Annotated in this window: 207 protein-coding genes (2 of these 207 running past the window's edge); 112 read left to right on the forward strand and 95 right to left on the reverse strand. The window is 66.4% G+C overall.

Annotated elements, in window-relative coordinates; translation table 11 throughout:
* Positions 1-145 carry the beginning of an ABC transporter permease gene (locus AACH06_RS08745; protein ID WP_341425270.1) on the reverse strand. It extends 794 nt beyond the left edge of the window, so 145 of the gene's 939 nt are visible here — the first part of the coding sequence; the start codon lies at positions 143-145; its stop codon lies off the left edge, out of view.
* A 119-nt stretch (positions 146-264) separates the two neighbouring features.
* On the opposite strand from AACH06_RS08745, the gene AACH06_RS08750 reads away from it, so the two are divergent.
* From AACH06_RS08750 to AACH06_RS08775, 6 genes are all read left to right on the forward strand, one after another.
* Complete coding sequence (locus AACH06_RS08750) at positions 265-2,139, forward strand: ABC transporter substrate-binding protein (RefSeq protein ID WP_341425271.1); 1,875 nt, start codon at positions 265-267, stop codon at positions 2,137-2,139.
* Positions 2,136-3,968 (forward strand): ABC transporter substrate-binding protein, encoded by a 1,833-nt coding sequence (locus AACH06_RS08755; protein ID WP_341425272.1) that lies wholly within the window; start codon positions 2,136-2,138, stop codon positions 3,966-3,968. The genes AACH06_RS08750 and AACH06_RS08755 overlap by 4 nt, the downstream gene beginning before the upstream one ends.
* Entirely contained in the window at positions 3,965-5,791 is a 1,827-nt protein-coding gene (locus tag AACH06_RS08760) for an ABC transporter substrate-binding protein (RefSeq protein WP_341425273.1), read from the forward strand. Before AACH06_RS08755 ends, AACH06_RS08760 begins: the two co-directional genes overlap by 4 nt.
* Entirely contained in the window at positions 5,788-6,900 is a 1,113-nt protein-coding gene (locus AACH06_RS08765; protein WP_341425274.1) for an RDD family protein, read from the forward strand. The genes AACH06_RS08760 and AACH06_RS08765 overlap by 4 nt, the downstream gene beginning before the upstream one ends.
* A gap of 23 nt (positions 6,901-6,923) precedes the next feature.
* Positions 6,924-9,044, forward strand: coding sequence for an acetoacetate--CoA ligase (locus AACH06_RS08770; RefSeq protein ID WP_341425275.1), 2,121 nt, complete (start codon positions 6,924-6,926; stop codon positions 9,042-9,044).
* 128 nt (positions 9,045-9,172) lie between these two features.
* On the forward strand, positions 9,173-9,883 hold the full coding sequence (locus AACH06_RS08775) for a glutathione S-transferase N-terminal domain-containing protein (protein WP_423221997.1): 711 nt from the start codon (positions 9,173-9,175) through the stop codon (positions 9,881-9,883).
* A 60-nt stretch (positions 9,884-9,943) separates the two neighbouring features.
* On the opposite strand, the gene AACH06_RS08780 is transcribed toward AACH06_RS08775, so the two are convergent.
* Complete coding sequence (locus AACH06_RS08780; protein ID WP_341425276.1) at positions 9,944-11,920, reverse strand: OPT family oligopeptide transporter; 1,977 nt, start codon at positions 11,918-11,920, stop codon at positions 9,944-9,946.
* 228 nt (positions 11,921-12,148) lie between these two features.
* On the opposite strand from AACH06_RS08780, the gene thpR reads away from it, so the two are divergent.
* A complete protein-coding gene (gene thpR / locus AACH06_RS08785; protein WP_341425277.1) occupies positions 12,149-12,673 on the forward strand; it encodes an RNA 2',3'-cyclic phosphodiesterase in 525 nt (174 codons plus the stop codon).
* A gap of 55 nt (positions 12,674-12,728) precedes the next feature.
* Positions 12,729-13,253 carry a putative pterin-binding protein gene (locus AACH06_RS08790; protein WP_341425278.1) on the forward strand — a complete coding sequence of 175 codons (525 nt, stop codon included), beginning with the start codon at positions 12,729-12,731 and terminating at the stop codon, positions 13,251-13,253.
* A 71-nt stretch (positions 13,254-13,324) separates the two neighbouring features.
* Here the strand turns inward: AACH06_RS08790 and AACH06_RS08795 are convergent, their stop codons facing one another.
* Complete coding sequence (locus AACH06_RS08795) at positions 13,325-14,233, reverse strand: LysR family transcriptional regulator (RefSeq protein ID WP_341425279.1); 909 nt, start codon at positions 14,231-14,233, stop codon at positions 13,325-13,327.
* Between the two features lie 55 nt (positions 14,234-14,288).
* On the opposite strand from AACH06_RS08795, the gene AACH06_RS08800 reads away from it, so the two are divergent.
* A complete protein-coding gene (locus tag AACH06_RS08800) occupies positions 14,289-15,830 on the forward strand; it encodes an MFS transporter (protein ID WP_341425280.1) in 1,542 nt (513 codons plus the stop codon).
* A 3-nt stretch (positions 15,831-15,833) separates the two neighbouring features.
* On the opposite strand, the gene AACH06_RS08805 is transcribed toward AACH06_RS08800, so the two are convergent.
* Positions 15,834-16,394, reverse strand: a complete 561-nt coding sequence (locus tag AACH06_RS08805; RefSeq protein WP_341425281.1) for a 3'-5' exonuclease — start codon at positions 16,392-16,394, stop codon at positions 15,834-15,836.
* Between the two features lie 30 nt (positions 16,395-16,424).
* On the reverse strand, positions 16,425-17,051 hold the full coding sequence (gene alkB / locus AACH06_RS08810) for a DNA oxidative demethylase AlkB (RefSeq protein WP_341425534.1): 627 nt from the start codon (positions 17,049-17,051) through the stop codon (positions 16,425-16,427).
* A gap of 213 nt (positions 17,052-17,264) precedes the next feature.
* On the opposite strand from alkB, the gene AACH06_RS08815 reads away from it, so the two are divergent.
* The 3 genes from AACH06_RS08815 to AACH06_RS08825 are packed head-to-tail and all read left to right on the forward strand — an operon-like array spanning position 17,265 to position 18,687.
* The gene (locus AACH06_RS08815) at positions 17,265-17,702 is read left to right on the forward strand and encodes a VOC family protein (RefSeq protein WP_341425282.1); all 438 of its coding nucleotides are present in this window, start codon (positions 17,265-17,267) and stop codon (positions 17,700-17,702) included.
* Positions 17,699-18,118, forward strand: coding sequence for an ArsR/SmtB family transcription factor (locus AACH06_RS08820; RefSeq protein WP_341425283.1), 420 nt, complete (start codon positions 17,699-17,701; stop codon positions 18,116-18,118). Before AACH06_RS08815 ends, AACH06_RS08820 begins: the two co-directional genes overlap by 4 nt.
* On the forward strand, positions 18,115-18,687 hold the full coding sequence (locus AACH06_RS08825) for an SRPBCC domain-containing protein (RefSeq protein WP_341425284.1): 573 nt from the start codon (positions 18,115-18,117) through the stop codon (positions 18,685-18,687). The genes AACH06_RS08820 and AACH06_RS08825 overlap by 4 nt, the downstream gene beginning before the upstream one ends.
* Here the strand turns inward: AACH06_RS08825 and trxC are convergent.
* Both trxC and AACH06_RS08835 read right to left on the reverse strand, forming a co-directional pair.
* A complete protein-coding gene (trxC, locus tag AACH06_RS08830) occupies positions 18,626-19,099 on the reverse strand; it encodes a thioredoxin TrxC (protein ID WP_341425285.1) in 474 nt (157 codons plus the stop codon). The two genes, AACH06_RS08825 and trxC, sit on opposite strands and share 62 nt — an antisense overlap.
* A gap of 42 nt (positions 19,100-19,141) precedes the next feature.
* Positions 19,142-20,074, reverse strand: a complete 933-nt coding sequence (locus tag AACH06_RS08835) for a LysR family transcriptional regulator (protein WP_341425286.1) — start codon at positions 20,072-20,074, stop codon at positions 19,142-19,144.
* A gap of 123 nt (positions 20,075-20,197) precedes the next feature.
* Here AACH06_RS08835 and AACH06_RS08840 point away from each other — a divergent pair, with 123 nt between their 5' ends.
* Positions 20,198-20,377: a hypothetical protein gene (locus tag AACH06_RS08840; RefSeq protein WP_341425287.1), complete on the forward strand. Its 180-nt coding sequence runs from the start codon at positions 20,198-20,200 to the stop codon at positions 20,375-20,377.
* 206 nt (positions 20,378-20,583) lie between these two features.
* Here the strand turns inward: AACH06_RS08840 and AACH06_RS08845 are convergent, their stop codons facing one another.
* Entirely contained in the window at positions 20,584-21,234 is a 651-nt protein-coding gene (locus tag AACH06_RS08845) for a hypothetical protein (protein ID WP_341425288.1), read from the reverse strand.
* Positions 21,235-21,375: 141 nt separating this feature from the next.
* Here AACH06_RS08845 and AACH06_RS08850 point away from each other — a divergent pair, with 141 nt between their 5' ends.
* Together AACH06_RS08850 and AACH06_RS08855 are read left to right on the forward strand one after the other, a co-directional pair.
* Positions 21,376-22,953 (forward strand): AmpG family muropeptide MFS transporter, encoded by a 1,578-nt coding sequence (locus tag AACH06_RS08850; RefSeq protein WP_341425289.1) that lies wholly within the window; start codon positions 21,376-21,378, stop codon positions 22,951-22,953.
* Positions 22,954-23,043: 90 nt separating this feature from the next.
* Positions 23,044-23,994 (forward strand): M48 family metallopeptidase, encoded by a 951-nt coding sequence (locus AACH06_RS08855; RefSeq protein ID WP_423221998.1) that lies wholly within the window; start codon positions 23,044-23,046, stop codon positions 23,992-23,994.
* A gap of 34 nt (positions 23,995-24,028) precedes the next feature.
* Here the strand turns inward: AACH06_RS08855 and AACH06_RS08860 are convergent, their stop codons facing one another.
* The 3 genes from AACH06_RS08860 to AACH06_RS08870 all read right to left on the reverse strand — a co-directional run bounded on the left by AACH06_RS08860 (position 24,029) and on the right by AACH06_RS08870 (position 26,483).
* Positions 24,029-24,697: a Crp/Fnr family transcriptional regulator gene (locus AACH06_RS08860; RefSeq protein WP_341425290.1), complete on the reverse strand. Its 669-nt coding sequence runs from the start codon at positions 24,695-24,697 to the stop codon at positions 24,029-24,031.
* Positions 24,698-24,793: 96 nt separating this feature from the next.
* Entirely contained in the window at positions 24,794-25,633 is an 840-nt protein-coding gene (locus AACH06_RS08865) for a helix-turn-helix transcriptional regulator (RefSeq protein ID WP_341425291.1), read from the reverse strand.
* 211 nt (positions 25,634-25,844) lie between these two features.
* Positions 25,845-26,483 (reverse strand): MBL fold metallo-hydrolase, encoded by a 639-nt coding sequence (locus AACH06_RS08870; protein WP_341425536.1) that lies wholly within the window; start codon positions 26,481-26,483, stop codon positions 25,845-25,847.
* Positions 26,484-26,602: 119 nt separating this feature from the next.
* Between AACH06_RS08870 and AACH06_RS08875 the strand changes: the two genes are divergently transcribed.
* Positions 26,603-27,499, forward strand: coding sequence for a DMT family transporter (locus AACH06_RS08875; protein WP_341425292.1), 897 nt, complete (start codon positions 26,603-26,605; stop codon positions 27,497-27,499).
* Positions 27,500-27,539: 40 nt separating this feature from the next.
* Here the strand turns inward: AACH06_RS08875 and AACH06_RS08880 are convergent, their stop codons facing one another.
* Positions 27,540-28,232: a hypothetical protein gene (locus AACH06_RS08880; protein ID WP_341425293.1), complete on the reverse strand. Its 693-nt coding sequence runs from the start codon at positions 28,230-28,232 to the stop codon at positions 27,540-27,542.
* 271 nt (positions 28,233-28,503) lie between these two features.
* On the reverse strand, positions 28,504-29,292 hold the full coding sequence (locus AACH06_RS08885; protein WP_341425294.1) for an exodeoxyribonuclease III: 789 nt from the start codon (positions 29,290-29,292) through the stop codon (positions 28,504-28,506).
* Positions 29,293-29,316: 24 nt separating this feature from the next.
* Here AACH06_RS08885 and pyrE point away from each other — a divergent pair, with 24 nt between their 5' ends.
* From pyrE to AACH06_RS08910, 5 genes are all read left to right on the forward strand, one after another.
* Entirely contained in the window at positions 29,317-29,982 is a 666-nt protein-coding gene (pyrE, locus tag AACH06_RS08890; RefSeq protein WP_341425295.1) for an orotate phosphoribosyltransferase, read from the forward strand.
* Between the two features lie 8 nt (positions 29,983-29,990).
* Positions 29,991-30,701, forward strand: a complete 711-nt coding sequence (locus tag AACH06_RS08895; protein WP_341425296.1) for a DUF4124 domain-containing protein — start codon at positions 29,991-29,993, stop codon at positions 30,699-30,701.
* A 48-nt stretch (positions 30,702-30,749) separates the two neighbouring features.
* Entirely contained in the window at positions 30,750-31,133 is a 384-nt protein-coding gene (locus AACH06_RS08900) for a hypothetical protein (RefSeq protein ID WP_341425297.1), read from the forward strand.
* Between the two features lie 88 nt (positions 31,134-31,221).
* Positions 31,222-32,871 (forward strand): S10 family peptidase, encoded by a 1,650-nt coding sequence (locus tag AACH06_RS08905; RefSeq protein WP_341425298.1) that lies wholly within the window; start codon positions 31,222-31,224, stop codon positions 32,869-32,871.
* The gene (locus tag AACH06_RS08910; protein ID WP_341425299.1) at positions 32,868-33,224 is read left to right on the forward strand and encodes an EF-hand domain-containing protein; all 357 of its coding nucleotides are present in this window, start codon (positions 32,868-32,870) and stop codon (positions 33,222-33,224) included. Before AACH06_RS08905 ends, AACH06_RS08910 begins: the two co-directional genes overlap by 4 nt.
* 50 nt (positions 33,225-33,274) lie before the next feature.
* Here the strand turns inward: AACH06_RS08910 and gatB are convergent, their stop codons facing one another.
* Genes gatB through gatC form a run of 3 tightly spaced genes read right to left on the reverse strand, consistent with a single transcriptional unit; the run spans position 33,275 to position 36,526 of the window.
* Positions 33,275-34,741: an Asp-tRNA(Asn)/Glu-tRNA(Gln) amidotransferase subunit GatB gene (gene gatB, locus AACH06_RS08915; RefSeq protein ID WP_341425300.1), complete on the reverse strand. Its 1,467-nt coding sequence runs from the start codon at positions 34,739-34,741 to the stop codon at positions 33,275-33,277.
* Between the two features lie 4 nt (positions 34,742-34,745).
* Positions 34,746-36,230 carry an Asp-tRNA(Asn)/Glu-tRNA(Gln) amidotransferase subunit GatA gene (gatA, locus tag AACH06_RS08920; RefSeq protein WP_341425301.1) on the reverse strand — a complete coding sequence of 495 codons (1,485 nt, stop codon included), beginning with the start codon at positions 36,228-36,230 and terminating at the stop codon, positions 34,746-34,748.
* Positions 36,227-36,526, reverse strand: coding sequence for an Asp-tRNA(Asn)/Glu-tRNA(Gln) amidotransferase subunit GatC (gene gatC, locus AACH06_RS08925; RefSeq protein WP_341425302.1), 300 nt, complete (start codon positions 36,524-36,526; stop codon positions 36,227-36,229). The genes gatA and gatC overlap by 4 nt, the downstream gene beginning before the upstream one ends.
* Positions 36,527-36,964: 438 nt before the next feature.
* Between gatC and AACH06_RS08930 the strand changes: the two genes are divergently transcribed.
* The 6 genes from AACH06_RS08930 (at position 36,965) to AACH06_RS08955 (ending at position 43,533) form a co-directional block, all read left to right on the forward strand.
* Positions 36,965-38,008 carry a rod shape-determining protein gene (locus tag AACH06_RS08930; protein ID WP_341425303.1) on the forward strand — a complete coding sequence of 348 codons (1,044 nt, stop codon included), beginning with the start codon at positions 36,965-36,967 and terminating at the stop codon, positions 38,006-38,008.
* A gap of 114 nt (positions 38,009-38,122) precedes the next feature.
* Positions 38,123-39,043, forward strand: coding sequence for a rod shape-determining protein MreC (mreC, locus tag AACH06_RS08935; RefSeq protein WP_341425304.1), 921 nt, complete (start codon positions 38,123-38,125; stop codon positions 39,041-39,043).
* 5 nt (positions 39,044-39,048) lie between these two features.
* On the forward strand, positions 39,049-39,570 hold the full coding sequence (mreD, locus tag AACH06_RS08940; protein WP_423222003.1) for a rod shape-determining protein MreD: 522 nt from the start codon (positions 39,049-39,051) through the stop codon (positions 39,568-39,570).
* Positions 39,571-39,625: 55 nt separating this feature from the next.
* A complete protein-coding gene (gene mrdA, locus AACH06_RS08945; RefSeq protein ID WP_341425306.1) occupies positions 39,626-41,662 on the forward strand; it encodes a penicillin-binding protein 2 in 2,037 nt (678 codons plus the stop codon).
* An 88-nt stretch (positions 41,663-41,750) separates the two neighbouring features.
* A complete protein-coding gene (gene rodA, locus AACH06_RS08950; RefSeq protein WP_341425307.1) occupies positions 41,751-42,905 on the forward strand; it encodes a rod shape-determining protein RodA in 1,155 nt (384 codons plus the stop codon).
* 214 nt (positions 42,906-43,119) lie between these two features.
* On the forward strand, positions 43,120-43,533 hold the full coding sequence (locus AACH06_RS08955; protein ID WP_341425308.1) for a hypothetical protein: 414 nt from the start codon (positions 43,120-43,122) through the stop codon (positions 43,531-43,533).
* A gap of 7 nt (positions 43,534-43,540) precedes the next feature.
* On the opposite strand, the gene AACH06_RS08960 is transcribed toward AACH06_RS08955, so the two are convergent.
* Together AACH06_RS08960 and AACH06_RS08965 are read right to left on the reverse strand one after the other, a co-directional pair.
* Entirely contained in the window at positions 43,541-45,022 is a 1,482-nt protein-coding gene (locus AACH06_RS08960; RefSeq protein WP_341425537.1) for a sensor histidine kinase, read from the reverse strand.
* 153 nt (positions 45,023-45,175) lie between these two features.
* Entirely contained in the window at positions 45,176-45,847 is a 672-nt protein-coding gene (locus tag AACH06_RS08965; RefSeq protein ID WP_341425309.1) for a response regulator, read from the reverse strand.
* A gap of 199 nt (positions 45,848-46,046) precedes the next feature.
* Here AACH06_RS08965 and recA point away from each other — a divergent pair, with 199 nt between their 5' ends.
* The 14 genes from recA to AACH06_RS09035 all read left to right on the forward strand — a co-directional run bounded on the left by recA (position 46,047) and on the right by AACH06_RS09035 (position 61,149).
* Complete coding sequence (gene recA, locus AACH06_RS08970) at positions 46,047-47,087, forward strand: recombinase RecA (RefSeq protein ID WP_341425310.1); 1,041 nt, start codon at positions 46,047-46,049, stop codon at positions 47,085-47,087.
* 69 nt (positions 47,088-47,156) lie between these two features.
* Positions 47,157-47,723, forward strand: coding sequence for a regulatory protein RecX (locus tag AACH06_RS08975; protein WP_341425311.1), 567 nt, complete (start codon positions 47,157-47,159; stop codon positions 47,721-47,723).
* A 122-nt stretch (positions 47,724-47,845) separates the two neighbouring features.
* A complete protein-coding gene (locus AACH06_RS08980; protein WP_341425312.1) occupies positions 47,846-48,451 on the forward strand; it encodes a DUF2889 domain-containing protein in 606 nt (201 codons plus the stop codon).
* A 56-nt stretch (positions 48,452-48,507) separates the two neighbouring features.
* On the forward strand, positions 48,508-49,668 hold the full coding sequence (gene sucC / locus AACH06_RS08985) for an ADP-forming succinate--CoA ligase subunit beta (protein WP_341425313.1): 1,161 nt from the start codon (positions 48,508-48,510) through the stop codon (positions 49,666-49,668).
* 17 nt (positions 49,669-49,685) lie between these two features.
* Entirely contained in the window at positions 49,686-50,579 is an 894-nt protein-coding gene (gene sucD, locus AACH06_RS08990) for a succinate--CoA ligase subunit alpha (RefSeq protein ID WP_341425314.1), read from the forward strand.
* A 161-nt stretch (positions 50,580-50,740) separates the two neighbouring features.
* The gene (locus AACH06_RS08995) at positions 50,741-51,430 is read left to right on the forward strand and encodes a TerC family protein (RefSeq protein ID WP_341425315.1); all 690 of its coding nucleotides are present in this window, start codon (positions 50,741-50,743) and stop codon (positions 51,428-51,430) included.
* A 249-nt stretch (positions 51,431-51,679) separates the two neighbouring features.
* Positions 51,680-52,603, forward strand: coding sequence for a serine/threonine-protein kinase (locus AACH06_RS09000; protein WP_341425316.1), 924 nt, complete (start codon positions 51,680-51,682; stop codon positions 52,601-52,603).
* Between the two features lie 20 nt (positions 52,604-52,623).
* Positions 52,624-53,412 carry a Stp1/IreP family PP2C-type Ser/Thr phosphatase gene (locus tag AACH06_RS09005; RefSeq protein ID WP_341425317.1) on the forward strand — a complete coding sequence of 263 codons (789 nt, stop codon included), beginning with the start codon at positions 52,624-52,626 and terminating at the stop codon, positions 53,410-53,412.
* A gap of 66 nt (positions 53,413-53,478) precedes the next feature.
* Positions 53,479-54,114 (forward strand): FHA domain-containing protein, encoded by a 636-nt coding sequence (locus AACH06_RS09010; protein WP_341425318.1) that lies wholly within the window; start codon positions 53,479-53,481, stop codon positions 54,112-54,114.
* A gap of 255 nt (positions 54,115-54,369) precedes the next feature.
* The gene (locus tag AACH06_RS09015; protein WP_341425319.1) at positions 54,370-55,149 is read left to right on the forward strand and encodes an MBL fold metallo-hydrolase; all 780 of its coding nucleotides are present in this window, start codon (positions 54,370-54,372) and stop codon (positions 55,147-55,149) included.
* A gap of 185 nt (positions 55,150-55,334) precedes the next feature.
* Positions 55,335-55,772 (forward strand): pilin, encoded by a 438-nt coding sequence (locus tag AACH06_RS09020; protein ID WP_341425320.1) that lies wholly within the window; start codon positions 55,335-55,337, stop codon positions 55,770-55,772.
* An 86-nt stretch (positions 55,773-55,858) separates the two neighbouring features.
* A complete protein-coding gene (locus tag AACH06_RS09025) occupies positions 55,859-57,274 on the forward strand; it encodes an O-antigen ligase family protein (RefSeq protein ID WP_341425321.1) in 1,416 nt (471 codons plus the stop codon).
* 491 nt (positions 57,275-57,765) lie between these two features.
* Entirely contained in the window at positions 57,766-59,529 is a 1,764-nt protein-coding gene (locus AACH06_RS09030) for a Wzy polymerase domain-containing protein (protein WP_341425322.1), read from the forward strand.
* Between the two features lie 153 nt (positions 59,530-59,682).
* The gene (locus AACH06_RS09035) at positions 59,683-61,149 is read left to right on the forward strand and encodes a M20 family metallopeptidase (RefSeq protein WP_341425323.1); all 1,467 of its coding nucleotides are present in this window, start codon (positions 59,683-59,685) and stop codon (positions 61,147-61,149) included.
* Between the two features lie 204 nt (positions 61,150-61,353).
* On the opposite strand, the gene AACH06_RS09040 is transcribed toward AACH06_RS09035, so the two are convergent.
* The 3 genes from AACH06_RS09040 to AACH06_RS09050 form a co-directional block, all read right to left on the reverse strand.
* Positions 61,354-61,797 carry a DUF4148 domain-containing protein gene (locus tag AACH06_RS09040; RefSeq protein WP_341425324.1) on the reverse strand — a complete coding sequence of 148 codons (444 nt, stop codon included), beginning with the start codon at positions 61,795-61,797 and terminating at the stop codon, positions 61,354-61,356.
* Positions 61,798-61,945: 148 nt separating this feature from the next.
* On the reverse strand, positions 61,946-62,224 hold the full coding sequence (locus AACH06_RS09045) for a DUF4148 domain-containing protein (protein WP_341425325.1): 279 nt from the start codon (positions 62,222-62,224) through the stop codon (positions 61,946-61,948).
* A 302-nt stretch (positions 62,225-62,526) separates the two neighbouring features.
* A complete protein-coding gene (locus AACH06_RS09050; protein WP_341425326.1) occupies positions 62,527-63,438 on the reverse strand; it encodes a LysR family transcriptional regulator in 912 nt (303 codons plus the stop codon).
* Between the two features lie 109 nt (positions 63,439-63,547).
* Here AACH06_RS09050 and AACH06_RS09055 point away from each other — a divergent pair, with 109 nt between their 5' ends.
* The gene (locus AACH06_RS09055; protein ID WP_341425327.1) at positions 63,548-64,234 is read left to right on the forward strand and encodes a haloacid dehalogenase type II; all 687 of its coding nucleotides are present in this window, start codon (positions 63,548-63,550) and stop codon (positions 64,232-64,234) included.
* Positions 64,235-64,272: 38 nt separating this feature from the next.
* The gene (locus AACH06_RS09060; protein WP_341425328.1) at positions 64,273-66,501 is read left to right on the forward strand and encodes a malate synthase G; all 2,229 of its coding nucleotides are present in this window, start codon (positions 64,273-64,275) and stop codon (positions 66,499-66,501) included.
* A gap of 18 nt (positions 66,502-66,519) precedes the next feature.
* On the opposite strand, the gene AACH06_RS09065 is transcribed toward AACH06_RS09060, so the two are convergent.
* The 9 genes from AACH06_RS09065 to AACH06_RS09105 all read right to left on the reverse strand — a co-directional run bounded on the left by AACH06_RS09065 (position 66,520) and on the right by AACH06_RS09105 (position 76,771).
* Complete coding sequence (locus tag AACH06_RS09065; RefSeq protein ID WP_423222004.1) at positions 66,520-66,834, reverse strand: 4Fe-4S binding protein; 315 nt, start codon at positions 66,832-66,834, stop codon at positions 66,520-66,522.
* A gap of 244 nt (positions 66,835-67,078) precedes the next feature.
* Positions 67,079-68,779 carry an AMP-binding protein gene (locus AACH06_RS09070; protein WP_341425329.1) on the reverse strand — a complete coding sequence of 567 codons (1,701 nt, stop codon included), beginning with the start codon at positions 68,777-68,779 and terminating at the stop codon, positions 67,079-67,081.
* A gap of 175 nt (positions 68,780-68,954) precedes the next feature.
* Positions 68,955-69,716 carry a TSUP family transporter gene (locus AACH06_RS09075; protein WP_341425331.1) on the reverse strand — a complete coding sequence of 254 codons (762 nt, stop codon included), beginning with the start codon at positions 69,714-69,716 and terminating at the stop codon, positions 68,955-68,957.
* A gap of 446 nt (positions 69,717-70,162) precedes the next feature.
* Positions 70,163-71,833, reverse strand: coding sequence for a GMC family oxidoreductase (locus AACH06_RS09080; RefSeq protein WP_341425332.1), 1,671 nt, complete (start codon positions 71,831-71,833; stop codon positions 70,163-70,165).
* A gap of 58 nt (positions 71,834-71,891) precedes the next feature.
* A complete protein-coding gene (locus tag AACH06_RS09085) occupies positions 71,892-72,386 on the reverse strand; it encodes a hypothetical protein (protein WP_341425333.1) in 495 nt (164 codons plus the stop codon).
* An 8-nt stretch (positions 72,387-72,394) separates the two neighbouring features.
* Positions 72,395-73,834, reverse strand: coding sequence for a cell envelope integrity protein CreD (creD, locus tag AACH06_RS09090; RefSeq protein ID WP_341425334.1), 1,440 nt, complete (start codon positions 73,832-73,834; stop codon positions 72,395-72,397).
* Positions 73,835-73,927: 93 nt separating this feature from the next.
* Positions 73,928-75,403: a two-component system sensor histidine kinase CreC gene (creC, locus tag AACH06_RS09095; protein WP_341425335.1), complete on the reverse strand. Its 1,476-nt coding sequence runs from the start codon at positions 75,401-75,403 to the stop codon at positions 73,928-73,930.
* A gap of 4 nt (positions 75,404-75,407) precedes the next feature.
* Complete coding sequence (locus tag AACH06_RS09100; protein ID WP_341425336.1) at positions 75,408-76,124, reverse strand: winged helix-turn-helix domain-containing protein; 717 nt, start codon at positions 76,122-76,124, stop codon at positions 75,408-75,410.
* Entirely contained in the window at positions 76,121-76,771 is a 651-nt protein-coding gene (locus tag AACH06_RS09105) for a MarC family protein (protein WP_341425337.1), read from the reverse strand. Before AACH06_RS09105 ends, AACH06_RS09100 begins: the two co-directional genes overlap by 4 nt.
* 280 nt (positions 76,772-77,051) lie before the next feature.
* Between AACH06_RS09105 and AACH06_RS09110 the strand changes: the two genes are divergently transcribed.
* Positions 77,052-77,534, forward strand: a complete 483-nt coding sequence (locus AACH06_RS09110) for an RNA recognition motif domain-containing protein (protein WP_341425338.1) — start codon at positions 77,052-77,054, stop codon at positions 77,532-77,534.
* A 231-nt stretch (positions 77,535-77,765) separates the two neighbouring features.
* Here the strand turns inward: AACH06_RS09110 and AACH06_RS09115 are convergent, their stop codons facing one another.
* Genes AACH06_RS09115 through AACH06_RS09130 form a run of 4 tightly spaced genes read right to left on the reverse strand, consistent with a single transcriptional unit; the run spans position 77,766 to position 80,861 of the window.
* On the reverse strand, positions 77,766-78,548 hold the full coding sequence (locus tag AACH06_RS09115) for an SDR family oxidoreductase (RefSeq protein WP_341425339.1): 783 nt from the start codon (positions 78,546-78,548) through the stop codon (positions 77,766-77,768).
* Positions 78,545-79,273 (reverse strand): LPS export ABC transporter periplasmic protein LptC, encoded by a 729-nt coding sequence (gene lptC, locus AACH06_RS09120; protein WP_341425340.1) that lies wholly within the window; start codon positions 79,271-79,273, stop codon positions 78,545-78,547. Before lptC ends, AACH06_RS09115 begins: the two co-directional genes overlap by 4 nt.
* Positions 79,270-79,854: a KdsC family phosphatase gene (locus tag AACH06_RS09125; protein WP_341425341.1), complete on the reverse strand. Its 585-nt coding sequence runs from the start codon at positions 79,852-79,854 to the stop codon at positions 79,270-79,272. Before AACH06_RS09125 ends, lptC begins: the two co-directional genes overlap by 4 nt.
* A complete protein-coding gene (locus tag AACH06_RS09130; protein WP_423222005.1) occupies positions 79,854-80,861 on the reverse strand; it encodes a KpsF/GutQ family sugar-phosphate isomerase in 1,008 nt (335 codons plus the stop codon). Before AACH06_RS09130 ends, AACH06_RS09125 begins: the two co-directional genes overlap by 1 nt.
* 69 nt (positions 80,862-80,930) lie before the next feature.
* On the opposite strand from AACH06_RS09130, the gene AACH06_RS09135 reads away from it, so the two are divergent.
* A complete protein-coding gene (locus AACH06_RS09135; RefSeq protein WP_341425343.1) occupies positions 80,931-82,928 on the forward strand; it encodes a monovalent cation:proton antiporter-2 (CPA2) family protein in 1,998 nt (665 codons plus the stop codon).
* A 48-nt stretch (positions 82,929-82,976) separates the two neighbouring features.
* On the opposite strand, the gene AACH06_RS09140 is transcribed toward AACH06_RS09135, so the two are convergent.
* From AACH06_RS09140 to rpmH, 6 genes are all read right to left on the reverse strand, one after another.
* Positions 82,977-83,444 (reverse strand): cyclic nucleotide-binding domain-containing protein, encoded by a 468-nt coding sequence (locus AACH06_RS09140; protein WP_341425344.1) that lies wholly within the window; start codon positions 83,442-83,444, stop codon positions 82,977-82,979.
* Between the two features lie 187 nt (positions 83,445-83,631).
* Positions 83,632-85,044 (reverse strand): tRNA uridine-5-carboxymethylaminomethyl(34) synthesis GTPase MnmE, encoded by a 1,413-nt coding sequence (mnmE, locus tag AACH06_RS09145; RefSeq protein ID WP_341425539.1) that lies wholly within the window; start codon positions 85,042-85,044, stop codon positions 83,632-83,634.
* A gap of 259 nt (positions 85,045-85,303) precedes the next feature.
* Positions 85,304-87,037, reverse strand: a complete 1,734-nt coding sequence (yidC, locus tag AACH06_RS09150; RefSeq protein WP_341425345.1) for a membrane protein insertase YidC — start codon at positions 87,035-87,037, stop codon at positions 85,304-85,306.
* The gene (gene yidD / locus AACH06_RS09155) at positions 87,034-87,378 is read right to left on the reverse strand and encodes a membrane protein insertion efficiency factor YidD (protein WP_423221999.1); all 345 of its coding nucleotides are present in this window, start codon (positions 87,376-87,378) and stop codon (positions 87,034-87,036) included. The genes yidC and yidD overlap by 4 nt, the downstream gene beginning before the upstream one ends.
* Before the next feature lie 11 nt (positions 87,379-87,389).
* Entirely contained in the window at positions 87,390-87,689 is a 300-nt protein-coding gene (locus tag AACH06_RS09160) for a ribonuclease P protein component (protein WP_341425346.1), read from the reverse strand.
* A 215-nt stretch (positions 87,690-87,904) separates the two neighbouring features.
* Positions 87,905-88,042, reverse strand: a complete 138-nt coding sequence (gene rpmH, locus AACH06_RS09165) for a 50S ribosomal protein L34 (protein WP_341425347.1) — start codon at positions 88,040-88,042, stop codon at positions 87,905-87,907.
* Positions 88,043-88,363: 321 nt separating this feature from the next.
* Here rpmH and dnaA point away from each other — a divergent pair, with 321 nt between their 5' ends.
* From dnaA to AACH06_RS09185, 4 genes are all read left to right on the forward strand, one after another.
* Positions 88,364-89,905 (forward strand): chromosomal replication initiator protein DnaA, encoded by a 1,542-nt coding sequence (gene dnaA, locus AACH06_RS09170; protein WP_341425348.1) that lies wholly within the window; start codon positions 88,364-88,366, stop codon positions 89,903-89,905.
* A gap of 281 nt (positions 89,906-90,186) precedes the next feature.
* Entirely contained in the window at positions 90,187-91,326 is a 1,140-nt protein-coding gene (gene dnaN, locus AACH06_RS09175; RefSeq protein ID WP_341425349.1) for a DNA polymerase III subunit beta, read from the forward strand.
* 124 nt (positions 91,327-91,450) lie between these two features.
* Entirely contained in the window at positions 91,451-93,982 is a 2,532-nt protein-coding gene (gene gyrB / locus AACH06_RS09180) for a DNA topoisomerase (ATP-hydrolyzing) subunit B (protein WP_341425350.1), read from the forward strand.
* 198 nt (positions 93,983-94,180) lie between these two features.
* Positions 94,181-95,692, forward strand: a complete 1,512-nt coding sequence (locus AACH06_RS09185; RefSeq protein ID WP_341425351.1) for a ParB N-terminal domain-containing protein — start codon at positions 94,181-94,183, stop codon at positions 95,690-95,692.
* Between the two features lie 1,058 nt (positions 95,693-96,750).
* On the opposite strand, the gene queE is transcribed toward AACH06_RS09185, so the two are convergent.
* From queE to AACH06_RS09225, 8 genes are all read right to left on the reverse strand, one after another.
* Positions 96,751-97,383, reverse strand: coding sequence for a 7-carboxy-7-deazaguanine synthase (queE, locus tag AACH06_RS09190; RefSeq protein WP_341425352.1), 633 nt, complete (start codon positions 97,381-97,383; stop codon positions 96,751-96,753).
* A 7-nt stretch (positions 97,384-97,390) separates the two neighbouring features.
* Positions 97,391-98,488 carry a 6-pyruvoyl trahydropterin synthase family protein gene (locus AACH06_RS09195; protein WP_341425353.1) on the reverse strand — a complete coding sequence of 366 codons (1,098 nt, stop codon included), beginning with the start codon at positions 98,486-98,488 and terminating at the stop codon, positions 97,391-97,393.
* Positions 98,485-99,192, reverse strand: a complete 708-nt coding sequence (queC, locus tag AACH06_RS09200) for a 7-cyano-7-deazaguanine synthase QueC (RefSeq protein WP_341425354.1) — start codon at positions 99,190-99,192, stop codon at positions 98,485-98,487. The genes AACH06_RS09195 and queC overlap by 4 nt, the downstream gene beginning before the upstream one ends.
* A 6-nt stretch (positions 99,193-99,198) precedes the next feature.
* Entirely contained in the window at positions 99,199-100,278 is a 1,080-nt protein-coding gene (gene dbpB / locus AACH06_RS09205; RefSeq protein ID WP_341425355.1) for a DGQHR domain-containing protein DpdB, read from the reverse strand.
* Positions 100,275-101,606, reverse strand: a complete 1,332-nt coding sequence (gene dpdA, locus AACH06_RS09210) for a tRNA-guanine transglycosylase DpdA (protein WP_341425356.1) — start codon at positions 101,604-101,606, stop codon at positions 100,275-100,277. The genes dbpB (AACH06_RS09205) and dpdA overlap by 4 nt, the downstream gene beginning before the upstream one ends.
* Complete coding sequence (gene dbpB, locus AACH06_RS09215; RefSeq protein ID WP_341425357.1) at positions 101,603-102,730, reverse strand: DGQHR domain-containing protein DpdB; 1,128 nt, start codon at positions 102,728-102,730, stop codon at positions 101,603-101,605. The genes dpdA and dbpB (AACH06_RS09215) overlap by 4 nt, the downstream gene beginning before the upstream one ends.
* Positions 102,727-103,686: a hypothetical protein gene (locus AACH06_RS09220; protein WP_341425358.1), complete on the reverse strand. Its 960-nt coding sequence runs from the start codon at positions 103,684-103,686 to the stop codon at positions 102,727-102,729. Before AACH06_RS09220 ends, dbpB (AACH06_RS09215) begins: the two co-directional genes overlap by 4 nt.
* A 271-nt stretch (positions 103,687-103,957) precedes the next feature.
* Complete coding sequence (locus AACH06_RS09225) at positions 103,958-104,422, reverse strand: HipA domain-containing protein (RefSeq protein ID WP_341425359.1); 465 nt, start codon at positions 104,420-104,422, stop codon at positions 103,958-103,960.
* A 7-nt stretch (positions 104,423-104,429) separates the two neighbouring features.
* On the opposite strand from AACH06_RS09225, the gene AACH06_RS09230 reads away from it, so the two are divergent.
* On the forward strand, positions 104,430-105,938 hold the full coding sequence (locus AACH06_RS09230; protein ID WP_341425360.1) for a Fic family protein: 1,509 nt from the start codon (positions 104,430-104,432) through the stop codon (positions 105,936-105,938).
* A gap of 103 nt (positions 105,939-106,041) precedes the next feature.
* Here the strand turns inward: AACH06_RS09230 and AACH06_RS09235 are convergent, their stop codons facing one another.
* Positions 106,042-108,027: a peptidase U32 family protein gene (locus AACH06_RS09235; protein ID WP_341425361.1), complete on the reverse strand. Its 1,986-nt coding sequence runs from the start codon at positions 108,025-108,027 to the stop codon at positions 106,042-106,044.
* A gap of 124 nt (positions 108,028-108,151) precedes the next feature.
* Here AACH06_RS09235 and AACH06_RS09240 point away from each other — a divergent pair, with 124 nt between their 5' ends.
* The gene (locus AACH06_RS09240) at positions 108,152-108,586 is read left to right on the forward strand and encodes a hypothetical protein (protein WP_341425362.1); all 435 of its coding nucleotides are present in this window, start codon (positions 108,152-108,154) and stop codon (positions 108,584-108,586) included.
* Positions 108,587-108,650: 64 nt separating this feature from the next.
* On the opposite strand, the gene AACH06_RS09245 is transcribed toward AACH06_RS09240, so the two are convergent.
* Positions 108,651-112,178 carry an alpha-1,6-glucosidase domain-containing protein gene (locus tag AACH06_RS09245; RefSeq protein WP_341425363.1) on the reverse strand — a complete coding sequence of 1,176 codons (3,528 nt, stop codon included), beginning with the start codon at positions 112,176-112,178 and terminating at the stop codon, positions 108,651-108,653.
* A 194-nt stretch (positions 112,179-112,372) separates the two neighbouring features.
* Positions 112,373-112,792, reverse strand: a complete 420-nt coding sequence (locus tag AACH06_RS09250) for a DUF6249 domain-containing protein (RefSeq protein ID WP_341425364.1) — start codon at positions 112,790-112,792, stop codon at positions 112,373-112,375.
* Positions 112,793-112,948: 156 nt separating this feature from the next.
* Between AACH06_RS09250 and AACH06_RS09255 the strand changes: the two genes are divergently transcribed.
* Both AACH06_RS09255 and AACH06_RS09260 read left to right on the forward strand, forming a co-directional pair.
* Positions 112,949-113,569 (forward strand): RNA polymerase sigma factor, encoded by a 621-nt coding sequence (locus AACH06_RS09255; protein WP_341425365.1) that lies wholly within the window; start codon positions 112,949-112,951, stop codon positions 113,567-113,569.
* 33 nt (positions 113,570-113,602) lie between these two features.
* Positions 113,603-114,061: a hypothetical protein gene (locus tag AACH06_RS09260; protein ID WP_341425366.1), complete on the forward strand. Its 459-nt coding sequence runs from the start codon at positions 113,603-113,605 to the stop codon at positions 114,059-114,061.
* A 63-nt stretch (positions 114,062-114,124) separates the two neighbouring features.
* On the opposite strand, the gene AACH06_RS09265 is transcribed toward AACH06_RS09260, so the two are convergent.
* Entirely contained in the window at positions 114,125-115,267 is a 1,143-nt protein-coding gene (locus AACH06_RS09265; RefSeq protein WP_341425367.1) for an MBL fold metallo-hydrolase, read from the reverse strand.
* 48 nt (positions 115,268-115,315) lie between these two features.
* Between AACH06_RS09265 and AACH06_RS09270 the strand changes: the two genes are divergently transcribed.
* Positions 115,316-116,482 carry an aromatic ring-hydroxylating oxygenase subunit alpha gene (locus AACH06_RS09270; RefSeq protein ID WP_341425368.1) on the forward strand — a complete coding sequence of 389 codons (1,167 nt, stop codon included), beginning with the start codon at positions 115,316-115,318 and terminating at the stop codon, positions 116,480-116,482.
* Positions 116,483-116,570: 88 nt separating this feature from the next.
* Here AACH06_RS09270 and AACH06_RS09275 read toward each other — a convergent pair whose 3' ends face one another.
* From AACH06_RS09275 to AACH06_RS09285, 3 genes are all read right to left on the reverse strand, one after another.
* Positions 116,571-117,710, reverse strand: a complete 1,140-nt coding sequence (locus tag AACH06_RS09275; protein ID WP_341425369.1) for a patatin-like phospholipase family protein — start codon at positions 117,708-117,710, stop codon at positions 116,571-116,573.
* Between the two features lie 15 nt (positions 117,711-117,725).
* Complete coding sequence (locus tag AACH06_RS09280; protein ID WP_341425370.1) at positions 117,726-118,445, reverse strand: 2OG-Fe(II) oxygenase; 720 nt, start codon at positions 118,443-118,445, stop codon at positions 117,726-117,728.
* 67 nt (positions 118,446-118,512) lie between these two features.
* Positions 118,513-119,928, reverse strand: coding sequence for a S8 family serine peptidase (locus AACH06_RS09285; protein ID WP_341425371.1), 1,416 nt, complete (start codon positions 119,926-119,928; stop codon positions 118,513-118,515).
* A gap of 267 nt (positions 119,929-120,195) precedes the next feature.
* On the opposite strand from AACH06_RS09285, the gene AACH06_RS09290 reads away from it, so the two are divergent.
* The 3 genes from AACH06_RS09290 to AACH06_RS09300 are packed head-to-tail and all read left to right on the forward strand — an operon-like array spanning position 120,196 to position 124,409.
* The gene (locus tag AACH06_RS09290; protein ID WP_341425372.1) at positions 120,196-120,897 is read left to right on the forward strand and encodes a response regulator transcription factor; all 702 of its coding nucleotides are present in this window, start codon (positions 120,196-120,198) and stop codon (positions 120,895-120,897) included.
* A 25-nt stretch (positions 120,898-120,922) separates the two neighbouring features.
* Positions 120,923-122,659: an ATP-binding protein gene (locus tag AACH06_RS09295; protein WP_341425373.1), complete on the forward strand. Its 1,737-nt coding sequence runs from the start codon at positions 120,923-120,925 to the stop codon at positions 122,657-122,659.
* Entirely contained in the window at positions 122,649-124,409 is a 1,761-nt protein-coding gene (locus tag AACH06_RS09300; protein WP_341425374.1) for a sensor histidine kinase, read from the forward strand. The genes AACH06_RS09295 and AACH06_RS09300 overlap by 11 nt, the downstream gene beginning before the upstream one ends.
* Positions 124,410-124,431: 22 nt before the next feature.
* Here AACH06_RS09300 and AACH06_RS09305 read toward each other — a convergent pair whose 3' ends face one another.
* A complete protein-coding gene (locus AACH06_RS09305; RefSeq protein ID WP_341425375.1) occupies positions 124,432-125,991 on the reverse strand; it encodes a putative bifunctional diguanylate cyclase/phosphodiesterase in 1,560 nt (519 codons plus the stop codon).
* 354 nt (positions 125,992-126,345) lie between these two features.
* On the opposite strand from AACH06_RS09305, the gene AACH06_RS09310 reads away from it, so the two are divergent.
* Positions 126,346-127,680 carry a class I SAM-dependent methyltransferase gene (locus tag AACH06_RS09310; RefSeq protein WP_341425376.1) on the forward strand — a complete coding sequence of 445 codons (1,335 nt, stop codon included), beginning with the start codon at positions 126,346-126,348 and terminating at the stop codon, positions 127,678-127,680.
* A gap of 41 nt (positions 127,681-127,721) precedes the next feature.
* On the opposite strand, the gene AACH06_RS09315 is transcribed toward AACH06_RS09310, so the two are convergent.
* From AACH06_RS09315 to AACH06_RS09325, 3 genes are all read right to left on the reverse strand, one after another.
* Entirely contained in the window at positions 127,722-130,241 is a 2,520-nt protein-coding gene (locus AACH06_RS09315) for an ATP-binding protein (protein WP_341425377.1), read from the reverse strand.
* The gene (locus AACH06_RS09320; RefSeq protein ID WP_341425378.1) at positions 130,238-131,401 is read right to left on the reverse strand and encodes a TRAP transporter substrate-binding protein; all 1,164 of its coding nucleotides are present in this window, start codon (positions 131,399-131,401) and stop codon (positions 130,238-130,240) included. Before AACH06_RS09320 ends, AACH06_RS09315 begins: the two co-directional genes overlap by 4 nt.
* Positions 131,402-131,529: 128 nt before the next feature.
* On the reverse strand, positions 131,530-132,411 hold the full coding sequence (locus AACH06_RS09325; protein ID WP_341425379.1) for a hypothetical protein: 882 nt from the start codon (positions 132,409-132,411) through the stop codon (positions 131,530-131,532).
* Between the two features lie 156 nt (positions 132,412-132,567).
* Between AACH06_RS09325 and AACH06_RS09330 the strand changes: the two genes are divergently transcribed.
* Positions 132,568-133,131: an NnrU family protein gene (locus AACH06_RS09330; protein ID WP_341425380.1), complete on the forward strand. Its 564-nt coding sequence runs from the start codon at positions 132,568-132,570 to the stop codon at positions 133,129-133,131.
* A gap of 88 nt (positions 133,132-133,219) precedes the next feature.
* On the opposite strand, the gene AACH06_RS09335 is transcribed toward AACH06_RS09330, so the two are convergent.
* Positions 133,220-133,495: a hypothetical protein gene (locus AACH06_RS09335; RefSeq protein WP_341425382.1), complete on the reverse strand. Its 276-nt coding sequence runs from the start codon at positions 133,493-133,495 to the stop codon at positions 133,220-133,222.
* Between the two features lie 194 nt (positions 133,496-133,689).
* Here AACH06_RS09335 and AACH06_RS09340 point away from each other — a divergent pair, with 194 nt between their 5' ends.
* Positions 133,690-134,922: a glycerophosphodiester phosphodiesterase gene (locus AACH06_RS09340; protein WP_341425383.1), complete on the forward strand. Its 1,233-nt coding sequence runs from the start codon at positions 133,690-133,692 to the stop codon at positions 134,920-134,922.
* 125 nt (positions 134,923-135,047) lie between these two features.
* Positions 135,048-136,898 carry a calcium-binding protein gene (locus AACH06_RS09345; RefSeq protein WP_341425384.1) on the forward strand — a complete coding sequence of 617 codons (1,851 nt, stop codon included), beginning with the start codon at positions 135,048-135,050 and terminating at the stop codon, positions 136,896-136,898.
* Positions 136,899-136,907: 9 nt separating this feature from the next.
* On the opposite strand, the gene AACH06_RS09350 is transcribed toward AACH06_RS09345, so the two are convergent.
* Entirely contained in the window at positions 136,908-137,735 is an 828-nt protein-coding gene (locus tag AACH06_RS09350; protein WP_341425385.1) for a flagellin N-terminal helical domain-containing protein, read from the reverse strand.
* A 261-nt stretch (positions 137,736-137,996) separates the two neighbouring features.
* On the opposite strand from AACH06_RS09350, the gene AACH06_RS09355 reads away from it, so the two are divergent.
* On the forward strand, positions 137,997-139,331 hold the full coding sequence (locus AACH06_RS09355; RefSeq protein WP_341425386.1) for a DUF4397 domain-containing protein: 1,335 nt from the start codon (positions 137,997-137,999) through the stop codon (positions 139,329-139,331).
* A gap of 114 nt (positions 139,332-139,445) precedes the next feature.
* Here the strand turns inward: AACH06_RS09355 and AACH06_RS09360 are convergent, their stop codons facing one another.
* The 3 genes from AACH06_RS09360 to AACH06_RS09370 all read right to left on the reverse strand — a co-directional run bounded on the left by AACH06_RS09360 (position 139,446) and on the right by AACH06_RS09370 (position 142,061).
* Positions 139,446-140,375: a beta/gamma crystallin-related protein gene (locus AACH06_RS09360; protein WP_341425387.1), complete on the reverse strand. Its 930-nt coding sequence runs from the start codon at positions 140,373-140,375 to the stop codon at positions 139,446-139,448.
* 45 nt (positions 140,376-140,420) lie between these two features.
* A complete protein-coding gene (locus AACH06_RS09365) occupies positions 140,421-141,311 on the reverse strand; it encodes a pirin family protein (protein WP_341425388.1) in 891 nt (296 codons plus the stop codon).
* A 114-nt stretch (positions 141,312-141,425) separates the two neighbouring features.
* Positions 141,426-142,061, reverse strand: a complete 636-nt coding sequence (locus tag AACH06_RS09370; RefSeq protein ID WP_341425389.1) for an FMN-dependent NADH-azoreductase — start codon at positions 142,059-142,061, stop codon at positions 141,426-141,428.
* A gap of 144 nt (positions 142,062-142,205) precedes the next feature.
* On the opposite strand from AACH06_RS09370, the gene AACH06_RS09375 reads away from it, so the two are divergent.
* The gene (locus tag AACH06_RS09375; protein WP_341425390.1) at positions 142,206-143,249 is read left to right on the forward strand and encodes a LysR family transcriptional regulator; all 1,044 of its coding nucleotides are present in this window, start codon (positions 142,206-142,208) and stop codon (positions 143,247-143,249) included.
* A 25-nt stretch (positions 143,250-143,274) separates the two neighbouring features.
* Here the strand turns inward: AACH06_RS09375 and AACH06_RS09380 are convergent, their stop codons facing one another.
* Entirely contained in the window at positions 143,275-145,077 is a 1,803-nt protein-coding gene (locus AACH06_RS09380) for an alpha/beta hydrolase (protein WP_341425391.1), read from the reverse strand.
* A 126-nt stretch (positions 145,078-145,203) separates the two neighbouring features.
* On the opposite strand from AACH06_RS09380, the gene AACH06_RS09385 reads away from it, so the two are divergent.
* The 3 genes from AACH06_RS09385 to AACH06_RS09395 all read left to right on the forward strand — a co-directional run bounded on the left by AACH06_RS09385 (position 145,204) and on the right by AACH06_RS09395 (position 148,033).
* Positions 145,204-145,485, forward strand: a complete 282-nt coding sequence (locus AACH06_RS09385) for a DUF427 domain-containing protein (protein WP_341425392.1) — start codon at positions 145,204-145,206, stop codon at positions 145,483-145,485.
* Between the two features lie 12 nt (positions 145,486-145,497).
* A complete protein-coding gene (locus AACH06_RS09390; RefSeq protein WP_341425393.1) occupies positions 145,498-146,274 on the forward strand; it encodes a hypothetical protein in 777 nt (258 codons plus the stop codon).
* 142 nt (positions 146,275-146,416) lie between these two features.
* Positions 146,417-148,033: a thioredoxin family protein gene (locus AACH06_RS09395; RefSeq protein ID WP_341425394.1), complete on the forward strand. Its 1,617-nt coding sequence runs from the start codon at positions 146,417-146,419 to the stop codon at positions 148,031-148,033.
* 90 nt (positions 148,034-148,123) lie between these two features.
* Here the strand turns inward: AACH06_RS09395 and gstA are convergent, their stop codons facing one another.
* The gene (gene gstA / locus AACH06_RS09400; protein WP_341425395.1) at positions 148,124-148,732 is read right to left on the reverse strand and encodes a glutathione transferase GstA; all 609 of its coding nucleotides are present in this window, start codon (positions 148,730-148,732) and stop codon (positions 148,124-148,126) included.
* 232 nt (positions 148,733-148,964) lie between these two features.
* Here gstA and AACH06_RS09405 point away from each other — a divergent pair, with 232 nt between their 5' ends.
* Genes AACH06_RS09405 through AACH06_RS09415 form a run of 3 tightly spaced genes read left to right on the forward strand, consistent with a single transcriptional unit; the run spans position 148,965 to position 152,529 of the window.
* Positions 148,965-150,575 (forward strand): alpha/beta hydrolase, encoded by a 1,611-nt coding sequence (locus tag AACH06_RS09405; RefSeq protein ID WP_341425396.1) that lies wholly within the window; start codon positions 148,965-148,967, stop codon positions 150,573-150,575.
* Positions 150,572-151,363, forward strand: coding sequence for an ABC transporter ATP-binding protein (locus tag AACH06_RS09410; RefSeq protein WP_341425397.1), 792 nt, complete (start codon positions 150,572-150,574; stop codon positions 151,361-151,363). Before AACH06_RS09405 ends, AACH06_RS09410 begins: the two co-directional genes overlap by 4 nt.
* Complete coding sequence (locus tag AACH06_RS09415) at positions 151,360-152,529, forward strand: ABC transporter permease (RefSeq protein WP_341425398.1); 1,170 nt, start codon at positions 151,360-151,362, stop codon at positions 152,527-152,529. The genes AACH06_RS09410 and AACH06_RS09415 overlap by 4 nt, the downstream gene beginning before the upstream one ends.
* A gap of 81 nt (positions 152,530-152,610) precedes the next feature.
* On the opposite strand, the gene AACH06_RS09420 is transcribed toward AACH06_RS09415, so the two are convergent.
* Positions 152,611-153,003: a hypothetical protein gene (locus AACH06_RS09420; protein WP_341425399.1), complete on the reverse strand. Its 393-nt coding sequence runs from the start codon at positions 153,001-153,003 to the stop codon at positions 152,611-152,613.
* 86 nt (positions 153,004-153,089) lie between these two features.
* On the opposite strand from AACH06_RS09420, the gene AACH06_RS09425 reads away from it, so the two are divergent.
* Entirely contained in the window at positions 153,090-153,818 is a 729-nt protein-coding gene (locus tag AACH06_RS09425) for a helix-turn-helix transcriptional regulator (protein ID WP_341425400.1), read from the forward strand.
* Positions 153,819-154,318: 500 nt separating this feature from the next.
* Here the strand turns inward: AACH06_RS09425 and AACH06_RS09430 are convergent, their stop codons facing one another.
* Entirely contained in the window at positions 154,319-154,600 is a 282-nt protein-coding gene (locus tag AACH06_RS09430) for a YkgJ family cysteine cluster protein (RefSeq protein WP_341425401.1), read from the reverse strand.
* Positions 154,601-154,798: 198 nt separating this feature from the next.
* Between AACH06_RS09430 and mnmG the strand changes: the two genes are divergently transcribed.
* The 4 genes from mnmG (at position 154,799) to AACH06_RS09450 (ending at position 160,142) form a co-directional block, all read left to right on the forward strand.
* The gene (gene mnmG / locus AACH06_RS09435) at positions 154,799-156,805 is read left to right on the forward strand and encodes a tRNA uridine-5-carboxymethylaminomethyl(34) synthesis enzyme MnmG (protein ID WP_341425402.1); all 2,007 of its coding nucleotides are present in this window, start codon (positions 154,799-154,801) and stop codon (positions 156,803-156,805) included.
* A gap of 61 nt (positions 156,806-156,866) precedes the next feature.
* Positions 156,867-157,556 carry a 16S rRNA (guanine(527)-N(7))-methyltransferase RsmG gene (gene rsmG, locus AACH06_RS09440; RefSeq protein ID WP_341425403.1) on the forward strand — a complete coding sequence of 230 codons (690 nt, stop codon included), beginning with the start codon at positions 156,867-156,869 and terminating at the stop codon, positions 157,554-157,556.
* Positions 157,557-157,666: 110 nt separating this feature from the next.
* Positions 157,667-158,476 (forward strand): ParA family protein, encoded by an 810-nt coding sequence (locus tag AACH06_RS09445; protein WP_341425404.1) that lies wholly within the window; start codon positions 157,667-157,669, stop codon positions 158,474-158,476.
* A 34-nt stretch (positions 158,477-158,510) separates the two neighbouring features.
* Positions 158,511-160,142 carry a S41 family peptidase gene (locus AACH06_RS09450; protein WP_341425405.1) on the forward strand — a complete coding sequence of 544 codons (1,632 nt, stop codon included), beginning with the start codon at positions 158,511-158,513 and terminating at the stop codon, positions 160,140-160,142.
* Between the two features lie 109 nt (positions 160,143-160,251).
* On the opposite strand, the gene argC is transcribed toward AACH06_RS09450, so the two are convergent.
* Positions 160,252-161,193, reverse strand: a complete 942-nt coding sequence (argC, locus tag AACH06_RS09455; protein WP_341425406.1) for an N-acetyl-gamma-glutamyl-phosphate reductase — start codon at positions 161,191-161,193, stop codon at positions 160,252-160,254.
* 89 nt (positions 161,194-161,282) lie between these two features.
* On the opposite strand from argC, the gene AACH06_RS09460 reads away from it, so the two are divergent.
* The 5 genes from AACH06_RS09460 (at position 161,283) to AACH06_RS09480 (ending at position 168,441) form a co-directional block, all read left to right on the forward strand.
* Positions 161,283-161,852, forward strand: a complete 570-nt coding sequence (locus tag AACH06_RS09460) for an RBBP9/YdeN family alpha/beta hydrolase (protein WP_341425407.1) — start codon at positions 161,283-161,285, stop codon at positions 161,850-161,852.
* A 115-nt stretch (positions 161,853-161,967) separates the two neighbouring features.
* The gene (locus AACH06_RS09465; RefSeq protein WP_341425408.1) at positions 161,968-162,891 is read left to right on the forward strand and encodes a ParB/RepB/Spo0J family partition protein; all 924 of its coding nucleotides are present in this window, start codon (positions 161,968-161,970) and stop codon (positions 162,889-162,891) included.
* A 553-nt stretch (positions 162,892-163,444) separates the two neighbouring features.
* A complete protein-coding gene (locus AACH06_RS09470; RefSeq protein ID WP_341425409.1) occupies positions 163,445-165,367 on the forward strand; it encodes a PrkA family serine protein kinase in 1,923 nt (640 codons plus the stop codon).
* A 38-nt stretch (positions 165,368-165,405) separates the two neighbouring features.
* Positions 165,406-166,689, forward strand: a complete 1,284-nt coding sequence (locus tag AACH06_RS09475; RefSeq protein WP_341425410.1) for a YeaH/YhbH family protein — start codon at positions 165,406-165,408, stop codon at positions 166,687-166,689.
* A 216-nt stretch (positions 166,690-166,905) separates the two neighbouring features.
* On the forward strand, positions 166,906-168,441 hold the full coding sequence (locus AACH06_RS09480) for a SpoVR family protein (protein ID WP_341425541.1): 1,536 nt from the start codon (positions 166,906-166,908) through the stop codon (positions 168,439-168,441).
* 27 nt (positions 168,442-168,468) lie between these two features.
* Here AACH06_RS09480 and AACH06_RS09485 read toward each other — a convergent pair whose 3' ends face one another.
* On the reverse strand, positions 168,469-169,875 hold the full coding sequence (locus AACH06_RS09485) for an FAD-binding oxidoreductase (RefSeq protein ID WP_341425411.1): 1,407 nt from the start codon (positions 169,873-169,875) through the stop codon (positions 168,469-168,471).
* A gap of 334 nt (positions 169,876-170,209) precedes the next feature.
* Here AACH06_RS09485 and AACH06_RS09490 point away from each other — a divergent pair, with 334 nt between their 5' ends.
* Positions 170,210-171,157: a hypothetical protein gene (locus AACH06_RS09490; RefSeq protein WP_341425412.1), complete on the forward strand. Its 948-nt coding sequence runs from the start codon at positions 170,210-170,212 to the stop codon at positions 171,155-171,157.
* 63 nt (positions 171,158-171,220) lie between these two features.
* Here AACH06_RS09490 and AACH06_RS09495 read toward each other — a convergent pair whose 3' ends face one another.
* The 4 genes from AACH06_RS09495 to AACH06_RS09510 all read right to left on the reverse strand — a co-directional run bounded on the left by AACH06_RS09495 (position 171,221) and on the right by AACH06_RS09510 (position 173,916).
* Positions 171,221-172,555, reverse strand: coding sequence for an RNA polymerase sigma factor (locus AACH06_RS09495; RefSeq protein WP_341425413.1), 1,335 nt, complete (start codon positions 172,553-172,555; stop codon positions 171,221-171,223).
* Between the two features lie 7 nt (positions 172,556-172,562).
* Positions 172,563-172,973, reverse strand: coding sequence for a VOC family protein (locus AACH06_RS09500; RefSeq protein ID WP_341425414.1), 411 nt, complete (start codon positions 172,971-172,973; stop codon positions 172,563-172,565).
* A gap of 23 nt (positions 172,974-172,996) precedes the next feature.
* The gene (locus AACH06_RS09505) at positions 172,997-173,422 is read right to left on the reverse strand and encodes a YciI family protein (RefSeq protein WP_341425415.1); all 426 of its coding nucleotides are present in this window, start codon (positions 173,420-173,422) and stop codon (positions 172,997-172,999) included.
* Positions 173,423-173,550: 128 nt separating this feature from the next.
* Positions 173,551-173,916, reverse strand: coding sequence for a YciI family protein (locus AACH06_RS09510; protein WP_341425416.1), 366 nt, complete (start codon positions 173,914-173,916; stop codon positions 173,551-173,553).
* A gap of 126 nt (positions 173,917-174,042) precedes the next feature.
* On the opposite strand from AACH06_RS09510, the gene AACH06_RS09515 reads away from it, so the two are divergent.
* Positions 174,043-174,654, forward strand: coding sequence for a cob(I)yrinic acid a,c-diamide adenosyltransferase (locus tag AACH06_RS09515; RefSeq protein WP_341425417.1), 612 nt, complete (start codon positions 174,043-174,045; stop codon positions 174,652-174,654).
* Positions 174,655-174,657: 3 nt separating this feature from the next.
* Here AACH06_RS09515 and AACH06_RS09520 read toward each other — a convergent pair whose 3' ends face one another.
* Positions 174,658-175,737 carry a 3-deoxy-7-phosphoheptulonate synthase gene (locus tag AACH06_RS09520; protein ID WP_341425542.1) on the reverse strand — a complete coding sequence of 360 codons (1,080 nt, stop codon included), beginning with the start codon at positions 175,735-175,737 and terminating at the stop codon, positions 174,658-174,660.
* Between the two features lie 521 nt (positions 175,738-176,258).
* Between AACH06_RS09520 and AACH06_RS09525 the strand changes: the two genes are divergently transcribed.
* Positions 176,259-177,647 (forward strand): hypothetical protein, encoded by a 1,389-nt coding sequence (locus AACH06_RS09525; protein WP_341425418.1) that lies wholly within the window; start codon positions 176,259-176,261, stop codon positions 177,645-177,647.
* A gap of 97 nt (positions 177,648-177,744) precedes the next feature.
* Entirely contained in the window at positions 177,745-178,479 is a 735-nt protein-coding gene (locus AACH06_RS09530) for an acyltransferase (RefSeq protein WP_341425419.1), read from the forward strand.
* Positions 178,480-178,508: 29 nt separating this feature from the next.
* On the opposite strand, the gene AACH06_RS09535 is transcribed toward AACH06_RS09530, so the two are convergent.
* A complete protein-coding gene (locus AACH06_RS09535; protein WP_341425420.1) occupies positions 178,509-179,606 on the reverse strand; it encodes a GSCFA domain-containing protein in 1,098 nt (365 codons plus the stop codon).
* Positions 179,603-181,066: a metalloprotease TldD gene (tldD, locus tag AACH06_RS09540; protein ID WP_341425421.1), complete on the reverse strand. Its 1,464-nt coding sequence runs from the start codon at positions 181,064-181,066 to the stop codon at positions 179,603-179,605. Before tldD ends, AACH06_RS09535 begins: the two co-directional genes overlap by 4 nt.
* Before the next feature lie 133 nt (positions 181,067-181,199).
* Between tldD and AACH06_RS09545 the strand changes: the two genes are divergently transcribed.
* On the forward strand, positions 181,200-181,640 hold the full coding sequence (locus AACH06_RS09545; protein WP_341425422.1) for a hypothetical protein: 441 nt from the start codon (positions 181,200-181,202) through the stop codon (positions 181,638-181,640).
* A gap of 9 nt (positions 181,641-181,649) precedes the next feature.
* On the opposite strand, the gene rsmI is transcribed toward AACH06_RS09545, so the two are convergent.
* On the reverse strand, positions 181,650-182,585 hold the full coding sequence (gene rsmI, locus AACH06_RS09550; RefSeq protein ID WP_341425423.1) for a 16S rRNA (cytidine(1402)-2'-O)-methyltransferase: 936 nt from the start codon (positions 182,583-182,585) through the stop codon (positions 181,650-181,652).
* Here rsmI and AACH06_RS09555 point away from each other — a divergent pair.
* From AACH06_RS09555 to AACH06_RS09565, 3 genes are read left to right on the forward strand one after another with little or no spacing between them, the layout of a single operon-like run.
* A complete protein-coding gene (locus tag AACH06_RS09555; protein WP_341425424.1) occupies positions 182,584-183,006 on the forward strand; it encodes a YraN family protein in 423 nt (140 codons plus the stop codon). The two genes, rsmI and AACH06_RS09555, sit on opposite strands and share 2 nt — an antisense overlap.
* Positions 183,007-183,057: 51 nt before the next feature.
* On the forward strand, positions 183,058-183,666 hold the full coding sequence (locus tag AACH06_RS09560; protein ID WP_341425425.1) for an SIS domain-containing protein: 609 nt from the start codon (positions 183,058-183,060) through the stop codon (positions 183,664-183,666).
* Positions 183,667-183,717: 51 nt separating this feature from the next.
* The gene (locus AACH06_RS09565; RefSeq protein WP_341425426.1) at positions 183,718-184,344 is read left to right on the forward strand and encodes a BON domain-containing protein; all 627 of its coding nucleotides are present in this window, start codon (positions 183,718-183,720) and stop codon (positions 184,342-184,344) included.
* A gap of 27 nt (positions 184,345-184,371) precedes the next feature.
* Here the strand turns inward: AACH06_RS09565 and AACH06_RS09570 are convergent, their stop codons facing one another.
* The 4 genes from AACH06_RS09570 to AACH06_RS09585 all read right to left on the reverse strand — a co-directional run bounded on the left by AACH06_RS09570 (position 184,372) and on the right by AACH06_RS09585 (position 188,313).
* Positions 184,372-185,259, reverse strand: a complete 888-nt coding sequence (locus tag AACH06_RS09570) for an NAD(P)-dependent oxidoreductase (protein WP_341425427.1) — start codon at positions 185,257-185,259, stop codon at positions 184,372-184,374.
* Positions 185,260-185,374: 115 nt separating this feature from the next.
* Positions 185,375-186,511, reverse strand: a complete 1,137-nt coding sequence (locus AACH06_RS09575; protein ID WP_341425428.1) for a PilT/PilU family type 4a pilus ATPase — start codon at positions 186,509-186,511, stop codon at positions 185,375-185,377.
* Positions 186,512-186,548: 37 nt separating this feature from the next.
* Positions 186,549-187,235, reverse strand: a complete 687-nt coding sequence (locus AACH06_RS09580) for a cyclic nucleotide-binding domain-containing protein (RefSeq protein ID WP_341425429.1) — start codon at positions 187,233-187,235, stop codon at positions 186,549-186,551.
* Between the two features lie 34 nt (positions 187,236-187,269).
* Positions 187,270-188,313: a type IV pilus twitching motility protein PilT gene (locus AACH06_RS09585; RefSeq protein ID WP_341425543.1), complete on the reverse strand. Its 1,044-nt coding sequence runs from the start codon at positions 188,311-188,313 to the stop codon at positions 187,270-187,272.
* Between the two features lie 95 nt (positions 188,314-188,408).
* Here AACH06_RS09585 and AACH06_RS09590 point away from each other — a divergent pair, with 95 nt between their 5' ends.
* Positions 188,409-189,110 (forward strand): YggS family pyridoxal phosphate-dependent enzyme, encoded by a 702-nt coding sequence (locus tag AACH06_RS09590; protein WP_341425430.1) that lies wholly within the window; start codon positions 188,409-188,411, stop codon positions 189,108-189,110.
* 28 nt (positions 189,111-189,138) lie between these two features.
* On the opposite strand, the gene AACH06_RS09595 is transcribed toward AACH06_RS09590, so the two are convergent.
* Both AACH06_RS09595 and AACH06_RS09600 read right to left on the reverse strand, forming a co-directional pair.
* Positions 189,139-189,468, reverse strand: a complete 330-nt coding sequence (locus tag AACH06_RS09595; RefSeq protein ID WP_341425431.1) for a hypothetical protein — start codon at positions 189,466-189,468, stop codon at positions 189,139-189,141.
* A gap of 175 nt (positions 189,469-189,643) precedes the next feature.
* Positions 189,644-190,138, reverse strand: a complete 495-nt coding sequence (locus tag AACH06_RS09600) for an Lrp/AsnC ligand binding domain-containing protein (RefSeq protein ID WP_329718860.1) — start codon at positions 190,136-190,138, stop codon at positions 189,644-189,646.
* A gap of 155 nt (positions 190,139-190,293) precedes the next feature.
* Here AACH06_RS09600 and AACH06_RS09605 point away from each other — a divergent pair, with 155 nt between their 5' ends.
* Positions 190,294-193,977, forward strand: coding sequence for an L-glutamate gamma-semialdehyde dehydrogenase (locus tag AACH06_RS09605; RefSeq protein WP_423222000.1), 3,684 nt, complete (start codon positions 190,294-190,296; stop codon positions 193,975-193,977).
* 54 nt (positions 193,978-194,031) lie between these two features.
* Here the strand turns inward: AACH06_RS09605 and AACH06_RS09615 are convergent, their stop codons facing one another.
* From AACH06_RS09615 to AACH06_RS09625, 3 genes are all read right to left on the reverse strand, one after another.
* The gene (locus AACH06_RS09615; protein ID WP_341425432.1) at positions 194,032-194,961 is read right to left on the reverse strand and encodes a Bug family tripartite tricarboxylate transporter substrate binding protein; all 930 of its coding nucleotides are present in this window, start codon (positions 194,959-194,961) and stop codon (positions 194,032-194,034) included.
* 322 nt (positions 194,962-195,283) lie between these two features.
* Positions 195,284-196,399 carry a CsgG/HfaB family protein gene (locus AACH06_RS09620; protein ID WP_341425433.1) on the reverse strand — a complete coding sequence of 372 codons (1,116 nt, stop codon included), beginning with the start codon at positions 196,397-196,399 and terminating at the stop codon, positions 195,284-195,286.
* A gap of 150 nt (positions 196,400-196,549) precedes the next feature.
* A complete protein-coding gene (locus AACH06_RS09625) occupies positions 196,550-197,824 on the reverse strand; it encodes a Glu/Leu/Phe/Val family dehydrogenase (RefSeq protein ID WP_341425434.1) in 1,275 nt (424 codons plus the stop codon).
* Between the two features lie 184 nt (positions 197,825-198,008).
* On the opposite strand from AACH06_RS09625, the gene proC reads away from it, so the two are divergent.
* Positions 198,009-198,848 (forward strand): pyrroline-5-carboxylate reductase, encoded by an 840-nt coding sequence (gene proC, locus AACH06_RS09630; RefSeq protein WP_341425435.1) that lies wholly within the window; start codon positions 198,009-198,011, stop codon positions 198,846-198,848.
* Between the two features lie 119 nt (positions 198,849-198,967).
* Positions 198,968-199,429: a DUF3617 domain-containing protein gene (locus tag AACH06_RS09635; protein WP_341425436.1), complete on the forward strand. Its 462-nt coding sequence runs from the start codon at positions 198,968-198,970 to the stop codon at positions 199,427-199,429.
* Positions 199,430-199,467: 38 nt separating this feature from the next.
* Here the strand turns inward: AACH06_RS09635 and ubiA are convergent, their stop codons facing one another.
* Positions 199,468-200,388 carry a 4-hydroxybenzoate octaprenyltransferase gene (gene ubiA, locus AACH06_RS09640; RefSeq protein ID WP_341425437.1) on the reverse strand — a complete coding sequence of 307 codons (921 nt, stop codon included), beginning with the start codon at positions 200,386-200,388 and terminating at the stop codon, positions 199,468-199,470.
* 118 nt (positions 200,389-200,506) lie between these two features.
* On the opposite strand from ubiA, the gene AACH06_RS09645 reads away from it, so the two are divergent.
* Positions 200,507-201,307, forward strand: a complete 801-nt coding sequence (locus AACH06_RS09645; protein ID WP_341425438.1) for a hypothetical protein — start codon at positions 200,507-200,509, stop codon at positions 201,305-201,307.
* 19 nt (positions 201,308-201,326) lie between these two features.
* On the opposite strand, the gene AACH06_RS09650 is transcribed toward AACH06_RS09645, so the two are convergent.
* From AACH06_RS09650 to lnt, 5 genes are read right to left on the reverse strand one after another with little or no spacing between them, the layout of a single operon-like run.
* Positions 201,327-202,451 (reverse strand): hypothetical protein, encoded by a 1,125-nt coding sequence (locus tag AACH06_RS09650; protein ID WP_341425439.1) that lies wholly within the window; start codon positions 202,449-202,451, stop codon positions 201,327-201,329.
* Positions 202,372-202,791 carry a hypothetical protein gene (locus tag AACH06_RS09655; protein ID WP_341425440.1) on the reverse strand — a complete coding sequence of 140 codons (420 nt, stop codon included), beginning with the start codon at positions 202,789-202,791 and terminating at the stop codon, positions 202,372-202,374. Before AACH06_RS09655 ends, AACH06_RS09650 begins: the two co-directional genes overlap by 80 nt.
* 14 nt (positions 202,792-202,805) lie before the next feature.
* Positions 202,806-203,177, reverse strand: a complete 372-nt coding sequence (locus AACH06_RS09660) for a hypothetical protein (protein ID WP_341425441.1) — start codon at positions 203,175-203,177, stop codon at positions 202,806-202,808.
* Positions 203,178-203,212: 35 nt separating this feature from the next.
* Entirely contained in the window at positions 203,213-203,980 is a 768-nt protein-coding gene (locus tag AACH06_RS09665; protein WP_341425442.1) for a TadE/TadG family type IV pilus assembly protein, read from the reverse strand.
* Positions 203,980-205,836 (reverse strand): apolipoprotein N-acyltransferase, encoded by a 1,857-nt coding sequence (lnt, locus tag AACH06_RS09670; protein WP_341425443.1) that lies wholly within the window; start codon positions 205,834-205,836, stop codon positions 203,980-203,982. Before lnt ends, AACH06_RS09665 begins: the two co-directional genes overlap by 1 nt.
* A 26-nt stretch (positions 205,837-205,862) precedes the next feature.
* On the opposite strand from lnt, the gene AACH06_RS09675 reads away from it, so the two are divergent.
* The 14 genes from AACH06_RS09675 (at position 205,863) to AACH06_RS09740 (ending at position 219,667) form a co-directional block, all read left to right on the forward strand.
* Positions 205,863-206,138, forward strand: coding sequence for a pilus assembly protein (locus AACH06_RS09675; RefSeq protein ID WP_341425444.1), 276 nt, complete (start codon positions 205,863-205,865; stop codon positions 206,136-206,138).
* A 106-nt stretch (positions 206,139-206,244) separates the two neighbouring features.
* A complete protein-coding gene (locus AACH06_RS09680) occupies positions 206,245-207,126 on the forward strand; it encodes an OmpA family protein (RefSeq protein ID WP_341425445.1) in 882 nt (293 codons plus the stop codon).
* A gap of 46 nt (positions 207,127-207,172) precedes the next feature.
* Positions 207,173-208,624, forward strand: a complete 1,452-nt coding sequence (locus tag AACH06_RS09685; RefSeq protein ID WP_341425446.1) for a pilus assembly protein TadG-related protein — start codon at positions 207,173-207,175, stop codon at positions 208,622-208,624.
* On the forward strand, positions 208,621-209,511 hold the full coding sequence (locus AACH06_RS09690) for a hypothetical protein (protein WP_341425447.1): 891 nt from the start codon (positions 208,621-208,623) through the stop codon (positions 209,509-209,511). Before AACH06_RS09685 ends, AACH06_RS09690 begins: the two co-directional genes overlap by 4 nt.
* A complete protein-coding gene (locus tag AACH06_RS09695) occupies positions 209,508-210,272 on the forward strand; it encodes a TadE/TadG family type IV pilus assembly protein (RefSeq protein ID WP_341425448.1) in 765 nt (254 codons plus the stop codon). Before AACH06_RS09690 ends, AACH06_RS09695 begins: the two co-directional genes overlap by 4 nt.
* Complete coding sequence (locus AACH06_RS09700) at positions 210,269-210,988, forward strand: hypothetical protein (RefSeq protein WP_341425449.1); 720 nt, start codon at positions 210,269-210,271, stop codon at positions 210,986-210,988. Before AACH06_RS09695 ends, AACH06_RS09700 begins: the two co-directional genes overlap by 4 nt.
* A 29-nt stretch (positions 210,989-211,017) precedes the next feature.
* The gene (locus tag AACH06_RS09705) at positions 211,018-211,167 is read left to right on the forward strand and encodes a hypothetical protein (RefSeq protein ID WP_341425450.1); all 150 of its coding nucleotides are present in this window, start codon (positions 211,018-211,020) and stop codon (positions 211,165-211,167) included.
* Between the two features lie 6 nt (positions 211,168-211,173).
* A complete protein-coding gene (gene cpaB, locus AACH06_RS09710; protein WP_341425451.1) occupies positions 211,174-212,052 on the forward strand; it encodes a Flp pilus assembly protein CpaB in 879 nt (292 codons plus the stop codon).
* A gap of 191 nt (positions 212,053-212,243) precedes the next feature.
* Positions 212,244-213,593: a type II and III secretion system protein family protein gene (locus AACH06_RS09715; RefSeq protein ID WP_341425452.1), complete on the forward strand. Its 1,350-nt coding sequence runs from the start codon at positions 212,244-212,246 to the stop codon at positions 213,591-213,593.
* A 3-nt stretch (positions 213,594-213,596) separates the two neighbouring features.
* Positions 213,597-215,390 (forward strand): TadA family conjugal transfer-associated ATPase, encoded by a 1,794-nt coding sequence (locus tag AACH06_RS09720; RefSeq protein WP_341425453.1) that lies wholly within the window; start codon positions 213,597-213,599, stop codon positions 215,388-215,390.
* Positions 215,391-215,409: 19 nt separating this feature from the next.
* Complete coding sequence (locus tag AACH06_RS09725; protein ID WP_341425454.1) at positions 215,410-216,252, forward strand: type II secretion system F family protein; 843 nt, start codon at positions 215,410-215,412, stop codon at positions 216,250-216,252.
* Positions 216,249-217,112, forward strand: coding sequence for a type II secretion system F family protein (locus AACH06_RS09730; protein WP_341425455.1), 864 nt, complete (start codon positions 216,249-216,251; stop codon positions 217,110-217,112). Before AACH06_RS09725 ends, AACH06_RS09730 begins: the two co-directional genes overlap by 4 nt.
* An 11-nt stretch (positions 217,113-217,123) precedes the next feature.
* Positions 217,124-217,468, forward strand: coding sequence for a DUF192 domain-containing protein (locus tag AACH06_RS09735; protein ID WP_341425456.1), 345 nt, complete (start codon positions 217,124-217,126; stop codon positions 217,466-217,468).
* Positions 217,469-217,531: 63 nt separating this feature from the next.
* On the forward strand, positions 217,532-219,667 hold the full coding sequence (locus AACH06_RS09740; protein ID WP_341425457.1) for a spermidine synthase: 2,136 nt from the start codon (positions 217,532-217,534) through the stop codon (positions 219,665-219,667).
* A 31-nt stretch (positions 219,668-219,698) separates the two neighbouring features.
* Here the strand turns inward: AACH06_RS09740 and AACH06_RS09745 are convergent, their stop codons facing one another.
* Positions 219,699-221,327 (reverse strand): peptide chain release factor 3, encoded by a 1,629-nt coding sequence (locus tag AACH06_RS09745; RefSeq protein ID WP_341425458.1) that lies wholly within the window; start codon positions 221,325-221,327, stop codon positions 219,699-219,701.
* A gap of 249 nt (positions 221,328-221,576) precedes the next feature.
* Here AACH06_RS09745 and AACH06_RS09750 point away from each other — a divergent pair, with 249 nt between their 5' ends.
* Positions 221,577-222,488, forward strand: a complete 912-nt coding sequence (locus AACH06_RS09750; protein WP_341425459.1) for a hypothetical protein — start codon at positions 221,577-221,579, stop codon at positions 222,486-222,488.
* A gap of 160 nt (positions 222,489-222,648) precedes the next feature.
* Here the strand turns inward: AACH06_RS09750 and AACH06_RS09755 are convergent, their stop codons facing one another.
* A complete protein-coding gene (locus tag AACH06_RS09755; protein WP_341425544.1) occupies positions 222,649-223,458 on the reverse strand; it encodes a CsgG/HfaB family protein in 810 nt (269 codons plus the stop codon).
* Between the two features lie 75 nt (positions 223,459-223,533).
* Here AACH06_RS09755 and AACH06_RS09760 point away from each other — a divergent pair, with 75 nt between their 5' ends.
* The 5 genes from AACH06_RS09760 to AACH06_RS09780 form a co-directional block, all read left to right on the forward strand.
* Entirely contained in the window at positions 223,534-224,442 is a 909-nt protein-coding gene (locus tag AACH06_RS09760) for an Fpg/Nei family DNA glycosylase (protein WP_341425460.1), read from the forward strand.
* Between the two features lie 100 nt (positions 224,443-224,542).
* Entirely contained in the window at positions 224,543-224,944 is a 402-nt protein-coding gene (locus AACH06_RS09765; RefSeq protein ID WP_341425461.1) for a hypothetical protein, read from the forward strand.
* A 230-nt stretch (positions 224,945-225,174) separates the two neighbouring features.
* Positions 225,175-226,092: an amino acid ABC transporter substrate-binding protein gene (locus AACH06_RS09770; RefSeq protein WP_341425462.1), complete on the forward strand. Its 918-nt coding sequence runs from the start codon at positions 225,175-225,177 to the stop codon at positions 226,090-226,092.
* Positions 226,092-226,892 (forward strand): cysteate racemase, encoded by an 801-nt coding sequence (cuyB, locus tag AACH06_RS09775; protein ID WP_341425463.1) that lies wholly within the window; start codon positions 226,092-226,094, stop codon positions 226,890-226,892. Before AACH06_RS09770 ends, cuyB begins: the two co-directional genes overlap by 1 nt.
* Positions 226,889-227,115: the 5' portion of an FAD-dependent oxidoreductase gene (locus AACH06_RS09780; RefSeq protein ID WP_341425464.1), read on the forward strand. It continues 1,003 nt past the right edge of the window; 227 of the gene's 1,230 nt are visible here — the first part of the coding sequence; the start codon lies at positions 226,889-226,891; its stop codon lies off the right edge, out of view. Before cuyB ends, AACH06_RS09780 begins: the two co-directional genes overlap by 4 nt.

The raw sequence follows: 227,115 nt of genomic DNA on the forward strand, positions 1-227,115 counted from the left end.
CGATCTGCTGCGGCGTGGCGTTCAGGCCCCCCAGGATTTCGGCGGGGTCGCCGCCGAAGAACTTGAACAGCACAAACACCAGCAGCACGACGCCGAGCAAGGTCGGCACCATTTGCCACAGGCGCCGGATCACATAGGCCGCCATGTCGGGTGCTCCCCGCTCAAGGGGAGTCGCTCGTGAAGATGCGCGAGTGTAGGGGCGTGCCAACCGGATTTTTCTCGGCGTTTGCCCCGCAACGTGAACAGTCTTGATCGCATCTCCCGATGGGAACCTTCAGCGCCATGCACTATCGTTGTCTGATGCCGCACAAACCATCAGCCCATGTTCGCCGGCCGACCCCGCAGCGCCCGATGCGGGTGCGCTGGTGGCTGCTGTGGTGCGCGATGTGGTGCCTCTGCGGTGCACCAGCCCTGGCCCAGCCAGCGCCGAAAGTGCTGCGCTATGCGATGGTGAGCGATGCGACCACGCTCGACCCGGTGTCGTTCTCCGACATCTACAGCGTCGAGGTGGCGGGCAGCATCTTCGAGCCGCTCTATCGCTTCGACTACCTCGCCCGCCCGGTGACGGTGAAGCCGCAGCTGGCCGCGGCGCTGCCCGAGCACAGCGCCGACTGGCGCGAGTACACGGTGCACTTGAAGCCCGGCGTGTTCTTCGCCGACGACCCGGCCTTCGGTGGTCAGCGCCGCGAGGTGGTGGCCGCCGACGTGGTCTACGCGATCAAACGCATCTTCGATCCGCGCTGGAAGAGCCCGCAGTTGCCGAACTTCGCCGCCATGGGCCTGACCGGTCTCAACGCGGTGCGCCAGCGCGCCCTCGACCAGAAGACGCCATTCGACTACGACGCGCCGGTCGAAGGCCTGACGGCGATCGACCGCCACACGCTGCGCTTCCGGCTCGACAAACCCGACCCGCGCTTCATCTTCAGCCTGACGGGCACGGTGGCGGCCGCGCCGGTGGCGCGCGAGGTGGTCGAGCACTACGGCGACAGCGTCGGCGACCACCCGGTGGGCAGCGGCCCCTTCGTGCTCGCCTCGTGGCGCAAGGGCTCGCAGATCGTGCTGGCGCGCAACCCCGGCTACCGCGAGGTGCACTACGACGAAGAGGCCTCGCCTGACGATGCCGAGGCCCAGGCGATCGCGCAGGCGCTGCACGGGCGGCGCCTGCCGATGGTCGATCGGGTGGAGATCGCGGTGATCGACGAAGAACAGCCGCGTTGGTTGTCGTTCCTGCAGCAGGGTCTGGACCTGGTGCTCTTGCCGGGCACCTTCGCCCCTGTCGCCATGCCGGGTGGCCGGCTGGCGCCCAACCTGCAGCGCCAGGGCATCGTGGCCCAGAAGCTCGCCCGGCCCGACGTCGTCTACACCGTCTTCAACATGGACGACCCGGTGGTGGGCGGCTACGGCCCGGCCCAGGTGGCGCTGCGCCGCGCGATCGGGCTGGGCTACGACAACGACGAAGAGGTGCGCAACGTGCGGCGACAGCTCGGTGTGCCCGCACAAAGCCTGGTGCCGCCGTCGACCTATGGCTACGACCCGGCACTGAAGTCGGAGATGAGCACCTACGACCCGGCGCGCGCCAACGCGCTGCTCGACCTGTACGGCTACCTCGACCGCGATGGCGACGGCTGGCGCGACCGGCCCGATGGCTCACCGCTGGTGCTGCAGTACCACACCGACAAGACGCTTCGCCCGTTCAACGAGCTGTGGAAGCGCCGCATGGACGGCCTGCACCTGCGCATCGACTTCGTACCCGGCCAGTGGACCGAACAGGCCAAGGCAGCCCGGGCCGGCAAGCTGATGATCTGGTTCCTCTCCTGGAACGCCAGCGCGCCCGATGCAGACGAGTTCCTGCGCCTGGCCTATGGCCCGGCCATCGGCGGCGACAACCTGTCGCGCTTCAATCTGCCGGCTTTCAACGCGCTGTACGACCGCCAGGCCGAAATGGGCGATGGCCCCGAGCGGCTGGCCACCATCGCCCAGGCCAATCGGCTGCTGCTGGCCTACCTGCCGATCAAGGCCCATGTGCACCGCCTGCAGGTCAGCCTGCACTGGCCACGCTTACAGGGCTATCAGCCCCATCCCTACCTGCGGCCCTTCCACGCCTATGTCGACGTGGTGCCCAACCCCGTGAACCCATGACTGTTGCTGTTGTCCTGCGTGGCGCCTGGGTGGCGCTGGGCATGGCCTTGGTGGCCAGCGCCCAGGGTGCCGACGCGCCACCTGCCGCCCCTGCGCAAAAGGTGATGCGCTACGCCTTCCCCGTCGCCGAGACAGGGTTCGATCCGGCGCAGATCACCGATGTGTACTCGCGCATCGTCGCGGCCAACATCTTCGAAGCGCCGCTGACCTACGACTTCCTCGCGCGGCCGGTCGCGCTGAAGCCGGGCACGACGGTGGGCCTGCCGGAGATCTCGCCGGACTTCCGCCGATTCACCTTCCGCATCAAGCCAGGCATCCATTTCGCCGACGATCCGGCCTTCAAGGGCCAGAAGCGCGAGCTGGTGGCCGCCGACTACGTCTACGCGATCAAGCGGCATTACGACCCGCGTTGGAAGAGCGGCAACCTCTACATCTTCGAGAACGCGAAAATCCTGGGCCTGTCGGAATTGCGCGCACGCGCGCTGAAGAACCAGACCCCCTTCGACTACGACACCGAGGTCGAAGGCCTGAAGACGATCGACCGATACACCTTCGTGGTCACCGTGGCCGAGCCGATGCCGCGCCTGGCCTACCAGTTCGCCGACTCGGCGGTGGCGGGGGCGGTGGCCCGCGAAGTGATCGAGGCCGACCCCGATCACGCGATGCAGCGCCCGGTGGGCACCGGCCCGTATCGCCTGGCCGAGTGGCGGCGCTCGTCGCTGATCGTGCTGGAACGCAACCCGAACTACCGCGAGGTCTTCTACGACGCGACACCGCCCGCGGGGGACGCCACCTCCCAGGCCATCGCGCAGCGGCTCAAGGGCCAGCGGCTGCCGCTGATCGACCGCGTCGAGGTGGCCATCGTCGAGGAATCGCAGCCGCGGCTGCTCGCCTTCCTGAACGCCGAGCACGACTGGATCGAACGACTGCCCCCTGAACTGACCGGCAAGGTGATGGCCAATGGCCGGCTGCTGCCGAATCTGGAGAAGCGGGGCCTGCACCTCGAACGCATGGTCGGCGTCGACGTCTCCTACAGCTACTTCGGCATGGAGAACCCGGTCGTCGGCGGCTACACGCCCGAGAAGGTGGCACTTCGCCGCGCCATGTCGCTGGCCTACGACGTGCAGGGCGAGATCACCCTGGTGCGGCAAGGGCAGGGCGTGCCGGCCCAGGCCATCGTGCCGCCGCAGATGCCTGGTTACGCGGCGGGCTTCAAGAGCGAGATGAGCGAGCACGACGTGGGCAAGGCCCGTGCGTTGCTCGATCTGTACGGCTACACCGACCGTGATGGCGACGGGTGGCGCGAGCTGCCCGACGGCAGCCCGCTGGTGATCGAGTACGCCGCGCAGCCCGACCAGCAGTCGCGCCTGCTGCAGGAGCAATGGCAACGCGCGATGAACGCGCTGAAGATCCGCATCGAGTTCAAGCTGGCCAAGTGGCCGGAGCAACTGAAGTCGTCCCGGGCCGGCAAGCTGATGATGTGGGGCGTGAACTGGAGCGCCACCGTGCCCGATGCGAGCGACATGCTGGGGCTGATGTACGGGCCGAACAAGGGGCAGTCGAACCATGCGCGCTTCGACCTGCCGGCCTACAACACGCTGTACGAACGCCAGTCGGTGCTGCCAGACGGCCCGGAGCGTGAATCACTGATCCACGAGGCGAAGAAGCTCGGCATCGCCTACATGCCCTACAAGATCTCCGCCCACCGCATCGTCAACGACGTGATGCAACCCTGGGTCTTCGGCTACCGCCGACACCCCTACCTGCGCGGGTACTGGCAGTACCTCGACATCGATCCCGCGCTGCGCTCACGCAGCCTGCAACCATGAAACGACTGCTTCGCTCCCTGCTCGCCGCCGCCCCGGCACTGTCACTGTCGCTGGCCCTGGCGCTCGCCGTGTCGCCCGCCCGTGCGGACGAGCCCTCCGACTCTCCCAAGACCTTGCGCTACGCCTTCCGTGTCGCCGAGACGAGCTTCGACCCGAGCCAGATCAACGACATCTACTCGCGCATCGTCACCGCCCACATCTTCGAAGCGCTCTACACCTACGACCACCTGGCCCGCCCGGCGAAGTTCAAGCCGCTGACGGCCGAGGCCATGCCGCAGCACAGCGACGACTGGCGCACCTGGACCATGCGGGTGCGACCCGGCATCTACTTCGCCGACGACCCGGCCTTCAAAGGCAAGCGGCGCGAGCTGGTGGCCGAGGACTATGTTTACGCGATCAAGCGTTTCGCCGACCCCGCGCTCAAGAGCCCCGTTTGGGGCTATGTGGACAGCTTCAAACTGCTGGGGCTGGCCGAGCAGCGCCAACGCAGCCTCGACCAGAAAAAGCCGTTCGACTACGAGGCACCGGTCGAGGGCCTGCGTGCGCTGGACCGCTACACGCTGCAGATCAAGCTCGCCGAGGCCCGCCCGCGCTTCATCGAGTTCCTCGCCGCCAGCGACCTGCTGGGGGGCTTCGCCCGCGAAGTGGCCGAAGCCTACGGCGACAAGATCAGCGAGCATCCAGTCGGCACGGGGCCGTTCAAGCTGGCGACCTGGCGTCGGGCCAGTTTCATCGCACTGGAGCGCAACCCCGACTACCGTGAGCGCTACTACGATGCCGAGCCCGCCGCCGACGATGCCGAGGGACAGGCCCTGCTGGCGCGCTTCAAAGGCCGTCGCATCCCGATGATCGATCGGGTCGAGATCTCGATCATCGAAGAGAACCAGCCGCGTTGGCTGGCCTTCCTGAACGGCCAGCACAACTTCATCGAACAGGTGCCACCTGAGTATTCGGGCCTGGCCATGCCCAACGGCCACCTGGCACCGAACCTGGCCAAACAAGGCGTGCGCGGCTGGCGCCAGGTGCGCGCCGACCAGGCCATGACCTTCTTCAACCTTGAAGACCCGGTGGTGGGCGGCTACACGCCCGAGAAGGTGGCGCTGCGCCGCGCGATCGGGCTCGGCATGGACGTGGCACGCGAGGTGCGGCTGGTGCACAAGGGGCAGGGTGTGCTTGCGCAGGCGCCCATCTCGCCGAACACCAAGTCCTACGACCCCGCCTTCAAAAGCTCGATGGGCGACTACGACCCGGCCCGCGCCAACGCGCTGCTCGACCTGTACGGCTACGTCGACCGCGATGGCGACGGCTGGCGTGACCTGCCCGACGGTTCGCCGCTGGAGCTGCAGTGGTCGATCGAGTCCGACCAGCGGGGCCGGCAGATGTCCGAGCAATACCAGCGCGACATGAAGGCGCTGAAGATCAAGGTGAACTTCAAGCCCGGCAAGTGGCCAGAGCTGCTGAAGGCGGCCCGCTCGGGCAGCTTCCAGATCTGGCATGTGGGCAATGTCTCGGCCTCGCCGGACAGCCAGGGCGCGCTGCAGCGCTACGACGGCAGCCAGATCGGCGGCCAGAACATGGCGCGCTTCAAGCGCCCGGAGTTCGACGCGCTGTACCGTCGGCTGTCCGAGCTGCCGGACGGGCCCGAACGCGAAGCCACCTTCGTCGAGGCCAAACGGCAGGCCGCCGCGTGGATGCCGTACCGCATCCGATACCACAGCATGGTCACCGACCTCGCCCAACGTGAGGTCCTGGGCTATCGTCGCCCCTTGTTCTGGCTCGACTGGTGGCAATACGCGGACGTTGAAGGCGCCCGACCGCAATGAACGCACCCGGCCCCCGCGGCGACAGCGCCCTGGCGCCCCCTGCGGCCCGGCGGGCGTGGCTGGAGCGGCTGAGCCCGCGCAGTGGCCGCTGGGTCACGCCCGAAGAGTTGAACGTCGCGCCCGGCCTCTTGGGCCTGCCGCTGGCGCGCCCCACCCAGCGCCTGCTGGCGATGGGGGTGGATCTGGCGGTGATCGGGCTGGTGTCCACCTTCTCCAACCTCTGGCTGCTGGCCGCCTGTGCGCTGGGCATCTTCGAGCATCGCCAGGCACAAACGCATCCGCCGGGCCTGCTGCGCCGGGCGATCACCGTCACGCTCTTCGGGGCCCTGCTGCTGGCCGGTGTCTACGAGGCCGTCCAGGCGCCGCCCGCGCCCAGCGAGGATGACGAAGAGACTCTCGTTGAAGAGGGCGACGGGGACGCCGCCGGGGCCAGCGAAGAGCTCATCGCCCAGCGGCGCGCCGTGGCCGACGCCTTGGATGCAGCCGCGCGCTCGGCATCATCACCGGTGCTGCAGATCGCGGCCGCGGCGGCCTCGTCGGCGGTGCCCGCCTCGGCCCCCAGCGCCGCCGCGAGCGACCCGGTGGCCCAGCTGCAGGCGCGTGTGCGCCATCTCGAGCGTCGGCTGGCTCGCGAGCAAGAGGCCGCAGAGCGGGCGGCCCAGGCGCAGAACTGGCGTGAACGCCTGCGCCGGCTGGGCTTGGATTTCGGCATCGGCTACGGCTGGTCGCTGGTCTACTTCACGATGCTGCCGGCGTGGTGGCGCGGGCAGACGCTGGGCAAGCGCCTGTTCGGGCTGCGGGTGCTCGAGATCACCGGCAAGCCGATGACCCCACTGCTCAACTTCAAGCGCTTCGGTGGCTACCTGGCCGGCATGGCCACCGGCGGCCTGGGCCTGGTGCAACTGCTGTGGGACCCGAACCGCCAGGGGCTGCAGGACAAGGCGGCGCACACGGTGGTGGTCAACGAGCGGGCGCCGCGCATGCCCGCCGCCTCGCCTTCCGCACCGGCCCCCAACACGGCACTCACCACGCCACCCGCCACGGCCCTCGCCGATGCTGCAGCTGGCGTGTCCACCTCAAGCCCTGGCAGCCTGATGCCGCCGACCTGACACCGCCGACCCACGAGGCCGAGATGACGACGTTGACCCTGCCCACCCCGCGCATCACCGTCTTCCAGCGCTGGCTCGCGCAGCGGCAGGGCCTGCATTTCTCGCGCTATGAAGATCTCTGGCAATGGTCGGTGAACGACCTGAATGCCTTCTGGCGCGCCATCTGGGAATTCTTCGACATCGAGTCGCCGACGCCCTTCGAGGCCGTGCTGGCCGATGCGCGCCTGCCTGGCGCCCGTTGGTTCCCGGGTGCGCAGCTGAACTATGCGCGGCAGGTGCTGCGGCACGGCCAGTCCGCCCACGCGGCAGGCCACCCGGCCATCGTCTGGGCCGACGAGCCAGCCTTGAACGCCGGCACGCTGCAGACGCTGAGCTGGCCAGACCTCGCCGCCCAGGTGGGACACCTCGCCGCGGCCTTTCGCCGCCTCGGCGTGGCCCGCGGCGACCGGGTGGCGGCCGTGCTGCCGAACCGGCCCGAAACCGTGGTGGCCTTTCTCGCCGCAGCCAGCATCGGCGCCGTGTGGTCGGTGTGCTCGCCGGACATGGGGCCGGTCGCGGTGCTCGACCGCTTCCGCCAGATCGAGCCGACCCTGCTGCTGGCGGCCGACGGCTACCGCTTCGGCGGTGTGGCCCATGACCGGCGCACACTCGTCGGCCAGTTGCTGCACGGCCTGCCCACGCTGCGCCACGTGGTCGACGTGAACGTGCTGGGGCTGGCCCCCGACACCGCGCCGACGACGGTGGCGCGGCATGCGTTCGATGCCTTGACGCGGCCGGCCGGCGAGAGCACGTCAACCGCCATGATCGATCCGGAGTGGCTGCCCTTCGATCATCCGCTGTGGATCGTCTACTCCAGCGGCACCACCGGCCTGCCCAAGCCCATCGTGCACGGGCACGGCGGCATCGTGCTCGAAGCGCTGAAGGGCGGAACGCTGCACAACAACCTGGGTGCCAGCATCGACACGGGCGACCGGTTCTTCTGGTACAGCTCCACGGGCTGGATCATGTGGAACTGCCAGATCGGCGGCCTGCTGGGTGGCACCACCATCTGCCTGTACGACGGCTCGCCCGCGGCATCCCGCAGCGGCCCGGCGGACTGGTCACCGCTCTGGCGCTTTGCATCGCTGGCGCGCTGCACATTCTTCGGCGCGGGTGCGGCCTTCTATGCGAGCTGCCTGAAGGCCGACGTGCGGCCCCAGGCCCTTGGCGAACTGAGCGACCTGGGCGCTTTGAGGGCGGTCGGCTCCACCGGCTCGCCGCTCTCGGACGACTGCTATCGGTGGATCTGGGAACACCTGCCCCGGGTGAACGACCGCGACATCTGGATCGCCTGCATCTCGGGCGGCACCGACTTCGCCGGCGCCTTCGTGGCCGGTCTGCCAACGCTGCCGCTGGTCGCCGGAGAGATGCAGTGCCGTTGTCTGGGCGCCAAGGTCGAGGCGTGGAGCGAGCCCGAAGAATCGTCAGCCCCCAGGGCCGAGCCAGGAAGCAGCCCGTCGCCCCATGGGGGCCTCGGCCGACCCCTGATGAACGAGGTGGGCGAGCTGGTCTGCACCGCGCCCATGCCGTCGATGCCGCTGTACCTGTGGGGAGACACCACCGGCGAGCGCCTGCGGCAGAGCTACTTCGATGTGTACCCCGGCGTCTGGCGCCATGGCGATTGGATACGGCTCGTGCCGCATGAAGACGCGGTCGGCGCCGTCATCTACGGCCGCAGCGATGCCACCATCAACCGCCACGGTGTGCGCATGGGCACGGCCGAGCTGTACCGCGCCGTCGAGGCGGTGCCCGAGGTGTTGGACAGCCTGGTCGTCGACCTGGAGTACCTCGGCCGCGAGAGCTACATGCCCCTGTTCGTCGTGCTGCGCGAGGGCGCCGTGCTCGACGACGCGCTGAAGAAGCAGCTGGTCGATGCCATCCGCCAGGCCCTGTCACCGCGGCATGTGCCCAGCGAGATCATCGCGGTGCCCGCGGTGCCGCGCACGCTGTCGGGCAAGAAGATGGAGCTGCCGATCAAGAGGCTGTTGATGGGCGCCGACCCGGCGCGGGTGATGAACCGCGACGCGATGGCCAATGCCTCATCGGTGGACTGGTTCATCGACTTCGCCGCCAGGCGCCAGGCCGTCTCCGGCCGCCAGCACTGAATCCAGCCCGGCGCAGGCGCGGCACCGCATGGCCCCAGCGCGGCTCCGGTCTAAGGCGCAGAGCGCGCACCCGAATCACCGGCTCGTCAGAATCGGCCGCTTTCGCCATCGCCCCTTCTTGACACGCCATGACCATGACGCTCAGCGACTTCCCCATCTCCCGCCAATGGCCTGCCCAGCACCCCGAACGGCTGCAGCTGTATTCGCTGCCCACGCCCAACGGCGTGAAGGTCTCGATCATGCTGGAGGAGATCGGCTTGCCCTATGAGGCCCACCGGATCGACTTCGAGAAGCAAGACCAGCTCTCGCCCGCCTTCCTGTCGCTCAACCCGAACAACAAGATCCCGGCCATCGTCGACCCCGCGGGCCCGGGCGGCCAGCCGCTGGCGCTGTTCGAATCGGGCGCGATCCTCTGGTATCTGGCGGAGAAGACGGGCCATTTGATCCCCGCTGATCCGGCGGCACGCTACGAAACGCTGCAGTGGCTGATGTTCCAGATGAGCGGCATCGGGCCAATGTTCGGCCAGGTGGGTTTCTTCCACAAATTCGCCGGCAAGGACTTCGAAGACAAGCGCCCGCGGGATCGCTACGTGGCCGAATCGCGCCGCCTGCTCGGCGTGCTGAACCAGCGGCTCGAAGGCCGGGCCTGGGTCATGGGCAGCGACTACACGATCGCCGACATCGCCATCTTCCCCTGGGTGCGCAACCTGCTCGGCTTCTATGCCGCCGGCGATCTCGTCGGCATCGGCGACTTCGCGCACGTCCAGCGCGCGCTGCAGGCGTTTGTCGAACGGCCCGCGGTGTCGCGCGGCCTCCTGGTGCCTGCCGCGCAGCCCTGATCCACCAAGAAAAAGCGGCGCCTAAGCGCCGCTGCAGACACATCCGGACGGCCGGCGTGATCAGGTGATCAACACATTCAGGATCGCGTTGGCGATGCCCATCAGCGCAGCGCCCGAGATGAGGCCGGCGCAGATCGGCTCGCAGCCTTCGACCCAGACCTCGTGGTCGCGGGTGCCGGGCGTCTTGTGCTTCAAACCCATCAGCCAGAAGACGAGCGCGCCGACGAACATGGCGAAGGTCGATTCGGGCGGCAGCACGACGCCCAGGCCGATCGACACCGACGACAGCGGGAAGCGGCCCTTGGTGGCCACGCGGGCCAGCTCGATGCCGATGGCGATCACCACCGCGAAGGCCATCGTGATCAAGGCCGATGTGGGCAGGCCGCCGAAGCCCTTGGCGATGATCTCGGCCACGCCCTTCCACTGCAGGGCACCCGGCATCGCGAACTGCTCGCTGATGATGGTGCTGGTCGAGCGCACGCCGTTGGCATCGGGCGGCAGGAACAGCAGGAAGTACAGCGGCACGCAGGCGCACACGCCGGCGATCAGGCCGATCACGTGGCCGATAGCCTGGTGGCGCGGCTTGCCGCCGAGCATGTAGCCCGGCTTGATGTCCGACAGCAGGTTGGCGGCGTTCGAGGCGATCTCGGCCGTCATGCCGGCGGGCAGCAGGTTGCTGGCCGGGTTGGTCTTGTCGATCGCGCCCATCGTGAATTGCGTGATCTTCGACAGCGCGCCGGTCGGCGTCCACGAGGTCAGCGCCATCGAGTTGGTGCAGATGACGGTGAGCACGAAGATCAGTGGCAGCGACACCAGCGCCAGCCCCATCGGCACACCGAAGAACACGTGCGTCACCCAGGCGCCGAGCACGCTCAGCACGGGCACGCCCACCCAGCTCAGCCACAGCGGAAGCTCGATGTCCTTCAGCGGATCGGGGCCCGTGTCAGCCGGGCGACCCTTGCCCTTGATCGACTTGAAGGCCGAGGTGAAGAGCTCGGGCTTGGCGAGCAGGCCGACCAGCGCACCGGCCACCATCATCGCCACGCCCCACCAGAGTGACCACTGGTTGACGATCTCGGCGCGAGAGATCGGCACCGTGGTGCCGTTGGCCAGCACACGCGGCACGATGTCACCGCGCTCGATCATGATCGGCGCGAGAACGGCGAAATTGACGAAGGCGCCCAGCAGGCAGCTGGTGGCCACGGCGATGCCCATCAGCCCGCCAACGCCGAGCATGGCGGCGTCGAGCGTGAGGCGCAGGCCCAGCACCCGGATGTCGGTGCCGAGGATCTTCAGCGCCGCGCCCTGGGCCTGGTAGTAGTAGGTGTCCAGCCGCTCGTGGATCATCCACGGCTCTTTCATGCCGGCCCATTGGTCCATGCGCAGGATCTTGAACTGGATCAGCTTCATCCAGCCATCGCTGACCGTCGCCTGCCAGAGGGCGGTGACACCGGCCACCATGCCCAGCAGCTTGGCCTTGAACATGCCGGCGCCGGCCGAGCCGTGGTACAGCGCATCGAGCACCACGCCACTGGCGCGGCCCTCAGGGAAGGGCAGTTGATCTTCGTTGATGAAGCGACGCTTCATCGGGAAGGCGATCAGCACGCCGATGCACGAGATCAGCACCATCCAGATCATCATCTGCCACCAGGGGATGACGATGCCGGTGATCAGCATGTACGCACCCAGGCTCGATGCGAGCGCCGTGACGGTGTAGCCGGCGGACGTGGCGATGGACTGGGAGCAGTTGTTCTCCAGGATCGTCATGTCCTGGATCAGGCCGGCGCCGTGCAGGATGCGAAAGATGGCGAAGGCCAGGATGACGGACGTCAAGCCCACGCCGATGGTGATGCCGGTCTTCGCGGCGATGTACAGCGCGGTGGCCGCCAGCACGCCGCCCAGCAGGAAGCCGGTGAGGCCGGAGCGCAGCGTCAGCTGCGGCATGTCGCCGCGGTAGACGTTCTTCAGCCACCACTCGTCCTTCTGGCGGCGGGTCCAGGTGCGTATCTGTTCTTCGGTCAGTTGTTGCAGTGCCATGGTGTCGGTCTTGCGTGAGGGGACGGGGGTCGCCGCGTGGCGCGACGGGCCGCCCCGATGAGCTGGTCATGCCTTGTGGGTCGACCAGGCCGAAGGCCTGTGGGGGGCCACAAATCCGGCGCGGATTGTGTCAGCCCCCAGGCCCCGCTGGCCCGGGGAGATTCCAGAGGCTGGCCGTCCCCGATGGACCGCCGTGGGCCGCGACGAAACGGGTGTGGAATGGGCGACATGAACGCCCCCACCCGAGACCCGGCCCGCCTGTTTCTGGCCCTGTGGCCGGCCGAGGCGCAACGTCAGTCGCTGCACGATTGGCAGCAAGCGGTGCGCTGGACACCGGCTGCACGGTTGACGCCTGCTGAGCACCTGCACCTCACGCTGCACTTCATCGGCCCGGTGCCACGCATTCGGCTTGACGAGTTGGCCAGCGGGCTGGCGCTGGCCTGGGACCCGATCGATCTCGTGCTCGACCGCTTCAGCGTGTGGCCGCGCGGCATCGCGGTGCTGGAACCCGGCGGCCGCACCCCGCCCGCGCTGCAGGCCTTGCATGATGCGCTGGCGCAACGGCTATTCGGGCTGGACCTACCCGTGGAGACGAGGCCGTTCCGCCCGCACGTGACACTGGCACGAAGAGCCGACGGTGCCAAGCTCGTGTCCGATGCCGGCCCGCAAGCGTTGCGCTGGCGCGCCAATGCCGGCCACGTATTGGTCGAATCGGCCGGGGGGTATCGGGTGCTGCAGCACTTCGCTGCCTAGAATCGACGAGGTCAGGACCGCGACGACGCGGAAATCACACCACAGGGAGCGCGGGATGACCTTTCGAGCTTGGGCGAGCGGAGCAGCGCTGCTCGTGTTGGCATGGGCAGCCCCGTTGGTTCGCGCGGCCGAGAACCACCCCGAGTGCCCCACCGGCGCCGTGCTCGCGCTGACCGGCAAGATCCAGCACATCAACGACAAGGCCACCGCGAGCTACCGCTTCAGCGAGGCCGACCTGTTGAAGCTGCCCACCAAGACGCTGAAGACCGGATCCGAATGGACCCCGGTGGCGGAGTGGAGCGGCCCCACCATCGAGGCCGTGTTGAAGGTGGTGGGCGTCGACAAATCCGCCACCCGGCTGCGCGCCGTGGCTCATGATGGCTTCGCCGCGATGATCCCGTTGAGCGACTTGAGCACCTACGGCCCGGTCGTCGCCCACACCAAGGACGGCCAGCGCATCAACGACCCGAAACACGGCCCGCTGTTCATCGCCTACCCGCGCGACCAGCACCCCGAGCTGCAAACCGCGGCCGCGGGTGTCAAGTTCGTCTGGGCGCTGTGCACGATCGAGGTGCAGTGATCGCAGTCGGGCGAGTGCGCCTGGCCTGAGCGGGGCGGCCCCGCCGGGTGCCCGCGCCGGGCGGGGGCACATCACGACCCGAGACCGGTTTCGCCGCCGCAACAGGCCTGCACGCATTCGCGCAGCCAGCGGTGCGCGGCATCGCCATCGAAGCGCGGGTGCCACAGCTGTGAGACGGTGAATCCGGACAAGGGCAAGGGCAGCTCGAAGGTGTGCAGGCCATGGCGCAGGTGGCCGGTGTGGCGCTCGGGCACGCTGGCAATCAGATCGGTGCCGCGGGCCAGCGCGAGGGCCATGGAAAAGCCTGTCACGGTGGCGGCGACGCGTCGCTGAAGGCCCAACGCCTCGAGTGCTTCCTCGATCGGGCCGCGCTCCATGCTGCGCCGAGACACCAGTACGTGCGCACCCGCCGCGTAGCGCGCGGCCGTGACTCGGCCACGGCTGAGCGGATGGCCTTGACGAACCACGCCGACGAAGCGGTCGTGGAACAAGGGCCTCGCGCGGATTTCGGGGCCTGTGTCGCGGCCGATGACACCCGTCTCCAGATCCACATCACCATCTCGCAGCGGTGCGCTGTCTTTGTCCAGCTTGGGCACAAAACGAAGGCGCACGCCCGGGGCCTCTTGCTGAAGGCGGGTGACCAACGCGGCGCCGAAGTTCTCGATGAAGCCTTCGCTGGTTCGCAAGGTGAAGCTGCGATGAAGCTGCGACAGCTTGAGCGCGGCGGCCGGTCGCAGAGCGGCCCGCGCTTCGTCGACCAGGCGGCCCAGCTGCGGTCGCAACTCCAGCGCCCGGGGCGAGGGGACAAGCCGTCGGCCGGCGCGCACGAGCAAAGGGTCGCCGGTGGTGTCGCGCAACCGCGCGAGCGCCCGGCTCATCGCCGAGGGCGACAGCCGAAGCCGGCGCGCGGCCCCGGCGACGCTGCCTTCGGCGAGCAGGGCATCCAGCGTGATCAACAGATTCAGATCGGGATCGGACATCGAGAGTCTCGGGCGGGTACGGCCTGGCATTCCATACATGGCGTCAGGCGCACGCATGAAGTGCAATTCGTGCGTCTTCCGCATTCTGCGCCTCATCCCTATCGTCATGGCATTCGGCGGCACGGGCCGTCGTCGCCAGGAGAACAGGATGAATCGAAATCCGACAACCAGCGCTTTGGTCATCACGGCCCACAGCGGCACCGCCCCGGTCCACGGCGTGCTCTGGAGCCTGGCTTTGTGCATGTTGTTGCCTTCGTTGAGCCTGAGCATCGCCAACGTGGCCCTGCCCACGCTGGCCGAAGCGTGGGGCGCGTCATTCGGGGGCGTGCAGTGGGTGGTGCTGGCGTACCTGTTGGCCATCACCACGCTGGTGGTGGGTTGGGGCCGATTGGGTGATCGGCTCGGGCGCCGCCAGGTTCTGGCGACCGGGCTGGCCGTGTTCATCCTGGGCTCTGCCGCCAGCGCGCTCGCGCCCAGCCTGACCTGGCTGGTGGCCGCGCGGGCCATCCAGGGGTTGGGGGCCGCCGCACTGATGGCGCTGACGGTGGCGATGGTCGGCGACGCGGTGCCCCGAGCGCGCGCAGGCCAGGCGATGGGGCTGCTGGGCACGATGTCGGCGGTGGGCACGGCGCTGGGCCCGTCCTTGGGAGGCATGCTGCTGGAGACCTTTGGCTGGCGCGCCGTCTTCTGGGTGATCGTGCCCCTGGGTGCGGTGGCGCTGGTGCTGGTCTGGCGGCGGCTCCCCGTCACCCGGCCATCGGCCAGCGCCGCCGGGGCACCGTTCGATGCGGCCGGCATGCTGTGGCTGGCCTTGGCGCTAGGCTGCTATGCCGCCTCGATGAGCGGGGGATGGAGCCCGGCGACGCCGATGACCCTCGCCTTGTGGCTGGCGGCGGCGGTAGCGGGCTTCGTCTTCGTCCGTGTCGAAGCGCGCGCGCCGGCACCGCTGGTCCCGCTGTCGATGCTTCGGGACCAGGCCACGGCGTTGACGAACCACGCCATCGTGTCGATGGTGATGATGGCCACATTGGTCGTCGGGCCGTTTCACCTCGGGCGGGCACTGGGTCTGCCGATGACGTGGGTGGGCCTGGCGATGTCGGTCGGGCCCGTCGTGTCGGCGTTCGCCGGGGTGCCCGCGGGTCGCCTGGTCGACCGCTGGGGCAGCCCTATCGCCGTGGTGGTGGGCTTGGCGGGGATGGCCATGGCCAGTGTGGCGCTGGCCGTCGCGCCGCTGGCGTGGGGCGTGGTGGGCTATGGGTTGCCGCTGGCGATGCTGACAGCCAGCTATGCGCTGTTCCAGGCGGCGAACCAGACCGGCGTGATGGCCAGCCTCTGCGCCGAGCAACGTGGCGTCGGGTCGGGCCTGCTCACGCTGGCGCGACATCTGGGCTTCATCACCGGCACGGCAGCGATGGGCAGCTGGTTCGCCCTGTCGGTCGGCAGCCCGGCACTGAACCTCGCAGCACCATCCGCTGTAGCCACCGGCACCCGGCACACCTTCCTGGCCGCCGCCGTGCTGCTGTTCTTCGCCACGTTGTGGGCGGCGAGGGGTCTGCGCGTGCATCCCAAGGCCTCGAGCCACAGGGCGGCGATGTGAGTTTCAACTCTTGAGCGAGCGCGCCCCAAAGACAAATGGCAACAGGCGGGCGATGTTTCGGGCATCGTCAATGCCACGGTGGAGGGTGTCCGAGAAGCTCAGTCCCGCTTGTCGCACGGCATCCGCCAAGCCCGGCTTATTCGACAAACCCTGAGCCTCGGCGAAGCGGCGCTTCGCGTTCAGATGGGGGGCGCTGATCGGGTACGGCAGCCGATGGAACTCGCAGTCTTGGCGAAGTTGCTTCAGGTCGTAGTCGCCCCATGAGCAGAAGACAAAGTCCTGGTACGCGTACAGCCATTTCTTGAAGCTCTGCATGGCCTCGGCGAACAACGGAGCGGCGTCTACCTCCGCTTGGCCAATCGATGTGAGCTGTGTACAGAACGGAGTCAATCGGGGATGGCGAACCGGTCGCACGAAGGTCTGAAATTCAGAGACCGGCTGGAAGCCGATCGTTTCGACCATGACGGCGCCGACTTCAATGATCTCCATCCGCTCGCGCGGCACGGTACCCCGATCGCAGCAGGTGGCTTCGAAATCGATGACGAGACAGTGGGAGGGCAACATGGAACAGGACACGGTGACAAGTGGCGAGGCTCACCCAGCGCAGCGGAAGGTCAGGTTGTAGCGGCAGGGCCCGGTCAGTGTGTGGGTGCCGTGGGCCAGGGCTTGGATGCCGTGGTACGCCAGGCGCGAGGGGCCGCCCCAGACGACGACGTCGCCATGCTGCAGGGGCAGGCGGTGCGCGCGATCGCTTCGGCGCGGGCCGCCGAAGAGGAATACCGCGGGCAGGCCGAGTGAGACCGACACGATGGGCTGTCGGTGGTCGCGTTCGTCGCGGTCCTGGTGCAGGGTCAGGCGGGCGCCGGGCTCGTAGCGGTTGATGAGGCACGCATCGGGCGTGAAGTCGGCGTAGCCTGCCGCCGCCGCGGCGCGGCTCGCGAGCGACATGAATGAGTGCGGCATGCTCGGCCAAGGCCGGCCGCTCTGCGGATCCTGCGCGGCGTACCGGTAGCCGCGCTCGTCGCTGCACCAGCCCAGGGGGCCGCAGTTGCTCATCGCCACCGACATGCGGTAGCCGCCGGGCGTGACGAGGTGGCGCAGCGGCGCCTGTTGCAGCGCCAGCTGCACGTCGGCCAGCAGGGCGCCGGCATCCGCCAACGCGAAGCCGTGCAGCCACACCGCGCCGGGCGCGATGGGTTCTCGCGCTGGGCGTTCGAACAGGCCGCCAGCGCCGAGAAGGTCGGCAGAGTCGTCGTCACGGGATGGCACGGGCGCATCGTCGCATGGCGAGACGCGGCATGCCACGTTGGGCGCTGACGGGCGCCGCACACCCGGCGACAGCGCAGTCGCCAGGCACCGCATTTGGTTGACACATGAGTTAATTATTATGAGAATGGGTCAAACTTTCACCGCAACACCGAAAGGAACGCTTCGATGAAGCCCACGCCCGCCGACTGGCCCCGGATCTCTTCGTGCCTGAACTACCGCGACGCGGCGAAGGCGATCGACTGGCTGTGCGATGCCTTCGGCTTCGAGGTCCGGCTGAAGGTGGAAGGCGAGGGCGGTCGCATCGAGCACAGCGAGTTGACCTATGGCGAGGGCCTGATCATGGTCGGGCAAGAGCGCGAAGAGCAGGCGCGCTTTGGCACCCGCATGCTGAGCCCGCTCTCGGCCGGTGGCATCACCCAGTCGCTGATGATCTACGTGGACGATGTGGACGCGCACTGTGAGCAGGCCCGCCGCGCTGGCGCACGCATCATCAGCGAGCCGTCGCTGCACGACTATGGCGACGACTACTGGGCCGATCGAAGCTACGGAGCGCTCGATCTGGAGGGCCACATGTGGTGGATCAGCGAGCGCGTTCGCGGATGAGCGCCGGCCTCGATGCAGCCCTGAGCGCCCTGGCCGACCCGACGCGCCGAGCGGTGGTCGAGCTGCTGCGGCATCGCCCGCACCGCGCGGGTGAGTTGGCCGACGCGCTGGCGATGACCCCGGCGGCGCTGAGCCGGCATCTGCGCGTGCTGCGGCGATCGGGCCTGATCGCCGACGACGAGCCGGCCGACGACGCCCGGGTGCGCCTGTATCGCCTGGAGCGAAGCGGCTTTGAGCCGCTGCAGGGGTGGCTGCAAGAGCTGGAAGCCTTCTGGGACGATCAGCTGCTGGCGTTCAAGGCACATGCCGAATCGGCAGCGCGCGCGCAGGAGGTGGCGCCGCCGGCGGCCCGTCGACAGCCCCCACGCCCCGCCGGCCGCCATGCGGTGCGACCGCCCCGAAAGGCGCCGAAGTGAGCGCCGTCGACAGCGCACGCGCCACCGACGAGCCCACGCCCGGCGACCGCGCACGCGCCACCGTGGGCGTGGCGGTCGAGCCCGAGGCGGCCTTTCGCCTCTTCACTGAACAGATGGACCTGTGGTGGCGGCGCGGCCAGCGCTTTCGCATCGCACCGGGCGACCGGGGGCTGATGGCGATGGAAGCCGGCGTGGGCGGGCGCGTCTTCGAATCGTGGCACGACGACGCGGGGCAAGAGCTGGTGCGCGAGATCGGCCGGGTGCAGGTGTGGCAGCCCCCCGAGCGGTTGGTGTTCAGCTGGCGAGGCGTCAATTTCGCGGCGGGCGAAGAGACGCAGGTCGAGGTGTTGTTCAAGCGAACCGCTTCCGGCAACACCCAGGTCAGTGTCGAGCACCGCGGCTGGGCGGCCCTGCGCGCCGATCACCCGGTGCGCCATGGCCAGGCGGTTCCGGCGTTCATCCGGATGATGAGCCTGTGGTGGGGAGACCAGTTGACGACGCTGCGCCTCAGCGCCGTGGACCGGATGCCACCCAGGCCACCACCTGAGACGCCGGCAACGCCCCGCTGAGCCGATCCAACTCGCGACCACGCTGCAGCTTCAGCAGCGTGGGAATGCTGCGGATGGCGAAACGCGACGCGGTGCGCGGGTTGTCGTCACTGTTGACCTTCACGAACAGTGCGCGCCCCTTGAGCTGCGCCGCGGCCTGCGCGAACTGAGGGGCCATCGTCCGGCACGGGCCGCACCAGGGCGCCCAGAAGTCCACCACCACCGGCAGGTCGCTGGCGGACACCACCTTGTCGAAGTTGGCATCGGTGAGCTCCACCGGGTGCCCCGTGAGCAGGCCTTCACCACAGCGGCCGCAGACGGGGTCGTGCGTCAACCGGGCCGTCGGCACGCGGTTGGTGGCGCCGCACGCCGGGCAGGCCACATGGGTGGAGGCGGCGGCGGCAGAGCCGGCAGGGGACGATGTCGCGTTCATGCCTGACACCTGGGGGCGTCTCGCGCGTCGTCAAGGGCGATCTCAGCCGCCGAACTGCCGCAAGCGTTCGGAAATCGCATCGCCCACGTGCTGCATGAAGGCACGCACCCGGGCGGTGTCACGCAGGTCGGGGTGGGTCAACATCCACACCGGCACCGTCAGCTCCGGGATGACCTCGGAGACGGCCACGAATTCGGGGTGGCTGGCCTCCATGAAGCACGGCAGGATGGCCACCCCGATGCCGGTGCGCATCATGGCCGCGGCGGCGTTGAAGATGTCCACCCGCACCCGGACGTTGGCATGGGTGAGGTGCTGGCGCATCCAGCGGTCGTACACGCGGCTGCGCGCATCGCGCTCGAAGGCCACCCACGGCGCGTCCTTCAGCAATTCGGGCAGCGGCGTGAGGCCTTGCGGCAGCCCGGGTGCGCCGCGCATCGCATAGACCCGGCAGGGCACATCGCCCAGCGGGCGTCCCACCAGATGCTCGGCCACCTGGCTCGACAGGCGCAGCGCCACATCAGCCTGGCGCTGCGACCAGCTCGTGGTGGATTCGGGGCTGCGGCGGGCCAGATCGACGAGGAAAGCGTTCTCCAGCACTTCGACCTGGATGCGCGGGTAGGCCTGCGCAAAGCTCGCCAGCGGCTGCGGCAGCAAGTGCTCCATCACCACGAAGGCGGTGGTCAGGCGCAGCTCGCCTGTCAGCTCGCGGTCTCGCCCCTGCACCCGGCGCTCGATTTCATCGACCTGATCGGCCATGCGGCGCGCCTGCTCCAGCAGCATCGCGCCCGCCTCGGTCGGGTGGTAGCCCTGGCGCTGGCGGTCGAACAGGCGGGCGCCGAGGCGCGCCTCCAGCGCATCAAGCCGGCGCAACACGGTGGTGTGGTTCACACCCAGTTGGCGAGCCGCCGCCGCCAACGAACCACCCTGGCCGATCGCCAGGGCATAACGCAGGTCGCTCCAGTCCAGATCAGGCATCGTCCCAGTGTCGCCGCATCACTGCAATTTCGCAAACTCATACTGCAATCGCCTGGATTGCACGCAATTCTGCCGAAGCCTACAGTGGCTGGAACCCGTCTTGCTACGGGTTACTACCAAACCATGAACGCCCCGACCCGCCCTCTGCACAGCCTGGATGCCTGGCCCGGCGAAAGCACGCAGCCCCCGCTGCGCCTGTTGGAGCCCACTCGCTTGCGCTCGGGCCACAGCGCAGCGGCGCCGCATCGGCCTCGTCCACCGGGTTGGTTGCAGCGGCTGCGGCGCGTGTTGATCTCGCGCTGATCTCGCGCGCTGGTCTCGCGCCGATCTTGCTTGTCGGAGAAGCGCTGGCGCTGCCAAGCTCCTCAGGTCACCCCGCAGAAGACAGACTGCGTGCAACACGACCCGGCCCGGGAGACTCACTCAGGCATGCACCGGGGAAGGCTCACAAAAACGGGGCACGAAGCCCCGACGCGATGCCATCGATGCGCCCGGCCCGGGCGCGGCGATCAGCGCTGGCCGCCGCGCGATGGCTCCATCGGCAAGGTGACCGAGTAATCGCTGGCAGGCCCATTGCTCATCGCACGCGCGGGGGCCGGTGCCGCGCCACCGATGCCGCCCGGCCGGGTGGACGAGCCACTGCCACTGGCCAGCGTTCCTGGCGAGGTGGTGGTGCGGCGGCCCTCTTGGCGTACCTTGTCGATTTCGGTTTCCAGCGCCTTGATCTGCTCGGCATGGGCCTTGTTCAGGCCATCGACCTGCTCGACCAGGGTGTTCATCAGGTGCGACAACTCGCTGGCATGGGCCTGGCGAAGTTCTTCGAGCTCGCGCTCCTGGCGCAAGCGTTCGCTCTGGCGCTCTTGTTCGCGCTCTTGCGCCTGGCGTGAGTTCGATTCAGCCAGCGACTTCAACTGCGAACTGAGCTGCAGGTTGGTGGCGCGCAGGCGTTCGAGCAGGCGCTGCTGCGGCGTGCCTTCGGCGGGCATGCCGGGCAACACCGAGATGGGGCCGTGGTCTTGCTCGCCCGGGTCGCGCACATCGCGCGAGGAGGACGAACGACCGCCGCGCTGCTGCCGAAGCGCACCGATCATCACGCCCAAGCCGAGGCCAATCACGACGGCCACCAGGGGCCAGATCCATCCCGCCATATCGTTCATCATATTGAGGCTCCGTCGCAGGGATGTGCGAACTTTCACATCCAGCGCTGGATTTGATGGGGCGATTGTGAGGCCAACGCAACGGCGACGCCATCCGTGGGATGCACAAAGGTGGCAAGAAAGCCGCTCCTAGAATCGCGCCCCATGCTGTCGTCCCCCCCGCCGGGCGCGCGCGCCCATCCGCTCGGCGTGCTGCACCGCCTGGTCGTCATCTCTTTGCTGGGCTTTGCGTCGGGGCTGCCGCTGGCCTTGACCGGCCAGACCATGCAGGCCTGGCTGACGCTGGATGGGCTGGACTTGAAGACCATCGGCTTTCTGAGCCTGGTCGGGCTGCCCTACACCTTCAAGTTCCTCTGGGCGCCGCTGATGGACCGGTTCGACCTGCCGCTGCTGGGCCGGCGGCGCGGCTGGCTCGTCCTCACCCAGCTCGCGCTGGCCGGGGCGCTGTGGGTGATGGCCGGCTTGTCGCCCAAGGCCGAGCTGGCCATGTTCGGGCTGCTGGCGGTGGCGGTGGCCTTCCTGTCCGCCTCGCAGGACGCCGTCTACGACGCCTACCGCAGCGACCTGCTGCCACCTCGCGAGCGGGGCCTGGGTGCCTCGCTGAACACGATGGGCTACCGGATCGCGATGGTCGTCTCCGGCGGGATCGCGATGATCTGGACCGATCCGCTTCAGGGCAATGGCTGGACATGGCCCGACGTCTACCGCTGGATGGCCGGCGTGATGGCGGTGGCGGCGGTGCTGAGCGCCTTCGCCTTGCCCCGCCTGCCGATGCCGGCGACACCCAAAACCCCGATGCGCCGCGACCTGATCGGCTTCGGCGCCGTCAGCCTGGCCGTGGCGGCGGGTTATGTGCTGACGAACGGCATGTTCGACCTGGCCCATCGTGGCCTTGCGAACTGGCTGGCCGCCAACGCCGGGGCCCGCGGCTGGCTGGATCTGGGCCTGCTGCTGCTGGGCGTGGCCGTGACGATCCCGCTGGCCGCGTGGGCCGCACGACGGGCCCGTTATGAGACGCTGCTGTCGGGTCTGTCGAGCTACTTCGCCCAACCGGACGCCCGCTCGCTGCTGCTGCTGATCGTGCTCTACAAGTTGGGCGATGCCTTCGCCAGCTCGTTGATGACGCCCTTCCTGCTGCAGAGCATGGCCTACACCCAGGCCGAGGTCGGGGTGGTGAACAAGACGCTGGGCATCTGGTTGTCGGTGCTGGGCGCGCTGCTGGGCGGCGGCCTGATGCTCAAGCTGGGCCTGTGGCGGGCGCTGTTCCTGTTCGGCGTGCTGCAGATGCTGAGCAACCTGGGCTTCTGGTGGCTGGCCGTGAACGGCCAGGGTGCGCTGCCGGGGGTGACCCTGCCCGCGATGGATCTGGTGATCGTCCGCTTGAGCCATCCGACACCGGTGGATGGTGGGCTGATGCTGGTGATCGCGCTGGAGAACATCACCGGCGGCATGGGCACGGCCGCGTTCGTCGCGTTCTTGATGAGCCTCACGAGCCAGCGCTTCTCCGCCACGCAATACGCGCTGCTCTCCGCCTTCGCCTCGCTGGGGCGAGTCTGGGTCGGCCCACCCGCCGGCGTGTTGGCCGGATCGATCGGTTGGCCCACCTTCTTCATCGTCTCGACGCTGTTCGCGATGCCTGCGTTGGTGATGCTGTGGTGGATGCGCCGAACGGTGCAGGCCCTGGAGGTCGACCCGTCGACCGCCGGCAGCGCCGACGATTGAGCGTTCGACGGGAAGCGGGTAGACGCCGATCGCCGCTGTCACGCAGCCGCCGCACAATCGACGCCAGACTGCGCTTGTCCTGCCTTTGCCATGCTGTTTGACCCGACCCGCGAGCCGCCGATTGAACTGCCCCCCCTCGCACAGCACGCGGGGGCTTGCGGCTGCTGGATGCACCAGCGGCGCCGCGCGGCAGGCTGGCTACTGGCGGGCACGGCCGGTGCGGTGGCGCCATGGCCGAGCGTGGCGCAAGACGGGGTGCGAGGCGATGTCGGCCGCCAATCGCGCTTCACCAACCTGGTGTCGGCCGACCAGGTCGAGCAGGCCGCGACGCAGCAGTACGGCCAGCTCAAGCGGGAAGCCGGCGGGCAGGGCGCCCTGGCACCTGAAACCGATCCGCAGCTGCAGCGCCTGCGCGCCATCGCGCAACGCATCATTCCGTTCGCCGCCGCGTGGAACGCCCGGGCCAAGCAATGGCGCTGGGAGGTGATCCTGATCCGCAAGAAGGACCTCAACGCCTTCTGCATGCCGGGCGGCAAGATCGCGTTCTACGACGGCCTGCTGGCACGGCTGCAACTGAGCGATGACGAGGTGGCGATGATCATGGGCCACGAAATGGCCCACGCCCTGCGTGAACACGCCCGTGAACGCATGGGCAAGACGGCGGCCACGCGCTTGGGCGCCGGCCTGCTGAGCTCACTGTTTGGCCTGGGCGACCTGGGCGACGCTGCGCTGAATATCGGCGCCCAGTTGCTGACGCTGCGCTTCTCGCGAGAGGATGAGTCCGAAGCCGACCTCGTCGGCCTGGAGCTCGCCGCCCGCGCCGGCTACGACCCTCGCGCAGGCGTGACCCTGTGGGAGAAGATGATGCGCGCCGCGCAGGGCGCACCGCCGGAATTCATCTCCACCCACCCCGCCGGGCCGACGCGGGTGCGCGACATCGAATCCGCGCTGCCGAAGGTGCAGGCGCTGTATGCCGACGCGCCGCGGCCGCCAAAGGTGTACGGCCCCCCGCCCAAGCCCGCCGGTACCGCCAACCCCTGAGGCCCGCGAGCGGCTGCGCGCGGCGGGCGCCGGCTCACCAGCGCATCGGCAGCCGCGCCTTCAACCGCAGGCCCTTGCCCTCGGCGGCGACGTGGCCGCCGTCCTGCAAGTCTTTCATCAAGCGGCTGACCATCTCGCGGGAGCTGCCCAGGTAGTGGGCCATTTGCTGGTGGGTCAGTCGCTCGGCGATCCAGAAGCTGCCATCGGGCTGCGGCATGGCGCTGCCCTCCAGCAGCAGTTTCAGGCGGCCATACACGTCGTTGAGGGCCAGTTGCTTGGCCGACAGGGTGGCGGCCCGAGCCCGCCGGATCACCTTGGACAACAGCTCGAAGGCGAAGGCCGGCTCGGCCAGCAGATGCTGCTCGAGGGTGGTGCGGGTGACGACCGCGCACACCGTGGCTTCGAGCGTCTCGACGCTGGCTGAGCGGGGGCCACCGTCCAGGCTCATCTCGCCGATGAACTCGCCGGCGCCGTAGGTGCCATAGGTGATCTCGCGGCCGTTCTCGCCCACCGAGAACGCCCGCAGGCGGCCCTGGAGCACGATGTAGAGCGTGTCGCCCTGGTCGCCTTCCTGGATGAGCAGCATGCCCTTGCGGTAACGCCGCACCTCGCCGCGCCGCGCCAGCGCCGCCACGCCCGGCGCCTTGTCGGCCAGTTCCGCGAGCAGATCGTCGGTCGCGCGGTTCGGAGCGGGCAGCGCCATGAGGCGATGCTAGCAAGCGCTCGCCCCTCATCAGCGCACCTTCTTCGCGCCGTGCTCGCGGGGCGTGGCCGGCGCGCCACGCCGGCCAGCGCACCGTCAGACGGTCATCAGGCTGGCACCGAAGCCTGATGCCAGCGCCGGCAGATCGGCCTGTCGGCGCAGGGCCCCCACCATCGGCGGCAGCACCGCCACTTGCTGAACGAGGTCGCGGATGCTCTCCGCCCCGGTCTTGGCGCGGATGTTGGCGATCTGCGTGCGCACCGTGGCGATCTTGACGCCGTGGCGCGCCGCGATGTCGTTCGGGCTGCGCCCCTCGCACAGGCCGCTGAGCACCTGCGCCTCGCTCGGAGAGAGCCGGTGTTCACGCGCGAAGCCCTGGACGGACAAGCCACCCGCCACCTCACGTCGCCCGATGACCAAGAGCGTGGCCGGCACGGTGGGCGACGCCTCGGTACGGCCCGCCGGGGCCAACAGGGGCACCACCGCGATGCCGGCCCGCTCACCGCCCTCGCCCACGGTCAGCAGCTTGCGCAGGCCTCGGCTGGCCGCGGCGTGCAAGGCCTGGTGCAACGCCGTCGCGTCTTTCTGCAACCGCGCCCGCAACTCGTGGCCTTGCAGCAGCAAGGGGTGGTCAGGTGCGGCCAGGCTGCTGCGGGCCGCGTGATTCGCATGTAGCACGCGTCCGCCATCGGCCAAGAGCAGCAGGCCGTAGTCGATCTCGTCGAGCATCAGCGTCAGTAGCCGGGTGAGCAGGGCGGCACCGCCGCGGCGCTCGGGGCCTTGGTAGCCCAAGGCCTGCGTCAGGGCCGGCAGTCCGGTGCTCCAGAACCCGGCCGTGCCCGGTGTTGGGCGGCTGCCCGCCTCGTCTCGCGAGGGCCCCAAGCGCGGCGCAGCGGCGCGGGCTGATGACAGGGCCGGTGACAAACAAAGTTCCATGATCGACCTCCTTGGCCTGCCGGAGTTCGCGCCTGGGGCCCGCAGAGTGCAGGTCGACACGTGGTTCCGGAAGAGGTCTGCAGCTTAGGCACGAGGCTTGCCGCTGCGTTGCCATTTTGACGGTCACGCCTTGTGACAAATTCACCGGGCTTCTAGGTGGGCCGCCCCCCACATCCGCAGGGCTGCGCGAGGCGCCGAACCTGATCTCGGCTCAAGTGCCGCCCACAAACGGGTTGCTGCGCCGCTCATGTCCGAAGCTGCTTTCAGGGCCGTGGCCGGGGATGAAGACGGTGTCGTCGCCCATGGGCCACAACCGGTCGGTGATGCTGGCGATCAAGGTGGCGTGGTCACCGCCGGGGAAATCGGTTCGGCCGATGGAGCCGGCGAACAACACGTCGCCGACGAAGCAGCGCTTCGCCTCGGCGCTGTGGAAGACGACATGGCCCGGCGTGTGGCCGGGGCAGTGCCGCACCGTCAACTGGCTCTGGCCCAGCTGCACCGTATCGCCGTCGTCCAGCCACCGCGTCGGGGTGAACGCCTCGGCCGGCGGAAAGCCGAACATCCGGCTTTGCTGCGGCAGGCCGTCGATCCAGAACTGGTCGCCCGGGTGAGGCCCGACGATCGGCAGGCCCAGCTCGCGCGCCAGCGTGCCGGTGCCGCCGGCGTGGTCGATGTGCGCGTGCGTCAGCCACAGCGCCACCAGCCGCAGGCCGCGCTGGGCGACCTCGGCCTTCAATCGTTCGACCTCGCCACCCGGGTCGATCAGAGCCGCCTCCTGGGTCTGGTCGCACCAGACGAGCGAACAGTTCTGCTGGAACGGCGTGACGGGGATGGTGTGGTAGCGCAGCATGTCGACGCGATTGTCGGGCAGGCCTCGGGGCATGGCGCGGGCCCGCATCCCCCCGATGGCTGACGCGCACGGCTATGCTCGACGGTTTCGCCTTCGAACAACAACGACACGAGACCCACATGAAACGCTGGCAAGCCGACGGGCTGCTCCTGGCCGTGGCCGCGATCTGGGGCCTGGCCTTCGTGCCGCAGGCCTGGGGTATGGAGACCTTGCAGCCGATGGGCTTCACCGGGCTGCGCTTTGCGCTCGGCGCGCTGGTCGTCGCGCCCCTGGCGTGGCGCGAACGGCGGCGACCCGCGCCAGTCGTGCCTGCGGGCGGGCCGCCGCGCTGGCTGTTGCTGTTCGGGCTGGGCTCGCTGATCTTTCTCGGTGCGGCGCTGCAGCAGATCGGACTGGTGACGACGTCGGTGACCAACGCCAGCTTTCTCACGGCGCTGTATGTGCCGCTGGTGCCCGTGCTGGGTTGGCTGCTTTTCGGCCGCCGCCCGCATTGGATCGCGTGGCCCGCCGCGGTGGGCTGCGTCGCAGGCACCTGGCTGCTGACGGGTGGCCAGGCGGTGCACATGGTGGCAGGTGATTGGTGGGTCATCGCCAGCAGCCTGCCCTGGGCACTGCATGTGGTGCTGGTGGGCTGGGCCGCGGGCCGTCTGGGCGCGCCTTACACCGTGGCCTGCGTTCAGTTCATCGTCTGCAGTGTCTTGAGCCTCATCGCCGCCGCCGCGCTGGAGAGCATGAGCTGGGAAGCCGTGCGGGCCGCGGCCGGCGCCATCGCCTACACGGGCTTGATCTCGGTGGGGGTGGGCTACACGGCGCAGGTGGTGGCGCAACGCCACACCCAGCCGGCGGATGCCGCGCTGGTGCTGTCCAGCGAAACCGTGTTCGCGGCGATCTTCGGCGCGCTGCTGGCCGGCGACCGCCTCACCGCCGCCGGTTGGGCGGGGTGTGCGCTGATCCTCGGCTGCATCCTGCTGGCACAGTTGCCGATGCTGTGGCGCCAGCGCGAAGCCGGGCATTGAGCCCGCGCGGGACGCGCGCGAGCAGCGCGCGCCCGGCGGCTCAGAACTGGTAGGCCAGGCCGATCGTGGCCTGCGGCATCGCCCTGACGCGGGCGGTGCCCTCTCGCAACTCTCGGGTTTCCCGGTCGACGTCTTCTTGCCGGGCCAAACCGAGCAGCGGCCCTTCGGTGCGCGTCTCCACGGTGGCCTGGCCGATCGACGCGCCCAGGTCCAGCAGGAATGACAAGCCCCTGACCTGCTCGACGTGGTGGCCCCAACCAACCCCAAGGTAGGGCGTGACCTCGGGGAACTTCACGTGGGCCAGGAAGCGGTCGTCCTCCGTGGTGGGGTAGAGCGTGTGCCCGACGCGGATCGGCGTGCCATCGCCAAAGGCCGTGAGCTCCATGCGGCCATCGTTGAAGGTCGCCCCACCGGTCACGCGGAAGCCGTTGCCGACGACGAACCAATCGGCGAACAGACCCACCCGGCTGAACTGGACATAGCCGCGGTAGTCGATGCCTTCTTGCACACCGTCGACGCGATGGCGGCCGCTGGTGGCGTAGTCCGCCCGCACCCCCAGCCGCTCGCTGAGCGCCTGCGATACCCCCAGCACGATGCCCGGCGCACCGACGGTGGCGTACGAATCGGCAGCATGGGCGGCGCCCACGAAGGCCAGCATCCCCCACCACCCCACACAAGCCAGGCGCGCACCACGCCCTGCGGCCGCACGAATGCGGCAGCCCCACCACTGCATCGGAATCTCCCCTGGAATTGAAGAACCTGCGCGGTCTGCGTTGAACTGCCACGCTGCCGGCCATGCGTGCTCGACCAGCGACAAGCCGGCCCGGGCACGAAAGCGCGCGACTCTACGGCCTCATCGATGACGGGCGGCCGACAACCCTTCAATCTAGGGGGATTGGTTGACGAGGTGTCGACGCTCGATGTAGCGCGCCCGCGGTGCCCGAGCGGGCGCGAAGTGGGCCCAATGGCTTGGAGCAGCGAAGGCCCCAGGACCGTGACTCACGTCAGATCGCGAAGTCGTAGTCGACCACCAACGGCGCGTGGTCTGAGAAGCGCTTTTCCAGGTAGATGTGTTCGCGCCGAGCGAGAGCGGCGATCGCCGGGGTGGCGAGGTGGTAGTCCAGGCGCCAGCCCACATTCTTGGCCCAGGCCTGGCCGCGGTTGCTCCACCAGGTGTATTGCTCGGCCTTGTCGTTCAGGCGCCGGAACACGTCGACCAAGCCGGCCTCTTCCAGCAGGCGCGTCATCCAGGCGCGCTCTTCCGGAAGGAAGCCCGAGTTCTTCAGGTTGCCCTTCCAGTTCTTGAGGTCGATCTCCTTGTGGGCGATGTTGACGTCGCCCACAAGGATGAACTCACGCTGTGCTTTCAGCGCCAGCAGGTGGGGGTAGATGATGTCCAGGAAGCGGTACTTTGCCGCCTGACGCTCTTCGCCGGATGAACCACTCGGGAAGTAACAGCTGATGATGCTGAGCTTGCGGCCCGGTTTGTCGAAACGGACCTCGACATAACGCCCCTCGTCGTCGAACTCGCGCTCGCCCAGCCCGGTGATGACGTCGCTCGGCGTGTGGCGCGTATACAAGCCGACACCGGAGTAGCCCTTCTTCTGTGCATAGTGGAAGTGCCCGTTCATGCCCGCCACCTGTTCGAAGCGCCCGGCCACGTCGGCCGCCTGGGCCTTGACCTCCTGCACCCCCATACAATCGGCCGCAGTCTGGTCAGCCCATTCGACGAAGCCCTTGTTGGCCGCCGAGCGAATGCCGTTCAGGTTGAGCGTGACCAGGCGAAAACCCATGGGTGAAAGTCCTTGATGTCGAAGATGGCCTCCACTGACCCGCTGGCGCAGGCATTCGTGAAGTTCTCGGTGGAAGCCGGGGTGCTGCGCTTTGGCGACTTCAAGACCAAGGCTGGTCGACAGTCGCCTTACTTCTTCAACACCGGTCTGTTCGACGACGGTGCCAAGCTGGCGCGGTTGGGCGAATTCTATGCACGGCGCCTGATCGCCTCGGGCCTGGAATTCGACATGCTTTTCGGCCCGGCCTACAAGGGCATCACGCTGGCCGCCGCGGTGGCCATCGGCCTGGCGCGAGAAGGCAAGAGCGTGCCATACGCCTACAACCGCAAGGAAGCCAAAGACCACGGCGAAGGCGGCCTGCTGGTGGGCGCACCGGTCAAGGGCCGGGTGCTGATCATCGACGACGTCATCACCGACGGCGCCTCCAAGCGCGAGGCGGCCGAGTTGATCCGCGCCGCGGGCGCCACACCGGTCGGCGTGGCCATCACGATGGACCGCCAGGAGCGCGCCAGCGATACCAGCGCTGACAACCGCTCCGGCGTGCAATACGTTGAGCAGGAACTGGGGCTCCGTGTGCTGTCCATCGCCACCCTGGCTGATCTGATGCAATTCCTCGCCGACACCGACGATCCCGCCCTCCAAGCGAACATGGCGCGGGTCGAGGTTTACCGCCAGCGCTACGGGGTGTGAGCCACGCCATGCGCAGCATCGGAGCCGTTTGCCTGGTGCTGTGGGTCGGCACCGCGTGTGCTGCCCCGAACAATCCGTCGAAGCCCAACACGTCACCGCAGCGCACGATCTACACCTGCGTTGACGCGCAGGGCCACCGTCTGAGCTCTGATCGGCCGATCCCGGAGTGCCTGGAACAAGAGCAGCGCATGCTCAACCGTGACGGCAGCGCCAAAGGGGTGCTGCCGCCCGCGCAAAGCCCGGAAGAGAAGTCGCGCCAAGACGCGGCCCGGCGCACTGCCGAACAAGAGCGCCTCGGCCGCGAAGCCGAGGCCCGTCGCGATCGGGCACTGCTGGCGCGCTACCCGAACCTCGTGGCACACGATCTGGCCCGTACCCGGGCCCAAGAGCCGGTGACCCGGCAGATTGAAACCGCGCAACGCCGGCTGGCCGAACTGGAAGCCGAGAGCCAGAACCTGGCCAGCGAACGCGAATCCAACGGCAAGAAGCCGCTGCCCCAGGCCCTGCGGGCGCGCATCGCCGCCAACGAGGGGGCGATCGAGGCGCAGAACACCATCTTGCGCGACCAGCAAGCCGAGCGCGAGCGGCTGGACCAGCAGTACGACGCCGAGCTGGCCCGACTGCGCGCCCTGTGGGCCGGCGCCGTGCCAGGCCGGCTGGGCCCACTGCCCACGCCAGCCTCCGGCCCGCCGACACGCGCTTCTTCGTCGGCGCCCTGAGGCTGCCGCACGTTCCCTGTCTTCCACTACCGAATTCAGACAGCCCGCATGAGCCACTTGACACTTGTTCGCCCCGCCGCGCGGGCCTTGCTGCTGATCGGCAGCTTCTTGACCGCCGCCGCCTGGGCCGGCCAGGTCGACTACCAATGTGACGACGGCTCGGTCATGAAGGGCGACTTTTCGCCCCGTGTCGCCCAGATTCGCCATGATGGGCAGACATGGACGCTGCAGCGAGTGCGAGATTCGCGCGAGGCGCGTTACGCCTCCGGCAAAGAGGGCGTGACCGTCACCATGGTGCAGCGCAACGCGGTGCTGGAGCGCAAGGGCGAGCCGAAACTGTCTTGCAAGCTGGTCAGCCAGGCGCTGCGGCCGGAATCGCTGGGCATTGCACCGCCCGCCCCGCCGGCCTCTGCAGCGCCGGCGCCACGCTGACGGGCCCGCTCGGCAGCGCGCACGCCAAGCGCCCCGCGTGGCCTGACAGCGTGAGGGAACCTTGGCCGCCGCTTCGCCTCTGAGCCCCATGCGTTTGCCCCAGCCCCTCACCACGCTGTTCGCCAGCCGCGCTGGCGCCAGCATCGGCGCCACCGGTTGGCGGCGCTCATGGCTTGGCGGCCTGGCGGCCGGCGCGGTGGCGCTGTCGCTGGCCGCGTGTGGCGGTGGCGGAGGGGGCGACACGTCGCCTGACGACGGGGCGACACTGGCCTACGACGACCCCGTGGCCTACAGCATCGAGCCCGGCGCGGCGCTCGCCAGTGCGGCCGAGGCGGCGGCCGTCACCCACCATCAGTTGGCATTGCCCGGCGGCACGATCGCCTACACGGCCACCGCGGGCCACCTCACCGCCCGTGCGCTGGTCGGCGATTCGGCGTTGGCGAGCATGTTCTATGTCGCCTACACGAAAGACGGTGCCGATCCGGCCACCCGGCCGGTCACCTTCTTCTACAACGGCGGCCCGGGCTCGGCGACCGTTTGGTTGCACCTGGGATCGTTCGGGCCCAAGCGTTTGGTCACCGGCGCCCCCAGCACCTCTCCCACCAAGCCTTTCCCGCTGGTGGATAACGCCGAATCGCTGCTGGATGAATCGGACCTGGTGTTCATCGATGCGGTGGGCACCGGCCTCTCCCAAGCCATCAGCCCCAACGTCAACCGCAGCTTCTGGGGTGTCGACGCGGACGCGGACCTGTTTCGCGACACCATCCGCCGCTGGCTTGCGCTGAACAGCCGCGCCGCGTCACCGCTGTTCCTTTTCGGCGAGAGCTACGGCACGCTGCGCAGCGCCGTGCTGGCAGAGCGGTTGGAATCCGCTGGAGTTCCGCTGGCCGGCGTGATCCTGCAATCGTCGATCCTCGACTACAACAGCAACTGTGCGTTGTTCGCGCCGGACACAGCCGACTGCACCGGCTACCTGCCCACGTACTCGGCCGTCGGCGCGTGGTTCAAGAAGACCCACCCGGTGCCCACGGACCTGGACAGCTTCCTCTTGGACATGCGCAGCTTCGCCGAGCTGAGCTACCAGCCCGCGGTGGAGGCCCACCTCAACGGCACCGGCAGCCCGGATGACGCCTTGTTGACCGCCCTGGTCGACCGCACCGGCGCCAGCCTGAGCCTGTGGAACGCAGAATTCAGCCTCGGCCCCGATCGCTTTCAATGGCAACTGCTGCCCGGGCAGGTGACGGGCCGCTACGACGCGCGCATGGCCGCCCCGCTGGGCAGCCCGCTGGCGGCCGAGGGTGACCCGTCGTCCACAGTGATCAGCGACGAATTCGCCGCCGCGATGCGAGCGTACCTGCCCCAGGTGCTGGGCTACGGCACGCGGACGCGCTACCAGACGTTCAGCGATGCGATCACCTACTGGGATTTCTCGCACGACGGCAATGTGCTGCCCGACGCCATCCCCGACCTCGCCGCAGCGATGACGCTGAACCCGACACTGAAGGTCTTGTCGGTGTCCGGCGTGGACGATCTGGCGACGCCCTTCTACCAAACGGAGCGCGACCTGCAACGGCTGCCCGCCATGGCGCCGCGCTTCACGGTGCGCACCTACGCCGGCGGCCACATGACCTACCTGGACGACACCTCGCGGCTGGCTCAGAAAGCCGACCTGGCGGCGTTCTACCGCGATGCGCTGGCCGCCCAACGCGCGGCCGACTCGCCGGGGGACTCGCGATGATCCGCTTGAAAGCCCGTTGGATGTGGGCCATCGCGCTGGCCACAGCGGCCTGCGGGGTGAGCGCTGCCGGGCCGGTGTTGCGCGACCCGGCGGTACCCGAGGCCGTGCGTCACACCCGGCCGGCGCCGCCGAGCGAAGGCGATACCCTGAAGGCGCTCGTCGAGGCCAAGCTGCGCAGCCGCTTCGACGCGGCCGACACCTCGGGCCAGGGCCACATCACCCGGTCGCAGGCTGAAGCCGCCGGCCTGGGCTTCATCGCACGCCATTTCGACACCATCGACGCCACCGGCCACGGCAGCATCAGCTGGGCTCAGGTGCGCGAATACCTCGCCGAGCGGCAACGCAGCCGCTGAGAGCGGGCCCCGCACTGCGCAGGAGCGGGGCCGCTTCGAGAAACGGCCACTCAGGCCAGCCTGGCCTTCAGCAACTCGCCAGCCTGCGCCGGGTTGGCCTTGCCCTTGCTGGCCTTCATCACCTGGCCGACCAGCGCATTGAAGGCCTTGTCCTTGCCGGACTTGTATTCCTCGACCGACTTGGCATTGGCGGCGATCACCTCGTCGACGATCTTTTCGAGCGCCCCCGTGTCGTTCATCTGCTTCAGGCCCTTGGCCTCGATGATCGCGTCGACGTCCCGGCCTTCGCCTGTCCACAGCGCGTCGAAGACCTGCTTGGCCGCGTTGTTGGAGACCGTGCCGTCCTGCACGCGGCCGATCAGGGCGGCCAGGGTGGCCGGCGCCACGGGCGCGTCCGCAATGTCCCGGTCCTCGGCGTTCAACCGCTTGCTGACCTCGCCCATCAGCCAGTTCGCGACCAGCTTCGGAGCCTGGCTGGCGTCACGTGCAGCCTCGTAGTAACGGGCGAACGCGAGGCTCTGGGTCACCATCGTCGCGTCGTACTCGGGCAACCCATCGGCGGTGACGAAGCGCTCGGCCATCGCCCCTGGCAGTTCGGGCATCGCGGCACGCACCGAGTCCACCCAGGCCGGCGAAATCACCAGCGGCGGCAGGTCTGGGTCGGGGAAGTAGCGGTAGTCGTGCGCGTCTTCCTTGGTGCGCATCATCCGCGTCGCGCCGCGACCGCCATTGGCGTTCGGATCGAACAGCACGGTGGCCTGCTGGATCTTGCCGCCGTCTTCCAGCTGCTCGATCTGCCAATGCACCTCCGCCTCGATCGCCATCTGCAGGAAGCGGAAGCTGTTCAGGTTCTTGATCTCGCGGCGGGTGCCGTAGGGCGCGCCGGGCTTGCGCACCGACACGTTGGCGTCGCAGCGGAACGAGCCTTCCTGCATGTTGCCGTCGCAAATGCCCAGCCAGACGACCAGGCCATGCAGCGTCTTGGCGTAGGCCACGGCCTCGGCGGCAGAGCGCATGTCGGGCTCGGTGACGATCTCCAGCAGCGGCGTGCCGGCACGGTTCAGGTCGATGCCCGAACACCCCGGCGTCTCCAGCCCCTCGTGCATCGACTTGCCGGCGTCTTCCTCGAGGTGGGCTCGGGTCAGGTGCACGGTCTTCGCCTGATCGCCGACGAAGAAGTGGACCATGCCGCCTTGCACTACCGGGATCTCGTACTGGCTGATCTGGTAGCCCTTGGGCAGATCGGGGTAGAAGTAGTTCTTGCGGGCGAAGATGGACAGTGGCGCCACCTTGGCGCCCACCGCCAGGCCGAATCGGATCGCCCGCTCGACCGCGCCGCGGTTGATCACCGGCAGCGTGCCGGGCAGCGCGAGGTCAACGGGGCAGGCCTGGGTGTTCGGCTCGGCGCCGAAACGGGTCGAGGCGCCGGAGAAGATCTTCGACGCGGTGGAGAGTTGCGCGTGCGTCTCGAGGCCGATCACGACCTCGTAGCCACGGATGAGGGCAGGGGCAGTCATGTCGTCAGGCGGGTTGGCGGAGGTGGAAATCGGTGGCTTGCTGGAAGGCATGGGCGGCCTGCAGCAGCTGGCCTTCGGCGAAGTAGTTGCCCAGCAGCTGCAGGCCCACCGGCATGTGGGCCTCGCCGAACCCGGCGGGGATGCTCATCCCCGGCAGGCCGGCGAGGCTGCCGGGCAGGGTGAAGATGTCCGCCAGGTAGGCCTTGACCGGGTCGTCGCCTTGCTCGCCCAGCTTCCACGCGACCGTCGGCGCCACCGGGCCGGCGATCACGTCGCAGGCCTGGAAGCAGGCCTGGAAGTCGTCGGCGATCATGCGGCGCAGCTTCTGGGCCTGCAGGTAGTAGGCGTCGTAGTAGCCATGGCTCAGCACGTAGGTGCCGATCATGATGCGACGCTTGACTTCGGCACCGAAGGCTTCGGAGCGCGTCTTTTTGTACATGTCCAGCAGATCGCCGTGCTGCTTCGCTCGGTGTCCGTAGCGCACGCCGTCGAATCGGCTCAGGTTCGAGCTCGCCTCGGCCGGCGCGATGATGTAGTACACCGGGATCGACAGCTCGGTGCGCGGCAGGCTCACGTCGACCAGCGTCGCCCCCAGCTTTTCGAACTCGGCCAGTGCCGCTCGCAAGGCGCCGTTGACGTCCGCCGCCAATGCCGCCGGGAAGAACTCCTTGGGCAGGCCGATGCGCAGGCCTTGCAGCGGCTTGGCCGCCGTGGCTCCAGCGCGGGGCTTCAGCATCTCGGCATGGAAATCCTGTGGCGGACGCTGCACGCTGGTGGCGTCACGCTCGTCGAAACCGCTCATCGCTGAGAGCAGCAGCGCGCAATCTTCGGCCGACCGGGCCATCGGCCCGGCCTGGTCCAGGCTGGAGGCGAAGGCGATCATCCCGTAGCGCGAGCACACGCCGTAGGTGGGCTTGATGCCGGTGATGCCGGTGAAGCTGGCCGGCTGGCGGATCGAGCCCCCGGTGTCGGTGCCGGTGGCGGCAGGCACGAGGCGCGCGGCCACGGCTGCGGCCGAGCCGCCGGACGAGCCGCCCGGCACGCGCGTCACGTCCCACGGGTTCTTCACTGGGCCATAGGCCGAGTTCTCGTTGGCCGAGCCCATCGCGAATTCATCGCAGTTGAGCTTGCCCAGGCTCACCGTGCCGGCCTGGTTCAGGCGGGCCACCACGGTGGCGTCGAAGGGGCTCGCATAGCCTTCGAGCATCTTCGAGCCGGCCGTCGACGGCTGGCCCTTGGTGACGAAGATGTCCTTGTGGGCGATCGGCACGCCCGTCAATGGGCCCGCTTGGCCGGCGGCGCGGGCAGCATCGGCCGCCCGGGCGGCCGCGCGGGCGCCTTCGGCGTCCACGTGCAGGAAGGCGCCGAGCGAGCGCTGGTCGTTCACTCGGCCGAGCAGGTGCTCGACCAGTTCGGCACTCGAAACCTCTTTCGAGGCGAGCGCGCGGCTCAGTGACGCCACGCCCAGGTCATGCAGGGGGGCGCTCATTCGATCACCTTCGGGACGAGGAACAGGCCGTTCTCCAGCGCGGGCGCGCTGGCCTGGTTGGCCTCACGGTCATTGGCCTCGGTGACACGGTCGTCGCGCATGCGCAGCTCGACCGCCTGCACCGCCGACAGCGGGGTGTACAAGGGCTCAACGCCCGCGGTGTCGACCGCGCTCATCTGCTCGACGATGCGGAAAAAGCCGTTCAGCTGGCCCAGCATCGCATCGGCCTCGTTGGTCGAGAGCTCCAGCCGCGCCAGATTGGCGATGCGGCTCACGTCCTTTTGGGTGAGTGGCATGGAATGAACTTGGGTTGAAGCGCGCAGTGCGCGAAGGCTTCGAAATCCGCCTGAAACCGGGCCGGACAACGGGGTTCGACGGGCCGGCCGACCTTGAAAAATAGGGTGCCGCCACCTCGGTGGCCCAGGGGGCTTAAGGTATTATCTCCGGTTAATCCACAAGCCGCGGTTCACTCTGTTGCGGCCCTTTCGGAAGGCCGATGCTGGCACCGGAAAGGCGGCGCGAAACACGCGGTGTCGTGGGTCACGTTTGGAATCCTCAGTTGGCGGTGTCCCGGCCTTAACCTGCCGCCCATCCACCGCAACGCACCCTCCCTCCGCGCTTTCCCGCCGCGCCCCATCCCCATGCAGCCCGAGGCTTTGAACCCGATCGCGTGCCCAGCCGGCACCCGTGGTGCGTTCGCCCCGGCGTTGCCAGCCAGCCAGTTCTGACCACCAATGTTCGCACCACTGCGTCGTTACTTCTCGACCGACCTCGCCATCGACCTGGGCACCGCCAACACGCTGATCTACGTGCGCGGCAAAGGCATCGTGCTCGACGAGCCCTCGGTCGTCTCCATTCGCCACGAAGGCGGCCCGAGCGGCAAGAAGACCATCCAGGCGGTCGGCCACGAGGCCAAGGCCATGCTGGGCAAGGTGCCCGGCAACATCGAGGCCATCCGCCCGATGAAGGACGGCGTGATCGCCGACTTCACCGTCACCGAGCAGATGCTCAAGCAGTTCATCAAGATGGTCCATCCGGCCTCGCTGCTCAAGCCGAGCCCCCGGATCATCATCTGCGTGCCCTGCGGCTCGACCCAGGTCGAGCGGCGCGCGATCCGCGAGTCGGCGCTGGGCGCTGGCGCCTCGGAGGTGTATCTGATTGAAGAGCCGATGGCCGCCGCGATCGGCGCGGGCCTGCCGGTTTCGGAGGCCTCGGGCTCGATGGTGGTCGACATCGGCGGCGGCACCACCGAGGTCGGCGTGATCTCGCTGGGCGGCATGGTCTACAAAGGCTCGGTGCGGGTCGGCGGCGACAAGTTCGACGAGGCCATCATCAATTACATCCGCCGCAACTACGGCATGCTGATTGGCGAGCCCACCGCCGAGAGCATCAAGAAGAGCATCGGCTCCGCCTTCCCAGGCTCGGAAGTCAAGGAGATGGAGGTCAAGGGCCGCAACCTCTCCGAAGGGGTGCCGCGCAGCTTCACGATCTCGTCCAATGAGATCCTCGAAGCGCTGACCGACCCGCTCAACCAGATCGTCTCCTCGGTCAAGAACGCCCTGGAGCAAACGCCGCCGGAACTCGGCGCCGACATCGCCGAGCGCGGCATGATGCTGACGGGCGGCGGCGCGCTGCTGCGCGACCTGGATCGCCTGCTGGCGGAAGAGACCGGCCTGCCGGTGCTGGTGGCCGAAGACCCATTGACCTGCGTGGTGCGCGGCTGCGGCATGGCGCTCGAACGCATGGAGCGCCTCGGCGCGATCTTCACCTCGGAGTGAGGCCTGCCACGCGGCCACCATGCGTTGTCGGCCGGTGATCTACAGCCCCCGTGTTGCCACCGCCGTGCCCACGGGTGCTCGTGACCTTTCTAGCAGTGTGAACCGGCCCTAGTCATGCCTCTCGGCACGCTCGACCGCACGCCACCGCCATTCTTTCGCCAGGGCCTGCCAGCGCGGACCAAGCTCGTGCTGTTCTCGGCGCTGGCGGTGTTCCTGATGGCGGCCGACGGCCGTGTCGGCCTGATCCAGCCTTTGCGGGCCGCTGCCGCCACCGCGCTGCTGCCGGCCGTGCGGGTACTGAGCGTGCCGGTGCAAGCCTGGCACGGCGGCGGCGAGTACCTGGCCGGGCTGCAGGCTGCACTGTCCAGCCGGGACGCCATGCGCGCCATGTTGGCGCAGCAAGCCGAGCGTTCCGCGCGGGCAGATCAGCTCGCCCAGGAAAACGCACGGCTGCGCGCGCTGCTGGAGCTGCGCCCGGCGGTGACCGTGAAATCGCTTGCCGCCGAAGTTCTGTACGAGGCGCCTGATCCGTTCTCGTACAAGCTGTTTCTCGATCGGGGCCAGCAGCACGGCGTGGTGGCCGGCGCGCCAGTGATCAACGAGGCCGGCGTGCTGGGGCAGGTGACCCGCGTCTACCCGTTCTCGGCCGAGGTGACGCTGCTGGTCGACAAGGAAGCCGCAATTCCGGTGGTCAACACCCGCACGCAGCACCGCAGCGCCGCCTTCGGCAGCGGAGACGGCCATGCGATGGAGCTGCGCTTCGTCGGTGGCAATGACGATGTCCAGGCAGGCGACCTGCTCACCACCAGCGGCACCGATGGCGTCTATCCACCCGGGTTGCCGGTGGCCAAGGTTGCCGTGGTCGATCGGCGCGCCGACTCGGCCTTCGCCCGCATCTCGCTGGCACCGACGGCCCAACCCGATGGCGTTCGCCACGTGCTGGTGCTCGAACCCCTGAGCGTGCAGCTGCCCGCCCGGCCCGAAACGCCCACCGAGGCCGAAACCCCGCGTGGCCGCAAGGGGGGCAAGCGATGAAGGGCGTGATCATGCCCCGCGGCGCCGACCAGCTGCTGCTGCCGGTGAACCCGCTGTTCCTCTGGTTCACGCTGCTGCTGGCGTTCGGGCTGAACCTCGTGCCCAGTGGCCGCAGCCCGGCGATGCCCGACTTCATGGCCTTGACGCTGGTCTTCTGGAACGTGCATCAGCCCCGCCGCGTCGGCATCGGCTGGTCGTTCCTGTTCGGGCTGCTGATGGACGTGCACCAGGGCGCCTTGCTGGGCCAGCACGCGCTGGCGTACACCGTGCTGAGCTACCTGGCGATCATGATCCATCGCCGCCTGCTGTGGTTTGGCGTGGTGCAGCAGATGCTGCAGGTGATGCCGCTGTTCTTCGCTGCCCATGTCGCCTCGCTGATCGTGCGGCTGGTGATTGGCGACAGCTTTCCTGGCTGGTCGCTGTTCATCGCGCCCCTGATCGAGGCCGCCCTGTGGCCGGTGGCGAGCGTGCTGCTGTTGGCGCCACAGCGCCGCCCGCCCGACCCCGACAAGAACCGGCCGTTGTGATCCAGCTGCGGATGGACATGCTCACGGGCCCTCGCGCGGCCGGCAGGGGGCTCGCATGACCGAGCTGAAAGATCTGGCGCGTGAGCTCGATCGGTTCCGCCTGCGGATCCTGGCGGCCGCGCTGTTCGTGCTGATCGGCTTCGGCCTGCTCACCGCGCGCCTGGTGTATCTGCAGGTGATCAAGCACGACGAGCTGTCACTCAAGGCCGAGGCCAACCGCACGGCGATCGTGCCCATCGTGCCGAACCGTGGCCGCATCGTCGACCGCCACGGCGTGGTGCTCGCCAACAACTACACCGCCTACACGCTGGAAATCACGCCGAGCAAGGTCGATGACCTGGAGGCGACGATCAACGCCCTGGCGGAGCTGGTCGAGATCCGCCCGAGCGACCGCCGCCGGTTCAAGCGGCAACTGGAGGAGAGCAAGAGCTTCGAGTCGCTGCCCATCCGCAACCGGCTGTCTGAAACCGAGATGGCGCGCTTCATCGCTCAGCGCTTTCGGTTTCCGGGGGTGGACATCAAGGCACGGCTGTTCCGCAACTACCCCCTTGGCGACACCGGCAGCCACCTCATCGGCTACATCGGCCGCATCAACCAGGCCGAAAAGCTGGCGATGGAGGACTGGGACGAAGATGCCCAGGCGAACTACCGCGGCACCGAATACATCGGCAAGCTCGGGCTGGAGCAGGCCTACGAGAGCGAACTGCACGGCCGCACGGGTGTGGAGCAGGTCGAGACGTCGGCCGGGGGCCGGGCCGTGCGGCGCCTGGACAGCAAGCCGTCGACGCCCGGCAACACCCTGGTGCTGTCGATCGACATCAAGCTGCAGGCGCTGGTCGAGCGGCTGTTTGGCGAGCGCCGCGGTGCGCTGGTGGCCATCGACCCGCGGAATGGCGAGGTGCTGGCCTTTGTCTCCAAGCCCACCTTCGACCCCAACCTGTTCGTCGACGGCATCGACGCCGATTCCTGGCGCGAATTGAACGAGGACATCGACAAGCCGCTGCTCAATCGGGCACTTCGGGGCACCTACCCCCCCGGCTCCACCTTCAAGCCGCTGATGGCCATGGCCGCATTGAACAGCGGCAAGCGATCGCCCAGCACGGTCATCCAGGACAACCTCACCTACACCTTCGGTGGCCACACCTTCGGCAGCCCGGAGACCGACCGGCCCGGCCCGAAAGACATGCGCGCGGCGATCGTCACCTCCAGCAACGTCTACTTCTACAGCCTCGCCAACGAGATGGGCGTGGACCTGATCCACGACCAACTCGAGCCCTTCGGCCTAGGCCGAAAGACCGACATCGACCTGCAAGGCGAGGTCGCGGGCGTGCTGCCATCGACCGAATGGAAGCGCCGCCGTTTCAACCAGAAGTGGTACGCCGGCGAGACCATTTCGCTGGGCATCGGGCAGGGCTACAACAACTTCACGATGCTGCAGATGGCCACGGCCTACGCGACCATCGCCTCGGGGGGCCAGCGCTTCAAGCCACGGCTGGTGCGCGAGATCGAAGACGTGGTCAAGCACGACCGGCGGCGGATCGCCAGCGACGCGCTGGATCCGCTGCCACTCAAACCGTCGGACGTGGGCGTCATCCAGAACGCGATGAACGGCGTGACCTTGGAAGGCACATCGCGCCAGGTCTTCATGGGTGCGCCGTACCAGAGCGGTGGCAAGACCGGCACGGCGCAGGCCGTGGGCCTGAAGGCGGGCGAAAAGTACAGCAGCATCAAGGCGGACGAGCGCAAGCGTGACCACTCGTTGTACGTCGCGTTCGCGCCCATGCAGCAGCCCACAGTCGCGCTGGCCGTGATCGTGGAGAACGCCGGCTGGGGATCGGCATCGGCCGCGCCCATCGCGCGCCGCGTGTTCGACTACCTGCTGCTCGACCAGTACCCCAGCGAAGAAGACATCGCCAAGACGCAGCAGGGCCAGACATTCGCGCCCATCGGCACGCCCCGCAAACCGGCGGATGTCCCCCTGCCCACCGGTCCCGGCGCCTCGGTGACGATGGGCGTGGTAGCGCCACCCGAGCCAACAGCCAGCGCCACGGCGGTGGCCGCGCCAGCGCCAGCGTCGGGAGCATCCCGATGAGCCGGCGAATCGATCGGCAGACGGCGCTCGCGCAAGCGCTGCGCCCCCGCGAGGGACTGCCGGTGAACCCATCGGACGAGGAGCGCTCATGAGCATCGTCATTGAACGGCGTCCGCTGTCGCAGCGGCTGGCCCCGGTGTTCAGCGGTTTCGACATCCCACTGCTGTTGGGTCTCGCGCTTCTGGGCGGTCTCGGTCTGCTGACCATGTACTCCGCCGGTTTCGACCACGGTACCCGCTTCGTCGACCACGGCCGCAACATGCTGCTGGCGTTGATGCTGCTGTTCCTGGTCGCTCAGGTGCCGCCGCAGCGGCTGATGCGCATTGCCGTGCCGCTGTACACCGTGGGCGTCGCGTTGCTGGTGGCCACGGCATTGTTCGGCATCACCAAGAAGGGCGCGACGCGCTGGCTGAATGTCGGGCTGGTCATCCAGCCCAGCGAGTTGATGAAGCTCGCCATGCCGCTGATGCTGGCCTGGTGGTTCCAGAAACGAGAAGGGCAGTTGCGCACCCTCGACTTCGCCGTGGCCGGCGCGCTGCTGCTGCTGCCCGTGGGCCTGGTGGTCAAACAGCCGGACCTGGGCACGGCCATCCTCATCCTCTCGGGCGGCTTGTACGTCATCTACTTCGCCGGGCTGTCCTGGAAGCTCATCCTGCCCGTGCTGCTGGCCGGTGCGTTGGGCATCGGCGCGCTCGTCTTCTCGGCCGACCAGATTTGCCAGGACGACGTCAAGTGGCCGCTCTTGCGCGAGTACCAGAAGCACCGGGTGTGCACGCTGCTCGACCCGACGACCGACCCGCTGGGCAAGGGCTTTCACATCATCCAGGGCATGATCGCCATCGGCTCGGGCGGCCCCACGGGCAAGGGATTCATGAAGGGCACGCAGACGCACCTGGAGTTCATCCCCGAGCGAACCACCGACTTCATCTTCGCCGCCTACGCCGAGGAATTCGGTCTGGTGGGCACGCTGTGCCTGATCGCCTGTTTCAGCTTCGTGCTGATACGCGGCCTGATCATCGCGGCGGAAGCTCCCACCGTGTTCACCCGGCTGCTCGGCGGCGCTTTGACGCTGAGCTTCTTTACTTATGCGATGGTGAACATGGGGATGGTCAGCGGCATCCTGCCGGTGGTCGGCATTCCGCTGCCGTTCATCAGCTACGGTGGCACCGCGATGGTGACCCTCGGGCTGGCACTGGGCATGCTGATGTCCATCGCCAAGAGCCGGCGCCTGATGCAAAGCTGACCCGGCAGGCCGCCCCCCTAACTCGTGAGCTGAATGACAAAGGTTATTCGGCATGACGAAGGTCAAGGGGGTCAAGATAGGGGGAGGCCACCCCCCTCATCAGAGGGAGAGATCTTCGACCGTCAGCTCCATAGACTGCGCAGCGGTACGGTAGGTTGTATCCAACCGTCACCGTACTAACAACTCATATGAACTGACTTTCGGAGCACACATCATGTTGAAGATTTCCACCATCGCCGCCGTTCTGCTCGCCGTGACCGGTGCCGCCCAAGCGGCGATCCCCGCGAACATCAAGTTCGACGGCTACTGCGACGGCTTCACCAACCTGACGGTCAGCGGCGGCTACGTGACCGGCCAGCGCGACTTCACGAACTGCGGCGCCTACACGCCGGACGCCGTGATGGGCCCGACGGGCAAGGTCTTGGCCGGGGCCGTTGGCAAGGGCTATTCGCTGACGGAAGCCAGCGCCACCCAGTTCGGCACCACCTACGGCTGGGTCGTCAACAACAACGGCACCTGGGCCGTGTACGGCGTGGAATCGGGCGCGCTGATCAACAGCGGCACCTGGTCGGCCGGCTACCCCCTGAACAACGCCCAGGCTGGCGGCAAGGTCTCCACCTCCAAGTGATCGTGGGTCAGCGCTGATCCGGGTCGGCGCTGGCGGGCACTGAACGCCCACCTGCCTGTACCGGAAAGCGCACCGTGAACACCGTCCCCGGCCCCATCGCCGGGGACGCCGGCACCCCCGCCGACGTCGAGACCGCCGACCGTGCCTGGTCGATCGACACCGTCGCCAAGTGCTTCTCTGCGATTTCGCGCACGATGGCCAACCCCAGGCCACTGCCATCCACGTTGGTTCCGAGGGCCCGATAGAACGGCTGGAACACCAACTCTCGTTCGGACTCGGCAATGCCCGGGCCGTTGTCTTCGACCTGCAGCACGACCACCTGGCCGAAGGGATCGGGCGTCACTCGAACCGTGACCGTGCCACCTTCTGGCGTGTACTGCAGCGCGTTGTCGACCAGATTGCGGATCATCTCCCGCACCAGGATCGGCTGCCCCCGCAGCCGCGGCACCGATTCGCTGAGCGCCTCGGGGCCCTCGTAGCCCAGGTCGATCCGCTTGTCCATCGCCCTGGGCACAAAGTCTTTCACCGTGTCGGTGGCCAGGCGGACCAGGTTGAACTCCTGCGCCTTTCGCGCCGACTCGCGGTCTTCCGCCCGCGCCATCGCGAGCAACTGGTTCACCATGTGCGCCGCCCGCTGGCTCGAACGGGCGATCTGCTGCAGCGACCGCTTGATCGACTGGGCATCGCCGGTGCCGCTGTCGATCTCGCGCTGCGCCAGTTCGGCCTGGGTGCGCAAGCCGGCCAGCGGCGTCTTCAGCTGATGGGCGGCATCGGCCAGAAAGTGCTTCTGGGTGGCCATGGACTGGTCCAGCCGGGTCAACAGGTCGTTGATGGCACCCACCAATGGCGCCACCTCCTCAGGCACGTCGTGCTGATCGATGGGGCTGAGGTCGTGGCTTTGCCGGCGCTGGATGCGCTGCTGCAACTGGCTGAGCGGCGCAATGCCGCGCGCCAGCGCGAACCACACCAGCAACACGGCTACCGGCAAGATCACGTACTGAGGCAGCAACACCCCCTTGATGATCTCGGTGGTGAGCCGGCTGCGCTTTTCCATCGTCTCGCCCACCTGGACAAGGCCGATGCGGGGCGACTCACTCGGCCCGGGAACAGGCCGCAGGCTGGCGACCCGCACCGTTTCGTTCTGGATCATCTCGTCGCGAAACTGCACCTCTCCAGGCGGGGGCGGAGCGGCCGGGTCGGTGTCCGGCGCCGGCAGCTCGCGATCACCGGCCAGCAACTGCCCTTGCTCGCCCAGCACCTGGAAATAGACGCGGTCGACATCGTCGCTTCTGAGCAGCGCCGCCGCGGGCTCGGGCAGGCGCAGAACCTTGCCCGGCGATGGCCCCGATTCGACGGCCACGATCTGCCGCGCGATCATCCGCGTCAACTGCGCCAGGTCGCGGTCGTAAGGCCGCGCGGCGATGTTCTGCGCGACCAACCAGGTCAACGCCGCGCTCATCGGCCACAACAGGAGCAGCGGCACGAGCATCCAGTCGAGGATCTCGCCGAACAATGACCGCTGCTCCTTCAATGGCCGCCCCTCGCGCACTGGCCGGAACAACGCGCTGGGGGCTGCGCCCAGCGAAGCCAGATGCGCGCAGGCCCCGCGAAGGCCCGCGGCGCTTCAAGTGGCTGGACGCGGTCAGTTCTGGATTTTTTCAAGGCAGTAGCCGAGGCCACGCACGGTCGCGATGCGGATGGGGCCTTGTTCGATCTTCTTGCGCAGGCGGTGGATGTAGACCTCGATCGCGTTGTTGCTGACCTCTTCGCCCCACTCGCACAGGCGCGCAACGAGCTGGTCTTTGCTGACGAGGCGCCCAGCCCGCTGCAGCAGCACTTCGAGCAGGCTGATCTCGCGCGCGGACAGTTCCACCATCTGGTCGTTGATGTAGGCCACCCGACCCGTGGCGTCGAAGGTGAGGGGCCCGTGCTTGATCACGCTAGATGCGGTGCCCAGGCCGCGCCGGGTCAACGCCCGCACGCGCGCTTCCAGCTCTTGCAGCGAAAACGGTTTGGCCATGTAGTCGTCGGCCCCCAGATCGAGGCCCTTGACGCGCTGCTCCACCGAATCGGCAGCCGTGAGGATCAGCACCGGCACGCTCGCGCCGCGGGCGCGCAGCTTGCGCAGCACCTCCAGCCCATGCAGCCGTGGCAGGCCCAGGTCGAGAATCACCAGGTCGAACTCGTGGGAGGCGAGCGCCGCGTCGGCCTCGCTGCCGGTGGCCACGTGGTCCACCGCGTAGCCGGCTCCGCGCAGCGAGCGCAGCAGTCCATCGGCCAGAACCTGGTCATCTTCCGCAATCAGGATGCGCATCGCCCTTGTCTCCTTGGCAGGCGGCTCTTCGACATCACCCTCTCGCGGCCACCGATACCGCTGATTCTAGGGAGCGGCCCTGTCCCCAGCTTGACGTTCGCCAGGGCCGGAAAATCCACTGTACAGATATCCAGCTTCTGACATAATCGTGCCCATTCCCAGATCAAACCCCGATCTTCGACCGAGGAGGTCAGCTCGAATGGATGCACCCGTGAAAAACCTGAACACCGAGAAGTCCAAGGCCCTGCAGGCCGCGCTGGCCCAGATTGAAAAGCAGTTCGGCAAGGGCTCGATCATGCGCCTGGGTGAAGGCGAAGTGATCGAGGACATCGAGGTCGTCTCCACCGGCTCGCTGGGGCTCGACATCGCCTTGGGCGTGGGTGGCCTGCCGCGCGGCCGCGTGGTCGAGATCTACGGCCCGGAATCGTCGGGCAAGACCACGCTGACGCTGCAGGTGGTGGCCGAGATGCAGAAGCTGGGCGGCGTGGCGGCCTTCATTGACGCCGAGCACGCACTCGACATCCAGTACGCCCAGAAGCTGGGCGTCAACCTGCAAGAGCTGCTGATCAGCCAGCCGGATACCGGGGAGCAGGCGCTTGAAATCGTCGACTCGCTGGTGCGCTCGGGCGCTGTCGACCTGGTGATCGTCGACTCGGTCGCCGCGCTGACGCCCAAGGCGGAGCTTGAAGGTGAGATGGGTGACAGCCTGCCCGGCCTGCAGGCCCGGTTGATGAGCCAGGCCCTGCGCAAGCTGACTGCGACGATCAAGAAGTCGAACTGCATGGTCATCTTCATCAACCAGATCCGGATGAAGATCGGTGTGATGTTCGGAAGCCCCGAAACCACCACCGGCGGCAATGCGCTGAAGTTCTATTCGTCTGTCCGCCTGGACATCCGCCGCATCGGCTCGATCAAGAAGGGCGAAGAGATCATCGGCAACGAGACCCGCGTCAAGGTCGTCAAGAACAAGGTCTCCCCGCCGTTCAAGGAAGCCGAATTCGACATCCTCTACGGTGAAGGCATCAGCCGCGAGGGCGAGATCATCGATTTGGGCGTGCAGGCCAAGATCGTCGAAAAGTCAGGCTCGTGGTATGCCTACAACGGCGAGAAGATCGGCCAAGGCAAAGACAACTCGCGCGAGTTCCTGCGCGAGAACCCCGAACTGGCCCGCGAAATCGAGAACAAGGTGCGTGAGGCGATGGGGGTGCCGCTGCTCGGTGGCACCGAGGCCGCCGAGTAAGCCGACCGTTTGCGTTGACGAGCGCCCGCCCGTGAGCGGGCGCTTGGCCGTGTGCGCGAAGAGCATGCCGTGAAACGCCCCCCTCTCAGCCTGAAGGCACAGGCCCTGTCGCTGTTGGCACGACGGGAGCACAGCCGGGCCGAACTGCGCACCAAGCTGATGGCACACGCACGCCAGCGCGCACGCTCGCAGGCCCAGGCGGCGGCCAAGGATCGGGCGCTCGGGCCGCGCGATCCGTGGGACCGAAGCGACGAAGAGCCCGTGGAGACGCCGCCTGAGTTTGACGCTGAACGGGCGGCCGAAGACATCGAGCGCGTGCTGGACGACCTGGAAGCCGCTCGGCATCTGAGTGACGCCCGCTTCGCCGAAAGCCGTGTTCACGCCCGCGCCCGACGCCAAGGCATCGCTCGAATCGAGCAGGAGCTCTCCCGTCACGGCGTCGAGCTGGACGCGGACACGGCCCGTCAGCTCAGAGACACCGAGCTGGAGCGCGCGCGGGAGATCTGGCGACGCAAATACGGCGGCCAAGCACCGGCCGATGCCGCCGAGCGGGCGCGGCAAATGCGCTTCCTCGCCGGACGCGGCTTCTCAGGCGACGTCGTTCGGCGCGTGGTCGGCCAGCGCGAGGACGATTAGGCACCCTGGCAGGGTGCGTCGGTGCGCCCGTATGTTGCGCCGCAGCACGCGTGCTACAGTGAAAAGCTGCCTGCCGACGTCTCACCCAGGATCATCCGGCGCGCAATTCGCTGTTTCCCCCAATGCCGCTTCCGCCCGCCGACCCCCAACGCCAGCTCAAGCACCAGCGTTCGATCCAGGTCCAGGCCTATGCACGGGCGGACGGGCTGTGGGAGGTGGACGCCTTCGTGCGAGACAGCAAGACACGCCCGACGGGCGCTCCCGGGCGGGAACGACCCGCCGGCGAACCCATCCACGACCTGCACCTGCGCATCGTGGTCGACGCCCAGTTCAACATCCTCGCGTCCGGCGCTGAATCGCTGGCCATGCCGTACCCCGGCGATTGCGACCAGCACGGCGACCGCTACGCAGCGCTGGCCGGCCTGAACCTGCTGCGCGGTTTCAAGCGGGCTGTGCGCGAGCGACTGGGTGGCGTGCAGGGCTGTACCCATCTGACCGAGCTGGCGGACGTGCTGCCAACCGCCGTCGTCCAGGCCTTCGCGGGCGACGTGCTGAAGGTGACCCCCGACAGCGAAACCCAACCCTTCCAGCTCGACCGCTGCCACGCGTTGGCGGCCGACGGTGAAGCCGTGCGTCTTTACTACCCCCGTTGGTACCGTCAGCTCGGTGTCGACAAACTGACGCAAAATCCGACGCCGGCATCCGGACCGGCCAACGCCGGGCACTGAGGGCCTGCCGGCCCCCAAGCCTCCGGCTTTCGTCCTGAACTCACGAAACCAGCCCCATGAAGATCCACGAATACCAAGGCAAGGAACTCCTGCGCCAGTTCGACGTGCCGGTGCCGCGCGGCTACCCGGCGTTCACCGTGCAGGAGGCCACCGAGGCCGCGCAGAAGCTGGGCGGCAACGTCTGGGTCGTCAAAGCGCAAATCCATGCCGGGGGCCGTGGCAAGGGCGGCGGCGTCAAACTGGCCAAGTCGATGGACGACGTGAAGGCCCTGGCCGGTCAGATCCTGGGCATGCAGCTCAAGACCCACCAGACCGGCCCCGAAGGCCAGAAGGTGCGCCGCCTCTACATCGAAGAGGGCGCGGACATCCAGAAGGAGTTCTACGTCTCGCTGGTCACTGACCGTGCGTCGCAAAAGGTCGCCCTGATCTGCTCGAGCGAAGGCGGCATGGACATCGAAGAGGTGGCCCATTCGACGCCCGAGAAGATCATCACCGAGTTGGTCGACCCGCTGGTCGGCCTGACCGACGAGCAGGTCAAGAAGATCGCGGCGGCCGTTGGCATGACGGGTCACACGGTCGATCAGGCCATCACACTCTTCAAGAACCTGTACCGCTGCTACATGGAGACGGATGCCTCGCTGGTCGAGATCAATCCGCTCAACCGTGACAGCAAGGGCAACCTGATCGCTCTCGACGCCAAGTTCAACTTCGACGCCAACGCACTGTTCCGCCACCCCGAGATCGTGGCCTACCGCGACCTCGACGAAGAAGACCCCGCCGAGATCGAAGCCAGCAAGTTCGACCTGGCCTACATCAGCCTGGACGGCAACATCGGCTGCCTGGTCAACGGCGCCGGCCTGGCGATGGCCACCATGGACACCATCAAGCTGTTTGGCGGCGAGCCCGCCAACTTCCTGGACGTGGGCGGCGGCGCCACCGCCGAGAAGGTGACCGAAGCCTTCAAGATCATGCTGAAGAACCCGGACGTCAAGGGCATCCTGGTCAACATCTTCGGCGGCATCATGAAGTGCGACACCATCGCCGATGGGGTCATCGCGGCCTGCAAGGCGGTGAACCTGAGCGTGCCGCTGGTGGTGCGCATGAAAGGCACCAACGAAGACCTGGGCAAGAAGATGCTGGCCGACTCCGGCCTGCCGATCATCAGCGCCGACACGATGGCCGAAGCCGCGACGAAGATCGTCGCCGCCGTGAAGTAAGCCCAGGAGCACAAGACATGTCGATCTACATCAACAAAGACACCAAGGTCATCACCCAGGGCATCACGGGCAAGACCGGTCAGTTCCACACGCTCGGCTGCCAGGCCTACGCCAACGGCAAGAACGCCTTCGTCGCCGGCGTGAACCCGAAGAAGGCGGGCGAGAAGTTCAGCGAGATCCCCATCTACGCCACCGTCAAGGAAGCCGCCTCGCAGACCGGCGCCACCGTGTCCGTCATCTACGTGCCGCCCGCGGGCGCCGCGGCGGCCATCTGGGAAGCCGTCGAGGCCGACCTGGACCTGGCGATCTGCATCACCGAAGGCATCCCGGTTCGGGACATGCTGGAAGTGCGCAACAAGATGAAGGCCAAGGAAGCGGCGGGCGGCAAGAAGACGCTGCTGCTGGGCCCGAACTGCCCCGGCTTGATCACGCCGGAAGAGATCAAGATCGGCATCATGCCGGGCCACATCCACCGCAAGGGCCGCATCGGCGTGGTCTCGCGCTCGGGCACGCTCACCTATGAAGCGGTGGCGCAGCTCACCGAGATCGGCCTGGGCCAGTCGAGCGCGGTCGGCATCGGCGGCGACCCGATCAACGGGCTGAAGCACATCGATGTGATGAAGGCCTTCAACGACGACCCCGACACCGACGCGGTCATCATGATCGGCGAGATCGGCGGCCCGGATGAGGCCGAAGCGGCCCGCTGGTGCAAGGCCAACATGAAGAAGCCCATCGTCGGCTTCATCGCGGGCGTCACCGCCCCCCCGGGCAAGCGCATGGGCCACGCCGGTGCGCTGATCAGCGGCGGCGCCGACACGGCCGACGCCAAGCTGGCCATCATGGAAGAGTGCGGCTTCACGATCACGCGCAACCCCTCGGAGATGGGCAAGCTGCTCAAGGGCCTGCTCTGAGCTGCCCACCCGTCGCGTTCGTAGTTGTACGAACGCGACGGGCAACGCGCGCACCTACACTTCAGCGCGCACGACGAAGAGGGCCTGCGCGCCCTCTTTTTTGCATCTCATTCCCATCTTCCATTCGCGCGTTCCCCACGCGCTTTGTCGCCGCCGCCACGATGGACTTCACCTCCGCCGCCTTCTGGGCCGCCCTCGGCTCGATCATCTGGGTCAACATCCTTCTGTCGGGCGACAACGCCGTGGTCATCGCGCTGGCGGCCCGCGGCCTGCCGCCGCACCAGCAGAAGAAGGCCATCTTCTTCGGCAGCGCGGCCGCCATCGTCATGCGGATCGTGCTGACGCTGATCGCCGTCGAGATGCTCAAGTGGCCCTGGTTGAAGGTGGTGGGCGGTGTGCTGCTGGTCTATATCGGCGTGTCGCTGCTGCTCGAGGAAGGTGAAGAGGGCGACGACGACAACGCGGATCAGAACACCGGCCTGCTCACCGCCATCCGCACCATCTTGGTCGCGGACCTGGTGATGAGCCTGGACAACGTGCTAGCGGTGGCCGCGGCTGCCAAAGGCAACACGGTGCTGTTGGTGCTCGGCCTGGGCATCAGCATCCCGCTGATCATCTTCGGCTCGACGCTGCTTCTGAAGGTGATGGAGCGCTTCCCGATCATCATCGTGCTCGGGGCCGCGCTGCTGGGTTGGCTCGCGGGCGAAATGATCCTGACCGACCCGGCCGTCGTGGCCCGCTTCGGCGAATTGCCGCACACCACCCAATACATCGGTGCGGGGATCGGGGCGGCGCTGGTGGTGGCGCTCGGTCTGGCCCTCAAGAAACGCCAGCACGCTTCGGCGGCCTGAGGCCCCCATACGGTGCGACAACAGCGCGGTCTGTCCGCGCTGTCGCTCTTTTCAGCGGCAAGCGTTTCAGCGGCACGCCGGTCACCAGCGCTGACAATGCCGCCCCAACGCCTGTGATAAGGTGAGTTTCACCACGCACGCATTGGGGGGTCAAAGCGAATGGGTGGACATGGGACCAATTTCTGGAGCCGGGCGCTGAAACGTTCCTGGCCCTGGCAGCGCGACCACCGCCTGCCGCCACCGTCGGCCATGGCCGATGCCAGTGAGATGCCGGGCGTGACGATCGGGGGCTATCCCCTGGTCCGCACATTCGCGCATGGGGCTTTGGGCGAGTTGCATCTCGCCACCGACCCCGACACCGGCGCGCCCCTGGCCATCAAAACTGTGCGGCTGCATGGCAGCGACCTGACGCGCGAACGCTTTCTGCGCGAATCGCAAGCGGCGTCCAGGCTGCGGCACCCTGGCATCGTCCGCACCCGCGGCGCGGGCATCGAAGGGCAGGGTGATGGCGCCATCGGTTGGATCGCCATGGAGTGGGTACCGGGCAGCGACCTGAGCCGCTACACGGCCGCTACACGGCTGCTGCCCGAACCTCTGGTGATCGACCTGGTCGCTCAGGCCGCAGACGCGCTGGCCCATGCCCACCGTCAGGGCGTGGTCCATCGCGACATCAAACCGGCCAACCTGCTGTTCAGCCCGGGCCGGGGCAGCCTCAAGATAGCCGACTTCGGCTGCGCGCACTTGAGTGATGCCGAGCGCAGCCGCAGCGGTGTGCTGGCCGGCACCCCGGTGTACATGGCACCGGAGCAACTGGCCGGCGCACCGGTCGACGGCCGATGCGATCTGTACGCCCTCGGTGTGGTGCTGTTCGAGCTGCTGAGTGGCCGGCTGCCCTTCGAGGCCGCATCGATGGGTGACCTGTTGCTCTCGATCACGGCCCACGAGGCGCCATCGCTCGCGTCGCTGCGGCCCGATCTGCCGCCCGATCTGCCGAACCTGGTGGCGCGCTTGCTGGCCAAGCGGCCGGAGCGGCGTCCGCCCGACGGAGCCGCGCTCGCCCAGGAACTGCGTGACATCGGCACGACCGTTCGCATGGCCTTGGTTTCCCCCGGTGCGACGGCCCCCACGGGCACAGGCACAATGGCTCTCCCCCCGACCGCGACGCCGTCTTGAACGCGACACCGCCTGTGAGCATGCAACTCGAATTCTTCAGCGCGCTGGACACTGGCCGCGCGCGAAGCAACAACGAGGATGCGGTCAAGGTCGATGAGAATCTCGCGCTGGCCGTGCTGGCCGACGGCATGGGCGGCTACAACGCCGGCGAGGTCGCCAGTGCGATGGCCGTGCAATGCGTGTGGGAAGACATCGCCCGCTGGCTGGCCCAACCCGCCGGCACGCGTGATGAAGAAGAGATCCGCCAGGCGATGATGGCGAGCGCTCAGCACGCGAATGAAGTGGTCTACAACGCGTCTCAAAGCCGCGCTGAATATGCCGGGATGGGCACCACGCTGGTGAGCGCGCTGTTCAATGACGACCGGCTCTGGATCGGCCACATCGGTGATTCACGGGCCTACCGCCTTCGCAACGGCAAGCTCGAACAGCTGAGCCGCGATCATTCCCTGCTGCAAGAGCAGATCGACGCCGGCCTGTTGACGCCCGAGGAAGCCATCTACTCGCTGAACCGCAACTTGGTGACCCGCGCGGTGGGGGTGGAGCCGATGGTCGAGTTGGAAGTGGTCGGCCACGAATTGCGACCCGGCGATCTGGTGATGCTGTGCTCGGACGGCTTGTCCGACATGCTGCCGGACGCCGCGATATCACAGGTGATGCGCGCAAGCGACAGTCTGGAAGCCACTGCGAACGCCCTGATCGCCGCCGCCAATGCGGCCGGCGGGCGGGATAATATCTCGGTGGTCCTGGTACGCGCCAAAGGGGGAGCCGCCCACGCCGGGCGTGCATGGTGGCCGTTCCGCCGCGCCTGAGGGGGCATGGTGGTTCACATGGTGGTCGGACCTGCGGGTTCGAACTGTGACAACAAGAGGACAGGCATGGGCAAGCTGGTCGTTTCGCTAGACAACGTCGTGATCAAGGAAGTGCCGATCACGAAAGATCGCACGACACTGGGTCGTCGACCGTACAACGACATCGTGATCGACAACCTCGCCGTGAGTGGTGAGCACGCCGTCATGCTGGCGGTGGGTCACGACGTGTTCATCGAAGACCTCAACAGCACCAACGGCACGTACATCAACGGCAAGGCGATCAAGAAGCAGCTGCTGGTGCACAACGACACCGTCGAAATCGGCAAGTACCGCATCAAGTACCTGATCGACGAGGTGCCCGACTACGAAAAGACGATGGTCCTGCGCCCGGGCTTCAACCCGGCGAACCCCGTCACGATCCCGCCCCCGGTGCATTCGATGCTGCCCGCATCGATCAAGGTGCTCAACGGGGGCGCGGCGGGCCGCGAGGTGCTGCTGACCAAGGCCGTCACCACCGTCGGCAAGCCGGGTGTCCAGGTCGCGTCGATCGCCAAGCGCCCCACAGGCTATGTCCTGTCGCACGTCGAGGGCGTTTCGCACCCGACCGTGAACGGCAGCCAGATCGGCGAAGGCGTGATTTCGCTGAAGAACGGCGACATCATCGACCTGGCCGGTACCCAGATGCAGTTCATCCAGGGCTGAAGCGGTCCCTGGCGAGGGCCGACAGCCTGCTCGGCCCTCCCTGCGAACTGTGACACTGTTCACAGTCGCGAGTCCTGCATCAGGAGGGGCCGCCACGAGAGAGCCACGGCGTGTCGGCCGCATCTTGCGTTGGGCCGTTGACCCAAGCACCATGGCGCTGACGTGCCGTTGACCCGGGTACGCATCTGCGCGCCGTAGCGCCCCCTCATCCTTCGTCAGCCCGCATCTTTTGGCGCCTGCGCCTGCCGACACCGCATGAACATCCGCATCCTCGGCTGCTCGGGGTCGATCGCTCAAGGTTGCCGCACCACCAGCTTCCTGCTGGACGACGACGTGCTCATCGATGCCGGCACCGGTGTGGGCGATCTCACACTGGACGAACTGGCGCGCATCGACCATATCCTGCTGAGCCACTCGCACCTCGACCACGTGCTCGGTGTTCCACTGCTCGCGGACAGCGTCATGCGCCGCCGACACGACCGCGCACCTATCCAGGTTCACGCCTTGCCCGAAACGCTGCAGGTCTTGCGAGAGCACCTCTTCAACGACAGGCTGTGGCCCGACTTCACACGCCTGCCCAATCCCCGCCGCCCGGTGCTGGCACTGCGCGAGTTCCAACACGGCGATTCGCTTGAGTTGGGTGCCGCCCGACGCCGCGTCGATATCCTGCCCGCCGCCCATGCAGTGCCCGCATGCGGTTTCGCGGTGACAGCACCCAGCGGCCGCCAATGGGTCTACACCGGGGACACCGGCCCCAACCCCGCTCTGTGGAGTGCGCTCGCGGGCCGCGATGTGGCGCAACTGGTCATCGAGGTGGCGTTTGCAGAAAGTGAACGAGCCATCGCCGCCGACAGCCGCCACCACTGCCCATCGTCCCTCGCGGAAGAATTGAAGCGTCTGCCCGAGCTCGCGGACGTCCTGCTCACCCACATCAAGCCGGGCGAGTTGGACACCATCGTTGCGGATCTCGCCCAACGCCTGCCCGACCGCCGCCTGCAGACCCTCAGCGCCGGCCAAGTTCTGCACTTGGCCTGACAAAAAACGTCACTTGAGGCACCCATCGACAGAACTGGGCCCCGAAAACCGACCAGATCTGTCAACGGGAGTGCAAAGTTCACGCGCCAGAGGCGAATCCAAGCTGGCACGGGTTTCGCAATTAGGGGGATAAGGGCAAAGCAGCCCCCCAACCCGTTCACCCACCCGCTGTTCAAGGAGTTCCTATGAAGCGCGTTCAACAAGGTTTCACCCTCATCGAATTGATGATCGTCGTGGCGATCATCGGCATCTTGGCCGCTGTGGCGCTGCCGGCTTATCAGGACTACACCGTGCGCGCTCGCGTCACCGATGGCCTGTCGCTGGCTGATGGAGCCAAGACCGCCGTTGCAGAAAATGCCGCCAACGGCACGGAGTTCACCTCTGGATGGACGGCTCCCGGTGGCACCGACAACGTGACCAGTGTCGCCATTGGTGACGACGGCACCATTACCATCACCTACACGGCACGCGCGGGCGACGGCACGATCACTTTGGTGCCGACGTCCGACGGCGACGCCCTGGTGCAAGGTACGCCTCCCGCCGGTGGTTCAATCAACTGGAATTGCACCGGCGGCACGCTGCAAGCCAAGTATCGTCCGGCACAGTGCCGCGCGGCCAGCTGATCCGCACCTCGTGAGTAACTTGGGGCCCTTCCGGGCCCCTTGTTCTTTGTAGATCGGTAATGGGAGCGGAACCCGTGAGACCGACCTTGTCGGTACTGACCCTCGCGTGGCTATTGCCAGTCTTCGTCGTGGCTGTCCCCTGCATGGGCATCGCGGCCACAGGAGGAAGCTATCACGACTCCAGCCGACTACTACAGCTGGGCGCGTTGCTGCTCGGCACGAGCGTGATGCTGCCTTATGGGTGGATGCGACCCTTACAGCCTTCCGCGCAATGCCTCGCATGGGCGATGCTGTTGACTTTTCTAGCCTTGGCCAGCGTGATGTCCTCGGACATTCCGTCAATGGCTTGGCGGGAACTGGCTGTGATTCTGGGGATGGTGGGTGTAGTGGCAGGCACATCCAGCGCGCTCGTCGAAGGAGGCGCGGCCGCGCTGAGCCGATTCAGTCTGGCTGCGCTGGCCGGCTGCACCCTTTACTCTGCGGTTCTGTGTTTGCTGATCCTCACGCCGCTCTTTGAAGCTCACACGCTGGCGTGGCCGGACCTCACCGTTGGATATGACAACTATCGGTTCTTTAATCACGTTCAGACTGTCGCCTTGCCACTCTTAGCGCTTCAAGCACAGGATCCACGCCGGAGGCGATCGATTCGAGCTGCCGCGTGGCTTTCCATGGCGATCTACTGGTCCTTCGTTTTTTGTAGCGGCGCCCGCGGAACCGCCGTGGCCATTGCGTTGGCTATGGTGGTTTGTATCGGTGTTATAGGGTTTCGAACGGCCTGGCCCATGGTCCGCACCATGCTTTCTGGCGCGGCGGCGGGCGCTGTAGCTTACGCGGCTCTGTTCATCCTGCTTCCCGCCCGGGCTGGATTTCCAGTATCGGCTGAGCGAACCATCAGTTCACTGGCTTCGGACAACTCACGCCAGCTGCTCTGGCAACTGGCGCTGGAATATGTCACAGCGTCTCCATGGTTGGGCGTTGGACCGATGCACTACGCGCACTTTCCCAATCCCAAAGCCGCGCACCCTCACAACGTCTACCTGCAAATTGCCGCGGAGTGGGGAATACCCATGCTGTTAGCCATCGTGACCGTTGCGGGCAAGGGTTTGCGGAAGCTGCGTCAGACGATCCTGACAATAAGTGAGGATGCAAACAGGAATGAGGGTGTCGGATTGTTCATTGCCTGTGTCGCAATCCTCGCCGACGGGGCCGTCTCCGGAAACTTCGTCATGCCGGTTTCACAAATGTGGATCGCGTACTGTCTGGCCTGGGCCATCACTTGGATTCGTCTGTATGGCCCTGGTGGTCGTGAAGCGCAAACCGTCCATCGGATCCCCATGACTCGCTCCCGACTGCTTGTGGTTGGCTTGGTTCTTTCGCAAGTCTGGTTGATATCTGCCATCTGGCAAGAGGCGCTTAAGCTGGATGCCCACGTCGCGCACGTTAGCCAAACCGCGGGCGACGTCAAGACAAAACCTCGTTTCTGGTCGGCAGGCTGGTTTTGATGCCAGCACAGCCCCCTCACCGGGTGTGCAGCAGTGAATGCAGAGCGCCCAGTCCCGCACAACGGACGGATAGTGAACGACTATCGAATGCCCGGCATGTGCGGCAGGCACGCAATAGTGCGGAGCCGGTCATCAATATAAGTATGACCCCAAGGCTTACGTAAGGCGCGACAGTGCTTCCGAGTATGTCAATGCCGTTGCGTTTGACGGGGCTTTTGACCTGATGCAGGCTAACTTAGTGGCGCGACCACAAGTCCCACGCTACGCCCCGGATTGCCACCTTCCATGACTCAGCTTCCAACGGGCCGCGCACATTAGCGACTGCAACCTGAGTTGTCAGTGAGCTCAATAGCCTTTCGTTGCAGTTCAGCCCCGCTACCTTCGCAAATTCTGTTGTCGAGGTGGACACGCGACAATGATGCCCGTTCGCGAACCCCAACCAACCGCCGCCCATGCCCCCAGCCGCATCCGCGCGCTTGACTATCGGCCCCTTGCCCGCAGTCGCCGTGACGGTGGCCATCGCCGCTCCCACCCTGCTGGCCTACAACCTGTCGCCTTCCGTGACGGTGTTGAACCAACTGCTCGCAGCATTCGGTTGGGGTGCGGTGTTGCTGTGGTGGCGGGCGGAGCCGCCGCGTATCACGGAGGCTCTCGGATTACCGCTATCTGGCGGGGTGCTGGTCGTCGCCTTGGCGTGCGCCGCCGGGGTGTGGGGCATGGGGCTGCCACCTTCGATGGCGGTGTCGGCGCTGGCGTTCCTGGGTATCGCGAGTCTGCTCGTCCTGCATGGGCACGCAGCCGATTCAAGGCATTCGGCCGACGCGGGTCAAGCGTTGGCCAGCGCGTTGTTGGTGGCAGGGCTCGCCAGCGCCCTGATCGCGATGATCCAAGTCTTTGCACCTTCGCTGGCGGACGGCGAGGTCATCGCCAAGTCGGGGCTGCCAGGGCGGGCCGTCGGCAACCTGAGGCAGCCCAACCACTTGAGCAGTTTGCTGCTGTGGGGCCTGATCGGTTGGGTGCCGGCAGCGCAGCGGGGCCGATTCTTTGGCTGGCGCTTGGATCGGCCGGTGGCCATGGCGATGGCAGGCCTGCTGTTGTGGGCCGTGGTGCTCACCGCTTCACGGACCGGCCTGGTGGGCGTGGTGCTGTTGGCGCTGTGGGGGCTCGTGGATCGGCGACTTGCGGGGTGGGTTCGCGGTACGTTGCTGGCGGCGCCGGTGGCCTATCTCCTGGTCGGGCTGGCCATGAGTGGCTGGGCCCACACCACCGGCCAAACCTTTGGTGGCGAGGCTCGGCTGGCCGAAGGCGACGTGTCGGCTTCGAGGTTTGGCATCTGGGCCAACACGCTCACGTTGATACGGCAGCAGCCTTGGACTGGTGTGGGTTTCGGCGAATTCAACTTCGCCTGGACACTGACGCCATTCCCCGGCCGGCCGGTGGCCTTCTTCGACCACACGCACAACCTGCCTTTGCAGCTCTGGGTCGAGCTGGGCATTCCCTTCGGCACGCTCGTGCTGGCGCTGCTGCTCTGGGCCTTGGCGCAGGCGGGCTTGCGGTCGTGGAGGGTGGTCGGCGACGAGGGCGCCGCTTCCCGAGCGGCCTTTATGATGGTGTTGATGATTGGCGTGCACAGCCTGTTCGAATACCCGCTGTGGTACGCGTACTTTCTGCTGCCCACCGCCTGGGCCTGGGGCTATGCGTTGAGGGCCGAAGAGGCCGACAGGGCCTCATTGTCTCGCCGCCGACGCGGCACACTCCCGGTGCATTCGTCACGGCTGGGGCCCCATCACCTGTTGCGTGTCGCCGGAGCGCTGATGATCGTCGGCAGTCTCTATGCGCTGTACGACTACTGGAAGGTGGTCGTGATCTACGCACCCAGTGCCGATGCCGGGCCGCTGCCAGAACGCATTGAGCATGGTCAGACCAGTGTGTTCTATGCGCACCATGCGGACTACGCCGCCGCCACGACCGCCGAGCCCCCCTCGGCGGCGATGGGAGCGTTCCACACGACCACCCATTCCCTGCTCGACACGCGGCTGATGGTGGCCTGGGCACAGGCGCTGAACGAATCCGGCCATCGTGAGAAGGCCAGCTACCTCGCGGCGCGGCTGCGCGAGTTCCGCAACCCGGCAGCCGCCGAGTTCTTCGAAGACTGCAACGACCCGGCCAAGATGGCAGGCTTGCCGCCACCGTTCCAGTGTGTCGATCCGCCTGAGGGGCTGACCTGGCGCCATTTCCGGGTGGATGTTCCTTAGCTCGCCCTCGCGAACCGATGGAGTGAGCGGGCTCGCAGTTGGCAGGCGCACAATCGATGGCTCGGCTCACCCGCCAGACATGTCCATGTCGGCCCGCCCTGATCGCCATGGTGATCAGGCGCGTCGGCCTCGATGCCCTGAGAGGTTCACACCATGAACGCCCCTGAAAAGCTCCCCCCTTTGGATTCGGCCGAACTGGGCCGCTTTGTCGACGCCGCCTGGCGCGAGCGGATCGTGCCGCAGCTCACCGAGTACATCGCGGTGCCGGCCAAGAGCCCGCTGTTCGACCCCGATTGGCAGGCCCGCGGCCTGATCGACAAGGTGGTGCGCGACGCGGCCGCTTGGGTCGAGAGCCGCAAGGTGCCGGGGCTGACGCTGGAGGTCATTCGTGCCGAGGGTCGCACGCCGGTGATCTTCTTCGAGCTGCCGGCCACGAAGGCGGGCAGCACGCAGACGGTGTTGATGTACGGCCACCTGGACAAGCAGCCAGAGTTCAGCGGCTGGCGCTCTGATCTGGGCCCGTGGACGCCGAAGATCGACGACGGCAAGCTCTACGGGCGCGGCGGGGCGGACGACGGCTACGCCATCTATGCCGCGGTCAGCGCGATCGAAGCCTTGAAGGCCCAGAACGTGCCCCATCCGCGCATCGTCGGCCTGATCGAGAGTTGCGAGGAATCGGGCTCATTCGACCTGCCGTTCTACCTCGACAAGCTGCAAGGCCGCCTCGGGGACGTGAGTCTCGTCGTCTGCCTCGACTCGGGCGCCGGCAACTACGACCAGCTGTGGCTGACGACCAGCCTGCGCGGCAACATCACCGGCACCTTGAAGGTCGAGATCCTCACCGAAGGGATCCACTCGGGCGACGCCAGTGGCCTGGTGCCCTCCAGCTTCCGCATCCTGCGACAGGTGCTCGATCGGCTGGAAGACTCTTCCACCGGCAACCTGCTGCCGTCGGTGTTCCACTGCGAGATCCCTGCCGACCGGGTGGTGCAGGCTCGGGCCACCGCCGACATCCTGGGTGACGAAGTGTGGAAGCGCTATCCCTGGGCGTGCGGCGCCGATGGTGGCGCGGCGCTGCCGACCACCACCGACCCCGTCGAGGCCTTGCTCAACCGCACTTGGCGGCCGACCTTGTCGGTCACGGGTGTCGATGGATTGCCGCCGTTGTCCAACGCCGGCAACGTGCTGCGGCCCTTCACGGCCTTCAAGCTCAGCCTGCGTCTGCCACCGCTGGTGCCAGGGCACGAAGCCGCGGTGGCGTTGAAGTCGCTGCTGGAGGACAACGCGCCCTACAACGCCAAGGTCACCTTCCAGCCAGACGGCCGAGTCGGCGACTGGGGCGCCACCGGTTGGAATGCACCCAGCACCACGCCTTGGTTGGAGACGGCCCTGAATGCGGCCTCACGCACCCACTTTGGCGAACCTCTGGGCTACATCGGGCAGGGTGGAACCATCCCGCTGATGAACCTGCTGCAGCAAGGCTTCCCGAAGGCTCAGATGATGGTGTGCGGCGTCTTGGGCCCGAAGAGCAACGCCCACGGTCCCAACGAGTTTCTGCACCTCGCCTACGGTCAGCGGCTGACGGCCGCGGTCGCCGAGGTCATCGCCGCCCATCCGTGACGGACGTCGCACCCTGGCCCGGCTCGTTCGATGGAGCTGCCGCGCAGTCAACCTTTTATGGGTGGCAGCAGCGACCGTCCTCACTACAGTGGCGAGGCGATTTGTAGAGGGGTTGGGGAATGCGAAAGGGCGGGGAATTTCCCCGCCCTTTTTGCTTTGGCGCGGCCGGCATCGCGCCGACCGCCACCGAGGAGCGCCGACGAATCAGCGCTGAGCCAGCGCCGTCGGGGCCGGCTGGCGCACATTCGCCGGCACGCGCAGATCCGTCTCCGTGTCGAACGGGTTCATCTGGCCATTGGCGCGAGCCGCCAGCACCTCGGCGCGCACTTCCTCGCGGGTCAAGCCGCCGGCAGACGCCGACTGGGACTTCTGCTTCGAGAACAGCGCCATCAGCGCCGGCGCCGTGTTGGTGTTCTGGGCGAAGTACCAGGCATGCGGGTTGAATTCGGAGATGCCCTGGGCGTCGCGCTTGGCGATGTACTCGGCTTGGACCTGCTCGCGGGTCAGGCCGTTCGCCGACGCGGCGGCGGGCATGCGCAGGTCGGTTTCGGTGTCGAACACATTGCGCGAGGCCGACTGGGCGAACGCGCCGCCGGCAAGCGACAGGGCGATGGCAGCAACAGCGATCTGGGCGGGCTTGGCAAACATGGTGGTGTCCTTTCAGAGTCTTGGTGAGACAGGGCTCGATGCTGCGCGGGCGCTCTTGGCGCGTCCTTTCAGCAGGGTATCGGCGTGTATCGTTTTTTTGTGCGGTGCAGCAGGGCGGCGTGGGGTACGTCGGCCGCCCCGCGAAACATCACTTGCTGGCAGCCTTGGCCAGGCGGGTTTGCTCTTGGCGGGCCACCGGCTTGACGTAGGCCACGGTCTCGGTGTCGAACACGTTGAGTTCGCCGCTGGCACGGGCGGCCAGGAATTCGGCGCGCACTTGTTCGCGGGTCAGCTTGGTCTCGGCGGCCGGGGCGCGCAGATCGGTTTCGGTGTCGAACACGTTGCGTTGCGGCTCAGCGGCGAAGGCGCTGCCGGCGGCGACGAAGGCGAGGGCAGCGATGGCGAGTTGGGCTTGCTTGGCGAACATGGTGGTCATCCTTTGAGTGAAACGTTAAAAACTTGTCCGGGCATGGCGGTGAGCACCTACTGTCGTGCTCCGTCTTGTCCAGCCTCGGTGAGTCGTTATACGGTTGCGGCTCATCGATGGATGCAACTGTAGAGATTGCTGCCCAGGCAATAAATCGCCTTCACGTCTATTGCGTATTGACGAATCGCGAACAATAAAGGCGCGGGTTTGCCCTGATGCTGTGCTAGGCGATCAGGGTTTCCCCGAGTGAGGCGAGGGGGGCGGGTCACCCTGACAGGGCGACGGACGGGTCCGCGGGCAGATCAGGTGGATCGACCCCAGTACGACGGGTCGCCGTAGCTGTGCTTGAGGAAATCGATCCACAGGCGAACCCGCAGGGGCAGATGGCGAGCGCTCGGAAAAACGGCGTAGATGCCGTTGGGTGGAGCGGCGAAGTCGTCCAGCACGCTCACCAGCCGCCCGGCGGAAATGTCGGCCTGCACCTCCCAGGTGGAGCGCCAGGCGACGCCCAAGCCTTCGCGACACCACTCGTGCAGCACCTGGCCGTCGCTGCAATCGAGCCGGCCGGTGGGCCGCAAATGCGTCACCGCGCCGTCGATCAGGAACGCCCAGCCTCGGGTTTGGCTGGCCTCGGAGCTCAAGGTGAGGCAATGGTGACGCGACAGCTCGCTCGGGTGGCGCGGCACGCCCGCGCGTTGCAGGTAGGCGGGCGCCGCCACGCACAGGCGCCGGTTGTCGGCCAACCGCACACTCACCAGGCTGGAATCGGGGAGGTCACCCACCCGCACCGCACAGTCGTAGCTCTCGTTGACCAGGTCCACCACTCGGTCGGACAGGTTCAACGAGAGGCTGACCTCGGGGTGGCGCGCCAGGAACGCCGGCACCAGGGGGGCGAGATGCCGGCGTCCGAACCCCGCCGGCCCGGTCACCCGCAAGTGACCACTGGCTTTCACACCACCTGCCGACACGCTGGCCTCGGCGGCGTTGAACTCCTGGATCAGCCGCTGGCAGTTTTCCAAGAAGGCACTGCCCTCGTGGGTCAGGCTGATGCGGCGGGTCGTGCGCTGCAGCAGCTTGACGCCCAGGCGCTCTTCGAGCGCGTCCATGCGTCGACCGATCACCGCCGGGGCCACCCCTTCAGCATGGGCCGCCGCGGTCAGGCTACCGCGCGCGGCCACCGCGACAAAGGTTTCGATCTGCTTGAGCCGGTCCATGACACCCGTGATCCTACGAGCTGCCGAACTCGCTTTTGCGTTTTAGTCATGAATGCATCGCCATTTGCGTCGGCAATGCACCCTGAGGTATCGAATAAATTGTTCATCCATGGACAAAGCCGTGCCCACGCCCCGCGCCGTGCTGTTCGATGCCTACGGAACGCTGTTCGACGTTTACAGCGTGGCGCTGGCCGCCGAACAGCTGTTTCCGGGCGCCGGCGAGCGTCTGGCCCAACGGTGGCGCGACAAGCAGATCGACTACACCCGGCTGTGCTCGATGAGCGGCCGCTACCAGCCGTTCTGGGAGCTGACCCGCTCGGCCCTGCAGTTCAGTGCCGAGCAACTCCGCCTGACGCTGAGCGCGGAAGCCGAACAACGGTTGCTCAACGAGTACCGCCACCTCTCGGCATTTCCCGAAAACCACGCGGTGCTGGACGAGCTGAAGCGGCGCGGCGTCCGCACCGGCATCCTCTCCAATGGCGACCCCGAGATGCTGGCGTTGGCGGTCAAGAGCGCGGGCCTCAGCGACCGGCTGGACCTGGTGCTCAGCGTGCACGCCACCCAACGGTTCAAGACAGACCCGGCCGCCTACGCCGTCGGAACGGCGGCCTTGAACCTGCCGGCCAAGGACGTCCTGTTCGTCTCCAGCAATGGCTGGGACGCGATAGGCGCCACTTGGTTCGGCTTCACGACGCTGTGGGTCAACCGGGCCGGCGGCCCGCTCGAACGCCTTGGCGTCGAGCCGACCCGCACCGGCCGCAGCCTGCACGACGTGCTCGAATTTTTCCCCTCCTGAACCACCTTGCTGATCCACGACTCCACGAGGCACCCACGATGACCCTCCGCACCCCTATCCACGGCCTGCAAGTCGCCACCGAGTTGAAGGCCTTCGTCGACGAGCAGGTGTTGCCGGGCACCGGCATCGATGCTGGCGATTTCTGGGCAGGCTTTGACCGCATCGTGCACGAGCTGGCGCCAAAAAACGCCGCGCTGCTCGCCGAACGGGACCGCCTGCAGGCCGCGATGGACGACTGGCACCGCGCCCAACCCGGCCCCTTGGACAAAAAGGCCAAGCAGAAGGCCTACCGCAAGCACCTGGAGAAGATCGGCTACCTCGTCGCGGACCCGGGCGATGTGAAGGTCAAGACGAAGAATGTCGACGCCGAACTGGCCACGCAGGCCGGGCCGCAGCTGGTGGTACCGATCACCAACGCCCGCTATGCGCTGAACGCCGCGAATGCACGTTGGGGCTCGCTCTACGACGCCCTGTACGGCACCGATGCCCTGCCCGAGACCGATGGAGCCCAGAAGGGCCCGGGCTACAACCCGGTGCGCGGGGCCAAGGTCATTGAATATGCCCGCCACGTGCTCGACCGCACCGCACCTTTGGCCAAGGGTTCCCATGTGGATTCAACCGGCTACGCGGTCCGTGACGGGGCGCTGGTCGTCACCTGGAAAGATGGCACCACCACGGCGTTGAAAAAGGCCAAACAGTTCGTGGGCTACCAGGGCGATGCCGCAGCGCCCTCGGGCGTGCTGCTGCAGCATCACGGTCTGCACCTGGACATCCGGATCGACCGCTCCACCGCCATCGGCGCCGCCGACCCCGCCGGGGTGAGCGACCTGGTGATCGAGTCGGCGCTGTCGACCATCCTCGATCTGGAAGACTCGGTGGCCGTCGTGGATGCGGCCGACAAGGTGCAGGCCTACGGCAACTGGCTGGGCATCCTGAAGGGCTCACTGACCGAGACTTTCGTCAAAGGGGGCCAGACGATGACGCGCGGGCTGAACGCCGACCGCGTCTACACCAGCCCGAAGGGCGGCACTGTCACGCTGCACGGTCGCTCGCTGCTATTCGTGCGCAATGTCGGCCACTTGATGACCAACCCGGCCATCCTCTGGGGCGCCGAGGGCCGCGAGATCCCCGAGGGCATCATGGACGCGGTGATCACCACCACGATCGCGCTGCACGACCTGCAAGGTCACGGCCAGCTGCCCGATGGCCGCCCGGTGCGCAACTCTCGTACCGGCAGCGTCTACATCGTCAAGCCGAAGATGCACGGTCCGGCAGAAGTGGCGTTTGCCGACGAGCTGTTCGGCCGGGTGGAGAAGCTGCTGGGCCTGCCCAAACACACGGTCAAGCTCGGCATCATGGACGAGGAGCGCCGCACCTCGGTGAATCTCAAGGCCTGCATCGCCGCGGCCAAGTCACGCGTCGCGTTCATCAATACCGGCTTCCTCGACCGCACGGGCGACGAGATGCACACCGCCATGCAGGCGGGCCCGATGATGCGCAAGGGCGACATGAAAACCAGCGCCTGGATCCAGGCCTACGAGCGCAACAACGTGCTGGTGGGCCTGCAGTGTGGGTTGCGCGGCCGTGCGCAGATCGGCAAGGGCATGTGGGCCATGCCCGACCTGATGGCGGCGATGCTGCAGCAGAAGATCGGCCATCCGCGGGCTGGGGCCAACACCGCCTGGGTGCCCAGCCCGACGGCAGCGACGCTGCACGCCTTGCACTACCACCAGGTCGATGTGGCGGCGGTGCAGAAGGACATCGAGAAGGGCGACAAGAAGTCGCGCCGGGAAGAGCAGCGCGAAGAGATCCTGCACGGCCTGCTCAGCATCCCGGTGGTGGCTGCGCCGCAGTGGAGCGACGCCGAGCTGCAGCAGGAACTGGACAACAACGCCCAGGGCATCCTGGGCTACGTGGTGCGTTGGGTCGACCAGGGCGTGGGCTGTTCCAAGGTGCCCGACATCCACAACGTGGGCCTGATGGAAGACCGCGCCACCTTGCGCATCTCCAGCCAGCACATGGCCAACTGGCTGCTGCACGGGGTGGTCAGCAAGGCGCAGGTGCGCAACACGCTCAAGCGCATGGCCAAGGTGGTGGACCAGCAGAACGCGGGCGACCCGGCCTATCGGCCGATGGCCGGCCGTTTCGATGAGAGCCTGGCCTTCCAGGCGGCCTGCGATCTGGTGTTCAAGGGCGTCGAGCAGCCCAGCGGCTACACCGAGCCGCTGCTGCACGCCTGGCGTCTGAAGGTCAAGGCCTCGGCTTGAAGCGCGCCGAGCGGGTGATCACGTGGTCTCGACCAGTGTGATCGCCCGCTCGGGACAGGCGGCCACACACAGCCCACACGCCAGACAACTGTCGGCACCGGGCGTGTAGGCGGTCTGCATGCCATGCACGCGCAGCTTGACGCGGGCCAGCCAGGGCAGGGCCTGGTGCTCTGCGGCGTCGATGGTGCGAACCTCGAAAACGTTGTAGGGGCAGACGTCGACGCAGTCGCCCTTGCCCTCGCAGCGGCGGCGGTCGACCACGGGCACAAAGTCGCCCGGCTGCGCCTTGCAGGCCAGGCCGGTGCGGCGCGGGCTGGCCGCCGCGCGGCGCACCTTGTCCGGGTTGGTTCTTCGCTCTCTTCGTTGTTCGGCTCGACTCACGCAGCGCTCCTTCCGTTGGAGCGGCGATCGTGCCGGCGCGACCCCCACGGCGCTTTTCAGCGCCGTATCAGCGTGTATCGCTTTCTACAGCGAGAAGTATTCAGCCGCCTCCAGCGGGCCGGTTCATCTTGCTGGAACCTCCCTGCTGAAGGGGGAGCGCCACATTCCGCCCCGAGGGCTTGATCCCCTCCAGCGGTCAAGCCCAGAGCACGGGCTTGCGGCTGCCCACCCAGCGCTCGTAGCTGGCGGCGTAGAGCTCTTCGATGCGGTTGCGCTTGACCTTGAAGGTCGGGGTGATGACGCCGTTGTCGACCGTCCACGGCTCGACGACGACCACCAGGCAATCCAGTTGCTCGTGCGGATCCAAGCCCTCGTTGATCGCCTTCAAATGCGCGGCCAGCGAGCTCTCAATGTCCGCCTTTGCGCCATTGCTGGCGGCCTTCACCGCATCGGCGTTCAACATCACGATGCCCAGCGGCTGGCCCAGGTTGGCGCCTGTCACGCAGCAGGCCTCGACCGACGCATGCATGACGAGCTTGTCCTCGATGGGCGCGGGCGCCACGTACTTGCCCTTGCTCGTCTTGAACAGGTCTTTCACCCGGCCGGTGATGCGCAGGTTGCCTTCGCCGTCGAGCTGGCCCTTGTCGCCGGTGTGCAGCCAACCATCGGCCGTCAACGCGTCGCGGGTGAGATCGGGCTCCTTGAAGTAGCCCAGCATCAGGCCAGGGCTCTTCATCTGGATCTCGCCGTTGGCGGGGTCGATCCGGCTCTGAATGCCCTTGTACGGTTGGCCCACCGTGCCCGGCCGAGGAATGCCCGGCATGGTGGCGTGGCTGATGCCGCAGTTCTCGGTCATGCCATAGACCTCGACGATCGGCAGGCCCAGGCGCTCGTACCAGCGCAGCAAGTCCGGCGGCATCGGCGCGGCACCGCCAGCCGCGAACTCGCATTGGTCCAACCCCAGCGCCGTCAGCACCTTGCGGCGGACGATGCCGCCGAGGATGGGAATCTTCAGCAGGCGCTGCAGCTTGGCGGGCGGCATCTTCGCGTGCACCCCCTGCTGGAACTTGACCCACAGCCGGGGCACCGAGAAGAACACCGTAGGCCGGGCGCGCTGCAGGTCGGCGGCAAAGGTTTCGAGGCTTTCGGCGAAGTACACGCGCATGCCGGTGGCCAGTTGGCCGTGTTCAACCAACGTGCGCTCGGCCACGTGCGACAGCGGCAGGTAGCTCAGCATGCGGGTGTTCTGGTCCACCTTCTGAACCCGCTCCAAGCCGGACAGCACCGACCAGGCGAAGGTACCGAAGCTGTGCATCACCCCCTTGGGCATCCCCGTGGTGCCCGAGGTGTACATGATCGTCGACAGCTCATCGGCCGGCCGAACCGGTTCGCCCTGCAGCGGCTTTGCCTTGGCGATGACGTCGTCCCACTTCGCGTAGCTGTTCGGCGGCGCCAGCGGCGTCGCAATGCAGGGCAGGCCGGCCGGGATGCCGGGCTTCATGCCCTCGAACCCATCCAACTTGCCGACGAACAGCAACTTGGCCTCGCTGTGCTCGAGGATTTGCCGAATCGTCTCGGCAGCCAGCGTCGGGTAGAGCGGCACCGACACGTAGCCGGCCATCCAGATCGCGTAGTCGCAGATCAACCACCAGGCGGTGTTCTTCGACAACATCGCGATCTTCGCGCCCGGCGCAAAGCCCTGCGCCTGCAGGTGCCCGGCCAGGCGGCGAGCCTGGTCCATCACCTCTTTCCAGGTCATGTCCTTCACCACGCCGCCGCCCATGGGCTGGGTGAAGGCGATGCGGCTCGGGGCCGTGCGCTCCCAGTGATACAGCCTTTGCAGCGCCAAGGCAGAGGCAGGTATCGGCAGGCCGAAGTTGGAGTCGTTGGCGGTCATGGGCGGGGCAGAAGTGAGCTTGGCGGGAAAGGGTAGCCAGCCCGCCCGCGGCCGGGCATCGGCGTGAACCCTCACCAACCCCGACAGATGTCTCAAGCACGCCGCCACCGGCGGCCCGCCGCTCCCTCCTGCCCACTGCGGCCCACACGGCAGCGGGCCGTGGCCGACACCCCCGTCAGCGCAGGAAGGCGTCGTAGCCGGTCTTCAAGATCAGGGCGCCCACCACCACGATGAAGACGCCGCGCACGAAACCCGCACCGTGCTTGAGCGCAAGACGGGTACCGATCAGGCTGCCGGCGACGTTGGCCACCGCCAGCACCGCGGCGACCTGCCACCACACATGCCCCTTCCAGGTGAACAGCACCAGGGCGGCCAGGTTGGTGGCGGTGTTCATCAGCTTGGCCGACGCCGAGGCATGCAGGAAGTCGAAGCCCAGCACCCGCACGAAGAGGAACACGAAGAAGCTGCCAGTGCCCGGCCCGAAGAACCCGTCGTAGAACCCGATCGTCAACCCGATGCCGGACGCCGCCGCCGCCTCGCGGCCGGCGGCGAACCGCGGCGCGTGGTGACGCCCCAGGTCTTTGCGGGCGAGGGTGTAGGCCAGGATGCACAGCAGCACGAGCGGCAGCGCCCGTCGCATCAGGCTGGCATCGACCTCGGTCACGGCCCAGGCCCCGGCGAAACTGCCCAGCAAGGCGGCCAGCATCGCCGGCGCCATCGTCTGCGGTCGCAGCGAAACCCTGCGGGTGAACTGCACCGCGGCCCAGGCGGTGCCCCAGATGGCGCCACCCTTGTTGGTGCCCAGCAGCGTGGCCGGAACCGCCCCGGGGTAGGTGGCGAACAAGGCGGGCACCAGGATCAGCCCGCCGCCACCGACGATGGCGTCGATGAGGCCCGCGAACAGGGACGCAATGGCAACAACAATCAGGTCGGTCATCGATCGGTGACGAGCAGACGAATCGCACCGTGGAACCAGTGCGCAAGGAGGTGTGGCGCGTAACGTGGAAGGCCCCACCGCCGGGCTGGGGAGATGGCGTCGCCGGTGCGGCGCCTGCGCCCGGTGGTCGGGCCCCTCGGAGGGGCATGGGGGCCGCCAAAAGCAAAGGGCGCCAGTCTGCACTGGCGCCCTTGCATTCTCACATGGTCACTCTCACGGCCGCAGCACCTGTTGGGGTGCCCGACGCGCGGGGCCTCTCGACGAGTTGTGTTTGTTGGCCCGGACTTGTCTCCTCGGACCCCCTTCAGTCATGCACCCGCAAGGGGCAGTCGACCGAAAGTGGGCGCACTGTACGGGTGCATTGACTCGCCGCCCATCGGTGCTTTCCCAGGTCTGCCCGGCGCGGGTGTGTCGCCCGCCAACTGGAGCAGACGAGGAGCCGCCGTTCAGCCCCCCGCCGGCCTGGCGAGCATCCAAGCCGCCGCGCGCTCGGCGATCATCAGCGTGGGCGAGTTGGTGTTGCCGCTGGTGATGGTGGGCATCACGCTGGCATCGGCCACGCGCAAGCCGGCGATGCCCAGCAAGTTCAGGCGCGAGTCGACCACCGCCATCGGGTCGTCCGGCCGCCCCATGCGCGCCGTGCCCACGGGGTGGAAGATGGTGGTGCCGATGTCACCGGCGAGCCGCGCCAGTTCGTCGTCGGTCTGGAACTCGACGCCTGGCTTGACCTCGCGCGGGCGGTAGGCGCTCAGCGCCGGCATCGAGGCGATGCGACGCGTCAGACGCAGCGACTCGGCCGCCACCTGCCGATCGCCGGGCGTGGAGAGGTAGTTGGCCAGAATCGAGGGCGCCTCGCCGGGCCTTGGCGACGTGAGGCGAACCCGCCCGCGCGACTCGGGGTTCAGGTTGCAGACGCTGGCGGTGAATGCATTGAAGGGGTGCAGCGGATCGCCGAAGGCCTCCAGCGACAGGGGCTGCACGTGGTACTGCAGATTGGCATGCGGCCGGGCAGGGTCAGAGCGGGTGAAGGCCCCGAGCTGGGAGGGCGCCATGCTCATCGGCCCGCTGCGGCGCGCCAGGTACTCCAGCCCGATGCGGGCCTTGCCCCACCAGCTCGACGCGAGCGTGTTCAGGGTCTTCACGCCGTCGACCGCGAACACCGCCCGGATCTGCAGATGGTCTTGCAGATTGGCGCCCACGCCCGGCCGATGCAGGCGCGGCGTGATGCCCAGTGGCTGCAGCCACTCGGCCGGGCCGACGCCCGACAGTTGCAGGATCTGCGGCGTGCCGATCGCCCCGGCGGCCAGCACCACCTCACCGCGGCAACGGGCCTGCAGCGGTGCACCGCCGCCCACCGGCATGACCTCGACGCCGCTGGCGCGCAGGCGGCCGTCGGCGGCGTTGTCAAACAGCAGGCGGCTCACCGTGGCGCCGGTCCAGACCTGCAGGTTGTCTCGGTGCATCACGGGCCGCAGAAAGGCCTTGGCCGCGTTCCAACGGATGCCTGAGCGCTGGTTGACCTCGAAGTAGCCCACACCCTCGTTGCTGCCCCGGTTGAAGTCGTGGGTGGGGGGAATGCCGGCCTGCTGGGCCGCCGCGGCAAAGGCATCCAGCACGTCCCAGCGCAGGCGCTGCCGTTCGACCCGCCATTCGCCCCCAGCCCGCTGGCCGCGGGGGTCGAAGCCCGGGGCGGCGTGCATCTCATCGGCACCGCGCCAATGGTCTTCGTGGCGCTTGAAGTAGGGCAGACACTGCTCCCAACGCCAGTCGGGGTCGCCCAGCTCGGCGGCCCAGCCGTCGTAGTCGCGCGACTGGCCGCGCATGTAGATCATGCCGTTGATGCTGGAACAACCGCCCAGCACCTTGCCCCGCGGGTAGCGCAGCTGACGGCCGTTCAGGCCCGGGTCGGCATCGGTGCGGTACAGCCAATCGGTGCGCGGGTTGCCGATGCAGTACAGGTAGCCCACCGGGATGTGGATCCACACGTAGTCGTCGGCGCCACCCGCCTCGATCAACAACACCCGGCGGTTGGGATCGGCCGACAGCCGGTTGGCGAGCAGGCAGCCGGCGGTGCCGGCGCCGACAACGATGTGGTCGTAGGTGGGCGTATCGCTCATCGATCGAACTATGGCGCATCCGTGGGCCCGGTGCGCCCCCGGCCGGCGCCACGGCGTGCTAACCGATGAACGACAAGACGACGATCTGCAGCGAGGGGATCACGATCAAGCTCGATTCCTGCGCGGTGGCGACGTAGGCCCCCGGCTGCGCCACCGCCGTAATGATCCGCTGCTGCAGCGCTTCGTCCAGCCCGCCGCAGTCCATGCCGCTCAGATGCAGGTCCATCGCACCGCCTCGGCCGGCCGGCGCCGCCTCTTGCCACGCGCCGAACGCGCCGTGCGTGCCGCTGCGTGCGCGGCCCTGTCGTGCGTCCATCAACGCGGCCATGCCTCGGTCTTGCAGGCGATCGAGCATGCCCCGGGACAGCGCGAACACCGCCGCTCCGCAGCCCTCGCGGATGCCCCCCGAATCGGCGATCGCGACCACACCATCGACCTCGATCTGCGCCGGCAGCGCACCGAGGTACCACCGGAACTGGGCGAACTGGTAGGCCATGCAGAGCACGGCCACCAAGCCGGCGATGACGAGCAGGACCGAACCGCCTGTCCGCACCACCGTCTTCACTCTGCCCGTGCCCGCGGGGCCGACAGGTCGTCGAACAGCCGGTACCAGTCGACCCGGCGCGTCAGCATCATCACCGCCGCCACGAGCGCGAACAGGCCCAGTGTGCCCACGACCAGCGCAGTCTGCTCACGGGTGAGCAGCACATACAGCAGGCCATACAGCCCACCCAGCGCCGCCCCGAACGCCGAGCCCGCGCGCCAACCGCCCAGCATGTGGCTGCCGTACATCGCCAGCACCCCGGCGCAAGCCACGCTGGCAGCCACGTAGGCCACCTCGAACTTCAGGTGTTCTGACAAGGCCAGCAAGAGCATGAAGAACAGGCTGAGCGCCAGGCCGACCAGCGCGTACTGCACCGGGTGCACGCGCCGCACCCTCGAGCGGGCCAGCACCTCGGTCAACGCCACGGCAACGAAGGTGAGCGTGACGAACAGCAGACCGTACTTCACCGCGCGATCAGCCAGCACGTACGGATTGATCGGGTCGATGAAAGACACGGCCAGCGTATCGAGACAGCGCACATCACGGGCGGCGCGAGGCAGGCCGTTGTCATCCGCAGCGGCGTCGTCACTCTCCATGCCGCCGCCCATCGCGGCCCCGCCAGCGGTATCCGCCGGGCAAAGCAGACCGGATTTCGACACATCGCGTGCCGCGCTGCTGGCCAACTCGGACACGCGCCACAGCGCATGGAAGCCCTCGGGCGTGACCTCGCGCTGCACGGGCAGGAAGCGGCCACCAAACGACGGGTGCTGCCAATCCGAACGCAGGTCCCACTCGACCTGGGCCGCGGCGGGCACCACCTCCAGCCGGCTGGTGCCGCGCAGATCCATCGACAGCTCGGCCGCCAGCGGGCCCTGGGCCAGGTCGAACGCCGCGTGCAGGCCACGCGGGTACTGCGGATGCTCGGTGCCGGCACTGACCGCCAGCGCCTGGCCATTGAGCTTGAGCTCGGCGCGCTGCACGCCGCGCGTGTCCGCCACGGCCACCATCAGTTGCACCGAATCGCACGTCAGTCGCGAGCCCTTGACGCTGCGCTCGGGTTCGAGCGACGCCAGGTTCGCCCATTGCGCGCTCATATCGAGGCGGCCGAGAAAGCCGTTGACTTTGAACAGGCCGCGGTAGCGCGGCTCGGTGGTGGCGAAACTCTTCACCGTCAGCGACTGGGGTGCCTGCTGCAGCCGAAACTCGCGGCGCTCGGTCTGCAGGCGGCGCTCTTTGCCTTCACCGACCTCGACCTCCCACTCTTCGACGCATCGGCGGTGCAGCCACGGCCCGAGCACCGCCTGGGCACCGGCTTGCGACTGCTGGACGCTCTGGATCGCCTCTTGCTGCCGCCCGCGGCGCTCGTCCACCAGAAAGCCGATTCGGGCGAGCACCATCGTCAACACGCCAACGATGGCGCCGATGGCCAGCGCCTTGCCCCACAACGAGAACCTCATGAAACTGCCCCTCCAGGCCACTGCGAAGCCGAGAGGTTCTCGCGCGAGGGTGAAGTGACGAAGGGGTGTGTGAAGTGAAGGTGAAGTGGCCCGTCAGGCCAGCGGCAATGTCAGCTCGACACGCAGGCCCGGCTGTGCAGGGGTGATCGCCAGCGCCCCGCGGTGCAGCGCCGCCACCTGACGCACGATCGCCAGCCCGAGGCCGCTGCCCTTTCGATCGCTGCCCGGCCGGGCGGTGGCATAGAACCGCTCACCCAGGTGTTGCAGGGCGTAGTCGGGCACGCCAGGGCCGTGGTCGCGCAGGCTCCAGCAGACCCGCTCGGCCGTTCGGGTCAGGTCCAGCTCGAGCGTAGAGCCGTGCGGCGCGAAATCCACCGCATTGACCAGCAGGTTCGACAAGGCCAGGGCGAGCTGGTTCGCGTCGGCCGGCACCGTGACGTCGTCATCACGTTGCAGCCACCGGACGCTGAGGCCGCGCTGTTCGAGCGCCGCCCGGTGGTCGGCCAGCACCCGGTCGGTCAGGCGAGCCAGTGCCACCGGCTCGCGGTGGGCCGGCTGGCCTGCGCTTTCGAGCTTGGAGAGCTCCAGCAGCCGATCCACCAGCTCGCGAAGGCGTTCGGTCTGGTCACCCACCTGTGACGCGAAGCGATGCCGCTCCGCCGCATTGAGCGAGGGGTCTTCGAGCAGCTCTGCCGCACCGCGGATGGCAGCGAGGGGGCCCTTCAGCTCGTGGGTCAATGCCCGCACGAACTGCTCGCGCTGGGCGCGGCCCTCCAGTCGCTCGCGCATCGCGCCCATCGCTCGCGCCAGCTCGCCCAGTTCCCCCGGCAGGGCGGGTGGCAGCACCAAGGCAGCGCCGGGAGTCGGTTCACCACCAGCCTGCTGGGCGTAACGGCGCAGTTGGCGGACCGCGTGCACCGTCCACAGCGTGACGGCCACGCCGATCAGCAGCGACAGGCCCAGCAGCCAAGCCCCGGCCACGACGATCTTGTGTTCGGCGCGGTCGACGAAGGGAGCGACCGTCGACTGCGCCTTGGCCACCGTCAGCACGCCCATCACCCGTCCATCCGCGCCACGCACTGGCGCGGCCACGTACATCACCGAGCTGCGCTCATCGGTCTTCACTTCGCGGGTGGCCCGGGCGCCGTATTCGCCACGCAGCGTGAGGGCCACGTCGCGCCAACGTGAGTAGTCTTCGCCGAGTGCGCCGTCGGCCGAGGGCAGGTCGGCGCCGGCATCGAGCACCACCCGTCCTCGGCCATCGGTCACGTAGATGCGCAGGTCGAGGTGGCGCTTGTTCAGGCCCCAGATCTGCGCGTCGACCGGCCGGCTGGCATAGGCCTGCACGACCCCCGCAAAGCGCGTGCCACGCAGGTCGCCGCCTTCGGGCATGGCGCCCAGGTCGGCGGCGGCATCCTCGGCGAGCAGGTTGGCGGTGTCGACGAGGATGTCTTCCATCACCTCGCGCACGCTGGGCTTCACCTCGGCGACGAACACGCGCATCACAAAGAAGGCCGCCAGGCCGGTGATGACCAGGAAGCCGAAAAACAGACGCAGGCCGAGGTGCATCGCGTCAGCGCGAAGGGGCGTCGGCCTCGGGCCAGACCAGCGAGTAGCCCAGGCCCCGGTGGGTGACGATGGGATCCAGATCGGGCCGACGTTCGCGCAGCTTGGCGCGCAGCGTCTTGATGTGGGTGTCGACCGTGCGATCGTTCGCCTCGCAGTCACGCCCCCAGACCTCGTCCAGCAGCGTCTCTCGGCTCTTGATGCGGCCGCTGGCGCCCGCCAGCGCCTGAAGCAGCTTGAACTCAAGCCGCGTGAGATCGAGCGGCTGACCCGAGAGCCACGCCCGCTGGCCGGCTTCGTCGAGGTCGAACAAAGCGGCGTGGGAAGCCGCGGGCGACCAGGCGGAGCGGCGCAGCAGGGCACGCACACGGGCCACCAGCTCACGCGGGCTGAAGGGCTTGGCCACGTAGTCGTCGGCCCCCGCCTCCAGGCCCAGCACGCGGTCGATTTCCTCGCCCTGCGCGGTCAGCATCAGCACGGGCAAGGTGCGCAGCCGAGGCTCGGCACCTTGCCGCCACTGCCGGCACAGTGCGAGGCCGTTGCCGTCGGGCAAGCCCACGTCGAGTACCGCCAGCGCCGGGGCGCCGCGCGCCAGCCGCTCGGCCTCACGCACGAGCAGCACATGGTCGACCTGCCACCCCTCGCGCTGGAATGCGAAGACCACCGTGGCCGCGATGGCCGGGTCGTCTTCCAGCAACAGGATGCGGGGTGGGGCCGCGCTCACGGGGCCACGGGTGCGAACGGAGAGGCCAGCACCGGGAACAGCTTGACCAGCCCGTCGGCCAGCAGCTCGACCGCCATCGCGGCCAGGATGAGGCCCATCAACCGCGTCATCACATTGATGCCGGTCTGGCCCAGCGCGCGAGCGATGCGGTTGGAGGCGAGGAAGGCGAGGTAAGCCGCGAGGCCGATGACCACGCCGTAGCCCACCAGCACCGCGTGCTGCCAGAAGGTCTTGGTCTTCTCGGCGTAGATGACCATCGTCGAGATGGTGGCCGGGCCGGTCAGCAGCGGAATCGTCAGCGGCACGACGGCGATCGACGAGCCCGCATCCGCCTTCTGCTGCCCCTGCGACACATCGTCCGGCCGGCTTTCGGGCTGCTGGGCGTTGAGCATGTGCATGGCCGACATCAGCAGCAGCAGGCCGCCGCCTACCTGGAAGCTGGCGATCGTGATGCCGAAGAACTCGATGATCTTGAGCCCGGCCAAGCCACTGATCGACACGACCAGGAAGGCCGCCGTGGCGCTGACACGCATCGTGTGGCGGCGCTGCTCTGGAGAGAAGTTCTGTGTGAAGTGCAAAAAGAAAGGCACGACACCGATCGGATTGACGATGGCCAACAGGGCGATCAGGGGTTTCAGCAGGTCCATGCCCGATTGTGGGGCGCCTGCGAGGGCAGAACCTCGGGCGATTCAGGGAAAACACGAGGGAACTTGTGCGGAAACCCGCCGCGTAAATGCGACACTTTGCGCCTGGGCTCTTTACCGCTGCCGTGGAAATAGTCTCATAATGGTTTTGGGGTGACTTGCCTGATGACCAGCTTGTCGCCTCAGTTTTGCTGTGTATGGACGCGGCACCTTCGCTTGATGGTTCACGCTGGGTTGAAGCTCCACATGGTCTTTGTTCTTGAGTGTTTGAGGAGCTTCCCCGATGGGAAACAAGCTTTATGTCGGCAACCTCGCTTACAGCGTGCGTGACGACTCCCTGCAACAGGCTTTCGCCGAATTCGGTACCGTCACCTCCGCCAAGGTGATGATGGACCGTGACACCGGCCGCTCGAAGGGCTTCGGCTTCGTCGAGATGGGTTCGGACGCCGAAGCCCAAGCCGCTATCAACGGCATGAATGGCCAGCCTCTGGAAGGCCGTGCCATCGTCGTGAATGAAGCGCGTCCCCGCGAAGAGCGTCCGGGCGGCTTCGGTGGCGGCGGTGGTGGTGGCCGGGGCGGCTACGGCGGTGGCGGTGGCGGCGGTGGTCGCAGCCCCTACGGCGGTGGCGGCGGCTACGGCGGCGGCGGTGGTGGTGGCGGCTACGGTGGTGGCGGCGGCGGCGGTGGTCGCAGCCCCTACGGCGGTGGCGGCAACCGCGGTGGCAACCGTGGCGGCGGCTACGGCGGCGGTGGCGGCGGCTACTGATCCACCTGCGCTTCGTTAGCGAAGCGCTACAGGCCCGAAGAGACCTGTCAAAAGAACACTGGAGGGCGCAGCGGGCAACCGCTGCGCCCTTTTGTTTTTCTGCCGCGAAGTATCACGCGGGTTTTATGGCGACGATGGAATCGCCAGTATGGGCTCGTCCCTGTAAAGCCCAACTGATTCGGAACTACCCGCCTGAAGGCTGTTCAGGTGGGGTGGATTCGCACCCGCGAATCAGTTTTCTCCGCGGCGGCGCTTGCGGCCACGTCCGGCCAGCAGCCGGTCGAAGAGGGGGTTGGGCAGCAGCCGAAGCAACTTGGCGGCCACGCCCATCTGCCATGGAATCACCCGGTAGCTGGTGCCGGCTTCGATCGCCCGAAACGCTTGGTCGGCAAATTCTTCCGGTTGCATCAGGAAGGGCATCGGATACCGGTTGCCGGCCGTCAGCGGGGTGGCGATGTAGCCCGGCAGCAGGGTGACCACGTCCACGCCAGAGCCTCGGCATTCGCCTCGCAGGCTCTCGCAGTAAGCCACCACGCCCGCCTTGCTGGCGCAGTAGGCGCCATGGCCCGGCAGGCCCCGGATGGCCGCGACGCTGGCGATGCCCACCAGTCTTCCCGAGCGCCTCGCGCGCATCGCCGAGAGGAAGGGGTGGAAGGTGGCCGCCAAGCCGATGTTGTTGGTGGCGAGCGTGTCGCGCAACACCTCGAGATCGTCTCGCTCGGCGGTGTCCATGCCCACCGAGATGCCGGCGTTGGCGATGACCACGTCGGGCAACCCTTGCTCGGCGATGCAATGCTGGCCGGCCGCAACGATGCTGTCGATCACCTGCACATCGGCCGCGTAGACGCGCCAGCGGTCGGCCGCCCAGCCTTGCGCCCGGGCCCAGGCCTCGACGACGTCGGTGCGGCGCGCCACCAGCGCCAGGCGCCAGCCCGCTGCGGCATAGCGGGCGGCGAGCGCCTGGCCGATGCCGCTGGATGCGCCGGTGATGAACGCGAGCGGTGCAGTGGTCATGGCTTGGCGGCTTTCAGGTCGGTGGGCAGCAGCAGCCCGCGCACTCGACCACGCAGGGTGACCTGCTGGGTGGCTTCATCAAACTCCATCCCGTCGGCCATCAAGGCGCTGCCGCCTTGGCGCACGGTGACAGGCCGGTCCGCTCGGACGCGACGCTCTTTGGCGAGCATCAACAGGTGTTCGCCTTCGATCTCCACCACATGCCCGTCCGCGCCGGTGCTCACCACCCGGGCGCCGCCTTCCAGGCTGTAGCGCGAGTTGTCGCCCGCGGCGACGGCCTGCCGCGCCGTGGCGAGCGTGCGTCGGCCGTCAGCGCCGGTGGTCGAGACCCGCACGGTGTCGACCTCCAGCTCATCGGTGGCCGGGTAATGGCGCACCTGTTCGCCCTCAATCTGGGCCACCAGCCGACCCTCGGGGTTGAAGCGCTGCAGCGCGACCTTCTGGGCGGTGTAGTCCGGGTCCTGGCGCTCAGCGGCCGGCGGGCGTTCGCCGGCAGGGCCGGGCGAGACGCGCGCCAGCCACCATGTCAGGCCGGCCAGCAGCGCCATCATCAGCAACGGCAGCGACGTGCCGAACAAATGCCGCAGCCGGTAGCTCCAGGCCTGCTGTTGACGCCTCACCCGTTCGTTGGGCTCCAGCACCGGCTGGGCCGGCGCACCGATCGCCACCGGCACCTCGGGCAGGTCGGGCAGGTGCAGCTCGGCGCTCAACTTCGGAGGGGTCACACGCCGTCCAGGGTGCGCAGGTGGCCGTGGAGCAGGTCGGCATAGCGGCCGGCGGCCATCAGCAGCAGGTCGCAGAATTCACGGGCCGCACCGTCACCGCCGCAGGCCGCCGTGACGTGGTGGGCCACCGCTTTGACCTCCACATGGGCATTGGCCGGCGCGCATGCAAAGCCGGCGCGCGTCAGCAGGGGCAGGTCAGGCCAATCGTCGCCGATCACCGCCACATCCGGCCAGTCGAATCCCAGCGAAGCGAGCAGGGGCTCGGCCGCCGCCAGCTTGTCGCCCGCCCCATAGACCGCATGGGGCAGTTTCAGGTCGGCCACGCGGCGGCGAACGGCAGCCGAATCGCGCCCGGTGATGACGATCGGCACGATGCCACCCTGGGCGAGCAGCTTGAGCCCGTGCCCATCGAGCGTGCAGAAGCCCTTGAACAGCTCACCCTGTTCGCCAATGAACAGACGCCCGTCGGTCAGCACGCCATCCACGTCGAAGATGGCCGCCTTCATGGCCAGGCCGGTGCCCTGGGCCCGCAGCAGCAACTCAGCGGGAAAGCGAAGCGCTGGAGTCAGCCGATCGACCATCAGATGACCTTCGCGCGCAGCAAGTCGTTCGTGTTGAGCGCACCCACCAGTCGGCCCTCGTCATCGATGACCAGCACGCTGGTGATGCGGTGCTGCTCCATCAGGTCGGCCGCATCGACGGCCAGCGCTTCGGCGCGAACCCTTTTGGGCCCGGTGTGCATCACCTCCCGCGCGCGCAACGCGCGAAGGTCGGCCCCCGTCTCCAGCAGGCGTCGCAAGTCGCCGTCGGTGAAGATGCCCGCAGGCTTCTGGTCTTCGACGATCACCGCGAAGCCCAAGCCCTTGTCGGTCATGACATGCATCATGTCGATGAAGCCCGTGTCGGGGGCGACACAGGGCAGCGCGTCACCGGTGCGCATCAGGTCGTGCACGTGCATCAGCAGCTTGCGGCCCAGCGAACCTCCGGGATGCGAGCGGGCGAAATCGTGTTCGCGGAATCCACGGGCATCCAGCAAGGCCACCGCGAGCGCATCGCCAAGCGCCATCTGTGCGGTGGTGCTGGCCGTCGGGGCGAGGTTGAGCGGGCAGGCTTCCTGGTCAACCGCGCACGACAGCGTGATCTCCGCATGCTGGGCCAGCGTCGACTGCGGCTTGCCGGTGATGGCCACCATGGGCACACCCAGGCGGCGCACGGCGGGGAGGATGGCATTGATCTCATCGCTCTCGCCCGAGTTGGAGATGGCCAGCAGCAGATCTCCGGCGGTCACCATGCCGAGGTCACCGTGGCTGGCTTCGGCAGGGTGCACAAAGAACGCCGGCGTGCCCGTCGAGGCCAAGGTGGCCGCGATCTTGCGGCCCACATGACCGCTCTTGCCCATGCCCATGACGACCACCCGGCCGCGCGTGGCCAACATGGCCAGCACCGCCCGGGCGAAGCTGTCATCCAGCCGATCGCGCACCGTTTGCAAGGCGGCGGCTTCGATGGAGAAGGTTTCGCGCGCCAGAGCCAGGGCGCGTGCAGGATCGAATGGCGTGGGGGCAGTGTTCAAGGCAGGGCCAGGGTACAGAATGGGGGGATTCTAGGAGCCCGCCGGCGACGCCTTCAGCACGCCCCGCCGGGCCTTGACCAGTTGGGCATGGCATCAACCCTCGAACTCGTTCTTCTCTATTTGGTGGCTGCCGTGGCCGGCGTGGTGTTGTGCCGCAGCCTGAAGCTTCCCCCGATGCTGGGCTACCTCGTGGTGGGGGTGCTCATCGGCCCCAACGCGCTGGCCCTGGCGAAGGACTCCGCCGGGGTGAAGTACCTGGCCGAGTTCGGCGTGGTTTTCCTGATGTTCGTGATCGGGCTGGAGTTCAACCTGCCCAAGTTGCGCAGCATGCGCACACTCGTCTTTGGCCTGGGCTTTTCACAAGTCAGCCTGACGATCGTCGGAGCCATGGCGGGCAACGCCATGCTGGGCGTGGCGTCGGCCTGGTTCGGTGTGCAGTGGGGCTTGAGCTGGCAGGGCGCCGTGGTGCTGGGCAGCGCCATGGCCATGTCATCGACCGCCATTGTGGTCAAGATGATGGCAGAGCGTCTGGAGATGGAGAGCGAACACGGCAAGCGGGTGATCGGCGTGCTGCTGTTCCAGGATCTGGCCGTCGTGCCGCTGCTGGTGCTGATTCCCGCTCTGAATTCGAGTGGCGAGGACATGGCCCGGGCGCTCGTCTTCGCGCTGCTGAAGGCGGCGCTGGTCTTGGCGCTGCTGCTGCTGGGCGGGCAGAAGCTGATGCGGTGGTGGCTCACGCTGGTGGCACGCCGCAAGAGCGACGAACTGTTCATCCTGAACCTGCTGCTGGTGACGTTGGGGCTCGCCTGGCTCACCGAACATGCCGGGCTGTCGCTGGCGTTGGGTGCGTTCATCGCCGGCATGTTGATTGCGGAGACGGAATACAAGCACCAGGTGGAGACCGACATCCGGCCGTTCCACGACGTGCTGCTGGGCCTGTTCTTCATCACGATCGGCATGAAGCTCGACTGGCGGCCGGTGTGGGACCAGTGGCTGCTGGTGCTGCTGCTGACGCTGGTGCCGATCGTCGCCAAGGCGGCGCTGGTCGCCGGCTTGTCTTACGCCTTTCGGGCCGCGCCCGGTGTGGCGCTGCGCACGGGCTTGTACCTGGCGCAGGCGGGTGAGTTCGGCTTCGTGCTGCTCACGCTCGGCGCCGAGAATCAGCTCATCCAGCCCCAGTGGATGAGCCCGGTGCTCGCGTCGATGGTGCTGTCGATGCTGGCCACGCCTTTGTTGATCCAGCACAGCAACCGGGTGGTGATGAGGTTGGCCGCCAGCGACTGGCTGATGCAATCGGTGGCGTTGACCGCGATCGCCAAGAAGGCCATCCGCACCGAAGCCCACATCATCATCTGCGGTTACGGCCGCAGTGGGCAGAACCTGTCTCGCCTGCTGGAGCAGGAACACATCCCGTACATGGCGCTCGACCTGGACCCCGACCGGGTGCGCCAGGCCGCCGCCGCCGGCCAGAGCGTGGTGTTCGGTGACGCGGCCCGGCTGCAAAGCCTGATGGCAGCGGGCCTGGCCCGGGCCAGCGCCGTGGTGGTGAGCTACCACGACACGCCATCCGCGCTCAAGATCCTCGACCTCGTGCGTCAGCATGCGCCGCACGTGCCGGTGATCGTTCGCACGATCGACGACAGCGATCTCGAACGGCTGCGCGAGGCCGGTGCCACCGAGGTGGTGCCCGAAGCGGTGGAAGGCTCGTTGATGTTGGCCAGCCATGCACTGGCCCTGGTGGGTGTGCCGATGCGCCGGGTGATCCGGCTGACGCGCGACGCGCGCGATGCCCGATACCGCTTGCTCAGAGGCTACTTCCACGGCGCAGACGACGACACCGCCGAGGAATTGACCCAGGCCAGGCTGCGCACGGTGAACCTGCCGCATGCGGCGGCCAGCGTCGGATCGACACTGGCCGATCTGGCCTTGCACGCGCTGGATGTGAACGTGGTGTCGGTGCGCCGCGCCGATGGCCGCAACGTCACGCCAGACGATCAATTGCTGCTGTCGGGCGGCGACACCTTGGTGCTGTCTGGCCTGCCAGAACCCTTGGCCCTGGCCGAGGCCAAGCTGCTGTCGGGTTAAGGTTCAGCCGCTGCCGCTGCCGCCGCCGCTGTCGACGACGCGCCAGCCTCAGGCGGCGGGCATGCCCCGCTCGAGGTTGGCGCGCATGCGCTCGGTCATCACGGCGCCCGCAGCGCGCAGGAACTCAAGCGCCATTTCCGGCTGGCGTTGGGCAAACTCATCGAAGCGGTTGCGTGTCAGGCCCCAGATCACGCTCGGCGACATCGCTTCGACCTGCGCCATGCGGGGCGTTTCCGCGAACAACACCGGCTCGCCGACGATCGCGCCAGGCCGCAGGATGGCGACAGGCCGTCGCGCGGGGCCCGCATCCGGCACATACACCTGCAACGTACCGCTTTCGAGCAGATACATGACGCGGTCCATATCGCGGTAGCGGATCAGTGTGTCGCCTGACCGCAGCTTGAACTGCTGCATGAAGGGTGCCAACTGCCGCCATTGGCTGACATCGAGCCGCGGACGGAAAGCATCCTCGGCGTTCAAGGTCTGCGTGGCCTGATGGAGGATCTCGACGGACATGGGGTGAGGTTCCCTCTCCGGTGATGGCGCCGGGCTGCTGGAGGCGCCGTTCGATGGCCCGATTTGTGATCAATTATCAACGGCGCAGGCAACGAAGAGCAACCTGAAGGACCGCGCTCGTCCCGGTTGTGGTACCGCTCATCCGTCCAGCCACGCCCACCGCGGATGGGCGCGAGAGCGCGGCAACTCACTTGCCGATGCAGAAGCGGCTGAAGATTTCGCCGAGCAAGTCGTCAGCGCTGAAGTCGCCCGTGATTCGCTGCAAGGCCTGGTGAGCCAGCCGCAGTTCCTCTGCCAACAGGTCGAGCGCTGCATCGGCCTGGGCGGCGTGCAACGCCGCTTCGTCCAGGTGCAGGCCGGCTTCGCGAAGGGCCTCGACATGGCGTGTGCGGGCGATGAACAGGCCTTCGGGTGAGGCCACGCCGCCCGCCCGTTCCAGCAGCGTCTCGCGCAATGCATCGAGACCGAGGCCGGTGCGGGCCGACAGACGAAGGCCCGGGCGTGCCCGCTCGAATTCCCCCGGGGCGCCCACCGCGTCGGCCTTGTTGAAAACATGCATCAGACGATGCGGCGGCACGCCAGCAAGACGTTCGGCGATCTGGGCATCGGCCTGCTGGAACTCGGGCTCGTCGACCCGCGTGAGGTCGTGCAGAAACAGCACGGCATCGGCCGATTCGATGGCTTCCCAGCTGCGGGCCACGCCGATGCGCTCGACTTCGTCGGCGGTGTCGTGGCGCAGGCCAGCGGTATCGGTCACATGCACCGGCACACCGTGGATCTGGATGGTTTCACTCACCCGGTCGCGCGTGGTGCCTGCGATTGGCGTGACGATGGCCAACTCAGCGCCCGCCAGCGCATTGAGCAAAGAGCTCTTGCCGACATTGGGCTGCCCTGCCAAGACCACGCGCAACCCCTCGCGCAGCAGCGCACCCTGGCGTGTGCGTTGAAGCAGGTGGGCGAGTTGCTGCTGGATGCGGACGAGCTGGCCACGCGCGTCGGCCTTCTGAAGGAAGTCGATTTCTTCCTCGGGGAAGTCGAGCGTGGCCTCCACCAACATGCGCAGGCGCACGATGGATTCGGCCAGGCCGTCGATCTGTTTCGAGAACTCGCCACTCAGCGAGCGACTGGCCGACCGAGCGGCCGCTTCGGTGCTGGCGTCGATCAGGTCGGCCACGGCCTCTGCCTGTGCCAGATCGAGCTTGTCGTTCAGGAAGGCCCGTTGGGTGAACTCACCCGGCTCGGCCAGACGCAGACCTCGCAACAGAGGCCGCCCGCCTGAATCGACGGTGCAAGCCACTTCAAGGCAACGTGCCAGCAACAACTGCAGCACCACCGGGCCACCATGGGCCTGCAGTTCGAGCACGTCTTCGCCGGTGTAGGAGTGCGGCGCCGGGAAGAATAGCGACAGCCCCTGATCGATCGGTTGGCCATCGGCTGCCAGGAAGGGGCCGTAGTGCGCCCGCCGCGGTGTCAGTTCAGCAGCCGTCAGCGCGTGAGCGAGCGGCCCCAAGCCATGCCCCGACACCCGCACGATCCCGACCGCACCGCGCCCTGGGGCGGTGGCGATGGCAACGATGGGATCCTGGTGTCGACCGAGCAGCACGGCAGGATTGTCTCTTGAGCGGAGCGTCACCTCGCGGGGCGAGCTTTGACGTCAAGAGCACAGGTGTTGGCGCGGGGGGAGCCTCGCGCACCGCCATCATCGGCCTGCTCGATCGCTCGCTTTCCGGAGGAATCCGGTTTGGACCCCGCAGCACGATGATCGTCCAAGGCGCGACGGGCATGTACCCCATGAAATGAAAAAGGCCTCCCTAAGTGAGGCCTTTTGTGTCAACGGTCACAAAGCGGGACGGGGGCGTTCAGGCCACCCCCAGCCGCTTGTTGATGAACCATTGCTGGGCGATGGACAGCACGTTGTTCGTCAGCCAGTACAGCACCAAACCCGACGGGAAGTAGAAGAACATGAAGCTGAACATCAGCGGCATGATCCACATCATCTTGGCCTGGGTGGGATCTGGAGCCTTCGGGCCGAGGGCCACCTGCAGCAGCGAGCTGAGCGTCATCAAGATGGGCAACGGGCCGATCGGCATGTCACCCAGCGGCAAGTGACCGAACAGGCTGTCAGGCTTGGACAGGTCGGTCACCCAACCCAGCCACGGCGCGCCGCGCATCTCCACCGAGGCCAGCAGCACCCAGTACAGGGCGATGAAGAACGGCATCTGCACGACGATGGGCAGGCAACCACCGAAGGGGTTGATCTTCTCCTCGCGGTAGATGCGCATCATCTCCTGCTGCATCTCCTGCGGCTTGTCCTTCAGGCGTTCGCGCATTTCCATGATGCGCGGGTTCACCGCACGCATCTTGGCTTGTGACCGGTAGGCGCTGGCATTGAGCCAGTAGAAGGCGATCTTCAGCATCACCACCAGGGAGATGATGGCCCAGCCCCAGTTTCCAAGCACGCTATGCAGGTGGTCCAGCAACCAGAACAAGGGCTTGGACAGCATGTACACGTTGCCGTAGTCCTTGACACGATCCAGTTCAGGCGCAATCGCAGCCAGCTTCTTCTCGTCTTGCGGGCCGGCATACAGCGTCGCCTGGTAGGTGACCGTTGCTCCAGGCGCCACCGGTGCCAACTGCTGAACCATCGCCACGGTGTAGTCGCTGCCCACCTTGTTGGTCACGAACTCGCGGGAAGCCCCAGTCGGCAACAACCACGCGCTGACGAAGTGGTGCTGGATCATGCTGACCCAGCCTTCATTGGCGGTCGATTCCACCTTGGAAGGCGAGGCACCACGCTTGTCGATCTCGGCGGGCTCGATCTTCTTGAACTTGATTGAATCGTTGTAGATCGCAGGCCCGGTGTAGGTGAAACCGGTGGATGAGAAGTAGGAGGTTGACTGCCCTTCCGGCGGATGCCCGTCGCGCAGCAGCTGCAGGTACGCCTTGGGCGTCAACGGCTTGTCGGAGACGTTGGTGAGTTCCTGCTTGACGCCGATGGTGTATTCGCCACGCTTGAAGGTGTAGGTCTTCACCACCTTCGCACCGCCGATCTCGGGCGATTCGAACCGGACGCTCAGCTCATTCGCGCCGTCCTTCAAGGTGCGCTCACCCGGCACCACCGTGAAGGGGCTCAGGTGACGGGGCAGGGGCTCGCCACCCGTGGCGTTGAAGAATCCCGTCTGGGCGAGGTACTGCCGATTCGCGGACTGATCGAACAAGGTCACCGGGCGCGTCGCGTCATGCGTGTCCGGGTACTGCGTCAGTTCCAGCTTGGTGACGGTGGCGCCCACACTGTCGAGCGTCAACTTCAGCACATCGGTCTGCACCGTCACCTTTTCGCTGGCCGGCAGGGCGGCGCTGGCCGCAGCGGCGGCGGTGGCAGCCGGTACCGCCGCATTGGCGCTGCCCGGTGTCACGGGCACGCCAGCGTTGCTGGCCGCTGCACTGGCGGCGGCAGACGCCGCGGCGCCGGGCTCGGTGATCGGCATCCCCAACATCGTCGGATGCCCGTTGTGCTTGTTCCACCCGTCCCACAGCAGGGCGAGCGACATGATGAACACCACCCAGAGCAGGGTGCGGCGCATATCGTTCATGGCATAGGCCTGGAAGAAAACTCGGAAGGGTCGGCCAAGGTCGCGGCCGGCAACAGATGGGTGAAGAGGCGAGGGCGCCGCACCGGCACCGGATCATGTCCGCCTTCGCACCAAGGATGGCAGCGCAAGACCCGCGCAGCCGTGAGGTAGCTGCCCGCCAGCGCGCCATGGCGTTGCAAAGCCTCGATGCCGTAAACCGAACAGGTCGGCGCGAACCGGCATTGGTTGCCAAGCCAGGGGCTCAGCAGCAGGCGATAGGCACGCAGCAACCCCACCAGCGCGAGCCGGGGCAGCAGCTTGAGCTGCTTCAAGGCAGGCTGGCCACTCGGGGCGAACGCCATCGGCAACCCCATCATGTCCGGCGCAAGCCGGTCACCGCGCGCTGAAAGAGTTGCGCGATCTCATCGTGCGCCACCTCGCGCAGCGCATCGGAAGCCGGGCTGCGGAATTCACGCTTGTCAAAGGGCATGCGAAGCCTCACCACCCAGAGGCCGGGCGGCAGAGACGGCGCGTGCTGGCGCATGGCCGCGCGAATCTGACGCTTGATCAGATTGCGAGTGACCGCTCGCTTGGCATACCGTTTGGGCACGACCAAGCCCAGCCAGTGCCCCTGGATGGGGGGCGCAGCCGGTGGCGTTGAAGATTCATCCACAAGGGCCGGAGGGTTCTCACCCTGGGCTGTGGATAAGTCTGGTGAAACAGGTGGGACAACCGCCTCGCGCGCACTCAACGAAACATGTGCACGAGCAAGCGAAGGCCCGCCGCTCACGTGGTGAGCGGCGAAGTGAGCACTTCGCGAGCGAGGCGCTGTCGCGAGCGCGCGTTCGAAATCGGCCGGTCGCACGATGCGGCCGATCATCGCGGGCTTTAGACCTGGGTCAGCTTCTTGCGGCCCTTGGCACGGCGCGCATTGATGACCGCACGGCCACCACGCGACTTCATGCGAACGAGGAAGCCATGCGTACGGGCGCGGCGGATCTTGGAAGGCTGGTAAGTGCGCTTCATGGTGCTTGAAAACAGGGAGTTGGAAGAGGCTTCCCAGCCGCCTGAGATCAAGCTTTTGTCAAAGCTCTGCCGCAGGCCTGGGGTTGGCCAATCACGGCCCGCCCCCGGTGGCTGCAAGGCTTGCCTGTTGTAGGCGCACGCCGCAGCCCCGATTCGGGAAACCCACTATTAGAGCAAAAAACGCGTGCAGGGTCAAACACTTGCACCGCGAAACGCGGCTGAGCGCGGGGCTTGACCCACGTCGAAAAACTGTGGATAACCACCGCCTTCAGCCGTGATGGCGTGCGTAGAATCCGGCCGCTCGAAAAGAACTTGTCCACAATGAGCCTTGACCTTTGGCAACGCGGTTGCGAACGCCTTGCCACCGAGTTGCCTGAACAGCAATTCGCGACCTGGATCCGCCCGCTGCCGCCGGCGGACATCACCGACGACGGCGAAGCCGCCGTTGCTTCGCTGCGTGTGCCCAATCGTTTCAAGCTGGACTGGATCCGCTCTCAGTACGGTGCCCGCATCGAGACCGTTCTGAGCGACCTGGCCGGCAAGCCCGTCCGGCTGGAACTCAGCCTGGCTCCGCGCGAGCCGATGGGCGGCATGCCGATGCGGCCGCTGAGTGGCGGCCCCCGGGGCACGCTCATCGCCCACGCCAACCAGCCCTTGTCCGCGGCGCAGGTGCTGGCCCGTGCAGCAGCCATGCCCTCACGCGAGGCGGCGAATGCCGCGCACGATGCCGCACGCGCTGCCGCCCAAACGGGTGACACGGCCACGCTGGTTCGCCCCGGCCCTGGCGGTGGCCAGGGTTCGCCCGGCACCGGCCCAGGCGTCCACTTGCCGCCTGCGGCCAACCGGCACCGACTGAACACCGCGCTCACTTTCGACACCCTGGTGGCCGGGCGCGCCAACCAGATGGCCCGCACCGCCGCGCTGCATGTGGCCGGCGCGCCAGGGCAGATGTACAACCCGCTGTTCATCTACGGCGGGGTGGGGTTGGGCAAGACCCACCTGGTGCATGCCGTGGGCAATGCGCTGCTGGCCGACAACCCCAACGCCCGGGTGCTCTACCTGCACGCCGAGCAGTTCATTTCGGACGTCGTCAAGAACTACCAGCGCAAGACCTTCGACGAGCTGAAGGCCAAGTACCACTCGCTCGATCTGCTGCTGATCGACGACGTGCAGTTCTTCGCCGGCAAGGAACGCACCCAGGAAGAGTTCTTCAACGCCTTCGAGGCGCTGCTGGCCAAACGGGCCCACATCATCATGACCAGCGACACCTACCCCAAGGGGTTGGTGGACATCGACGAGCGGCTCACCTCGCGCTTCGATTCAGGTCTCACGGTGGCCATCGAGCCCCCCGAGCTTGAGATGCGCGTGGCCATCCTGTTGGCCAAAGCCCGCGCTGAAAGCACGGTGATGCCCGAGGACGTGGCCTTCTTCGTGGCCAAGAACGTGCGGGCCAATGTGCGCGAGCTGGAAGGTGCCCTGCGCAAGGTGCTGGCCTACGCCAAGTTCAGCCACAAGGACATCTCGATCAACCTGGCGCGCGAGGCGCTGAAGGACTTGCTGTCGATCCAGAACCGGCAGATCTCGGTCGAGAACATCCAGAAGACCGTGGCCGACTTCTACAAGATCAAGGTGGCCGACATGTACAGCAAGAAGCGGCCGGCCTCGATCGCCCGGCCTCGACAGATTGCGATGTACCTGGCCAAGGAACTGACCCAGAAGAGCCTGCCCGAGATCGGCGAGCTCTTCGGCGGCCGTGACCACACCACCGTGCTGCACGCCGTGCGAAAGATCGGCGGCGAGCGGCACAAGAACACCGAGCTGAACCAACAATTGCACGTGCTCGAGCAGACCCTCAAGGGCTGATCTCGAGGTGAACCAGGGCCGTCAGGCCCTCTTTTTTGGCCCTTTGCACCGCCCCGGGCCTCTTGTCAACGTGCAAGCCTGGGGACAACTTTCGAACAACCACCCAGTTACCCACAGGCCCAAGCCGTCGCGAGAAGTTGCTGTCTGTTGGCCCCGTTGAAAACCAGCCCTCGGCACACAGGGTTGCCCAGACGCTAAAGCCTTGAAGAATCAGGCGAAAATGCGCTTTTCCACAGTCGGCGCCCGAGCCTACTAGAACGACTAAGTTCAAAGAGGAAGACATGATTGTTTTGAAAGCCCCACAGGAAAAACTGCTGGCTGCCCTTCAGGCCGTTGCCGGCATCGTGGAGCGGCGCCACACCTTGCCCATCCTGGCCAACGTGTTGCTGCGCAAGAACGGCGAAACGATCGAGTTCACGACCAGCGATCTGGAGATCCAGGTGCGCACCAGTTCGGGGCTGGGTGGTGACGCAGGCAGCCTGTCCACCACGGTGGGTGCGCGCAAGCTGATCGACATCCTTCGCACGCTGCCGAGCGACCAGGTTGTCAGCCTGACCGCCGCAGGCTCCAAGCTGACGCTGCAAGGTGGCAAGAGCCGCTTCACGCTGCAAACCCTGCCGGCCGAAGACTTCCCGCTCGTCAACGAAGCGGTCGACTTCGGGCCCGCCTTCAGCGTGCCGCAGAAGACGCTCAAGGCGCTGATCGACCAGGTGCACTTCGCGATGGCGGTGCACGACATCCGCTACTACCTGAACGGCATCCTGTTCGTGGCTGAGGGCAAGACCCTCACCCTCGTGGCCACTGACGGCAGCCGCCTGGCGCTGGCGCAGGCCCAGCTCGAAACCGACATCCCCAAGCAGGAGGTCATCCTCCCGCGCAAGACGGTGCTCGAGCTGATGCGGCTGCTCAAAGACGGCAAGGAAAGCAAAGACGTCGAAGGCAACACCGCCGATGCGATGATCGAGATGCGCTTCGCTGGCAACCAGGCGAAGTTCAGCTTCTCGGGGATGGAGTTCGTGACCAAGCTGGTCGAGGGCAAGTACCCCGACTACAACCGCGTCATCCCCAAGAACCACAAGAACATCATCACCCTCGGCCGCGCCACGCTGCTGGCCAGCCTGCAGCGCGCCGCCATCCTGACGAGCGAGAAGTTCAAGGGTGTGCGGCTCAACATCGAGCCGGGCGCGCTGAAGATCGCCTCTTCTAACGCCGAGCAGGAAGAGGCCAAGGAAGAAATCGAAATCGACTACGAAGGCCCCGCGATCGAAGTGGGCTTCAACGTCACCTACCTGATGGACGCCCTGGCGAACATCAGCCATGAGATGGTCAGGCTCGAGATGCACGACGGCAGCTCGGCCGCCCTGATCACCGTGCCGGAACAGGAAGGCTTCAAGTACGTCGTGATGCCGATGCGCATCTGACGCATCAGAACCTGATCCAGCCGATTTATTGCGGCGGGCGCGCCCCCTCCCCTGGGGCAGCCCGCTTCGGCGCTTCTAGAGGCCTTCAAAGGCCTTCCAAGCAGTGCCAGTTTGAGTGAATGACATGACCGACTCCCGCGACCTGCCCGAAGACCAGCAACCTGCCAGCCGGCCCGCCGATGCCTCGTCGGCCGGCTACGGCGAAAGCAGCATCCAGATCCTGGAAGGCCTCGAAGCGGTGCGCAAGCGCCCTGGCATGTACATAGGCGACACCTCCGACGGCACCGGCCTGCACCACCTGGTGTTCGAGGTGGTTGACAACTCGATCGACGAGGCGCTGGCAGGCTACTGTGACGACATCATCGTCACCATCCACACCGACAACTCGATCTCCGTCATCGACAACGGCCGCGGCATCCCCACCGGCGTCAAGATGGACGACAAGCACGAGCCCAAGCGCTCAGCGGCCGAAATCGCACTGACCGAGTTGCACGCAGGTGGCAAGTTCAACCAGAACTCGTACAAGGTCTCGGGCGGCCTGCACGGCGTGGGGGTGAGCTGCGTGAACGCGCTGTCGAAATGGCTGCGCCTGACGGTGCGGCGCGACGGCAAGGTGCACCACATCGAATTCGCCAAGGGCGTGCCGCAAGACCGCGTGCTCGAAATGCGTGATGGCTTCGAAGTGAGCCCGATGAAGATCATCGGCGACACCGAGAAGCGCGGCACCGAGGTGCATTTCCTGCCGGATACCGAAATCTTCCAGCAGAACTTCGAGTTCCATTACGACATCCTGGCCAAGCGCCTGCGCGAGCTTTCGTTCCTGAACAACGGCGTCAAGATCCGCCTTGTCGACGAGCGCAACCAGAAGGAAGACAACTTCGCCTACGCCGGCGGGGTGAAGGGCTTTGTCGAGTTCGTCAACAAAGGCAAGAAGATCCTGCACCCGAACATCTTCCATGCCCAGGGCGACAAATCGAGCGACCAGGGCACCAACATCGGCGTGGAAGTGGCGATGCAGTGGAACGACTCGTTCAGCGAGAACGTGCTGTGCTTCACCAACAACATCCCCCAGCGTGATGGCGGCACCCACCTCACCGGCCTGCGCGCCGCGATGACCCGCGTCATCAACAAGTACATCGAAGACAACGAGCTGGCGAAGAAGGCCAAGGTCGAGATCGCGGGCGACGACATGCGCGAAGGCCTGGCCTGCGTGGTGAGCGTGAAGGTGCCCGAGCCCAAGTTCTCGAGCCAGACGAAAGACAAGCTCGTCAGCTCGGAAGTGCGCGCGCCGGTGGAAGACATCGTCAGTCGCCTGCTCAACGACTGGCTGCTCGAGAACCCGAACGACGCCAAGATCATCTGCGGCAAGATCGTGGATGCTGCCCGGGCCCGCGAAGCCGCGCGCAAGGCGCGCGAGATGACGCGCCGCAAAGGTGTGCTCGACGGCATGGGCCTGCCCGGCAAACTGGCCGATTGCCAGGAAAAAGACCCCGCCCTGTGCGAGATCTACATCGTGGAGGGTGACTCCGCCGGCGGCTCGGCCAAGCAGGGGCGCGACCGGAAGTTCCAGGCCATCCTGCCGTTGCGCGGCAAGATCTTGAACGTGGAGAAGGCGCGCTACGAAAAGCTGCTGAGCTCCAACGAAATCCTCACGCTCATCACCGCCTTGGGCACCGGCATCGGCAAGGGCATGGGTGGAGACGATTTCAACCCCGACAAGCTGCGCTACCACCGCATCATCATCATGACCGACGCGGACGTGGACGGCGCCCACATCCGCACGCTGCTGTTGACCTTCTTCTACCGCCAGATGCCCGATCTGGTGGAGCGGGGCCACATCTACATCGCCCAGCCGCCGCTGTACAAGGTGAAGCACGGCAAGGCCGAGCAATACCTGAAAGACGCCCACGCGCTGGATGAATACCTGCTGAAGGTGGCCCTCGATGGTGCCCGCATCGAGCCGGGCGACGGCCGCGCGCCCCTGGCCGGTGCCGAGCTGGCCGAGAAGGCCCAGGCCTACGTGGCCGCCACCAACGTGATCGACCGTCTCTCTGCCTGGATGGACGTGGAAGCCCTGCGCGCCATCAGCGACGGCCTGACGCTGAACCTCGACGACACCGCCAGCGCCGAAGCCAGCGCCATCGCCCTGAAGGCGGCGCTGAACGACGCCGAGGTCGAGGCCGTGTTCGACCAGCGCACCGACAAGCACCTGCTACGCATCAGCCGCCGCCACCACGGCAACATCAAGAGCAGCATCATCAGCCCCGATTTCGTTCACGGCGCCGACTACGCCGCCCTGGCCACGGCCGGCGTCACCTTCAAGGGCCTGCTCACCGCCGACGCGGTGGCCAAGCGTGGCGAAGGCGAAAAGCAGAAAGAGCAGAAGGTGGGCGACTTCCGCGCCGCCATGGCCTGGCTGATGAGCCAAGCCGAAAGCTCAGTGGGCCGCCAGCGCTACAAGGGCCTGGGCGAAATGAACCCTGAGCAGCTCTGGGAAACGACGATGGACCCTGACGTGCGCCGCTTGCTGCGCGTGCAGATCGAAGACGCCATCGAGGCCGACAAGGTGTTCACGATGCTGATGGGCGACGAGGTCGAGCCGCGGCGGGATTTCATTGAGACGAATGCGTTGAGGGCGGCGAATATCGATGCATAGTTGTGTAGGTTCTCAAAAGTCGACCCGAAGTTCTCAAAATGCACCGGCACTGCAGATCCGCCAGGGCCGTACTGCAGGTCAGGATACGTTACCGGCCGCCCCTTCCGTCCTGCGCATGATGGCTGCTGCCGAGGACGATCGGGGCCCCATCAGCGCGCTACGTGCTCTTAGAGCGAACCAATTCTGGAGGTTGACGACGTGAAGATCGAATACGACGTACTAGCCTTTCGTCAGCAAGAGAAGTCCCCCATTCAAGTCGCATTCGTTGCACATTCAGGGGACGTGGTCCGATGGGCCGGTATTCCTCGGAAGTCAGATGAACTACTTACCGGGTATCAGCGGTTTAAGGATCAAGACCGCGTTAACCAGTCAATCGTCCCATACTTCCAGGATCCAAAGAACTGCAGTCCAACTGCGGTAATCCTTGCGCTTCGTACCGATACTGGCATCGGTCGCTGTAAGTTAGAGCCGCAAACCATCGAAACCGGCAAAGTCGTCAGTGCCAAGCTCGTTGTCGAACTCGACGAGGATGCGCTACTAACCGATAAAGTCTTCGAGCAGGCGCTCATTTATGTTAAGGCAAGGCTGCCTCAAGGTACGGAAGATACTCAAGCGCAAGCGGCGGATGACGATGATGACAAGGATTTGGACGCCATAGAAGACCAAGACGCTGAAGTCGACGACGAGAAGGACGAGTCTTCAGTACATCTAGGGAATGAGACTCTTTCAAAAATGAAAGCTCTTCTCGAGGACAAGACTAACTGGACCAATGAGAAGTTCAGAAGCGCGATTATTGACTACGTTAAACCCGCGATGCTCATTGATGGGCAGCATCGAATTGCTGCTGGAGCCAAGTTCGGCGCGAATGGGTTGCCGTTTATGGTTTGTGGACTGTATGACGCCTCTTGGGAGGAGCAGGTCTTTCAGTTTACTGTTGTCAACATAAAGCCGAAAAAGATTCCACCGTCGCTCATCACGTCGATTGCAGCCCTTAGCTTGTCTAAGCAGGAACAAGTGAACCTTGGGTCTAGGCTGAATCAGGCTGGCGTGAAGATGACTGAAGTTGAAATCATGAGCTTGGTCGCTTATGACGATCGAAGTCCGTTCAGCAATCTTATCGATATGGGCGTTGGAAGCAAGGGCGCAAAGGCGGAGCTTCTTGGATATGCTGGCGTTAAGCGAATTGCCAAGGAATGGTTCACGGCAAGACGAAGCTCGTTGGTGCACATTGCAAAGGCGCTCTTCCAAACCGAAAACAACTCGAAAGCGACTGCGGAGTGGCGATCTTCAAAGTTGTGGTTTGAGTTCTTCTGCCATTTCTGGGTCATTGTAAGAGGTCACTACCCAGACGGTCTGTGGAAGAAGAAGGACGGAAACAATTTCTTTGTTGGTGCCAGTCTTTGGGCGCTCCAAGAAGCGTTATTGCTGGAGTGTGACGGGCAGATGAAGTCACATTGGAAAGTGCCCGACGACGTACCACTTGAAGCGCGGTTGGAAGCGCTGAAGAGCGCGTTCTCCGAAGTAGTTAAGACCTATCTGGAATTCATACCGCCTGAGATGTGGACGGTGACTTGGGAGAAGAAGAGCATTGATACCAACCAAGGCCGTGAAGAATTTCGAAAGGTGCTTTCGCTTTTGATTGCCGAGGGCAAGAAGGAAGGTAAGGTATGGAAGAAGTGGAAGCAGAACGAGTGGTTTGATAAGGGCTGACTCCATGGCGGCCGAGATTTTGGATGAATTGGTCGCCGATATTTTATCGAGTGACACACATTTTTTGGATGGACTACATCGACGCTCACCTTCTTTCGCGACGCTCGCTGCGGCGATCATCGATTGGTCCAGAAAACTTGGTAGGCCGGTGGATTCCCTCGCGGCCGGTATAGAGCCATCGTTCCGTCAGTCCATACTATTTTCGCTCATCCCAATAAAGGCGCTCGATCCGGCTAGTGCTGCCAGCTACGAGGCCTTGATTGACGAGCATTTGGGAAATCTAGGTATCACGATTCAGCAGGAACACAAGCGGACTCTCATTGATCTATTGATCAACATAAACCGGCTAAAGGGAATGACAAGCACGCAGGCTCGAGCTAAGACTGCGGGTTTGGCGACTCTCAAGGCTAACGTTAGCTTGTATGAAAAGGTCCTGGAGCGCCAATGTCACCGCTGTGTTTGGTGCGGCGTCGGCTTAGCTAGCTCGGGAGTCGTCGAGAGCCTAGAGCACATGCTTCCAAAACATTTGGGCGATGACCCACCGGAGGGATTGAACTGGGCAATTGCTTGCACGTCGTGCAACTCCGGGAAGCAGGATGCAGTGGTGTGGTCTACTTCCGCGTACGCGTTCGATTACTTCGAACGCAATGACTTCCAAGATCTGCAGAAGATTCGATTAACCCACCGATGGATTGTCCTGTGTCGAGATGGCAGATGCGACAGTTGCGGAGCTCGTCCCAACGAAACGGAGTTGTTCGTCTACAAGCGTGTCGCGACTGGTCTGCCGCTCCCTACAAACAGTTCAAGTATCTGTCTGCCGTGCACTGTCAAGAAGGGCGTATCGGTACTTCCGGTTGAGTGGATTCCAGCTGAGAGTCTGCGAGGCGCACCAGGTACAGTAACCGGTTCTGTTCCACCGTAGGGCTGTGTGTCGGGTTCGTCAGCGTGTACCCAAGTACTTGCATGTTTGTGCAATGTGCTATTCGTACGGCTAACCTCCGAGGATGGGCTCGTGACTCTTGGTACTGGTCAGGTTTGCAGTCGACGATAAGGTGAGATCACCTAATGGCCAGAACTTTGTGAGTCTGAATAGATAACCGCCATCGTGGATTCTCTTGGCAGTAGGCGATTGCTGCGCGCGTGTTTTTTAGCTGCTGAATCCCATCCATGGGTTGTAGCAGTAGGTGGTCAAACGCCGGATCGCCAATGTCATGCGGCAAGAGCCCAGCCTGTGGATAAACAAGCTTTAGCTCATGGCCGCTGCGCTGAATCCAGTCGGCGCCAGCTTTAGGACTCACGCAGATCCAGTCGATGCCCGGAGGCGCGTGTACGGTACCGTTGGTTTCGACGGCAATATCGAAGCCCTTGGCGTGCAATGCGTCGATTAGCTCGCTGTCGACTTGCAGGAGTGGCTCTCCGCCCGTAAGAACAACGTACCGATTGTCTTTCCCGTCGGGCCAAAGCGCCGCGATCTGAAAAGCAAGGTCGTCGGCCTCAGCGAACTTTCCCCCCAGTGTGCCGTCAGTGCCGACAAAGTCGGTGTCGCAGAACTGGCAAACCGCGTTGGCACGATCTTCTTCGCGGCCCGTCCAAAGGTTGCACCCGGCAAGACGGCAGAACACCGCTGGCCGACCAGCGCGTAAGCCCTCGCCCTGCAGGGTGTAGAAGATCTCTTTGACCGAGTACGTCATACCTTCTCTATACCGGCATCGCAGGACCGTCGATCGCCGTTGCAAGGACAGTTCCACATCCGGTCGTCTCGTAAAGGTCGACCCGTGAGAGTCCCGGTAGTTGTGGGCTGGCTTGTCGCAATATCCATGCGGCAAGGCTTGCCGTGTCCGCATCACGAAGATCGTCGATGTAGTGCACCGGCTTATGGTCGAGGGCCTTGAAGACCGGCGTGAAGACCTCTTTCACGTCGCCAAAGTCGATCGTCCAACCCATGACGGCGTCGAGCGGGGCGTTTAAGTGAAGGCGGAGCGTGTAAGTGTGTCCGTGCAAGGTCGCGCGGGGTGAGCCGGTGGGGGCTCGCTTCTGCGCAACTGCACTGTCCATCGTGAACTCTTTCCAGATTCGGTAGTCATGGCCATCGAAGTTCGCACCACAAGAAGCGGTTTCGAAAACGGTGACGCAAGAAAGCTCGGGGAGCTCTTCCTTCAGTTGCTTCCAAATCCAGGCCGAAATCAACTCACTTGTCGGGTTCTCCAGTCCGTCGATCTCGTTCAGGCACTTGTAGTTCAACTGGAAGTGCAATGGCGCCCATAGATCGTCCAGGTGGTCGTAGTCGATGCTGAGCGGTCGGCTGCCCAAGTCCTGGTTGGCATGGACGATGGCCTCAAAGCCGTGACCGTGCATCGTGCCGCACTTGTGGCCCACGGGTACGTTGGGGAGCCGGTGCGCCGCCTGGAACCGAAATCGGCGCCACACGTGCGCCATGCCGTCCCGGTCTAGGTCAACACCTTGATTGGCCGTACTCTGGATGGCCACTCGATCGACGCCGGGGACCTGCAGCCGTTGCCGGATCCATCGCGCAAGGTTTTCGTCCGTTGGCACCTCAAGGTGCTCATTCAGTTGAGCGTAGTTCAGCGGCGCCACAACCTCGTCGAGGCGCTGTCGTAGGGCGTCCACTTCCCCGCCTGGAAAGCTGTTCCAACCCGCGGGCAGCTCCGCATAAACCGTTGCTTGGAAGCTATGGCCGTGCAGCGAGCGGCATCTGTGCCCTTCCGGCAGAACACTGACCTGCCTGGCGGCTTCGAATCGGGCAGTGGCCACTGTCAAGACAAATGGGACGGTCATGCTGTTTTCCTAACAGACGCGTAAGCGTCGAAGCCGGCCTTGCGCAGTTCGCAGGCGGGGCATTCGCCGCAGCCGTAACCCCACGCGTGTTGAATGCTTCGATCGCCTCGATAGCAGGTGTGTGTGTGCTCGGTGATGATGTTCACAAGCTCACTGCCCCCGAGGGATTCGGCCATCGCCCACGTTGCCGCCTTGTCGATCCACATGAGCGGGGTCTCAACCAACATCGGGCAGTCCATACCAAGGCTCAGCGTGACCTGCAGAGCTTTTAGCGTGTTGTCCCGGCAGTCTGGATAGCCGGAGTAGTCGGTCTCGCACATCCCGCCGACCAGAACCTCCAGCCCACGCCGGTAGGCCACCGTGGCCGCGAACGTGAAGAACAGCAGGTTGCGCCCAGGAACGAAGGTGTTCGGAAGCCCGTTCGCCTGCATCTCGATAGCTTTATCCTGGGTCAGCGCCGTATCGCTGACCTGGCCAAGGATCGAGAGGTCAAACATGTGGTCGTCTCCAAGCTTCTCAGCCCAGTGCGGGAAGGCGGAGCGAATCTCCTTGAGGACTGTCTTCCGACACTCCAATTCGATTGCGTGTCGCTGACCGTAGTCGAAGCCAATCGTCTCTACGTGCGTGTAGCGGTCCAGTGCCCATGCCAGGCAGGTCGTCGAGTCTTGGCCGCCAGAGAACAGGACGAGCGCTTTGGAGTTCATGGCATGTCATCCGTTCGAGACCTTGCGCGGCTTGCGCAGGGCCTTCTTCAGAGCCGCAATGAGGTAGCGGGTGAGCAAATCGATGTCACTTGGGGTGTTCTGGACGCCGTTCCACGGACGGATGTCGGTCTCGGAGAACTGCCACTGCCCGCTGGTCCAAGCCGTATAGGCTTTGAGTGCCTCTAGCGCGGGCTCGAACTGGTGACGCTGGGTGGCCCCTTCGCTGTAGTACAGGCGGTCCATCACCATTCCCATGGCCACCAATCCCGCTCCATGGACGAGGCGGGAATGACGCGGCGTCATGCCAACCCACTCGGGTCCAAAGACCGACTCGACGGCGGCAAAGAACTCACTAACTACGTGGTACGCGTGATCCTCTCTGTTCTCGTACTGGATGAAGTCACGGATGGCACCATCCGAGGCTGAATTCATCACCACCTTCTGCATGGCGATGTCGCTGAGGACGCCGCCAGGATTTGTGTGCTGCCGTATGGATCCTTGCAACGACGAGCCGGGCGTGAAGTTCAGACGGTCAACGATGCGGGCGGAGAACTTGCGTGCGGTGAAGCGTTCGGGCAAGCCGTCTACCTCGGGTAACAGTTCATAGATCAGCGTCTTAGGCAGCGGCCGGGTGTTGTTGATGAGGACGAACTGCTGCCTCAACTCGTTGTAGTCTTTGCAAATCAAGGCCGACACGAACACCTGAAAGTCGCCCTTGCTGATAGCCGAAAGCGCCGTCAACCGCTGTTGACCGTCCACTACGAAGCCGGGCTTCGCGCCCCTCTCGACAATGATCTCTACGTCAAGGACGCCTGCCTTCTCCTTGGTAATGCGCGCGCCCTCGATGAAGGCAACGATGACTGCATTCGGCAGGAGCGCGTCGCTGCGGGATAGGTAGTCGCGAATCTCCTTGATGTGTGAGGCGATCTGGTGGCGCTGGAAGCCGTGGAGTTCGCCGCCCTCCTTGCGTGCGACGCGCTCGATCTCCGAGAAGGCCAAAACGTCATGCGGATTGGCGGCGAAAACGAAGACGTCATGGCCGGGTGCTTGCGTGGCACGGATGGCCTTGAAGTGGTAGGTGGTCATGGCGCTTGGCGCAGCGTGCGCTGTACGTGCCGGTGGTAGGCGCCTAGGTTGTGGAAGCCGCGCCGGCGGTTGTGGTTGTTGGAGCGGAAGATGATCACTTCGACCCCCACCTTGCGGCAGATGTCGCACGTGCAGCGCTTCCAGGGCGCTACCTCTAGGGTTTCGTCTAGCGCCTGGTGGGTGGCCGCCAGCTTTGCCTCGCGCTTGGCTTCGTCGCTGTAGAGGGGCGTCTCAATGGCGCGGTGATAGGCCATCACGGCTTTGGCCGTTAACTTTGCGTTCTTGTCGCCGGTGTCGAAGCCACGCAGCGCTTCCAGCGCTTTGGCTTCAAGGCCGGCCAACACCTCTGGCTTATACAGGCCTTCCTTGATGCCCTTCATGAGACGATGGCTACCCAGGGTCTGTGGCACGCGGATCGCCGTGTAGTACGCCATCTTGCCGCTGGGTTGCTCGAGGTAGTAGTTCGCTTTTGCGTCTTTAAAAGCGCGGATCAGTGGGGACGTTGAATCAAAGCTCGTGATGCCGAAATCGGTGAACTCGTCGATTGAGTCCGCCTTGGCGAACCCCAGGATGTGAAGCTGGGTGTCTGGTTTGATCCGGTCTCGGATCGCGCGTACGACGGCCTTGATGGCAGGTACCTTCAAGGGAACCATGCCGCCGATTGCGAGGTATGTGTAGCCCATGGCTTCCAGGCTTTGCGCGGCCTGCGCCATGCTGGCTGGTGACCATCCTTGCACTGGCCCAATAGGGACGAAGGGAAAGTCGCTGGCCTTCGATATCTCAATAAACCGCTTGGCGTTGTCCAGGGTGATCTGATACCGCTCCTGCACTCCCGCGACGTGCCTATCGGCGTCGGAGCCGACCAGATTGCCTGGCGCCTTGGGAATCTTCGGGTCGTTCAGATCACAGTCGAAGATGATGTGGTCGGGTGCAACGCCATGGGTGAATTCGGCTTCGTCGTAGAAGTCGAAGACCTCCCTTGGCGTGAAGGGCGGCCGTACCAGGTCGGCATAGGCGAAGGCTCCACAGTCGCCCATGATCATCATGTCTTTGAAGCGCGGCCCGCCGAAGCGCAAGTACCGGCGCACACCGTCGCGCAACATGCGTTGCTCTTGTGCCGTGCTGTACCGGACCTTCGACTTCGGTACGCCTGGTGCCTGTCGGACAGCACTGATGGACACGAGCAAACCGTCGTAAGGCGGCTCGGACATTAGTTCATGGGCGTAGACGTCAGTGTGATTCTTATCTCTGCCAACTGAGTAACGTTCTTCGGCGAAATCGAAGTCGGCATCGACGAAATCCTGGGTGTCCGCGTAGAGGAACTTCATCGTCTACTTTCTGTGGTGTATGCGCGGACCAATGCTTCTTGCAGCCGCCTGATGTCGCGAGGCGTGTTTTGGATCTCGTTCCAGGCCAGACCGAGCGCCTCCCAGGTGCCTTTAGTCCACCGACAACTGGGCGCAATCTTCGCCAGTTCGCGTTGGACCGTCTTCTGGTCTTCCTCAGCAGCGGATAGCTTGGCGAAGATGCGGTCCATCAGCACACCCATCGCCTCAATGCCCGCGGAGTGCATCAGTCGGCTGTGGCGCGGGTCCTTACCCCATGCTTCAGGAAAGGTCGCTTTGACTGCGGACCAGAACACACAAAGAAGGCGGTACATCGACTCCACATCCGGGGCCTCTCTCCCGGTGGCCTTGTAAGGCGCTAGCGCTCCCAAAGGATTGTTCATGCTGTTCTTGATCATGGTGATTACGGCCGTGTCCGTGATCACCGACGTTGAGGAGGCCTTGTCCGAGGGGCGCTTGATCAGCCTGAAGAAAGGCGATGAAGCATCTCGATTGAGAAGGCCGCAGATTTCCGAAGGCACCCTACGAGAGCTAAGGTCGCGAGGCAGCAGGATTCCGCCAGTTTCGGGAAGCAACTCGTTGATCAGGCGGCTGGGGAGGGGCTTTGCCTTGTTCACCAGGATGAACTGCTCCCGCTGAACTTCTAGGTTGTCGGAAACAAAGCCGACAACTGGCACGGGGATGTCTTGCTTGCTGGCCTGTGCGAGTGCAAGGGACCTTTGTTGCCCGTCCACGATCCAGGCAACGCGCTTCCCTTCTTGGTAGACCGGGATAGTCAGTGTTCCGCTCTGCGCGATCCCTTCATCGCCAATCGGCTTGGTGCCGCGCGATGCAGAAAAACGAACCTCAGGAGACATCGCGAGAATGATTGCGTTCGGAAAGAGAACGGCGCCCTGATTCAGATACTCCACAATGCCCCGCACGTGATTGCGGATCTCAGGTCGCTGGAATCCCTTGAGCGAATCACTGTCGTCTCTCTCAACGCGCGATATGTCAGCGACCTTGACGATGTCGGCTCCGCGGATGAAGAACGCGTAGACGTCCAACCTATCGCCTTGCTGTGTGTGCAGGGCTCTCACAACGATTTCGGACTTGGCGCGACTCATGGAACTTCCTCCGGACCGCACTCCTGTTGCACTTGCCGCCAGAGATCACGGAACCTTCCCTGCTCACAGGCAATATTCCGTTCGTCCCTTAAGCGTCGCAGGAGCCTGCTGACGCCGTGGCTGCCGGACTCTCCAAAGGATCTAATGGCAGAGCAGATCTCGTCATCGGTCGCGCGAACGCGTGCCTTTGTCGCGGGCGGTTGATGTCGGCTCAGTGCATGAAGGACTGCAGACCTACCCTCGGCAAGGGAGAGTTCTTGGCCATGCAGCACCTCGACAAAATGGCGTAAGGCACGTTGTGCGAAGTCGGTTCGCGTCCCTGCGTGCCCTTCCACATCATTCAACCGGTCGTCATATGGCAACACGCAGTCGGCAATGCGGAGTTCCAGTTGGCGGGCGCCGGCGAGGCTTGTGAAAACTCTCAGGCGACGCAGTTCTTGGGCCGTCAGGTCACCGAGTTCTGGCCCAACCATTTGAAGGTACGTCGAAGGAAGCGCGAGAAGAACCAGCGCGTCCTGTCTTCGCCGCAAAAGACGCGCGACAGCGCCTGGACTTCCAAGCTCAGCGCACAACGCCGCCCACCAGTCTGCTGCCGAGGCATCAAAATGAGCCAGCATGGCAGCGATGCTTCCTTCGCCATCAGCGATCGTTAGGGCGTAGTTGGGAAGTAGCGCTGTGTTCGAGACGAGGCCGAACCCAGCCGAGATAACGTAGAGGTCTCCCTGACAGGACTCGGCTGCGACGGCGGCGTCCCTGAACGAGCGACCGCCGTATAGCTCGCCCGCGGCCGCAACGGTTGGCCGCCCCCGCGTCAGCCGCACCCACTGACCTGCGAGGTCTCGGACCGAGGCTGCGTGCTTGATTTCCGCGCTGCTGATCACCTGTTCCCTGCTTCGCTTGCGTGCTGTGCAGTTGGTGATGACGATAGGCGGTTCGTGTCGAAACTGTCCGCTCATCGTCAAAGATTACCACGCAGTTATTCGCCTCTCAGGAGATTGTACGTGAGCAGTAACCGGTCCGACTTAGATGGTGAACAGATGCAGATTGCAAGATCTCAAGCGACGGATAGACCCGTAGTTGGCGCCGCAATGACTTCCCCTTAGGGCAAGAGCTCCGCGTCGGCACACGTATTGGGACCGCCGAGGTTTGAGGGCGGTCTCCGCCGCTTCCTGTAGTCACGTCGCTAGCTTGCGCCATGCCACTTTGCTAGGCGGCGGACATCTGGGCCTACTGCGCGCTCGGTATGCGCGAGTCTCCCTTCGTGTCTTTCAACACGGTGCCCATCGCGTCGGCGATTCGCTGCAATACGTCTTGGGGGGCGCTGACCTCGCAGATCTTCCGGCCGAATTGAACCAGCTCTTCGGTCGTCGGGTAGGCCTTGCTTCCATGCCTTCCGGCAAAGAGCTTCAGCGCCAGCGTGCGGTCTTCCAGCTCAGGCCCGCCGCCGTAGCGCTGGTAGCGGTATATCGACGTGGTGACCACGTCGAACATGGGTGAGAGCCAGGCTTCGCCGGCCGAGCGGTAGAGCACGCCGAAGTTCTTCAGGTGGCCGTCGCCATTGCCCTGAGAATTTTTCCGGCGAGCGGCGTGTTTGTGGGCTGAGGCTACTCTTCTGAAGAAAAAGTTGGATTTGCTGGTGATTCTGGCGATAATTCTTATGTCCTGACGATTCTTCTGCCCCGCCTCAACCACCCACGATATGAGTGACGTCGGCTACGCCTGGATTCAGAACGCCATCGGCGCCCCCGATTTCCTGGGCAGGGAGCGCGCCAGGCTGGCGCCGGTCAGCCGCATCGAGCAACTGAACGACGGCACGCTTCTCGTGCCGCGCAAGCTGGCGCCAGAGCAGACGTTTCTTCACCAGGCCCTGTTCGCCATCAAGCATGAAGGGGTCAGGCTGGGCCTGCTGCTCAGCGCGCTGCGCCGCATCCCGCCGGCTGAGCTGGTGGCGTGGGTTCAGGCCACGCCCAACAGCCTTTACGGCCGCAAACTGGGGCACATGTGGGAGCGCCTGCACCAGCAGCACTTGCCTGGCCTCGATGACCCGCGAGTCGCGTCGGCCTATGCACCCTTGTTCGACCCCGAGCAACATTTCGTGGGGCAGAGCCAGCGCGATGCCCGCTGGCGCATCGAGTTCAATGGGCTGGGCGAGCTGGATTTCTGCCCGGTGGTGCGCAAGACCCCGGCGTTGTTGGCGCTGATCGAGCAAGACATCCTGGGACAGACGCAAGACTTCGCTCACGCAGTGGGCGAGGCGATGCTGGAGCGCACCCTGAACCGGGCGTACCTGAGCGAAACCGAGGGCTCGTTTGCCATCGAGGGCGAGGCCCCCACCCATGACAAGGCAGCCGCGTTCGCCGCACTGCTGCGCCGCGCCCACGAGCAACGCCCGCTGACCGAAGAGCTGTTAGTGGAATGGCAGAACGCGGCCATCTCCAACCCCTTCGACAAGGCGGTGCAGTTCCGCACCGAGCAAAACCGTCTGCAACGCGATGTGCCAGGCGCAGCCGGCGTGACGTATGTGCCGCCCGAGCCGGAGTTGGCCGCGGGCTTGATGAATGGCCTGATGAACTTGGCCAACCAGCGCCCGGCGGAGCTTGACCCGTTGGTGCATGCGGCGGTGGTGTCGTTAGCCTTCGTGTTCATCCACCCCTTCATGGACGGCAACGGGCGCTTGTCTCGCTTTCTGATCCACCATTGCCTGGGCCAATCGGGGCGCTTGCCACCGCAGTTTCTCTTGCCCATTTCGGTGGCGATGAAGAAGCATGAGACCGAGTACCTGCAAGCGCTGACGGCGTTCAGCCGGCCTGCACGCCAGCTCTGCCAGGTGAAGTGGGCCGGCGACGAGCACTACACCTATGCCTGGGCGCCGGAGTCAGACACCTGGTTCCGAACGATGGATCTGACCGAGGCTGTCACCTTCACCCTGGCCATGGCGCAGGCGTCGCTCGACACGCACATGCGTGAAGAGGTGGAGTTCCTGGGGCTGTTTGACCGGGTCAAGCGCCACATCAACGATCGTTACGACCTGCGCGGCAGCGACCTGGCCACCTTGATCGTGACGATCTTCCAGCAGGGGGGCACCCTCTCCCGCAACCGGCGCAAGCGCTACGCAGATCGCGTGCAACCGCATGTGCTGGACGCCATTGAAGAAGCCGTGAGCCAAGCCATGCAAGGGCAGGCGCTGGGTGAAGACGAGCCGGGTTGAGCACGCGCATCAAGGAGGCCTCGATTGGCGCTGCACTGATAGCACCACCTCGAGCGCGAGATCTGCGCGCACCTGGCTGCATGACGAAGAATGTTGGAACGAACTATGTCGTGGCCGCCTTGCCGCCTGCCGCCGGCCTCGTCCGATAGAACGTCATCGGCTGCGCCTTCAGCTCTTTCAGCACGTTCTTGCGCATCGCGCCGACCACATGCATCTCGCAGGGCTTGCAGTCGAATTTCAGCGTGAGCTTGTCGTCGCCGTGCTGCAGCACCAGGGGCTCGGCGCGCACGGTGCCTTGCACGCCGGTCACGCCCTTGGCTTGCTTGGGGCAGAGGCTCAGTGACCAGCGCACGCAGTGCTTGGTGATCATCAGGCTCACCTCGCCCAGCTCTTCGTGGCTTTCGTAGGCGGCGCCGATGAGCTTCACGCCGTGGCGGGCGTAGAAGTGGGCGGCTTGCTGGTTGTAGACGTTGGCAAGGTAGCTCAGCGTGTCTTCAGGGTAGGGCACGGGGGGCTCCACCGGGGCTGAGCGGGGCAGGCGCACGAAGGCGCGTTCGCGTTCGGCTTCGAGGGCGGCCACGGCGTCGCGGCGCAGGGCATTGAGCACCGAGGTGGGCAGGAACCAGGGTTGCTTCATGGCCAGGCGCACCCGGCGTGCTTCGAAGATGGTGTTGCCGAGCTTCGCGAGCTGTTCTTTCAGCTGGGCTTCGGCTTTGGCGGCGTCGCGGGCGGGTTCGTGCGCATGGGTGATGCGGGCGCCTGCGCGGTGGCCGTCTTCGTCTTTCAAGGCGAGCTCGAAGCCATCGGCGGTTTGGGCGAGGGTGAGGTCAATGGCGATGCGGCGCTCGGCCGAGGGTTTGCTGAGCAGCCGTTCCCAGGCCATGTCGCGGTTGCGGAAGATCGGTGCATCGCGCCGCAGGTCTTTCAGCTCGCTCATCGGCTTGCCTTCAGGCATGTTGGGCATGACGCGCCAGAGCGTGGGGCCTAACCTCTCGGTGGTGTTGATCGGCACGCCCTGCAGCTCGCCTTGCCTGTCCCACCAGGTGAGGGCGTCGCCGTTGTGCAGCTCGGTGCGCTGGTCGCCGGTGTCGATGTCGAAGTGATCGTTGGCCACCTTGGCGATGTGGCCGAGGGGCAGGCCCACGTGCTTGGGGCTGTCGAAGGCGCCGATGTCGATCTGGCGGCCGTTGACGAAGTAGTCGGTGCCGCCGCGGTTGTAGGCCTGCTCGGGGTTGGGCGTGAAGTTGAAGGTGCATCGCCCGCTCGCGGCGCGCTTGAATTCGCTGCGGCGTTCGAGCAGTTGGTCGAGCAGCAGACGGTAGTGGGCGGTGACGTTCTTCACCGTGGCCATGTCTTTGTAGCGGCCTTCGATCTTGAAGCTGCGGATGCCCGCATCAACCAGCGCCTCCAGGTTGGCGCTTTGGTCGTTGTCTTTCAGGCTGAGCACGTGCTTGTCGTGGGCAATGATGCGGCCCTGCGCATCGCTCACGGTGTAGGGGAGGCGGCACTCCTGGCTGCAGCTGCCGCGGTTGGCGCTGCGGCCGGTGTGCGCGTGGCTGATGAAGCACTGGCCGCTGTAGGCCACGCAGAGCGCGCCGTGCACGAAGAATTCGAGCACCGCGTCTTGCACTTGATCGCGTATGGCGTGAATTTGGTGCAGATCCAGCTCGCGCGCCAGCACCATCTGGCTGAAGCCCACGTCTTGCAGGAAGCGGGCTTTTTCGGGGGTGCGGATGTCGGTCTGCGTGCTGGCGTGCAGCTGGATGGGGGGCAGGTCCAGCTCCAGCAAGCCCATGTCTTGCACGATGAGGGCATCCACGCCCGCGTCGTACAGCTGCCAGGCCATCTGGCGTGCGCCTTCCAGCTCGTCGTCGCGCAGGATGGTGTTCAGCGTCACGAAGATGCGGGCGCCGAAGCGGTGGGCGTGGCGCACCAGGCGGCCAATGTCTTCAAGGCTGTTGGGGGCCTTGTCGCGGGCGCCGAAGCCGGGGCCGCCGATGTAGACGGCGTCGGCGCCATGGTTGACGGCCTCGATGCCGATGTCGGCGTCACGGGCGGGGGCAAGCAATTCGAGATCTGGGCGCAGCATGGCCGAAAGTGTAGGTTCGGCGGCCGGCGGCCGGCGGCCGGCGGCTGGCGGCGTGTCAGCGCGGTGGCGGGCACGGGCGTTGCCAGAGGGTGGCGCCGGCCTTCCGGCGTAGGATGCCGTGCGCATGACCCGTCTTTTCTCCTGGCCCTTGATCTCGCTGGCGCTGTTGCTGGCGGCACCGGCTGCCCCGGCGGCAGACGAGACCCCGTTCTACCGGCGCGCCGCCTCGTGCGTGGCCGTGCTGGAGCGTGATGCCGTGGACATGGCCGGCCGCTACAAGGCCGGCGATCGCAGTGTGAAGCCGGGCCTCGTTCGGCTGACTGAGCAGGGCTTTGCGTTCATCGGGCGGGCCTATCTGCGGGGCTTGCGCAAGGCCGAGGCCGACAAGCTGATCGACGAGGCGAAGGCCACGCAGAAGACGATGACCGCCGAGGCGCTGGTGCAGTTGTCCACCGGCTGCCGCGCCGAAGGGGCGAAGCTTTATGCCGATGCCAGTGGGCTGGAGCAGATGATCGTGTCAAACCGCGCCAAGGCGCGGGTCGACAAGCTGTTGAAGTAGGCCGCCTGCGGCCTCCCGAGGCGCCTTGTGGACCCTTGCGGGGCCGGGGGGCGAGCCCAGGCCGTCAGTTCACGACGAAGACGACCGCGGTGCGCGCAGGCACGGTGACCATGCCGGTGCTTGCGTCGAAGCGGGCTTCGGCGGCGCGTTGGTCGGCTGCATTCGGCGATTGGTGCACCGGGTGCAGTTGGAAGGGCTGGCCCTTCATCGCGTCGGCTGAGAGGCTGTGCGCCACCTTGTCCACGTTGACGAAGTAGGCGAGCTTGGCAAAGCCGGCGCCCGGGTAGCCCACGCCATTCAGCAGGCCCCCGATCACCGTGGGCTCTTGGCTGGAGCCGGTGTTGAGGAACTGCAACCGGGCCTTGATGTCGTCGGCGGTGCGCAGGCGCAGCAGGGTGCTGCTCTGGCGGATCTTGAGCAGATCGCGGAAGACATCGCGCGTCCAGCCGATCTCGCCCGCCGAGGGCTTGATCAGCGGGTTGGCCAGGCGCGGCTGGATCATCGACCACTCGTTGCCGTTGTCGCGCTGCATGGGCAGGCCGACGCCGAAGTTGTTGTCGGCGTAGCTCCAGTCGAGCTTGTTGAACCAGTCGCCTGAGTCGTAGCTGTTGCGGTCCATCGACTTGCTGCGCTGCGTGTCGACACCGGCGTGGAAGTAGGCCACGCCTTGCGCGAAAGTATTGAGCGCAGCACCCAGCATCTGCACGCGGGCCCGGTCTTCTTTGGTGGTGGCCAGCGGCAGGCGGTAGGCGTTGATGTCGAAGAAGGTCTGGTTGTCGTGGTTCTCGAAGTAGTTCACCACCTCGGCGGGGTCGATCACCCAGCCGGCCGGGATGCCGCCGACGTCGATCTGCTCGAGCGGCAGGGTGGCGTCCCAGTGTGTGGTCATCGTGTAGCTGCGGATCGAGCCGGCCAGGCTGGCCTTGATCACGTCGCCCAGCCACATCAGATCGGCCTTCGAGCGGCCTTGCCCCAAGTCGTTCGCGTCGTACCACAGGCCGTTGACATAGCCTTGGTTCGAGATGAGCGCGGTGCCTGAATCGCAGCAACCGCCACCGCGCACGGCATCGCGGATCAGCGGGTTGAAGCTGCCGATGCCGCTGCCGTTGAGCGAGAGCATTTCGGCCTGCACGAAGCGTTGGCCGTTGGCCACTTCGCCGAAGTTCCAGCCTTCGCCGAGCAGTTGCACGTCGCGGCCGGCGGCTACCTTCACCTTGGCCTTCAGCTCTTCCATCACTGATCGCGGCTGGTGGCCCATGATGTCGAAGCGGAACGAGCTGACGTGGTAGTCGCGCGCCCAGGTGATGACCGAGTCGATCATCAGCTTGCCCATCATGCGGTTCTCGGTGGCGGTGTTCTCGCAGCAGGTTGAGCGCTCGATGTCGCCGGTGGCATTGAGCCGGTGGTAGTAGCCGGGCACCACCTTGTCGAGCACCGAGTGGTCGTTCTGGCCCGAGGCGCTGGTGTGGTTGTAGACCACGTCCATGCCCACGCGCAGGCCGGCGGCATTCAGGGCCTTGACCATGCGGCGGAACTCGATGATGCGGGTGGCTCCGTTGGCCACCGAGCTGGCGAACGAGCCCTCGGGCGCGGTGAAGTGGAAGGGGTCATAGCCCCAGTTGAAGCAGTCTTGCCCGGCGGTGGCGGCCACGGCGGCTTGCTGGTCGGCCGAATCGGGTGCACCGCTCGGGCTGGGGGTGACGCAGCCTTTCTCGGGCACGCTGGCCAGGTCAAATGCGGGCAGCAGGTGCACATCGGTCAGGCCGGCGGCGGCCAGGGCCTTCAGGTGCTTCATGCCGTTCGAATAGCTGTCGGTGAAGGCCAGGTACTTGCCGCGGTGCGCTTCGGGCACGGTGAGGTCGTTGGCCGAGAAGTCGCGCACGTGCAGTTCGTAGATCGACATGTCCGGCGATACGCTCACCGTGTCGGGCGGGCGGCTGGCGTCCCAGCCCGCGGGCTTGAAGCGCTCGCTGTTCAGGTCGGCCACGTAGCTGCGGCGGCTGTTGCCGGAGAGGCTGAGCGAGTAGGGGTCGGTGACGAGGTTGCGCACCACGCCGACGCCTCGCACGAAGACGCGCACTCCGAAGAGGTAGTAGGCGCCCGAGAGGTCACCAGGGCGGGTGATGCTCCAGATGCCGGTGGTCGCATCGAAGCTCATCGCCTCGGCGCTCGCGGCAGGGTCGGCCGCATTGGGGTACAGGTACAGCGCCACCTGCTGGGCGGTGGGCGCCCAGAGCTTGAAGGTGGTGCTGCCGTTGGCCACGGTGGCGCCCAGGTCGGGCACGTTGTAGGCGGCGGCGTACAGGTCATCCAGCGCGCCGGCCAGCTGGCCGGTGGTGGCGTTCTGCACCTTGCCGTTGGCGTCTTCCTGCACCAGCACCAGCTGGCGGGTGTGCAGGGTGCCCAGCGCCGGCAGGTCGGCATCGCGCACGGTGAACACCGAGCCGTTGCCGACGTACTTGAAGCGCAAGGCTGCGTCAGGCGGCACGGGGCCGGTGAAGGCATCGAGGGTGATCGCGCCATCGGCGCCGGTGACGGGTTGGTCCTTGGCGACCTGGATCTGGCCGTTGGCCGAGTGGTAGAGCTTGACCACGCCGCTGCTGTTGACGCGCGGCCACTTGATGAGCCGCTGGGTCAGCCAGACGGCGCGGGCGTCGGTGGTGGAGACCGAGCGGAGATCGGGCGTGGCGATGTAGACGGTCGGGTCTTGTTCGATGAGCCAGACTTGCCCGACCTGGTTGCTGATGTTCAACCCCGCATAGTCGATGCGGATGTTGTTGGCCCTGCCGTCCTTGTCGTTCTGGTTGGGCGGCATGCCATGGATGATGAATTCCAACGACGTCTTACTCGAATCATTCTTCGGGTTGATCACCGGGATGTCGAAGACGACTTCGCCCGTGCCCAGGGCATAGCCGGGCATCTGGTCGAAGGCGACCGGTGCGTTCCAGTTGTCGATCGCCACGCCGGGCAGGCGGGCGGCATCAAGGCCGCTGCCATTCCACAGGTGCAGGCCCCAGGCGGCGTAGTCGTTCGCATAGCGCAGGTAGTGCACCCGCACCGTGGTGATGTCGGGCGGGCCGCTGTCGAACGGGTTCTTCAGGTAGGTGGTGCCGTCGCCCTCGATGCGCCAGATCTCATTGGTCTGGCCGGCTACCAGTTGGTAGCTCTGGTCGGCACCGCCGTGGTCTTTGGTGTCGCCCTTGTGGAAGAGGTAGCCCACGGTGCCAGAGTCGGCGGCCAGCGGCACGTCGTAGACATTGCCGAAGCTGTCTGTGGCGCTGGCGTTCCAGCCGCTGTTCCAGCCGGGGTCTTTGGCGGCGCCCCAGGTGTGGATCTGCCAGCCGGCGTAGTCGCTGCTGCTGCGGTGGTAGTGCACCTTCAGCGTGGTGGCGTTGGCCTCCTGCGCCTGGGCCGAGCGGCTCGCCGGGGCGGCCACGAGCACGCTTTGCGCCTGTTCGCTGTTGGCCGCTTCGAGGCTCAGGTCGTCCGCCGCCGGCTCACCCGAGCCGCCGCAAGCCGCCACCAAAGCGACCACACCGGCCGCCGCCACCTGCTGCACCTTGCGCAGCCACACCCGCCACTTCGCATCCATGCCGGTCTTTCTCCAAGACAAACGATGACCGGCCAGAGTCGATGCTGGGCCGGTTCAAGCAGGCGCGATGCTAGTGGAGTAAAACTACATCAACGAGATGGGATTTACCCGACGGGTTTCATGTAGTTTTGCTGTAGTTGTATGCCGGTTTTCAGATTGGCGTGTAGTGGGAATACAAAGACAGGGTGGTCGATCTACTCGACGCGCGGCGTGGGGCGACGCGATTCGAGGCTGTAGAAGATGAGGTTGGCCAAGCCGAAGCCGATCGGGATCAAAGCCCAGGTGGCGCTCTCGATGCTGCGGTTGATGGCCAGCGCGGCGCCCACCCCCAGCCCGACGAGCAGCCAGATCAGGCCGCGGCGCAGGAAATCAGCCGTGCCGAGCGAGCGGGCCTCGCGCACGCCCTTGCTGAAGAAGGCGTCTGGCAAGGGGGGCACTTCCATGCCGCGCTCGATGGCGAGCAGGCGCTCTTTGTGGTGCAGCTCGAAGATGTCGCGCTTCTTCCGGTAGTCGACCCACAGCGCCAGCATGGCGATGCCAATGCCCATCACGATGGCGACGATGGGGATGAGGAAGGGCATGATGTGGCGCAGTTCAGCGACGTCGTTGTTCATGAGGGGCTCGTGTGTGTGGGTTGTGACGATGCTGTTGATACCGGCGGGTCGCCGGGTCGGTTTCATCCGCGCCGATGAAATGTTGGTTCGGCACGGTGAAACCGAAGACGATGCAGCCGGGTATCAAGCAGGATGCCCCTGGATGCGCCACCCATCTTGAACGCCCCGACGACCCGGGGCCAGGCGCCTGTGCCAGCCGACGCGGGGCGGCGCGATGACGACCTGGTGGCCTTGCTGTCGGGTGGTCAGCGCGAGCTGGCGTTTTCGCGCCTGGCGGAGCGCTACGGCACCAAGGTGTATCGCCTGTGCCTCGCGATGCTGCGCGATCCCGCACGCGCCGAAGAGGCGGCACAGGACGCGCTGCTGCGGGCCTGGCGATCCAGCGTGAGCTACCGGCCCCAGGCGGGCTCGCTGTCGACCTGGCTCTACGCCATCACCCGCAACCGCTGCCTGAGCTTGCTGGAGAAATCGGCGCTGCCGGCCGTGTCGATGAGCGACGAGGCGGTCGAGGCCGAGGCAGCGGCGCTCGCCGCACCGCAGCCCCATGAACTACACGCGGATGCCGAGGCGGTGCTGCGTGAGCTGGTCGAGGCGCTGCCAACGTCGCAACGCCTGGCATTGACGCTGTATTACTACGAAGAACGTTCCGTGGCCGATGCGGCCGCGATGCTGGGCCTGCCGGAGGCGACGGTGAAGACCCATTTGCACCGTGGCCGGCAATCGCTGCGTGCCCGCCTGGCCGAGCGTGGCCTGGCCGACCCGGCGTTGTGGCTTTGAGGCCGGTGGCGGGAAGCGAAAGGAATGGAAGCGATGAACACCGACCCCTCTCAGGACGACACCTTGGGCCCGAACGAAGCCGTGCTGGATGCCGCGCTGGACCGCACGTTGGCGCGGGTGTGGCAGCCGCCGGCGGTGCCGGTGGGCTTTCAGGATCGGCTGCGTGCCGCTCTGGCCGACGAGGCGGCACTGGACCTGGCCCGGCAGCGCCGCGAGTTGGAGGCCGAGCGGCAGGAGCAGCTGGCCGCCTTGCAGCGGGGGTACGTGCGCATGAAGCGGGATGTGCTGGCGTTGGCGCTGGCGGTGGCGTTCACCGCCGGGGCGGTGATGCACTGGGCGATGCCGTGGCTGCGTGACGCCGCGGGCGTTGACCTGGATCGCTGGTCGCCCATGCTGGCCTTGCTGGGCGGGCTGCTGGTGGCAGGGGCGGCGTGGGTGCAGCGTTTCGGGTGGCCGGTGTTGCCGATCACGCGCCGCTGGTTGCGCACATGAGCGGGGCGATGCGTGGAACGACGGGTGGGCTGACGAATGCGGCAGGGCGCCGCACCGTGGCGCTCAATCCATCGGCCAGGGCAGCTCGCGCGGCAGCTTGATGGCGGGCGTCGGGCTGGCGTGGGCGGTGCCACCGGCATCCGCGGCGCGCCACCACGGCGAGACGGTTTCCGCCCGGCTTGGCTCCACCGGCTCGCCCAGGCGCGGCATCACGAGGGGCACCTGCAGGCCGGGCGCTCGCGCCAGCAGGGTTTCGGCCGGCTCGTCCCACGGGTGCAGCGCGAGCGCGAAGGTGCCCCAGTGGATCGGCAGGAAGGGCCCGCCGCCGAGCAACTGCCAGGCTTTCAGGGCGTTGTCGGGGCCGAGGTGGATGTCGCCCCACGAGGGGTGGAAGGCGCCGACCTCCAGCATGATCAGGTCGAAGGGGCCCAGGCGCTCGCGAATGCGCTCGTATTCGGTGGTCAGGCCCGTGTCCCCGCTGAAGAACACCCGGTGCCGAGCGGTGCGGATCACCATCGACGACCACAGCGTCGCGTTGCGGTCTTTCAAGCCCCGGCCGGAGAAGTGCTGTGAAGGTGCGGCGGTGATTTGCAGCTCACCGCCCGGGGCGGTGTAGCTCTCCCACCAGTCGAGCTCGACGAAGCGCGACTGGGGGATGCCCCAGGCTTCGAGGTGGGCACCGACTCCGAGTGACGTGACGATGGGCACCTGGGTGTGGCGGGCCAGCGCGACGACGGTGGGGTAGTCGAGGTGGTCGTAGTGATCATGCGAGATCACCACCACGTCGGGCAGGGGCAGTTGCTTCAGCCGGATGGGCATGGGCTGGAAGCGCTTGGGGCCGGCAAAGCGCAGCGGCGAGGCGCGCGGGCCCCAGACGGGGTCGGTCAGCACCTTGTAGCCATCGATCTCGACCAGCACGGTGGAGTGGCCGAGCCAGGTGGCGCGCAAGCCGGTGTCTGCGGGCTGTTGCCAGGTGGACAGCGGATTCAGGCTCGGCAAGGGGTGTGCCGGCGCCCGCCGATCGCCGCCGCAGAGGAAGTCGCTCAGCGAGGGGCGCGCAGCGGCGGGATCGCGCAGGCCGGGCAGCACCGGATGGATGTTGCGGAAGCCGCCGCCGCGCTCGCCCTCGTGCCACAGCGGCGAGGCGCGCATGCGCTCAAGGCGCAGCGCGCCGCTGCGGTCTGCACGTCGGCCCAAGGTCTTCATCGGGGGTCGCCCTTCCGGTCTGCGTCGATCAGGATCGAGGGATTGTGCGTGAGCCCGCGTCACCCTGCCGGTGACATCATCCGGCGCATGGATCCACGCGATGACGATGGGGCCGCCACGCGCTGGCAGGTGCATCCCGATGTGGCGCGCGCCGAGACGCTGGACAAGGCCTTCTACCTCGATCCGGCCGTGCAGACGCTGCAGCGCGAGCACCTCTTCGCACGCAGTTGGCAGTGGTTGGGTGATGTGCACGATGCGGCGGTGCCAGGCGCCCTGTGGCCCCGCACCTTGTTGCCGGGTTGCCTGGATGAGCCGTTGCTGCTGTCTTGCGACAGCGCCGGCGAGCTGCGCTGCCTGTCGAACGTGTGCACCCACCGGGGCAACTTGCTGGTGCAGGAGCCGCGCCAGGGGCAGAAGCAGATCCGCTGTGGCTATCACTCGAGACGTTTCGAGCTGGATGGGCGGATGGTCTTCATGCCGGAGTTCCAGCAAGCACAGGACTTCCCGCGACCCTGCGATCACTTGCCGCAGCTGGCATGGCAGGTGTGGGGTGGCCATGCGTTCGTGGCGCTCGAATCGCCCTGGGCGTCGTTCGACGAGGTGTTCGGCCCATTGCGCGACCGCCTGGGTTGGCTGCCGCTGGGCGACTTCCGCCTCGATCCATCGGCCAGCCGCGACTACGAGTTCGATGCGCACTGGGCCCTGTATGTCGAGAACTACCTCGAAGGCTTGCACATTCCGTTCGTGCACCCCGCGCTGACCCAGGCGCTGGACCTGACGCAGTACAGCTACGAGCTGCTGCCGTGGGCCAACTTGCAGTTGGCGGTGGCCCGCGACGATGAGCTGGCGTTCGACCTGCCGGCGGGCTCGCTGGACCAGGGCCGGCGGATCGCGGCCTACTACTACTGGGTCTTTCCGAACCTGATGCTCAACTTCTATCCCTGGGGCTTGTCGGTGAACCAGGTGTTGCCTGCAGGGCCGTCGCGCACGCGGGTGCTGTTTCGTTCCTATGTGTGGGAGCCCGACTTGCAGGGCCAGGGGGCGGGCGGCGCGCTGCACCAGGTGGAGATGGAAGACGAGGCGGTGGTGATGACGGTGCAGCAGGGCCTGCGCTCACGCTTTTACCAGCGCGGTCGCTACTCACCCACGCGCGAGCAGGGGGTGCACCACTTTCACCGCCTGATCGGCCAGGTACTCGGGGCGGTCTCGGGGTGAAGGGGCGCGTTGATGCGCTGCGCCTGGCGGCTAGGTGGTGGGCGTTGCCCTTCGCCTGGGGCAGTAACTGGCCGGGCGGGCGCGAAGGTCAACGGGGTTGGAGGAAAACCTTGTCGATGTCCACCGTGCTGCGCAACCCGACGGCGTCGGCGTGTTCGGCGAGCCAGCGTTCGCCCGCCCCCCGGCCGATCGAGAACAGGGCTTGCAGCAGCCGCGGATCGGTGTTGAGTTTGCTGCTGGCGTTGTAAGGCGCCAGCCCGGATTCATCAGCGATGCGGTGCAGCCGCAGGTCTTTGTAGCGGGTCGGGTCGACCTGGCGCTGGCGTAGCAGCTTCTGCACGAAGGCGATCGCGCGCATTTCGGCCACCAGGCTGGCGTTGAAGGTGATCTCGTTGATGCGATCGCTGATGTCGGCGGCGGTGACGGGCGTGTTCTCCCGCCGCAGGGGGTTGATCTGCACCAGCAGCAGATCGTGCGTGGGGGTGTCATAGATCAGGGGCCACAACGCGGGGTTGCCGCTGAAACCCCCATCCCAATAGGGCTCGCCGTCGATCGTGACCGCCTGCGCCGATTGCGGCAGGCAGGCCGACGCCATCAACGCGTCGATGCTCAATTCGGCGCCGCTGAAGACGCGTGGCTGTCCGGTGCGTACCGAGGTGGCCGTCACGTAAACCTTCACCGGGCCGCGGCGCAGGGCATCTTCGTCGACATGGCGGCGGACGAGGTCGCGCAAAGGGCTCAAGTTGAAGGGATTGAGCTGGTAAGGGCTCCACAGCCGCAACCAACTCTCCCACAACGCATAGCCTGGCCACTGGTCACGGTTGAAGGCCCAGGCAGGCGGCGTTGTCGCGTCGCTCACGGCGCCGGGTGGGGGCAGGCTGCCCGGGGCGGGTGCCCAGCAGTCGGTGATGCCGCCCAGGGCACGCCAGAACGCCGACAGGTTCTCGCGCGCGCCGGTGCGGCCGCCTTGGGCGTAGCCGCTGGCGAGCACGGCGGCGTTCATGGCGCCGGCGCTGGTGCCCGAGATGCCATCGGGCACCAGCCGGGGGTCTTCAAGCAGCGCGTCGAGCACGCCCCAGGTGAAGGCGCCGTGCGAGCCGCCGCCCTGCAGCGCAATGTCGATCGGGCGGTCGGCGAAGGGGCGCTGTCCACGGCGAGACGATGGACGGCGTGTGGGTGAGGAGGGGGCAGGCGTTGCGGTTGAACGCGCGCGCGGCTTGGCCGCCATGTCGTGCCGGCGGCCTCAGCGCGGCATTTGCCGCTGGCCGTACAACTGCTCGGCGCGGTTCAGCAGGATCCAGCTGGTGAGGATGTACTTGTCGCCCGAGACCGGCGTGCAGCCTCGGTGGGTGTGGGTGAAGTAAGCCGGCGCGATCACCATGCGGCCCGCCTTCGGCTGGATGGCGCGCTGCTGGTAGAAGAATTCGGTGTGGCCCCCTTCGGCCACGTCGTTCAGGTAGAACATGAACAGCAGCGTGCGATGCAGCGGCTCGTTCGCTGGCGCTTCGGGGAAGACCTCGCAGTGCCAATAGTTGTAATTGCCACTGCCGCGGTCGTACTTCTGCGCTTGAACGCCACCGACGCGGTAGAGCGCCCGCATCAGATCCTGGGCCTGCGGCGCCGCGACACGCTCGTAGTTGTCATGGGTGACCGCAATCGGCTGGCCCGTCTCGGGGTCGGCGAGCGTCAGCGCCATGGGGGCGATCAAGGCGAAGTGGTACTTGCGAAAGTACTGCTCCGCGTGTCGCGTCGTCGCCTTGAGGATGGCGCCGAGGTCGTCTTTGAACTCGGGATGCTGGTTCAGGTAGAGATCGGTGCTGATCTTCTTGGTGGTGTCGACCCCGCCGCCGGTACGGCCAGGCACCTTGTGGCGGCTGGCCTCGAACTTCTCGATGAAGGCGCGGCAGAAATCCGGATCGAGGGCGTCGTCGTAGGCCTCGATGAAGTCAGGGCTGGAATTCATCCTCTGAGCTTAGCCGCAAGTGGCCGATGCCAAAGGACGATGACCCAGCCCTGTACCGGCAGACGCTTCAGGGCGCTGCCACGGCAGCGGCCGCCACGGCCGCTGCGGCATCCACCAAGCCGCCACCGCAGCCGCCCTGACAATCCTGGCTCGGGATCGGGCGTGCACTGCCCTTGAGCAGTTGCTGCACCCGATCGGGGCTCAGGTTCGGATTGCGGGACAGCATCAGCGCGACCACAGCGCTGACGTGCGGCGCAGCCATGGAGGTGCCTTGCATATAGGCCATGGCATCACCGGCGGGGCGCTTCGTGCCGGAGTTCAGCAGCGACAGGATGCCGTTCTCGGCGACATCCTGCATGTCGCCACCGGGCGCTGCCACGGTGATGCGGCGGCCGTAGTTCGAGTAGTAGGCCTTCTTGCCTTCGCGGTCACTGGCCGCCACCGAGACCACGCCCTGGCAGCCGGCGGGGCTGACGCGGGCGACGTCGATGTCGGAGTTTCCGGCCGCAGCCACCACAACGGCGCCGGCTTCGCGCACGGCCGTCACGGCCGCCTGGAAAGCCTTGCTGCAGGCGGTGACACTGCCCAGCGACAGGTTGATCACCTTGGCCGGATGCGGGTTCTTCGGCACGCCCGCCACCGGCAGACCCGCCGCCCACATCATCCCGTCGATGATGTCGGAGGTGTAGCCACCGCAGCGGCCCACCACCCGCACCGGCAGGATCTTGGCCTTTGGAGCGGCACCCGTGATGCCGGTGCTGTTGTTCGACACCGCACCGATGATCCCGGCGACGTGCGTGCCGTGCCACAGGCTGTCTTTGGCACCGAGTTGGTCGGAATGGCACTGGCCTGCGCTGTACCAGCTGCCTTCATCCCAGGCGAAGGGATCCCGGCCATCGCCATCACGGGCGGTGGCGCGGTTCGAGACGAAGTCGTAACCCGGCAGCAGGTTGGCCATCAGGTCGATGTGCGGGCGGACGCCACTGTCGACCACGGCAACGACCACGTCCTTGCCCTTGGACATGGCCCAGGCTTCAGGCAGGTTGATGCCACCAGCAAACTCGGTCAGGTTCCACTGGGCCGACACGTGCTTGTCATTCGACAGGCTCATCGGAACCATGACGACGTCCGGCTCGACATAGTCGATCCGGGCATCCAGTTTGGCGATCTCGTCAGCCAGGCGGCGCACGAGCTCGGGCGGCAGTTCACGGTCCAGCGCTACCACATCGCCGCCACGTGCCAGCTTGCGCAGGTGGCTGAGGCTGATGCCGTACTTGTTGGCGATCTGACGGGCCTTGGCGACCAAATCGGGGTCGAGGCTGCCATCGTTCGAGAGCTTGATGATCAGGCCGGCGCTGAAGGTCGGCATGATTTCTTTGCTGACTTTGCCGCTGCGGGTGGCGGCGCCGGACTGCAGGGGCAGCGTGGCGCAGAGGGCCAGAAGGCCCGCCATTGCCCAATTGCGGCGGAAAGATCGATTCATGACGAAGCTCCGAACTTTTGGCTGGATATGCCAAGGCGCCCACGGATGGTGAATGCCAAGCGGTCCGCGCGGTTAAGCAGATCGTATGCCCGGCATATGCCCTAATCCTCAAACATCATCAACGAATTAGTGAGGAGCACGAACCGCAATAATTGCGACATCGCCGGAGGCCCGGATTGTGCGGCGGCGTAGAAGCCAGCAACATGGCGTTTTCACCGCCCTGATGAGAAGCATTTCCGGAGGGCAGCACGGACGAAGGAGCGGAGTTTGGCCCTGATCTATCTGTTGGAAGACGACCCGGATTGTTCGGCGAGCGTGGAGCAGTGGCTCGTGCGGGCCGGGCACCAAGTCAAGATCTTCGCCCGCCCTCACGAGTTCTTTTACGAGGTGAGCAAGCAAGCGCCGCGGTGCGCGGTGGTGGACTGGCGGCTGCCCGAAATGGAGGGCATTGACGTCGTCGCGCGGTTGCGTCAGCTGCTTTCCACCGGCGTCGGCGTGGTCATGCTGACGGGCCTGGATACCGAGGAAAGCGTGGTCCGGGCGCTAAAGGCTGGTGCCGACGATTACATTGTGAAACCAGGTTCGGAGTCGATCGTGGTGGCTCGGATCGATGCCTTGCTTCGCCGAATGACCCCGGCGGCATCGACCTTGACGCGCATCGACCGCGCACCCTATGCCCTCGATTTTGGGCGTCGGGAAGTCACTGTGGCCGGCAAGGCCGTCGAATTGGCGCCACGGGAGTTTGACCTGGCCTGGATCCTGTTCAGCGAGCCGGCGAGGCTGTTCACTCGCCAGGAATTGCTGGCCGCCGTCTGGGGGCGCAACCATGAAGCGGGTGTGCACACGGTGGCCCAGCACGTGTATCTGATTCGTCGCAAGCTGGCCTTGACGGAACATGGATTCCGTTTGAACGCCGTCTATGGAACGGGCTATCGGCTGGAGTTGCCGTCGACTTCCGAGGTGTCCTGAAGGTTCGGGGTCTCCGGGATCCACGATGTCTGCAGTCTTGTTGCCTGACTACTCCGTCAGCTATGACTGGCAGGATCGGCCGGTCGACGAGGTGCTTGCCGAATGTGACGCGGCCGCGCTGTCGGCGGGGGCCACTGGCGATGCCCTGCATGTGGCGCGTGCGTTGGCGATCCAGGGCGCGGCCCACGGCGTGGCGGGGCGTCCGGACGCGGAGGAGATCCTCCAGCGTGCCGAGGTTGAGGCCCTGCGTTCTGGCGATGCGACGCTGATCGATCAATGCCGCTTGGCGCGTGTTCGCCACGATGCCGACTGCGGTCGCCACGCCCGGGCCTTGGCGACGTGCCGACACCTGGCTGACGAGGCCCGGTTGCAGGGGCGCTCGCCGATGGTGCGTCAGGCCCTCTTTGCGGCCGGGATCAGTTTGTGCCACCTGGGCGAACACGATCATGCCTTGGAGGCGTTCGAAGAGGCACGCATGCTCTTGCGTGCCCATCCGTCAACCTTGGCCGAATCCGACCACCGCGTGGCCATGGGGCGGTATGCCGCCGCTCAGGCGCAAGCCTGGCTGATGCGCGGCGGGTTGCTGCTGGAAGCCGCCGGTGCTGAGAGTGCGACCGAAGCGCTCCAGCGGGCCCGCCAATTGGGCGAGCAGGCGTGCGGCCTCTTGTTGGGCACCAGCCCGCGTTTCAGCCACGTGGCGATGTTCGGACAAGTGCGTGCATTGCTGGAGGCGGGCCGGGGCGAAGAGGCCAAGGCGTGGGTGGCTCGCATTGAACGGCAGGATCCCACCCCGCCTGCCGCAGGCACGCTGGCGCTGGCCTACAAGCGGCTCAGCCAGGCCTTGATCGAACTGCGGGCGCCGGGTGGTGACCCGCGGCAGGTGCTGGCCTGGTTGCGTGAGGTCGAGACCATTGGCCACCCACGCGTGGCCGGAGGCGACTTGCGGCTCTCGCTCTTGCGCTGCCTGTTCGAAGCCCATGAACAGGCGGGTGACTATGCGCTGGCGTTGTCGCACCAACGCATCTGGGCCCAAACGAAGGCCCGCCTGCGCACGATGCTGGCGCGCGAACACAGCCGATGGACCGACGAAACGCTGGCCACGATGCGGTCGGAGGCGGGCCAGTTCGTCACCGACGAGCTGCGACAGCCGCTGGCGCAGGCCATTGCGCTGCTGGGCCCGCTGTCCCAGCGCGATGGTCCGGAGGAAGCCCAGGTCGGCATCCGCCGGGCGCACCACAGCGTTCGCCGTGCCATTGACATTGCGGACCAGTACCTGGGGGTGATGCGGGCCGAGCATCTTCGTGATGAAGACCTTCAGCAAATCGAGCTGGCCAGCGTGGTGGACGACACCTGTGAGCAGATGGCACCCCCCACGAATTCACGGGTGTACCTGTCGCGTGACGTGCAACGTCCGGTCGTGGTCCGAGGCGATCGCCTTCTGTTGATGCGTGCCTTGGGCAATCTGCTCAGCAATGCGTTCAAGCATGCGCCGCCCGGCAGCGCCGTGCGGGTCCAGCTGGCCCGCAAGCCTGGGGGCATCTGGTTGACCGTCACCGACGAAGGCCCCGGCCTGCCTTTGGACATGCGAGTCCGCCTGTTCCAGCGGTTTGCCAGCGGTGCCGTGCGCAATGGCAATGGGCTGGGCCTCGCGATGGTCGCCCGCGCCGCTCGGGTGCACCAGGCCCGGATTCTGGTGGACAGTGAGCCGGGCCAGGGGACGTCGATCAGCTTGGTGCTGGGGGCACAAGAGTTTGAGTCATGACGCCAACCTGACTGTCGCCAACGAGGTGACGGGCGACAGCGACGCCAGCACAGAGGCGTTCTTTCAGCGCAACCAGATGCTGCTGGCCACCCGCGCCGCCGATGCGCTGGAGGTGGGGCGTGAGGCAGAGGCGCGGGCACGGGTGGCGATGGATCAGCTCGGCGTGGTGCGCTCCCTGCTGTTGCAGGGCATGGCGCAGGACGCTCTGGGCCATGCGGAAAGAGATGCGACGCTCGCCGAGGCCCTGCGCCAGGCCGAGTCGCTGGGTGAGCCCGTTACGCTGATCCGCGCCGTCAACAGCCAGATCGTTGTCGACATTCACCGGGGCCGCTACGCCGACGCTTTATGGCGCGGGCAGTCGATGTTGGGCATGGCCCACGCCTTGCGGCGCAACGACCTGCTGCTTCGCCTGACGATGAACCTGGGCACCGCGCTGGGCCTGATCGGCGAGCACGAACTGGCCATTTCGATGTTCAACGAATGCCTGGCCTTGCTGTCGGGTGACGACGCGGGTGTTCGGCAGCAACGCATCCGCATCGTGAACAACATGGCGTGGGCTTGGCTGGGAGTGGCCCGATCGGTGGCAGAAGAGCGGCCGGATGGGGCGGTGGCAGCTTTGTCGCAGGCCAAGCAACTGGCCTTGCAGGCGTGCGAGGGCGCCTTGGGTGAAGCCAATGGCGCCCTGCGTGCCGGGTCGCTGGACACCTTGGTCAGCGTGCTGCTCGAGCGCGGCGAGGAGGCCGAGGCGCTGACCTGGGTCGAAAACGTCGAGAAGCTGAGCCAGGCGATGTTGCAGCCGCATTCGATTGCCTGGGGAACGAGCACCCTGGCCCGGTGCCGAGTGGAGGTGGGGCACGCCGACGTCGACCTGCTGGCGGTGGAGCGCCGCCTGCGCGAGATCGAAGCCATGCCCGGTTCGCGGTTTCGGACGGGTGAACTGCATGCCAGCCTGTGCCTTTGCTTGTCCGAGGTGCTTTCGCGGGTCGGGCGCCATCAGGAGGCGCTGGGATATCACCGCAAATGGATGCAGTTCGAAGCGCGAACGCAGAGCCTGCTGGCGCGTGAGCACGCCATGGCCGTTCACCGGACGATGGAGTCGCTGTGGGGCGAAACGGAGGAGTTCATCACCCACGACCTGCGCAATCCTCTCGGGGCTGCTTTGGTCCAGATTGACTCCATTTCGCCCCGCGTGCTCAATGATCTGGATCAGGCTGCGCTCGACGGCGCGCGGAAGTTCGTCCGTCGTGCCTTCGAGACGGCGGACCACTATCTCGCCATCGTGCGTGCGCGCAATCTTCGGCGTGCGAGTCTCACCCCGATGGATCTGGCCGAACTGGTCGATGACGTGGGCGAACGTCTGGCCCCGCCAGCCGGGGCGGCCGTCCGGCTTGAACGCGATATCGAGTGGGGCCTGGAGATCCGGGGCGACCGTATTTCGCTGTTGATGGCGCTCGACCAGTTGCTGCGCATGGTGTTGGATGCCACCCAGGCCGGTGCGACCGTGAACTGGACCTTGCGTGCTGAAGAAGCGTATGCGGTGCTGGCCGTCGAGAGCCGTGCCGTGGGTGCTGCGGCCCAAGGGGCCGGGTGGTCATGGGCCACCCGGGGCGCAGAGCGTCGGGACATGGCCTCGGCGATGCTGACCCGTGTGGCTCAGTTGCACGACTCGCACGTCGAGCCGGTGGCAGGCCCGCCGGGGGGGATTCGCATCGAGTGGCGCTTCCCCTTGATCGGCGAGGCCGCCGACTGAGGGGATGGCAAGCCAGGCCGTCTCACTGCACCACACACAGCGATTCGAGCGGTACCGGTCGGCCGAAGAGGTAGCCCTGGTACAGGCCGCAGCCCAGGTCACTGAGCATTTCTCGTTGTTCGGGGGTCTCCACGCCCTCGGCGACGAGTTCGAGGGCGAGGTCGCGGGCCAGCGCGATGACCGTGCGCACGACCGCGGCCTCGCGAGGGTCGCTCAGCATGTTGCGGACGAAGACCTGGTCGATCTTGAGCTGTGACAGCGGCAGGTGTTTCAGGTAGCTGAGCGACGAATAACCGATGCCGAAGTCGTCCAGGCTCAGGCGCACGCCCAGTTCGCGCAGCGCCTGCATGTGCGCCTGCACGCTCGGCATGTCCGAGATGACGACGTTTTCGGTCACCTCCAGCTTGAGCAGGCTTGGCGAGACCCCGGCGGTCTGCAAGGCCAGGCGCACGTCTTCAACGAAGCTGGGATGCTGAAACTGGTGGGGGCTCACGTTGACCGACAGCGTCAGGTGCTTGGTGGCCGGGTCTTGCGACCACCAAGCCAGCACGGCACAGGCGTCGCGGATCACGGCGCGTCCGATCGGCACGATGAGGCCCGATTCCTCGGCCAGCGGGATGAAGCGTGACGGCTCGATCATCCCCAGCTCGGGCGACTCCCAGCGCAGCAAGGCCTCGGCGCCGACGACACGACCGGTGCGATCGACCTGGGGCTGGTAGTGCAGTCGGAACTCTTGTGCCGGCACGGCGCTGCGCAGGGCAGTGAGCAGCCGCGCGCGTTCATCGTGCTCCGCCTTCATCGAAGGCTCGAAGACGCGCACGCAGTCGCGCCCGGCTCGTTTCGCGCGGCGCAGAGCCAAATCGGCCTCCCGCAGCGCCTGCTCGATCGGCTTGTCGGCGGTCAGCCAGGTGGCACCGGCGCTGGCCGTCAGGTGCAGCTCGCCGCCGTGGCCGAAGAAGGGCCGGCGCAGCCGGTGCAGCAGGGCTTCGCCCAGGCCGAGCAGGGCCGGGTCGTCGGCACGCAACGGTTGGGCCGGCGACAGCAGGGCGAATTCGTCGTTGCCGAGCCGTGCGATGAGTGCCGGGGGGTCGAAGGCGTCGATCAGGCGATGGGCGGCTTCTTGCAGCCACAGGTCACCGATCTCATGGCCGAGGCTGTCGTTCAGTGCCCGCAACCGGTCCAGGCCGATCAGCACCAGGGCGCGAGGCGGGGGTATTCCCACGCCGCGCAGGCGTTGACGGTCCGCGTCCCGCTCGGCCTGAAGGGTGCTGAGGAATGCCGATCGGGTCGGCAGCCCCGTGACCTGGTCAGGCAGCGTGGCGACGGGGCGATGGGGCGCCAGCCGCCCACGCGGCCAGGCCATGTGGGGTGATGCGGCACCGGCCAAGGCGGCGCCGGCGATCGCCCCGATGATGGCAGCCGCTTCGCCGAGTGGCGAGCCCAGCCCGGCGGGCAGCGCGAGGCTGGCCGCCGCCCCTGTGGCCGCGCCAGTCATGGCGCCCAGCGCGCAGGCCACCGCGTTCCAGCGCGACGACAGGGGCGCGACGGCCGCCAGCTCGGCTGGGCCGTGGGCCACGCCCATGCCCTCGCCCTCGTGCAGCGAGAGGGAAGGCCGGGGTGGCTCGAGTGTGGCCGCAGGGGCTGCGGAGGCTAAGGGGGCCGGGGGAGAGATCGGGGTCACGGCGGGCAATCGCAAAAGCTTCGTTGACAGCCAGCGGCAACCGGTTCGCTCCAAGCGCGAGCGGCATCCATGTCGCAGCAGCGATCAACTGTGAGCGGCCACCCTCTCCAGGCGCGCAAGTTCTTTTAAGAAAGCCGTTCATGATAAGTGTCCATCGTGCCGCGGCGCGATGCTTTGTTCTGGGGGGCCCCTGGGTGTGGGACACAATCGCGCCGCTCTGGCACCCTGTGCGCCGCCTCTGGACCCTCATTGCCGATGAACGCCTCGCTCGCCTCCGACCCGCCCGCCGACAAGCGCCTGGGAGACCCGGCGGATGCGCTGGCCGACCTGGCCCGCCGCGAGCGTTTCTTCGACGCCCTGGCGGCCAGCCTCGAGTCCGGCGGCTTTCGACTTCTGGTGCTGGGCAAGCCGCGCTCCGCGGCGGGTGATCTGGTGCGCGTGAGTGCGCGGCCGATCGAGTTGCGTGGCGTGAAGTGCTTGCAGCTGCTGCATCACCATCGCACCCGCGACCTGACCGAAAACCTGCCGCTGCCCGAGGCGCAGGCTCGGCTGGACGGCCTGGTGGGCCCCGCGATGTCGCACGCCCATCTGTTCACCGCCGAGGAAGAGCTGCAACTGCTGATCAGCAAGAAGGGCCGCATGGCTCTTCGCCGCGCGCGCATCGCGAAGGCGGATGAGGGCGACGCGGCCGACGGGAACGACCCGGCCGGCACCGCGGTGGACCGTGAGGCCGGGCGCGGCCACCAGCGCACCAAGCGGCGGATGCTGTCGTTGCAGGCGCCGTTTCTTCAAGCGCTGGGGGTGGTGGACCGCAGCGGTGCGCTGGTGCCGGCGATGGCGCGCAAGTGGAAGCAGATCAACAAGTTCGTCGAGGTGCTGGATCACGCGCTGGACGAGGCGGGCCTGGCCCAGGGCACGCCCCCGGCGGACGCGGCGCCGCTGCAGGTGGTCGACTTCGGTGCCGGCAAGGGCTACCTCACCTTCGCCACCCACCACCATCTGAGTGACCCCGAACAAGGCCGCGGCTGGCCGACGCAGACCTGCGGCGTCGAGCTGCGCCAGGAGCTCGTCGATCTGTGCAATGACGCTGCCCGGCGCTGCGCGATGCCCGGCCTGGCCTTCGAATGCGGCGATGTCAGTCGCGTGCTGCCGCCGCATGTCGATGTGATGATCGCGCTGCACGCCTGTGACACCGCCACCGACCATGCGCTGCATGCCGGCATCTGCGCCGGTGCGGCGGTCATCCTCAGCTCGCCGTGTTGCCACAAGCAGATCCGCCCGCAACTGCAGCTGCCGGCCGTGCTGCGGCCGATGCTGCGCCATGGCATCCACCTCGGGCAGGAGGCGGAGATGGTCACCGACAGCCTGCGCGCGCTGCTGCTGGAATCGCGTGGCTATGACGCCCAGGTGTTCGAGTTTGTCTCGCTCGAGCACACGAGCAAGAACAAGATGATCCTGGCGGTCAAGCGTCGCCAGCCGCTGCCCGCGGCTCGCCAGGCCGCGTTGTTGGCGCAAATCGCCGAGATCAAGTCGTTCTACGGCATCCAGGAGCATTGCCTGGAAAGCCTCTTGCAGGCCGAGGCGGCCTGACGGGCTGAGAGGCCGTCCAACGCGCCCGCTCAGGCGGCGGCTCAGGCGGCGGTGGCGATGACGCGCGTCACGCGGCTGATGGCGGCGGCCAGGCGCCCCAGATCGAGCGGTTTCGCGACATGGTCGTTCATGCCGGCGGCGAGGTAGGCGGCGCGCTCTTCCACCATCGCATTGGCGGTCATGGCGACGATCGGGATGCGTGACACTGCCCCCGGCAGCGCGCGGATCGCTCGGGTGGCGGCCTCGCCGTCCATGCCGGGCATCTGGATGTCCATCAACACGAGGTCGTAGTGCGCGGCCTGCACCTGCCGCACCACCTCGAAGCCATCGGCCACGATGTCGCTGAAGTGGCCTAGGTGGTCCAGCATCGCCTTGATCAGGATCTGGTTCACGCCGTTGTCTTCAGCCACGAGGATGCGCCGCGCGGTGGGTGAGGGGGTGCCTGACTCGGCGGCCTGCTCGGCGGGCGGTGGGGGTGGCAGGGTGGTGGGTGTCGCCGCCGGGGTGCTGACCACTTCCAGCGGCAAGCTCACCGTGAAGGTGCTGCCAGCGCCGGGTCGGCTTTGCACGTCGATGTGGCCGTGCATCAGCTCGACGATCTCCTGGCTGATGGCCAGACCCAGGCCGCTGCCGCCGTGGCGCCGGGCGGTGCTGGAATCGCCCTGGCTGAAGTGGCGGAACAGCCGGGGCAGGGTGTCGGCATCGATGCCGATGCCGGTGTCGCGCACGGCGATCAGCAGCTCAGTGCGGCGGCCCGGCAGCGGCCGGTGGGTGAGTTCGACGTCGACCCGGCCTTCGTTGGTGAACTTCAGTGCATTGCCGATCAGGTTGAACAGCACCTGGCGCAGCCGGCTCGGATCGCCGCGCAGCCGGTTCGGCACCCCGGGGGCAGACTGCATCGCCAGCACCAGCCCCTTCGCCTCGGCGCGCACGGCCAGCAGCGAGACCACCTCGTTGACCGTGGTCACCGGGTCGAACTCGACGATCTCCAGCTCCATCCGCCCGGCCTCGACCTTGGAGAGATCGAGGATGTCGTTGATCAGCGCCAACAGCGTCTGGCCGGAGCTGCGGATCAGCTCGGCGTAGCGCCGCTGCTCGGCGGTGAGGGGTGTGTTGAGCATCAGCCCATTCATCCCCAGCACGGCGTTGAGGGGCGTTCGGATCTCGTGGCTCATCGAGGCCAGGAAACGCGACTTGGCCTTGTTGGCAGCCTCGGCTTCGGAGCGCGCGCGTTCGAGGGCCCGCTCGGCCGCCGTGACGTCGTGGTAGATCGTGATCACCCCGCCGTCGGCCGTGTGCCGTTCGACGGCATGGATGACCCGGCCGTTGGGCAGGATCTGCTCGTGCTGGCCGTCTTCGGTGCGGTGGATCGCGAGTCGGCGCTGCACCCAGCCTTGCTGGTCTTCCGGGGGGGCGTCCGGCATCATCGCGTTGACGGTGACCAGGGCCAGCCGCTCAAACGGCACGCCGGGGGCGATCACTTCGCTCAGCCAGGGGTAGATCTGCAGGAACCGAAGATTCCAGACGACCACCCGGTCGTTGGCGTCGCACAGCAGCATCCCATCGGCCATCGAGGCCAGGGCCTGGTCGAGCATGCTCTTGCTGCGGTCGACCTCGGCGCGCGCCTGCGACAAGCGGCCCAGGTGCCAGTGGGTGAAGGCGCCGGCACCCAGCACCATCAGCAGGAACAGCAGGGCCGCGGCCAGCACGAATCGCCGTTGCTCGTGGGCATTGGCCAGCGCCGCTTCGATGGGGATGGAGGCGGCCACGAGCAGGGGCCGGTAGAGCACTGGCCGAACAGCGACCAGGGCGGGCGCGCCGCCGATGCGGGCCGGCGAGGGTTCGGCGTGGCCGGTGGGCATGGCCTCGCCGAGCGGCTGGGCGAGCCGTTGGCCGATCAGCGCATCGTGCGGCGGCACGCTGACGAGCAGTTGGCCGTCGTCGCGCTCGAGGGTGGCCACCAGGCCGTCGATGTCGGCCGCCTGGGACAACAGGCTGGCCACCAGCGATGCCGGCACCTCGGCCACCGCCAGCAGCCGCGCACCGCCGCCCAGCTCGATGGGGCGGGCGAAGTAGATCATCCGCTCGGTGGTGATGAAGTTGACCAGCGGCGGGCTGATCACCAGCTGCGGCGAAGGCAGCGCCATCGCGTCGCTGACGAAATTGGGCGGCAGTGGCAGGCCGAGCCGGGCGCTGTCGGGCTGGGCGGCGGCGAGAACCGAGCCGTCGGGGTTGAGCAGCACCAGGTCGCGCACCAGCAGGTTCTGGCTGATGGTGGTGCGCAGCTGGGCCTGGGTGCCGGTGACATCGAAGGTGCCGTTGGCCAACCGGTGCGGCCGCAGCAGGGCCTCGGTGCCGGCGAGCATCACGTCCACGCCGAGCAGGGTGCGGTTCAGCGAGGCTTCGGCGCCCGCAATGAAGCGCTCGGCCCGCTGTCGAGCTTCATCGAGCGCATCGCGTTCTTCGCTGCTGATCAGCGTCGTGGCGGCGGCCAGCACCGCGCCGACGAAGACCGCCACGAAGCCCGCGATGGCCCACTGCACTCGACGCGGCGGATTCATGGCGTGCCGAGCCCCGGCTTGGCCTGGATGCCGCTGATCGGGCCGATGGTCTGCTTCCAGGCGTCGGCGCAGGTCTGGCCACACCGTTGCAGCCAGCGCGCCAGCACCGTGTCGACCAGCACGGCGCGGCGGCGCTGGTCGTCGTCGGACGTGGGGGCATGGGCTTGCAGGCGGCCGGAGCGGCCGCCGCAGTCCTGTTCGCCGGTGAGGCACCGCACGCCTTCACCGGTCTCGCGCTCCGAATCGGCCCAGATGGCCTGTTCCAGCCGCATCAGCTCTTGTTTGAGCATCGATCGCTGCTCGGGCGCCAAGGCGGACCAGGCGGTCGTGTTGGCGCCGAAGACCGCCATGCCCCAGCTGACGGGCATGGTGAACAGGTGCTGGGTGTGCTGCTGCAGGCCGATGGTGTAGCCGGACATGCTGCCCGTCAGGGCGCACTCGACATTGCCGCTGCGCAGGTTCTGGACCAGCTCCGCGAACGGTGTGTTGATCGGCTTGGCGCCGAGGGCCTCGGCCCAGTCGGCCTGGGTTGCACTGGCGGTGCGGACACGGCGCCCGGCCAGATCCGCCAGTCCCTTCAATGGCCGCTGGCAAAAGAGCATCTGGGCCGGGTACACGTAGATGGCCAGCAGCTCCACGCCGTGGCGCTCCCGGAGCGTCTTTTCCAGGAAGGGGCGGTAGGCGGCCGTGTGCCGGCGCAGGCTGGCGATGTCGGGGTTGAGCCCGGCCAGGTCGGCGGCGCCGAGCAGCGGCTCGGTGGCGCTGGACAGCGAGACCAATGCGGTGCCGAAGGGGACGACACCCAGCTGCATCAGGCGCAGCATGTCCTGCCCACGGATGCCGGCGCGGTCAAACGGCACGATCGTGGCGCGCAGCTTGCCGCCCGACAGCCGCGGCAACTCCTGCACCCAGAAGGGCTCTTCCTGCCTCGTGTATTGATTGACGTTGGCCAAGCCGCCCACGATCCGCAGGGAGACCGGGCCGGTGGTGGGGCTGACCGGCGCTGACGCAGCGGCCGGTGGTGGAGACTGGGCTGGCAGGGGGCCGACCAGGGCGGCGGCGCACAAGGCCACCATCACCCTGGCGGTCCGCCCGGCGCGATGCGGACGGGGTCGCACGGCGAGGGCGGTTCGGCCGCCGAGGGCTGTGCAGTCGGTCATCAACGCGATCCCTTCCTGTGGTGTGAACAGGCCCCAATCGTGCGCGCATCGTCCAGCCCACACCCTCGGTGGGCAGCGTAAATCAGTATGGCAGGAAGCCGCGGTGCTGTCACAGCGGCGCGTCGCCTTCAGCCAGCCCGCGGATCGCCGCTCAGGTACACGCCGAACACACGGCGGAAGGCCTCTGAGCTTCGGGGGCCGAGCTGCCCGTCTTCGCGCAGAAAGATGTCCGGGAACTGGTTCAAGAAATGCTGCAGCGCGATGGCGTCGGGCAGCACATCGTCGGGGCTGTAGTGCAGGCGGGTCGGCATCGCCGATTCAAGGCGGCTCTGCGGAGCGGCTCGCGCCATGGCGGTGGTGACCGTGGTGCGGTCACCGGGTGGTTCGCCCGGGAGCGGCCTCTGCCGGGCTGGAAGGGGCGGGGCGTCCAGGCATCCTTTTTCCGCGAGGCGGCGCAACAGCGCGGCGGCCCCCGGCTGCTTGCTGACGGCGCCGGCCGAGAAGGTGCCGTCCGCCACATACTTGCCGCGCAGGTAGTGCGAGGTGTAGCTCCACAGATAGGGGCTCTTGACCTCGGGGTGCGCGCGGCGATAGCCCCAGCCGTTGTAGCTCTCCCATTTGAAAAGGATGCCCGGCACGCTCCAGTCATGCCATTGGTCGTACCGCGCCAGGCGCAGTGCATCGACCGCGCTGTCTTCCCAGAGGTAGGGAGGCGTGCCGGCGACGGGCCGCCCGGCGGGCACGTGGGTGGTGCGGGCGCTGAGCGGGTCGCCGTTGTGAAGGTGGGTGTCGAAGCGGGCACGGGATTCCATGTGATGAATCACGGCGACCACGTACCACGGCAGGCCCAGCGGCTCGGCCGCCGCCTGGTAGCGGTGCCGCTGGCCGATGGCCAGGTCGGCCGTGGCGTCGACCTCGTCTTGCCGCTCGGGGCGAATCTGGCAGCTGTCGAACAGCTGCTGGTACTCGGCACGCAAGGCGGGGGTGAGGGCGGGGGTGAGATTCGGCATCGCGGTCTCCTCGCGGCGGGGGGCGTCGCGCCGTGAGCGTGCGGCCAAGCGGGATGCGTGTCATCCCCCCATACAGGGTCATCCTGGGCGCGCTTTAGGGATGCCGCCACAATCCCGGCCGGGAATCCTTGGCTTCATCAGGAAGAGGTGCCGCGCATGGCCGCATTGGTGTGGGGATTGGTGCTGTTTCTGGGCATGCATTCGGTGCGCATCGTGGCCCCTGCCTGGCGCGAGGCCCAAATGGCGCGGCTGGGCCGCACGGCTTGGCGTGGCCTTTATTCGGCCGTGTCGCTGGTGGGATTCGCGCTGCTGGTGTGGGGCTATGGCCAGGCGCGCCAGCAGCCGGTGGTGCTGTGGCAGACCCCGGTGGGCCTGAAGCACCTGGCGCCGCCGCTGGTGCTGGTCGCCTTCATCCTGCTGGCCGCTTCGCAGGTCGGCGGCAACGCGATCCAGGCTCGGCTGCAACACCCGATGCTGCTGGGCACCAAGCTGTGGGCGTTCGCCCACCTTCTGGCCAACAACACGCTGGCCGACCTGGTGCTGTTCGGCGGGTTCCTGGTCTGGGCGATCGTGGGCTTCCGCAGCGCTCGGCGGCGTGGCCCGGTGCAGGTGGAGGTCAAACCGGCCCGCACGGCGGTGGCGGTGCTGGCGGGTTGCGCGGCCTGGGCGTTTTTCGCCTTCTGGGCCCATGCCGCGTGGATCGGCGTGCGCCCGTTCTGATCTCGGCCCCGGTGGGCACCTGGGGTCAGGCCGCGTAAGACAGAGCGAGGGGTGCTGTGTCGTCGCCGCGGCGCGAGCCGCGGGCGGATCACTTGCTGCCGAACAGACGCTCGAAAAGCTTGCTGCCGATCAGCTCGCGCACCTGAAGGCCGTTGAGCGATTCCTCGAACACGCCGCCGCGCTCGACATCGAACAACCCGGCTTCGGCGTTCGCGCCGTGAGGCTGAGTGTCCTGCCAACCCGGGCTCTCGGGCGCTTTCGCAATGCTCATCGGGGGCACTTCGTCCAGCGGTGCCGGCCAGGTGAGTGGCGGCAACTCGGGGCGAGGGGCAGAGCGGTAGGTGGGCTGATAGACGGGTTTCATGGAGGCCCTCCGTTGGGTCCAATGGAGCCGTGACAGGATGTATGTAACGTTACGCGGGTTTCTCCCAGGCTGAGCCGCCGAACAACGGGGTGAGTGGCGGTCATTTCTGTCACTGGACAGTCACCAAGGATTCTTGTGGGCGTCATGCCCGGTGGCTAAGGTCGCAGGCCTTTCCGATGTCCTGGAGGCTCACGATGACCCTGCATAAAACCCCCCACCGCACCCACCGCCTGGCTGCGGCCGTGCTGACCGTGCTTGGCACCCTGGCCGCCGGTGCGGCGCAAGCCGGCCTGCCGCAGTTGTCGGGGCCGCCGCTGGTCATCGGCCACCGGGGTGCGCCTGGCCATCTGCCGGACCACACGCTGGAGGGCTATGCGCTGGCGATCGAGCTGGGGGCCGATTTCGTCGAGCCCGACCTGGTGGCGACCAAGGACGGCGTGCTGATCGCCCGCCACGAGCCGAACCTGATCGCCACGACCAACGTCGCGAGCATCCCGAAGTTCGCATCGCGCAAGCGCGTGGCGATCGTCGACGGCGCCGCCGAAGAGGGCTTCTTCGCCAGCGACTTCACCTTGGCCGAGATCAAGGAGTTGCGCGCCGTGCAGCCGATGGCCCAGCGTGACCATGGCTTCGATGGCGAGTACAAGATCCCGACGCTGCGCGAGGTGATCGCGCTGGTCAAGCGCAAGACGCTGGAAAAGGGCCGCACGATCGGCATCTACCCCGAGACCAAGCACCCGACGTACCACAAGAGCCTCGGTCTGGCGTTGGAAGACCGGCTGCTCGACGAGCTGACGCTGGCGGGCTGGAACTACCGCAATGCGCCGGTGTTCATCCAGAGCTTCGAGACGGCCAATTTGCGCGAGCTGCGTCAGAAGACCCGGGTGCATCTGGTGCAGCTGGTCGACGCCGACGGCCTGAACCCGGACGGGACGCTCAGCTTCGCGCCGCCCTACGACAAGCCGTATGACTGGGTGGTGTCGGGTCGCCCGGGCCTGTTCAGCGACCTGCTCACGCCCGCGGGCCTGGCCGAGGTGGCCACGTACGCGGACGGCGTCGGGCCCTGGAAGTACTACCTGCAGTCCACGGCCTGCAAGGTGGTGGCGCAGGGGGCCTGCCAGGATGCGAATGGCGATGGCCTGGTCAATGAGGCCGATCGCACCGTGCTGCCCCCCACCGCGGTGGTGGCCAACGCCCACGCACAAGGCCTGGTGGTGCATCCGTACACCTTCCGCAGCGAGGATTCGCGCCTGCCGCTGGAAGACCTGGGTACGCCGACCCGCGAGTACCAGCGTTTCTATGAGCTGGGCGTGGACGGCCTGTTCTCAGACTTCACCGAGAGCGCGGTGGCCGGGCGTTCGATGTACCTGCTCAAGCACGCGCCGGCCTACCGCCAGTGCCTGGTGAAGGGCGGCTGCACGCGCTGATCGAGATCGCCCGGGGTGTGAACAGCTTCACGCCCCAGGCGACGCCCACCACGAACGTAGGATGGCCGATCGCCGGCTGTCGGCATGGAATGACCTCCCACATAACTTGTCAGGAGGACGACACCATGTTTCAACGCTGGCTCGCGGGACGCCTGCTCCCTGCCGTTCAGGACGCGCGCGTCGGAGTTTCCGAGGATGACGTGGCCTGGTGGCGGCTGTCGCCGGAATCGGTGATCTACGGCACGCCGGGAGACGATACCCTGGTCGGTACCTCCGGGGCCGACACGATCGATGGGGGCGAGGGTGCCGACGAGATGCGCGGTGGCAAGGGCGGCGACACGTATGTGGTCGACAACGCCGGCGATCGGGTCGTCGAGTCGTCTGGCAAGGGCAAGGACACGGTGCTCGCCAGCGTGAGCTACACGCTGGCTGACAACGTCGAGAACCTGGAGCTGCGTGGCCGCGACGACCTGTCGGGTGTCGGCAATGACTTGGCCAACAAGCTCACGGGCAACGCCGGCCACAACGATCTGGACGGCCGTGCCGGTGCCGACACCATGGTCGGCGGCAAGGGCGACGATACCTACCATGTGGGCGATGCCGGGGACGTGGTGGTCGAAAAGCCGGGGCAGGGCACCGACACCGTCGTCGCTTCGATCGACTACACGCTGGGCGACGGAGTCGAAAACCTGGTGATGCGGTCCCCCTCGACAGCCGGCATGCGGGGCGATGGCAACGCACTCGACAACACGATGTCCGACTGGATCGGCTCAGACCTGCTGGTGGGCCACGACGGCAATGACACCCTGCATGGCGGCACGGTGCTCTCACCGGGCTCCAGCGACACCCTGGATGGCGGGGCGGGCGACGATGTCCTCACCGCGGGCCTGCATGCCTATTCGAGCGACGAGCTGATCGGCGGTGATGGCAACGACAGCCTGACGGTGATGGCCGGGGCGAACGCCTTGCACGGCGGCGATGGCGACGATGTGCTGCAGGGCGGCTCGGGTGGCATGTACCACGGGGCGAGCGACTACCTCGATGGCGGTGCGGGCAACGATACCTTGAGCGGCGGCGGCGCCCAGTCGGGTGGCGATGGCAACGATCTGATGAGCTTCAGCATCGCATCGAATGCCGAGGGTGGGGCCGGCGACGACGTCATCCGGGGCTCCGGCGGGGTGGGCTACCAGAGCCTGTGGGTGGACGGCGGCATCGGAAACGACGCCATCGACGTCACGTCACTCAACAACCACCTGACGGGCTGGGGCGGCGATGGCAACGACACGCTCCGCGGCGGCACCCTGGTGGGGAACCTCTCACTCGTTGGTGGGGCTGGCGACGACATCATCACGGGCTACCGGATGACGCCTTCGTCTTCCGTGATGACCCTGTCCGGCGGCGATGGCCGCGACACGATCACCGGTACGCTGACCAATGGCCAGTGCGTGGTGGACGGCGGGGCCGGCGACGACACCTTGCAAGTCAATGTGAATGCGGGTGGTTTCGGCGAGGTCACGCTGAAAGGGGGCGAGGGCAGCGACCTGTTCGTGATGACAGACCACCAGAATCTGTACCCCTATCAAACCTGGACGACTGATTTCGCCAGCGGTGCGGACCACCTGGGTGTCAGCCAGTCCGCCATTTCGGTGGGCAACGGCGATCTGGTGATCGATGGCGCGGTGACGATCGATGGCCCTGGCGGCTTCGACTCGAATGCTGAACTGGTGCTGGTGGCGGCGGACATCTTCGGGGACATCACGCTGGACAGCGCTGCTGCAGCGATCGGCAGTGCGAACCAGGCCTATCAGACGGGCCAGACGGTGCTCTTCGTGGTGGACAACGGGGACCAGACCCAGCTGTTGTCGTTCACTTCATCGGGCGCCGATGCGCAGGTCACGGCCGACGAATTGACCGTGGTCGCTTCATTGTGGACGGCCACCTCGATCGCGGTGGAAGACCTGGTCTGGACGACCTGAGCGCCGCTGTCAGCCGAACAGCGAGAGCAGTCGCTGCATCGTGGTTTGGTTGTGGCGGAACATCGCGATCGCCGCGTACTGCTGCACCTGGGCCTGTTGCCAACTGCTGCTGGTGGAAGGCACGTCGGCGCTGACCAGGCGGTCGTAGGCGCGGGCGCTGCTCTCGAAGCGCAGGTCGCTCGTGTCGGCGGCGGCTTGCAGCCGATTTTGGGCCGCGCCCAGTTGGGCCCGGTGCTGGCCGATCGACTCCATGGCCTTGTCGATCGCGTCGATCATGTCGCCGCTGCCGCCCGATGTGCTGATGCTTCCACCGGTGACGTCGGCCAGGTCGCTGTTGTTGCGCAGATCAGGGGTGGTCAGGTCGAGGGTGTCGTTCGAGCCCGCGCCGGTGTTGATCTGGCGGGTGCCGGCCTCGCTGGACAGAATCTTCTGCCCATTGAAGCTGGTGGAGCCGATGACCCGGTTCACCTCTTCACCCAGTTGCTGGTACTCGGCATTCAGGCTGGCGCGGTCGCTGTCGTTGAGCGTGCCGTTGCGGGACTGCAGGGCCAGCTCGCGCATGCGTTGCAGGTTGCTCGAGACTTGCCCGAGCGCGCCGTCCGCGGTCTCGGCGAGCGACAAGCCGTCCATCGCTCCTTGATGGGCGATGCGCTCGCCGTTCATCTGCGACAGGAACCGCTCTGAGATCGACAGGCCGGCTGCATCGTCGGCGGCGCTGTTGATTCGGCGCAAGGTGGACAGGCGCTGGGTGCTCAGCTGCAGGCGGGAGCTGGCGCTGTCGATCCAGCGGGAAGACGGGCTGTACGAGGGGCTGAAGTTCCACATGGCGGTCGGCACGGAGGCGCAGCGATGCGGTGTGGATCGTCTCGTCGGAGGGCGTTGTGAGCGCCAGGCGCCTCCTTAAGCCGCCAGGCCGTGACCCATGCCACGAAAACGCCCCTTCAGATCGCCGGAAAAGCAAGGTGCCGACACCGGTTATCCTCTCGTCTTTGGACGCTCCCTCAGGGCGGGTCTCTTCACGACCGGCAACAGGGCGCAATATTGACGCAACACGGCCTGCCGACCATCCGGGCTGTAGCAAAGGGATCTGGATTGACCATGCGTATCAACAAACGCCACCTGCTGGGCCTCGCGGCCGCATTGCCCCTGGCCTGGCTGACCGCTTGCGGTGGCGGCGGTGACAACGGCAACGACGCCAAGATGCGCCTCGTGAACGCGAGCAGCGGGTATGCCTCGCTCGACCTGTTGGTGGACGACGAGAAGGTGGCGTCGGCGGTCAACTTCGGCACCGGCAGCAGCTACGCCAACGTCAAGGCGGGCGATGACATCGACAACGTCCTGACCGCCGCAGGCTCCAGCACCGAGTTGCTGAGCCAGTCGCGCCAGTTGGGCTCCGGCGACAAATACACGCTGGTGGCGTACGGCTGGGAAGGTGCCCTCAAAACCTGGCTGCTGACCGACGACGAGGACGCTGCCGACAGCGACAAGACCAAGGTCGGTGTGCTGAACACGTCGGCGGACGCCGGCGAAGTCGACGTCTACCTGACTGAGGCGGATGCCGACCTCGATGCGTCCACCCCGATCGTCTCTTCGGTCGACGCAGGCAACCAAACCGGCTTCACGTCGGTGTCTTCGGGCACCTACCGCCTGCGGGTGACCGGCACCGGTGACACCGACGACCTGCGGCTGGATGTCTCGGGTGTCGTGCTGAAGAGCAAGGACGTGATGACGCTGGTGCTGACGCCCGGTGCCGGTGGTGTGCTGGTCCACGCCATGGGGGTGGTCCAAGACGGTGACGTCACGTCGTACCTCAACACCCAGGCCCGTGTGCGCATGGTGGCGGCGGTGGCAGACGCCACGGTGCCCACCTTCTCGCGTGTGACGGTCAATGCGGACGACAGCGCCAGTTCGGACGTGATCCTGGGCAGCAATGTCGGCTCTTTCACCACCAAGGACTATGTGCTGGTGAACGCGGGCAGCGTGACGCTCAAGACCTCGGTCGATGGCACCGCCCTGGCCGACAAGACGGTGACGTTGGCGGCCGGCTCGGACACCACCGTGCTGGTGGTGGGCAAGACGGCTGGGACGGCTTCGGTGGCGGTCATCGACGACGACAACCGTCTGCCGACCTCGTCGACCAAGTACAAGATCCGCCTGATCCACGCCTCGCCGATGCTGATGGACCAAAACCTGTCGATGACGGTGGATTCGGGTGACTCGGTGAGCGACCAGGCCTTCGGCACCGCCTCCGACTTCGATGTGCGCACGGCCAGCGATTCCGCCGACATCGACATCACCTCGCCGACCCAAGGCAGCGTGACGTCCTTGCTGGAACAGAATCTGACGGCCAAGGGCGTCTTCACCGTCTTCGTGTTCGACCGCCTGAACAACGGCGTCGCGGAGCCCCAAGCACGCCTGAGCCCGAGCCGCTGAGCGGGTCTGACCAAAACCAGAAAGCGGGGCCACGGCCCCGCTTTTTTTATGGGAGTTTCACCGGCGCAGAGCAGCGCCGACTCACGATGAGGGGCGTGCGGGTTCAGCCGGGCGTCAGTAGATCCGTCGACGTTCCGGATCTGCGCCGCGCCAAGCGGGCGAGTTGTCGGGCAGCCGCGGGCGGACGGAAGAAGCGCGGTCGTGCAGGTTGCCGCTCAGCACGTGGCGGCCCGGGCCGAGGGTGATGCAGCGGCCCTTGTAGACCGAATCGGTGCAGACATCCCACAGGCCCGAATGCACCTCGACGGCGGACGCCATGTCGCCAAAACCCACCCGTCCCAGGTATTCGGTCGGAGCGGTGATGAGGATGCTGCGGCCACTGAAGTCGCTGTTCTCGAACAAGGTGAGCCCGCCCGCGTCAGGCAGGGGCTGGCGGTTGGCACCATACAGGGGCCGGATCGACGAGGCCTCGTCATGCATGCCGCCCGTCAGGTGGTGACGCCCTGGTTCCAGCACGATGCAGCTGCCTTGAAAGTTCGAGTCTTCACACAGCTGCCAGACGCCGCGCCGCACGTCGACCGACGACACGCGGTCACCCATGTTGAGTTTGCCCAGTGAGGCGATCGGGCCGTTCACGGCGAGCGATTTGCCGCTGTAGTCGCCGTCGTCGTAGAGCACCACGGCCGCTTGCGCCTCTGCGCCGCCATCACTGGCTGGGCCCCCCTCTTTGGGCCGCACCGAGCTGAGCGACCTTTGCAGGCCCGCCGGCAGGGTGGCGTGCTGGCCCGGGCCCAACACCAGGCAGTTGCCACGGTATTGCGCATCGGTGCACAGCTCCCACGTGCCGCTGCGCACCACGATCGACAGGGCCTTGTTGTCGAAGCCGTAATCGGCCAGATTGGGGTTGGCGCGGTCCAGCCCCAGGGCCATGCCCTGGAACTGCGGCTGTTCGTACAGTTCGATCGGTGCCGCGGCGACGTCGGGCGCGGCGGCCCACGCCGCGGCAACGCCGATCACAGAGAGCAGGGGTTTCGGCAGGGTCATGGTCGCGTCTCCTCCGGTGGAGGCGGCCTGGCCTCGCCGCGGGCTTCAGCCCAAGCGCCCGGCGCGGAAGTCTTCGACCGCCTGGATGATTTGAGCCTGCGAGTTCATCACGAAGGGCCCGTACTGCGCAATTGGCTCTCTCAGGGGGCGGCCGGCGATCAGCAGCGCGCGTGCTGGCGCCTCGCCGGCAGCCAGGACCACCCCATCGGCTTGTGCGTCCTGGGCCAGGATCGCCATGCGTTGGCTGGGCACAGGCGTGTCGCCGATACGCACCTCACCGCGAAAGACGTACACAAAGGCGTGATGCCCTGGCGGCAGCGATTGCTCGAACCGGGCGCCGGCGTCCAGCTGGATGTCGAGGTACAGCGGCTCGGTGTGCTCGCGCTGCATAGCCCCGGCCACGGCGGTCGATCCCGTGCCGGCCGTGCCGGCGATCACGGCCACGTCCACCCCCGGCGCCCGCCAATGGGGGATCTCGCCGGCCGGGATGTCGCGGTACCAAGCGGGCACCATCTTGTCGCTGGCGGGCAGGTTCAGCCAGAGCTGGAAGCCCTCCATGCGGCCCTCCTGTTGCTCTGGCAGCTCGCTGTGGATGATGCCGCGGCCGGCGGTCATCCACTGGACGCCGCCGTTCTCCAGCAAGCCCTCATGGCCGGCCGAGTCGCGGTGCCGCATGCGGCCGGCGATCATGTAGGTCACCGTCTCGAAGCCGCGGTGGGGGTGGTCTGGAAAGCCGGCAATGTAATCGTCCGCGTTGTCGGTGCCAAAGGCATCGAGCATCAGGAAGGGATCAAGCCGAAGTTGCAGATCCTGCGTCAGGACGCGGGTCAGTTTCACGCCGGCGCCGTCGCTCGTGGGGCGCCCGATGACCAGGCGCTCGACGCGACGCGGCCGGGCCAGCGTTTGGGGCGTTGTCGATTCAAGCGTGGTGGCCATCGTGTCTCTCCAGATTCGATTCGGTTGAGGGCGGAGTGTGCCTGCGCTCGGTGGGAGCGGGGGCGGCCTGGCACCGGGGCCGGGGCATCGGGGCCGGGGCATCGGTGCGGAACTTCAAGCCACCGCCGATTCGCCCTGCGCTGGGAGCAGTTGGTCGATTTCCTGGCGTGCACTGGCCAGCGCCTGCGCTTCGGCTTCGGGCCCCATGGCCAGCCCTTCGGCATAGATGAAGTGCACGTCGGTCATGCCCAGGAAGCCCAGCACCGATTGGAGGTAGGGCACCTGGCTGTCGCGGTCTGTACCGCGGTGAACGCCGCCACGCGACAGCACGGCATAGACCGTCTTGCCGGTGAGCAGGCCGACCGGCCCCTTCTCGGTGTACTGGAAGGTCACCCGGGCGCGGGCGATGGCATCGATCCAGTTCTTCAACTGCGCGGTGACGCCAAAGTTGTACATCGGCACACCCAGCACCACCACGTCGGCGGCCTGGATCTCGGCGATCAGCGCGTCGTCCAGGGCGACACGGGCGGCCTGTTCGGCGCTGCGCGCTTCGGGCGGGGTGAACAGGGCGCCGAGCGTGGCTTCATCGAGCACCGGATGCGGCTGGCGGGCCAGATCGCGCACGGTCAGGGTCGCGCCGGGATGCTGGCGCAGCAGGCGCGCCGACAACTCGTTGGCGAGCCGGGTGGAGTGCGAGCCCTGGTCGTTGTCGAACACACGGGCGCTGGAGTTGACTTGCAGGATGTTCATGGCGGGGCTTTCGTCTCGGATGGTGAGCCGTGGCTCGATGGCTTCACTGTATTGAGATGATTGGTCGCGATAAATCTACTCGAATGGTCAAGTTTGTTCCTCTGGTGGAACAATGGCGGCGACCTTCCGACTCGAAAGCGCGCCATGTCCGGCCTGATGTCCCCCTCGTCCACCGTCGATCCGAACGACCTGGCGCTGTTCGCACATGTGGCTGATGCGGGCAGCTTCACCCGCGCGGCGGACAAACTCGGTCTGCCGAAATCAACGCTGTCGCGGCGTTTGTCGGGGCTTGAAGCGCTGCTGGGCGAGCGCCTGATCCTGCGCACCACGCGCCGGCTGACCGTCACCGAGTTCGGTGCGGCGGTGTTGGAGCATGCGCGGCAGGTGGTGGCGGAGGTCGACGGGACACTCGCGCTGGCGCAACACCGGCAGGCGCAGCCCAGCGGGCACCTGCGTGTCTCGATGCCGGGGGATCTGGCGCTCCTGGCGCTCGGTGGGATGCTGCAGCAGTTCGTGCGCGATCACCCCGCCGTCACGCTGCAGCTGGATCTGTCGCCGCGCCGCGTGGACCTGCTGGCCGAAAACTTCGACCTTGCGCTGCGCATGGGCGACCTGCCCGACGACACGCACCTGTCCGCGCGGCGTCTGGCCTGGTTCAGCGGCAGCCTGTTCGCTTCGCCCGATTGGGTCCAGGCGCATGGTGTGCTGACGCATCCGGACGACTTGTCGCGGCCGGACGCGCCGTGGCGCGGTTTGGCGGTGGCGGGCCAGGGTGGCGAGCCGATGGTCTGGCGGCTGGAGCGCCCCGTGGAGGGCGCCGGAGCGCAGGCGCCTGTCGAGCAGTGGCAGGGTTTGCCGCCGGCGCGCATGTTGGCCAATTCGCCGGCGGTGCTGCTGCAGATGGCGCGCGCGGGCCTCGGCGTGGCACTGGCGGGTGACTTCTTCGCCGCACCCTATGTGCGATCGGGTGAGTTGGTGCGTGTGCTGCCCGAATGGCGCTCGACGCCCGCCCCGGCGTGGGCGGTATTCCCGGAGCGGCGTTTGATGCCCGCCAAGACGCGGGCCTTCATTGACGCGTTGGCCGCGGCCCTCTCGCCGTGCCGCGAGCCGGGTGCCGATGTGTGTGGTACCGGGGGGCAGTGCCCCGGGCCAGGGGGCGAGCCGATGCTGCCGCCCCCTGTGGGTTGACCAGACGACCGCGTCCGCGGCGGCGTCAGCCGATGTTCGCGCCGGTGTGGTCCAGGTGTTGCCGGACGGCCTCGATCACATGCACCTGGCTTTCCGTCTGCGACAGCGTGTGGTCGGCGCCGGCCACCATCAGCATGCGGAAGTTGGGCTGACCGCTCATGTGGCGGCCGCGCGGGCCGAGGTGGAACTCGAGGTAGTCAAGGCCATCGTCTTCCTCGGCGACGATGAGCAGGATGTCGGTGCCGCGTTCACTGAGCAGGCGCATGTTGGCCAACACGTTCTCTTCGGCCGGCGCGCGGCCCAGCAGGCGGCGCGCGGCGCGCTCGGCGCGAACGCGGGTCAAGGTGGCCAGCCGGCCGGCGATGCCGCGAACGTCGATGTCACCCTGCAGCAGGCGCTTGTAGGTGCTGGTCTCGAACAAGGCCTTCCGATAGTAGTGGCTCGATTTGTAGCTGCGCTGCATCGCGCTTTGCAGTGTTTCGCCTTCGCTCCAATCAAGGCGGCGCGGGTTGATCAGCACCAAGCCCGTCACCCGGGGGTCGGCCAGCGCGGTCTGGAAGGCCACATAGGCGCCCGAGCACAGGCCCACCAGAATGAAGCGCCGCACGCCCAGCCCCGACAGGCGCTCGATCGCGGCGCCCACGTCGACCGTGGAGCCCTTGGAGTACAGCCGCGTCGAGGCATAGCCGGCGGCGCTCCGGCTGTCTCCGATGCCGGCGAGGTCGAATCGCAGCGAGCGATAGCCGCGGGCCGCCCAGGCGCGCGCCATCTTCACGTACAGCCGGTTCGGCCCGACCCGGTGATTGGTGCCGACGTTGAGCATCAGGATGGCGGTTTCGGCCCGGTTGTCCGCCGGATCGAGTCGTTCGGGTTCGGCCAGGATGCCGAACAAGCCATGTTCGTGACCGAACAGCAGCGGGATCTCCCGCACGCCCGCGAACACCGCATCGCGCTGCAGCGGGGCCTCGGCGCCTTGCCGCGGCTCGGGCCGGGCGTCGGCCGGTTCCCCGGCGGCGATCCAGTCGATGATGCTGTCGAGCGTCGAGGTGGGCACGTCCACTTCGTGCGGCTCGGCCATCATCGCGGTGTAGCCGGGCCACTCGACGACGTCGCAGTCGATGCCGGCTTCCCTGAAGGCGGCGGGCAGCGGGCCGGCGCCGGGGATGTCGTCTCGGGCGATGAAGAGCGCGCGGCGCGCCGGGGCCGGGGTGGAGGGCTTGCCGTCCAGGGCCTGCAGATCCTGCAGCGTCTGGGCGGTGTAGAGCGTGCCCATGGTCTCCAGATCATCGCCGCCGGTCTCGCCCGCGCGCGGCGCGTGCGCCCGCAAGGTGCCCGCCGCGCGCAACTCGCGCGTGAAGGCCCGGCCGCTGGCGCAGGGCGCCCACAGCACCAGGCTGTCGACCCCGCCGTGCTCGCTGGCGACCTTGGTGGCCAGCGTGGCGCCGATGCGCACGCCGAACAGCGCGAGCCTGGGCGTGCCGGCCAGCCGCCGCACTTCGTCCAGCCCGGCGGAGATACAGGCTTGCCAGGCCTGGACACGATCGGGATCAGAATCGCTGCCGATCGAGTCACCGGTGCCGTGGTAGTCGAAGCGGATCACCGCAAAGCCCCGGTCGGACAGGCGTTCGGCGAGCTGGGTGTAGGTCTCGTAGGCGCAGGTGCCTTCGTAGCCGACCGGGCGGCACAGCACCACGCCGGTGGCACGGGGCGTTCCGCGCGGGGCGTGGTACCAGCCGAAGCAGCGGGTCTCGGCTGCGCCAAAGGCGATCGGCGCAGCGCTGGGGGCCGGGGTGGCCGGCTGGCTCTGCGGTGGGGTGGACTCCCTCATGATGTGATCCCGTCCGGCCTGCAGGCCGTTTTCAGTATAGGGTTGCCCTGTCGGGCGGGGCGGACGCGCGGGCCCGTCGTCTGGGCGCAGTAGCATCGATTCGTACAGCAAGACACAGGAGCGGGCATGAAAGCAATCTTCAACGGCGTGGTGGTGGCCGAGAGCAATGACACGGTCGTGGTCGAAGGCAACCACTATTTTCCCGAGGCGTCCTTGAAGCGCGAGTACACGAGCTTCTCGAACCACCGCACCAGTTGCGCCTGGAAAGGCCAGGCCCGCTACCTCAGCTTGCTGGTCAACGGTGAACTGGCGAGCGACGCCATCTGGTATTACCCCGAGCCGTCCGATGCCGCTGCGCAGATCAAAGACCGCGTGGCATTCGGCCGCGGGGTGCAGATTGTCGAATAAAGCCGTCGCGCCGTGGATCCCCAGTCTCTGACTTTGGTCCATCGGCGCCGGTTGCGTGAAGTCTGGCGCTCGGCGGGGTGGCCCTGCCAGGATGGGGTCGAGGTCGAGCTGCTGGCGGCCGGCTGGCTTGAGCGTCGCTGCGATGCGCAAGGGCGCGAAACGCTGCGCGTGACGGATGCGGGCGTGCAGGTGCTGGCGGCCACGCTGCAGCGCAACCGTGCGGCGCGCGATGCCCACGAGGCCCTGGTGGCCAGGGTGGCGCTGGAGATGCAACGCGCTGGCCGGGTGGTGTGGCGCGGGCTCAGCTTGCGGGCCCCGGTGGCCGGCGAGCTGCCCGGCCCGGATGGCCAGGTCGCACCGGTGACGCGCTGGGCCATCGCGATGCCCGATGTGTACTCCATCCGCCACACGACGGTCGAGGACTACGTGGAGCCGGTGGTCCACGAGGTGAAAGTGCGGCGTGCCGATTTGCTGGGCGACCTCAAGCGTCCGACGAAGGGGGAGGCGTACCGGGCGTTGTGCGGCGAGTGCTGGTATGTGCTGAAAGCGGGCATCGGCGAGGCCGACGAAGTGCCCGACGTGTACGGTGTGATGCGAGCGCACCCCTTGCCCGGGACGGACGAGCAGGCGGGTTTGGCCTTCGGTGCGCTGGAGGTGTTGCGGCCGGCGCCGCGCCGGGCGTTTCGCCTGCCATTCAGTGTGTGGATGGCACTGGCCCGCGCCAACGCCGAGCCGGCCGATGACGACGCGCAGAGCTTGCTGGGCGAATCCGGCGGGTCGGTGGATTGATCAAGCATCTTCCACAAGCTGGCGTTGCCGGCGGCGGGGAGAAAGGGGCTGTCGCACAATCATCGGCTGATCGCGGCGGCCCACCCGGCCCACCCGCTGGCACATGAGGCCGGTTCGCTCGGCCCCTTCACTGGAGATCCCCGTGTCTGCGTCCACTTTCCCGCCGTCTCGTCTGTCCTTTGCGGCCCGTGCCGTGTCCGTGGTCTGTCTCGCCTGGGCGGGGCTGTCGCTCACCGTCCATTCCGGCCCTGCGGTTGCCACCGTGGCGCCCGGGACGGCCCAGGTGGCCTGGTTGCCGGCCGCGGCCGATGCCGACATTGAGAAGGCCTTCGCCCAGGGCAAGGCCGAGGGCAAGCCGGTGCTGGTGTATTGGGGCGCCAAGTGGTGCCCTCCGTGCAATCAGCTGAAGGCCACCCTGTTCAACCGGCAGGACTTCATCGAGCGCTCCAAGAGCTTCGTCGCGGTCAGCATCGATGGTGACCTGCCCGGCGCGCAGAAGCTGGGCTCGCGCTTCAAGGTGCGCGGCTACCCCACGATGATCCTGTTCAACACCGATGGCGCCGAGATCACCCGCCTGCCGGGCGAGGCCGATGCGCCGGCGGTGATGAATGTGCTGCAGATGGGCCTGGCCGGTGGCCGACCGGTGAAGACGGTGCTGGCCGAGGCCAAGGCGGGCAAGCCGGTATCGCCCAACGAATGGCGCATGCTGGCGTTCTATTCATGGGACACGGACGAGGCCCAGCTGGTGCCTGAGGCCGAACGGGCGCCGCTGCTGGCGCAACTGGCCAGCAGCTGCCCGGCCACCGAGGCCGAGACGGCCACCCGCCTGCTGTTGAAGGCCCTGGCCGGCCAGGCCGAGGGCGATCCCAAGGCCAAGCCGGTGATCACCGTCGATGCCGCCTTGCGTGAGAGGGTGAAGAAGCTGCTGGCGGATCCGGCGGCCACCCGAAGCCAGATGGACGTGGTGGTGAACTTCGCCCCATCGTTGGCCGAGGCCCTGGCGCCCAAGCCGGGTGCCGATCGGCAAGCGATGGTCGCGGCGCTGGATGCGGCGCTGGTGCGCCTGCAAGGCGATGCCAGCCTGTCGCGCGCCGATCGAATCTCGGCGCTGATCGGCCGGGTGGAGCTGGCCCGCCTGGGGCAACCGAAGGACACGCTCAAGCCCAAACTGCCCGAAGCCCTGGTCAAGCAGGTGCGTGACGAGTCGGCGCGCGCCGACAAGGAAGTGACCGAAGGCTACGAGCGTCAGGCGGTGATCACGTCCGTGGCCTACGTGCTGGGCCAGTCGGGGTTGTGGAAGGACAGCGATGCACTGCTGCAGGCCAGCCTGCCGAAGAGCCACTCGCCCTACTACCTGATGAGCCAGCTGGCGGGCAATGCCAAGAAGCAGGGCCGCACCGCGGAGGCACTGAGCTGGTCCGAGCAGGCGTTCAACAAGAGCGAGGGTCCGGCCACGCGCTTGCAGTGGGGGGCCAGTTACGTGGCAGCCCTGGTGGAACTGGCACCGCAGGACGAGGCCCAGATCGAGAAGACGGTCGCGCAGCTGATCCGTGAGGCCGACGGCCAGCAGGGGGCCTTCTACGAGCGCAGTGCGCGTTCGATGCAGAAGGTGGGGGACAAGCTGGCGGCGTGGAACGCCAAGGGCCAGCACAAGGCGGTGGTCGAGCGCCTGCGCGCCCAGCTCAGCCCGGTCTGCGCCAAGCTGCCTGCTGGCGACTCGCAGCGCGCGAGTTGCGACAACGTGCTGAAGAAGGCCTGATCCCCCGAGCCGCAACGACCGGCGAGTGCCGGGGCGTTGCGGCCGTCTCGCCGTGCCCATGCGAGGGCGGGAGCCGCCCTCGTCGGGGTGTCACTTGTTCAGGCCTTCGGCTTCCAACGCGGCCTTGACGGCCGGGCGTGCGGCCACGCGTTCGCGGTAGGCGGCCAGGTTCTTGTAGCCGCTCATGTCGATGCCGACGTAGCCGCTCCAGTTGCTGACGGTGAACAGGTAGGCGTCGGCCACGGAGAACTGCGCGCCCAGCAGGTAGTCTTTGCCGGCCAGTTGGCTGTCGACCCACTGCAGGCGGTCGGCGATGCGGGCGCGGTAGACCGCCTTGCCTTCTTCGGGCATGGCCGGGTTGAACAGCGGCGAATAGCTCTTGTGCAGTTCGCTGGTGATGAAGTTGAGCCACTCCATCAGTCGATAACGCTCCATCGTGCCGGCCTTGGGGGCCAGGCCGGATTCGGGCTTCTGGTCGGCCAGGTACTGGACGATCACGGGGCCTTCGGTCAGGCGCGCGCCGTCGTCCAGCTCGAGCACCGGCACCTGACCCTTGGCGTTGACTTCCAGGAAATCGCTGCCGTCGGCCAGCTTCTTGGTCTTGGTCGAAGCGAGCGACAGGTCGAACGGCAGGCCGGCTTCACGCAGCACGATGTGGGGCGACAGAGAGCAGGCACCGGGGCTGTAGTAGAGCTTCATGGGGTCTCCTTGGGATTGAAGTGAACATCGAGAAGAGGCGGCGATCATCCATCCAAAGGCCAAGACCGAGGAAAGGCGAGGGGCATCGGCAGGGAGCGGGCCGACGGCCCCGCTGCGCAGGCCGGCGGCGCCCTGCAGTTGATGCGCATCGGACCGGTGTTGGTGTCTGTCACCCGGCGTTTCATCGCGGTTCGGCGCGCGGGGGCCGCGAGTGCCTTCACAATCGCCGGCCATGAAGCAACAACGAGCCGAATCATGGGGCGCCGCCCGGCGCGCCGGGCTGGCCTGGGGCTTGGCGCTGTGCACGCTGGCCGGGGCCGGGCCCGCGCCGGCGGCCGAGCCGGCGCTGGCCTTGAAGCCTTGTCGCCTGCGCGGGGTGGATCACGAGGCGCAGTGTGGGGTGCTGCGCCGACCTCTGGATCCTGCGCGCGCCGATGGCCCGCAGATCGACATCCATGTCGCCGTGCTGCCGGCGATCGCCCGCAACAAGAAGCCGGATCCGGTGCTGTTCTTTGCCGGCGGGCCAGGGCAGAGCGCGATCGGCGCTGCGCAGGCGGTGTCGCGGGTGTTGGGGCGTTTTCTGAACCGCCGTGATGTCATCTTGATCGACCAGCGCGGCACCGGGCGCAGCGCCCCGCTGAACTGCGAGGTGGATGCGCCCACCAAGCCGATCGCCGAGGCGATCAACCAGGGGCGACAGACGTCGATGCTGCAGGCGTGTCGCGACAGTCTCCAGAAGCTGCCCTACGGTGATCTGCGCCAGTTCACGACGACCATCGCGATGGCGGACGCCGACGCGGTGCGACGGGCGCTGGGCGCCGAGAAGGTCAACGTGATGGGTGGCTCGTACGGTACGCGTGCGGTGCTGGAGTACATGCGCCAGTTCCCGGGGCAGGTGCGACGCGCCATCATTGATGGGGTGGCGCCACCCGACATGGCGCTGCCGGGGTCGTTCTCGCCCGACGCGCAGCGCGCCTTCGATGCGCTGCTGGCAGCGTGCGAAGGGCCGCAGGCCGATGCCACCTGCCGCCAACGCTACCCGCAACTTCGCTCGCAGTGGGCGGCCGTGTTGGCCGCGATGCCGCGCGAGGTGGTGGTGCCGCACCCGGTGACAGGCCGCGAGGAGCGCTTCGTGCTGACGCGCGACATGCTGGTCGGCCTGGTGCGCTTGCCGCTGTATGTGCCGTCGCTGGCGTCGGCGCTGCCGTATGCCATCAGCGAGGCGGCGGCCGGCCGTTATGGCGCGATCGTCGGCCTGGCGACGTCGATGGGTGGCAACAGCCGCGGCATCGACCTTGCGATGGGCATGCACTTCTCGGTGGTCTGCGCGGAGGACATGCCGCGGCTGGGCAAGACCGCAGACAAGCCGGGCGCCGACTTCGGCGATGCGGCCTTGACGCAGTATCGAGATGCCTGCGCGATCTGGCCCAAGGCGACCGTGCCGGAAGCGTTCTACTCGATACCGCCGGCACAGGCTGCCACGCTGGTGCTGTCTGGGGGTGATGACCCGGTCACGCCGCCGCGCCATGGCGAGCGGGTCGCCAAGGCCCTCGGCGCCAAGGCGCGGCACGTGGTGGTGGCTCACGCCGGCCACGGCACGATGGCGATCGGTTGCATGCGCGATGTGATGTTCCGCTTCATTGATACCGACGCCGAGTCGGAGGCGCTCAATGCGGTGCAGAAGGATGCGGAATGCGCCAGCAGCCTGCCGCGGCCGCCCGCTTTCGCGATGCCCTTGCCGGTGGCCGCTTCGGCGCCGCCCCCAGCGCCCGCAGCTTCGGCGCCAGTGCCCCACCGGCGGCCCGGTCCTGACGACGCTCCCTCTTCGAAAGCCGACCGATGATTGAAGTCGAACAACTGGCCAAGCGCTTTGTGCAGGGGCGCGGGCGACAGGCGCGCGAGGTGCGTGCGGTGGACGGTGTGACGTGGCGCGCCGAGGATGGCCGCATCACCGGGCTGCTCGGGCCGAACGGGGCCGGCAAGACCACCACGCTGCGCATGGTGGCGGCGCTGATTCAGCCGGACGCCGGGCGCATCCGCGTCGACGGCATCGACGTGGCAGCCGAGCCGATGAAGGCGCTGGGTCGCATGGGGGTGCTGTCGGATTCGCGGGGCCTGTACCCGCGTTTGACCGCGCGCGAGAACATCGTCTACTACGGACGCCTGCATGGCCTGACGCACCGGGCGGCGGCGGCGCGTGCAGACGAGCTGGCGAAGGTGCTGGACATGGAGCCTCTGCTCGATCGCCGCACCGATGGATTCAGCCAGGGCGAGAAGATGAAAACGGCGTTGGCTCGCGCGCTGGTGCACAACCCACCCAACATCATCCTGGACGAGCCGACGAATGGCCTTGATGTGTTGGCCACGCGGGCGCTGCGCGAAGCGCTGCGCCGGCTGCGCGATGTCGAAGGCAAGTGCATCGTCTTTTCGACGCACATCATGCAAGAGGTGGAGCGCCTGTGTGACCACGTGATCGTGATCTCGCACGGGCGCACCGCGGCGCAGGGCACGGTGGCCGAGCTGTCGGCCCGCACCGGACAGACCGACTTTGAAGAAGCCTTTGTCGACCTGGCGTTCACGCCGGCCGAACGAGACCACGCTGGCCAGTTGGCCGGGGAGCAAGCCGCATGATGGCCCGATCAGCCTGGACCGTGTTCACCAAGGAATTGCGCGACGCGTTGCGCGACCGACGCACGCTGTTCATGGTCTTCCTCAGCTCGGTGGCCATCGGGCCGCTGGTGCTGGTCCTGATCTCCACGTTGGTTTCCGAGCTGGAAAAGCGTGCCGATGCGCGCGAGCTGGTCGCTGTCGGGATGGACAAGGCGCCGACGTTGCGCAACTACCTGCTGCGTCAGACGTACACGCTGCAGGTGGCCCCGCCGGACTACGAGAAACAACTGAAGGACAACAAGCTGGGGGATCCGGTGCTGGTGGTTCCGCCGGATTTCGAAGCCGACCTGGCGCGGGGTGAGGTGCCGGTGGTCCAGGTGATCACCAGCAGTGCCAACCAGCGTGCGCAGGGGGGCGCCGGGCGCATCATGCATCTGGTCGATGGCTTCAACCGGGAACAGGCGACGCTTCGGCTGGCGGTGCGTGGAGTGGGGCCGGTGGCGATGGAGGTGGTGGAGGTCAACGAGCTGGACCTGGCCAACCCCGCCACCCGGGCGGCGCAGTTGACGGGGATGCTGCCTTTCTTCGTTCTGATGGCTGTGATGTACGGCGCCTTGAATGCGGCGTTGGACACCACCGCCGGTGAGCGGGAGCGAGGTTCGCTCGAGCCGCTGTTGATGAACCCCGCGTCGCGCCTGGCGCTGGTGATCGGCAAATGGGGCGCCGTGGCGGCGGTGGGCATGTTGATCGCGGTGCTGTCTTCGCTGAGCTTCCTGCCGGGGCAGTGGCTGCTCAAGAGCGAGTCATTGGCGGCGATGTTCCAGTACGGGATGTCGGAGGCGTCCGCATTCCTGGCCTTGCTGGCGCCGTTGGCGGGGGCGTTGTCGGCGCTGCTGATGGCCATCGCGATCCGCTGCAAGAGCTTCAAAGAGGCTCAGGCCAACGCCACCGTGGTGGTGCTGGGCATGTCGATGTTGCCGATGATGATGCTGTTCAACCAGGAGGGCGAGAAGCCTTGGCACCTGTGGGTGCCGGGGCTGGCGCAGTCGACGCTGATGGGGCGCGTGCTCAAGGGCGAGCCGATGGGGGCGATGGATCTGGTGCTCCCTGCGGCGGCCTGTGGCGTGTTGGCGTTCGTCTGCCTGCTCTACGTCTCTCGACAATTCTCCAAGGCGGCGGTTCGCTGACCGCTCAGGCGGCGAAGCGCCTTCTCCGCGGTCGATGCGGTGAAGGCGCGGTGTGCGTCCTGGCGGATGCGGCGTCTTCGCTCAGGCCGCCTGGACGACGCGCCAGACCTCGTCTTGCCACGGCAGCTGGCAGACCATGCGGCTCAGGTGCAAGGCCGATTCGCGTGCGGCCAAGGGCTCGCCGTGTTCGCCCACCAGGCGTAAATTCGTCACGACGCACAAGGGGTTGGCCATCGCGACGACGCCCTCGGCGATCTGGATCCAGTCCCACGCGAGACCGGCCTGACCCTCGTCGAGGTATTCGCTCCAGACGGTCTGCCCGGCACACGGGCTGCCCCGACTGCCTGAGGTGGTCACGCGGGTGCCCAAGTGGACAAATCTTGCCTTACGCTTGATGCTGGCCTGGCAGAAAATGGCGGGCCAGGCATAAAGCGCCCAGGGGGGTGGCATGGAGACGCTGGAGGTCGTGTGCATGGTGGCCTTCTTCTTCGTCTGTACAGCCTGAAGTCTGGAGAGGTCCTGGTGCACCGGCTAGCTGTCAATCCTGTCAGGGTGATGTGATGAACAGTGGTGTGCTGAGCCACAGCTATCTGTCGATCATGGAAGCGAAGTCCATCGAAGACTTCCGTGGCCAGATCGTGCATTTCGCCAATGAGCTCGGGTTTCAGTACGTGTCGGCGATGACGGTCGTCGACCAGTCGTTGACGCGTTCAGATTTCGTCACGATCGACAACATGCCGCTGGACTATCGACAGGCGGGAGCCTCGGCGGTAGACACGCACCGACGCGACCCGGTGATGCAGCACTGCAAAAGGGGCGCGGTGCCGATCGTCTGGGATCAGGAAACGTACCTGCGTACCGGGGCGATCGACTTGTGGGAGGAGCAGGCCGCGTTTGGCTACCGCACGGGCATTGCCTTGGCGTTGCACCTGCCGGAGGGTCGACATTTCATGTTGGGCGTCGACCGTGATCAACGTCTGCCCAAGGAGCCGAGTGAACTGACACGCATCGTGGCTGATCTGCAGCTGTTTGCCGTGCATGCACAGGACACGGCATTGCGCTTGTTCGTGCCTGCAGAGAAGCTGGTCGAAACACCCTCACTGACGCCGCGCGAGCTCGAAGCGTTGCGTTGGACGATGGAGGGCAAGACAGCATGGGAAGTGGGCAGCATCCTCGGCATCAGTGAACGCACGGCCGTGCTGCACATCCAGAACGCGATGCGCAAGCTGGGATCGGTCAACAAGCACCAGGCGGTGCTGAAGGCACTGCGCCTTGGCCTGATTCACTGAGCTCTGCGTAGGCGGTGACACGTGGTTACCGCCGACCTGTAAGAGTTGACAGTGTTCGAAAAAGAGGGCGATTGCTTCAATGGCGGTACGCGCTGCGTCAGCGCATTCACCGACCGGAGTACCTATGAAGCAAGCCCTGTTGTCCTTGATCCGCCCCGTGTTGCGCCGCCCGGTGGCCGACTCTGTGCCGACCACGGGGATTCGCGAGCTTCGGTCTTCTGAACTGCGCCAAGTCAGTGGTGGCCCGCAAGACTCTCCGCGCACCGGGTGGTGATGTTGCGCTCGTCGATGACATGTTCGCTGCCATCGAATTGGAGCTGCTAACGAGTTGATTTGGCTGACCGCCCTGTTCGAATCCCTCCACAACCAGCGTCAGGTTTGTTGACGTCACCTTCGGGTGCGGTGGCAGATTTGGCTTGGTTGACTTTCAGGTGCTGGTGGCGTTCCGCTGCCAGCACCTCTTTTTTTTTGCCAGCGCTTCAGCCGTGACTCGGCGTCTTTCAGCGCGGCGGGTTGGGCCGGGTGGCGGTTTCGAGGGCGGTCAGCCACTGGATGGCGTGAGTGCGGCCGGCGCCGCACATCGTGTGAGAAGGCTGAAGCGATGTGCACACCGTGGGCCGACGAGGATCGCCGAAGAGGCGACATTGATCGTGCTCGTCGAGCTGTACGCACCGGACGCCAGCGGGTTTCCCGCTCGGCATGCCAGGGATCGGGCTGCTGATCGAGGGCGCGATGCAGCAGGCGCCGCAGCGCGGTCGGCAGGTGGCAGGGTCGGATGGCATGGCACGATTGTCACGCTGATCTCGGTGTGAATGTGTGCACTCGCTGACACGAGGCCGAGTCGGATGCCACAGTGGCATTGGGATCGATCCCTGATCGGGTGCTCGAAATCCGCGGGGTCTTTAAAATCAAGATCTTGCGCGCGGTTTTGGCGTGCTCACCCGGCTTGGGCCCTGCGATGGGGCCGTGAGGAATACGCCGTGATCTATCCCCAGGAATTTGACGTCATCGTGGTCGGTGGTGGCCACGCTGGCACTGAGGCCGCCTTGGCGGCCGCCCGCATGGGCTGCGCCACCTTGCTGCTGACGCACAACATCGAGACCTTGGGTCAGATGAGCTGCAACCCATCGATCGGCGGCATCGGCAAGGGGCACTTGGTCAAGGAGGTCGACGCGCTCGGTGGCGCCATGGCCTTGGCCACCGACGAGGCGGGGATCCAATTCCGCATCCTCAATTCGAGCAAGGGGCCCGCCGTGCGTGCCACCCGGGCTCAGGCGGACCGGGTGCTCTACAAGGCCGCCATCCGGCGACGTCTGGAGAACCAACCCAACTTGTGGTTGTTCCAGCAGGCGGTCGACGACTTGATGGTCGAGGGCGATCGCGTGGTGGGCGCAGTGACCCAGGTGGGTGTGCGTTTCCGCGCCCGTGCGGTGGTGTTGACGGCCGGCACGTTCCTGGACGGGCGCATTCACGTCGGGCTGCAGAACCACAGTGGCGGCCGGGCAGGGGATCCGCCCGCGGTCTCGCTGTCGGCGCGGCTCAAAGAGTTGAAGCTGCCGCAAGGTCGGCTCAAGACCGGCACACCGCCGCGCATTGACGGGCGGTCGATTGACTTTGCGCAACTCACGGAGCAACCCGGTGATCTGGACCCGGTGCCGGTGTTCAGCTTCATGGGATCGGCCGGCATGCACCCGCGGCAGGTGCCGTGCTGGATCACGCACACTAGTGCGCGCACCCACGAGATCATTCGGTCGGGCTTTGATCGCAGCCCCATGTTCACCGGCGTGATCGAGGGGGTGGGGCCGCGCTACTGCCCGAGCATCGAAGACAAGGTCAACCGGTTTGCCGACAAAGACAGCCACCAGATCTTCCTCGAGCCCGAAGGCTTGACCACGAACGAGTTCTACCCGAACGGCATTTCCACCTCGCTGCCTTTCGATGTGCAGTTGGCCGCGGTGCGATCGATGCCGGGTTTGGCGGGTGCCCACATCTTGCGGCCCGGGTATGCCATTGAGTACGACTACTTCGATCCGCGCGAGCTGAAGCCGAGCTTCGAGACACGGGCGATCGGCGGCCTCTACTTCGCCGGGCAGATCAATGGCACGACAGGCTACGAAGAGGCGGCGGCGCAGGGCCTTTACGCCGGCGTGAACGCGGCCCTCGCCGCCAAGGGGGTGGCGCCCTTGTCATTGCGGCGCGACCAGGCCTACTTGGGTGTGCTGGTGGATGACCTGGTCACCAAGGGTGTCACCGAGCCTTACCGCATGTTCACCAGCCGCGCCGAGTTCCGGCTGCAGCTGCGCGAGGACAACGCCGACGCGCGGCTGACCGAGCTGGGGCGGAGCCTGGGATTGGTGGGCGACGACCGCTGGGCGGCCTTCCAGCGCAAGCGCGACGCACTGGCACGTGAGGCGGAGAGACTGCGCTCGACATGGGTGCATCCGGGCATCTTGTCGCCGGAGGTGGCCGAGCCCGTGTTGGGCAAGCCGATCGAGCGCGAGTACAGCCTGGCAGATCTGCTGCGCAGGCCTGGCATTGGCTACGACCAGATTGCCGCGCTGGCCGCGCATGCTCGACCCGACGCGGGTGTTTCACGTGAAACGTTGCGCAGTGAACTGGGGCCGGAGCTGACCGACGCGTTGATCGACCAGCTGGAAATCGCGGTCAAGTACGCGGGCTACATCACCAAGCAGGTCGACGAGGTGGAGCGATCGATGGCCTATGAGAGTCTCGCCCTGCCGCCCGAGCTGGACTACGCCCAAGTGACTGCACTCAGCTTCGAGGTCCGGCAGAAACTCAATCGCCACCGGCCTGCCACCCTGGGGCAGGCGGCGCGCATCTCGGGTGTGACGCCGGCCGCTGTTTCGCTGCTCCTGGTGCATCTGAAGAAGAAGCGATTCGCTGGGTTCACGGGACGGGTTGGAGCGCCGGACGCTGGCGATGAATCTGCCGCCGCGGCCGAAGACAAGCCCGCCAACGCTGCTTGATGCAGCCCGCTCGCCAGCCGCCAGCGTTCGGCCGCTGGTCAACTACATCAATTCCCACGACGTGACCGACACCATCTCCCACCCCTTGGCCGGCCCCCTCGATCGCGGACTGAACGCCTTGGGCTTGCCGCTTCCGCCGGCGGTGCAACGGCGACTGCTCTCCTATCTCGACTTGATCGCCCAGTGGAATCGTGTCTACAACCTCACTGCGATTCGTGACCCTGGGTCAATGCTGGTCCAGCACCTTCTGGACTGCCTCGCCATCGTCCAGCCCCTGCGGCGTGAAGCGGGTCAAGCAGGTGAGGGGAGCAGTGGTCTGAAGGCGGGCTGCCGGGTGTTGGACGTGGGCAGCGGCGCAGGTCTGCCTGGCGTGGTGTTGGCCATTTGTGAGCCGGAATGGTCCGTCACCTGCGTGGATGCGGTGGCCAAGAAGGCCAGCTTCATTCGGCAGGTGGCGGCAGAGCTTCAACTGACGAACCTGACGGCGACGCACCAGCGGGTCGAGGACATGGACGATGCGCCCTTCGACCTCATCACGTCGCGCGCATTCGCCACGCTGTCGGATTTCATCAGCCTGACGACGGCGCGCTTGGCGCCGGGTGGGCGGTGGGTCGCGATGAAGGCCCATCTCTCGCCCGAAGAGCGGGCGGGGGTGCCAGCGAACGTCGAAGTGTTTCACGTGGAACCATTGACGGTGCCCGGCCTGGACGCAGCCAGATGCCTGGTGTGGATGCGACCCCAGGCCGGTTGAGGGCGTGACGCCGGGCGGGGTCGTCCACCGGCCATCCCCAGGCTATTCATCGGCCTGCCCACAGCTTTATCCACAGACGCCCGCTCCCGCGCCAGCGACAATCAGCCACCATGTCCCGAATCTTTTGCATCGCCAATCAGAAGGGCGGCGTCGGCAAGACGACCACCAGTGTCAATCTGGCTGCCGGATTGGCGCGAGTCGGGCAGCGCGTCTTGCTCGTGGACCTCGATCCCCAGGGCAACGCGACCATGGGCTCGGGGGTCGACAAACGCAAGCTCGAGGCCAGCGTTTACGACGTCTTGCTGGAGAGCGCGAGCGTCGCTGAGGCCCGCTCCCGCTCGGAATCGGGTGGCTACGACGTGCTCGGCGCCAACCGCGAACTGGCGGGCGCGGAGGTTGAGTTGGTGGCGCTAGAGCACCGCAACGAGCGGCTGCGGCGCGCCTTGAAAGCAGCAGACGCGGACTACGACTTCGTGCTGATCGACTGCCCGCCCTCGCTCAGTCTGCTCACGCTGAATGGCTTGTGCAGCGCGCATGGCGTCATCGTCCCGATGCAGTGCGAGTACTTTGCCCTCGAAGGCCTGACCGACCTGGTCAATACCATCAAGCAGGTCCACGCCAATTTGAACCGCGACCTCGAGCTGATCGGCCTCTTGCGGGTGATGTTCGATCCCCGGATCACCCTGCAGACCCAGGTGAGCGATCAGCTGAAGGCCCACTTCGGCGAAAAGGTGTTCGACACCGTCATCCCCCGCAACGTGCGGCTGGCCGAAGCGCCCAGCTACGGGCTGCCCGGTGTGGTGTTCGACCCGGCATCAAAAGGGGCCCAGGCCTTCATCGATTTCGCACGGGAGATGGTGGCGCGCGTCAGCTCAGCGGCCCCCTCCACGACCCCCCATACCCTGGTGGGCAGTGCCTGAGCTGCAGCGCACGACCGCTGGACAACACACCGCCATGGAGATTCTCGACTTGCATCCACTCACCCAGGACGACGCCGGCCTCGACGCTCATTCCACGAACCGGCTCAACAGCGCACGCCCCCGCCTGGTGGCACTCTTCGCTGCCACCGCTTTGGCGGCGACCCTCACCGCGTGCGGGGGAGGGGGGGATGGCGGGACATCTCCCTTCCCGGTGCCCCCACCCCCGCCGCCGCCCCCGGCGAGCGACGCAGCCCAGGTCTGCGCACCGACCAACCCCTATCGATCGGACGCGCTCGACACCACGCGGACCGGCACTCTCGACAACGAGAAGGCCTGGATACACAGCTACATGAACCAGGCCTACCTCTGGTTCGGCGAGATCCCCAGCGTCGACGCCAGCGCCGCCATGTTCAGCAACACCTCAGACGTGTACCTGTCGCTGGACAACTACTTCACCGCCCAGCTCACGCCGGCCTTGACGCCCTCGGGCAAGCGCCGCGACCAGTTCAGCTTCACCTATCCCACCAAGGCCTGGAACGACCTGATCAACTCAGGCTCCACCTCGGGGTACGGGATCAACTGGGCCGCCGACAGCTGGAACAGCCTGCCGCGTGGCATCCGCATCGCAACCGTCGAGCCGGGCTCGCCGGCGGCCTTGGCCGGCCTGATGCGCGGTGATCTGCTGGTCACGGCCGACGGCGCCAGCGCCGATGCCAGTGACAGCGCCGGCATCGACACCCTGAACGCGGCCCTGTTCCCGAGCGCCAACGGGGAATCCCATCGCTTCACCTTCACCCGGGTCGACGGATCGTCCATCACCCGATCGGTGACCAGCGCGGACGTGACGCTCGACCCGGTGCCCACCACCCTGGTGCTGGACAACGCGGGCGCCAAGGTGGGCTACATCGTCTTCAACGACCACATCGCCAGTTCGGAGCAGAAGCTGATTGACGCCATCACGGCGTTGAAGGCGGCTGCCGTGACCGACTTGGTGCTCGACCTTCGCTACAACGGTGGCGGCTACCTCTACCTCGCCAGCGAGTTGGCCTACATGGTGGCCGGCAGCGGCCCCACGGCCGGCAAGGTGTTCGAACACCTGCAATACAACAGCAAGCGAAGCAGCGAGACCAACAGCGAAGACGCCAAGACGCCCTTCTACGACACCTCATGCATCCTCGACAGCAACTTCGAGTGCAGCCGCCGTCAGGCCTTGCCGACGCTCAATCTGTCCCGCGTCACGGTGATCGCCACCGACAGCACCTGCTCGGCGAGTGAGGCCATCATCAACGGCCTGCGCGGGGTTGACATCGACGTCCGCGTCATCGGCAGCACCACCTGCGGCAAGCCCTACGGATTCACCGCCAAAGACAACTGCGGCATCTCGTACTTCCCCATCGAGTTCAAGGGGGTCAACCAGAAGGGCTACGGCGACTACGCCGACGGGTTCACACCCACCTGTCCGGTGAGCGACGACTTCACCCGCGCCCTGGGCACGGTGGAAGAGGGCATGCTGTCCGCGGCGCTCTACAACCTCACCCACAACGCGTGTGACGTGGCGGCCGCCCAGGCGAGCCGCCGCTCCATCCTGGCCTCGGGAGAGCGTGCAACACCGCGCTTGCTGCGCGGGCCGTGGCGCGAGAGCAAGATCGCTTTGCCGCGTCGCTGACCCCGGCGGCAGTGCCAGGCGGGCCGGGCCCGGCCGGGCCGACTGGCAACCCTGTCGCGCAGCCCTGAAGGCTGCCGGCAGGGGCTCACCCTTCAGGGAAGGCGGTGCCCTACAGGCCGAGGCCTTCGTCCTTGCCCAGATGGACGTTCATCGCTTGCACGGCGGCACCGCTGGCGCCCTTGCCCAGGTTGTCCAGGCGGGCCATCAGAACGGCCTGGCGCTCGTTCGCAAAGACGAAGATGTCCACACGGTTGGTGTCGTTGCACGCCTGCACGTCGAAGAAGCCTTGCTCCAGCGTGCTTGGGTCAGACAAGGGCATCACCCGCACAAAGCGTTCTTGCGCATAGCGGGCCGACAACGCATCGTGCAGTTGATGGCCGGTCACCATACCCGGCAGCTCCTGCAGATGCAAGGGCACACTCACCGCCAAACCCTTGTAGAAATTGGCCACGATGGGCATGAAGACCGGCGCTGTCCGCAGGCCGGTGTGGGCCACCATCTCGGGCAGATGCTTGTGTGACAGCGTCAGCCCATACGGCCGCGGCGAGTCCAGCGCCGGGTCGCCGCCAGCCTGGTACTGCTCGATCATCTTCTTGCCGCCCCCGGAGTACCCGGTGATCGAGGTGGCGGTGACCAACGCGTCGGCCGGCACCAAGCCCGCATCCACCAGCGGGCGCAGCAGCAGGATGAACGCGGTGGCATGGCATCCCGGGTTCGCGATCCGTTTGCTCTGCCGAAGCATCTGCCGCTGATCGGGGGCCAACTCGGGCAGCCCGAACACCCAGCCCGATGCGGTGCGGTGGGCGGTGCTGGCGTCGATCAGGCAGGTGTGGGAGTTCGTGACCATGGCCGCCGCCTCGCGCGACGCCGCATCCGGCAGGCAGAGAAAGGCCACATCGGCGGCGTTCAACAGGCGCGCGCGCTCGACCGGATCCTTGCGCTTGTCCGGGTCGATCTTGAGCACCTCGATGTCGCCACGCAATGCTAGGTACTCGTGGATGCGCAGGCCGGTGGTGCCTTCTTGGCCGTCAACGTACACGCGGGTGGTCATGGGCATTCCTTGGCGGTGGGGGTGGGGCCGCCCGAGCGGGCGGCGCCAGAATCAGGGGATTCCCTGGAGCATACGGCAAGCTTTCGGACATGAACGCGACGACGACACTGAACCCAGCATCCCACCCGCGCGTGCTGTTGCTGCCTGGCTGGCTCGATTCCGGCCCGGGGCATTGGCAGACCCTGTGGGCCGACCGCTTCGGCGACCAGCGCGTGGAGCAGGCCGATTGGCAATGGCCACGTCGGGGCGATTGGATGGCGCGTCTGGAGGAGGTCATCCTCGAAGACGACCGACGCGTGCTGCTGGCGGCTCACAGCCTGGGCTGCCATCTGGTCGCGGCATGGGCCGCGCATTCGCGCCACACCGGGCGCGTTTCGGCCGCCTTGCTGGTCGCGCCCCCCGATCTGGAGCAAGCGGATACACCCGTGCAGCTTCACCACTGGCGGCCAACGATTCGTCGGCCCTTGCCATTTCCAGCCCTGGTGGCCTACAGCGACAACGACCCATTCAGCGGCGCCTCTTCGTCGCGCGAGATCACCGCCGCCTGGGGTGCCGCCAGCCACGCCTGCGGCCCTCGGGGCCACTTGAATGCCGAGTCCGGCCTGGGTGACTGGCCTGCCGGCCGGGCCATGCTGATCGGCCTGGCCACAGGCCGGTGAGGGGTGCCGGGGGCAGGGTAGCCACGGCATCACACGGTCGCGTTAGCCGGCCGATCGCGCAGCGGCTCGGCCCCCGGCCCGGCTGAATGCCGACGCAGGCGCGACAATCATCCTCATGGCAACGAAAAAACCCAAGGGCCTGGGCATGGGCCTGGAGGCTCTGCTCGGTCCCACCGTCAGCGAGACCGCGACAGATCCGAAGTCGGCTGAAGGGCATCCGAGCGTGCTGAAGGTCGGCCAGCTGCAGGCCGGCAAGTACCAGCCGCGAACCCGCATGGACGAGGGGTCGCTGTACGAGCTGGCCGAGAGCATCAAGAGCCAGGGTGTGATGCAGCCCATTCTGGTGCGGCCCTTGGGTGCCAGCGACCAGGCCACGGGCGCGGCGCGTTACGAAATCATCGCCGGTGAGCGCCGCTTCAGAGCGGCCCAGCTGGCGGGCCTGGGTGAGGTGCCGGTGCTGGTCAAGCCGGTGCCGGACGAAGCGGCTGCCGTGATGGCGCTGATCGAGAACATCCAGCGCGAAGACCTCAACCCTCTGGAAGAGGCGCAAGGCCTGAAGCGCCTGGTCGATGAGTTTGGGCTGACCCACGAGCAGGCCGCTCAAGCGGTCGGGCGTTCGCGCAGCGCGGCCACCAACCTGCTGCGCCTTCTCAACCTGGCCGCCCCCGTGCAGCAGATGCTGATGGCGGGCGACCTCGACATGGGCCATGCGCGGGCATTGCTGCCCCTGGCCAGTGCGCAGCAGATCCTCTCGGCCAACGAAATCGTGGCGAAGAAGCTCTCGGTGCGTGATGCCGAGAAGCTGGCCACCAAGGCGATGAACCCGGGCCGCCAGACGCCCCTGCTGCGTGTAGCGCAAGAGAAGTCACGTGACATCGTGCGGCTCGAGGAGCAGCTGGCCGACGCCTTGACCGCTGACGTCGAGATTCGTGTGCAACGCAAGACCAAGCGCGGCGAGCAAGGTGAGATCGCGATCCGATTCAGCTCGCTCGACGAGCTGTCGGGGCTGCTCGACAAGCTGGGCGTTCAGGATCGTTGAGCGCCGTCCCGTGTGGCCGCTGACGATCGGCAGGCCCTCGTTCGCGCGTGCAAGCAACCGTGTGCCCAATGGTGCATGTCGATAGGCGTTTGCACACGGGCGCCCACACATCGCCGCTCGCGGATCGGCGCGTGAAGGTGGCGCGTGTTCAGATGCCCACCTTGCCACACTCCGCACGTTTGGACGCATCTCGGCCCCTGTTGCTTGTGGCGTGAATTCATCGGCCCCTAGCCCTGCGGGCGCGAAACGAGATATAACAGGTTGACCGCACGGCGCTGCGTTGAACGGAGTACGCAGTCGGGACGCGAGGTGATCGTGATCCAGGCCGATGATGTGGGGGGCCAATGGCCCGCTTTTTGCTCGATTGATTGCAGGAGAGAAGCACAAGCTGTCACCGTCAACGCCACTTGATGCGTTGCAAGACCTGAAGACCGGAAAGCTCTGATGACGCCCGGGTCCGTACAGCCGGGACGCCATCAGAACTTCCCAGACGCTGCGCCGGAGGGGTCCCTCGCGCCGCGCCGCCCTGACGCACATTGACAGGAGGTCTTGCATGGACGTGATGAGCAGCTTCGCCGCCCGGTACGAGCGCACCCGCGAGGAGGAGATATCCCTCGCGGACTACCTGGCCGAATGCAAGCGCAACCCCTTGGCCTACGCCACGGCCGCCGAGCGCATGCTCAAGGCCATTGGCGAGCCGCAGATGGTGGACACCCGCAACGATCCGCGGCTGTCTCGTCTGTTCGCCAACAAGGTCATCAAGATCTACCCCGCGTTCGCCGAGTTCTACGGCATGGAGGATTCGATCGAGCAGGTCGTCTCCTATTTCCGGCACGCCGCGCAGGGCCTGGAAGAAAAGAAACAGATCCTCTACCTGCTGGGCCCGGTCGGTGGCGGCAAGAGCTCGATCGCCGAGCGGCTGAAGCAATTGATGGAGCTGGTGCCGTTCTACGCGATCAAGGGATCGCCGGTCAACGAATCGCCGCTGGGGCTGTTCAACGCCGAAGAAGATGGCCCGCTGCTCGAGAGCGAGTACGGCATCCCGCGCCGCTACCTGAACCGCATCATGAGCCCGTGGGCCGTGAAGCGGCTGGAAGAGTACGGCGGTGACATCCGGCAGTTCAAGGTGGTCAAGCGCCACCCCAGTGTGCTCAAGCAGATCGGCGTGTCCAAGACCGAGCCGGGTGACGAGAACAACCAGGACATCTCCAGCCTGGTCGGCAAGGTCGATATCCGCAAGCTTGAGACCTACGCTCAAGACGACCCGGATGCCTACAGCTACTCCGGCGGCCTCTGCCTGTCGAACCAGGGGCTGATGGAGTTCGTCGAAATGTTCAAGGCGCCGATCAAGGTGCTGCACCCCTTGCTCACCGCCACGCAGGAAGGCAACTTCAAGGGAACAGAAGGCTTTGGCGCCATTCCCTTCGACGGTGTGGTGCTCGCTCACTCGAACGAGAGTGAGTGGAAGGCCTTCCGCAACAACAAGAACAACGAGGCCTTCCTGGACCGGGTCTACATCGTCAAGGTGCCGTATTGCCTGCGGGTCTCCGAAGAGATCAAGATCTACGAGAAGCTGATCCGCAACTCCTCGTTGGCCGAGGCGAAATGCGCGCCCGGCACGCTGAAGATGATGAGCCAGTTCGCGATCCTGACGCGGCTGAAGGAGCCTGAAAATTCATCGCTGTACTCGAAGATGCAGGTCTACGACGGCGAGAACCTGAAGGACACCGACCCGCGCGCCAAGAGCTACCAGGAGTACCGCGACTACGCCGGCGTGGACGAGGGCATGGCCGGTATATCCACCCGCTTCGCGTTCAAGATCATCTCGAAGGTCTTCAACTTCGACAGCCAGGAAGTCGCCGCCAACCCGGTGCACTTGATGTACGTGCTCGAGCAGCAGATCGAGCGCGAGCAATTCCCGCAGGAACTCGAGCAGAAGTACATCGGCTTCATCAAGGAACAGCTGGCGCCGCGCTACGCCGAATTCATCGGCAAAGAGATCCAGACGGCGTATCTTGAGAGCTACAGCGAGTACGGCCAGAACATCTTCGACCGCTACGTCACCTACGCCGACTATTGGATCCAGGATCAGGAGTACCGCGACACCGACACCGGCGAGGTCTTCGACCGTGCCAGCCTGAACGCCGAACTCGAAAAAATCGAGAAGCCGGCGGGCATCGCCAACCCGAAGGATTTCCGCAACGAGATCGTCAACTTCGTGCTGCGCGCGCGCGCCAACAACGCGGGCAAGAACCCGAACTGGACCAGCTACGAAAAGCTGCGTTCGGTGATCGAGAAGAAGATGTTCTCGAACACCGAAGAGTTGCTGCCCGTCATCAGCTTCAACGCCAAGGCCAGCGCCGACGAGGCGAAGAAGCACGAGGACTTCGTGCAGCGCATGGTCGAGAAGGGCTACACCGCCAAACAGGTGCGGCTGTTGTGCGAGTGGTACCTGCGCGTGCGCAAGGCCTCTTGATGCCCACACCGCGAAGACCCTAACCGACGAGAGGCGCGATGCTGCAGCAGATCATCGACCGCCGGCTGGCCGGCAAGAACAAGTCGATCGGCAACCGCGAACGTTTTCTGCGCCGCTACAAGGATCAGATCCGCGAGGCGGTCAAGCGCGCAGTCGATGGCCGCGGCATCCGCGACCTCGAGCGCGGCGAAGAAGTGCGCATCCCGAAGAAGGACATCTCCGAGCCCGTGTTCCACCATGGGCAGGGCGGCAAGCGGGAGATGGTCCATCCGGGCAACAAGGAGTACGTGACCGGCGACCGCATCCAGCGGCCGAAAGGCGGTGGAGGGCAGGGCGGTGGCAAGGGCCAGGCGAGTGATTCGGGCGAAGGGGAAGACGACTTCACCTTCACGCTCAGCAAGGAAGAGTTCATGCAGGTCTTCTTCGAAGACCTGGCCCTGCCGCACCTGATCAAGACCCAGCTGGCCGACGTGCCAGAGTGGAAGACCCATCGTGCCGGCTACTCGAGCGACGGCACGCCCAACAACCTGCACATCGTCCGCTCGATGCGCGGGGCGCTGAGCCGGCGCATTGCGCTGGGCGGCGATTCGCGGCGCGAGATGCATGCACTCGAGGCGCGGGTTGCGGAGATCAAGCGCTTCCACTCCGACGACCCGATCGCCTTGCGGGAGATGGCCGAGGCCGAGAAGCGCATCGCCGAGCTGCGCGGCAAGCTGGCGGGCATCCCGTTCCTCGATCCGATCGACCTGCGGTTCCGCAACCGCGTCAAGGTGCCGGTGCCCAGCTCCAAGGCGGTCATGTTCTGCCTGATGGACGTGTCGGGCTCAATGGACGAAGCGCGCAAGGACCTGGCCAAGCGCTTCTTCATCATCCTCTACCTGTTTCTCACCAAGCACTACGAGAAGATCGACCTCGTCTTCATTCGCCACCACACGCAGGCGCAAGAGGTGTCGGAAGAAGACTTCTTCCATGCGCGTGAGACCGGAGGCACGGTGGTTTCCAGTGCGCTGGAGCTGATGCACGACATCATCAAGGCACGCTACAACCCCGGCGAGTGGAACATCTACGGCGCCCAGGCGAGCGACGGCGACAACTGGCACCACGACTCGGGCCGCTGCCGTGAGCTGCTGGCAGAGAAGCTGCTGCCTGCCTGCCGCTACTACGCCTACGTGCAAGTGGCCGAAGAAGAGCAGAACCTGTGGGAAGAGTACGCGCGCCTGGCGGAGACCCACAAGCAATTCGCCATGCGCAAGGCCGTCGATGCCGCGCAGATCTACCCCGTCTTCCGCGACTTGTTCAAGAAAGAAGGGGCGACCAAATGATGCCGAGGGCTGAGCGCCGCATGCCCACGGCGCCTGGCCCCGGCTGGCAACGGCGGGCCGCAGCCCACCACTTGCCGGTGCTGACCCCGTCGGGGAATCGGACGATGAACCCGCATCGCACGAGAGGCTGACGCCATGACCGAGTATTCACAGGACCGCCGTTTCGTGCACAACCCTTCCAAGATCCCAGCCGGTGGCGATCGGCGCAAACCTCGCATGGCGCTCGATGGCCCCCTGCCGGCGCCGCCGCGGCCGGAGAGCCCGCTGCCCGATCCGAGCGACTGGTCGTTCGAGCTCATCGAGCGTTACCACGAAGTCATCAAGCAGACGGCGCGCCGCTTCGGGCTCGACACCTACCCGAACCAGCTCGAGATCATCACCGCCGAGCAGATGATGGATGCCTACGCGAGCGTGGGCATGCCGGTGAACTACCGGCACTGGAGCTACGGCAAAGAGTTCATTTCCACTGAAAAGAACTACCGCCGCGGCCACATGGGCCTGGCCTACGAGATCGTCATCAACTCCAACCCCTGCATCAGCTACCTGATGGAGGAGAACACGATGGCGATGCAGGCGCTGGTGATCGCGCATGCCGCCTACGGCCACAACAGCTTCTTCAAGGGCAACTACCTCTTCAGGATGTGGACGGACGCCTCGTCCATCATCGACTACCTCGTCTACGCGAAGAACTACATCAGCGAGTGCGAAGAGCGCCACGGGGTGGAGACGGTGGAGGAGTTCCTGGATTCCTGCCACTCGCTGCAGAACCATGGCGTCGATCGTTACCGTCGGCCCAGCAAGAAGACGCTGGCGGAAGAACTGGCGATGCGCAAAGACCGTGAGCAGTACGCGCAGCAGCAGGTCAACGACCTGTGGCGCACATTGCCCAAGCGCATCGAGAAGGCCGAGGAAGCCCAGGCCACGCGCCGCTTCCCCGAAGACCCTGAAGAGAACCTGCTGTACTTCATCGAGAAGAATGCACCGCTGCTGGAGCCTTGGCAGCGCGAGGTTGTGCGCATCGTGCGCAAGATCGCCCAGTACTTCTACCCGCAACGCCAGACACAGGTGATGAACGAGGGCTGGGCGACCTTCTGGCACCACAAGCTGCTCAACACCATGTACGACGACGGTTTCCTCACCGACGGCGTGATGATCGAGTGGCTGAAGTCGCACACCAACGTCGTCTACCAGCCCAAGGTGGGCGACCGGAACTATTCGGGCCTCAACCCCTATGCGCTCGGCTTCGCGATGTACACCGACATCAAGCGCATCTGCGAAAACCCGACCGACGAAGACCGCGACTGGTTCCCGAACATCGCCGGCCAACCGTGGCTGCCCACGCTCGACCAAGCGATGCGCAACTACAAGGACGAGAGCTTCGTCGGCCAGTTCTTGAGCCCCAAGCTGATGCGCGACTTCCGCCTCTTCCAGATCACCGACGACGAGAAGGACACCGAGATCGAGGTCAGCGCCATCCACGATGAAAGCGGCTACCGCCGCGTGCGCGAGGCTCTCTCGCGCCAATACGACCTGGGCGCCCGCGAGCCCAACATCCAAGTGTGGAACGTGAACCTGCGCGGCGACCGCTCACTGACCCTGCGCCATACCCAGCACAACGACCGCCCGCTCGACGACGGCGCCCACGAAGTGCTCAAGCACGCCGCACGGCTGTGGGGCTTCGGGGTGCAACTCGAAAGCGTCAATGCCAAGGGTGATGTGACGCGAAGGTGGAGTGTGCCGGCGCCGAACTGAGCCAGTACTCGGCGAGGGCAGCCAACATCAAGGCTGAAAGATCTTTCCGGGATTCATGATGCAGTGCGGGTCCAGCGCCCGCTTGATGTCGCGCATCAATGCGACTGCGCCGGCACCGGCTTCGTCGACCAGGAAGCCCTGCTTGTGCAGACCGATGCCATGTTCGCCGGTGCATGTCCCTTCAAGCCGCAGGGCGCGCTGCACCAACTGGTGGTTCAGCTGTTCGGCGAGTTCACGCTCCTCGGGGCGGGTGGGATCGATCAGGTAGGCGACGTGGAAGTTGCCGTCGCCCACGTGACCCACGATGAAGTAGGGCAGGCCGGAGGCCTCGACCTCGGCCACCGAGTCGACGATCGCCTCGGCCAGGCGGGAAATCGGCACGCAGGCATCGGTTGTCACGGCGCGGCAGCCCGGCTTCATCTGCAAGCCCGACAGGTAGGCACGGTGGCGTGCGGTCCATAGCCGCGTGCGTGCTTCGGGCGTGGACGCCCATTCGAACGCCAGGCCTCCGAACTCCGCCGCGATGTCCTGCACGGTTTCAGCCTGCTCTTTCACGCCGGCCTCGCTGCCGTGGAACTCCATCAGCAGCATCGGCGATTCGTTCAACGCCATCTTCTCCGCGCGGTTCACTGCTCGGATGGCGTTGCTGTCCAGCAGCTCGCAACGCGCGATTGGTACGCCCATCTGGATGATCTGGATCGTCGTGTTGACAGCGCTTGCGATGTCGGGGAAATGGCACACCGCCGCCGACACCGCCTGGGGCAGCGGATAGAGCTTGAGTGTGATCTCGGTCATCACACCCAGCGTGCCTTCGCTCCCCACGAAGAGGCGCGTCAAATCGTAGCCGGCGCTCGATTTGCGCGCGCGGGTGCCGGTGCGCAGCACTTCACCCGACGCCGTGACCACCGTCAGCCCGAGGACGTTCTCGCGCATCGTGCCGTAGCGGACGGCGTTGGTGCCCGATGCGCGCGTGGCCGCCATGCCGCCGATCGAGGCGTTGGCGCCCGGGTCGATCGGGAAGAACAGCCCGGTGTCGCGCACCTCGCGGTTCAGCTGCTCACGCGTCACGCCGGCCTGGACCGTGACGGTCAGGTCTTCCGGGTTGATCGACAGCACGCGGTTCATGCGCGAGAGGTCGACGCTGACGCCCCCTTGAACGGCCAGCAGGTGGCCCTCGAGCGACGAGCCGGCGCCGTAGGGGATCACCGGCACGCGGTGCTGCTGAGCCAGCTGCACCACGAAGGCGACTTCCTCCGTCGATTCAGCGTAGACCACGGCCTCCGGCGGCGCCACGTCGAAGGGGGATTCGTCGCGGCCGTGCTGTTCGCGCACGGCGAGCGCCGTGGACAGGCGGCTGCCGAAGCGGGCGGCCAGGGCGTCGTGCATGACTGCGGGCCAGGGGCGCGTTGGCTGCGATTCGTGCGAAGGTTGCATGGGGTGATTGTGCGATCCGCCTGCATGGCCCGCCATGGCGGCTTTGCACAACATCTCTGCAGAGAGCGGGCCAAGGCCGTTCGAAGGCACGGGCTGTCCCTGGCTCATCGCTTGAGCCTCCGGGGAGCGACACTTCTTCTTCGCCTCGGTCCTCTAAACCATCAAATTAGGGGGGCGAGGCGATCCTCGCCTTGAAAATCATCAATTCGTTCAGATGTCGGCGGGGATCCGGCAGGTCAAATCCTGCCGCGCCCGAGACCGGAAAAATGGGGGGGCCGGGCGTGATCATCTTCCATTCCCATTGACAGTCTCTATACCGGAGAGAGAGCTGAACATGCGTGTGAATTCCATTCGCCTGGCCGTCGTGGCCGTTGCCGCCATGACTGCCGCCGGCTTCGCCCAGGCTGGCGCGGTTGACGTCGACTATTCGAAGCTGGGCCCCAAGCAGCAGGCCCATTTCGTGAAGCAGAGCCAGCGCCATCTGGTGAACAGCCCCGAGTACAACTACGACATCAAGCCGGCCCAAATCAAGAAGGCCAGCGTGACCAGCAAGGTCAACGCCAGCCGCAAGTACGCGCAGGCGGTGGTGACCCTGGCCGCTGCCGACAACCTGTCGGGTGTCAACGAGATCAACGTCATGTTGATGAGCGAGGGGGGCCAGACCGCTTCCGCCTACTGGACCAACCCATTGCCTGCCAAGCGCGTTGACGCCGAAATCGCTGTCGACATGGAAGGTGTGACGGCGAACGGCAACTGGCGCATCTACAGCGTCAACGTGTCTGATGCCAACGGGTTCAGCACCTACTATGACGAAGCCGCTCTGGCGGCCATGGGCGGCCGCACGACCTTCACCGTGTTCGGTGCCGTCGGTGACACCTCCGCGCCGACAGCGCAGTCCGGCGGCGTCAATCTGACCCCGGTGGTCTCCAAGTCGACGCCTCCGGGGGGCATGCTTCCCGGCGCCGCTCCGCGCGTGGGCGTTCAGCTCAATCTGGCTGACGTCGGTACCGCCGGCATCCGTTCCGCCTCGCTGACCTACTGCCTGAACGGTGACTACTGGTCCGACTGCTTCTACGTTCAAGGCGGCATCAGCGTGCGCGGCAAGACCAACGTGGCGCTGACCCTTGGAGGCCGAATCAACGAATGGCAGTCGACGGGCACCTATCTGCCGACGGAGTTGAACGTGTCCGACCACTCGGGCAATTCGTACAGCCTCTGGAATTACTATGGGGACGACCTGAGCTTCCTCATGGACGCTCCGGAGATCGTCGTCAATCCGTAAACGGTCTGCGTCGGCACGGCGATCTCTCGGATCGCCAATGACCGCTTCACAGCCCGGCCGCAGTCAATGCCGCCGGGCTTTTTCATGGGTGGCCGCTGCCGCCGCCCGCTCTTTCAGCAGAGCTTTCTCTCGTTCATTCCTCGCCAACTCGGCCGCACGGAGGAACTCCTCAGAGGCGAGTTCGCTCCGCCCCTGTTTCGCCAGCAAGTCACCCCGCACCGCCGGCAGCCAGTGATAGTTCTTCAGCGCGGGTTCGTCGACCAGCGTGTCGACGATCGCCAGGCCGGCTTCCGGGCCCATGGCCATGCCGACGGCGACGGCGCGATTGAGTTGGATCACGGGAGATGGGTTGATCTGGGCCAGCGCTTCATACAGTGCGGCAATCCGCCCCCAGTCGGTGGCCTCAGCGGTAGGGGCTTGGGCATGGCAGGCGGCAATGGCGGCCTGCAACGCGTAGGGTCCGAGCGCGCGCCTTTGGCGCGCCACCAACTGCTCGGCGCGGTTCAGCGCGGCGAGACCTCTTCGGATCAGCAGGTGATCCCACCGTGCGCGGTTCTGGTCGGCCAGCAACACGGGCCGGCCCTGCTCGTCGGTGCGTGCGGCGGTCCGGGATGCCTGGATCTCCAGCAGTGCTGCCAGGCCGTGCACCTCAGGCTCGTCCGGCGCCAGCTCCGCGAGGATACGGGCGAGGCGCAGGGCTTCGTCGCAGAGCGGTGGCCGCATCCATTGCTCGCCGGCGGTGGCGGTGTAGCCTTCATTGAAGATGAGGTAGACCACTTCCAACACCGAGGCCAGGCGGGGGCCGAGTTCTTCGCCGCGCGGCACTTCGTACGGCACGCGCGCCTCCGACAACGTGCGCTTGGCGCGCACGATGCGTTGGGCGATCGTCGGCTCCGGCACGAGGTAGGCCCGCGCAATCTCACCGGTGGTCAGGCCGCCCAGCAGCTTCAGCGTCAGCGCCACACGTGCCTCGCGCGACAGCAGCGGATGGCAGGCCGTGAACACCAGGCGCAGCAGATCGTCGCCGATGTCGTCTTGCCGCGCGGCATCGAGGTCTTCGACGAAATCCGGCACGACGAGCGCTTCCCGGGCTTCGAGGTCCAGCCCGATCTGCTCCAGCTTGGCCGCCAGGTTCTTGTCGCGGCGCAGCCGATCCAGCGCCCGGTGCTTCGCCGTGGTCATCAGCCAAGCGCCAGGGTTGCCCGGCACACCTTCGGATGGCCAGTGTTCGAGCGCGGCGACCAGCGCATCTTGTGCCAGCTCTTCGGCCAGACCGATGTCGCGCACCATGCGCGCGATGCTGGCGACGATCTTGGCCCGCTCGATGCGCCAAACCGCGTCGATGGCCTGGTGCGTGGCATGGGGCGAGGCGGAGGCGGCCGAGGCGTTTGCTGGCATCTCGGCGTCAGGGATGAGGCGGCGCGGCGTTCGGATCCATGTAGACCAGCTCCCAGAGGTGACCGTCTGGGTCTTCATAGCTGTGGCTGTACATGAATCCGAGATCTTGCGCAGGGCGGGGCGTGCGGCCGCCGGCAGCCACCGCTTTCGCGACCAGTGAATCCACCGCGTTGCGGCTGTCGCAAGACAGGCACAACAGGGCTTCGGTGCTTTGCTTGGCGTCGACGATGGTCTTGTCGATGAAGGTCTGGAAGAACGGTTCAGCGAGCAGCATCACGAAGATCGTGTCGGACACGATCATGCAAAGTGCCTTGTCATTGCTGAACTTCGGATTGAACTCGTAGCCCAGGGCCGCATAGAACGCGCGGGTCCGCTCGACGTTCTTGACGGCCAGGTTGACGAAAATTTGTGTGGGCATGGTGTCTCCTGGTCGAAGCCGACTCAGTGGGAGCCGAGGTGGGAGTCGTCGGTGGGGCGGCCGGTGGGGTGGCCGACTCCAGGGGAAGCGAAATCCTCCATCTCGAACAACTGGCGCACTTCGATCTCACCTTTGACCTGAGGGCCGAACGGAGCAGGGAAGCGCCGGGCCCACTCCATCGCCTCCTCGCGAGAGCGGGTCTGGATGAGCGTGTAGCCGGCGATCAACTCCTTGGTTTCGGTGAAGGGGCCGTCGAGCAGCGTTGGTTTGCCGGCTTGGTAGCTGACCCGAAAACCCTGGGCACTGGGCTTCAGGCCATTGGCGTCCAGCAGCACGCCGGCCCTGGCCAATTGCTCATGAAACGCCACCATCTCAGCCATCAGGTCTTTGTCGGGCATGGCGCCGGATTCGCTCTGCGCATTGGCGCGAACCATGATCATGAAACGCATCGTCGAACTCCTGTGAATGGCACCACAGTCCGACGACGAAGCAGCTCGGCGAAATTCGACACGGCGGCGTGGCAAGCTGCGTTCCTGCCACCAGTCCGCGCCCGGCGCCTGACCCGGCACGCCGGCTGTCAGGCGTTCGATTCCTCGAAGCACGGGGCGGCCGGCCTGACCTCGACGGTGGCCCACTCGGCCGCGGGACAGCGGCGCGCGATCTCGATCGCCTCGGCCGAGCTGTTGCACTCCAGCAGATAGAAGCCGCCCACCATTTCCTTGGCTTCTGCAAAGGGCCCGTCGAGCAGGTGCGTTTGGCCCTGGCGAATCTGCACGCGGGTCGCCTTGGCTGTCGTGGCGAGGGACTCCACGGCCAACAGCTTGCCTTCGGCCTGCAGTGTCTCCCCGAACCGGCGCATCGCGTCGTAGGCTTGCTCGCCCTCGGCGCGGGTGCGCGTCTCACGCTGACCGGGGGGTTCGACGATCAACAGCATGTAGCGCATCACGATCTCCTGGTTACGTTGGGCGCATGTCCTTGTCCATCGATTTGAGCACGGTGCGCGGCGGCCGCGTAACCGGTGCTGGGAGTCAGCGAGAAGTGTCAGCCGCACCGCCCTAAACTGCGTCCCATGGCCAATCGACTTTCTCAAATTGCGACGCGTACCGGCGACGACGGCACGACCGGGCTCGGCGACGGGCAGCGCGTTCCCAAAGATCACTTGCGCATCGGCGCGATGGGCGATGTGGACGAGCTGAACTCGCAGCTCGGCGTTTTGCTGGCCGAGCCCCTGCCGGCCGACATCCGCGAGTTGCTCGTCACCATTCAGCACGAGCTGTTCAACCTTGGCGGTGAGCTGTCCATTCCGGGCTACGAGCTGCTGAAGGCCGACGCGGTGCTCCGGCTCGACCAGGCGCTCGCGCACTACAACGCCCAATTGCCACGCCTGGCCGAATTCATCTTGCCGGCCGGCGCGCGCAGTGCAGCCATTGCTCATGTGGCCCGCACGATCGCGCGGCGCGCGGAGCGCGCCGTGGTGGCGTTGGCGGCCATCGAGGCGGTCAACGTGGCGCCCCGCCAATACCTGAACCGCTTGTCCGATCTGTTGTTCGTTTTAGCGCGGGTGCTCAACCGCGCCAACCTCGACGGGCTCGGCGGTGACGATGTCTACTGGCACAGCGAGCGCCTGAAGAAGGTCGCCGAAGCCGACGTGGCCGTCGGCAACGAGTCCGGCGCACCCTGACGCTCAGGCCGAGCGGCGCGCCTTGACCGCGTCGCTCAGCACCTGCAGCACGGTGAGCGAATCGTCCCAGCCGATGCAGGCATCGGTGATGCTTTGGCCGTAGGTGAGGGCGCCCGGTTCGTCCTTTCCTGGCGTGAACTTTTGAGCGCCCGCCTGCAGGTGGCTTTCCACCATCACGCCGAAGATGCTCCGGCTGCCGGCGCGCAACTGGCCGGCGATATCTTTGGCGACGTCGATCTGGCGTTGATGCTGCTTGCTGGAGTTGGCATGGCTGCAGTCCACCATCAGCGTCGGATGAAGTTTGGCCTCGGTCAGCGCCTGGCACGCGGCCGCGACGCTGGCGTCGTCGTAGTTGGGCAGGCGGCCGCCACGCAAGATGACGTGGCAATCCTTGTTGCCCTTGGTCTCGACGATCGCGACCTGGCCGTTCTTGTGCACTGACAAGAAATGATGTGGCCGAGCGGCGGCCTGGATGGCGTCGCAGGCGATTTTCAAGTTGCCATCGGTGCCATTCTTGAAACCGATGGGTGCCGACAGCCCCGAGGCCAGTTCCCGGTGCACTTGGCTCTCGGTGGTGCGCGCGCCGATCGCCCCCCAACTGATCAGGTCGCCGATGTACTGCGGGCTGATCGTGTCGAGAAATTCGCTGCCCGCCGGCACGCCTTGTCGATTGATCTCGACCAGAAGCTGGCGCGCCATGCGCAGGCCCTCGTCGATGCGATAGCTCTCGTCGAGATAGGGGTCGTTGATCAGCCCCTTCCACCCCACGGTGGTTCGGGGCTTCTCGAAGTAGACGCGCATCACGATCTCCAGCGTGTCCGCGTAGCGGCTGCGTTCGGCCGCGAGGCGCCGTGCATAGTCCAGCGCCGCCGAAGGATCGTGGATCGAGCACGGGCCGATGATCACCAGCAGTCGGTCGTCCTTGCCGCTCATGATGTGCCGGACGGCAGTTCGCGTGTGCTTGATCAGCTTCTCGATCGGCGTTCCGGCGATGGGGAAGAAGCGGATCAGATGCTCCGGCGGTGGCAGCGGCGTCACGTCCTGGATCCGCTGGTCGTCGGTTTCGCTGGTGCGTTCGCTCATCACCAGCCCGGAGCGGGCAGGGTCGTGGGACGTGGCAGAGGCGGTGGCTTTGGCGTTCATCGTCGTCGTTCCAATAGGCGTGGTCGTCGAAGTGGGGGCCGCGCCGGCGAAAAAAAACCGCCGGGGCTGCCGGCGGTCTTTTGAGGGTGTCTCGCTTGCTTTGCTGTTTCTTTCAGTTGCGCGCGATGGCCTCTCCAGCCGCCTGACGGGGCGAGAACCAAAAGTACGCAAAGAAAAATCGCGGGGCACGGATCACGGGCCCGAATGTAGCACGACGTCGAGATGACACGGACGCTGGGTGCGGTGTGCGGTGTCGGGACACGACTGCGGCACTCAACTTGAAACCGCCGCCCGGGGCTTTCGCGGCCCAGCGCGTATATCGGCACACCCTTCCTCCCACTTGAGGTGAAGAAGGCCCCCTTCTGCGGTCCGCAGGGGCTTTCAAGGATTGGTGATGTGCTGCCGAAAGAGCCCGTATGCGTGGCCGCAGGTGTGCCGCGCGACAGGCAGCGGGGCGAGCCATGCGGGCGATCGGTTACAACAGCGGTTCTTCATCGGCAACGTTTTCCAAACAGGCCGCGATGGCATTGACTCTGATCGCATTGGCCGTACTCGCCGCGGCGTGCGGCGGCGGGGGTTCCGACACGCCTACCACCGAACCGCCCGTGTCCGGTGGAGGAGCGGGCGGTGTGGATGATTCGGGAGGCAGTACCGGGCCCACGCCGCAGGACGGTCCGGATGCGCTGTACTTTCGGCCGACGGCGGCACTGGCGGCTGCGGGTGCGATTGACCGCGTGTCCGGCGGCAGCGGGTTGTTTGCGGCGTGGAATCCAAACGATCCCAAGACAGCGCTCAAGCCCGGCATGAAGATCATGTTCTTCGGTCGCGCCGAAGGTTGTGCCGGCGGGACCCAGGGGCCCTTGACCGCCCTGTCCGACAGCCGTCTTGCCAAGGTCGCCAGCCTCACGTCGCTGCCACATTCGGCGGCGCTACCGACCCTCCGCTGGACGCCGGCTGGTCGCGTAGCAGGTTGCGGCAGCCAAGTTCAGGATCGTGATGGCGCCTCTGCGGTGTTCGTCAACGCCGACGATGCAACCGGCGCTGTCGGTATGTTGACGACGTCCGGCCGTCAGGATGACGGGGCGACGGCGTTCTTCGGCCCCTACGACGCCAAGGGCCAAAACGGAGCGGGGACCAACGCGTACATCACCGGGACGTTCATCAACTTCCGGCAGGCATGGGGTGTTTCGGACCCCCTTCAGCCCTGGATGGGCTCGGCGTCCGCGCGTGTGCGCAGCCAACAAAGCCTCGGCGCCTTCGAACTCGACACATCGTCTGGCCAAACGGTTCAGGTCAAGCAGCAGATGATGGCCACGTTCCTGAATCGCAGTTGCATGAAGGAAACGGCGGGGATGCCTTGCCAGATTCAGTATCTGTTCAATACGGCAATTGCCCGGTCCGGCGTCAGCGATTGGTCGCAGGTTGCCTGGTTCAAGAATGGAGATGTCTGGTTCGACCCCGCACAGGGGGGAATTCCCATCGTCGACGGTCCGATCTACACCAGTGGGACGATGACGGTGGACTCTAAAACCAGACTGCCGCTGTTTGTGTCGCAGGGGTCTGCCACCCAGCACGTGGCGTTCTCCAACCGTGTCTTCGACGTCACCATCGATTTCTCGCAGTTGATGAACGTGCTTCGCATCGTCGCCGCGCGCAAGCTCGGGGTCGATCTCTCGTCGGTGACCGACGAGCAACTGACGAGTGTGTGGGGCAGTGGCTGGAACCATCGCGAAGACTGGGTGCTGCTTTCAGGCCATGTCGGCCAGGAGGTCTACAACCCCAACAACGGCGATCGCCGGGTTCAGATCGGCGGAGGGTTCCGCAGCCTCTACGTCGGCCCGCAGGGTTGACACCGCGGGCGAGGTGGGCGGGCCCGCGAATGCCCCAGGGGAAACCGACGGGTAACATGACACCTCTGATACCGCTGTACTGTTCTGCCCGCTTCGCATGCCCATTTCGCCTGAAACTCCCCTCATCGAGCCACTCTTCCGCTTGATGGGCCTGCCACCCTCCTTGGTGCGTTATTGCCCCGTTTCCTCCACCAAACCGTTGCGGACCATGTATCTGCGCGATTCGGTCCTGGTCAAAGGGCTGGATGCGGAGTGGGACGATACGTGTCTGTTGACGACGGTAGATGGCGAGCACGACCAGCTCGGGCATATCAAGATTTCCGGGGTCGCGGGGGGGCGGCAGGTGAGCGGCGTCCACTTGGCACTTTTCGGTGGCAAGGGTCAGCTCGGCTTGATGCTCAGCGGCGACGGCCTGAAGGTGGTGATCGGAACCGGCACCGTCCTGCGAGGCGGGCTGCATCTTGCCGCGAAGGCGACTGCCTTCATAGGCGACAACACGACCATGGGCCAGGCACGATTGACGGCCTCCTACGCCGATTTGGTCGTAGGCGATGACTGTCAGCTGTCCGAAGACGTCGCCGTGCAGTGCAACGAGCAGCATGCGTTGTGCGATGCTGAAACCGGGGCGCCGCTGAATACACAGCGCCGGCATGTTCGCATTGGCCGCCACGTCTGGCTGGGCAGGCGGTCGATGGTATTGCCGGACGTCACGATCGGTGCGGGCAGCGTCGTTGAGAGTGGTGCCGTGGTCAGCTCCAATGTCCAACCCAACACCATGGTGGGTGGTGCACCGGCGCAGTTGCTGCGCGACAAGGTGACCTGGAAGCGCTGAGCCGCCCCGGCTTCCGCACCTTCAGGCCGTCAGGCCACGTAGTGCGTCTTGAACAGCGACATGATGTGCCCCACGAGCTCAGGGGTCACGTGCCGATAGTCCCAGGCCCAGGCGGTCTGAGGAGCGGCGTAGTTGACCAATTCGTAGCTGGGGAAGTAGTCCACATTGGCGTGGCTACAGGCAAACTCTTGTGCGACGGCCCGCAGCATCGACTTGGAATAGCTGTTCGTCGTGATCACGTCTTGCGCCAGAAAGGTCCGCTCCAGTGGCACAGGAGACACGGTGATGACCAGTCGGAAATCGTCCCCATGCACGGAACTGAGCAGTGCATGGAGATCTTGCAAGGCTTGGCGATGTTGATCGAATCGGGTGAGGTGGACGGCCAACCTGTCCCCATAGGCGGCCATCACGCGTGGGCCCGGGGTGTTGTTCAGGTACCGGTCGGCGGCCGCGTCGTACCAGCACTCCGCCATGCCGAGCGTGATGACGAACAGCTTGCATTGCCGAACCAGCGGCCCCAGGTGTTCCCGCACCCGTTGGCGGCGCTGCAGGGTGGTTGACGAGTCCACCTGCCGCAGGGATTGGGTGTAGTGAAGGTCGGCTGCGCTGCCGCGATCCAGTGCGTAGGTCAGCAGGCCTTTTTCCAGCTCAGGGGCGGCGCCGAGCAGGTGCCTGAACTCATCCAGCATCGACATGCTGTTGTATCGGTTCAGGTAGGCACGCGGCCTGGCTCCGGGGTTCAAGTGACCCTCATGCATCAACGGTGCCGAGTGAAAGAGGGCGTCGCAGTGGGTGGCAACCGGAAATCCGAGGTCTACCAGCGCGTCTTCAACCTCACGTGCGAAGCACGACCCCGATGCGAACACGGCGATGGAGCGGTCGACCTTGAACTTGGGCGCCACATGCAGCTCAGGCAGATCTTTCCAGATCCGATGGCAAGCCAGGGTCGGATCCGCCTGGTTGGCCTGGAAGGTACGCGCGGCCCAGGTGTTGTGGGGGTTCGTGCGCCCGGACTCTCGGGCATGCGACGTGCTCGCGGAGTCCAGCGGAGAGTTCTCGGTCTTTGCAATGTCATCGCGAGCACCTGCCCCGGTGGCCTGGCGCACCGCACGCCATATGTCTTTCACGCCGTCCCGCCCACCGTGATCCCATCAATGCGCAGCGTGGGCTGGCCGACGCCTACGGGCACGCTCTGGCCATCCTTGCCGCACGTTCCCACGCCCGTGTCCAGCTGCATGTCGTTGCCGATCATGCTGACGCGGGTCATGGCTTCGGGGCCATTGCCGATCAAGGTGGCGCCCTTGACGGGATAGAGGATCTTGCCGTTCTCGACCCAGAACGCCTCGGATGCGGAGAAGACAAACTTGCCGCTGGTGATGTCGACCTGACCGCCGCCGAAGTTGGTGGCGTAGAGGCCGCGCTTGATGCTCGCGACGATCTCTTCCTTGGTCTTGTCGCCGCCCAGCATGTAGGTGTTGGTCATGCGGGGCATCGGCACATGCGCGTAGCTTTCGCGGCGGCCGTTGCCGGTGGGCTTCACACCCATCAGGCGGGCGTTCATCGAATCCTGCATGTAGCCACGCAGGATGCCGTCTTCGATGAGCACATTGCGTTGCGTGGGGTTGCCTTCATCGTCGATGTTCAACGAGCCGCGGCGATCGGCGATCGTGCCGTCGTCCAACACGGTGACGCCCTTGGCCGCCACGCGTTGGCCGATGCGGCCCGTGAAGGTGGACGAGCCCTTGCGGTTGAAGTCGCCCTCCAGCCCGTGACCGACGGCCTCGTGCAGCATGACGCCCGGCCAGCCCGAGCCGAGCACCACTGTCATTTCGCCGGCAGGGGCCGGGCGTGACTCGAGGTTGGTCAGCGCGGCGTTGACAGCCTGGTCGACATACTCGGAGAGTTGTGCTTCCTGGAAGTAGCCCAACCCGAAGCGCCCCCCGCCGCCGCCCGAGCCGATCTCCCGGCGGCCGTTCTGTTCGGCGATCACGGTCACCGACAGGCGCACCAGCGGGCGCACGTCGGCCGCCCGTGTGCCGTCGGCGCGGGCCACCATGACAACGTCGTATTCGGCGGCCAGGCCTGCCATCACCTGCACCACGCGTGGGTCACGCGATCGGGCCATCTTTTCGATGCGTTCGAGCAGTGCCACCTTCTGGGTGCTGTCCAGCGTGGCGATCGGGTCCATCGGGGCATAGAGGGTGCGGCTGCCGGCGACCTTCGTCGCGCCGCCCACCTTGATGCGTTTGCTCTGGCCCGCCGCAGCGATGGCGCGCACGGTGCGCGCGGCATCCATCAACGCGGCTTCGGAGATGTCGTCCGAGTAGGCGAAGGCTGTCTTTTCGCCGGCGACTGCACGGACGCCGACGCCCTGGTCGATCGAGAAGCTGCCGCTCTTGACGATGCCTTCTTCCAGGCTCCAGCCCTCATGGCGGGTGTACTGGAAGTACAGGTCGGCATCGTCGACGCGGTGTTCCGCGATCAGGCCGATGGCGCGAGCCAGTGTGGACTCGCTGAGGTGGTAGGGATCCAGCAGCAGGCCTTGGGCCACGCCCAGGCGCTCGAGGGTGGGTTCGCGGGCGATCATCGGCCGATTGTAGGCAGAGCCCCGCCGGCGTGGGCTTTACATGGCTTTGCATTTCCACGTCGGCGAGTGGCTCACTCGTGACGTTGTGGTGGGGTGCCGCCGGTGTTCGGCGACCGACCTTGAAAGGAACAACATGAACGTTCGCCATGCCTTGGCCGCCGCAGCGCTGGCCGCCGTGTCTGTCACCAGCTTCGCACAATCGACGCCCGCGCCGGTCGCGCCGCCTGCCACACCCACCACACCGCCGGTGACCGAGCCGGGTGTTCGCGGCACGAACACGCCCGTGATCAACAAGCACGAGGCGAATCAGCAAGACCGCATCCGCGATGGCAAACAGTCGGGCGAAATCACCAAGCGCGAAGCGCGTCGCTTGCACGCCGAGCAGAAGGCGGTCGACCGCGCACAAAACAAGGCGGCGGCCGATGGCACGGTGACGACGCAGGAGCGGCACCACATCCGTCGCATGCAGGCCCGCGCCGACAAGGACATCTACCGCCAGAAGCATGACGGCGCGCAGCGGCCGGACAAGCCCACCACTCCAGCGACGCCGGCCACGCCGTCTGCCGTCAAGTAAGGCGCCGGGTCAGTCCCCCGCGTCGGCCAAGCGCTTTTGGGCCAGGGCGCGCTCATAGAGTGCGTTGCGCGGGGCACCGCTGATTTCGGCGGCCAGCGCAACGGCCTGCTTCAGCGGCAGGTCACGCATCAACACCTTGAGTGCGCGCTCGGCCATGGCGTCCTCGTCAGACGAAGCCGGTGTCTGAGCCGGATGCAGAACCAGGACGAACTCGCCTTTGAGGCGCATCGCATCGGCGGCGAGCCACGTGGGCAGTTCACTGGCAGTCAGGGTGTCGATCTGCTCGAACTGCTTGGTCAGTTCACGGCACACCGTCACCCTTCTGTCGGGTGAGCGCTGGGCGAGCATGTCGAACAGGCTGCCGATGCGGTGTGGCGCTTCGAACAGCACGCACGCGCAAGGCTGTGCCAGCGCCTTGTCCAATGCAGCCAGTCGATCGGCACCTTTGGCGGGCAGGAATCCACCGAAATGGAACGCGGCGGCCGCGTCAGCCTGGGTGCTGGTCTGTCCGGCGGCGCTGAGGGCGGTGACGACACTGCTGGCGCCGGGAATGGGCATCACCCTGTGGCCGGCCGCACGCGCCTGATCCACCAGCCAAGCACCCGGGTCGGAGACCGCCGGCGTGCCGGCATCGCTCACGTAAGCGACGCGCTCGCCCGAGGCCAGTCGCTCCAGCACCCGGCCCGCGGCCGAGCGCTCGTTGTGCTCGTGCAGGGGAATCAACGGCTTGTCCAAGCCCAGGTGGCGCATCAGTCCCGCCGTCACCCGGGTATCCTCGCAAGCCACGGCATCGACCAGTGCCAGCACGTGGATGGCGCGCAGGCTGAAGTCCGCCAGGTTGCCGATGGGCGTGGCCACGACGTAGAGCGCGCCGACCGGGTACTGCTGGCCGCCGGCGACTTGGGCCGCCACTTGGGTCAGCGCGAGCGGGGTGGGGTGATTCATGTTTTTCCGATCGGGCTCGAAACCACGTTCGCCTTCGCCGCAGCCCGCCGGGACGAGTACCAAGGCGTCCACGGGCGCTTTGGGCGAATCGCGGGCGCTGGCCTATCTGCAGCAGCAGGGCCTGCGGCTGGTGGAGCGCAATTATCGAGTCGCCCGCGGCCCCTCGCGGCGAGGTGGCGAAGTGGACCTCATCTTGCGCGACCGCGACGGCACGCTGGTGTTCGTGGAAGTGCGGGCGCGGCGCAGCCGAGAGACGGGCGGTGCGGCGGCGAGCATCTCTGCCGCGAAGCGGGCGCGCGTGGTCTACGCGGCGCAGCACTATCTGGCTCGCCTGCCGCAATTGCCGGCTTGCCGGTTCGACGTGGTGGCGATCGACGCCGACGAGCTGGTTTGGTTGCCTGGCGCATTCGATGCCACTTGAGGGACGGGCGGAGCCCGGCATCGATCGGCCACCCCTTTATCATCGGCGCCCATGCTCGAAGCCCGTATCCAGCAGCAATTTTTTGAATGTGCCGACCTGATGTACCAGGTGGCGGATGGTCTCGCCCGGCCGATCGCCGACGCGGCGCAGGCGGCCGTGGGATGCATCACCGCGGGTGGCAAGCTGCTGGCGTGCGGCCAAGGTGGCGGGCAATGGCTGGCGCAGTGGATCTGCTCGGCGCTGATGTTGCGCTTCGAGCGGGAGCGCCCCCCGCTGGCCGCGCTGGCCCTCGGGCCAAGCTTGGTGCAGCCGCTTCAAGCATCGGCCGATTTGGCGGGCGATGGCATGCTGGGCTTGGCACTGCAGGTGCGCGCCCTCGGGCAGCCCGGCGATCTGTTGCTCGCCTGCTGCTCGGGCGGCGATGAGGCGGCCTTGCTCGCAGCCGTCCGCGAAGCCCACGCCAAGGAGATGAGTGTGGTGCTGCTCAGCGGCCCGCCGGGTGAGGCGGCGGCATTGCCCTCTCTGTTGGGCGAAACGGATGTCTGGATCGCGGTGCCCCACGAGCGCCTGGCACGCGTCCATGAGCTGCAATTGCTCGTGATACACGCGCTGTGCGACGCGATCGATCTTCAACTGCTGGGCGATGCGGAACCTGGTTGAGCCCCGCGGACTCATCCTCTTCACCGCTGCCGCCCATTTCCATTTCAGACCATGACGAAGTTCAATCGACGCTATTCCCTGCTGGCGACCTTGGCGCTGGCCACGGCCACTTCGGCGCTCACCTCGGCTTGCGCCCCGCTGCTGATCGGCGGCGCGATGGCCTCTGGCGCCTTGCTCTACACCGATCGCCGCACTTCCGGCGCGCAGCTGGAGGATCAGGCCATCGAGTTCAAGGCCGGTCCGCGCCTGAAAGAGGCCCTGGGCGAGCGGGCCCACCTCAACGTCACCAGCTACAACCGTCTGGTGCTGATCACCGGCGAGGTGGCCAGCGAGGCTGACCGGGAGGCTGCCGAGAAGACCGTGGCCGCCATCGAAAACGTGCGCACGACCGTCAACGAATCGGCGGTGATGGGCCTGAGCTCGCTCACCGCGCGGTCGAACGATGCGCTGATCACCAGCAAGGTCAAGGCCGCCTTCATCGACAACGGCAACATTCAGGCCAATGCGATCAAGGTCGTCACCGAGCGCAGCACCGTCTACCTGATGGGCCGCGTGACCGACAAGGAAGCCGATAAGGCGGCCGAGATCGCCCGCACCGTCAGCGGGGTGCAGAAGGTGGTCAAGGTGTTTGAGTTGATCAGCGACGCAGAGCTGAAGGCGCTTGAATCCAAGAAATGATCGGAGCCTTGGCTGGCCGCGTCGGTGTCAGCGAAGGCGCTTGATCAGGCTCGAGGTGTCCCAACGGCCGCCGCCCAGGCCCTGCACATCGGCATAGAACTGGTCGACGAGCGCGGTCACGGGCAGCTTCGCGCCGTTGCGGCGGGCTTCGTCCAGGACGAGGCCGAGGTCTTTGCGCATCCAGTCGACGGCGAAACCGAAATCGAATCGGTTGTCGACCATCGTCTTGCCGCGGTTGTCCATCTGCCAGCTCTGAGCCGCCCCTTTGCCGATGACGTCGAGGACCGCCGTCATGTCCAGCCCGGCCTTCTGGCCGAACGCGATGGCTTCCGACAGGCCCTGGACGAGCCCGGCGATGCAGATCTGATTGACCATCTTGGCCAACTGACCTGCGCCGCTTGGCCCCAGCAGGGTGACGGCGCGTGAGAAGGCCATGGCCACGGGCTTCATCGCTTCGAATGGGGCTGCGTCGCCCCCGCACATCACCGTCAACAGGCCGTTGACCGCGCCGGCTTGGCCGCCGGAAACGGGGGCATCGATGAAGTGGATGCCACGCTGCAAGCCGGCGGCGTGCAGCTCGCGCGCCACATCGGCCGATGCCGTGGTGTGGTCGACGAAGATGGCCCCCGGCGCCATGCCGGCAAACGCCCCTTCATCGCCCAGTGTGACTGCCCGCAGGTCGTCGTCATTGCCCACGCAGGCGAACACGAATTCGGCGCCTTCGGCCGCCGCACGAGGCGTACCCGCTGATGCGCCGCCGCTCTCGGCGACCCACGCCTGCGCCTTCGCCGACGTGCGGTTGTAGACCGTCACCGCGTGCCCCGCGGCCGCCAGATGCGCGGCCATCGGCCCGCCCATGACCCCGAGACCCAGGAAGGCCACGCGCCGGGGCGCTGTCGGTTCATAAGTCTTCAATCAGATACTCTCCGTGCATGAAGTGGCGCCCACCGCGGCGCCGCACAGCGGCAGTGGCACTCCCAGTGGCGTGCTCGGATCCGGCTTTGCCGGTCCGCTGCGCGGGGCGTGGGGGCTAAACGATCGTCAGGTGTTCGGTGCCGGCAGAGAGGTCGGACACGCGGGCGCGCTGGCTGTTCAGTTTGATCTGCAAGCGCAGGTCGTTGACCGAGTCGGCGTTGCGCAGAGCGTCTTCATACGAGATCACCTGGCCTTCGTAGTGGTCGAACAGCGCCTGGTCGAAGGTCTGCATGCCGAGCTCGCGTGAGCGCTTCATCAGCTCTTTCAGCTCGCCCACCTGGCCTTTGAAGATCAGGTCGGCCATCAAAGGCGTGTTGAGCATGATTTCCACCGCCGCGATCCGCCCCTTGCCTTCCTGGCGAGGGATCAGGCGTTGCGAGATCATGGCCTTCAGGTTCAGCGACACGTCCATCAGCAACTGATCACGGCGCTCTTCCGGGAAGAAGTTGATGATCCGGTCCAGGGCCTGGTTGGCGCTGTTGGCGTGCAGGGTGGCCATGCACAAGTGGCCGGTTTCGGCAAAGGCGACGGCCAGTTCCATCGTCTTGCGGTCACGGATTTCGCCCATCAGGATGACATCGGGCGCCTGCCGCAGCGAATTCTTCAGCGCGATGTCCCAGTCTTCCGTGTCCAGGCCGACTTCACGCTGGGTGATGATGCAGTTCTTGTGCGGGTGGACGAATTCGACCGGGTCTTCGACGGTGATGATGTGGTCTTGCGCATTCTCATTGCGCCAGTCGACCATCGCCGCCATGGACGTGCTCTTGCCGGAGCCGGTGGCGCCCACCATGATCACCAAGCCGCGCTTGGTCATGGCCACGTCCTTCAGCACTGTGGGCAGCCCGAGCTCGTCAACCGTCGGGATATGGGCCGGAATCGTCCGCAGCACCATGCCCACGTGGCCTTGCTGCATGAAGGCGCTGACACGGAAACGGCCAATGCCTGCCGGCGAGATCGCGAAGTTGCACTCCTTGGTGCGCTCGAACTCGGCGGCCTGCTTGTCGTTCATGATGGCCCGAGCCAGCGTGATCGTGTGCGCCCCGGTCAGCGGCTGAGGCGACACCTTGCTGACCCGGCCGTCGACCTTGATCGCGGGCGGGAAGTCGGCGGTCAGAAAGAGGTCCGAGCCGTTGCGGGTGACCAAGAGGCGCAGCAGGTCGCTGACGAATTTCGAGGCCTGGTCGCGTTCCATGGTGGGGTCTCCGAGATACGGGAAAGTCTTCGCGAACTCAGCGCGATGTGTCCGGGGTGGGAGTGGCGGTCGCCGGCATGCGGGTCAGCAGCACCGACATGCGGGCACTGACCTGTCTCAAGCGCAGCGACACCCGTTTGGCCAGCCAGCTCAACAACGCGGCGGCCTGGCGCGGCTCGTCAGCCACGAGTTTGTCGAGCACGGGCTGGGCCAGCACGGCCAGGTGCAGCGGCGTCAAGGCGGTGCACGAGCTCAGGCGTGTACCGCCGTCGAGGACCGACAACTCGCCGAGCACTTCACCCGCGCGCACTTCACCCAGGCGCACCTTGGCGCCCGAAGGCTGCGAGCGCTCTTCGGCCAACGCGCCTTGCAGCACGATCATCAGGAAGTCGCCCTTTTCATCCTGGCCCAGCACCCGTTTGCCGGCGTCCACCTCGACATAGTCGAACTGGGAGGCGAGTTGCTTGAGGGCGTCGGCCCCGAGGGCGGCCAGCATTCGGTCTTGGCTGAACAGGCGCGTCAAAGCCGTGATACCGGCGGCATCGTCCTTGCGCTCGCGCATGTCCACCGAGCGCTGCTGCTTCCACGAGGCGATGCGCTTGGCTTCGTCGTGCCGATCGACGAATTGGGTGGCGTAGAAGCCCGAGTCTTCCAGGCGCGGCCGCGGTGCGGGCTTGGCCTTGGCGGGCCTCCACCAGCGAAACAGGAATTCGCCGACTGCCATCGCTGAAACCTCCAAGATCCCTCGCTGCGCTGGTTCAGCCCGGGAAGTTTTCCGGGAACTTCGCCTTCACGCGCGCTTCCGCCGCACTGATGACGTTGCGCCGCACCAGCTCGGCCAGGCACTGGTCCAGTGTCTGCATGCCGAGGTTCTGGCCGGTTTGGATCGACGAGTACATCTGCGCAATCTTGTTCTCGCGGATCAGGTTTCGGATGGCGGCGGTGCCGAGCATGATCTCGTGCGCGGCGACCCGGCCATTGCCGTCCTTGGTCTTGCAAAGCGTCTGCGAAATGATGGCCTGCATCGATTCGGACAGCATCGCTCGCACCATGTCTTTCTCGGCGGCCGGAAAGACGTCCACCACCCGGTCGATGGTCTTGGCGGCGCTGGAGGTGTGCAGCGTGCCGAAGACCAGGTGGCCGGTTTCGGCGGCTGTCAGTGCCAGGCGAATGGTTTCCAGGTCGCGCAGCTCGCCCACCAGAATCGCGTCCGGGTCTTCCCGGAGGGCCGCGCGCAGCGCGTTGGCGAAGCTCAGCGTGTGCGGGCCCACTTCACGCTGGTTGACCAGGCACTTCTTCGATTCGTGGACGAATTCGATCGGGTCTTCCAGCGTCAGGATGTGGCCGTACTCGTTTTCGTTCAGGTGATCGATGATCGCGGCCAGCGTGGTCGACTTGCCCGAGCCGGTCGGGCCCGTCACCAACACCAGGCCACGCGGCTTGAGCGCCAGGTCGGCGAAGACGGGGGGGCAATTCAGTTGCGCCAGCGTCAGGATCTTCGACGGAATCGTCCGGAAGACCGATGCCGCGCCGCGGTTCTGGTGAAACGCATTGACACGAAAACGCGCCAAGCCCTGCACCTCGAAGCTGAAGTCACATTCCAGCGTGTCTTCATACTGCTTGCGCTGCGTGTCGTTCATGATGTCGTACACCATGGCGTGCACCTGCTTGTGCGTCATGGGTTCGACATTGATGCGGCGTACGTCGCCATGCACGCGGATCATGGGCGGCAGACCGGCCGACAGGTGCAGGTCCGAGGCCTTGTTTTTCACCGAAAAGGCCAGCAGCTGGGTGATGTCCATAAGGCGGTAGGGCGGCTTGATCTGGAGGGCGGACACCGCGCCCGCTTCAGCGGTGCATCCGGTGCCCGGCGTTCGTGACTTATGCTCAGGCGATCATGGGCACGAACCTGGGCAGTATCGCTGAGAACTTACGCCAAGTGCGGCAACGGATCGACCGTGCTTGCACCGAGTGCCACCGACTTCCGTCGCATGTCACGCTGCTGGCTGTCAGCAAGACCTGCCCGGCCGAGGCGGTGCGCGTGGCGTGGGAGGCCGGCCAGCGGGCGTTTGGCGAAAACTACGTTCAAGAGGCGCTGCAGAAGATCGGCGCGCTGGCCGATCTGCGCGCGCAGATTGAATGGCACCTGATCGGCCCGCTGCAGTCGAACAAGACACGGGTGGTGGCCGAGGCCTTCGATTGGGTGCATTCGGTGGACCGGCTCAAGATTGCCGAGCGGCTTTCCGACCAGCGCCCGACCCATCTGCCCCCGTTGAACATCTGCCTGCAGGTCAATGTGGACGGCGAGGCCAGCAAGAGCGGGGTCGACTTTGAAGCGTTGCCCGCCCTGGCGCGATCGGTCGCCGCCTTGCCGGGGCTGCGCCTGCGCGGGTTGATGTCGATCCCGCAGCCAGCGCCGAGTCCCGAGGCCCAGCGCGAGCCCCACCGGCGCCTGCATGAAGCCTACGAGCAACTGCGTCAGCAGGGGCTGGCTTTGGACACGCTGTCGATGGGCATGAGCGCCGATCTGGAGCCGGCGGTGGTCGAAGGGGCCACCATGGTGCGGGTGGGCAGCGCGATCTTCGGCGCCCGGGGCTGACCGGCGTCGGGTCGCCGCAGCGGCCCGGTCAGGCGAAGGCGCCGTCCCACTCGTCCAGCCACTCGACCGGGCCGAGGTCTTGCACTTCAAGGCCCAGACGCAGGTCCAGGCTGGAGTCGTACCAGCCCCCGACAGCCGAAGTGCTGGGCAGCATCGGCTCGACCGCCAGCGCGGCCGGCACATCGTCCAGCGAGACCAGTCGATCTTCGTGGGCCTGCAGCTCCACGTCGTCCGGGCGGTTGGCAGGGGGCGGCAGCCAAGCGGGCCAACCCCGCGGCGTCGGACGGTCGACCGGCAGACGCGGCAGGAAGGGCGGCAGGCGCAGGCGGGCGGCAAGGTGGATGGCGGGGCTGGTCACGGCGTATCCCTCGGATCTCGATGTCTGGCCGGTTCATCCGGCATGAACGAGATCGTCCGCCACGCGGCCCCCCGACACCATCGCCCGCATGAGGGAGGGGCACCCCCCCGATCGGGGGAGACCGCCGGCGCGCCTCGCCGCGCGCCGTCGAGGCCGGGCCGTCAGCCCGCCGGGATCAGAAGCTCAGCGACGTGCTGTTTTTCACTTCTTCCATCACCGCGTACGTGCGCGTCTCACGCACCCCGGGTAATGACCAGATCACATCGCCGACGAAGCTCCGGTAGGCTGCCATGTCGGAGACCCGCGTCTTCAGCAGGTAGTCGAAACCGCCGGCAACCAGATGGCATTCGAGGATCTCGGGTCGAACTTGAACGGCGGCGCGAAAGCTGTCCATGACGTCGTGCACCGTGCGGTCCAGCAGCACTTCGACGAACACCATGAGCCCGGCGCCCAGCTTGAGAGGATTCAGCCGCGCTTCGTACCCCAGGATGAAGCCATCCCGCGTCAAACGTTTGACCCGTTCCAGCACGGCGGTGGGAGAGAGATGCACCTCCTCGGCCAGTTTCAAGTTGCTGATGCGTCCATCCTTTTGCAGAACGCGCAGGATCCTCAGATCGATCTTGTCGAGCCCGCGTTCGGCGAGGCTTTGGTCGTTTATCGTGGGCTGCATGCTTGAGAAAAGTTCGTCACAGGCTGGGAACTCCGAATCTTTTTCAGGAATTGTCCGCGTAAGCTGCCAATCCTTCCAGTCAGGATTTCTACCGCCATGCGTCGGCTCGGTCACCACAACGGTGCGCCGTGGCCGTCCTTGGCCGAAAGCACCCCATGAACGCCGTTGACACCTCGCGGACCCCGTTCGTCGCCAACCCGCCCAGAGCGCGACTGCCCTTTCCCTATGTGCGTGAGCACCAGGCGCTGGGGGCGGCGCGACAGCGCTTGATGCTCGGCATCGACTGGGCCGGCGTGATCGCCCTGGCCCAGCCCTGGGTGCAGGCGGTGCGCGACAAGCCGGCACCGTTCTGGGCCATGGAATCGCTGCTGAAGGAATACCCCATCTCCAGCGCCGAGGGGCTGGCGCTGATGCGCTTGGCAGAGGCGCTGCTGCGGGTGCCCGACGTCGAGACCGCCGTGGCGCTGACGGCGGACCAGCTCGGCCGGGCCGAATTCGACTCCGCCGATGGCTCTGGCGGAATGCTGGCCAGCCTCTCAGCCACCGCGATCGCGCTGTCGAAGAAGTTTCTGCCGGACGCCGAGGAGGAGCCCGGCCTGATCAAGCGCCTGGGGGCTCGGACGGTGGTGGCCGCCACGGTGCGCGCGATTCAGTTGTTGGGTCGGCAATTCGTCTTGGGTCGCACCATTGGTGAGGCGATGGCCGAGGCCGACGCGCAGCGCAAGGAGCAGCCGAACCTGCGTTTCTCCTACGACATGCTGGGCGAGGGCGCCCGCACCGAGCACGACGCTGAGCGTTACCTCGCGTCGTACCAGAACGCGATCGACACCATCGCCGCCTCCGTGGGCCGCCAAGGCCCCGAGCGCAGCGACGGCATCTCGATCAAGCTCTCGGCGCTCTTTTCGCGCTACGAGGAAGTGCAACGCGACCGTGTGTTCGCCGAGCTCCTGCCGCGCGTCTGGTCGCTGGTCGAGCGGGCCGCTCCGGCCCATCTGAACTTGACGATCGATGCCGAGGAGGTCGACCGATTGGAGTTGTCGCTCGACGTGCTGGAGGCCCTGGCGCAGCGCATTGCGCAGGTCTACCCGCAGTGGCGCGGCTTCGGGCTCGCGGTCCAGGCTTACCAGACCCGCGCGCTGGCGGTGGTCGACGAGGTCGCAGCCATCGCGCGTCGCCATGGCTTGCGCTTCATGGTGCGGTTGGTCAAGGGCGCCTATTGGGACGGGGAGGTCAAGCGGGCGCAGGAGCTGGGGTTGCCCGGTTACCCCGTGTTCACCCGCAAGCCCCACACCGATGTGTCATACCTGGCCTGCGCACGTGCGCTGCTGTCGCACCGCGACGTGATCTATCCGCAGTTCGCCACTCACAACGCCGGCACGATTGCGGCCCTCATGCGCATGGCGCGTGACGCCGGCGCCCAGGCCGGCGCGGACTATGAAATGCAGCGCCTGCACGGCATGGGCGACGGCGTGTACCGCGAGGTGCTCAAGGACCCATCAATGGCCTGCCGCGTCTACGCTCCGGTGGGAGAGCACCGCGACCTGCTGGCGTACCTGGTGCGCCGCCTGCTGGAGAACGGCGCCAACTCCTCCTTCGTCCACCAACTGGCCGACCCGAAGGTGGCACCCGAGGAGCTGCTGGCCTCGCCGCTCGAGCAGGCCCACAAGGGCACCCCCGACACGACCGAGGGACTGCCGCTGCCCGTGGATCTGTATGGCGAAAACGGTACGGTGCGGCGCCTGAATTCGACCGGCGCCGACATCACCTGCCCGGCCCAGCGCGCCCCGCTGACCGCTGCGATGGCGGCGACCCAGGTCGAGGTGGTGCCCGAGGCCTCGCGCGGCGACATCGACAGCGCCATGCAGCGGCTGCAGCAAGGCTTCGCGGCCTGGAGCAGCCGGCCTGCGGTGGAGCGGGCGGCCATCGTGCGGCGGGCGGGTGATCTGCTCGACGCCCGCTTGCCCGAGTACTGCGGCCTGTTGGTCAAGGAGGCGCACAAGACCCTCGGCGACTGTGTGGCCGAGGTGCGTGAGGCGGTCGACTTCTGCCGCTACTACGCCGACCAGGTGGCCACTCAACCCGAGACCATCAACGGGCGCGGGGTGTTCGTCTGCATCAGCCCGTGGAACTTCCCGTTGGCGATTTTCGCGGGGCAGGTGGTGGCTGCGCTGGTCGCCGGCAACGCGGTGGCCGCCAAGCCGGCGGAGCAGACGCCGGCCGTCGCGGCACGCATGGTCGAGCTGCTGCATGAGGCGGGCGTGCCAGCCGATGCGCTGGCGCTGCTGCATGGCCCCGGCGAGACCGTCGGGGCGGCGCTGGTGGCCGATGCGCGCACCGCGGGCGTGTGTTTCACCGGCTCGACCCAGGTGGCTCGCATCATCCAGCGCACGCTGGCCGACAAGGGCGGTGCGCCTGTGCCGCTGATCGCCGAAACCGGCGGGCTCAACGCGATGATCGTGGACTCGACGGCCTTGCCCGAGCAGGTGGTCGATGCGGTGGTGCAGAGCGCCTTCCGCTCCGCGGGGCAGCGCTGCTCGGCCCTGCGCTTGCTGTGCGTGCACGAGGGCATCGCCGATGGTGTGATCGAGATGCTGAAGGGCGCGATGAGCGAGCTGCGTGTCGGCGACCCATCGGACCTCGCCACCGACGTGGGGCCGGTCATCGACGAAGAGGCCTACCAAGGCATTTGCGCGCACGTGCAGCGTCTGAAGCGCGAAGCGCGTCTGTTGGGCGAAACGAAGGTCGATCCCCAAGCCTTCCCTCGCCTGGTGGCGCCTGTTGCCTTCGAACTCCAGGCCGTTCGCGATCTGAAGACCGAGATCTTCGGACCCGTGCTGCACGTCGTCCGCTGGCGGGGGGACCCGGAGCAACTGGTGCGTGAGATCAATGCGCTGGGCTACGGCCTGACGTTCGGCATCCAGACCCGCATCGACAGCCGCGCCGAGCGCCTGGCGAAGCTGGCCCACATCGGCAACGTCTATGTGAACCGCAACATGATTGGGGCGGTGGTCGGGGTTCAGCCCTTTGGCGGAGAAGGCCTGTCTGGCACGGGCCCGAAGGCGGGTGGGCCGAACTACGTGCTGCGTTTCGGTGCAGACGCCGCCGAGCCCAGCCTCACCCTGCCCGCCGGGGGCACCAGCGGTGCGCCCGCACCCGCGGCGGCGTCGATCGATGCGGTGCGTCGCGTGGTGGATGCGCTGGCCCAGCAGCAGCCCGCGTGGGCTCAAACGCCGCTGGCCGCGCGCAGTGCGTGGTTGCGCCGGGCCGCAGAGACCTTGAGTGGGGTGGATGCAGGCGTCTCGGCTCGCTGGCTGGATCTGGCCGATCAGGCAGAGCGCAGGCTGGCCACCCAGGCCTTGCCTGGCCCCACCGGCGAGAGCAACGAGTTGCGCCTGCATGCGCGGGGCGTCTTTGCGTTGGTGGGTGGGCCGGCGGCGGCGCCGGAACTGGCCGCCGCCCTGGCCGCGGCGCTGGTGGCCGGCAATGCGGTGGCCTGGGTGGCAGACGATGCGACCCTCGCCGCCGCGTTGCCCTGGCTGAATGCCTTGCGCGGCGAGCTGCCAGGCGGCCTGCTGCAGGCCATGCCGGGCAGCGGCGACACCCTGGGCACGGCGCTGGTGGCCGAACCTCGGGTGGCTGGGGTGTGTGCCACGAGTGCCGACTGGCTGCCTCGACTGGCACGCCAGCTCGCCGCTCAGGACGGAGCGATCCTGCCCTTGCTGGCGCTGCACGAGGCCGCCAGTCCGCGCCAGCTCTACCGCTTCTGTGCGGAGCAGACGGTCACCATCAACACCGCTGCCGCGGGCGGCAACGCGGCGCTGCTGGCCGGCCTGCACTGACGGGCGTTCGCCAGGGCTGCTTTCGTGCGGCCGCCCGGCGAACGCCCCTCTGCTTCAGTCCAGCTTTACGCCGATCTTGCGGATGATCGGTGCCCAGCGCTGCTGCTCTGCCTCGACCAGCTTCTTGAAATCGGCCGCGCTGCCGCCGACGGGCGTCAGCCCTTGTGCGTCTAGGGCGGCGCGCACGGCGGGCTCACTGAGCACCGTGTTGACGTCCGCATTGATCTTGGCGACGACCGCGGCGGGTGTCGCGGCCGGCACGAACAGCCCGTTCCAGGCCATCGATTCGACCGCCTTGTAGCCGGCTGATGCGAGTGTCGGCAAATCCTTCAGTGAATCCACCGGTTGGGCGCTGCTCACGGCAATGAGCCGAACCTTGCCGGACTTGACGTGCGGCAGCAGTGCCGGCGCCACCATGAAGGTGACGTCTGCTTCGCCTTGGGCCACGGCCATCGCCGCCGGCGGCGAGCCATTGAACGGGATGTGCGTACCCTTGAGGCCCGCTTCGGCCATGAACAGCTCCATCGTCAGGTGGGCCGAACTGCCATTGCCCAGAGAGGCGTAGTTCATCGCGCCGTGCGCCGCTGTGGCCCAGTCGACGAACTCCTTCACGGTCTTGGCTGGAACCTTCGCGGCGTTCACCGCCAGCACGTTGGGCTGCGAGGTGGTCATCACCACCGGTGCCAGATCCTTCGCGGCGTCGTAAGGCACCTTCGCATAGAGGTACGGTGCGAAGGCGATCGGCCCGTTGAACGACAGTGCCATCGTGTGACCATCGGGCGAGGCCTTGGCCGCGACGTCGGTGCCCAGCATGCCCCCAGCGCCTGGCTTGTTTTCCACCACCACCGGCTGTCCCCAGCGCTCGGACAGCCGCTCGCCCAGCAGGCGGGCGATGATGTCCAGCGAGCTGCCGGCCGGTGCCGGTACCGCGATCTTCACCGGCTTGGTCGGCCAAGTGGTGGGTTGCTGAGCCAGCAAGGGCATGGCCCAGGCCGCAGAGATCGCGCAGGCGAACCTCAAGAGGGCTCGGCGGTGGGGTGCGTGCGACATGGTCGAGGCGGAAGTGGTGGGAGCCCGCGGATTATTGGCCGGGTTGCCGGGGCGCTTTCTTCGCCTTTTGGCGCGGCCGTCGACCGAAGCGATGGGCTCGGTGCTGCCATGCCGCATTGAACCGATTGGCCGGTGCCCAGCATGGTGGTGCGCCGGCGGAGCCGCCGGTGGGAGCCGGAGGCCTTCGAATCTGAACCGAGCGGGCACAAAAAAGCCGGCGGGTGCCGGCTTCTCAAAAGGGCGGGTGGTCGTGTGCTTACTGCTTGCGACCGTTGAAGTTGCCCTGCTGCTTCTTCAGGCGCCAAGTGCCAACGAGTGAGCCGCTGTTGGGATCAACGACGCCGGTGAATTGAGCCGTGCCGGCCTGCCCGTTGCCCGTCATCACGAGGGATCCGTTGGCGCTGGCCGTACCGGTCATGTTGAAGCTGGTGCCGTTCGCCGATTGGCCGACGCCACTGACACGACCATCGTTGGCAATCATGATGGAAAAAACGCCGCTGTCGCCACCACTGAACTGGCCTGAGAACGCTCCCACCATCATGGCCGGAAACGCACCGCCCCCTGTGGGTTGAACCGCTGCCAGTTGAGAGGCGGAGGGTTGCCCCACTGAACCGCTGCCAGTGGCTGCAATCGACTGCGATGCGTTCTGCACCGACGATTGCGACGTGCTGCGGATCAATTGCGGCTTGTTCCGAATCTGCTGAACGATCTTGTTGAAGTTGTCCAGAAGACTGGCCGCAATCAGCTTGCCTTCGGGCGTGCTGGTGTACCCGCCGGCTGATGCCCAGCCCAAATTGCCCCAGCCCCAGGCGTCCACGCTGAAGTCCATCTTGGTGGCCTTGCCCTCGGCGCTGGCGACCTGGATGCCCGAACGCACGTCGGCCACCAGCAGCGTGGTTTCCGCTTCTTTGAACTTCACCCCGCCGGCCACGCTGCTGATCTGGCCCAACACGCCACCGGCACGACTCAGCAGATTGCTGACCGTACCGCCAACGCCCCCGGTCTCATCGCTGAACTGGACGGCCGGTGTCATCACGAAATCGGCGACCTGCATTTGCCCGCCGCCGATGTTGGAGCCTTGCTGCAGCTGGCCGCCCGCTGCGAGGGCGCGTTCCTGCTGAAGGTTCTGCATGGCCGCGCCTCGCTCAACCACCGCAAAACACCCAGACTCTTGGGCGATCATGCGAAGCATCGTCGTGGGCGAGCCGAGCTTGTAGTACGACAGTCGGCTCAGGATGTGGTCCTGCGGCTCTGCCACCGCCAAGCTTCCCATCTCGCGATCGCAGTGTTCGATATTGGGTTGCGATTTGGCAGCCCATGCCGCGTTCGCCGCGAGCAGCACGGCGCCAAGCGTTGTCAGACGAAGTTTCATCAGGACTCCCATCCTCGGTGACTCTCTCAAAGACGCAAGCCGGGCGCGGGCCCGGCTTGACGAACCAGCCGACCACCTAGGTGATCGGCCCAGCTGCAACGCGGAGTCTAGCGTTGCCGATGACAGCGGCTGCCCGCCCCCCCCCCAATATCAGGGATACAGACCGCGTTCTTCGCGGGCCGCCAGGATGCGCTCGCAGGCGACGGCGAAGGTCGCGGTGCGCAGCGTGATCTTGTGCTGGTCCGCCACACCCCAGATGCGGCGCAGGGCGTCGACCATGATCTTGTCCAGCCGGAGATTGATCTCGTCTTCGGTCCAGAAGAAGCTGGAAAAATCCTGCACCCACTCGAAATACGACACCGTCACGCCGCCGGCATTGCAGATCACGTCCGGCACGACGAGAACGCCACGATCGGCCAGGATATCGTCGGCCGACGGCACCGTGGGGCCGTTGGCGCCTTCGAGCACCAGTTTGGCCGTGGTGCGACGCGCCCGCTCGGCGGTCATTTGGCCTTCGAGGGCGGCCGGAATCAGGATGTCGCACTTGACGTCCCAGAATTCCTCGTTGCCCATCGGCTCGGCGCCCTTGAAGCCGGCGACGCCACCGGTAGCCTTCACGTGCGGGATCAGCAGCGAGAGGTCGAAGCCGTTGCCGTTGTAGATCGTCCCGGTGTGGTCTTGCGCCGCGACGATCTTGGAACCAGCCTGGGCAAAGAGCTCAGCGGCGGCCGAGCCCACATTGCCGAAGCCCTGCACCGCCACCTTGGCCCCGTTGAGCTCGAGGTTGATACGACGTGCAGCCTCGCGGCCGGTCACGAACACGCCGCGGCCCGTGGCCTTCACGCGGCCCAGCGAGCCGCCCAAGTGGATGGGCTTGCCGGTGACGACGCCGGTGGCCGTGGCGCCGACGTTCATCGAGTACGTATCCATCATCCACGCCATGATCTGCGGATTGGTGTTCACGTCCGGCGCCGGGATGTCTTGCTGCGGACCGATGATGATGCCGATCTCGCTGGTGTAGCGGCGTGTCATGCGCTCCAGCTCTTTCACCGACAGCAGCTTGGGGTCGACGCGGATGCCGCCCTTGGCGCCGCCATAGGGCAGGTTCACCGCCGCGTTCTTGATGCTCATCCAGGCTGACAGCGCCATCACCTCTTCGAGCGTGACGTCGGGGTGATAACGGATGCCGCCTTTGCCCGGGCCGCGCGACATGTTGTGCTGCACGCGATAGCCCTCGAAGTGGCGAACCGAGCCGTCATCCATCTCGATCGGCACGTCCACGACCAGGGCGCGTTTCGGACGCTTGAGGGTTTCGACCCAGCGGGCGAGGTGACCGAGGTACGGCGTGACGCGGTCGACCTGCGACAGGTAGGTGCCCCAGGGGCTGTCAGGGGTCGGATGGACAAAGGACAACTGGTTGGACATTTCTCGTGGACTCCATGATGTAGATACAGCGGCAGCTCACCTCGTGAGTCAGCCGCCGCGGCATGGGTGCGCATTCTGGTGAAAGCAGCGCCGAATTTGTCTCCGAGCGCGATGCATTGTTTGCATAACCCCATCCGCATCGCCTCATGGCGCGTCCGCATCCGTGCGCCTAAACTGCCGCGCCATGACCCTGCACAACTCGGATTCGGGCGCATCTGCGCGCATCGCTTTCATCGGTGGCGGCAACATGGCGTCGGCATTGATGGGCGGACTGATTCAGTCTGGCCACGCGCCCGCCGCCATCGCCGTCATCGAGCCTTTTGACATCCAAGCGCAGAAGCTGCGACAGCAGTACGGCGTGCAAGTGGAGTCCGCCGCGGGGCCTGTCCTGGCCGGCGCTTCGCTGGTCGTCTGGGCCGTGAAACCGCAATTGTTTCAGGAGGCGGCCCGCCCCTGCGCCGCTCACGTGGGCGGCGCGCTGCAGTTGTCGGTGATGGCGGGCATCCGCAGTGGGGCGATTTCGGCGGCCACCGGCAGCGATCGCGTCGTGCGAAGCATGCCCAATACGCCGGCGTTGATCGGTCGAGGCATGACCGGCTTGTTCGGCAGCGATGCGGTCACATCGGATGAGCGGGCGTTGGTGGAGCGCCTGCTGCATCCCACGGGCGACCTGCTGTGGGTGGAGCGAGAAGAGCAGCTCGATGCGGTCACGGCCTTGTCTGGCTCTGGCCCGGCCTATGTCTTCTACTTCGTCGAAGCCATGATGCGTGCGGGTTCGGAGTTAGGCCTTTCGTCTGATCAAGCGCGGCGGCTGGCCGTGGGAACCTTTTCCGGCGCTGCCGCTCTGGCGGCGCAGAGCACCGAATCGCCCCAGGTGCTGAGGCAAAACGTCACTTCGAAAGGCGGAACCACGCACGCCGCCATCACGACGCTCGAGGAGCGCGGTGTCATGGGCTCGTTCGTGGCCGCACTGCATGCCGCTGCGCGCCGCGCGAAAGAGCTCGGCGACGAGTTCGGCGGATGAGATGCGGCAGCGTGGTGGCGTTACGTCTCGATACCGCGGGCCGGTGTTCTTCGTCCACCCGGCGTTGGCCGTCGCGTTGAGAGACTGTTCGAAGAACTGAAACACGAAGGATAGAGAGCATGAACACATCAAAGCATTTCGCAGCGGCCGCCGCGGCCCTGTTCGTGGCCGCCGGGGCCCATGCTGAGAATCCCAAGCCGGGGCAGTGGACCCGGCAGACGTCCATGTCCGCTGACGGTAAGCAGTGGAGCCAATTGCCGCCCAGCCAAGGATGCCTGACGCCGCAGGATGCCGGTCAAAGCATCGAGCAGTTACTGCAAAAGATGGTCGATCAAGCGACTCAGTCCGGTTGCCGTGCGCAGAATCTGCAAGCCGGTGCTGGCAAAGCAAGCGGTCGCTTCGAGTGCCCGCAGCCCGGCGGAACCGGCACAGTCGATGTGCAGGCGACGTACAGCGCTGATCGCTATGAGATGAACATGGTCGGCACCAACCTGGCCGATCGCAATGGCAGCGGCGTCGTCATTCCGAAGGTCTACATGAAGCACGAAGGCCGCAACGTCGGCGCGTGCAAAGCGGGCTGACGGAAACGGACGGAGGCAGACGAAGAGGGGTTGGTTTCTCAGAGCCGTTCTAGAGCGATCGCGGTGCCGGCGAACACCGCGAAGCCGACCCAGTGGTTCAGCCGGAATGCCTTGAAACAGCCTTCGCGCGTCCGGCCCTTGATCAGCCAGAAGTGCCATGCGGCTTGCGCCGCCCCGAGCCCGATGCCGACCCAGGCGAGCGTGGGTACGCCCAATCGCGTCGTGACCCAACCCCAGCTCACCAGATAGATCGCGTAGAAGGCCATCACCGCCGCCACGTCCCATTGGCCCAGCGTGATGGCCGATGTCTGGATGCCAATCTTCAGGTCGTCGTCTCGATCAACCATCGCGTACTCGGTGTCGTAGGCCAATACCCAGAAGAGATTGATCGCCAGCAGACACCACGCATGCCACGGCACGGCGGCGCCTACGGCAGAGAAGGACCACTGCTGGCCCCCTTGTACCGCGGCGAACGCCATGGGTATGCCGAAGCTGAAGGCCACACCCAGCACGGCTTGCGGCATCGAGACGAGCCGCTTCGCGTACGGATAGGCAATGGCCACTGCCAACGCCAGGAACGACAGCAAAATCGTCGGCGGGTTCGTCGTCAAGACCAGGCCAAAGGCCATGAGGGCCAACACAGCCCCGACCGCCAGCGCTTCTTGTGCCGACAGCGCGCCGCTCGTCACGGGCCGGGAGGCCGTGCGTTTGACGTGCTTGTCGAACTCTCGATCGGCCACATCGTTGATGCAGCAACCCGCGCTGCGCATCAGGATCGTGCCCAAGGTGAACACCGTCAGCAGATGCCAGCCAGGAAAGCCATCTGCTGCGATCCACAGCGCGGCCAAGGAAGGCCACAGCAACAGCAACCATCCGGCAGGACGGTTCCAACGAATCAGGTCCAGATAGAGCGCCGCGCGCGAGGCGATTGGCGGGTTTGTCGATCGAACATGGGCCATGCGACGAATTGTCGCGCCACAGACCTCAGTTACGCCTTGCGACCAACGCTTGCCAATGGCGTGTCCTCGAGATCGCCGTCGGCCGCGTTGGCATGCTTTTGGTCAATCAAGGGCGAACATGAATAAGACACTGAGCTACACACTCGGCGGCGCGCTGGCCGCGACCTGCATGCTGAGCGCGTGCGGCGGAGGCAGCGGGTCCGATGACTCGGACCGGCAAGAAGGCGACAAGTTGTACGTTGGCTACTACTTGGAAGATCCGGTCAACAACCCGGAAGACCCCACACCCGGCACGATGATTCTCAGGTTGCCACCGGACACGGGTGCATTCGAAGGGCAGATGCCCTTCTCCTATGTGGGCTGCATGGGTGGCGCCGACGTTGGTACGGTCAAGGGGACCCGTAGTGCCGCGGGCCTGGAAGGAAACTGGACAGGGACGGTCGACAACGTGGCGGTGGGTGGCAACTACACCGGCACCTACGACGCCGCCCACGATGAATTCAGAGGCACCTACCAGAACTCGGGTGGCAAGGTTCACGTGCAGGCGGGCGACTGCCACCACGACATTGCAGCACTCGGCACCTGGAAGCTGTTCGGCTCCGGCACCACCAACACCCCCAGCGACTTCGTCGTCAACTCGACAGGTGGCGTCAAGCCGACCTGGTCCTGGCGCAGCCTGGGCAGCACGGTGTTCTACCTGGTCAGGGTGTTCGACCAGGATTGTCTGAACGAATCCGTGACCAGCGTCGAATGCATGATGGGCGAAGCCGAAACGGCTGGGACGCAAGTGGCCTACCCGTCGGCATTCCCGGACGCCAAGCCCTTGGTCGCCGGTACGTCGTATCTGATCGCCGTGCACGCGGTGAACGTGGTCGATCGGCAGCAGGTCGGCTTCTCGACGCGCGTCGACAAGCCCTGAGCGGGCGCTGCCGCTGCGCTCAGCGCAGCGGCACGCTGGCGCGCAACGCCGAGTCGCGTCGCCAAAGGGCGGGCTCGGCAAAATAGTGCGTGAGGATGAAGGCCAGCCCGATCCAGCCCGGCAGCTGTGCCAGCAGCGCCGTGGCTGCAATCGCCAGCGGCCAGATAACCACCGAGATCACCGCAGCGCGCGAGCGGGCGCCCAGACCCAGGTGGTGCAGTGGCGCCCAAAGCTTGTTGCCCGTGGGCTGCCGCCTGTTCTCCGCCACCGCCAGCGCGCCGTAGAGCACGAAGGCGGTCGCATCGTGCACCCAGCGCAGCAGGATGACGCCGAACCAGGGCTGGTCGGCGATCACCAGCCCGTAGGCCACTGCCGCGGTGATCTGGATGGCCAGCAGCGCGCGCGCGTCGCCAGCCCGTTGTTGCGCATTCCAGCCGAGCCAGCCCGCGAGCGGCGTGCTCAGGCACAAGGCTGTGCCCGCGACGAGCAGGGCGGGGTTGGCCGGCACCAGGGGCCCCACCAATTCCTCGCCGCCTACGGCCAACGCGGCCGCGCAGGCGAGCAAGGACAGCAGCGCCTTCCAGGTCATCACCGCCATACGGAGTCCGCGCTCGCCTTCCGCCAGGCGGGCCAACCGTGCCTGGCCAACCGCCAGGCCGGTCTGCTGCCCCATCACATGGAGCAGCGTCAGCACGATCATGAGGCCGAGCCGCTCCGTGTCGTCCAGCAGCAGCGTTGCCAGCACGATCACGGCGACGGCACCGGCCAGGCCGCGCCAAAGCGGACGGCTGCAGGCGCTCGCCAGGCGCGGGTCCGCGAACGCGAAAAAGCTCGCCAGCACGTGAGGCACGCCGAATACCAGCCCGAGGATCAGCGTTGGCGGCGCCGCGCCCATCAGCGAACCTGGTTCTCCGCTGGGCAGATGCAGGCACCAGAGCAGCCAAAACGTCAGCGGCAGCGTGGGCAGGTAGAGCCACAGCAAATGGCTGCTGCGCAGCCAGGAGCCGGGCGCCGTCGCTGTCTGCTGTGAAGGCAGCGCGCCAGTGTCGTCGCCCAGGCGGGCGTCAAAGGTCATCGCGACCGAGTTCGCGCTGTAGCGCCGCGAGGTTGCTGCGGGTACGGTTGACGGCGGCTTCGTCGACACCGCTGCCTTGGCGCGTTTGCTCGGCCAGCGTTTGCCGTTCGCGCTGCAATTCGCTTTCGAGGATCGCCCGGCGATCCTGGTCGCGCTGGCGCTGCTCGGTGTCACTGATGCGCATCGGGCTCACGGCCGTGCGACTGGCGACCGGAGCGGCAGCGCGTGTCGAGCCAGTGCAAGTGCTCGCCGCCCGTGCGCCGCCGATGATCATCTCGACCTTGCCTTCACGGCAGACGCTGGCGGCCCCACCGGTCAGCGTCTCGACTGCGCCGACCGGTGCGGCGACCAGCGCGATGACAATGCCGGCGGACGCGCCGAGCCAGCGGGAACAGGTTGCGAGCTGCATGGGACTCGGCTCGATCACTGGCCCATTGAATTCGTCAACTCGACCGTCGCGAGGCGGCCCATGTCGTCTTCAACGGTCACCGGGGCACCCTTGAGGCATTGACCCAGGAAGGTCACGTCGAAGCTGCCGCCACTGTCGGCCACGCGATCGGTGCTGAGCAGCACGCCGGCGGGAACGGAGTTGTTGACCGTGTAAGGCGGTTGGCCTCCGAAGATGTGGACCTTGCCGTAGTAGCCGACGGCGCAGGAGCCCGGCGGGCCCTCGACTTCAATCGAGGACGAGGACAGCTGGATCTCTTCGTCGGGGCCGGATTCGTTGCCGCCGCCGCCGCAGCCGGCCAGCAAACTGGCCATCAGGACGGCCGCCAGGGAAATCTTCTTGGACATGGGCATAGACATTTCTTGGTCAACCAGATTCAGGGTTAGGGCCGTTCGGCCCGAGATTGCATTTCGACGATGGCGTAGCTTTCGATGGGTATATGGACCGAATCGTTCGTGGGCATGTATTTGCAATAGGAGATCGACCCGTGCTCGATCGACTCGATGATGTTCGTGTCGCCCCAGGCTGCGGCCCCGGTACCGCCAGAGCCACACATGACGCTCCGCAAGACGTAGCCAACAAGCGGTACCTTCAGCTCGTATCCGTAGACCACCTTCAGCTTCAGCAGATTGGCGTCGCGAATGTTGACCTTGGAGCGCGAGCCTGCGATGGACGTGCCAGCGCCAGTAATGTCTTGCCGGCGATATTGCAGGTTGTCGTTCGGGATGTAGGTCACCCGTTTCACGTTGTCGCGCACGCCATAGTCGGCGAAGGTGTCTGATGACGGACTCAGCAGCGTGACCTGGGTTCTCCATGGCTTGGGACCAAAGGCATCGGTCAACACGCTGTTTCTGAGCGGGTTCGGATTCATGTATGCAAGAGTCATCCGCTGAACGTCGTTCGTGATCGAGCTGTCCTGATAGAACGGGATCAATCCGCGCTTCAGCGCGTCAGTGATCACCGTCATGTTTGCGTTGTTCAACGCCCCCGCCCGCGCCGCCATGAACGTCGCGTTGTTGAGCGTCGACTTCGCCATGTAGATGAAGCCCACCTGGATCAGCGTCAACACGAACAGGGCCGCGACCGGAAAGACGATCACGAATTCGACCATCGAAACGCCCCGCTGCCGCCGGAAGTTCTTGCGATTCATCACGTCGGAGATCTCCTGATCATTCGAAAGCGAAGGGCCCCGCGAACGAGCGCGTGAACCAGCATGGCACCCGCCACGAGCAACGGCGCCATCGCCATCCACTCGCAAACGGTGTTGTAGAGGGTGTGCCCTTCACGGGGACGCACCTGATCGAAAGTCGCCACGTCGCCTTGCGTACGCGTGGGCGGCACCACATGGCCCAGATGGTCGACGAGCACTGAGCCGCCCGTGTCGGTAACTCGCAGCAGCCAACGGCCGGATTCCAAGGCGCGGGCCCTCGCAACAGTCAGCATCTGGTGTCGGAAGATGGCGCTCGGTATCCACCCGTCAAGCGACATGTTCACCAGCAGGGCCGCACGTCGCGCGCGATCGGCCATCGTCAGCGCGAACCCGAGCTCGTAGCAGATCGATGCGCCCACGTCGACGCCTTGCACATACAAGGGGGCGGTCAGTTCGGCAGGCGCTGGCTGCTCGCTTTCCCCCTCCTTGTCGAGCGCGCGCCGATAGATCGGTCCGAGCCACTTCTGCAGCGGCATGTACTCGGCACCCGGGACAAGGCGCTCCTTTGCGTAGATCCCCAAGCGGTCGGGTGTCACGTGGACGGCTGCGTTCAAGCGCAGAGGCGTATCCGATTCGCGCCAGAGGTAGGGCATCCCCACCAGGACTTGAACTTGTGCTTCACGCACTCTGCTCAAGAGCTCACCCCATAGGCCGACCGCTTGCGAAGGTGGATGCTCCTGCATATAGCTCTCCGGCGTGATCACGAGGGTGCCCGCCGGGGACTGCTGGATCACTTCGAACAAGGAGGTCAGTGCACTGTCGCGCAACTGCGCACTCCACGGGCCGCGGCCCAGGATGCGAGGCTGCATGACCACAATGTCCAACGCACTCTGGTCTGCTGCCGCGGAGCTGCTCATGACGTACGGCGTGGCCTGCGCCAGTCCCGCCGCGCCCAGGAGCGTGGCGCACAAGGCAGCGACCTGGGGCCACAACGAGGAAGCCTTCGAGTCACGAAGCAACAAGAGCGCGATCACGCAAGTCAGCGCCATGGCGACCCAGGCGACCCCTTGGGCTCCAATGAGTGGAACGATCGTATCTACGCCAGGCACATCGATCAACGCGATGCCCAGGCTGCCGTAGGGATTGCCGCTCCAGCCGAGCTGCCGCAGGACGTCGGCCGTGGCGAAAGCCACGCACCAGACGAACGCCGCTTTTGCCGGCGTGGGTGAAGCACTGCGCTGCCAGGCTGCATGCAGCAGCCACCAAGTCAGTGAAAACCAAAGCACCTGCGCCAGCACCATCACCGCCAGCACCAGGCCTTGCCACATCAACGTCCACTCGTCGTTCTCGTGGACAGCCAGCACCACCCACCATGACGCGGCCAGATGCCAGCCCAGTGTGGCCAGGGCCACGGTGCCTACCGCGCGTTTAACACTGACATGGGCGCTGCTAATTATCAAAACATTAATCAACAACAGTGCCAAAAGACATGCAGGCCAGGCGCGCGACTCGCTACAGCACAGACCCACCACGGCGCCACCCGCCCATGCAGCGAGCCCCACCCAGGACGGGCGGCATCGAGGCGGTGGGGGATGGGGAGCGCGAGCCAGCATTCTTCGAGGCACCCGTGGTCGCGGCTTGTTGCTCTCGACCCAGGAGAAAGCGCGGCGAGTGTCCCTTGGCCATTCGTGCGGCTCAAGCCCTGGAACAAGGGGGGGGCGATGCTTTGTTGAAACGATTACATCCAACAACAATTTCAGTTGAACTTGGGGGTGCACGGAAACACTTGGGACTCGTATCGTCCGGATCGCGCCACGTCTCTCATCTTTCGCAGGAAGGCGCCTGCGTGGCCCCATGTTTCGTAACTAACCGAGGAACAGAAATGACTTTCAGCACGAAGATTCGTAGCCGCGGCCAAGGCATGACCGAATACATCATCATCGTGGCGCTCATCGCGATTGCCGCGATCGGTGTCTACAACTACTTCGGCCGCACCATCCGCAATCAAACCGGCGCGATGGCCGCCGGTCTGGCCGGGCAGCAGAACGAAGCCAACGCCGCTTCGAAGCAAGCCACCCAAGCCGGTAAGGCCGCCAAGAACGACGCCGCCACTCAGCGCGGCCTGTCGAAGTTTGCTGACAACGTCGGCGAACACTGAAATACGGTGAACAGGTGGCGCCCTCAGGGGCGCGTCCGTTCACGGTGAGTCGCGGGCGGCCGCTTCGGCGGCCGCCCTTGTGTTTTCTGGATCGTCCGAGTAATAGATGAGCACGCCGCCCCCCTCGAACCCGTATCCGGGGTTCGTGCGCCTGTTTCTGACTGCTGCCATGGGCGCGTTGCTCGCGGTGGCCGCACCGGCGTGGGCCGAAGGCGGCAAGGACCATCCGTTGCTTTCGCGCGTGGCGGGAACGGAATTGCTCGACCAGTCGGTCACCCAATTCGCGGTGGTCAAGCCCGATGTGGCCGGTGAGCTGGTCAAGGGGGCGCCGGCGTCGTTCGAAGGTCGCGTGACGCGAACGGACTATGGTGTGCTCGAAGGATCGTCACCCGGCGAAATCAAGATCTACCGCAGCTACGTGGCGGCGGTGAAGAAGCTGGGCGGTCGTCCGCTCAATGGCGGCGTCGACGCCCACGACCCGATGTCGCTCGTGACGGGGTCGCATGTCTTCACCCTGTCCGCGGCCGCCAAGCCGCCGGTGGCCGTGCTCGACATCAAGAACGCCAGCAACTACAGGCTCACCATCATCGAGCCTGAAGCCCTGGAAGAGGCCGTGACGGCCGGGCAGATGGCCAGCCAGATCAAGAAGACGGGCGTGGCGACGCTGCACATCAATTTCGATACCGGCAAGTCGGACCTGAAGTCCGACGGCCAGGCGGCGGTCAAGGAGATCGCCGCCATGATGAAGGCCGATGCGGCGATGAAGCTGTCCATTCAGGGGCATACCGACAACGTCGGCGCGCCGGCCGCCAACAAGCAACTTTCCGAGGCGCGTGCGAAGGCGGTCATGACCGCCGTCGTGGCCCTCGGCATCGATGCCGGCCGACTGAAGGCGGCGGGCTATGGGCAGGACAAGCCGATCGACGACAACGCCTCCGAATCAGGCCGGGCGAAGAACCGTCGGGTCGACCTCGTCAGCGTGAAGTGATTCGTTTTCGGTGCCGTTCAGACAAATCAGCAGGAAAGGGTGCTGCATGAAGAAGTCCAAGTCTCTCGCTCGGCGGCAGTCGGGGCAGGCCATCGTCTGGTTGTTGGGGACGATGGCGGCCAGCGCGGCGGTCATGCTGGGTGTGTACACCGTCGGTCAGTTGACGGTGGCCAAGCAGAAGACGGTGAACGCGGCCGATGCCGCGGCGCTGGCGGGTGCAACGGCTGAAGCCCGTGTGCTGAACCTGATCGCCTACAACAACCGTTCGATCATGGCGAACGAGGTGTTCCTGGCGCAATCGCTGAGCCTGGAGTCGTGGCTCGACTACGCCCAGCACACCGGCGACAACATCAGCATCATCACCAACTTCATTCCCTACGTTGGCCCGGCCATCGCCCGCGTGGTGAAGCAGGCGGCCACCGCGGCCGGCCAGGCGCGTAACGGGGTGAGCCAGTTCATCAACTTCCTGATCCCCGTCATGGAAGGCATCAAGAAGGGCTTCGTGGGCGCCCACAGCGCGCTGGCCTTTGCAGGCGGGCCGCTGGCAGAAGACGCGGCGAACAAGGTGGTGGCGGCCAACAAGGCGGCCTTCGGTGTCCACGGCGACGCGGGCGTGCAGATGAACAACAGCCCCCAGGTGCGTGCCTACACCTTCCTCGCCAACGCGCAGGAGTTCAAGACGTTCTCCAGGCAGTACACCGGCAACCAGCGCGGGGATGCCAAGCAGGTCCTGCTGGATTCGCGCGATCCCTTCTCGGTCGATCGCCCGGGCAACTTCCTGTTCAACATCACGATTCCCTTCGTCGCCAATGAAGACAAGCGTGGCGGAACGCGCCTGACCGGTCCGAACGGCGGCTTCGATCGCTGGGAAGCGCAGGACACGCTCGAAATCGCGACGTGGAATTGGAAGAAGGCAGATTGGGACTGGAAACACGCGTTGCCGGTTGGATGGGGCCGCGCCAACGCCGACCGCAATGGCTCGGCCGGCGATCGTTGGGGTAACCATCCGGTTGACTCTCTCGCCTACCAAGTCGGCCGCAGCCACTCTCACAGGAGCTGGACGGGCGTGCCGTCGCTGTTCGATGTGCGTGACCAGAGCGCCGGCAACCGCGCCAACCTGCATCTCGACTTTCTCGTTGCGGTGGAGCGTCCCCAGGCGAACACCATGACGAGCCAGAACCTCGGCATGGGCACGACCTACGACGCTACAGCCACCGGCTCGTCGGAGATGAACGAGACTCTCGCCGGCAACAAGATGAGCGCTTTGTCGAAGGGCGTGGTGTTCTTCGAGCGGCCGCGGCGCGGCGTCGGCAACGACGCCACGGCCTCGCCGCTGTTGCGTCCAGACAGCGCCAAGGAGTACGGCTCGCTGTACAGCCCCTACTGGCAAGCTCGCGTCACCGATCTGACCCTCGGAGAAAAGACCACTCTGATGGCGTTGGTGGGGCCGGTACAGAACGCGGCGCTGGTGAAGTTCACCCCCGGGGGGCAGCGTTGAGCGTCCGGATCCATCCTGCGTTGCGAGCGGCCTTCGCGGGCTCGCTCGGCGCAGCCGTGGTCGGCTGCAGCATGGCGGCGGCCTCTGTCGAGCCGCCACTGCGCGTAGTTCGTCAAGGGCGGCCCGATCTGCCCGGCCTGCGCAACTTCGCCCAGGTCAGCTATGAAGGCTGCCTCGCCAGCAAGGGCCAGGCGCCCAAGCCCGCCCCCGCGATGCCCGACGCCGCGCTCGCCGCACTGCTGGTCCTGGAAGAGGAAGAGCTCTTCGATGGAAACAAGTGGGCGAAGTACGAGGTGCGCCGCGCCGTCGGCGCCGACTACTCCACCCCGGACTGCAAGATCGTGGTCTTCCACGAGCGCTCGGTGACGATCGAGACCACCTGCCAGTCGTCGCTGACAGCCGTCGGCGCCAGGCTGGGGGATTTGATGGACGAGAACGGCGCACCGGTCCCGAAGCCCGAGATCCACGAAGAGAAGGCCTCGAACCCCGAATGCGACCAACCGCGTCACGAGGTCAGCCTCAAGGGCCTGCGCGCCGACGATGCCGGTCAAGGTGCCCAGTGCGTCTGGAACGCGGACCTCGTAGCCCGCGCGGCGGGCGCCAAGACAGGTGCGGACGCCGCCTTCGACATTTGCCTCTACACCAAGCGGCCGTTCGTCTACGTCAAGGGCCTGGGCCGGCCCGTGGTGCTGAAGTCGCGCAGCAATGACCGCTCGCTGACTGGCGAATACATCCCCGCGATGTTCGGCCAGCTCGCCGGCTACGGCAATGCGAACCTCGTCACGCTGTCCGACGGACAGCCCATCTCCGTCGACCGTTTCAGCCGCTCTTCGGCAGAAGCCTTCTTGCGTCAACCCGTCAAGACCCCGATCGGGAGCCAACGATGAATCGAAAGAACCTGCGGTCTGATCAACGCGGCCAGTCGATGGCCGAGTTCCTCGTCGCCATGGCCGTGCTCTTGCCGCTGTTCCTTGCAGTGGCCTATGCCGGCCGCTACAGCGATGTGCAGCAGGCGGCCGTCCAGGCCAGCCGCTATGCCGCTTTCCAGACGGCCCTGGCGCCTGGCGCACAGACCGACAACCAGATCGAGGACCAGATGCGCGCCCGCTTCTTCCTGCATGGCGGTCGCAACGGCGGCAAGATCCAGAGTTCGGACACGGCCTCAGGTCAAACTGGATCGGCCACGTCGCCGGCCTGGCGCGACCTGGCGGGCGGAAACCTGCTCAACTCGCCCAACGACGTTAGGCTGACCTGGGGCACCGCCGCACTGAGCGCCGGCCCCGGCGGCCAAGCGATGGACCTGGTGGTCCGCAGTGCCGGCAAGCGCTACGAGCCTGGGCGCGTGGCGCAAGTGGAAGTCACCATGGCGAACAAGCTGGACCTCAGCAGCAATTCGCCGTCGCCGCTAAAGATTGCTGCTGCAACCGCGGCCGTGGGCAACAGCCTGAACAGCGGCGGCTCTCGCTCCACGCGTGACGCTGCGGCCACGATCGTCCCGTTGTCGAAGATCCCGTCGGGCCTCAACACGGCGCTCGACTGGGTGTTCTTCCTGTTCGAGCCGTATGGGCCTGAGCTGGGCTGCATCAAGCCCGATGTCGTGCCGACGCGTCGCCTCGACGGTACCCAGAACGCCGGCGGCTGCCTGTGATTCCTCGGTCCGCCATCGTTGCTTGGGCGTGCGCGCTGGCCGGCGTGCCGGCTGCGTTCGCCGGCGCGACATGGCCGGACCCGCAGGACCCGCCGCGGTCGAAGGTCGAGTGGGTGTCCAAGGACATCCGCGTCAACGGCTTGCCGACGCGCATCCAGCATTTCGAGTCCGAGTTGTCGGTCGACGAAGTGCTGGGCTTCTATCGCAAGCGCTGGACAAAGGCGGGGGTCCCAGAGCCCCGCGAGGTGTCGGCGGCGGGCTGGCAGACGATCGCCACGCTGCAGGACCGCTATCAACTACTCGTGCAAGTGCGCGGTCGTTCGCCCCAAGGCAGCGAGGGCATGTTGAGCGTGGCGGACCTGGCGGACATGAAGTCGGACTACCTGCCGAAGGAATGGCCCACGTGGAGCAACATGCGCGTGCTGCAGGTCACCGAATCGTTCGACGGTCCGAAACGCAGCCACGTCATCTCGATGGTCAGCGACGATGGCTATGACCTGAACGTGCGCCGCGTCCGCGAGGAATGGCTGCGCCGCGGCTATGTGCTCGCCCACGAGCAGAACAACCCGGCCAAGGCCGGCCAGCGCGGCTGGGTCGGAATCTTCGACAAGGCATCCCAGAGCGTCGATGTGACCGTCACCTACTCCGATGACGACCGTCGTACCTACATCACGACCAACTACGTGACCGCCACGAGCACCGGGGTCAATCGATGAAATCACGCTGCCGACAACGAGGCCAGGGCATGGTCGAGTACGCCGCGATCGCGCTGGTGCTCGTCGCCGCGCTGTTCACGCCAGCAGACATCTTTCACGGCCAAACCGGCGCGGCATTCATGGCCGACATGATCAAAGCCTTTTTCCGAAATCTCACGCATTACATCTCTCTGCCCTGAAGTGCCATGGCCATCTCGATACCCAAAATCAACACCAACTGGCTTCTGTTGCTTGTCGCAATCGGGCTGGGCATCGGTGCTGTTTACATGAGCAACTCGCTCATCAAGCGCAAGCTCGCCGACATCGAAGAAGCGGCTGCGATGAAGAACGAGACGGTTGACGTTGTCGTTGCGAAGCAGGATCTGGCGCAAGGGCAGCCGCTGACGGCCGACATGGTCGCGGTGCGCAGCATTCCCAAGCAGTTCGCCCATGAAGGTGGGGTCAGGCCGGACCAGTTCGATGCGGTGGAAGGCCAACGCCTGGCCGTGCCGATCAAGCGCGGCGAAGCGATCCTGACAATCCAGACCGAAGGCGCTGGCGTCAACCTGTTCTCCAACGGCGTCAAAAAGGGCCTGCGCGCGCTGACTTTCGAAGTCGACATGGTGAATTCGATTTCCGGCATGTTGCGCCCGGGCGATCGCATCGACCTGATCTACACCTCGAAAGCCGTGGGTGACGGCCCCGAGGTCACGATGCCGCTGCTGTCGAACGTGCCGATCATGGCGACGGACCAGACCTTGACCAAGCGCGATGACGGCAGCGGCCGCGAGCGCTCGTTCACCACCGTCACGCTGGAAGTGACCCCAGTCGACGCGAACCGCATCATCGTGGCCAAGTCGGCGGGTACGCTGACGGCAGTCTTGCGCAATCCCGACGACGACGCGGTCAACAGCACGCGCACCTTGTCGGCGGAGATGCTCGTGGCCGGAACGGCCAAGGCCATGCCTGTCGTCGAGTACATCGTCGGCGGCAGCTCGGGCGGGCGTGCCGACGTGCAGCTCGTGCCGGCGCTCAAGGCCCTCAGTTCTCAGCAGGGCGGCGGCTCTGCTCGCTTGTCTCAATAAGGCCGCGCGTCGCGACGGCGCCATATTCGAGGGAGTTCATCTTGTTCTTGCAGGGACAGCGGCCAGTCGCCGCTTGCATTGCCGTTTTTGCGCTGTCTGCGCATGCTCAACAAATCGTCGCGCCGGCGGCACCGGCTTCGGCGCCAGCCGCTGCGGCCGCTGCACCGAAGACCCCGGTCAATCGGAGCACCGTGATCGAGACCAGTTCGCTGGAGAACCGGGTGTCCGTCGGCAAGCCGAAGCCTACGCCGGGCGTGATCGAGACTGGCCCTCAGCGGATTCTGACGGTCGGTGAGATCTCCACCATCGGTCTGCCCGCGATCTCGCGCGTCGCTATCGGAAACGGTGGCTTGATCAAGGCGACCGTCGTCGACGACGGCCAGCTCGTCCTGATGGCCGAGGCGCCTGGTGAAACCACGCTGCACGTCTGGCTGAAGAATGGCCGACAGATCACTTACGCTGTGGAAGTGCGTCCGGTCCGCTATGAAAAGCTGCAGAGCGACATCACCGCGATGCTCAAGGACATCCCCGGCATCACGGTGCGAACCGTCGGTGAGCGCATCGTGCTGGAAGGCCGCTACCCGGATGCGGAGGCCGCGGCGAAGGTCAAGATGCTGTCGGACAATTTCCAGCAGATCCTGAATCTCATTCCAACCAAACCTGCCGATGCCGATCCGCTCCAGCTCGAGCGCATGGTGCAGCTCGACCTGCGCGTGATCGAGGTCAAGAAGCGCGCGCTCAACCAGCTGGGCATCAAGTGGGCGGAGAGCGCCAACGGGCCGACCTTTGCGACCAACATGCTGGGTTACGCCAACACGCCCTGGCGCCCGGAAAACACCCTGGGCTTCCCGGCGGTGAGCACGCTGCACCGCACGGCCAGCTACTTCGGCATTGCCACGCAGATCACTTCCGCGTTGAACTTCCTCGAGGAGAACGGCGATGCATGGACGCTGGCCGAACCTCGGTTGAGCTGCCGCAGCGGGGGGGAGTCGAAGTTCGTCGCCGGCGGCGAGATCCCGATCCCCGTGGCCCAGGGTAACGGCGCGGTCAGCGTCGTCTACAAGCAGTACGGCGTGGTCATCGAATTCAAGCCGGTGGCTGACGGCGGCGGCAACGTCGATTCGGCCATCCTGGTGGAAGTCAGCGAACCCGATCCGCGCAACTCCAACCAGGGCTTCATTGCGTTTACGACCAACCGCGCTGAGACCCAGGTCGCCATCAAAGAGGGTGAGCCCCTGGTCATTGCCGGACTGTTCCGCGACAAGATCGACAAGTCCCACTCCGCCATTCCGGGCCTGGGTCGCCTCCCGATCTTCTCCTACCTGTTCGGCTCGCATGAGACGCGGACGGAACAGACCGAGCTGATCATCCTGGTGACGCCCCGCGTCGTGACGCCCGAAAGCGCCATGAACAAGACGGGTGTCGATCGAAGTCAAGCGCTGGCGAAGGACATCCGCGACCAGACGACCGAGCGCCTCAAGCGCGACGTCGACCCGAAGCTGCCGAGCCTCGCACCGTCGACGAATTCAACGCCGCAATAAGCCATGCTCACGATTCATCTCAACGATCAGGTCACGGGGACTCGGCAGCTCAAGCTGGCGACCAATCGTGCAGTGATCGGCAAGGACCAAAACTGCGAAGTGACGCTGGCGGGCTGGCGCGTCAGCCGGCGGCACGCTGAAGTGTTCGTGTCGAACGATCGCGTCTTCGTGCGCGACCTGGAGTCGACCTTCGGCACGCTGGTCAACGAGCAGAAGCTTGACCACGCACGGCCGCTCGAGGCGGACGACGAGATTCGCATCGGCCAGCACGCGCTGAAGGTAACGTGGCGCCGCCCCGGCGAAGCCGGAGCGGCTTCCGCTGGTGCCGCGCCGGCATCGGCTGCTGCCGGCGGTAGCAAGTCCTCGGGGCAGCCCTCTGCGGCAGCCGCGCAGGCCGCCGCCGTGATCAGTGCCGCCAAGCGCGACGCCGAGGTGCGTGCTCGCGCGGCAGCGCCCGCCAAGCCGGTCGAACCCGAGCCGGCGCCCGTCGAGCCGGCCGCTGACGACACCTTCCGCTATCGCCGCGTCCTGCATGAGAAGCTGCTGGAATCGTTCGACATGCGCCGCACCGATGCTCACCGCATGGGTGACGACGAATTGCGCGAGCTCACCGAAAGCCTGATCCGGGACCTGCTCTCGCGCATGGACGGCGAATTGCCCGCGCACATCGACCGCAAGCGGCTGCTCGACGAGGTTCGTGACGAGGCCATTGGCCTGGGTCCGCTGGAGCCGATGCTCGCCGATCCGAGCATCACGGAAATCATGGTCAACCGGGCCGACGAAGTCTTCGTCGAGCGCGGGGGGCAGTTGCAGCGCTGGCCGGTGGCCTTCACCAGCGACCGCGCCGTCCAGGGCATCATCGAACGCATCGTGGCGCCCATCGGCCGCCGCATCGATGAAAGTTCACCGCTGGTCGATGCACGCCTCAAGGATGGCTCGCGGGTCAACGCCGTGATCCCGCCGCTGGCGCTCAAGGGCCCGTCGATCACGATCCGGAAGTTCTCCAAGCGCAAGCTCAATTCGGACGACCTGCTGAAGTTCGGCTCGGCCAGCCCCGCGATGATCGAGTTCCTGCGAGTCTGCGTCGAGCAGCGTAAGAACATGCTGATCTCCGGCGGCACCGGTTCGGGCAAGACAACGCTGCTGAACATCATGTCCAACTTCATCCCCGATGGCGAGCGCATCGTCACCATCGAGGATGCGGCGGAACTCCAGCTGCACCACTCGAACATCGTCACGCTCGAAGCTCGCCCCGCGAACATCGAAGGCAAAGGTCAGATCTCGATCCGCGACCTGGTGAAAAACTCGCTGCGGATGCGTCCGGATCGCGTCGTCGTCGGCGAGTGCCGGGGCGGCGAAGCCCTCGACATGCTGCAGGCGATGAACACCGGCCACGACGGTTCATTGACTACCGCCCACGCCAACAGCCCGCGCGACATGCTGGCGCGTCTGGAGGTGATGGTGCTGATGGCCGGCATGGACCTACCCGTTACCGCGATTCGCGAGCAAGTCGCGTCCGCGATCGACATCATCGTGCAGCAGACCCGCTTCGCCTGCGGTACCCGCAAGGTCACCAGCATCGTCGAAGTGACCGGTGTGGAGAGCGGCAAGATCCAGCTGCAGGAAGTCTTCGCCTTCGTCCAGACCGGCCTCAACGAGCAGCGCAAGACCCAGGGTTACTTCACAGGCCGGGGCTTCGTGCCGGAGTTCTACGAAGAACTGCGGCGAATCGGCATTCCGCTGGACCTGGACATCTTCCGCAAGCACGGCGACACCGGCGACGCCGACCGCGAGTAATGGCCTGAAGGAAGTACCCGTGAATACCGACATCATCCTGATCGCGCTGATGGTATTCGGCGCGGTGCTGGCGCTGGCCTGGAACGTGCGCGTCGCCTTCGAAGGCTGGCGCGACCGCTTCACGGAAAACGCCAAGGTGTCGTTGGAAGACATGTTCCTCTTCATCGACCCCCGTGCGCTGTTCCGCATCAACCTGGCGATGTTCCTGCTGCTGCCGATCATCGTGCTGCTGGTCACTGGCACGCCCATCCTGGCGATCCTGGCGGCCATCCTTGGCGCCATCTTCCCGCGTGTCGCGTGGGTCGTGATGCGCAACCGGCGCGCGGCCAAGCTGGTGCTGCAGCTCCCCGACGGGCTGACCATGATGGCGGGCTCGCTGCGCGCCGGGGCGAGCCTGCAAGGTGCACTGGACCTGGTGGTCAAGGAAAACCCGGCACCGCTCTCGCAGGAATTCTCGCTGCTGCTGCGAGAGCAGCGCCTGGGCCTGGCCCTGGAGGATTCGCTGCGGGGCATGGGCGCACGGCTGAACATCGAGGACATCGACCTCTTCGTCTCGGCGCTGACGATCGCCAAGGAAGTCGGCGGCAACCTCTCGGAGATCCTCGACCGCCTGTCGTCGACGCTGCGCGCCAAGGCCGTCATGGAAGGCAAGATCAAGGCACTCACGTCCCAGGGCAAGCTGCAGGGATTGATCGTCGGACTGCTGCCGATCTTCCTGGCGGGCATCCTCTACGTGATGGACCCCGAAGCCATGCAGCCCATGTTCAGCACCTACTACGGCTGGGGTGTGATGGCGGCGATCTTCGTGCTCCTCATGATGGGCGCCTACTTCATCAAGAAAATTGTGACGATCGACGTATGAATGCGACCTTCATCGCCGTACTGGTCGGACTGTCGCTGGTGCTGGCCATCTTCGCGTGCTATCGCCTCGTCGTCGAACTGGGCGGCGCAGACGACACTTACCGCGACCGCCCGCCAGCGGGCTTTCGCCTCGCCTGGCCGCTGGTCAACATCCTGGCCAACACCTTCGCGTTCGCGCTGAGCGAGCCGCGCAAGCAGGCCTATCTGGCCAAGCTGCGGCGTGCAGGCCAGGAATACGCGCTGACTCCGCTGCAGTTCTTCGGCGGCAAGCTGGTCAGCGCCGTGGCTGGTGCCTGCATGGCAGTGGCCCTGGCCAGCGACGACAACTTCTTCCTGGCCTTGTGCATGGGTGGGGGCCTGGGGTTCATCTATCCGAATATCTGGCTGAGCGACCACACCAAGAAGCGCAACCTGGCCATCCTGAAGGCCTTGCCCTTCTTCCTGGACATCGTCACCTTGTCGATCGAATCGGGCCTGAACCTGACCGGCGGCCTGCAGAAGTCCGTCGACAAGTGCAAGCCGGGTCCGCTGATGGTCGAGATCAACCGGGTCCTGCGCGAAGTACGCGCCGGCAAGCCGCGGGTCGACGCCCTGCGCGACATGGCCGATCGCCTTGACTACCCCCCGATGTCCAGCCTGGTCAGTGCACTGGTACAGGGCGAACTGATGGGCTCGAGTCTGGCGCCCATCCTGCGCGCGCAGAGCGACCAGCGCCGCACCGAACGATTCCAGCGCGCAGAGAAGCTGGCCATGGAGGCACCGGTGAAGATGCTCGGCCCGCTGATCATGTTCATCTTCCCGTGCACCTTCATTGTCCTGGGCTTCCCCATCGCGATGAAGTTCCTGAACTCGGGCATGTAAGCACAACGGTCGTGGAAGCATTGCACCTTCACATCGACGGCCGGCGCACGGCCTTGCGCATACGCCAGGCGATTCGCTGGTGGTCGCGGGCCGTTGGCCTGCTGGCCACGCCGAAACTTGACGACCCCTGCGGAATCTGGATCGCGCCATGCAACTCCGTGCACACGATCGGTATGCGCTATCCGATCGATGTGGTGTTCGTGAATGCGGACGGGTCGGTCGCCAAGGTGGTCGAGCGGCTGCGGCCCTGGCGCGCCGCAGGGTGCCGCGGTGCCCGTTCAACGCTCGAGTTGCGGGCCGGACTGGCGCGTGAGCTCAAGCTGGCCGCAGGCATGGCGGTGGCGCTGGCCGACTGAGCGGCGGCATGTCGATGATGAAGCAAAGGGGCGCCTGAGAGGCTCCGCTACCAGGGTGTTGCGATGACGACGAACTCTTCGGCCGGCGAGATGTCGCTGCCATTGTCCGGTGCCTCGGCGAAAGCGGGAAGCTGGCTGGTGCGCATCCTCTTCGTCGGATGCATCTTCCTGTCGGCCTTCCTGCTTTTCCTAGTCCAGCCGATCATCGCCAAGCAGATCATGCCGTGGTTCGGCGGCAGCTCGGCGGTGTGGACCACGGCGCTGATGTTCTTCCAACTCGTGCTGCTGGCCGGCTATGTCTACACGGACCTGGCCACGCGCTGGCTGCGGCCGGGTGTGCATGCCGCAGTCCATGTTGGCTTGCTGGTGCTGGCCCTGGCGACGCTGCCGATCGTGCCCGCCGAGACCTTCCGCCCCGACGCGCAGAAATCGCCGATCGGCCAGGTGCTGCTGCTGTTGCTGATGACGGTGGGCTTGCCGTATTTCTGCCTGTCGACGACCAGCCCTCTGCTGCAGGCCTGGTACACGCGCCTGTTCCCGGGTCGACAGGTCTATCGGCTGTTCGCGCTGTCCAACGCGGCTTCGCTGGCGGCGCTGCTGGCCTATCCTTTCCTGATCGAACCGGTCGCAGGCATCGTCACGCAGGCACAGGTCTGGGGCGGGGCATTCGTCCTGTTCGCTGTGCTGTGCACGGGCTGTGCGTGGGCTTCGCGGCGTGCCGGCGAGTTGGCGCCCATGGCCCCCTACGAGGCGCCCGCAGCTGGTGAGCCGGGGCATGCGCCAGCACGGTCCGACTACGCGGTGTGGCTGGGCCTGTCGGCCATGGGCTCGGCGATGTTGCTGGCCATCACCCACCACCTGACTCAGCACATCGCCCCGATCCCGCTGCTGTGGCTGCTGCCGTTGTCGCTGTACCTGCTGACCTTCGTGCTGTGCTTCGAGGGCCGCAGCTGGTATCGCCGCTCGCTGGTCACGGCACCCCTCATCCTGCTCCTCGCCGGCATGGCGTGGGGCATCAACGTGCCGGCCAATGAAGTCCGCGTTCGCATGGCCGTGCCGCTGTATGCGGTCGGCTGCTTCGTCTGTTGCATGTTCTTTCACGGCGAGCTCAGCGAGCGCAAGCCGGCACCGCGCTACCTGACGCGCTTCTATCTCTGCCTAAGCCTGGGCGGCGCGATCGGCGGCCTGTTGGTCAGCGCAGGCGCGCCTACGCTGTTCGACAACTACTACGAACTGCCGCTCGCCCTGCTGGCCACCTCGGTGGTGATGCTGTGGATCCTGCGGCGATACCTCACCGCAAACATGGCGGCGTGGCCGGTGGCGGCGCTGGCCTTGGCGAGTTGCGCGCTGACCGGGCTCATGGGCTGGGTTTTCTACAACCAGCACTCGCTGGGCAACGTGTCGATGCAGCGCAACTTCTACGCAGCTTCGCGCGTCGTCGAATTCGGTGATGGCAATGGCGGCAGCCAGCGCGTGCTCTACAACGGCGGCATCGTGCACGGCAACCAGATGCTGGCGCCCGCCGTCTCGCGCACGCCGACGACCTACTACGGTCGCCACAGCGGCGTGGCCGATGCCATGACCTTCACGGCGTCCACCAAGCCCGGTGGCCGCCGGGTCGGTGTGATCGGGTTGGGCGCGGGCACGATGGCGGCGTGGGGACAGGCCGGCGACGACTTCCGCTTCTACGAGATCAACCCGCACAGCCACCAGATTGCCGAGCGCGACTTCAAGTACTTGAGCGAGTCGCCGGCCAGGCGTCAGGTGGTGATCGGCGACGCGCGCCTGATGATGGCCGAGGAGCTGGCCGGTGGTCGTGCGAACGGGTTCGATGTCCTGGTGGTGGATGCCTTCTCTGGCGATTCGATCCCGGTCCACCTGCTGACCCGCGAGGCACTGGCTGTCTACAAGAAGCACCTGGCGCCAGGCGGCATCATCGCCTTCCATGTCTCCAACCTGTTCCTCGACCTGGCGCCCGTCGTCGGCCTGCTGGCTGAAGACGCGGGGCTGAAAGCCGTGCGCATCCGCAGCCGTGATGAAGATCCCGAGGAGTATTCATCAGCCTGGGTCCTCGTGACCGACAACCAGGCCTTCCTCGACCATCCGGCCACGCTGGAGCACGGCAGCCCGATCAAGCCACGTGCCGGCGCCACCTTGTGGACCGACGACCGCAACAACCTCTACGAGGTCGTGCGCTGAGGGCGAGCGCCGGCGGCTAGGCGCGCTGGAATCACCCCTCCAACCTCTGCTGAAACACCAGCCCCGCATGCTCACGCAGGGCATGGAACCTGATCTTCGGCCAGTTGCCTTCGATGGCGCGTAGCTCCGCAGCGTACTCGAGCAGCAGCGTCGGCGCGTTGACCGCGTCGTAGGCGATGCGGTGGCTGTTGCCGTCGATGAAGCGCTTGAGCTCCTGGTCGCCGCCATCGGCGGGGTCGCAGGTCACCCAACGGGCGACGTTGTAGCGGGCCGGGGTCACGCGGGCCTTGACGCCGTATTCGTGTTCCAGCCGGTGGGCCACGACTTCGAACTGGAGTTGGCCCACGGCGCCCAGTAGCAGCACGGTGCCGAGGATGGGGCGGAAGACCTGGATGGCACCTTCTTCGCCAAGCTGGGTCAGGCCGGCGCGCAGTTGCTTGGTCTTCAACGGGTCGGCCACTTCGACCGAGCGGAACAGCTCGGGCGCAAAGAAGGGCAGGCCGGTGAACTGCAGCGCTTCGCCCTCCGTCAACGTGTCGCCCAGTTGCAGCACGCCGTGGTTGGGGATCCCGATGATGTCGCCCGCATAGGCCTCGTCCAGCAGCTCACGCTTCTGGCTCATGAAGGTCACCACGGTGTTGGGTCGCAGCTCCTTGCCTGAGCGCACCACCTTCATGCGCATGCCGCGCTCGAACTTGCCCGAAGCCACCCGAACGAAGGCGATGCGGTCGCGGTGGGCCGGGTCCATGTTGGCCTGGATCTTGAAGACCACGCCACTGAACTTCGCCTCGTCCGGCTCGACCGTGCGCTGGATCGCGGTACGGGTGCTGGGCGAGGGCGCCAGGTTCACCAGCGCATCCAGCACTTCTTGCACACCGAAATTGTTGACGGCCGAGCCGAAGAACATCGGCGTCTGCCTGCCGGCAAGGAACTCGGCCTCGTCGAAGGCGGGGGCCGCATCGCGCACCAGTTCGATCTCCCCGGCCGCCTGCTCGTAGGCCGCACCGAAGCGTTCGTTGAGCGCGGGGTTGGTGATGCCGTCGACGATTTCCTCGGTACCGGCGATGCGGTCCTCGCCCGGTGTGAACACGCGCATCTGGTCCTTGCGCAGGTCCAGCACGCCGCCGAAGAACTTGCCCATGCCCACCGGCCAGGTGAAGGGCACGACGGTCATGCCCAGCTCGCGCTCAATCTCGTCCATCAGCGCCAGTGGCTCCTGCACCTCGCGGTCCATCTTGTTGACGAACGTCAGGATGGGCGTGTTGCGCGCGCGGCAGACCTGCAGCAGCCGCCGCGTCTGCGGCTCGACGCCGTTGGCCGCGTCGATCACCATCAGCGCCGCATCCACGGCGGTCAGCACGCGGTAGGTGTCTTCCGAGAAGTCCTGGTGGCCCGGCGTGTCGAGCAGGTTGATGGTGCAGTCGCGGTACTCCATCTGCATCACCGACGACGCCACCGAGATGCCGCGCTGTTTTTCGATCTCCATCCAGTCCGAGGTCGCATGCCGGCTGGCCTTGCGCGCCTTCACCGACCCGGCGATCTGGATCGCGCCCGAGAACAGCAGCAGCTTTTCCGTCAGCGTGGTCTTGCCCGCGTCAGGGTGGGAAATGATGGCGAAGGTGCGCCGGCGGCGCACGTGGGGCGTGAGGTCGGAAGCCATGGTCTGGTGAGCGAACGCCGCGCGCCGGTTCTGGCGGATGCCGCGGGCAGCGGCATGGCCGCGGGTTCGGTATGAGCGTGCAGAGGCGGGATTATCGGCGCTGGCGCGAACGCAGCATCGAACGCCCGCCGACGCCCCAAACCAACTCATCCCACACTCCGCGAAAGGCAGTCGCCCGGGGGGGCGTCCACGGCCGCGGGGCAGAGACAATCGCAGGCTGATACGACGCGACACCATCCGGGAGGACCTGTGCCGAGACCTTGGACTGCGCCGGCTGCGCTGATGGTCGCAGTGGCGGCTCTGTTGATGCATCAGCCTGCAGCGGCGGCGCCTGCGGCGGGGCCGATTTCTTCGATCGACGATCTCAAGCGTGCCTTCGCCTCGGTGCTCGCTGGCGAATTCCCTGCGGCGCATTGCGGCGAGTTGGGCAACCCGCAGGGCGATTTGTCATGGCCCGGCGCTTTGCGGATCAGTGCCACGGGGAAGATCCTCGCTCCGCGCGACCTCGTTCGAATGGACATGTTCGATTCGCGTGGCTCGATGGTGCTGGGCCGCCGCTATCCGCCTTACCCGCCGAAGATGACGAACGCGCTGTTCTTCTACGAGTTGCGGGTAGGTGACGAGCTGTTCCGCATCGAGCCGGATAAGACGGTCGACAGCGTGTTTCTGGAGACCGGAAATGGGGGTGGCACGGGCAATGCGAACACCGGGGTGGAGTGTCCTGACGTGAACATGAGCACGGCGCGTATCGCGGCAACGGGCTACGACATGAACGAGTTGTTGCTACCGGTCTTCGATACCCGGGGTGCGACGGTGACCGGCCAATGCCGCGCCATGGGCGGACGCGTGAAGCCCAGGCCTGCCGACCGAACAGCGACCCTGAAGGTGGGTGCGCAAGGCATCTGGATCGACGGGAAATTGCTGCCGTTTGGCGACAGCGGGCGACGCATCGTCGAGCACAGCCTGGGGAGCCGGTTCGCCGATGGCTCGCTCAATGGCGGCTACAGCTGGGCCGATGGCAGCGCGGTGCACATGGAGCGGATGGGCCTCGCCTCTTCCAACGCACCCTTTGCGACCTTCGCGTTCCACCTGCCCGACATGCCCGAAGGCGTGCTCTACACCTGTCGTCCGGGCGGATTCTTCTCCGGCAGCCAGCGATAGGGGAACGGGCGCACGATGCCGCGCCGCTGACCAGGCGGGCCGTGGCGCCCGGTCGAGCGATGAGCGCCTGGGCCCCATGAAGAGCCCCAGACCGCCCGCTATCCTCATCCCCTCTCTGGGGGGCCGACGGGCGGGCCCGTCGAGGTCTTGGGAGCCGCTCTCAGCCCTTGCCGTTGCCCTTGGTAGGCACCGGCGGCGGCAGGTCTTTGGCCTGCAGCGCGCGCAGCTGAGCCACCAGCTGGTTGTGGGCGTCCAGGAAGGCGGCGGCGATGACCTTGCCTTCGTTGCTGTTGCTCCAGCCGGCGCCGGCGGCGCCCCCGAGCTTGCCGAGCACCATGCCGCCCATGCCCAGGTCGGTGACGCGCACCGAGCCGGTCGAGGCCGCGATCTGTTCGGTGGTCTCGTTGTCGGTCAGCAGCAACGCCACCTGGGCGTCCTTCAGCTTGACCTGCTCGGCCACGCCGACGAATTTGTTCAGCACCGGGATCATGCCCATGATTCCGCCGATCTCGCGGCCGGCGTCTTTCTCCGAGAAGGTGAGGCTGGGTGTCAGCGTGTACTGGGCTTCATAGCCCTTGCCCTTCTCGACGGTGCTGCCCTGCTTGCGCAGCACGCCGGCTTCTTTCAGCTCTTGCTCGCGGATGGTGTTGCGCAGGCCCGCTGCGCGGTCCACCACCCGGAAGCAGCCGCTTTGCTGCGCCAGCAGCCGCACCAAGGGCAGCGGCGTGGGGGGCAGGTGGTAGCTGCTCGAATACATGTAGCCGTCGGGGTTCTCGACGAGCGCCACCGTGGCCACCGGGGCGTCGCAACGCTCCAGCTCGCGCGCCGCGTTGTGCGCGCCGGCTGGGCCGGCCGAGCCGGTGATGATGGCGCCGCCTTCGCCCAGGTCGGTCTTGCTCTTGCCGCAGCCGCCCAAGGCCAGCGCGGCGCCCAGCAGCGTGACGAACAGCGCGCCGCGCCGTGGATGCATGGTGATGTTGGATGTGTTCATATCCCTCCTGCTGAAGGTGCCGGGCGCGAGAAAGGCTGCGATGATGCCAGTACCGTGCCCGAACTCCCTGACGTTTCTGTCTATGCCGAGAGCCTGGCTGCGAAGCTAGGGGGAGCGGTGTTGCGGCGCATCCGCATCGTCAATCCCTTCTTGCTGCGCACGGCGGTGCCGCCGATCAACGCGGCAGAGGGTCGATCGGTGCACGGCATCGAGCGCTTGGGCAAGCGCATCGTCATCGAGCTCGCGGGTGACGTGCCCGGTGATTCGGCGCAGAACTGGTTTCTGGTGTTGCATTTGATGATCGCCGGTCGGCTGCGCTGGCTGGCACCCGGCGCCAAGCCCCCGGCTCGGGGCACGCAGGCGGTGTTGGAGTTCGACACCGGCGCGGTCGCCTTCACCGAGGCGGGCACCCAGCGGCGTGCTTCACTGCACCTGGTCGCCGGCCGGCAAGCCCTGGCCGCGATGGACCCGGGCGGGCTGGAGGTGATGGCCGCCACCCGGGCCGAATTCGAGCAACGCCTCCTGGCCGAGCGCCACACCCTCAAGCGCGCGCTGACCATGCCGCAGCTGTTCAGCGGCATCGGCAACGCCTATTCGGACGAGATCCTCCACCGCGCCAAGCTCTCGCCCGTCACACTGACGACGGCGCTCAACGCCGACGAGCGCGCGGCGCTGTGGTCGGCCACCCGCGAGGTGCTGGCCGAGTGGACGGTGCGCCTGCGGGAAGAGGCCCAACGGCAGGGCGGCTGGCCCAAGGAGGTCACCGCCTTCCACCCTCAGATGGCCGTGCATGGCCGCTTCGGGCAACCGTGTCCCGTGTGCGCCGCACCAGTGCAGCGCATCGTCTACGCCGACAACGAAACCAACTACTGCGCGCGGTGCCAGACGGGCGGCCGACTGCTGGCTGACCGGGCCCTGTCGCGCCTGCTGAAGGCCAGCTGGCCCAAGACGCTGGACGAGTGACACCGCGGGACGGCCGCCCATCGGCCTACCCTGACGGCGTCACGGTTGTTTACGAGCCCGACATGCAGGATCAACGCAGCGCGGCGACGATCCACCCACCATGAACCAAGCCCTGCCCCCATCTGCCGATCGCGGCGAGGCCAGTGCCGCGCTGGTGCCGCTTTACGTGTCTGGCGTTTTTCGCGAGGCCCCGCTGGCCTTTCGCGCTCAACTCGTCGAATGCCTGATGCGGCCGATGGGCGCGCTCGGGCTGGTGGCGGTGGCCAACGGCGTGTTCGCCGCCGTGCGGCACCGACATGGTTGGGATCGTCTGCAGGTCACCATCGAAGACACGGCGCGCATCACGGCGGATCAGGTGCTGGAATTGTCGGCCTACCTGCAACAAGCGGCACCTGAGGTGTTCCGGCAGGTGGCCGATCTGGTCGGGCGCCAGCCGGTCGTGGCCAGCGGCCTGAGCGCGGTGCTGCTGCTGCAGGTGCTGCGCGGCTGGAAGCGTGGCTAGTCACACGACGGCAAGGATCGCGCTCACCCAGACGCCCCGATCCATCGGTTTTCTTCAGGTTCGCCTGGCCTCCCACACGGCACGGGCCTTTCGGCCGGGCCAACCGGGCAATGCGGCAACCATCAGCGCCACTGATGGTTGCTGCCGCGAATGCAATACGCCAGATCGGCGGCGCTGCCTAGCATCGGTTCAGTGGTGGCGGCATGTGGCCGCGATCGAGGAGTCCACCGATGCATTCGTTCCCGACATCTCTGCAATGGCCTTCGGCGGTGGTCCTGGCGGCCGGCGTCCTGGCTGGCTCGCCGGCCGCGCTGCGCGCCGAGGTTGCGGCCACCCTCGACAAGGTGCGCGACAGCGGCACCTTCGTCGTGGCCTACCGTGAATCGTCGATCCCATTTTCCTACCTGGGCGCCGAGGCCCGACCCACCGGCTTCGGTTGGGAGATCTGCGGTCGCATCGCCGACCAGGTGAAGAAAGCCACCGGCCGCGCCGACCTGCAGGTGCAAGCGCAGGCCGTCACCTCGCAGAACCGCATCCCCTTGCTGCAAAACGGCACGGTCGACATCGAATGCGGCTCGACCACCAACAACAGCGAGCGCGGCAAGCAGGTGGCCTTTGCTATCAATTATTTCTACACCGGCACCCGCTTGCTGGTGAAGGCGGGATCGCCGGTGCGCTCGCTCGCCGATCTCTCCGGCAAGAAGGTGGCGAGCACCACCGGCACCACCAACTTCCAGGTCTTGCGGCGGGTGAACGCCGAGCGTCGTCTCGGTTTCGAGCTGATGGCTGCCAAAGACCATGCCGAGTCGGCCCTGCTGGTACAGCAGGGCCGGGCCGATGCTTTCGGCATGGACGACATCCTGCTCTATGGCCTGCGCGCCAGTGCCGCCAACCCGGCCGAGCTGGCGGTGGTGGGCGAGCCGCTGCAGGTCGAGCCCTACGCCATCATGCTGCGCCGGGACGACCCCGCATTCAAGAAGCTGGTCGACGACACGCTGATCGCCCTCATCCGCAGCGGCGAGTTCGAGGCGCTGTACAAGAAGTGGTTCATGTCCCCCATCCCTCCCAAGGGCATCAACCTCCATGCGCCGATGAGCCAGGAATTGCGCGACAACCTCGTCGCGTTGTCCGACAAGCCCGCCAGCTGATGGCACCGGTGACCTTGTTGGCCAGCCCACCACCGACTCCCGGGGCGGTCGGCGTGGTCGGCGTGCTGGGCGGCATGGGCCCGTGGGCGACGGTCGACTTTCTGCACAAGATGCTGCAGGCCACGCCCGCGGGTCGAGACCAGCACCATGTGCCGGTGGTGGTCAGCTCGATCCCCCAGGTGCCCGACCGCACCGACGCCTTCCGCGGCACCGGCCCGTCGCCGCTGGTGGCGATGATCGACAGCGGCCGGCGGCTCGTCAGCGCCGGTGCGGGCCTGGTGGTCATGCCGTGCAACACCGCCCACCTGTGGTTCGACGAGCTGCAGCAGGCGCTCGGCGTGCCGATGCTGCACCTGGTGGACGCGGCGCTCGAGGAAGCGGCGGCCCTGGCGGGGCCCGGGGGACGAGTGGGCTTGTTGGCCACCGATGCCACCTTGGCCGCGGGCCTCTACGTGAACCGGCGGCCGCCGTCACCACTGACGTGGTTGCAACCCACGGCCGGCGAGATGCTCGATTGGGTGATGCCGGGCATCGCAGCGGTCAAGGCGGCTGACCTGGTGCTCGGTCGGGACAGGCTGCTGGCCGCGGCTCGGGCGCTGCAACAGCGGGGCGCCCAGGCCCTGGTACTGGGCTGTACCGAGATCCCGCTCGCCCTGGACGACACGAATGCGCCGCTGCCGGTGGTGGATGCCACCGCCGCGCTGGCCCGCCGGGCCGTCGCGTGGTCGCAATCGTCCAGGCCCAGCGACGTGACCGGGCTCGATCCTGTTCCCCTGCCTGAGGCAGAGGCCCGAGCATGACCGGCTCGCGCGCGGTGGTGGTGGGCGCCGGCATCGTCGGCGCCGCCACCGCCTATGCGCTGGCGCGCGAGGGCTGGCGCGTCACGGTGGTGGAGGCATCCGCCGCGGTGGGGCAGGGGGCCAGCGCGGCCAATGGCGGCCAGCTCAGCTACAGCTATGTAGAGCCCCTTGCCACGCCAGCGGCCTTGCGTGCCTTGCCTGGGTGGCTGTTGAACGCCGACAG

Source organism: Ideonella lacteola (assembly GCF_038066555.1).
Taxonomy (GTDB): Bacteria; Pseudomonadota; Gammaproteobacteria; order Burkholderiales; family Burkholderiaceae_C; genus Ideonella; species Ideonella lacteola.

Excerpts from the sequence above, each read along its gene's own strand:
- AACH06_RS08750 (WP_341425271.1), top strand. The coding sequence starts at position 265 with ATGGGAACCTTCAGCGCCATGCACTATCGTTGTCTGATGCCGCACAAA.
- AACH06_RS08755 (WP_341425272.1), top strand. The coding sequence starts at position 2,136 with ATGACTGTTGCTGTTGTCCTGCGTGGCGCCTGGGTGGCGCTGGGCATG.
- AACH06_RS08760 (WP_341425273.1), top strand. The coding sequence starts at position 3,965 with ATGAAACGACTGCTTCGCTCCCTGCTCGCCGCCGCCCCGGCACTGTCA.
- AACH06_RS08765 (WP_341425274.1), top strand. The coding sequence starts at position 5,788 with ATGAACGCACCCGGCCCCCGCGGCGACAGCGCCCTGGCGCCCCCTGCG.
- AACH06_RS08770 (WP_341425275.1), top strand. The coding sequence starts at position 6,924 with ATGACGACGTTGACCCTGCCCACCCCGCGCATCACCGTCTTCCAGCGC.
- AACH06_RS08775 (WP_423221997.1), top strand. The coding sequence starts at position 9,173 with ATGACCATGACGCTCAGCGACTTCCCCATCTCCCGCCAATGGCCTGCC.
- AACH06_RS08780 (WP_341425276.1), bottom strand. The coding sequence starts at position 11,920 with ATGGCACTGCAACAACTGACCGAAGAACAGATACGCACCTGGACCCGC.
- thpR (WP_341425277.1), top strand. The coding sequence starts at position 12,149 with ATGAACGCCCCCACCCGAGACCCGGCCCGCCTGTTTCTGGCCCTGTGG.
- AACH06_RS08790 (WP_341425278.1), top strand. The coding sequence starts at position 12,729 with ATGACCTTTCGAGCTTGGGCGAGCGGAGCAGCGCTGCTCGTGTTGGCA.
- AACH06_RS08795 (WP_341425279.1), bottom strand. The coding sequence starts at position 14,233 with ATGTCCGATCCCGATCTGAATCTGTTGATCACGCTGGATGCCCTGCTC.
- AACH06_RS08800 (WP_341425280.1), top strand. The coding sequence starts at position 14,289 with ATGAAGTGCAATTCGTGCGTCTTCCGCATTCTGCGCCTCATCCCTATC.
- AACH06_RS08805 (WP_341425281.1), bottom strand. The coding sequence starts at position 16,394 with ATGTTGCCCTCCCACTGTCTCGTCATCGATTTCGAAGCCACCTGCTGC.
- AACH06_RS08815 (WP_341425282.1), top strand. The coding sequence starts at position 17,265 with ATGAAGCCCACGCCCGCCGACTGGCCCCGGATCTCTTCGTGCCTGAAC.
- AACH06_RS08820 (WP_341425283.1), top strand. The coding sequence starts at position 17,699 with ATGAGCGCCGGCCTCGATGCAGCCCTGAGCGCCCTGGCCGACCCGACG.
- trxC (WP_341425285.1), bottom strand. The coding sequence starts at position 19,099 with ATGAACGCGACATCGTCCCCTGCCGGCTCTGCCGCCGCCGCCTCCACC.
- AACH06_RS08835 (WP_341425286.1), bottom strand. The coding sequence starts at position 20,074 with ATGCCTGATCTGGACTGGAGCGACCTGCGTTATGCCCTGGCGATCGGC.
- AACH06_RS08840 (WP_341425287.1), top strand. The coding sequence starts at position 20,198 with ATGAACGCCCCGACCCGCCCTCTGCACAGCCTGGATGCCTGGCCCGGC.
- AACH06_RS08845 (WP_341425288.1), bottom strand. The coding sequence starts at position 21,234 with ATGATGAACGATATGGCGGGATGGATCTGGCCCCTGGTGGCCGTCGTG.
- AACH06_RS08850 (WP_341425289.1), top strand. The coding sequence starts at position 21,376 with ATGCTGTCGTCCCCCCCGCCGGGCGCGCGCGCCCATCCGCTCGGCGTG.
- AACH06_RS08855 (WP_423221998.1), top strand. The coding sequence starts at position 23,044 with ATGCTGTTTGACCCGACCCGCGAGCCGCCGATTGAACTGCCCCCCCTC.
- AACH06_RS08860 (WP_341425290.1), bottom strand. The coding sequence starts at position 24,697 with ATGGCGCTGCCCGCTCCGAACCGCGCGACCGACGATCTGCTCGCGGAA.
- AACH06_RS08865 (WP_341425291.1), bottom strand. The coding sequence starts at position 25,633 with ATGGAACTTTGTTTGTCACCGGCCCTGTCATCAGCCCGCGCCGCTGCG.
- AACH06_RS08870 (WP_341425536.1), bottom strand. The coding sequence starts at position 26,483 with ATGCTGCGCTACCACACCATCCCCGTCACGCCGTTCCAGCAGAACTGT.
- AACH06_RS08875 (WP_341425292.1), top strand. The coding sequence starts at position 26,603 with ATGAAACGCTGGCAAGCCGACGGGCTGCTCCTGGCCGTGGCCGCGATC.
- AACH06_RS08880 (WP_341425293.1), bottom strand. The coding sequence starts at position 28,232 with ATGCAGTGGTGGGGCTGCCGCATTCGTGCGGCCGCAGGGCGTGGTGCG.
- AACH06_RS08885 (WP_341425294.1), bottom strand. The coding sequence starts at position 29,292 with ATGGGTTTTCGCCTGGTCACGCTCAACCTGAACGGCATTCGCTCGGCG.
- pyrE (WP_341425295.1), top strand. The coding sequence starts at position 29,317 with ATGGCCTCCACTGACCCGCTGGCGCAGGCATTCGTGAAGTTCTCGGTG.
- AACH06_RS08895 (WP_341425296.1), top strand. The coding sequence starts at position 29,991 with ATGCGCAGCATCGGAGCCGTTTGCCTGGTGCTGTGGGTCGGCACCGCG.
- AACH06_RS08900 (WP_341425297.1), top strand. The coding sequence starts at position 30,750 with ATGAGCCACTTGACACTTGTTCGCCCCGCCGCGCGGGCCTTGCTGCTG.
- AACH06_RS08905 (WP_341425298.1), top strand. The coding sequence starts at position 31,222 with ATGCGTTTGCCCCAGCCCCTCACCACGCTGTTCGCCAGCCGCGCTGGC.
- AACH06_RS08910 (WP_341425299.1), top strand. The coding sequence starts at position 32,868 with ATGATCCGCTTGAAAGCCCGTTGGATGTGGGCCATCGCGCTGGCCACA.
- gatB (WP_341425300.1), bottom strand. The coding sequence starts at position 34,741 with ATGACTGCCCCTGCCCTCATCCGTGGCTACGAGGTCGTGATCGGCCTC.
- gatA (WP_341425301.1), bottom strand. The coding sequence starts at position 36,230 with ATGAGCGCCCCCCTGCATGACCTGGGCGTGGCGTCACTGAGCCGCGCG.
- gatC (WP_341425302.1), bottom strand. The coding sequence starts at position 36,526 with ATGCCACTCACCCAAAAGGACGTGAGCCGCATCGCCAATCTGGCGCGG.
- AACH06_RS08930 (WP_341425303.1), top strand. The coding sequence starts at position 36,965 with ATGTTCGCACCACTGCGTCGTTACTTCTCGACCGACCTCGCCATCGAC.
- mreC (WP_341425304.1), top strand. The coding sequence starts at position 38,123 with ATGCCTCTCGGCACGCTCGACCGCACGCCACCGCCATTCTTTCGCCAG.
- mrdA (WP_341425306.1), top strand. The coding sequence starts at position 39,626 with ATGACCGAGCTGAAAGATCTGGCGCGTGAGCTCGATCGGTTCCGCCTG.
- rodA (WP_341425307.1), top strand. The coding sequence starts at position 41,751 with ATGAGCATCGTCATTGAACGGCGTCCGCTGTCGCAGCGGCTGGCCCCG.
- AACH06_RS08955 (WP_341425308.1), top strand. The coding sequence starts at position 43,120 with ATGTTGAAGATTTCCACCATCGCCGCCGTTCTGCTCGCCGTGACCGGT.
- AACH06_RS08960 (WP_341425537.1), bottom strand. The coding sequence starts at position 45,022 with ATGCTCGTGCCGCTGCTCCTGTTGTGGCCGATGAGCGCGGCGTTGACC.
- AACH06_RS08965 (WP_341425309.1), bottom strand. The coding sequence starts at position 45,847 with ATGCGCATCCTGATTGCGGAAGATGACCAGGTTCTGGCCGATGGACTG.
- recA (WP_341425310.1), top strand. The coding sequence starts at position 46,047 with ATGGATGCACCCGTGAAAAACCTGAACACCGAGAAGTCCAAGGCCCTG.
- AACH06_RS08980 (WP_341425312.1), top strand. The coding sequence starts at position 47,846 with ATGCCGCTTCCGCCCGCCGACCCCCAACGCCAGCTCAAGCACCAGCGT.
- sucC (WP_341425313.1), top strand. The coding sequence starts at position 48,508 with ATGAAGATCCACGAATACCAAGGCAAGGAACTCCTGCGCCAGTTCGAC.
- sucD (WP_341425314.1), top strand. The coding sequence starts at position 49,686 with ATGTCGATCTACATCAACAAAGACACCAAGGTCATCACCCAGGGCATC.
- AACH06_RS08995 (WP_341425315.1), top strand. The coding sequence starts at position 50,741 with ATGGACTTCACCTCCGCCGCCTTCTGGGCCGCCCTCGGCTCGATCATC.
- AACH06_RS09000 (WP_341425316.1), top strand. The coding sequence starts at position 51,680 with ATGGCCGATGCCAGTGAGATGCCGGGCGTGACGATCGGGGGCTATCCC.
- AACH06_RS09005 (WP_341425317.1), top strand. The coding sequence starts at position 52,624 with ATGCAACTCGAATTCTTCAGCGCGCTGGACACTGGCCGCGCGCGAAGC.
- AACH06_RS09010 (WP_341425318.1), top strand. The coding sequence starts at position 53,479 with ATGGGCAAGCTGGTCGTTTCGCTAGACAACGTCGTGATCAAGGAAGTG.
- AACH06_RS09015 (WP_341425319.1), top strand. The coding sequence starts at position 54,370 with ATGAACATCCGCATCCTCGGCTGCTCGGGGTCGATCGCTCAAGGTTGC.
- AACH06_RS09020 (WP_341425320.1), top strand. The coding sequence starts at position 55,335 with ATGAAGCGCGTTCAACAAGGTTTCACCCTCATCGAATTGATGATCGTC.
- AACH06_RS09035 (WP_341425323.1), top strand. The coding sequence starts at position 59,683 with ATGAACGCCCCTGAAAAGCTCCCCCCTTTGGATTCGGCCGAACTGGGC.
- AACH06_RS09040 (WP_341425324.1), bottom strand. The coding sequence starts at position 61,797 with ATGTTTGCCAAGCCCGCCCAGATCGCTGTTGCTGCCATCGCCCTGTCG.
- AACH06_RS09045 (WP_341425325.1), bottom strand. The coding sequence starts at position 62,224 with ATGTTCGCCAAGCAAGCCCAACTCGCCATCGCTGCCCTCGCCTTCGTC.
- AACH06_RS09050 (WP_341425326.1), bottom strand. The coding sequence starts at position 63,438 with ATGGACCGGCTCAAGCAGATCGAAACCTTTGTCGCGGTGGCCGCGCGC.
- AACH06_RS09055 (WP_341425327.1), top strand. The coding sequence starts at position 63,548 with ATGGACAAAGCCGTGCCCACGCCCCGCGCCGTGCTGTTCGATGCCTAC.
- AACH06_RS09060 (WP_341425328.1), top strand. The coding sequence starts at position 64,273 with ATGACCCTCCGCACCCCTATCCACGGCCTGCAAGTCGCCACCGAGTTG.
- AACH06_RS09070 (WP_341425329.1), bottom strand. The coding sequence starts at position 68,779 with ATGACCGCCAACGACTCCAACTTCGGCCTGCCGATACCTGCCTCTGCC.
- AACH06_RS09075 (WP_341425331.1), bottom strand. The coding sequence starts at position 69,716 with ATGACCGACCTGATTGTTGTTGCCATTGCGTCCCTGTTCGCGGGCCTC.
- AACH06_RS09080 (WP_341425332.1), bottom strand. The coding sequence starts at position 71,833 with ATGAGCGATACGCCCACCTACGACCACATCGTTGTCGGCGCCGGCACC.
- creD (WP_341425334.1), bottom strand. The coding sequence starts at position 73,834 with ATGAGGTTCTCGTTGTGGGGCAAGGCGCTGGCCATCGGCGCCATCGTT.
- creC (WP_341425335.1), bottom strand. The coding sequence starts at position 75,403 with ATGCACCTCGGCCTGCGTCTGTTTTTCGGCTTCCTGGTCATCACCGGC.
- AACH06_RS09105 (WP_341425337.1), bottom strand. The coding sequence starts at position 76,771 with ATGGACCTGCTGAAACCCCTGATCGCCCTGTTGGCCATCGTCAATCCG.
- AACH06_RS09110 (WP_341425338.1), top strand. The coding sequence starts at position 77,052 with ATGGGAAACAAGCTTTATGTCGGCAACCTCGCTTACAGCGTGCGTGAC.
- AACH06_RS09115 (WP_341425339.1), bottom strand. The coding sequence starts at position 78,548 with ATGACCACTGCACCGCTCGCGTTCATCACCGGCGCATCCAGCGGCATC.
- AACH06_RS09125 (WP_341425341.1), bottom strand. The coding sequence starts at position 79,854 with ATGGTCGATCGGCTGACTCCAGCGCTTCGCTTTCCCGCTGAGTTGCTG.
- AACH06_RS09135 (WP_341425343.1), top strand. The coding sequence starts at position 80,931 with ATGGCATCAACCCTCGAACTCGTTCTTCTCTATTTGGTGGCTGCCGTG.
- AACH06_RS09140 (WP_341425344.1), bottom strand. The coding sequence starts at position 83,444 with ATGTCCGTCGAGATCCTCCATCAGGCCACGCAGACCTTGAACGCCGAG.
- yidC (WP_341425345.1), bottom strand. The coding sequence starts at position 87,037 with ATGAACGATATGCGCCGCACCCTGCTCTGGGTGGTGTTCATCATGTCG.
- yidD (WP_423221999.1), bottom strand. The coding sequence starts at position 87,378 with ATGGCGTTCGCCCCGAGTGGCCAGCCTGCCTTGAAGCAGCTCAAGCTG.
- rpmH (WP_341425347.1), bottom strand. The coding sequence starts at position 88,042 with ATGAAGCGCACTTACCAGCCTTCCAAGATCCGCCGCGCCCGTACGCAT.
- dnaA (WP_341425348.1), top strand. The coding sequence starts at position 88,364 with ATGAGCCTTGACCTTTGGCAACGCGGTTGCGAACGCCTTGCCACCGAG.
- dnaN (WP_341425349.1), top strand. The coding sequence starts at position 90,187 with ATGATTGTTTTGAAAGCCCCACAGGAAAAACTGCTGGCTGCCCTTCAG.
- gyrB (WP_341425350.1), top strand. The coding sequence starts at position 91,451 with ATGACCGACTCCCGCGACCTGCCCGAAGACCAGCAACCTGCCAGCCGG.
- queE (WP_341425352.1), bottom strand. The coding sequence starts at position 97,383 with ATGACGTACTCGGTCAAAGAGATCTTCTACACCCTGCAGGGCGAGGGC.
- AACH06_RS09195 (WP_341425353.1), bottom strand. The coding sequence starts at position 98,488 with ATGACCGTCCCATTTGTCTTGACAGTGGCCACTGCCCGATTCGAAGCC.
- queC (WP_341425354.1), bottom strand. The coding sequence starts at position 99,192 with ATGAACTCCAAAGCGCTCGTCCTGTTCTCTGGCGGCCAAGACTCGACG.
- dbpB (WP_341425355.1), bottom strand. The coding sequence starts at position 100,278 with ATGACCACCTACCACTTCAAGGCCATCCGTGCCACGCAAGCACCCGGC.
- dpdA (WP_341425356.1), bottom strand. The coding sequence starts at position 101,606 with ATGAAGTTCCTCTACGCGGACACCCAGGATTTCGTCGATGCCGACTTC.
- dbpB (WP_341425357.1), bottom strand. The coding sequence starts at position 102,730 with ATGAGTCGCGCCAAGTCCGAAATCGTTGTGAGAGCCCTGCACACACAG.
- AACH06_RS09220 (WP_341425358.1), bottom strand. The coding sequence starts at position 103,686 with ATGAGCGGACAGTTTCGACACGAACCGCCTATCGTCATCACCAACTGC.
- AACH06_RS09230 (WP_341425360.1), top strand. The coding sequence starts at position 104,430 with ATGAGTGACGTCGGCTACGCCTGGATTCAGAACGCCATCGGCGCCCCC.
- AACH06_RS09235 (WP_341425361.1), bottom strand. The coding sequence starts at position 108,027 with ATGCTGCGCCCAGATCTCGAATTGCTTGCCCCCGCCCGTGACGCCGAC.
- AACH06_RS09240 (WP_341425362.1), top strand. The coding sequence starts at position 108,152 with ATGACCCGTCTTTTCTCCTGGCCCTTGATCTCGCTGGCGCTGTTGCTG.
- AACH06_RS09245 (WP_341425363.1), bottom strand. The coding sequence starts at position 112,178 with ATGGATGCGAAGTGGCGGGTGTGGCTGCGCAAGGTGCAGCAGGTGGCG.
- AACH06_RS09250 (WP_341425364.1), bottom strand. The coding sequence starts at position 112,792 with ATGAACAACGACGTCGCTGAACTGCGCCACATCATGCCCTTCCTCATC.
- AACH06_RS09260 (WP_341425366.1), top strand. The coding sequence starts at position 113,603 with ATGAACACCGACCCCTCTCAGGACGACACCTTGGGCCCGAACGAAGCC.
- AACH06_RS09265 (WP_341425367.1), bottom strand. The coding sequence starts at position 115,267 with ATGAAGACCTTGGGCCGACGTGCAGACCGCAGCGGCGCGCTGCGCCTT.
- AACH06_RS09275 (WP_341425369.1), bottom strand. The coding sequence starts at position 117,710 with ATGGCGGCCAAGCCGCGCGCGCGTTCAACCGCAACGCCTGCCCCCTCC.
- AACH06_RS09280 (WP_341425370.1), bottom strand. The coding sequence starts at position 118,445 with ATGAATTCCAGCCCTGACTTCATCGAGGCCTACGACGACGCCCTCGAT.
- AACH06_RS09285 (WP_341425371.1), bottom strand. The coding sequence starts at position 119,928 with ATGAATCGATCTTTCCGCCGCAATTGGGCAATGGCGGGCCTTCTGGCC.
- AACH06_RS09295 (WP_341425373.1), top strand. The coding sequence starts at position 120,923 with ATGTCTGCAGTCTTGTTGCCTGACTACTCCGTCAGCTATGACTGGCAG.
- AACH06_RS09305 (WP_341425375.1), bottom strand. The coding sequence starts at position 125,991 with ATGGGCGTGGCCCACGGCCCAGCCGAGCTGGCGGCCGTCGCGCCCCTG.
- AACH06_RS09310 (WP_341425376.1), top strand. The coding sequence starts at position 126,346 with ATGAACGCCTCGCTCGCCTCCGACCCGCCCGCCGACAAGCGCCTGGGA.
- AACH06_RS09315 (WP_341425377.1), bottom strand. The coding sequence starts at position 130,241 with ATGAATCCGCCGCGTCGAGTGCAGTGGGCCATCGCGGGCTTCGTGGCG.
- AACH06_RS09320 (WP_341425378.1), bottom strand. The coding sequence starts at position 131,401 with ATGACCGACTGCACAGCCCTCGGCGGCCGAACCGCCCTCGCCGTGCGA.
- AACH06_RS09325 (WP_341425379.1), bottom strand. The coding sequence starts at position 132,411 with ATGCCGAATCTCACCCCCGCCCTCACCCCCGCCTTGCGTGCCGAGTAC.
- AACH06_RS09330 (WP_341425380.1), top strand. The coding sequence starts at position 132,568 with ATGGCCGCATTGGTGTGGGGATTGGTGCTGTTTCTGGGCATGCATTCG.
- AACH06_RS09335 (WP_341425382.1), bottom strand. The coding sequence starts at position 133,495 with ATGAAACCCGTCTATCAGCCCACCTACCGCTCTGCCCCTCGCCCCGAG.
- AACH06_RS09340 (WP_341425383.1), top strand. The coding sequence starts at position 133,690 with ATGACCCTGCATAAAACCCCCCACCGCACCCACCGCCTGGCTGCGGCC.
- AACH06_RS09345 (WP_341425384.1), top strand. The coding sequence starts at position 135,048 with ATGTTTCAACGCTGGCTCGCGGGACGCCTGCTCCCTGCCGTTCAGGAC.
- AACH06_RS09355 (WP_341425386.1), top strand. The coding sequence starts at position 137,997 with ATGCGTATCAACAAACGCCACCTGCTGGGCCTCGCGGCCGCATTGCCC.
- AACH06_RS09360 (WP_341425387.1), bottom strand. The coding sequence starts at position 140,375 with ATGACCCTGCCGAAACCCCTGCTCTCTGTGATCGGCGTTGCCGCGGCG.
- AACH06_RS09365 (WP_341425388.1), bottom strand. The coding sequence starts at position 141,311 with ATGGCCACCACGCTTGAATCGACAACGCCCCAAACGCTGGCCCGGCCG.
- AACH06_RS09370 (WP_341425389.1), bottom strand. The coding sequence starts at position 142,061 with ATGAACATCCTGCAAGTCAACTCCAGCGCCCGTGTGTTCGACAACGAC.
- AACH06_RS09375 (WP_341425390.1), top strand. The coding sequence starts at position 142,206 with ATGTCCGGCCTGATGTCCCCCTCGTCCACCGTCGATCCGAACGACCTG.
- AACH06_RS09380 (WP_341425391.1), bottom strand. The coding sequence starts at position 145,077 with ATGAGGGAGTCCACCCCACCGCAGAGCCAGCCGGCCACCCCGGCCCCC.
- AACH06_RS09385 (WP_341425392.1), top strand. The coding sequence starts at position 145,204 with ATGAAAGCAATCTTCAACGGCGTGGTGGTGGCCGAGAGCAATGACACG.
- gstA (WP_341425395.1), bottom strand. The coding sequence starts at position 148,732 with ATGAAGCTCTACTACAGCCCCGGTGCCTGCTCTCTGTCGCCCCACATC.
- AACH06_RS09405 (WP_341425396.1), top strand. The coding sequence starts at position 148,965 with ATGAAGCAACAACGAGCCGAATCATGGGGCGCCGCCCGGCGCGCCGGG.
- AACH06_RS09410 (WP_341425397.1), top strand. The coding sequence starts at position 150,572 with ATGATTGAAGTCGAACAACTGGCCAAGCGCTTTGTGCAGGGGCGCGGG.
- AACH06_RS09415 (WP_341425398.1), top strand. The coding sequence starts at position 151,360 with ATGATGGCCCGATCAGCCTGGACCGTGTTCACCAAGGAATTGCGCGAC.
- AACH06_RS09420 (WP_341425399.1), bottom strand. The coding sequence starts at position 153,003 with ATGCACACGACCTCCAGCGTCTCCATGCCACCCCCCTGGGCGCTTTAT.
- AACH06_RS09425 (WP_341425400.1), top strand. The coding sequence starts at position 153,090 with ATGAACAGTGGTGTGCTGAGCCACAGCTATCTGTCGATCATGGAAGCG.
- AACH06_RS09430 (WP_341425401.1), bottom strand. The coding sequence starts at position 154,600 with ATGCCATCCGACCCTGCCACCTGCCGACCGCGCTGCGGCGCCTGCTGC.
- AACH06_RS09445 (WP_341425404.1), top strand. The coding sequence starts at position 157,667 with ATGTCCCGAATCTTTTGCATCGCCAATCAGAAGGGCGGCGTCGGCAAG.
- AACH06_RS09450 (WP_341425405.1), top strand. The coding sequence starts at position 158,511 with ATGGAGATTCTCGACTTGCATCCACTCACCCAGGACGACGCCGGCCTC.
- argC (WP_341425406.1), bottom strand. The coding sequence starts at position 161,193 with ATGACCACCCGCGTGTACGTTGACGGCCAAGAAGGCACCACCGGCCTG.
- AACH06_RS09460 (WP_341425407.1), top strand. The coding sequence starts at position 161,283 with ATGAACGCGACGACGACACTGAACCCAGCATCCCACCCGCGCGTGCTG.
- AACH06_RS09465 (WP_341425408.1), top strand. The coding sequence starts at position 161,968 with ATGGCAACGAAAAAACCCAAGGGCCTGGGCATGGGCCTGGAGGCTCTG.
- AACH06_RS09470 (WP_341425409.1), top strand. The coding sequence starts at position 163,445 with ATGGACGTGATGAGCAGCTTCGCCGCCCGGTACGAGCGCACCCGCGAG.
- AACH06_RS09475 (WP_341425410.1), top strand. The coding sequence starts at position 165,406 with ATGCTGCAGCAGATCATCGACCGCCGGCTGGCCGGCAAGAACAAGTCG.
- AACH06_RS09480 (WP_341425541.1), top strand. The coding sequence starts at position 166,906 with ATGGCGCTCGATGGCCCCCTGCCGGCGCCGCCGCGGCCGGAGAGCCCG.
- AACH06_RS09485 (WP_341425411.1), bottom strand. The coding sequence starts at position 169,875 with ATGCAACCTTCGCACGAATCGCAGCCAACGCGCCCCTGGCCCGCAGTC.
- AACH06_RS09490 (WP_341425412.1), top strand. The coding sequence starts at position 170,210 with ATGCGTGTGAATTCCATTCGCCTGGCCGTCGTGGCCGTTGCCGCCATG.
- AACH06_RS09495 (WP_341425413.1), bottom strand. The coding sequence starts at position 172,555 with ATGCCAGCAAACGCCTCGGCCGCCTCCGCCTCGCCCCATGCCACGCAC.
- AACH06_RS09500 (WP_341425414.1), bottom strand. The coding sequence starts at position 172,973 with ATGCCCACACAAATTTTCGTCAACCTGGCCGTCAAGAACGTCGAGCGG.
- AACH06_RS09505 (WP_341425415.1), bottom strand. The coding sequence starts at position 173,422 with ATGCGTTTCATGATCATGGTTCGCGCCAATGCGCAGAGCGAATCCGGC.
- AACH06_RS09510 (WP_341425416.1), bottom strand. The coding sequence starts at position 173,916 with ATGCGCTACATGCTGTTGATCGTCGAACCCCCCGGTCAGCGTGAGACG.
- AACH06_RS09515 (WP_341425417.1), top strand. The coding sequence starts at position 174,043 with ATGGCCAATCGACTTTCTCAAATTGCGACGCGTACCGGCGACGACGGC.
- AACH06_RS09520 (WP_341425542.1), bottom strand. The coding sequence starts at position 175,737 with ATGAGCGAACGCACCAGCGAAACCGACGACCAGCGGATCCAGGACGTG.
- AACH06_RS09525 (WP_341425418.1), top strand. The coding sequence starts at position 176,259 with ATGCGGGCGATCGGTTACAACAGCGGTTCTTCATCGGCAACGTTTTCC.
- AACH06_RS09530 (WP_341425419.1), top strand. The coding sequence starts at position 177,745 with ATGCCCATTTCGCCTGAAACTCCCCTCATCGAGCCACTCTTCCGCTTG.
- tldD (WP_341425421.1), bottom strand. The coding sequence starts at position 181,066 with ATGATCGCCCGCGAACCCACCCTCGAGCGCCTGGGCGTGGCCCAAGGC.
- AACH06_RS09545 (WP_341425422.1), top strand. The coding sequence starts at position 181,200 with ATGAACGTTCGCCATGCCTTGGCCGCCGCAGCGCTGGCCGCCGTGTCT.
- AACH06_RS09555 (WP_341425424.1), top strand. The coding sequence starts at position 182,584 with ATGTTTTTCCGATCGGGCTCGAAACCACGTTCGCCTTCGCCGCAGCCC.
- rsmI (WP_341425423.1), bottom strand. The coding sequence starts at position 182,585 with ATGAATCACCCCACCCCGCTCGCGCTGACCCAAGTGGCGGCCCAAGTC.
- AACH06_RS09560 (WP_341425425.1), top strand. The coding sequence starts at position 183,058 with ATGCTCGAAGCCCGTATCCAGCAGCAATTTTTTGAATGTGCCGACCTG.
- AACH06_RS09565 (WP_341425426.1), top strand. The coding sequence starts at position 183,718 with ATGACGAAGTTCAATCGACGCTATTCCCTGCTGGCGACCTTGGCGCTG.
- AACH06_RS09575 (WP_341425428.1), bottom strand. The coding sequence starts at position 186,511 with ATGGAACGCGACCAGGCCTCGAAATTCGTCAGCGACCTGCTGCGCCTC.
- AACH06_RS09580 (WP_341425429.1), bottom strand. The coding sequence starts at position 187,235 with ATGGCAGTCGGCGAATTCCTGTTTCGCTGGTGGAGGCCCGCCAAGGCC.
- AACH06_RS09585 (WP_341425543.1), bottom strand. The coding sequence starts at position 188,313 with ATGGACATCACCCAGCTGCTGGCCTTTTCGGTGAAAAACAAGGCCTCG.
- AACH06_RS09590 (WP_341425430.1), top strand. The coding sequence starts at position 188,409 with ATGGGCACGAACCTGGGCAGTATCGCTGAGAACTTACGCCAAGTGCGG.
- AACH06_RS09600 (WP_329718860.1), bottom strand. The coding sequence starts at position 190,138 with ATGCAGCCCACGATAAACGACCAAAGCCTCGCCGAACGCGGGCTCGAC.
- AACH06_RS09605 (WP_423222000.1), top strand. The coding sequence starts at position 190,294 with ATGAACGCCGTTGACACCTCGCGGACCCCGTTCGTCGCCAACCCGCCC.
- AACH06_RS09615 (WP_341425432.1), bottom strand. The coding sequence starts at position 194,961 with ATGCCCTTGCTGGCTCAGCAACCCACCACTTGGCCGACCAAGCCGGTG.
- AACH06_RS09620 (WP_341425433.1), bottom strand. The coding sequence starts at position 196,399 with ATGAAACTTCGTCTGACAACGCTTGGCGCCGTGCTGCTCGCGGCGAAC.
- AACH06_RS09625 (WP_341425434.1), bottom strand. The coding sequence starts at position 197,824 with ATGTCCAACCAGTTGTCCTTTGTCCATCCGACCCCTGACAGCCCCTGG.
- proC (WP_341425435.1), top strand. The coding sequence starts at position 198,009 with ATGACCCTGCACAACTCGGATTCGGGCGCATCTGCGCGCATCGCTTTC.
- AACH06_RS09635 (WP_341425436.1), top strand. The coding sequence starts at position 198,968 with ATGAACACATCAAAGCATTTCGCAGCGGCCGCCGCGGCCCTGTTCGTG.
- ubiA (WP_341425437.1), bottom strand. The coding sequence starts at position 200,388 with ATGGCCCATGTTCGATCGACAAACCCGCCAATCGCCTCGCGCGCGGCG.
- AACH06_RS09645 (WP_341425438.1), top strand. The coding sequence starts at position 200,507 with ATGAATAAGACACTGAGCTACACACTCGGCGGCGCGCTGGCCGCGACC.
- AACH06_RS09655 (WP_341425440.1), bottom strand. The coding sequence starts at position 202,791 with ATGCAGCTCGCAACCTGTTCCCGCTGGCTCGGCGCGTCCGCCGGCATT.
- AACH06_RS09660 (WP_341425441.1), bottom strand. The coding sequence starts at position 203,177 with ATGTCCAAGAAGATTTCCCTGGCGGCCGTCCTGATGGCCAGTTTGCTG.
- AACH06_RS09665 (WP_341425442.1), bottom strand. The coding sequence starts at position 203,980 with ATGAATCGCAAGAACTTCCGGCGGCAGCGGGGCGTTTCGATGGTCGAA.
- lnt (WP_341425443.1), bottom strand. The coding sequence starts at position 205,836 with ATGGGGCCACGCAGGCGCCTTCCTGCGAAAGATGAGAGACGTGGCGCG.
- AACH06_RS09675 (WP_341425444.1), top strand. The coding sequence starts at position 205,863 with ATGACTTTCAGCACGAAGATTCGTAGCCGCGGCCAAGGCATGACCGAA.
- AACH06_RS09680 (WP_341425445.1), top strand. The coding sequence starts at position 206,245 with ATGAGCACGCCGCCCCCCTCGAACCCGTATCCGGGGTTCGTGCGCCTG.
- AACH06_RS09685 (WP_341425446.1), top strand. The coding sequence starts at position 207,173 with ATGAAGAAGTCCAAGTCTCTCGCTCGGCGGCAGTCGGGGCAGGCCATC.
- AACH06_RS09695 (WP_341425448.1), top strand. The coding sequence starts at position 209,508 with ATGAATCGAAAGAACCTGCGGTCTGATCAACGCGGCCAGTCGATGGCC.
- AACH06_RS09705 (WP_341425450.1), top strand. The coding sequence starts at position 211,018 with ATGGTCGAGTACGCCGCGATCGCGCTGGTGCTCGTCGCCGCGCTGTTC.
- cpaB (WP_341425451.1), top strand. The coding sequence starts at position 211,174 with ATGGCCATCTCGATACCCAAAATCAACACCAACTGGCTTCTGTTGCTT.
- AACH06_RS09720 (WP_341425453.1), top strand. The coding sequence starts at position 213,597 with ATGCTCACGATTCATCTCAACGATCAGGTCACGGGGACTCGGCAGCTC.
- AACH06_RS09730 (WP_341425455.1), top strand. The coding sequence starts at position 216,249 with ATGAATGCGACCTTCATCGCCGTACTGGTCGGACTGTCGCTGGTGCTG.
- AACH06_RS09740 (WP_341425457.1), top strand. The coding sequence starts at position 217,532 with ATGACGACGAACTCTTCGGCCGGCGAGATGTCGCTGCCATTGTCCGGT.
- AACH06_RS09745 (WP_341425458.1), bottom strand. The coding sequence starts at position 221,327 with ATGGCTTCCGACCTCACGCCCCACGTGCGCCGCCGGCGCACCTTCGCC.
- AACH06_RS09755 (WP_341425544.1), bottom strand. The coding sequence starts at position 223,458 with ATGCATCCACGGCGCGGCGCGCTGTTCGTCACGCTGCTGGGCGCCGCG.
- AACH06_RS09765 (WP_341425461.1), top strand. The coding sequence starts at position 224,543 with ATGAACCAAGCCCTGCCCCCATCTGCCGATCGCGGCGAGGCCAGTGCC.
- AACH06_RS09770 (WP_341425462.1), top strand. The coding sequence starts at position 225,175 with ATGCATTCGTTCCCGACATCTCTGCAATGGCCTTCGGCGGTGGTCCTG.
- cuyB (WP_341425463.1), top strand. The coding sequence starts at position 226,092 with ATGGCACCGGTGACCTTGTTGGCCAGCCCACCACCGACTCCCGGGGCG.